A 221910-nucleotide genomic window follows, 5' to 3' on the forward strand; every position below is an offset into this window, starting at 1 on the left:
CGAGCGAAGCCGGCATGCTTTCCGAGGTAGGCTACGAGATCAAGGAAAAGCAGTTCATCGTCTTCCAGGGCTGGGCGCCGCATCCGATGAACACGATGTACGACTTCAAGTACCTGACCGGTGGCGACAAGTTCTTCGGCCCGAACTTCGGCGCAGCGACGGTGACGACGCAGGTGCGCAAGGGCTATCTGCAGCAATGCCCGAACGTCGCGCAGTTCCTCGGGAATCTCGTCTTCGACATCGATTTCGAGAATGTCGGCATGGGCTATCTGATCAATGACGGCATGAAGCCGGAGGACGGGGCCCTGAAGGCAATCACAGCGAACAAAAGCCGCCTCGACGCCTGGCTCGCCGGCGTCACCACCTTCGACGGCCAACCCGGCCTTGCCGCGGTCAAGGAAAAGCTCGGCCTGTGAGACCGGCCGCGCTGGATGGATTGCCGAATGCCTGCGCGGACCAGGACGCCTGGGCCGAGCGAAAGCAGTTCGTCACCGTCGGCGATCTCGACATCGCCTATGTCGAGATATCAGGCGCCGAGCCGGCGCTGCTGTTGGTGCACGGCTTCACCGACACCAGCCGCAGTTTTTCGCTTCTGGCGCCGCATCTGGCCGGCCGCCGGCTGATCATGCCGGATCTGCGCGGCCATGGCGCCTCGCAAGCGGGCCAGGGCTGCGCCATCGCCGATTTCGCCGACGATATTGCCGGGCTGATCCAGTGTTTACGGCTCGACCGGCCGGTCGTCGTCGGCCATTCGCTGGGCGCAATGGTGGCTATCGCCTTGGCCGGGCGGCACAAGGAGCTGATCGGCGGCCTGGTGGTCCTGGCCGGCACGTTGAAGCCTGATTTCGCGCCGGATCACCCTCTAGTCGCGGGCGTTGAGGCCTTGCGCGATCCGATATCGCCGGCCGACCCGTTTTATGCCTGGTGGCATGCCTGTCGGCCCGGCGTGTCCCCAGTCTTTCTCGCCGGCCTGGCGAAAGACGCCTCGGCGATGCCGGCATCGCGCTGGCGCGCGATTCTTGAGGAAATCCGCCGCGCCGACCTGACCGACGCGGCACGGGCCGTGCAGACGCGGGCGCTGATCATCGCCGGCGCGTGCGACCCGCTATTCGGCGAGGCGCACCTGCAGGCATTGCGGTCCGCTCTTCCAGAAGCCGCCTTCGCCCGCGCCGAGAGCTGTAGCCACAACCCGCATTGGGAAGATCCGGCCCTTGTTGCAAAGGCCATCGTCGAGGCATTTGAAGTCTAACGCCCGACCAGCGATTGCGATGTCGGCGAGAGCCGCAAAGTCTCCGTTGGTTTGGTCAGGCCTGCTTGCGCGGCCTGCCAAAAGCCCTGCCATGCCGGCGAGGCGGCGAGGGCTGCCTTATGGTGGGCATGCGCCTCGGCGCTGTCGAAGCTGGTGACGACCAGGAAGACGTTTTCATCAGCCCTTACCGGCAGGCGCGGAAAACTGTTTTCGGCATGCTCCGTAACGAACGCGGCGAGCAGGCGTGCGCCTTGTGCCGTCATCAGCGGCGCCCCCGCAGTCTCGAAGCGATTGGCGAAGTCAACCTCCGTGCCGGGCCGCAGATGATGAATCTCGATGACAACGATGCCAGTCAGCGGCTTGTTTTGAATAGGCTTTTCGTCGGTCGCCAGGCCTGTCCGTTGCGCGCCCGCGAGGTCGAAGCCGCCGTCCGGCCACGCCGGCTTGAGCAGCAGCACATCGTCGGAATCGATCATTGTCGCGTTGGCCGCGTCGCGGTACGCCGCCCAGACCGGGCCGCCATAGAAATCGGCGAGAGCATTTTTCCGCGCGACCATGCCATCGAAGCCGCGCATCCAGACGAACATGTCCGGGCGGTCGAGATCCCGGAACTGGCCGATGATGGTCATGCCGGCGTCCTCCTGGCCCTCGATCAGTCTGCCGTCGAAGATGTCGATGAGCGTGTCGCGCTGGCCGGGCTTCAGTGTGTATTGCCGAAGCTCGACGACAGGCGAGGCGAGCACCGCGGGTTTAGGCCTGGCGTTCAGGGGCACGTTCATTCGTATCTCCTTAAAACAGGGTGATCATCCTGTTTATAAACAGACCGGTTGTCCTGTTTTGTCAATATGCTAGAGTCTGGCCATGTCAGCAGAGTTGACCGTTCAACCAAAACCGCGCCCACGAAAACGCATCAACGACCCTGAAGGCATGCGCAAGAAAGTGCTCGATGTCGCCGAGGTTGCGTTCCAGGCGCGCGGCTATCACGCCTCCAGCCTCGGCGACCTGATGGCGGCGGCGGGTGTCAGCGGCGGTGCGCTGCATCACCATTTCCCGACCAAGAAGGCGCTGGCGCTGGCGGTGATCGACGAGCGTGTGGCGGCGGCGGTCGAAGAGACATGGATCGCGCCGGTGCTGGCGGCTGCGTCGGCGCGCGAAGGCGTGCGCGCGGTGTTCGAAGCCGTGGCGGCGGAACTGGAGCAGCAGGGTTTCGTGCGCGGCTGCCCGCTCAACAATCTGGCGCACGAACTGTCGCTCGCCGATCCGGATTTTCGCCTTGCCCTTGCCGGTATTTTTGCCGGGTGGCGGCGGGCGATTTCCGACAAGCTGCGAGCCGACCAGCAGGCGGGCAGGGAGGAGGGCACAGATCCCGAGCGCTTTGCCGCGCTGGCGGTCGCCGCCTATTCCGGGGCGATGTCGATGGCCAAGACGGCGCAGGACGCGAGCGTGCTGCGGGATTGTCTGGCGGGACTGGAGCGGAGCGCGCTGTCGTCATTGCAGGGCGGATTGGCAGCCAGGCGACGCCGTAGGGTGCTGCCACGATCGAGAGCCCTTTGATGTCGCAGCGACAGGGAGATCTCGACGCGGCTGCTTTGATTTTGCGGCGCTACTGCGCCAGCGGCTTGATCGTCTCATAGCCGATTACGCATTCGGAGATGTTGGCAACCGAAACCATGCCGCCGGCCGCTGGCCGGAACTCGCTGCGGATGCCCGGTTTTTCCAGCACGAAGCCGGTCTTGGCGGTTTTCGCGTCGACGCATTCGGCGCCATGCGCGACGCTCGCCGTGGCGAGCAGGGCCATGCCGATTGTTGCGGCTGTCCTCGCGCCACGTCAAGACTGCCAGACCCGCGCGGCGGTGTCGATGCGTGGTGACGGCAACTGGACGGCAGGGGCCGCCTGTGCTGAATTTCGCGCATGATGACTCGCTTGCCGATCCACTCGATTTCCCGGCGCAGCCTGCTGAAGCAGATGACAGGATTTGCCGCGGCCGGCGCCTTGTCGCGTCCGGCCTTCAGCCAGACCGGCCAGCGCGTCCAGTCCATCGACGCCACATTCCTGTTCATCGCCGATGTCCATGCCTGCCGCATGGCGAGCGGGTTGAGCCCCAACTGCCTGCAGGAAGGCAAGACCGACGCCGCGTTACTGCGCAACGTGGCAGTGCTCAATGGTCTCGGCGACAAGGACTGGCCGGCCGAGATCAACGGCGTCGCCACCGGCCTGCGCTCGGCGGGCAGCCGCATCGGCACGCCGCTCGGCCTCGTCGTCGGTGGTGACATGACCGACGACGGCGGCGGCCAGATCACCCAGCCGAGCGAGGGCACCCAGTTGCTCCAGTTCAGCCAGCGCTACAGCCAAGGCGTTGGCCCCGATCGCGTACACATGCCGGTCTATGTCGGGCTCGGCAACCATGATCTCGACCAGAACGGGCCGCCGCACCATGTCGACTGGTACCGGCGCGAACTGCGCGACTATGTCGAGGTCAACCATCGCGCCGGCGTGTTCTTCAAGCCGCCAGTGCCGGCCACCGACTACGATGTCGACACCGACTGCTATTCCTGGGACTGGGGCGGCCTGCATCTGATCCAGACGCATCGTTTCGCCGGCGATACCGGCCATGGCGCCGACTCCAGCCTGCCATGGCTGAAGCAGGATCTGGCGACCTACGCGGCGGATGGTCGTCCGGTCATTCTGTTCCAGCACTATGGCTGGGACACTTTCTCGGTGGAACGTTGGGACGCCGCCAAAAAGAGCTATGACGATGACGGCGCCGGCGCGCCGCACTGGTGGAGCGAGGCCGACCGGCAGGCGCTGCTGGCGGCGCTCAGGGGCTACAATGTCGTCGGCATTTTCCATGGCCACCAGCACGAAACGCCGATGATCTATCGCCGTGACGGGCTCGATCTGTTCAAGCCGAAGGCCGCCTATATGGGAGGTTTCGCGCTGGCCAGGGTGACAAGCGACGGCATGGACGTGGCGCTGGGCGAGACGACCGGCGATCATGGCGAGGTCGCTTTCACCAATGCTTTCAGCAAAGGCTGGAGCACATGAAAAAGGCGGCCCTCGCGACCGCCTTTCCCCGACAAAAGTGCGTTTCTCGATGTCGGATCAGAGCGCCTTCTTGACCTTGTCTTTCACGTCGCCATAGGCCTTCTGCACCTTGCCGGCGATCCTGTCGGCCGTGCCTTCGGCCTGGGTCTGCCTGTTGCCAATTGCCTTGCCGGCGGCTTCCTTGACCGAGCCCTTGACCTGCTTGGCCACGCCCGCGACCTGATCCTTGTTCACCATTTTTCGCATCTCCTGGGAGTTTTGAATTTCGGAGGAATTCTTTCGCGGGAGGCTAACGAGCCGGCGTCGGTTAGGTTCCAGGCGTCGCTCGAGCAGCAGATCAGGTCGCGCAGCCGTCTCCTGAGGCAAGGGCTGGCGGGCTAGGCTGTGGGCACGCGCCGACCAAAGGATTTGGGTGATCGCGCGCGCGGGGAGACCTTCTTGGCTGAATTCACCCTCTTCATCGGCAACAAGTGCTTTTCCTCATGGTCGCTCCGGCCGTGGGTGGCGATGAGGCATCTGGAAATCCCGTTCGAGGAGGGTTTCGTGCGGCTGCGCACGCCTGAGACCTTTGCCAATCTGGCGAAAGTGTCGCCGACAGGCCAGGTGCCGGTGCTGAATCACAATGGCAGGATCATCTGGGAAACCCTTGCCATTCTTGAATATCTCGCCGACCTGTTTCCGGACAAAAAACTCTGGCCGGCCGACATCGATGCCCGCGCACTGGCGCGCTCGGCGGCGACCGAGATGCATTCCGGTTTCCGCGAAGTTCGCTACGGCTGGCCGATGAATTTGCGTCGGCCAAAGGGCCACAAGCCGCTCGATGCCGAAGGCGAGGCGCAACGCGAGCGCATCGAGACGTTGTGGCGCGAGTGCCGGGAAAAATACGGCAAGGGCGGCCCGTTCCTGTTCGGCCATTTCACCGCGGCCGACGCCATGTATGCACCGGTCGTGACCCGCTTCGACACCTATGGCGGCACGCTTGCGGCGGATACGCGAGCCTATGTCGATGCTGTGCTGGCAACGTCGGCGATGCGGCACTGGTATGCCGAGGCGGCCAAGGAGACGTGGCCGGAACCCGGCCCGGACGAATAGGTGGATCCAAACGAAAACGCCCCTCGCACCTTTTATCGCGCGGGGGGCGTCTTTGCCATCAACCTTTCTTTCGATTGCTCTCATGAATTGCTGATGACACGGAAGAAATGCGCGTTTGCGCAGATGGTTCCCGAAGGCCGCGATTTTTTCTCGAGGTGGCGGCAGCGCGCCGTTTAGCGTCTTAGTTTGCCGTCATGCCAGCTATTTTGGAGAATTCCGCCCAACGTTTTTGGAGAATTCCGCCGATGTGGCGAATGCAGATTTGACAGCGCGTCAAAAGAAGCCTACAAGATATTCGTCGATATTTGTTTGACTGACTTTTGTTATCCGCGCTTTCGAGCGCGCCTTTGACGAACTTCCCACATCAAAAATCGGGACAAACGACGTTGTGCATCCGCATGGCGTCGAACGAATATTTGCCATGGAAAGGGTTCGTCATGAGCACCGGCACAGTTAAATGGTTCAACGCCACCAAAGGTTTTGGTTTTATTCAGCCTGACGACGGCTCGGCCGACGTTTTTGTCCACATCTCGGCCGTAGAGCGCGCCGGCATGCGCGACATCGTCGAAGGCCAGAAGCTCGGCTACGAGATGGTCCGCGACAACAAGTCGGGCAAGATGTCCGCCGATCAGTTGAAGGCGGCCTGAAAAAAGAATTCAGCTCTCCCGGTGACCACGGATGTACTGGCACCGGTGAGTGGCGAATTCGGGCGCATGGCCGCGGAGACCTGAGTTTCCACGGCATATCATGTGCATGAGGAGTGTGTCTTGTGCATCCGCCTGGATGCACGGCGTTCTCTTAACGGAAGGTCAGGCGGTGCCTGGCCTTTTTCATTTTGCGCTTCTTGCCGCCGAAAGTGCGCTGCGCGCCGGCCTGGACGTGCTAAGGGACGCTCCAGCAATTTGAATTGAATCCGCTGCCGTATGCTTTGTGCGTGGTCCCGACCGAAGACCCGGTCTCGCTCCATCGGCACAGGCTCCTGACAGGAGAAAGATTTTGACCGCTCATTCGAAGACAGTCGAACAGGCCGTGTCCTTGTTCAGCAAGACGCAAACCCAGTCGATGTCGCTCAACCGCATCAATTCCGAACGCGATGCCGTCAGCGAGGCGCGGGAAGCCAAGACCGCGCGCCTGCGCGAACAGCGCCTGGAGAAGGAGGCCTATGAGTTGGCCGCCGCCGCGGCGCTCGCTGCTTTGCCGAAACGGGCCGGAAGACGCTGATGGCCACCAAGCGCGTACCTCCGAAACTGATCGCCGCCGACTCGACGATCGCCGACGTGGTCGAAGGGCTCAACAAGCCGGTCGAATATGTGCGACGGGTGCTGGAAAAGCTGGAGCGCTGCAAACGCGCCCATGGCGATGCACAGGTGCGACTCGGTGTGCGCGGTCGCGCCGAATGCCCGAACTATCTGATCGAATATGTCCGCGAAGACGCCAAGACGCATGAGCGCGTCACCCATCAGGACGCCGCCTACAGCGGCAGCACGCATCGCGAGCTGGCAGTCCACCACATCGCGGAAGTCAGAAACTGGTCGCCCGAGGAAATGAACATCACGGCGGTTTCGGCGCTGATCGGCCGCCTGCGCAATCCGCGCGCACCATCATCGCGCTTCGTCGACGAGGACTGACATGGCCATAAAATTCTCCTCCAAGGACCAGCCGGCAACCGCGGCCGCCGTCGCAAAACCGACCAAGCCGGCTGCCGCGCCGAAAGGCGATGCACCTGCCGAGACTGCGAGCGATCTGTTCAAGTCGCCGGCCGAAGCGTCTCGCAAGGCGGGCAAGAAGAAATGACAGGCAAGAAGAAATAGCGCCTTGCCGCAAGACGCCGATCGCAATCCTGCTGCGCCGGGGCTGTCTGCTCTGGTGGCCGCTGCAAGCCCTCTGGCGTCGCAACGCAGCATCGCTCCTGGCTTCGACTGCCAGAGCTGCGGCGCCTGCTGTTCCTATTCGGCCGAGTGGCCGCGTTTTTCCACCGAGGACGACGCGCAACTCGACCGTATCCCGGAACAATATGTGGCGGCCAATCTGTCCGGCATGCGTTGCGAGGGCGTGCGCTGCTCGGCGCTGTCCGGCGAGATCGGCAAGTCGACCGCTTGCGGCATTTACGAAATCCGCCCGGATGTCTGCCGCGCCTGCATGCCTGGTGACGACGATTGCCTGATGGCGCGCCGGGCGCACGGATTGCCGACGTTTTAGCGCTGCTATCGGCGGCTTGTGCGCACCTTCCTTGCTGGCTACGCTGCGACAGGGCAGGGCGCCGGAGGGAACCATCGTGAGCATCGAATTTCTGTTGACGTCGCTGATCGTCGTGGCTTCGCCCGGCACCGGCGTTCTCTACACGCTAAGCGCCGGCCTCTCGCGCGGCGCGCGGGCCTCGATCATCGCCGCTTTCGGCTGTACGCTCGGCATCATCCCGCATATGGCCGCCGCCATCACCGGCCTTGCGGCGCTGCTGCACACCAGCGCGCTCGCCTTCGAGACGCTGAAATATCTCGGCGTCGCCTATCTGCTCTACATGGCCTGGAACACGCTGAAGGAAAAGGGCGGCCTCAGCGTCGAGCAGGATGTGACGCCACGCTCGGCCGGCAAGGTGATCGCCACCGGCATCCTGGTCAATGTGCTCAACCCGAAACTGTCGATCTTCTTCTTCGCCTTCCTGCCGCAATTCGTCAGCACCACCGAGCCCAATGCGCTGTCGAAGATGCTGGAGCTCAGCTCCGTCTTCATGCTTTTGACCTTCGTGGTTTTCGTCGGCTACGGCGTCTTCGCCGCTTCGATCCGCAGCCATGTCGTGTCGCGGCCGATGGTGCTGACCTGGATGCGCCGGACCTTCGCCGGTGCCTTCGTCATGCTCGGCGCCAAGCTGGCGCTGGCCGACCGGTAGCGCCACGGGGAGCGGTTCAGTCTCGCTGATCCGCTCCTCGCGGTGCGCGCGCTACCCTTTCACATAGCCCATTGCTTCGACGATCCGCCCATCGGCCACGCGCATGAGGTTGACGCCGCGCAGCGAATTGCCGTCGCCCATGAAATAGCGCCAGCGGATCGTTGCCCGGTCGCCGGCGACGAAGGTCTCTTCGATATCGAAACGCGTGCCGGCCTGGGTTGCTATCGCCGTCCAAAGCCCGACGCACGCCGCCTTGCCGGCATGGCGTGCCCCGTCCGGCGCTGGCACTGTGTTCTCGATCACGCAATCCTCAGCCACCAGCTCGGTGAGTGCCGAGGGATCATGGCGTTGAAATACGTCGTTGTAGCGCCGAATGATCTCTGCCGTTTTCTGTGACAGGTCGTACGCGGTTGCGTCCATGACAAGCTCCTGTGTCATCTTCTTTCTCCTGGCTTCATTGGCCTTTGATGGCTTCGACGAGCGTCGCCTTGAGGGTGATCTGAGACACGCCGGCAAGGGCCCGTGAGACGAGACAGCCCGCCTTGGCGGACTGTGCAAGGCGCGCGAATTCATCTTCGGCGAGTCCCGCGACCTCTGCCTCGGTTTCGAGCTCGATGCGGGTGATCGTCGGCCCGGCCGCGGTTGCGCCAAGATGCACCCTGGCGACGGTGCTGATGCTTGTCGGGACATGATTGGCGTTGCCCAGTATGGCGCTCAGCGCCATCGAGAAGCAGCCGGCGTGCGCTGCCCCGATCAGCTCTTCCGGATTGGTGCCCGGACCGTTTTCGAAACGCGACGGGAAGGAATAGGCGCCTTCGAAGACGCCGCTGCCGAGCCGTAGGCGCCCGGAACCTTCCTTCAGCGTGCCTTGCCACTCGGCCGAGGCTTCACGAATTGTCATTGTCGTTCTCCCTTGGTTTGAGGAATCGATGGATCAGGCGCCGTCGATGACCACCTTCCCGAAGACGTCACCCTGCTGGAAATAGCGGTAGGCATCGCCGGCCTCGGAGAAGGCAAACACCTTGTCGATGACGGGACGCAGGCGGTGCTGCGAGCCGGCGCGCATCATGGCTTCGAGATTGGTCCGGTTGCCGACGAAGAGGCGGCTGATGGTGACGAGGCTGCGCTGGTAGAGTGCCGCCGGCAGCTGGATCGGCCCGCCTTGCGCATCCTGCAACGTCAGCAGTACGATGTGCCCGTAAAGCGTGCTGGCGATCAGCGACTGCGCGAAGGTCGCCGGGCCACCGGTCTCGACGACGAGATCGATGCCACCGGTCTGGTCGCGGACGGTCGCACCCCATTGCGGTATATCCGATGTCGAAATCACCAGGTCGGCGCCCAGCGCCCGCAGCCTGTCGGCTTTCTCGCCACGCGAGGTGACGGCGACGACACAACAGCCGAGCAGCTTGGCGAACTGCAGTGCAAAGAGCGAGACGCCACCCGAGCCGATGACCAGAACCCATTGGCCGGGCTTCGGAATTCCGGTGCTCGTCACCGCATTCCAGGCGGTCAGGCCGGCGCAGGTCAGCGTCGCCGCCTCATGCCAGTCGAGATGGTCGGGCAGCCGCGCCGCCCATTGTTCGTCGAGAACGGCGTATTCGGTCAGCATGCCGTCCAGCGTGCAGCCGAGCTGGTCGATGAGCCCGGCATTGATGCGGCCGTCGATCCAGCGGGCGAAATAGCTGCCTGTCACGCGATCGCCGACGGCAAGGCGGGTGACGGTATCGCCGATGGCGACAATATCACCGGCCCCATCGCTCAGCGGAACGACGCCGTGGCGCGGCGGCAGCGGATACGTACCGTTGAGGATCATCGTGTCGCGCCGGTTGAGCGAGGTGGCGCGAACGCGCACCACGATCTCATGCGGTTTCGGCTCCGGCTGCGCCGCGTCGCGCATCACCAGGCATTCGGTCCCGCCGGATCCTTCAAGACGGTAGCTGCGCATGTCGATCTCCTCAAGAAGTATGTAGACTGATCTACATATTATGTAGACCGATTGTCATATTCGAGGCAAGGCCTATAATGCTTCCTCCTGACAGAGGTTGACATGGCCAACGACACCCGCACCCGCATACTCGAGACGACTGGGCTGCTTCTCAGGCAGCGCGGCTATCACGGCACCTCGCTCAACGACATATTGAGCGCCAGCGGCGCACCGCGCGGTTCGCTCTACTTCCATTTTCCCGGCGGCAAGGACCAACTGGTCATCGAGGTGACGCGCGGCAGCGTTGCCGACGTGACGGAGAGGCTGGGCGAGGCGCTGGCCGCCGAACGGGATCCGGCGGTGGCTGTCCATCATATCTACCAGTCGGTGGGACGCATGCTGGAGGACAACCAGTTTTCGCTCGGCTGTCCGATCGCGCCTGTCGTGCTGGACTCGCCGACCGACGTGCCGGAACTGGCGGAGTTGTGTCGCTCGGCCTTCGAACAGTGGATAGGCCTGTTGCGAGACGCCTTCGTCAGGGCAGGGGTGCCCGAGCGCCGCGCGCACGCTTTGGCGCTGCTGGTCGAATCGTCGCTGGAAGGGCTGATGGTGATCGCCCGCGCCACCCGCGACCGCGCCCCGGTACAGGCCGTGGCCGACGAGGTCGCGGCGCTGATTGAAGCCGCGGTGCTTGCCGGCGAGGTAAAGCAACGCGCGGATGCCGCCGTATGAGGGGCGGCCAAAACGACCGCTGCGCAAAACAAAAAGGGCGGCATCTCTGCCGCCCTTTCCGTATCTGAAGGCTACTAGGGCTGGATTAGAAATCCATGCCGCCCATGCCGCCCATGCCGCCGCCGCCCATGCCGCCAGGCATGCCGCCGCCAGCCGACTCCTTCTTCGGAGCCTCCGCGATCATGGCTTCGGTGGTGACCAGCAGGCCGGCGACCGAGGCCGCATCCTGGAGAGCGGTACGAACGACCTTGACCGGATCGACGATACCCATGGCGATCATGTCGCCATAGTCGCCGGTCTGGGCGTTGTAGCCGAAGGTCGCGCCCTTGTTCTCAAGGATCTTGCCGGCAACGATCGATGCTTCCGCACCGGCGTTGGCCGCGATCTGGCGGGCCGGAGCCTGCAGCGCACGACGAACGATGTTGATGCCGGCGGCCTGGTCGGCATTGACGCCGGTGACCTTGATGTTGGCCGAAGCGCGCAGCAGCGCGACGCCGCCGCCTGCAACGATGCCTTCTTCGACGGCCGCGCGGGTCGCGTTGAGGGCGTCATCGACGCGGTCCTTCTTTTCCTTGACTTCGACTTCCGTCGCACCGCCGACGCGGATCACCGCAACGCCGCCCGCCAGCTTGGCGAGACGTTCCTGCAGCTTCTCCTTGTCGTAGTCCGAGGTGGTCTCTTCGATCTGCTGCTTGATCTGGGCAACGCGGCCCTGGATCTCGGCCTTCTTGCCGGCGCCGTCGACGATGGTGGTGTTCTCCTTGGAGATCGACACCTTCTTGGCGCGGCCGAGCATGTTGAGGCCGACGTTCTCGAGCTTGATGCCGAGGTCTTCCGAGATGACCTGGCCACCGGTGAGGATGGCGATGTCTTCCAGCATGGCCTTNCCGAGCATGTTGAGGCCGACGTTCTCGAGCTTGATGCCGAGGTCTTCCGAGATGACCTGGCCACCGGTGAGGATGGCGATGTCTTCCAGCATGGCCTTGCGGCGATCACCGAAGCCCGGCGCCTTGACGGCGGCGATCTTCAGGCCGCCACGCAGCTTGTTGACGACCAGCGTGGCCAGAGCCTCGCCTTCGACGTCTTCCGAGATGATGAGCAGCGGCTTGGAGGTCTGCACGACGGCTTCGAGAACCGGCAGCATGGCCTGGAGGTTGGAGAGCTTCTTCTCGTGCAGGAGAATGTAGACGTCCTCGAGCTCGGCAACCATCTTGTCGGCGTTGGTGACGAAGTAGGGCGAGAGGTAGCCGCGGTCGAACTGCATGCCTTCGACGACTTCGAGTTCGGTCTCGGCGGTCTTGGCTTCTTCAACCGTGATGACGCCTTCGTTGCCAACCTTCTGCATCGCTTCCGCGATCATCTTGCCGACCGACTCGTCGCCATTGGCCGAGATCGTGCCGACCTGGGCAACTTCCTCGGAGGTCTTGATCTTCTTGGCGGCCTTGCCGAGCGCCGCGACGACTTCGGTCACGGCCAGATCGATGCCGCGCTTCAGGTCCATCGGGTTCATGCCGGCGGCAACGGCCTTGTGGCCTTCCTGGACGATCGACTGTGCCAGAACGGTTGCGGTCGTGGTGCCGTCGCCGGCGATGTCGTTGGTCTTCGAAGCAACTTCGCGGACCATCTGCGCGCCCATGTTCTCGAACTTGTCCTCAAGCTCGATTTCCTTGGCGACGGTGACGCCGTCCTTGGTGATGCGCGGAGCACCGTACGCCTTGTCGATGATGACGTTGCGGCCCTTGGGACCGAGCGTGACCTTCACCGCNTCGTTGGTCTTCGAAGCAACTTCGCGGACCATCTGCGCGCCCATGTTCTCGAACTTGTCCTCAAGCTCGATTTCCTTGGCGACGGTGACGCCGTCCTTAGTGATGCGCGGCGCGCCGAACGACTTGTCGATGACGACGTTGCGGCCCTTGGGGCCGAGCGTGACCTTCACCGCGTCGGCGAGGATGTTGACGCCGCGCAGCATGCGCTCGCGGGCATCACGGGAGAATTTTACGTCTTTGGCAGCCATTTTTAGCTCCTGGCAAGGGCTTGGAGTAAGCCCGGGAATTCAGTTGACGGTGAGGCCGATAATCAGCCGATGATGCCCATGATGTCGGATTCCTTCATGATCAGAAGGTCTTCGCCATTGAGCTTGACTTCGGTGGAATTCAGTTGACGGTGAGGCCGATAATCAGCCGATGATGCCCATGATGTCGGATTCCTTCATGATCAGAAGGTCTTCGCCATTGAGCTTGACTTCGGTGCCCGACCACTTGCCGAACAGGATGCGGTCGCCAGCCTTGACGTCCAGCGGGACCAGCTTGCCGGCTTCGTCGCGGGCGCCAGAACCGATGGCGATGATCTCGCCTTCCTGCGGCTTTTCCTTTGCCGTATCCGGGATGATGATCCCGCCGGCGGTCTTGGATTCGGATTCGACCCGGCGAACGACCACGCGGTCATGAAGCGGGCGGAACTTCGACTTTGCCATTTTTTGGATGATGCCCATGATGTCGGATTCCTTCATGATCAGAAGGTCTTCGCCATTGAGCTTGACTTCGGTGCCCGACCACTTGCCGAACAGGATGCGGTCGCCGGCCTTGACGTCCAGCGGGACCAGCTTGCCAGCTTCGTCGCGAGCGCCGGAGCCGACGGCGATGATCTCGCCTTCCTGCGGCTTTTCCTTTGCCGTATCCGGGATGATGATCCCGCCGGCGGTCTTGGATTCGGATTCGACCCGGCGAACGACCACGCGGTCATGAAGCGGGCGGAACTTCGACTTTGCCATTTTTTCTTCCTCGATGAGAACGGTGAGAAACAGTTCCTCCATCCGGCGGCGCCGGACATGTGGTTAGCACTCACCAATGGCGAGTGCTAACGTGGCGCTGAAATAGGCTGGCGGCCTGCCAGAGTCAAGGCGCGTGGCACCGACCGGGAGTGTGAAATTTTTCTACGGATCGAGGCTTACAGAAACAACCGCAGCTGCGTGTGAATGATCGAACGATAATCTTCGATGGTCCGGCGGCTTTCCGCTTCGCCCTCGGCAAGCGCCAGGCGCACCACACCGCCGGCGAGCTGGAAGATCAGGAGAACCATGCGTTCGAACTGCTCGCGCTTCTGAGGCTCGATCAGGGCGATGACGTGGTCGCAGAACATTTTGGCTTGGTGTCGGGTTTCGGCAATGTCGAGGTTCTTGAGCGCCTTGTCGGCCTGGATGGCGTTCTGCAGATCCTGGATGGCCGGATCGCCGGCGACGCGGCTGAGATAGTCGTCAAGCAGCCGGTCGGCGGCCACGATCACGTCCTTCGCTTCGCGGATGTCGGTGATGATCGCCGTCAGCCTTGCGCGGCTGACCTCTGAAAACCGCTCATAGAGCATCGCCAGGATCGCCGATTTGTTGGGAAAATAATGGTAGACGGTGGCGATCGGCCCGCCCGCCAGCATGCCGACCTCCTTCATGGTGACGGCGTCGATGCCTTTCTCGCCGATCAGCCGCATGGTCGTCGACAGGATCGCATCGATGCGCTCGCGGCTGCGTTCCTGCTTGGGCCTGCGCCTGGGCTCGGTCGCCATTCTCTTCACGTCCGTCATGCACCGATCTTTCGCACGGGTTTTTCAAATTCCGGTTGACAAGAAATATGATCAAGTATCAGCTTCTGAAATGCTGACAGGTTGTCAGCTTTTTTGCCGCGCGGCAAGGACGTTGGGAGGCGCCTTTGGCTTCGACAGAAACCGGCCACGCAGGCAATGGCGACTGGCTGGTCGGCAATCCGACCGGCAGGCAGCTAGCCGCGGCCCTGTGGATCGGTTCGGTCGGCCTGCTCATTCTCGGGCTGCAGCCCGTGCTGCTCGGGGCCCTTTACACCGAGGGCCATGTCAGCGGCGATGAACTGGCGCTGGTCGCCACAGCCGAGATGATCGCCATTGCCATCGGTTCAGCTGTCGTGGCGATGCTGCTCTCGGCACACAACATGCGCTGGAAAAGCGCCGCCCTTCTGTTGCTGCTGGCGCTGGCCAATGTGTGGACGGCCCATGCCGCAAGCGCCAACACGCTGATTGCGGCCCGCGCCCTGGCCGGGCTCGCCGAAGGCGGTCTGGTCGCGGTCGCCACCGAACTGATCGCCCGTTCGCGGCGCGCCGAGCGCATCGGCGGCCTTTTCGTCACCATGCAGACGCTGGCGCAATGCGCGCTTGCCCTGATGCTGGCGCTTTATGTCATTCCGGCCGCCGGGTCGGCAGGCGGCTTCATCGTTCTTGCCGTCGTCTGCGTGGCGTCGCTGGCGGTCGCCTTCACCGTACCCGGTGACTATGCCGACCTGCCCAAGGACGAGAATCTGGCCAATGTGCTGACGGTTCCTTCCCTCACTGCGCTGCTGTCGGTCTTCTGCTACTTCATGTTCTTCGGCGCGGTCTGGGCCTTTCTGGAGCCGCTTGGCGCACAATACGGCATCGATGGCCGCACCGTCGGCCTGATCGTCTCGGCCAGCCTCGCCGTGCAGGTCCTGGGCGCAATGACGGCCACCGTGTTCGAGGCGCGCATCGATTATCGCGCTGCCATCGCCACGATCGGTGTCGTGGCGCTTGCCTGCTCCCTGGTGCTGGCCGGTGGACCTGGCCTCACCACATTCTGGATCGCAGCTCTGGTCATGGGCTTCATCCTCTTGTTCATCGTGCCCTACCAGATCCGGCTGGCGATCACCGCCGACGAGACGCGCACCGCCGTGCTGCTGGTGCCGGCGGCCCAGCTGTTCGGCCTGGCGATCGGGCCGATCGCGGCGTCATTGCTGATCGATGGCAAGGATTACCGGCCGGTGCCGGAATTTGCTGCCGCCAGTACCGTAGCCAGCGTGGCGCTGCTCGGTCTGTTCATTCTCGTGTCGCGGCGTCGCCGCGCTGTTGCCTGAACTGGGGGCGCCATGTCGAACAGCTGGAGCAACTGGTCGGGCTTTGTCACTGCCGAACCGCTGCTGATCGCCAGCCCCGGCGATGCCGGCGAACTGGGTGATCTCATTCGTACCGCACCCGGCCCGGTCCGCGTCGTTGGCGCCGGTCATTCCTTCACGCCGCTGGTGAAATCGCAGGGCACGATCCTGTCCCTGGAAAGACTGGAAGGGTTGGTTTCGCACGACGCCGAAAAACATCAGGCGCGGGTGCGGGCAGGGACCCGGCTCGGTCCGCTGATGCACATCCTGCAGGGCATTGGCCAGGGCCTGCCCAACATGGGTGACATTGACCGCCAGGCGATCGGCGGCGCCCTGGGTACCGCCACGCACGGCTCGGGACCGACACTCGGCGCTTATCACACGCAGCTGGAGACGGTGCGGATCGTCGACGGGCTTGGCAAGGTCCGCGACTTCAAGCGGGCGGGGGATCAGGACATGATCCACGCCATCGGCGTCGCGCTCGGCGCCTTCGGCGTGCTCAGCGAAGTGACGTTGAACAACATCGCGACCTACCGGCTGCGTCGCCGCAAATGGGTGCTGCCGATCGCCCACATGCTGCGCGATTTCGAGATGATGATGGCCGCGCATCGCTCGGCCGAATTCTACTACATTCCGTTTTCCGGCTATGCACAGTTCATAGCCAGCGACCTCAGCGACGCAGCACCCACCGCGCGCCCGCCGGAGCAAGACGAGGCGGGTTTGAGGACGCTGCGCAGGCTGCGCACCGCGCTTGCCTGGCTGCCATCGCTGCGCCGCCGGCTGATCCTGGGCGCCGTCGCGAAAGTGCCGGCCGAGGACTATGTGCAGGACTGGCTCAACGTCTATGCCAGTGACCGCCAGACCAAATTCAACGAGATGGAATATCATCTGCCGTTCGAGGAGGGACCGAAGGCGCTGGCCGAGATCATCGAACTGACCGAGAAGCGTTTTCCCGAGGTCTATTTCCCGATGGAGGTGCGCTCGGTCGCACCGGATCAATTCTGGCTCTCGCCCTTCTACAACAGGCTAACCTGCTCGATCGCCATCCACCATGACGCGGCGAACGATCCGCTGCCGTTCATGCGGGCGGCCGAGCCGATCTTCCGCAGGTATGGTGGCAGGCCGCATTGGGGCAAGATGCACAGCCTGAAAGCGGCGGATCTGAAAAAGCTCTACCCGCGCTGGGACGACGCCATGGCGGTGCGCCGCGACATCGATCCGGAAAACCGCTTCGTCTCGCCCTACATGGCCGACCTGTTCGGCATCGAGAAATGAGCGCCTATTTTTCCACCCTGTCGGATGCGCTGAAGGAAGCCGGCATCTTCCAGCCCTGCCTGCTGCTCGATCGCGACCGGCTGGACAGCAACATCGCTCTGGTGAAGGGGAGACTGGATCCCGGCCTTGCCGTGCGGCTGGTCGACAAATCACTCGCCTGTCTGCCGCTGCTTGCGCATATCGGCAAGGCGCTTGGCACCAATCACGTCATGACCTTCCATCCGCCGATCAGCGAGGCGGTGCTGAAGACGTTTCCGGATGCCGATCTTCTGTATGGCAAGCCGATGCCGGTCGACGCGGCAAGGGCGGCGCTGGTGAAAGCCGACGCCGATTGGTCGCGTGTCTGCTGGCTGATCGACAGCGACGAGAGACTGGCGGAGTACGACGCGCTCGCTGCCGAACTCGACATCGAACTGCGCATTGCTTTCGAGATCGACGTCGGGCTGCATCGCGGCGGGTTTGCTGATCCCGAAACCTTGTCGAGGGCATTGAGCGCGCTCCATGCTCACAAATGGCTGCATTGCGAAGGCGTCATGGCCTACGAGGCGCATGCGCCGCTCATTCCTGGTCTGTTCGGCGGGCCGACGAAAGCCCTGGCAAAGGCGTCGGCGCAGGCCACGGCGTTCGTCGCTTGTCTCGGGGCCGACCAGCGCCGCATCCTGAACATCGGCGGCAGCAAGACCGCGCTGCTTCATCATGGCGGTGTCGCCAATGAAGTGTCGATGGGATCGGCCTTCGTGCTGCCCAGCGACTTCGATACATCAGGTCTCGAAGGCTTCCAGCCGGCGGCCTTTATCGCGACGCCGATGCTGAAAGTGGTCGAGCCAATGCTGCCCGGCCCGCCGGCTGTCACCCGCGCGCTGCAGGCGATCGGCCGGTTTCCCCGCAAGGGCTGCTACCTCTATGGCGGCAAGTGGATGGCCGAGCCGGTGTTCCCCCAAGGCATGACGACGAGCGGCTTGCTCGGCCTGTCCTCCAACCAGCAATTCATGGGCTTGCCGGCCGATGCGCCCGCAAGGCCAGGCGACTACGCCTTCTTGCGCCCGACGCAGAGCGAGGCCGTGCTGCAGCAATTCGGATCGATCGCGGTGTTTGCCGGCGGAAAGGTCACTGATCGCTGGCCGGCGCTGCCGATGGCGTGATCGTCTACCCCTTCACCGGTATCCAGATTTCCAGCCCGCCATTGCCGCTGCGCGGGTCGAATTCGGGACCGTAGCGTTCGAATTCCGGCGCATCTGAAATCTCATGGCCCGAGGCCGGCAGCCATTTGTTCCAGATGGTGTTTACCGTCCGGCGGATGGTCGAGATGTGTTCGCGGTGGGCGAAGACCGCATATTTCTGTGCCGGCACGCGCACCCGGCTGAATTCCTTGGGCAGGTCGGAAAAGTCCGACACTTCGACGCCGGCAATGTAGTCGAAATTGCCGGCATCGTCGCCGTTGACGCAGACGCCATAGGCAACGTCGCCTGTCTCGCCCGGAATGTTGCCGATATAGGGGCCGAAGCGCTGCCATTGCATCGGAATGGCTGCGCTGGTTTCGCAACTGTAGCGTTCGCCGAGGCCGGCGATGAGGAACGGCCGGCTAGGCTCGAAACGCGGCGGTTCGAGGTTGGCAAGAAAGGACTGGTCCATCAGGATCGGCTCCACGAGGTCGAGCTTGTCGAGTGTGCCTTGCGCGCGCACCAGTTCCGGCGTGGTGCCGAACTGATCGCGGAAGGCACGGGTGAACGCCTCATGCGAGTTGTAGCCGGCATCGAGCGCGACGCTGAGGATATCGGGCGCTCCGCCGGCCAGCTTGCGCGCCGCCTCGGTCAAGCGGCGCGAGCGCATGTAGCCCATGACCGAGCGACCGGTTGCAGCCCCGAAAGCCCGCGTCACATGAAAACGCGACACGCCGCTGCTTTGCGCGACATCGTCGAGCGAGATCGCCTCCGGCAGATGGCTCTCGACGAACCACAGCGCTTTCTCGGTCGGGTTCATGGGGCTCCTTTTCAAATGGCTCGATTCACACGTGGCAGGATCATGGTGATGTTTCCCGATGAGGTCAGTTTGATCGAAATTGCGCTCCGCGCAAAACCGAAACGATAGGCCATCGCCTTTGCGTGGAAAGGGGTTGACAGAGTCGGGTCATATTCATAGTAATATGTTATTACATAACAATCAAAGGTGTTGCTTGTTTCCGTCCAGCCATCGATCATACCCATTGCCGGCTTAGCAAACTCAACCCGCAGAAATGCGTTGCGATGCGTTTGGGGGAAATCTACTGTGATTTCGTGATGGTCCCCGAGTCGAAAGGCGAGGGGTGAAAAGGGAACACGGTGAGATCCCCAGGGGTCGAGGCCGTGGCTGCCCCCGCAACTGTAAGCGGCGAGCAAAATCCGCGAATGCCACTGGCCGGCAAGGCTGGGAAGGCAGGATGGCGCAACGACCCGCGAGCCAGGAGACCTGCCATCAGGATGAGTTGACCGGACGGGGTGTGCCGGGAGGAAACGCGAATCTCGGTCTTGTCGGCCGGTTCGCCAGCTTCCTTCCGTCGCCAGTTTTGGAAAGTGACGGAAAGTTGGACGGCTCCATCGATCCCATCCATCGCATCATCGTGTGCACGCTTTGCCGTGACCATGTGACCGGCGTCAGGTCCGGGAACGACCTTTGTACCGATTTGCGCTCCCGACTTTCGGCCCAACATGAACCAGCCGTGGCGAGCGGCTTCGCGGTCGAAGGCGTGGCCTGCATGGCGGGCTGCTCGCGGCCGCTGACGGTCGCCTTCCAGGCGCAAGGCAAGGCTGCCTATCTCTTCGGCTCCATCGACGCGCGAGCCGATGTCGGCGACCTCGTGCGATTCGCCAAACTCTACGCCTCGCTGGCCGACGGCTCGTGCAGTTCCGGTCAGCGCCCGGCGGGATTGGCCGGCAAGACGCTTGCCCGCATCCCCGGTTCGGGCAATCCGGCGGGCAGCAGCCGATGACTGTAGCGCTTCTCGAAGCACGTGACCTCTGCGCCATGGCGAATGGGCGGGATCTGGTCCAGGCGGTCAGCCTGTCGGTGGCCGCTGGCGACCGCCTCGCCATCATTGGCCCCAACGGCGCCGGCAAGACGACGCTGCTGCGCATGCTGTCGGGCATGTTACGGCCAAGCTCCGGCGAGGTGAAGCTAGCCGGGCGTCGGCTGGACAGGATTTCCGCTGCCGAGCGGGCACTGCACATCGCCGTGGTCGGCCAGACCGACCAGCCCGATCCACGGCTGGCGGTGATCGACTATGTCGAGCTTGGCCGCGTCCCGCACGCCGGGCTGCGGCGCAGGAGCCAGGAACGCGACATTGTCGTCGATGCGCTGCGCCGGACCGGCCTGCTGCCGCTGCTTGGGCGCACCATAGGCTCATTGTCGGGCGGCGAGCGCCAGCGCGCCCAACTGGCGCGCGCCATCGCCCAGCAGCCAAAGATCCTGTTACTCGACGAGCCGACCAACCATCTCGACCCGCGCGCCCGCGGCGAACTGCTCGAACTCGTGGCCGGCTTCAGCATGACCGTGATCGCGGTGCTGCACGATCTGGCCCTGGTCGCGCCGTTCGCCACCAGGGTGGCGGTGATGAACCAGGCCCGTCTGCAAGCGCTGGCCGCGCCGCGCGAAGCGCTGACCCAACAATTGATCCGCGAGATTTTCGGCATTGATGTTCTGCGTCTGCGCCATCCGACCGAAGACCGCGAACTGACGGTGTTCGAAGTTCCAAACCGTGGCTCGCCGCCATCCTGATTGAAGCCGTTCCGTATTCGACCCAATCCCATCCACAAAGGAGCAAATTCTTGAAACGCCTAGCCTTTTCGCTTGCCTTCTCGCTGCTGACCCCCACGGCCTTCGCCTTCCCGGTCACGGTCGACAGTTGCGGCAAGCCGCTGACGTTTGACGCACCGCCGAAGCGCGCCGTCATCCATGATCTCAACATGGCCGAGATGGCCTTCGCGCTGAAACTGCAGCCATCGATCGTCGGCCTGACCGGCATCACCGGATGGTACAAGATCGGTCCCGAATTCAAGGCCGAGCAGGGCTCGATCCCGGAATTGGCGCCGAAATACCCGACGCTCGAAAACCTCGTCGCGGTCGAGCCCGATTTCTTCTTCGCCGGCTGGTATTACGGCATGAAGCCGGGCGGCGAGGTGACACCCGACACGCTTGCCCCGCACGGCATCAAGACGCTGGCGCTGACGGAAAGCTGCGTCCATCTCGACAAGAACCGCCCCGCCGCCTCGATGGACCTGCTCTATGGCGATGTCGAAAAGCTGGGCAAGATCTTCGGCAAGGAGGCCGAGGCCGAAAAGCTCGTTTCGGGCTGGAAGACGCAACTCGCCGACATCACCGCCAAGGTCGGCGACCGTAAGGGAACGCGGGTGTTCCTCTATGATTCCGGCGAGGACAAGCCGTTTACCGCAGGCAAGTTCGCCATCCCCAGCGCCATGATATCAGCCGCCGGCGGCGACAACATCATGGCCGACATGGACACCAACTGGGGCAACACGGACTGGGAAACGGTGGCGTCGCGCAATCCACAATTCCTCATCCTGCTCGATTACCAGGATGGTGGCGGCTACAAGAAGCTGCTCGATTTCCTGAAGGCGCATCCGGCCATGAAGGAGACGGACGCGGTCAAGAACGAGCGCTTCGTCGCCCTTCGCTATGCCGAACTGACGCCCGGACCGGCCAACATCGAAGCGATCGACAAGATCGCCAAGGCCATGCATCCGGAAGCGTTCTAACCTTGCGGCACAGGACATTCGCACTGGCCATGCTGGTGGGAGCGGCGGTGATCACCGCTCTCGCTCTGCTGTCGATCGCCTATGGCTCGACGCTGATCCCGTTGACCGATGTCGTTGCCGCGCTTGGCCGTGCAATTGGGCTGGAAGGGCACGACGTGTCCGGGCCGGTTGGCAAGATCGTCGTCGACCTGCGGCTGCCGCGCACGATCCTGGCCATCTGCGTCGGCGCCGGGCTGGGCGTCGTCGGTGCGCTGCTGCAGACGGTGACCCGCAACGACCTTGCCGACCCGTTCCTGTTCGGCCTGTCGTCGGGAGCCGCCGCGGGTGCCGTTTCCGTCATCACCGTCTTCGGCGACAGTTTCGGCATCTGGACGTTGCCGGTCGCGGCCTTCACCGGCGGCATACTGGCTGCCGGTGTCGTCCTGCTGCTGGTCGCGCGGGTGAGGGGGCAAGGCCCGGAGCGGCTGATCCTTGCCGGCCTTGCCGTGTCGTTCATGTTCACCGCCTTGACCAACTATCTGGTCTTTGCCGGCGACCAGCGCGCCGCCCACTCCGTGCTGTTCTGGACGATGGGCGGCCTTGGCCTGGCGCGCTGGGACAATATCTGGTTGGGCGCGCTGGGGGCGGGCACCATCCTGGCTTACGCGCTATGGAACCACCGCCGGCTCGATGCTTTCCTGGCCGGCGAAAACGCCGCCGAAAGCCTTGGTGTGCCGGTGGCGCGGATGCGCAGGATGACGTTTATCGTCGCCGCCTTCTCGACGGCGATCCTTGTCTCTGTCGCCGGCGTCATCGGCTTCGTCGGACTGATGATCCCGCATCTGTCGCGGCCGCTGGCGGGTCCCTTGCATCTGCGCCTGGTTGCCAGTTGTGCCGTCTTCGGCGCGGTGCTTCTGCTGGCAAGCGATCTTCTGGCCCGAACGCTGCTGCCGCCGCAGGAACTGCCGATCGGCATCATCACCAGCTCGGTTGGCGCGTTCTTCGTCGTCACCATGCTCATCCGCAACCGGCTGTGATCGCGGTGGGCAACACTTCGCTAGTTCGGAGCTCTCAGACCGTCCAGAAATAGCGCACGATGTGAAAGAAGACCGGGGCAGCGAAGACCAGGCTGTCGGTGCGGTCCATCATGCCGCCATGGCCTTCGATCAGATGGCCCCAGTCCTTGACACCCTGGTCGCGCTTGATGGCCGAGGCGACCAGCCCGCCGAGAAATCCCATCGAGCAGGCGACGAAGGCCACGGCCGCTGCCTGCAGCGGTGAAAAGGGTGTCACGAACGACAACAGCGCGCCGAGCAGGCTCGCCGACACCAGTCCGCCGATCAGGCCTTCCCAGGTTTTCGACGGCGAGACGTTCGGCGAAAACCGGTGTTTTCCAAACAGCTTGCCGAAGATGTATTGCAGGACGTCGCTGCCTTGCACGACGATAATCAGGAAGGCGATCAGCAACAGGGTGCGGCCTTCGAAGCCTGGCACATTGAGGGTCAGCAGCGCCGGAACATGGCTGACGCAATAGACCGAGATCATCACCGCCCATTGCTGCGCGGCGATCCGCTCGAGGAAGCGTTCGGTGTCGCCATGCAGCGCCGTGATGGCCGGCATCAGCAGGAAGCAGTAGACCGGAATGAAGATGACGAAGAGCCCGTACCAGGCGGTCCACACCAACCAGTATTGAAACGGTATGATGATGCCGAACATGCCAAGCAGCACCCAATGGTCGCTGCGGCGCGTATGCGTCAGCGTCACGAATTCGCGCAGCGCGGCGAAGGAGATCAGCGCGAACAGGATGGTCATGCCGTAGCGGCCGAAGAAGAAGGCGACCGTCATCAGCGCCACCATCACCCACCAGGCGTTGATGCGCTGGGTGAGATTGACCAGCGTCGAGCTCAGCGGCTTCGGCGCCCGCGCCGAAAGGATGGTGGCGACGATGCTGGCGGTGGTCAAAACCGCCAGCAGGCCGATGATCAGAATGGAAATCTCGTGGCGCATCAATCGTCTCGCTCGGGACGCGGGTTGAGCGCTAGAAGCGTGGCGTGGGCGCGCTCGGGAAAGGCGCGGCGTTCTTCGCCCGGGCCAACCGCGACCGGCGCGCCGAAAACCACACGGCACAGCAGCGGGACCGGCAGGAACTGGCCCTTGGGCAGCACCCGCGACATGTTCTCGATCCAGCACGGGATCAGCTCGACCTGTGGCCGCGCCATCGACAGATTGTAGAGCCCGGAGCGGAACGCCAGCAGCGGCTCCTCGGTCATGTTGCGGGTGCCTTCGGGAAACAGGATCAGCGAGTGGCCCTGGTCGAGAACCGACAGCATTATCTCGATCGGGTTCTCCTCAGGCTTCGTCCATTGCCGGTTGATAAGCACGGACGACAGCATGTCCTGCGCGATAAAGCGGCGCAGCCGCGACTTTCCCCAATATTCGCCGGCGGCAACGGCGTGGGTGATCGCACGCTCCTTTTCGCTGAGGCAGGCCGACAGCAGGATGAAGTCGCCATGGCTGGTGTGATTGGCGAAATAGATGCGCTGGCGGTCGGACGGCAGGCTGCCGTTCCAGATCGGACGCACCCCGGTCACCGTCCAGGCCAGCGCCGAAAGGCCGACGGAGGTTATCGTCTGCAGCAAGGTGAAGGTTTTGAGCGAAAGCTTGTTCATCGCGGCGCCCAAAACCCTGCCGCAAGAAGTGCTGCGGCAAACAGGGCCAGGGCGGCGCGCTGCTTGAACAGCAAGCGGCTTGTGCCGGCCATGCGGTCTTCGAGCAGGCGTGTCGTGGACGGGGCGGGCTTCAGGCGCATCCGTGCCAGCATGTCATCCACCGCCGCACCACCGGATGCCTCGTCGTCGTAGCTGGCCATCAACCGGAACAACAGTGCGTCGAACGCCAGAAGCGCCGACAGCGCCAGCACGGCGACAGCGCTCGCGGCGGTGATCGAAAGGGCGACGGCCGCGGGCAAGCTCTCGAAGGCGCCGCGCGCCGAAGCAGCCAGGGGGCCAAGGATGTTTGCGACCACCACGAGTGCAGCAGGCCATGCGGCCTGCTGCATCAGCATGCGGGCGAAGCGATCGGTGCGGTCCTGGTAGGCATTTCCGGTCATGACGCCGCCCGCTCCATGGCAAGATGAACCGGACGGCCAGCGGCCATGAGCATCTCACGGGCAAGCGTCGGCGTCCTGGCCCTGCCGGTCGCCACCAGCCATTCGGCGACGACGCCGGCGCTGCGCTGGAAGCCGAGTGCGCAGCACACCAGCACGGTGCCGTCGCGGCGCGCACTCTCCAGCGCGCCGGCTGCCTGCTGCCGTATCGCCGCCGGCGGCGACATAAGGTCGATCATCGGAAAGCTGATCCAGCGGCAATCGGCTCGCGTCGGCTTTTCAAGTTCGGCGGCGAGGTCGATGATCGTGCCGAAGCTGTTGGCCTCGCGTGCCGTGGGAAAGCGCCCGAGAAAGACGCCGTCGGCAATTGTCACCTGAGGAGCAAGATTGCGCGTCCACGCCCATATGTTTGTCCTGGCGCCAAGGCGGTAAGGCAAGAGCAGGATGCGGCTTGCCAGCGTGATGCTGCCATCACCGGATTTCTGGAACACCTTTGAGCCTGCCCCGGCATAGGCGAAGGCGACGATCGCCAGCGCCAGCGCCGGCCAAAGCAGAAAGAGCGCGACGGCTGAAAAGAAGGCGCCGAGCGCGGTACCCGCCAGCGCAAGGGCAGCGCCCAGCGCATAGAGCTGCGCCAGCCGCCGCGCCTTCGCATCGCTGGCCAGCCGGAAGCCTGAAAACGGCAACGCGCCGCTGCGCGGAAACAGCCACACCGCAAAAAGGCCGAGCAGCGCGCCGGTCGGGATGTCGATGAAGTGATGCTGCCAGGTGGTCAGCACCGAGGCACCGATCAGCAAGCACCAGCCATGCCAGAGCGGCAGGAGGGACCCGCCGAGCCGGTGGCGCCAATGATCCCAGATGATCACCAAAAGGGCGATGTGTAGCGAGGGGGCCTGGTTGAACGGCTTGTCGAAACCGCCGAGCATGGCAAACAGGAAGCCCGGCAGGCCGGTCGTTGCGGGCCGCACAAACGTCGCGGTCAGCGGGAACAGGATGAAGCAGACAACGGCGACGATCTGCGCGGTAAGATACCGTCCGGCCAGACGGTCGACCCCTTGCCTCGTGTCGTTGAGCAGCAGCGACAGGCCGTAGAACAGGTTGATCGACCAGTAAGGCACGATGGTCCAGGCGATGAACGGGATGCTGTGTTCCCAGGAGAACACGATGCTGCCGACGTCGTCGCGCCGCGACGCCAGCCAGTTGGCGAAGCCGTAGCTGAGGTAGAAGATTGGCGCCAGGAAGGCCAGCCAGAGGGCTGCCCTGACGACCACCCGTCCATAAGGCTCAGTGCGCGCGGCCGATGCAAGCGATGAGACCATGCTGTTCAGCGGCGCCGCGCGACCGAGACGGTGAAGATGCCCCATTGGTCGATGCGCTGGTCAAGCTTCTCGAAACCGGCGGCTTCGACGAGCTGGTCGATCTCGCCTTGCGTACGCCGGCGCATCACCCAGGCTTCGCCGCCGCGATGCGAGGTCAGGCTGCGGGCGATCATTTCGAGCTGCGGATGCCATGGCTGGTTGGTGTAGAGCAGGAGGCTGCCCGGCTGCATGGCGCTGGCCAATCCACCGAGCGAGCGGGCGATCATCGCGTTGTCGGAGAACAGTTCGTAGAGGCCGGAAACGATGGCGAGGTCGGGCGCCGGATCGGCATTGGCGAGCATGTCGGCGTCGAAGGCGTCCGCACGATGGAAGGAGACGCTGGCTGGCAATTGACGCTCGGCGATCAGCTTGCGGCCAAGCTGGACGTTGAGGTCGGAATAATCCTGCAGGCGCACGCTCGCCGGCTGGTCGGGGCTCTTCACGATGGCATCGAGAACATAGCGGCCGTGGCCGGCGGCGATGTCGAGAATGTGCGCCGGCCGGCCGGCTGCCTTCAGTGTCGTCAGGCAAGAGCCGATCAGCTCTTCGAGATGCAGCTTGCGCTGGCGGATGCCGCGCCAGCCGATGGCTTCCAGGAAGACACGGTCGACGACGCGGCCAAGGGGTGTAAGACCCCGCGCGTCGTTCTCATAGACATAATTCAGCGTCGAGCCGGAATCGAAGCCGGTGGTGACGCCGACCTTCATACCCTGGGAGACCCAGGCGCCCATGCGAATGAAGGCGCGGCTGAATGCCCAATAGAGGCCTTTGGGCGCCATGAGAGCGAGCGGCGAGGCAAGCCTGTCGGCCTCGTCGCGCGTGTAGCCGGCGATGTCCGCCTGCTTCAGGTCGACCGGCGCATCTGGTGCAGCGAACTGCCTGGCCAGGAATGGCCGGATCAGGTCGAGGGCCTGCGCCCGGTCGCGCTCGCCCAGCGTGTCGTGGAAGAAACCTTGCAGCACATGGCGTTCCTTGGCGCGGCTGCCGAGATTGACGAAGAATTCGTGCTGCGGGCCGTGGCGCACCACCCAGTCGCTGCCCGAGAGCAGAAGCTGCGTTGGCACGGTGATGGCGCGGGCGTCAGCGACGATCCGCGCGGCATGCTGGTAGAGCTCGACCAGGATGTTGGAGGCGATCGGCCGCGTGATCAGCGGATCGCTCTCGAAGGAGGCGATGCGCACGGGATCATGGGTCAGGAACTTCGCCTTGACGTAGGAATTGACGAAGAAGCGGCCCTTGATCTTCTGCCAGAACGCGATGCCTTCCTTGGCGAAGGGCACGTAGAGTTTTACCGAGAAGGCCGGGGAGGCCAGCACCATGGCACGCAGCCTCGGCGCATAGTCGTGCACCCAGGCGGCGGCGAGCACGGCGCCGAAGGATTGAGCGATCAGGGCGATATCCTGCGTGGCGAAGCCATCCCTGGCGGCAATCTCGCGCATGAAGCAGTCGATGTCGCGCACCAGGGCCGAGAAGGATGGGGCATAGCCGCGCTCGCCGGACGAACGGCCATTGCCGCGGGCATCCCAAGCATAGAAGGCGTGGTCGAGCATCTGCAATTCATCGACGAGATGGGCCATGCGGCCGCCATGCTCATGGCCGCGATGGAAGAGCACCACCGCGCCCTTGGCATCGGCGGACGCTGCAGGCCAGAAGCGATAGAAGATCTCCGTCCCGTCATGGCTGCGGAAGACCCGCTCCTGCGCTTGCCGCTCAAGGCGTTCCGTGGCCGCGGCGGCGATCGGTTCGTGCATCATGGTCTTTCCCTCTGGCGGCATGGCGAGCCTCGATGCTCAGCTGGCGCTGCCAATAAGACCGGCGCGTATCCGGTTTATGGCGGTCAGCAGCGAAAGCGTTGCCATGGCCGGAAACACAATTGGCGCGATGGATGCCGGCCAGAGCCCGGTCGCGCACAGCACGGCGACCACGCCGAGCGCCAGCGCCCTGTCGCTCTTGCCGAACGGCCCAGCGTAATTTCGCCCGACCTTGGCAGCGATGCCCAGCACTCCGGCGAACTCGGTCAGCACGGCCGATATCGCGAAGGCCACGACGCCCCATGGGGCAAACTGCGGAAAGACGGCAAAAGGGAGAATCAGCGCGAGATCCGAAACGACGTCGCACAACTCGTTCAGATACATGCCGAGCGTCGAGGCCTGCCCGTGTTCCCGCGCCAGCATGCCATCCACGGCGTTCAGCGCCATGCGCACGAACATTACCGCGGGGATCAGCAGCAGCAGCCAGCGCCATTCATGCAGGATCGCGATCACCGTCCCGGCCGCGACCGACATCAGCGCCGCCAGGATGGTTATGCTGTTTGCGGTCACCCCGATTGCCGCCAGCCGATTGACCAGCGGCCGCAGTCGTCCTTGGAAAGCCGGCTTGAGAGCGTAAAGCGTCGGCATTTTCATGATCCCCCGATCCTGACCAGCGGCTGTACATCAATATCTCAGACGCGACCAGCGTCTCCAAAGGGGGCGGGCGCGATCCAACCGACTGGCCACCCGGCGGTCGCAAATTGCTAACCATGATTTGCCCGGCATGGCTGTCATCCACATTTGCCGGCTTCTGGCGAAATACGGCATCTTGAATAGTAAGCACGCTTATTATATATCCCGCTCATGGTTTCCGATGGCATCGACAGATTGGGCTTCTTGATCCACGACGTGCAGCGCCTGATGCGCAAGCGTTTCGAGGCGAGGGCCAGTGGTTTGGGACTTTCTTCGGCGCAATGGCGGCTTCTGGTTCGCGTTGCCAAGGAAGACGGTGTCGCGCAGGCGCGGCTGGCCGAACTTCTCGAAATCGAGCCGATCAGCGTTTCGCGCCTGGTCGATCGCATGGAGGAGGGCGGCTGGATAGAGCGTCGTCCCGACGCCAACGATCGCCGCGTCCGCATGATCTTCCTGACGCCCAAGGCGAGCGATGCCTACGCGGTGATCAAAAGCCTTGCCGGGGAAGTCTACGAGGAATCGCTTGTCGGCGTGAAGCCGGAGGCCCGTCGCGTCCTCATCGAGGGGCTTGAGGCGATGGTTCGCAACCTGACCGACGACGAGATGCCGTCCATTGAAAAAGTAAAGAACACAGAGGGCGCAGCAGCATGAACGCGGTAGCCAAGATAGACGAGAAAGTGACCGAACTGGAGATGGAAGCGCCGGTCAAACCGGCTGCGGCCCCAACCCCAGCCCCAGCGGCGGTTGCTCCTCCGATGCAGCCAGCCCCGGTGCCTGTGAAGAAAAAGCGTCTGGGCCGTCTTCTGCTGATGATCGCGCTGCCCGCGGCACTGGCCGTCGGCGGCGGTTACGTCTGGGTCACCGGCGGCCGCTACCAGGAGACGGAAAACGCCAATCTGCAGCAGGCCAAGGTGTCGATTGCTTCCGACACGGCCGGCCGTATCGTCCAGGTTGACATCGCCGACAACCAGCTGGTCAAGCAGGGTGATGTGCTGTTTTCCATCGACCCCGAGCCCTACCGGATCGCTTTGGCGCAGGCCGATGCGGCGGTTGCGGGCGCGCGCCTCAATGTTGAGCAGTTGCGCGCGGCATATGGCCAGTCGATGGCTCAGCAAAAGTCCGATGCCAGTCAGGTCGCCTTCGCGCAGTCGCAGTTCGACCGCGCCGCCGACCTTGCCCAGAAGGGCATCAACGCCAAGTCGTCGCTGGACGAAGCCAAGAACGATCTCGACAAGGCCAAGCAGCAGCTCGCCGTTGCCGAGCAAGGCATCATCAGCGCCAAGGCAGCCCTTGGCGGCAATCCCGACATCGAGACCGATAAGCACCCGACCGTGATGGCCGCGCTCGCCGCACGCGACAAGGCGGCCTACGACCTGGCGCAGACCACGGTCAAGGCGCCGGCTGACGGCGTCGTCAGCCAGGCCTCGTCGTTCAAGGTCGGTCAGTATGTCGGTTCCGGCACGCCGCTGTTCTCGCTGGTCGAGACCGGCGACACCTGGATCGCCGCCAATTTCAAGGAAACGCAGCTCACCCACATGAAGCCCGGGCAGAAGGCCGATATCGTGGTCGACACCTATCCGGGGCGCACCTTCGAGGCGACGGTCAAGGCGATCGGCGCCGGTACGGGAGCGGAGTTCTCGCTGCTGCCGGCCCAGAATGCCACCGGCAACTGGGTCAAGGTCACGCAGCGCATCCCGGTGCGTCTCGAACTGACCGATGCAGACGCCAAGATGGCATTGCGCACCGGCATGAGCGCCACCGTTACCGTCGACACCGGCGTGGCGCGTGGCCTGCCGTCGATCTTCGGTCACGCCACGGCCGGCGAGGCCGCGCAGTAAAAATCTACAGAATCCCGCCAGGACCAGGCGGGTGGAGGTGAATAGCAGGATTGGTCTGATGGGAGGAGCTGGAAGGATCAGAACTTGAGCCAGGCGCGCATCGCGGCTTCATCAAAATCTGAGATCTTCGACGCAGACCCGTCGGTCCTCATGTTTCCGGGCGGCAGGCATCCGCTCATCAGAGACTTTCAATCGATGTAACCCCCACATCGATAATCGCGTCCCACCGCGATGACGGTCTCTCAACGGAAGGCTTTGCCGCCCGGAAACCCCTCTGTACACGTTTTTGTTACCTGCTGGAAGTTCCACGCCATGAGCACGCCCGAACCTTTTAAAGAAGTGCCGCATCGCGGCCTGATCACGGTCGCGCTGATGCTGGCGACGGTCATGCAGGCACTCGACACGACGATCGCCAACGTCGCGCTGCCGACAATGACGGGCGATCTCGGCGCCTCGCCGGACAACATCAACTGGGTGCTGACCTCCTACATCGTTGCCGCCGCCATCATGACGCCGGTCACCGGCTGGCTGGCCGACCGCTTCGGCCGCAAGGAACTGTTCCTGACGGCAGTGGTCGGCTTCACCATATTCTCGATGCTGTGCGGCATTGCCTGGAGCCTGGAGTCCATAGTGTTCTTCCGGCTGATGCAGGGTGTGTTCGGCGCCGCGATCGTGCCTCTGTCGCAGACCTTCCTGCTCGACATCAACCCCAGGGAGCGCCATGGCCAGGCGATGGCCATCTGGGGCGCCGGCATCATGCTGGGGCCGATTCTGGGCCCGACGCTGGGTGGCTGGCTGACGGAGAATTTCAACTGGCGCTGGGTGTTCTTCATCAACCTGCCGGTCGGCATCGTCGCGTTTCTCGGCATGGCCGCCTACTTGCCGGCCGTCGCCCGGCGGGTGCGCGGCTTCGATTTCTTCGGCTTCGCCATGATATCGCTCGGCGTCGGCGCGCTTCAGCTGCTGCTCGACCGCGGCGGCGAGGTCGACTGGTTTTCATCGGTCGAGATCTGGATCGAGCTTGGTCTTTCCCTCACCGGCTTCTGGGTGTTCATCATTCACACGATGACGGCGGAACACCCCTTCATCGATCCCAAGATATTCCTTGACCGCAATTTCGTGACTGGGCTGGCGTTCATCTTTGTCATGGGAGTGCTCATCCTGGCCAGCATGTCGCTGCTGCCGCCAATGCTGTCGACCATCTTCGGGTATCCGACCATCACAATCGGCGTCGTCATAGGGCCACGCGGTGTCGGCACGATGATTTCGATGCTGGTCGTCGGGCGGATCATGAGCAAGATCGACGCGCGCATCCTCGTCGTCATCGGCTTCCTGCTCACCGCGCAGTCGCTCTACACCATGTCCAGCTTCACGCCGCAGATGGACAACTGGCTGATCATCAGTTCCGGCATCATCCAGGGCCTGGGCATGGGAATGGTGTTCGTGCCGCTGTCGACCGTCGTCTTCGCCACGCTTGACGTGCGCTTCCGCACCGATGCCACGGCCTTGTTCAGCCTGGTTCGAAATCTTGGCTCGTCCATCGGCGTGTCGGTCGTGACGGTTCTGATGGTGCGCAACACGCAGATCAATCACACCGAGCTTTCGGCTTTCATCAACCCGTTCAACCCAAATCTTTGGGCGGTCTCTCCGTCAGCCGCAAGCGGCGATCCAATGGCGCTTTCGCAGGTCGATCGCATGGTCAATCTGCAGGCGATGATGATCTCCTACGTCAATGACTTCAAAATACTCATGGTGATGACGCTGCTTGCCATCCCATTTGTTTTCCTGCTGCGCAAGCCAAAGCAGGCGCCTGCCGGCGGCGCACCAGCCGCGCACATGGACTAGATGTCGTCGTTCTTGAGCTTGTAAGTCTCCATGACAACGAGTCAGGAGACCATCGCCATGCAGCCTGCCTTCCCGATGTTCGATCTCGGCCAGTTCGAAAGCGCCGGCATCGAGGAGAAAAAGGTGCTCGGCGCCGAGGTCGATCGCATTTGCCGCGGCACCGGCTTTCTGGCCGTGAAGAACCACGGCATTCCGCAGTCTGTGATCGACGCCGCCTGGTCGAAAGCACGCGCTTTCTTCGACCTGCTGCCGGAGCAGAAGCAACGCTCGAAGGCGCCTTACAAGGGCTATCCTTACGGTTACCTCGGGCCAGAACTGGAGGCGCTTGCCAAATCGCGCAACGTCGAGACGCCTCCCGACCTGAAGGAGAGCTTCAATGGCGGGCCGCTTCGCGTGCCGCAAGGCATGAATGACCCGGAAGCATTGGCCTTCTGCTATGCCGATACGATCTGGCCGGAAGCACCGGACGGCTTCGTCGACGCCTGGAAGGCCTATTATTCCGCGCTTGAGGACCTGGCCGTACGCATCATGCGTGTCCTTGCCACCGCACTTGGTCTGCGCGAAGGATATTTCGACAGCTTCCTCGATGCGCCGATCAGCGCGCTGCGAGCCCTCAATTATCCCGAACAGCATGTCGCGCCGAAGCCGGGACAGATCCGAGCCGGGGCTCATACCGACTATGGCAGCCTGACCATCCTGTTGCCGCAGGCCGGGTCGCGCGGCCTTGAGATCATCACCCCGGACGGCGCGTGGACCGAAGTGCCGCCGACACCGGGAGCTTTCGTCATCAACATCGGCGACCTGATGGCGCGCTGGACCAACGATCGCTGGGTTTCCACCGTCCATCGCGTGGTCAATCCATCAGTGGAAGAGGGCGGCCAAGGCAGCGGCAAGGACCGGCGCCAGTCCATGGCTTTCTTCCACCAGCCGAACTGGCACGCCGAGATCAGGGTCCTGGACGTTTGTCTTGCGCAGGGAGAAACGCCGAAATACGAGCCGGTTCTGTCCGGCCCCTACCTCATGGCAAAATTCAAGGCGACGACCAGGTAGGCGGCGATCGGGCGCAGCATCGGGACGCCTCTCATTTCCCGAGCACGAGGCTCCAGTAACGGAGGTTGCTGTCGCTGCCATCGCGCACATAGGCAAGGCCGAAGCGGGTGAAGCGCGGGTCGAGCATGTTGCGGCGATGGCCGGGCGAATGCACCCAGATGTCGAACAGCTTCTCAAGGTCGAAACGGCCCTCGGCGATGTTCTCGGCGGCCGCACCCGCAATGCCATTGCCCTTGACGCGCGAGGCAAAATCCTTGCCCCAGCCGGTGGTGTGGCTCATGCGGCGGCGCTGCGCCATGTAGCCGGCCTGCTGCAGGGCGGCCCGCTCGAGCTGCCGGTCGGGTGTCAGCGGCGCGAGCCCTGCCGAGGCGCGGATACTGGCCAGCGTGCTGGTGGCGGATGAGGAGGCCCCGGCGCCTTCACCGGTTGGCAGCGAAACGGTGCTGCAGGCGGCGAGACCGGCCAGGGCTGCGAGGCCTAAGCCCTTCAGCAGCATGCGCCTGTTCAGCTTCGGGATCGGGTGGTTTTCGATTTTCGCAATGGTCATGCCCATCTGAGATAGTGGCGATCATGGCTTTTGCCGGGCAGAGGGACGAAAATTCCGGTCTAACCGACGGTTCTAATGCATGTCGCCCAAAAGTGATCTCGGTTTTGGGAGAACGACATGCATGAAAACATAGACCTAAAGCGGGTCGTCTGAATCCATTAAGACGCGACACGCTTTAGGCGGCGGTGTCGAGATTTACGTCCGAAGTCGGGGAGCGGCCGGTCCGATCGTCATCCGTATCCATCCACCAGGCGCCGAGCGCATCGATCAGCGGTACAAGCCTGCTACCTGGCGGCGTGAGGTCGTAGTCAACGCGCAGCGGATAGCCTGGGCGCGCCGTTCGCCGCACGATACCGGCGTCCTCCAACTTGCGCAGTTCCAGCGCCAGAATGCGGTGCGACACGGTCGGGTTGTCACGCCTCAGGTCGCTGAACCGCTTGGTTCCGTCCTTCAGATAATAGAGCAGCAGTGTGGGCCAGCGACCGCTGAGCACGCGCATGGTCTCTTCGATAGGGCAGCGTGAGACGACGTCTTTCATAGGCGGGTCCTGGTTACAGAATTGTGCGTAATTTACATGGGGCGACCAGCGTTTAGGGTCAAGTTTCGCTGCGCGGCGTGATCCCTTCAATCATGGAAGAAAACAAATGGAACCTATCCTCCTTTACGGCTTTCCGGCGGGAAGCTCGATGGGGCTCGTCGCCGCCTTTGAACGCGTCGGACAACCCTATCGCCTGTGCCGCGTCGATATGCTCACCGAGATGAAGAACGACGCCTATGCCAGCATCAACGGCCGTCAGGAAACGCCGGTTTTGATCACCGACGAAGGCACGGTGCTCACCGAGACCATGGCCATCGCCGCGTGGCTCGAGGCCCGCGATACGCAACGTCGCATCAGCTTCGATCCGCGCACGCCGCAGGCCGACCGCATGCACCAGTTGATGGCCTTCGTGAACACCGGTTTCACAGCCGCTTTCAGCCCGCTCTGGGTGGCATTGGAAATGGCGGCGGATGAACCGGCGCTGAAGGCGACCTTGCGCGACTTCGGCCGCAAGGCCGTTGCCGAACGCCATGATCGGCTCGAGGCCATGATCGCCGATACGGACTTTCTGGTCGGCGATCGGCTGACGCTGGCGGATACCACGCTGATTGGTGTGGCCCGCTGGGCGGAGTTCCATCAGGCGATCGAGGGCGCTGCCTATCCCAAACTGGCCGGATTGCGCCGCCGCATCGAGGCGGATGCCGCTGTCCGATACGCCATGGCTGTCGAGGACGGCGAAAGGCCTGCCGGGTCGGGCGCCTGCCTCGGCCATGCCCCGCTGGCCGAGGTGATCGATCGCTTCGCGGCCTGACGCAACCGTAGCGATGCTCATTTTCAACTGGATGTGCCTTTGTGAAAGGCACTATCTGCCGGAGTGCGGTTGCCGCACTCCGGCGTTGTTGAACGCGACCGCCATTCTTCTCAACGCTACCGCCGGCGCCTCCGGACGTCAGGTCAAACGTTGGGAGCCGTCTCTCATTTCACGAGAGTGATCATCCGGTCAGCATACATTGCGCGATTTCCAAGCGCAGCCGCGCAGTCCGACGTGACGGACGAGTTTCCGGTCATCTGTATCGTATTTCCGACAAGCCTGAGACAGTCGCCCTGGGCGCTCATATCAGAGTTGCCGGCGTAGGAAATGGGCGCGTCCGGCGCGTAGATGAAACCGCTGAGAACGGAATTTGCGCCGCCATTCAACGTCAGCGCAGACGTATTGCCGTGATCCTGAAAAATGGTGATACCAGCATAAGGGCCGCTGGTGGGCGGGGAAAGGTTCACCTTCTCATTGGCATTTATATATATCTGAGCGCTTTCCATGAGGAAGATGGTCACGCCCTGGCCAGTCAGGCTACCGTTTCCCCCTGGCTTTATGGTGGTGCCGCGCATGATGTAGACGCCCGGATTAAGCGTGATGTTCCCCGACAATGTCTTGTCGCAATAGGTGCCGGGCGACAGCGTGTAGGTTTTGCCGCTCGGGACCGGCAAACACAATGTGTAAGGGGGAGGAATGACGTCGGCCAGTGGATCAAAAGACGCGTACCGATGTTCGTGCGGCGTTCCGCAGGCGAGACTGGCGCTGGGCGGCAACAGTCCGCTGGTGCCGCCGACGGTTGAGACACAGCCCGCCGAAACCAGTGCAGAGCCGCCCCTATTGACAGAGTCGGACGCGTCCGAGTTCGACGCGATCACACAACTATCCATCGAGACATTGGTCGAGCCCTGCAGGTTCACGGCGGCGGAGGCATGCGGATCGAGCGCCAGCACACAGGCTTGAGCGCCAGGTTTTATCTTGACCAAGGTCGAGCGGTATGCCGGCCAGGGGGCCAAGTCGGCGATGAAACTTGGGTGGCTTATGCTCGACGACAGCGAGACAAAGTAGGCGCTTGGGCTGCCACTGGCCGTTGCCGAGAAAGCCGAGACGCTGCCCGAATATTCCTGAGGGTCGGCCGCGCTCAAATTTACGGCAAAGAATTGCAGCCCAAGCTGCTGAACATCGCCAGCCGCCATGTCGGGAGAAAACTTCGTGCCGATGGCGAGTCCCGCCGCGTCCAGCGAGTTCTGGAGTTGCGCGGCATCATGGCTCGTGCCGAACAGATCAATGGCGCCGGCAACACCAATTATCATCGGCAGCATCGCTATGGAGGTCGTCATGGCAAGGTTGCCCCGCTCCGAAGACCAGAAGCCTTTCAATGAGATCATCGTCCCTCGCCAAAAACTGCAAAGCTCAGGTGATACGCCAGGGGTCTCTACGAGCAATTTCAGTAAACGCTAAAATGCATAATGCTAAAATGCGGCACAACGGTTGGCCAAAAAGGAAGCATGCCCAAGGCGCGGCCAGATGAGAGGCGACGGGCAGGGGGCGAGCCCAACGGCGAGTTACTCCAAGCCATTGACGCGGCGACAATCGGCGCCAAATCTGTTATCGTGACTGTCATTCTTGAAGTGGCAGCTGTGGGCGGCCATCCTGGCGGTGACCGGCCCGACACACGGGAGGAAGGTTATGGCCGGCTTTCATGTCATGGCGGACGCACGCGGTATGCACGTGCAGCCAACGGTGCGCCACATCACCACGTCGGACCTTTGGGATGCGCTACGCCTCGGCGCCGAGGATTTCTGGGCAAAACCCTCGCACTACGTGTTCCTGTGCCTGATCTATCCCATCGTTGGCCTGATCCTGACGTGGTGGACGTCTGGCGCCAATGCCATCCAGCTCATCTATCCCCTGATGTCGGGTTTCGCGCTGGTCGGGCCGTTTGCCGCGATCGGCCTTTACGAGATCAGCCGCCGGCGTGAACTCGGCATGAACACTTCCTGGCGGCATGCCTTCGATGTGCGCCGCTCGCCGGCGGTTCCGTCGATCGTGGTGATCGGCATCATGCTGGTCGCGCTGTTCCTGTTGTGGCTCTACACCGCGCAGTCGATCTACACCGGATTGTTCGGCGATCAGCCTCCGGCATCGATCGGCAGCTTCGTCCGTGAGGTACTGACGACCGGCAAAGGCTGGATTCTGATCCTTGCTGGCAACGCCGCGGGCTTTGTCTTCGCCGTTGTCGTGCTGGCCACCACGGTGATTGCCTTCCCGCTGCTGCTCGACCGGGACGTCGGCGCCGTTTCGGCCATCGAGACCTCGGCACGGGCGGTGATGACCAACCCGCTGCAGATGGCACTGTGGGGGCTGATGGTCGCCGTGCTGCTGGTGATCGGCTCGATCCCGCTGTTTGCCGGGCTAGCGGTCGTCATGCCCGTCCTCGGCCATGCCACCTGGCATCTCTACCGCAGGGTGGTCGAGCCGGAGCGGGCGCAGCAGATAAGGCGGCCGATGTAGATATGCATGATCCCGAAAAGTGGAAACCGGTTTTCGGAAAAGATCATGCACTAACAGTAAGCTCTCAGCGCTGCGCGTCGGTCGCCATCTTCAGCGCGAGTGCCGCCAGCACGGTGCCCATCATCCAGCGTTGGATGACCAGCCATAGCGGCCGCCCGGCGAGGAAGGTGGCGATGGAGCCGGCCGTCACCGCGATGATGGCGTTGACGCTGAGGCTGATCGTGATCTGCGTGGCGCCCAGCACCAGAAGCTGCGACAGGACATGGCCTTTGCCCAGGCTTATGAATTGCGGCAGCAGCGAGAGATAGAGCACGGCCACCTTCGGATTCAGCAGATTGGTCATCAGGCCCATCGCGAACAGCTTGCGCGGCCGATCCCTTGGCAGTTCACGCACCTGGAATGGCGAACGCCCGCCCGGCTTCACCGCCTGCCAGGCCAGCCACAGGAGATAGAGCACACCGGCAAAGCGCAGAGTATCGTAGGCGTAGGGCACGGCGAGCAGCAGCGCGGTGATGCCGAAGGCCGCCGCCAGCACATAGAAGAGAAAGCCGAGTGCCACTCCGCCAAGCGAGATCAGCCCGGCCTTCGGCCCTTGCGACAGGGAACGCGAGATCAGATAGATCATGTTGGGGCCAGGCGTCAGCACCATGCCGAGGCAGACCAGCGCGAAGGCGAGATGATCGGCGGTTTCGGGCATCGGTTCGTTCCCCAGCGCGCCGCGAATGGATGCACGATCCCGCGAGCGGCCTACATGTGCCTGTGCCGGCAGGCGCGGGCAAGGGCATGGCGGCGCCAGCCGTTGCGCCAGAGGGCTGCCAATGCCTTCGGGTCAACCGACGACGCGCAGGTTCGACAATTCGTTGCCGATTTCCTTGAAGTCGTTCGACAAGGTGGCACCGGTGGCGTTCCAGAACAGCTTCGCCGGCTTGCTCGCGTCCGTGGGATCCTTGCGGAAGCGCGAGTTCGACGAGCAGGCTTTCAGTGCATCGATCGCCTGCTTGTCTGACGTATTGGTTGTGGACAGGTCGAGCGCCACCGTCATCACCATGATGTTGGCTGCCTTGGCGTTGTTGCAAAGTGTCGCCATCTGCTGGTTGAGCGCGTTGGTATAATTGCCGTTCGAATAGTCGAACTGGCCGATGGCGCTCGACGTGCCCAAGAACAGGCGGCCGACCGAAGTGCCGTTGTAGCCGGGGTTAAGATAGCCGTAAGACGCATAATTCGACTTCGCGCTGGCGGGGTCGGAATAGCCGAGCGACGAAGGTGTGTAGTAGGTGTTGGCGCCATCGGTCAGCACGATCACGACCTTGTCGTTGCCTCTTTCTGTTTCCGGGCGACCTTGCGTGAACGGCTCGCCGCTCGAAACCACACGCCAGCCCCAGGCCATGCCCTCGGGAACGTTGGTGCCGCCATTCGGCTGCATCAGGTCGATCGCGGCCTTGATCGCGGTGAGCCCATCGGTGACGCTGACATCGATCAGCGGCGTGATCGGGTTGGTGGTGCAGCTGTAGTTCGGACCATTGCCGGCGGGCAGCGCCGGGGCGCTTATCGGCCGCGGTTGGAAATATTTACTCATGTTGCGCAGCCGCGATTGGCCGGTGCTGCTCGTCGGGTCGTCGTTCCACCAACTGTTGACGGCGCCATAGGTCGTCGGCGCGGCCTCGTCGGGGTCCTGGGTGAGCTTCCAATGATTGCCGGGTTCGTCGGGGGCGAACATCGGCACGAACATCGTTGCCGGATCGCCAACCCCTATGCCGGTGTTCGCCGAGCCGCCGGACGGCGCGGCGTCGTTGACATTGTAGGGATAGGGCCGGGCCTCGACGCAGCCCTGCCAACTGGCGAATGGGCCATAGGAATCGATGTAGTCATATTCGTCGTGGTTTCGTTTGCAGGTGTTGTTCGAGTTGTATTCGTCGCAAACCACACGCTTGCTGTTGGTGACACGTTCATGGTTGGTGACGACCTTCATATCGCGGTAGAGCGAGAACCGGGTCAGCATCTGGCCTTCGTCGGCACCCCATCCGGAGCCGCGCTTGTACCAGATGCCGTTGGCTTTCTGGGCGTATTTGTCGGCCGCGTTCAGCGTCGACCAGTCGAAATTCTCGTTCGATACCGGCGACAGGCCTTCGGTGTCCATCCAGGACGCATTGCCGTTTCCGGGGCCGACGTTGACCGAAGCGGCAAACGGTACGAGGCCGAACTGCACCGGCTTGTCGATCTGCTTGATCATGGCCGCTTGCTGGGCCAGCGTGTCGACCAGCTGTTTGGCCGCGGTCTTGAGAAGGTCGATGCGCGTTTGCCCCGAGCCCGTTCCGGTCTTGGTCATCGATCCGGAATTGTCGAGCACCAGGGCGACTTCCAGAGTGTTCTTCAGCCGCACTTCCGAGGTGACGTCGAAGCTGATCTTCTGGTTCGCGTCGGTTGCGGACTTGCCAATGAGCTGGCCGAAGGCAGGATAGAAATAGGGCTTGTAGTCCAGCCGCGCGCTCATCTTGAGCAAGCCGCCGCCGGTGGTGTTGCTTGGCAAGGTGACGCTGAGCGTCGTGTTGGCGGGATCGAGCTTGTTGAGGTTGGCATTGAAGAAGTCGAGCGCGTAGGCTCTCAGCTGGTCGTCGGTCGCACCTTCCGTCAGCCGGCGCGCCGTGGCGAAGTTGGCGGCATCGAGCGCATTCGACACCGTTTGTTTTTGACGGCTCATCTCGGTGAAATCGACCGCCATCGCCAGACCGCCCATCAGCGGAACCATCGCAACGACCGTCATAAGAGCATAGTTGCCGCGTTTGTCGCGGCAGAACTGACGCCAAAGTTCATGCATGTCTTGCAGCGGCCCCCGCCGGCGGATTCTCGATCGACGCCAGCTTTCCACAAAACGCTGAAGGCCACGTTTGGGAAATCGCTCGATTGCCGGGTCGGTACTTCACCAACCGATAACCAATGGGCGCCCTCGCTGACGCTGCGCAAATGCCCGGCGAAAGCTGGTGACAGGCCGGAGCGGTTCGGCTAATCCGAACCGGCTGCGGCGGACGGTCGGCCGTGATACTCGCAACGATCATGACTGAAGGAAACGGCATGGCGGATTCGCCTGAAATCATCGGCTCGCTGGAAGACGTGTCGAATGCCTATTCGGCAATCCTGTGCGATGTCTGGGGCGTGGTCCACAATGGCGAGAGGCATTTCCCTGTGGCGGCCGCGGCCCTGGCAAGGGCTCGAGAGGCGGAAATCCCCGTCGTCCTGATCACCAATTCGCCGCGCCGAAGTGCCGATGTCGTGGCGCAGATGAATGCGATCGGTGTTCCACCAATAGCCTACGACCGGGTGGTTACGTCGGGTGATGTGACCCGGGATCTGATCGCCGAAGGTCCGCGCAAGATTTTCCATATCGGCGCTGAGCGCGATTTCACGCTCTATGACGGTCTCGACGTCGAGATTGTCGAGGAATTCGAGGCATCCGGCGTCGTCTGCACCGGTCTGTTCGATGACGAGGTCGAGAAGCCCGAGGATTACACCGAGCTTCTGCGGCGGCTGCGCGCCAGGAACCTGCCCTTCATCTGCGCAAATCCCGACATCGTCGTCGAGCGCGGCGAGCGCATCATCTGGTGTGCCGGCGCGTTGGCACGCGATTATGCCCAGCTTGGTGGCCGCACATTGATCGCCGGAAAACCTTACATGCCGATCTACAACCTCGCGATGAAGGAGATTGCCGAGATTCTTGGCCGGCCGGTCGAGCGCGGCCAGGTGCTGGCCATCGGCGACGGCATGATGACCGATGTGAAGGGCGCCGCCGACAATGGCTTCGATGTTCTCTATGTCTCCGGCGGTATCCATGCCCGCGACTATGGCGATGCACTGCAACCGGATCCGGCAAGGTTGGCGACCTTCCTGGAAAAGCATGGTTATCGTCCGGTGGCCGTCATTCCCAGACTGCGGTAGGTGACGATGGCAGCCTTCCAGCGCATTCTGGCAACCACGCCGCTGCCCGCAGACCTGCGCGGCGGCGTGGTGGCGATCGGCAATTTCGATGGTGTCCATCGCGGCCATCAGGCGGTTCTAGAGCGGGCCTCGGCCGAGGCCGGACGGCTTGGAGTCCCGGCTCTGGTGCTGACATTCGAACCGCATCCGCGCAAGATCTTCCGGCCTGATATCCCGTTGTTCGTGCTGACGCCGCCGCCGATGAAGGCGCGGCTCCTGTCGTTGCTGGGCTTTGCCGCGCTCGTCGAGCAGCCGTTCACGCGCGACTTCGCCTCGCTGTCGGCGGAAGCATTCGTGACGGATGTGCTGGAAAGGAATCTTGGCATTACCCACGCCGTGACCGGGTTCGATTTCCATTTCGGCAAGGATCGTCAAGGCGGCCCGGCCTACCTGATGGCGGCCGGCGAGCGTCACGGCTTCGGCGTCACGCTCGTCGACGCCTTCCGTGACGAGGGCGCCGAGGTGGTGTCGTCGAGCCGCATTCGCGGGTTGCTGAGCGAGGGCGAGGTGGCCGAGGCCGCCGGACTGCTTGGCTATCGCTTCACCGTCGAAAGCGAGGTGGTCGGCGGACAGCAGCTCGGCCGCACGCTTGGCTTTCCAACCGCGAATATGAGGCTTTCACCCGAAGCCGCGCTCAAGGAGGGCATCTATGCCGTCCGCTTCCGCCGCGCCGACGGCAAGCTTCACGACGGTGTCGCCAGCTTCGGCCGCCGCCCGACCGTCGACGACAACGGCACGCCGCTTCTGGAAACCTTCGTCTTTGATTTCTCCGGCGACCTCTATGGTGAGATCTGCCAGGTTTCCTTCTTCGCTTTCCTGCGCCCGGAGGTGAAGTTCGAAGGGCTCGATGCGCTGGTCACGCAGATGAAGCGCGACGAAGCCGAGGCACGCGCCCTGCTTGCCGGCGTCAAGCCGCTCTCCGACCTCGATGCGGCCATGGCATTTTGAATCCAGGCGTGATCCCGGTTATTTCTTCAGTGCCAGGCCGACGGCGATGAAGGTCCAGCCCTGGAAGATCAGGTCGATCGCCAGGAAGAGACCGAGCACCCACAGGCTGTTGACCGGCCAGCCCATGGCGATGATCAGGCCGGCAAGCGTGCTGATGACACCGGCCGCGACCACCCAGCCCCAGCCGCGTTCCGGCCGGTGGCTATAGCCGACCCAGGCCCTGAGCACGCCCGACGCGACCAGTGCGATCGCCAGCAGGAACGTCAGGACCGCTGAAGCGAGCAGCGGATTGTCGAAAGCGAAGAAGCCGGCAATGGCGTAGAGCAGTCCGCTGAGCAGCCAGTAGAAGAAGCGGCTCCAGGTCTTGACGCCGAACGCATGCACGATCTCGATGATGCCGGCCATCAGCATCAGCCATCCCACGACATAGACAGAAGCCACCGTGGCGATGAACAGATTGCCGAAGGCAATGCCGCCGAAGATGAGCAGCAGCACGCCGAGCGCGACAAACCACCCCCATTTTGTCCGTGTCTGTTCGATCGCGATCTTCAAGGCGTCGCCGTGCAGGGTCATTGTCGCGGTCTCCGTCAAGGGCTACGGGATACTGCCGGATGGAAGTTAATCCCGGCGCCGGCCGACGTCCAGTCGATGACCGGCAGCGGGATCGCGGCAAACCGCGAGCGGATGCCTCCGGTTAAATCAAATTTTACCAAACGGCCGTCAAAGCTGTCATCGGTAACCGTGTGTGTTGTGTTAGTGGAGTGGCCATGAGTCCGGTCGGAAGAATCTCTCTGGTGTTGGCTGCTGCGGTGCTGAGCGGCGCGGGTACCGCCAATGCGGGCGAGGGCGGTTGGCTGTCCGGCGACTGGTACCTGACCGTTGGCGCTACCGGCATGGTGGCGCCGAATTTCGAGGGCGGCAAGAAGTACCTGCTCAGCGCCTCGCCGATCATTTCGCTGGGCAAGGCCGGACCGGCGGCGCGCTTTGTCTCGCGCAACGACAACATCTCGCTGGCGCTGGTCGACGATGGCGGTGTCCGCGCCGGCCTGACCGGCAAGTTCCTGTTCTCGCGTGACGATGGCACCGCCGATGAGCTGAAGGGCCTCGATCCGGTTCGCTGGGGCGGCGAAGTCGGCGGCTTCTTTGAATTCTATCCGACCGATTGGCTGCGCGCCCGCGCCGAGCTGCGCCACGGCATTCGCGCTCACAACGGCTTCGTCGCCGACATCGCCGCCGACGCCTTCTACGATGTGACGCCAACCGTGCGGATTTCGGGCGGACCGCGTGTTTCCTTCGCCTCGGCCAACTATTTCGACGCTTACTACGGCGTCAACGCGCAGGAAGCCGTGGCCTCGGGCTTGAGCGAATATCATCCAGGTGGCGGGCTGAAGTCGACCGGCCTTGGCGGCGCCATAACCTGGAAGGTGACCGAGCCGATGACCGCCAGCCTGTTTGGCGAATATTCGCGCCTGATGGGACCGGCCGCCGATTCCAGCCTGGTCAGGGAGCGCGGCGACCGCAATCAGTTCATGATCGGCGTGTCGACCACCTATCGCTTCGATTTCACGATGTAAGTGAATCGAACGAGAGGCGCTTTATTCCTGCGTCCATCTCCGCTAAAAGCCCACCAATGACGAGCTTTTCGCGCCTTCACGCGCTGACGATACGAATTACCGGCCCGGTGTTCCGGGCGGCCTGAACGCCGCCGGAGCCGCCGGGAATCTTGCGCGCGGCCTCTCGCGCTTTTTCCAGATCATCAGGCATGTCGCCCAAAAGTGGCCCCGGTTTTGGGAAAACGACATGCTCAAAAGTATAGTTCAACGCCCGAGCTCCTTTGCCGCCGGGCAATGCACATGGCAGACCAATGACCGACACCGCTGAAACGATCGACTATTCCAAGACGCTCTATCTGCCGCAGACGGATTTTCCGATGCGCGCCGGCTTGCCGGAGAAGGAGCCGCTGCTGGTCAAGCGCTGGCAGGACATGGACCTCTACCGCAAGCTGCGCGAGGATGCTGCCGGCCGCACGAAATACGTGCTGCATGACGGCCCGCCATACGCCAACGGCAACATCCATATCGGCCATGCGCTGAACAAGATCCTCAAGGACGTCATCACCCGCTCGTTCCAGATGCGCGGCTATGACTCGAACTATGTGCCCGGCTGGGACTGCCATGGCCTGCCGATCGAATGGAAGATCGAGGAGCAGTACCGCGCAAAGGGCAAGAACAAGGACGAGGTGCCGGTCAACGAATTCCGCAAGGAATGCCGTGAGTTCGCCGCGCATTGGATCACGGTGCAGGGCGGTGAGTTCCAGCGGCTCGGCGTCATCGGTGACTTCAAGAACCCGTATACGACGATGGCTTTCCATGCCGAGGCGCGGATCGCCGGCGAGCTGCTGAAATTCGCCATGTCGGGCCAGCTCTATCGAGGCTCCAAGCCGGTGATGTGGAGCGTGGTCGAGCGCACGGCACTGGCCGAGGCCGAGGTCGAGTACCAGGACTATGAGTCCGACACGATCTGGGCGAAGTTTCCGGTCGCCAGCCTGGTCCGTCCCATCGATGATGGTGAGACCAAACTGACGGAGGGAGCGCTCGACCTGCTGCAGGCCCATGTCGTCATCTGGACGACGACGCCCTGGACCATCCCCGGCAACCGCGCCGTCAACTATTCGCCGCGCATCAGCTATGGCCTCTACGAGGTCACCGCGGCCGAGAACGCGTTCGGCCCGCAGCCGGGCGAAAAGCTGATCTTTGCCGACGCACTGGCCGAAGACGCCTCGGCCAAGGCCAAGGTCACCTTGAATCGTCTCCGCAGCGTTTCGGCGCAAGAGCTTGGAAGCCTTACGCTTTCGCATCCGTTCAAGGGCTTTGGCGGCGGCTACGAATTTGCCGTTCCGATGCTCGCCGGCGACCATGTCACCGACGACGCCGGCACCGGCTTCGTCCACACCGCGCCCGGCCACGGCCGCGAGGACTTTGACGCCTGGATGGATGCGGCGGTGGATTTGCGTGCACGCGGCATTGACAGCGCCATCCCGTTCACCGTCGACGATGGCGGCTTCTTCACCAAGGATGCTCCGGGTTTCGGCACGGATCGCGAGGGTGGGCCGGCGCGTGTCATCGACGACAACGGCAAGAAGGGCAATGCCAACCAGGTCGTCATCGACGAGCTGATCAAACGCAACGCGCTGTTCGCGCGCGGCCGGCTGAAGCACAGCTATCCCCATTCATGGCGGTCCAAAAAACCGATCATCTTCCGCAACACGCCGCAATGGTTCGTCTATATGGACAAGGACCTCGGCGACGGCTCGACGCTGCGCAGCCGCGCGCTGAAGGCGATCGACGACACTCGCTTTGTGCCCGCTGCCGGCCAGAACCGCATCCGCGCCATGATCGAGGAGCGCCCGGACTGGGTGCTGTCGCGCCAGCGCGCCTGGGGCGTGCCGATCGCCGTCTTCGCCGATGCCGACGGCAATGTGCTTAAGGACGAAGCGGTCAACCAGCGCATCATGGACGCCTTCGAACAGGAGGGCGCCGACGCCTGGTTCGCCGCCGGCGCCAAGGAGCGTTTCCTCGGCAATCATGATGCCTCCAAATGGAAGCAGGTGATGGACATCCTCGACGTCTGGTTCGATTCGGGCTCGACGCACGCCTTCACGCTGGAGGATCGTCCTGACCTGAAATGGCCGGCCGACGTTTATCTCGAAGGCTCCGACCAGCATCGCGGCTGGTTCCATTCCTCGCTGCTGGAAAGCTGCGGCACCAGGGGCAGGGCGCCATACGACACCGTCGTCACCCATGGCTTCACCATGGACGAGGACGGCCGCAAGATGTCGAAATCGCTCGGCAACACCGTCGTTCCGCAGGACGTCATCAAGCAGTCGGGCGCCGACATCCTGCGTCTGTGGGTGGTGACGACGGACTACTGGGAAGATCAGCGGCTCGGCAAGAACGTGCTGCAGACCAACATCGACGCCTACCGCAAGCTGCGCAACACCATCCGCTGGATGCTGGGCACGCTCGCCCATGACGATGGCGAGGAGGTGCCGCTGGAAAAGATGCCGGAGCTGGAGCGGCTGATGCTGCACCGGCTGGCCGAGCTCGATGAGGTCGTGCGCTCGGGCTACGACGCCTTCGAATTCAAGCGCATCACCCGCATGCTGCTCGATTTCATGGTAGTCGAGCTGTCGGCGTTTTATTTCGACATCCGCAAGGACGCGCTCTACTGTGACGCGCCGTCGAGTGTGAAACGCAAGGCTTCGGTGCAGGTGGTTCGCCATCTCTTCAATTGCCTGGTGAAATGGCTGGCGCCGATGCTGCCCTTCACCATGGAAGAGGCCTGGCTCGATCGTCATCCCGACGCCGTCTCGGTGCATCTTGACCAGTTCCCGCAGATCCCGGCGGACTGGAAGAACGAGGCGCTGGCGGAAAAATGGCGCCAGGTGCGGCAGGTGCGGCGTGTCGTCACCGGCGCGCTGGAGATCGCGCGCGCCCAGAAGGTGATCGGGTCGTCGCTGGAAGCAGTGCCGGTCGTCACCATCAACGATGCAGCGCTCGAAGCGGCGATATCCGATGTCGACATGGCCGAGATGGCGATCACCAGCGATCTGGTCATCGCTCATGGCGAAGCGCCTGCGGGTGCCTTCACGCTTGACGACGTCAGGGGTGTCGCCGTGGTGGTCGAAAAGGCCGAGGATCGCGGCCTGGTGAAATGCGCACGGTCCTGGCGCTACACCGCCGATGTCGGCCGGGATCCGGAATTCCCTGATGTTTCGGCGCGCGATGCGGCGGTGCTGCACGAATTGAAGGCGCTTGGCCGGCTTTGACAGGCCGGCCGGCCAGCTTGATCGGTGCACAAATGCCACGCCGGGCGGGCGAAAACCGCCCGCGCGTTGCCCTTAACGAGTGGTTGAGGTAAACACGCGAAACTCCGGAAGACAAATTGTCGCCGGATTTCCGTCGCAAGTGCTTGGACGATGGGGACCGGTCATGAGGCCGGTGGCAATCGAGAGGCTGTCTACAGTGGGACTTTTTGGCATGACCGAGAGATATAATGCGCGCCTGGCGCTGCTGGCGCCGCTTGTCGCATCGGGCCTCGCTTTGTCCGGCTGCATGGGGTCTCCGACCTATGGCACCGACAAGACCGCCGGCGAACAGCTGGCCGGCGATATTTCGGGCGCCTTTTCATTCGCGCCGAAGCGCAAGGAACAGATCGATTACAAGCCGCGCCCGACGCTGGTGAAGCCGGCGCCAGGCCAGAAGGAAGCGCTGCCGGCACCGCAGGACAGCATCGAGACGGCAAGCGCCGAATGGCCCGAATCGCCCGAGCAGCGCCGCGCCCGCCTTCGAGCCGACGCCACCGCCCATCAGAACGATCCGGCTTACCAGTCGGAGATTGTCGACGACGTGCAGACCGATCCGGCCTCGGTGAAGAGGGCAATGGCGGAATCAGGCTCGAGCCACCCGCCGGCGTGGACACCCGCCGATTCCGACAAGGGTCGCGCCGCCGAGATCCAGCGTCGTCTCGCCGATAGCAAGCAGGGCGATCCGAACACCCGAAAATATCTCAGCGAACCGCCGGTACAGTATCGCGTCGCAGCCGGCACGGCGCCGCAAAATGAGCTTGGCGAGGACGAGTATAAGAAGGAACGCCGTCTCAAGAGAGAGGCGGAAGGCAAGAAGGGCAGCGGCTGGTTCGACTGGATGCCGTCCCTGTAAAAACCGCCTCTTTGTTGTTTCCTGCCGAAGGGTGCCCGGTTCAGCCGCGCCGTTCCCGGAAAAATCCTTTGAGCAGCGCAGCCGCTTCGGTCTCGCCCATGCCCGGATAGATGTCGGGCGCGTGGTGGCAGGTCGGTGAGGCGAAGAAGCGTACGCCATTGACCACCGCACCGCCCTTGTCGTCGGCGGCGCCGAAATAGAGCCGGCGCAGCCGGGCGAAGGAAATGGCGCCGGCGCACATGGCGCAAGGCTCAAGCGTTACATAAAGGTCATGGCCGGTGAGCCGCTCGGCCGACAGTTTGCGGCAGGCTTCGCGGATGACCAGCATCTCGGCATGCGCGGTCGGGTCGGCAAGTTCGCGGGTGCGGTTGCCGGCGCTGGCGACAACGCCATCGCCGTTGGCGATGACGGCGCCGACCGGCACTTCGCCACGCAAGGAGGCAGCTTCGGCCTCCTTCAGCGCCAGCGCCATGAAATCGGGCCGCTTCACGCGATTTCCATTCCGATTATCTCCTCGCCACCTGACGGTGATCCTGTTATTGAGCGCATGACCTCGAAAATCGGGACTCGGTTTTCGGAAATGATCATGCGCCACATCAAAAGTGCTACAGCGTTCGTTGCGCGCCCGAAAGGATGCGCCACGCTGTAGCAGCGCAAACGGATAAAGGCCACATGGACGACAACGACAAGAAATTCCGACCCAAGAAGGGTCCGGCCAGGAGTGGCCCGAAAGCCGCGGGACCGCGCAGCCGTGATGGCGCCGCCGGCAAAGGCGGCAAGCCGTCCTTTGGCGCCAAGAAACCTTACGCTCCGCGTGGCGATCGGCCGATGGCCGCCGATGGCGAGCGGCCGAAGCGCGACTTCAAGGGCGGTGACAAGCCGTTCAGCGAAGGTCCGCGTCCCGAAGGCAAGCCTTTTGAGAAGCGTGAGGGGCCACGCAAGCCCTACGCACCGCGCGGCGACCGCCCGATGGCGACCGAGGGCGAACGCAAGCCCTATGAAAAGCGCGAAGGGCCACGCAAGCCCTACGCGCCACGCGGTGATCGGCCGATGGCGGCCGCAGGCGAACGGCCGAAGCGCGACTACAAGCCGCGCGAAGCCGGTGAGGGTGGCGCCCCGCGCGCCGAAAGACCATTCCACAAAGGTCCGCGCCCCGAAGGCAAGCCCCATGAAAAGCGCGAAGGGCCGCGCAAACCTTATGCGCCGCGTGGCGACCGGCCGGCTGCGGCGGCAGCGGGCGGCGAAAAGCGCTTCGACCGTCCCAAGCGTGATTTTGGCGACCGCGCGCCGCGCGATGCTGGCGATCGCCCGAAGCGTGACTTCGCTGATCGCCCCAAGCGTGATTTCAGCGATCGCCCGAAGCGGGATTTCAATGATCGGCCGCAAAGTGCGTCAGGCGGCAGCTTCAAGCCGCGCCCGCGTCCCGCCGAGGCTGCGGAAGAGGCAGGCGAACGCATCGCCAAGCGGCTGGCGCGTGCCGGCCTGGCCTCGCGCCGCGATGCCGAGGAACTGATCGCCGCCGGTCGCGTCAAGGTCAATGGCCGCGCCCTGACTTCGCCGGCCTTCAACGTGATGCCGAACGACATCATCCATCTCGACGGCATGGAAATCCCGCCGATCGAGCGCACGCGGCTGTTCCTGTTCCACAAGCCGGCCGGCGTCGTCACAACCAACCGCGATCCCGAGGGCCGCAAGACCGTCTTCGACGTGCTTCCGGCCGAATTGCCGCGGCTGATGACCATCGGCCGGCTGGATATCAACACCGAAGGCCTGCTGCTGCTCACCAACGATGGCGGCCTGTCGCGCGTGCTCGAACTGCCGGCCACCGGCTGGCTGCGCCGCTACCGCGTGCGCGTCCACGGCAAGGTCGAGGAGAGCGCGCTTGCCGGCCTGCGTGAGGGTATTGCCGTCGACGGCGTGTTTTACGGCGCCATCGAAGCGACGCTCGACCGTGAGCAAGGCACCAATGCCTGGCTGACGATCGGCCTGCGCGAGGGCAAGAACCGCGAAGTCAGGAACATCCTCGGATCGCTCGGCCTCGACGTGACGCGGCTGATCCGCATTTCCTACGGCCCGTTCCAGCTCGATGACCTTGCCGAGGGCCATGTGCTGGAGATCAAGGGCAGGGTGTTGCGCGACCAGCTTGGCGAACGCCTGGTCGAGGAATCAGGCGCCAATTTCGACGCCGATGTCACCAAACCGTTTTCCAACAAGCCGGTGCGGCGCACCGAAATCCGTGAGCCGGAGCCGGAAAGGCCGAAATTCACCCGCGACGGCGAGCGCCGTCCGATCGGCGAGGGCGGGTTGATCAAGAACCGCAAACGCCGCGAAGGCAGCCGCGACGAGGCGCTGGGCAAGCTGTCGACAAGCCCCGACAGGAGCGCAGGGTCCGAGAAGAGCTTTGGCGAGCGGGGTCCGCGTCCCGAACGCAGCTTTGGCGACAAGCCCCGCGGCAATTTTGCCGATAAGCCGCGCGGCGGCTTTGGTGACAAACCGCGCGGTGCTTTTGGCGGCAGGCCGGGCGGTGGCAAGAAATCCGAGCGCGAGCAGCGGCCGATCGAGCCGCCCGGCCAGCGCAAGGCCAACGTCTGGATGGCGCCGGGCGCGCGGCCGATCGGCAAGGGCCGGGCTGAGGCAGACGCCGCCAAGGCGGCTGACGCCAAGGCGCGCAAGGCGTCGTTCAAGCCGTCCTATGGCAAACCCGCCGGTGCAAAGCCATTCGGCAAGCCGCGCGGCGAGCGTCCGGGTGGCGCTGGTGGCGGGGAGCGGCCGCGAAGTGGTCCCAGAGGCCCCAAAGCGAGATGAGAATCGTCGGCGGTGAGTTTCGCGGGCGTCCCCTGGCGACGCCTCGCTCGAGCGCCATCCGTCCGACGACCGATCGCACCCGCGAGGCGGTCTTCAACGTGCTGGCGCATCGCTTTGCCGAGCAATTGGACGGCGCGCGCGTGCTCGACCTGTTCGCCGGCACCGGCGCGCTTGGGCTCGAAGCGCTGTCGCGCGGTGCCTCCTACGGCGTCTTCATCGAGGAATCGGCGGAAGGCCGTGGCCTGATCCGCGACAATGTCGAGGCCTTCGGCCTGACCGGCCGCACCAAGATCTTTCGCCGCGACGCCACCGGCCTTGGCGAGGCCGGCACCTTGGCGCCGTTCGGCCTTGTCTTCGCCGACCCGCCATATGGCAAGGGCCTTGGCGAGCGCGCCCTGCAGTCGGCCAAGGCCGGCGGCTGGCTCCGCCCCGGCGCGCTGTGTGTGGTCGAGGAGGCCGCGGTGGCGCCCTTCGAGCCAGGCCCCGGCTTCTCCGTGCTGGACGAACGCAACTATGGCGAGACCGTCATCCGCTTCATCAAGGCGGCCTGATCCGCCTATGCATCCATAGCCGGGCATACACGGCCGGCCTCTTTGCCGCCGCCTTTGGCGGCAACATGACCAACAATTCACTTTGCTTGTCGCCCAGACCCTGCCTATCGTCCCGCCTAGAGCAATTCCAGGAAAAGTGTGAAGCGGTTTTCCGTCCGGAATTGCGCCAAACAAAGACATGGAGCGGTTCAACGTTTCCGTGAAACGATGAACAGCGAAACCGGAGCCATTGATGACATTTCAGGCTGAATGGCTGCGCGCAACGCTGCTGGCGACGTCGCTGGCTTTCGCGATCACCGGCCCGGCGCTGGCCGACAGCGCGCCGGACGCGTTCAAGGTCACGGATTTCCTGCTCGATAACGGCATGGAGGTCGTCGTCATTCCCGACCATCGCGCGCCGATCGTCACCCATATGGTCTGGTACAAGATCGGCAGCGCCGACGAGCCGCCCGGCAAATCGGGCATCGCGCATTTCTTCGAGCATCTGATGTTCAAGGCGACGACCCATCATGCGGCGGGCGAGTTCGACCGCGCCATCTCCGACATCGGCGGCTCCAACAACGCCTTCACCTCCTACGACTACACCGCCTTCCACGAGACGGTGGCGCCGTCGGCGCTCGAACTGATGATGAGCTTCGAGGCAGACCGCATGCGCAACCTCATCCTCACCGACGATGTCATCAAGACCGAGCGCGATGTCATCCTCGAGGAGCGCCGCTCGCGCATCGACAACAATCCGGAGGCGGTTCTGGACGAGGAGGTGGATGCCACGCTGTGGCAGAACCAGCCCTATCGCATTCCCGTCATCGGCTGGATGCAGGAGATGCAGCAGCTGAACCGCACCGACGCGACCGCCTTCTATGACAAATACTACCGGCCCAACAACGCCGTGCTGATCGTGGCCGGCGATGTGGAGCCGGACACGGTGCGGGCGCTGGCCGAAAAGACCTATGGAAAGGTGGCGCGCGGCCCCGATCTGCCGCCCCGCATCCGCCCTGTCGAGCCGGAGCAGAACACCAAGCGCACGGTGACGCTCTCCGATGCCCGCGTCAGCGTGCCGAGTTTTTCCACCCAATGGGTGGTGCCGTCCTATCACACGGGCAAGCCGGGCGAAGCGGAAGCGCTCGACCTTTTGGCGGAAATCCTCGGCGGCGGCAATCGCAGCCGGCTCTACCAGGCGCTCGTCGTCCAGCAGGGCATCGCCTCCAGCGCCGGCGCCTTTTTCCAGGGCACCATGCTCGACGACACCAATTTCACCGTCTACGGCGCGCCGCGCGGCGATGCCAAGCTCGCCGACGTCGAAGCGGCGGTCGATGCGGAAGTGGCACGCATCGTCAGGGATGGCGTCACGCCATCGGAGCTGGAAAAAGCCAAGGACCGCTATGTCAGGTCGATGATCTTTGCCCGCGACAAGCAGGATTCGATGGCCAACATCTACGGCTCGACGCTTGCCACCGGCGGCGATGTGCAGGACGTCCAGCAATGGCCGGACCGCATCCGCACGGTCACAGCCGACCAGGTCAAGGCCGTCGCCGCGCGCTATCTGGTGCTCGCCCGATCGACGACCGGTTACCTCTTGCCGCAGCAACAGGCGGGGAATTGATGATGATGAGCACGAACGCGATACGCGCACGCGCGCCTCTCGCAACCCTTTTCCTCTCCATTCTCTTCCTGATCCTGCCCGCACTCACCGCGCGTGCCATGGACATCCAGTCCGTCACCTCGCCAAAAGGCATTACCGCCTGGCTGGTCGAGGATTATTCCGTGCCGATCGTCGCCATCCGCTTCGTTTTCGGCGGCGGCTCGACGCAGGATCCGCCGGGCAAGGAGGGATTGGCCAATCTGATGACCGGCCTGTTCGACGAAGGCGCCGGTCCGTTCGACTCGGAAGGTTTTCAAATCAAGCTCGACGATGCCGGCGCCGAGATGAGCTTCGAGGAGAGTCGCGACGGCATCTACGGCTCGATGCGCATGCTGGCCGAGCAGCGTGACCAGGCGTTCGAGCTGTTGCGGCTGGCGGTCAACGAGCCGCGCTTCGACCAGCTGCCCATCGACCGCATCCGCTCCCAGATACTGTCCGGCATCATCGCCGGCGAGAACGATCCCGACACGGTCGCGCAGAACAAATGGGCGCGCGCCCTTTATGGTGATCATCCCTATTCCCGTTCCGACCAGGGCACCAAGGAAAGCATCGCCACCATCACGCCGGATGACCTGAAAGCATTTCACAAGGCGGTCTTCGCGCGCGGCGGCCTGCATGTCGCCGTGGTCGGCGCCATCGATCCCGAGACGCTGAAGAAGAAGCTCGACATGGTGTTCGGCGACCTGCCGCGGAACCAGGCGCTGAGGCCGGTGGCCGATATCGACCCGAAGCTGGCGCAGCATATCGAGGTCGATTACGACCTGCCGCAGACCTCGCTGCAGCTCGCCTTTCCCGGCGTGAAGCGCAAGGCGGCGGATTTCTTTCCCGCCGTGCTGATGAACGAGATCCTCGGCGGCGGCACCTTCACCTCGCGCCTGTTCCAGGAGGTGCGCGAAAAGCGCGGGCTGGCCTACAGCGTCAACTCCTCGCTGATCAACCAGGACCACGCCAGCGCGCTGATCGTCAGCACCGGCACCCGCTCCGACCGCGCGGCCGAGACGCTTGGGATCGTTCGCGACGTCGTCAAGCAGCTTGCGGAGGAAGGCCCGACCGAGGCGGAGCTGGCGGCGACCAAGAAGTACATGATCGGCGCCTACGCCATCAACAATCTGGACTCGTCGAGTTCCATCGCCTCGACGCTGGTCGAACTGCAGCTCGACGATCTCGGCATCGACTACATGCAGCGCCGCGCCGGCTACATCAGCGCGGTGACGCTCGATCAGGTCAAGGCGGCGGCGAAAAAGCTGCTGTCGGCCGAGCCGACCATCATGGTCATCGGACCGAAACTGGCCGGAGCCGGCAAGGGATGAGCCCGACCTTCGGCATCGCCTTCGGCGGCGGCGGCGCGCGCGGGCTGGCGCATATCCATGTCATCGAGGCGCTGGACGAACTGGGCATCAGGCCGGTGGCGATAGCCGGCTCGTCGATCGGCGCCATCATGGGCGCCGGCATGGCATCAGGCATGACCGGCAAGGACATCCACGACTATGCCCGCTCGATCCTCGGCCGCCGCGCCGAAGTGGCGAGCCGCATGTGGCGGGCACGACCGGGCACGATCGCCGAGGCCATGCAGGGCGGCATCCGCGTCAGCCAATTCAATGTCGAGCGCATCCTCAAGGCCTTCCTGCCCGAGGCGATCCCCGAAACCTTCGCCGAGCTGAAAATCCCGCTCAAGGTGACGGCGACGGACTATTTCGGCCACAAGCTCGCCGTCTTCGATGACGGCGACCTGCACTCCGCGCTTGCGGCGTCGGCGGCCATACCCGCCGTGTTCCGCCCGGTGACCCGCGACGGCAGGCTTCTGATCGATGGCGGCATCTACAACCCCGTGCCGTTCGACTTGATCGAAAACGATGCCGACATCATCATCGGCGTCGACGTGGTCGGCGCGCCGGAAGAGGCCGACCGCAAACATCCGACCTCCGTCGACCTGATGTTCGGCGCCACACAGCTGATGATGCAGTCGATCATCGCCAACAAGCTGAAGCAGTGCCGCCCCGACATCCTGGTCCGACCGGCGGTGTCGAGATACCGCGTCCTCGATTTCCTGAAGATCGACGCCCTGATGAGCGAGACGGCTGACATCAAGGACGAGCTGAAGCGGCAGGTGGAAAAGGTGGTGGAGGCGCGGAATAGCGCCGCCATCAAGGGGAGGCGGGGGAAGAAGGCCGGGTAAGGGGCGGGCGCGACGTCGGATTGACCAGGGTCGAGCGCTGTTATCATACAAGCCTGAAAGCCGACTTCGACTTCGTCGCCACCGACGCATACTCCAGCGCCACAACGCCGTTGCTGAACGGCTTGGCAGAAATCAGTTCGAACGGCAGCGACTCGCCGACTGGGAACAGCGGCTTGCCCTGGCCGACGGCGCCGGGATAGCTGAGCAGCCTGACGCAGTCGACCAAGCCATGGCGCAGCAATTCCTGCGCGACGCTGAGGCTGCCATGCACATAGATGTTGCCGCCGCTGGTTTGCTTCAGCGTCCTGACCGCTTCCGGCAGCGGTCCCTTCAGCAATTCGGCTGGCTTCCAGCCGAGCGCCTTCAGGCTGGTCGAGGCGACATATTTCGGCAGCGCGTTGAGCCGGTCGGCAAAATCTCCGGTTTCCGTGGGCCAGGAGCCGGCAAAGATCTCATAGGTCGTGCGACCCAAAAGCATGGCGCCGCTATCGGCAAGCTCGTCTTCCTTGAACCTGTTCATCTCGTCGTTCCAGGTCACGCTGGGCAGCTTCTCGACCTCGGCAATGCCATCGACGCTGATGAATTCGGTGACGATAAGTTTTCGCATGGCGCTCTCCTTCTTCTGTCAGAGGACGGCCTGCGCAGGCCCTTTGCGACACGCTTCATGAAATATATCGCTGCGCCTTGTCGTTTTCGGTTAATGCCCGAGACACGCATTGACCTCAGCCGGCCCGACGGCGCCACGCAATTGACGGTTCAGTCGATCATCGCCAACAAGCTGAAGCAGTGCCGCTCCGACATCCTGGTCCTCCCGGCGGTGTCGAAATACCGCGTGCTCGATTTCCTGAAGATCGATGCTTTGATGAACGAGACGGCTGACATCAAGGACGAGTTGAAGCGGCAGGTGGAGAAGGTGCTGGAGGCACGAGGCGGGAAGGGGAAGCGAGGGAAGCGGGTTGGCGCGTGAGGGTGGTGGCGTGCCGCTGAGGCGTGACGCCTACTCTGCTTGCCGAACTGGCTTAAGCGAGCAAAAGGCGACCCACGGAACGGTCGCATTTGACCCGATGCGGATAAAGGTGAGTTCGCGGCCGAATGGCAGCTAAGCGCCTGATGCCGGTCGTCGCCAAGGTCATCGCCCCTTCTCAGGAGCAGACATCTTCGCGACTATGCTGAAGCTCGCTCGGCGCCGAAAACCCGCAGCAGAATGTCATGGACTCGATGGTTCGCCCTCTCATCTTTCCGCCCACCGCGCATATGCGCGACGTCGAAACTCCGGGAAGGATTGCGTTGGAGAGGCGCTGATCAGGCTGGTTGCGCCTCTTCGGTGTGGCGTGCGTTCCAATGGCGCAGCAGGACCGGGACGAAAAGCGCGAGGCCGAGTAGCGAGGAATAGAGTTCGGGTGCCACCAGAAGCAGGGCGGCGAACACCAGCAGCACGTTTTCCCACGGGCGTGTGCGCACCAGAAGGTAGCGCGACAGCGAGGCGCCCAGGCAGGTGATGCCCAGCACGCAGCCGAAAAAGGCGAGGAAGAAGTTCGGCCAGGTGAAATCCTTCGTCACCAGCAGCAGGGATGGCGAGAAGACGAACACGAAAGGAACCAGTGCCTTGCCCATCCCCAGCCGGAAGGCGGTGTTGCCGGTCTTGAACGGGTCCGCCCCCGCCATGCCAGCGGCGGCGTACGCCGCCAGCGCCACCGGTGGCGTGATGTCCGCCAGCAGTCCGTAATAGAACACGAAGAAGTGGGCGACGATCGGCTCGGTGCCGAGCATGACAAGCGCCGGCGCCGCGATCGTCACCATGATGATGTAGTTCGCGGTCGTCGGGATGCCGCAGCCCATCAGGATGCAGACGACGCCGGTCATGATCAAGGTGAACAGCAGGGTCAGGCCCTGAGCCGAGATGATCGCCTCGGGGATGAAGGTGCCGAACAGAAGGGAAAGGTGTCCAGCCGTCGATGTGACGATATAGGACAGCTTGAAGCCCACTCCGGTCAGGGTGACGACGCCCACGACGATGCCGACGGTCGCGGCGGCGGCTCCGACGGCGAGCGCATATTTGGCGCCGTCGCGCAGGCACATCACGATGTCGGCGACCGACATGCGCCGGCGTGGATTGAGCAGGCCGACGAGAATACACAAGGTGATGCCCCAAAAGGCGGCCATGTAGGGCGTGTAGCCCGAGAGCAGCACGCCGATGAGGACGACGAGCGGGATGATCGTCGGCCAGTCCCGCTTCAGCGCCTCGACGACGTCGGGCATCTCGTCCGGCCTGAGCCCCCTGAGGCCGGTTCGCTTGGCCTCGAAATGCACCTGCATGAACACGCCGAAGAAGTGCATGAAGGCGGGCACGATGGCGGCCAGGATGATGGTCGTGTAGGGCAGTTCGAGAAATTCGATCATCAGGAAGGCCGCTGCGCCCATGATCGGCGGCGTCACCTGACCGCCGGTCGAGGACGCCGCTTCCACCGCTGCGGCGAAATGTTTCTTGTAGCCGAGCTTGATCATCGCCGGGATGGTGAGCGAGCCTACGGTGACGGTGTTGGCGACCGACGAGCCGGAGATCATGCCGAACAGCGCCGAGCCGAAGATCGACACCTTGGCGGGACCGCCGGCGTAGCGGCCGGCGACCCACGCCGCGCAGTCGAGGAAGAGCTGGCCGAGGCCAATGCGGGTGGCGAAGACGCCGAACAGCACGAAGTGGAAGACGTAGGTGGCGACGACGCCGAGCGCGATGCCGTAGATGCCCTGCGTCGTCAGATAAAGGTGATCGACAAGCTGGGAGACGGACGCGCCGGGGTGCACTAGAATGCTCGGCATGTACCGCCCAAACAGCGCGTAGGCCATGAAGACGACGGCGATGATGGGCAGCGGGATGCCGACGGAGCGGCGCGTTGCCTCCAGGAGAAGCAGGATGAGGATAAGGCCGAACACCACGTCGAGCGCCGTTGGATTGCCGACGCGGAAGGCAAGGTCGTCGAGCGGGATCATAGGCACGTGCATGACGACGACGACCGCAGCGATCGCCAGCAGCCAGTCGAAAAGGGGTATGCCGAGCGGCCGCAGCAGGCTGGACTGCGCGGGCTGGTCGTAGCTTTTCTTCACCACCGGGAAGACGAGGAAGATCAGCGCCAGCACCATCGACAGGTGGATGCCCCGGTGCAGCATTTCCTGCAGCAGGCCGAAGCCGGCGGTGTAGTAGTGAAACAGTGACAGCGCTACCAGGAGGAAGCCGACCAGCCAGCCCGCGACACGGGTCAGTGGCCGGAAGCGGATTTCGGAGTCGAATTTCTCCTCCAGTTCGCGAGCCTTCTCCTCGTCGAACTCCATTGCGGAAAGCTTGATCTTGTCGTCGTCGCTCATGGCCGGTTCCGTGTCCTGAATTTCCAGACAAACGAGGCGGAAAGCATGCCTTCCGCCTCGTTGTTGTCAGCCGGTCCAAGTGGCTCCTATTTCAGGGCGCCGACTTCCTTGTAGAATCTCTCCGCGCCGGGATGAAACGGAATGCCGGCGCTGGTGACCGCGTTCTGGAGCGTGATCAGCTTGCCTTTGGCGTGGCCTGCCTGCAGGGCCTTCTGGGTCTCGTCGCTGTAAAGCGATTTGACGATCTTGTAGACGAGGTCGTCGGTCTGCTTGGCGCTGGTCACCCATTGCGCGGCGACGGAAATGGTCTTGGTTTCGCCGACATTTTTGTAGGTGCCTTCCGGCACGGTGTCGGTGGAGAAGAACTTCTGCTCGGACAGCAGCTTGTCGGCTTCGGGGCCGGTGATCGGCACCAGCGTGATGTTGTTGGTGGTGGCAAGCTCAACGATGGCGCCGGTCGGATAGCCGCCGACGAAGAAATAGGCGTCCATGGCGCCATCCTGCAGCCGCTCTCCGGCCGGGCCAGGCTTGAGATATTCGGGCTGCACGTCCTTCTCGGTCAGACCGTAAGCGCCAAGCACAAGTCGCGCATCGACGATGGTGCCGGAGCCCGGCTCGTCAAGGGAGACGCGCTTGCCCTTGAGATCCGCCACCGACTTGATGCCGGCGTCGGCACGCGCGACCAAATGGATCGTCTCGGGATAGAGCGTGGCGATGAGGCGCAGGTCGTCAACCTTCGGCTTGCCCTCATAGAGGCCGGTGCCCGAATGCGCCCAGTACGCGACGTCGGATTGCGTGAAGCCCGATTCGGACGCGCCCGACTGGATGGCGCTGATGTTGGCTACCGAACCGTTGGAGGACGTGGCGGTGGCGACCAGGCCTTCGACGCCGGCCGGCCCCGTTGCCGAGATGGCGTTGGCGATCAGGCCGCCCACCGGATAATAGGTGCCGGACGTTCCGCCCGTGCCGATGCGGAAAAATGCCTGCTGCGCGCGTGCCGGCGAAAATCCGGCCGCAGCCAGCGCCAGAGCGCTCGCGCCTATGGAAAAGGTGCGGCGGTTGATCGAAATAGTCATGCTACCTCCCAGTCTAAAGACCGGCAGGATGTTGCAGCAGCCCAGGTGTTGTCAACCTGCACGCGCGTTTTGAGAGCGGATCGGTCCTCGCGGGCTATCGGCTGTTGCTGGCCGTGGCGCATCCTAAATATGTGCAAATTTTGAAGAAGCACCAAAATTCGATCTGAGACTTCATCATTGGTTGAACGGCAGTAAATTCGCATCCTTTCGCCAGAGGCTGCCTGTCTGAATTCGGCCCAGAATTCGCCTCAGAATGCGAGGAATTGCGAGAGCGTTTCGGGCGATCCCGGAAAGAGCAATCCCACTTCAATCGCGATTACCGCGAGGACTTGGAGCAGGAGGATGCGAGCGAGCCTGGAGCGGAACGGCTCCTTGCGCGTCTTGTGCCGGATCGTTTTTTGCGCGATCGCAGTCCCGATGCTACCGCCAATGATGGCGAGTGTAAGAAGCGTCGACTCTGGAATGCGTTGGGAACCGTTCTTGGCCATAGCCTTATCGAACGCCATGGTGGCGTATGCCAGCAAGTTTACCGCGAAAACGTAGGCGATGACCCCGACTGCAAACTGCCCCGGCATGCGCTCCTCCACCTTCGAGCCAGTATAACCTAAGCCCGTTAAACCAACGGATGGCAACGGGTCCATCTAAATGGGCTATCTGAAACGTCGTCATGGTGGACCCGAAGGGCGACTTTCGCCAATCGGAACGCAAAAGCCGACCGATCCGCTCCCGGCCCCTTCGATCCCTTGTCCCTAAGGGTCGCTCGCTGAGGAATAGCCGCCTTCGCCCTGAAGCTAAAAGCCGCCCCTCAGTCCTTGGCCCGCTCCACATAAGCCCCGTCCGCCGTCATCACCACCACGCGGGTGCCCGGCGCGATGTGCGGTGGCACAAGCGTGCGCACGCCGTTGGACAGCACGGCCGGCTTGTAGGAGGACGAGGCCGTCTGTCCCTTGGTCGTCGGCTCGGTTTCCACCACTTCGAAGGTGGCGCGCTGCGGCAGCACCAGGGAAATGGCAATGCCGTTGAACTGCGACACCTGCACGGCCATACCTTCCAGGAGGTAAGGCGCCATGTCGCCGACCACGGCTTCCGACACCGCGACCTGGTCGTAAGTCTCCGGGTTCATGAAATGAAAGCCTTCGCCGTCGCGATAGAGGAAGGTGTGCTCGCGCTCTTCCACATAGGCGCGCTCCACCTGCTCGGTCGTGCGGTAGCGCTCCGAAACCTTCACCCCGTCGCCGATGCGGCGCATGTCGAGCTGCGTTACCGGCGTGCCCTTGCCTGGGTGGATGTTTTCGGCAAAGAGGATCACATAAAGCTTGCCGTCCTTGTCGACGACGTTGCCTTTGCGGAGCGAACTGGCGATGACTTTCACCACGGTTTTAAATCCTGCAAGAAGAGTTGACTGGCGTTTGCCGGCTAGTGCGGCGCTGGATGGGGGCCTACCGCATCTTGGCCGCCGCCGCCAGCCCCATTCCACCATGATCTGGGCCCCATGAGAGAAGCTTCGCCCTGGTGGACGCCGCATGTCCATGCCGACCGCCGCCCGCGACTGATGCTGCGCAACGGCATCGCCGCCGGCCTGCGCGGCTGGTTCGCCAGCCATCATTTCGTCGAGGTGGAAACGGCCGCCTTGCAGGTCTCGCCCGGCAACGAGGCGCATCTGGCGGCTTTCGCGACGGAAGTGGTTGGGCCGGACGGCGCGCGGTCGCCACTCTATCTCCACACCTCGCCGGAATTCGCCTGCAAGAAGCTGCTCGCCGCCGGTGAAACCAGGATTTTCAGCCTCGGTCCGGTCTACCGCAACCGTGAGCGCGGCCCCTTGCATCATCCCGAATTCACCATGCTCGAATGGTACCGGGTGGGCGAGGCCTATGAGAGCCTGATGCTGGATTGCGCCGCCTTTCTGGCGCTGGCCGCGACGAGGGCAGGGGCGACGTGCTTTTCCTTCCGGGGCCGCGACTGCGATCCGTTTGCTGAGCCGGAACGGCTGACGGTGGCGGATGCCTTCACCCACTATTCCGGCATCGACCTGCTGGCCACGGTCGCCGCCGACGGCAGCACCGACCGCGATGCGCTGTATGCCGCGTTGACCCGCGCCGGCTTGCGCACCGCGCCCGACGACAGCTGGGCCGACCTGTTCAGCCGGGTTATGGTGGAAAAGGTCGAACCGTTCCTCGGGCAAAGGCGGGCGACGATCCTGTGCGAATATCCACTGGCCGAGGCGGCACTGGCGCGGCCGAGCCCGCGCGACCCGCGCGTCGCCGAGCGTTTCGAGCTCTATTGCTGCGGTGTCGAGCTCGCCAACGGTTTTGGCGAACTGACCGACGCCGAGGAGCAGCGCCGGCGCTTTGTCCTCGAGATGGACGAGAAACAGCGCATCTATGGCGAGCGCTATCCCCTCGACGAGGATTTTCTCGCCGCCCTTGCCATCATGCCGCCGGCCAGCGGCATCGCGCTCGGCTTCGACCGCCTGGTGATGCTGGCCACCGGCGCGCAGAAAATCGAGGACGTCATCTGGACGCCTGTCGCCTGAAGGCGAGAAAGTCTGGCCCATTCGATTCCGGGGATCAACACTGGACCGTGACCCCGAACCAAGCGACCACATGAGCGGCACGCGGGCCCGAGAGCAGCTCACGGTCAAACAGGAAGATCCAACAGTGGCAGTTTCCGAAACCGTCGAAATCGCCATTGTCGGCGCCGGTGTTGTCGGGCTGGCGACGGCGCTCCGCCTTGCCGCGGACGGTCGCGAAGTGCTGCTCATCGACCCCAATGAGCCGGGCTCCGGCGCCTCGTTCGGCAATGCCGGAACGGTCGCCGAATACGCCTGCATGCCGGTCGGCACTCCTTCCGTGCTGCGCGCGTTGCCAAAGCTGCTGCTCGATCCCGACAGCCCGTTTTCGCTGCGCTGGCCGGCGTTGCTGCAACTGGCGCCATGGCTGGTCCGGTTCATGCGGCAATCGCTGCCGGCGGCGACCCTGGCCAATGCGCTGGCGCTTGCCGGACTGCTGGCCGACGCCTTGCCGGCCTGGGAGGACATGGCTGGGGAAGCCGGCCTGGAAGATTTGCTACGCCGCAATGGCTGTCTTTACCTCTATCGCCGCGAAAGCGATTTTGCCGCCTCCGCTGGCGGCCGGGCGATGCGCGCCGGATTCGGCGTTCATCAGGAGATCCTGACGCCGCAAGAGGTGGCCGCACTTGAGCCCGGCTTGCCGGCGACTGCAACGCATGGCTTGTTTTTTCCGGACTCGATCAACGTGACCGATCCGGCAACGGTGATGCGGCGACTGCTCGGTGCCGCGGCCGGCCGTGGCGCCTCGGTGAGGCAAGCGGCAATCACCGGGTTGCAGGTCGAGACCGGCGCTGTCCGGCTTAGCGGCCAGGGCTTCAGCATCAAGGCGGGCACGGTGGTGATTGCCGCCGGTGCACGGTCGCGCGCACTGGCCGCGCAGGCCGGCGACAGGATCCCGCTCGAGACCGAGCGCGGCTATCACCTGGAATTCCGGACTGACGCTCCGCTGCTGACACGGCCGGTCTGTCCCGTCGATCTCGGTTTCTACATGACGCCGATGGCCGGCCGGTTGCGGGTCGCCGGCACCGTCGAACTCGGTGGGCTTGCCGCGCCGCCAAATCCGCGCCGGCTGGCGCTGCTCGACCGCGGCGTCAGGCAAATCTTTCCCAAGCTAGGCTCACCTTCATCCGAATGGCTTGGCTTCCGGCCCTCCCTGCCGGATTCCAGACCGGTCATCGGCCCTTCGCGCGGCAATTCCCGAGTGATCCACGCTTTTGGTCATGGCCATCTTGGCCTGACGCTTGCTCCGATCACGGCGCGGCTGGTCGCAGACCTGATCGCCGGACGCGGCGATCCCGCGCGCCTCGCACCCTTTGCGGCGGATCGTTTCGGTCGTTGACCGACCGGTGCCTGCGCCCGAGTTAGTGCGCGAAAACCTGCTCCAGAGAGCGAAAACCCTTGAATTCCAAGGCATTGCCCGAGGGGTCGCGGATGAACAATGTCGCCTGCTCGCCAGACTCGCCCTTGAAGCGGACCATCGGCCGTTCCAGCCAGTCGATGTCGTCGCGCTCCTCTAGCCGCGTCGCCAGGCGCTGCCAGTCGTCCATCAAGAGCACGGCGCCGAAATGCGGGATCGGCACGGTGATGCCGTCGACCTTGCCGTCTCGGGTGGCCTGTGCGGCCTGCGGCCGCAGATGCGCCGACATCTGGTGGCCGAACAGGTCGAAGTCCACCCAGGTCGTCGACGAGCGGCCGATCGCGCAGCCCAGCACCTCGCCATAGAAAACGCGGGTTTCATCGAGATCACGGACGGGAAAGGCGAGATGGAAGGGCGTCATCGAAAAATGCTCCGAGCAGGCTGGGGACCGATTTTACGTCACAGGGTTCGCGATTTGAACCGTCGCCCCGCATTTTGATTGAAGCCTATGCCATTGCACAAGCCGGACCGGAACAATAGATGGGTGGGCAACGGCCAGACGCCGGCCGCACCAGCAGGATTTCAGGCATGACCGATATATCAGACGCAGCAAAATTGACCGACCGCGTCGCGGCTCTAGTCGAGGCTGCCAGGAAGGCGGGCGCCGATGCCGCCGACGCGGTGGCCGTGCGCGGCCGCTCGACCGGGGTGTCGGTGCGTCTCGGCAAGGTCGAGGGTACCGAATCGTCCGAGAGCGAGGATGTCGCGCTGCGCGTCTTTATCGGCGGTCGGGTGGCGAGTGTCTCGGCGACGGCAGCGTCCGACCCGAAAACACTGGCCGAACGCGCCGTGGCGATGGCGAAGGTGTCACCCCAGGATCCCTATCAGGGGCTGGCCGACCCAGCACTGCTCGCCAAACAGACACGCGATCTCGACCTGTTCGACGCCACCGAAGTGTCGGCCGACCAGTTGAAGGAGGCTGCCCTCGCGGCGGAAGCGGCGGCCCTTGCCGTCAAGGGCGTGACCAATTCGGCCGGCGCCAGCGCCGGTGCCGGTCTTGGCGGCCTGGTGCTGGCCACCTCGCACGGCTTCCTCGGCCACTATGTCGGCTCGCGTTTTTCGCGCTCGGCCAGCGTCATCGCCGGCGAGGGCACGGGCATGGAGCGCGACTATGAATTCTCCTCGCGCCAGCATTTTGCCGATCTCGATGCGCCCGAAGACATCGGCCGCAAGGCCGGCGAGCGCGCCGTGCGGCGCATTGGCGCGCGTCAGGCGGCGACCGGGCCGGTCGACGTGGTGTTCGACCCGCGCGTCGCGCGTGGCATCGCCGGCCATCTGGCAGGCGCCATCAACGGTGCCTCGGTCGCGCGCAAGACCTCGTTCCTGCGCGACATGATGGGCAAGCAGGTGGCCGCATCCGCCATCACCATCACGGACGAGCCGCTCAGGCGGCGCGGCCAGGCCTCGCGTCCGTTCGACGGCGAAGGCGTCGAGGGCGAAAAGCTGTTCATGGTCGAGAAGGGCGTGCTCAACCACTGGTTCCTGTCGACCTCGGCCGCGCGCGAGCTTGGTCTGACCACCAATGGGCGCGGCGCGCGCGGTGGCTCTTCCGTGACGCCATCCTCCACCAATCTCGCCATCGAGCCTGGCGAGCGGTCGCCGGAAGAACTGATCAAATCGCTCAAGACCGGCTTCTACGTCACCGAGGTGTTCGGCCAGGGCGTCGACATGGTCACTGGTGAATACAGCCGTGGCGCCTCGGGCTTCTGGATCGAGAATGGCGAGTTGGCCTATCCGGTCGCCGAGGTCACCATCGCCTCGAACCTGAAGACCATGTTCCTCAACATGGTGCCGGCTGATGATCTCGACCGCAATTTCGGTACCGCGGCCCCGACGCTCCTGATCGAAGGCATGACCCTTGCCGGAGCATGACCTGACCACTGTCGGGGCCACCGAAGACTTGCCGCTGCTGCGCGATGCCGCCCGCGAGGCGGGGGTCATCGCCATGCGTTACTTCGGCAACAAACCGCAAGTCTGGATGAAGGGCGGCACATCGCCGGTCAGCGAGGCAGACCATGCCGCCGACGCTTATCTGCGCGAAACGCTGCTGGCGGCACGGCCCGATTATGGTTGGCTGTCGGAAGAAACAGTCGACGATCCGGTTCGGCTTTCGGCAGGCCGCACCTTCGTCGTCGACCCGATCGACGGCACGCGCGGTTTCCTGGAAGGCCTGCGCACCTGGTGCGTCAGCGTTGCCGTCGTCGAGCAGGGCCGCACGCTGGCCGGCGTGCTGGAATGCCCAGCGATGGAAGAGACCTATTGGGCGCTGCCCGGCCAGGGCGCCTTCCGCAACGGCAAGCGCATTGCCGTGCGCAAGCTGGCGGATACGGCCGAGATTTCCGGACTGAAGCAGCTGACCGACCTGATGCCGCCCGAATGGCAGGCGCGGCTGAAGCGGGGCCCCTACAGCCCTTCGCTCGCCTATCGGTTGGCCATGATTGCCAATGGCGCGCTGGATGCCACTTTCGTCAAACCGAACGCGCATGACTGGGACATTGCGGCGGCCGATCTCATCTTGCGCGAGGCCGGCGGCCAGTTGCTCGACCAGCATGGCCGCGCCCCACTCTATGCCGGCGAGGTGACCCGTCATGGCGCGCTCGCCGCCGGCAGCGGTGAATTGCTGGCCGTGCTCGCCGGCGTCATCGCCGGACTGGATGCGTGAAAGCGTTTTCCAGAGCGAGATGAATTCATCTCGCTCTGAAGGTTCCAAAGTCGGCGGCTTTGGTCTAGACCTGTCACAAACTCACGATATGTGAAGGACCGACATGGCCGCGGAAGACGGAAAAAAACAGCTTTTGCATCTGGTGTTCGGTGGCGAACTGAAGAAGCTCGGCGGCACCGATTTCCGCGATCTCGACGGGCTCGACATCGTCGGCATCTATCCGGACTATCAATCCGCGCACACAGCGTGGAAAGCCAAGGCACAAGCCAGCGTGGACAATGCCCACATGCGTTATTTCGTCGTCCATCTGCACCGGCTGCTGGACCCCGACAACAAGGCTGCCGGTTGACTTCGATGGAGCATGATCTGGCGAAAGGGCCAGCGAGCAACGCCGAGCCCACGGGCAGGGGACGCAGCCGCACGACCAAGGCCTTCTGGCGCAAGATTCGCGAACCGCTGGCGCAGTCGCGATTCGTCAAGAACGCCATCGCCAGCCTGTTCGCTCAGTTCGTCCGGTTCGTACGCCTCACCAATCGCGTCGTCGAGGGATCGGCGCGGTTTTCGGGCCGGGCCTATGCCGAGTTCGAGCCCGGCATCATCGCCCTGTGGCACGGCCAGCATCTGCTGACGCCAGCCTACTACCCCAAGCGTAAGCCGCTGGTCGCCATGGTCTCACGCAGCGCCGATGCCGAGCTCAACGCGTTGATGTTGGAGAAATTTGGCATCGAGGCGGTGCGTGGTTCGGGCGGACGTGAAAATGCCAGGCATCTCGACAAGGGCGGGGCAAAAGCACTTATCGCCCTGAAAAAGTCGCTCAGTGCAGGCAAGAACGTCGCCATGATAGCAGACATTCCGCACGGTACGCCGCGAGACGCAGGGCTTGGCATCGTTCTCCTGGCGCGCCTCTCGGGTCGGCCGCTTGTGCCTGTCGCCATCACCACCAGCCGCCGCAAGGTGCTGGAGAAGAGCTGGGATAAGACCACCATCAACCTGCCATTCGGCCGCTCGTCGATCGTCATCGGCCCGCCGATCTTCGTGGCCGCCGGCGCCGATGACGCCGAAATGGAGCGTAAGCGTCAGGAAGTGACGGTCGCGCTCAATGCCGCGACCGCCGAGGCCTACCGTCTCGTGGATGCTCCGCGATGAGCGGTCACTGGGCGCGAGTCATGCTGTCGGCATACCGTTTCGCCGGCGCCGCTGCCTATCCGCTGGTCGGACCCTATGTCGCCTGGCGCACCTCGCAGGGCAAGGAGGACCGCAACCGCCGCCGCGAGCGCTATGGTGTCGCCGGCCGCGCGCGTCCCGACGGGCCGGTGATCTGGATCCATGCCGCGAGCGTCGGTGAGACCATTGCCGTCGTGCCGCTGGTCGAAAGCATTCTCGACTATGGCGTCAACATCGTGCTGACGACCGGAACGGTCACCTCGGCGCAGGTTGCCGACGAGCGGCTCGGTGATCGCATCATCCACCAGTATGTGCCGCTCGACCTTAAGCCGGCGGTCAGCCGGTTTCTCGATCACTGGCAGCCGGATCTGGCGATCATCGCCGAATCCGAGATCTGGCCGATGACCATCCTCGAGCTCGGCGCGCGCCGCGTGCCGCAGGTGCTGGTCAACGGCAGGCTGTCCGACCGCTCGTTCAAGTCGTGGAAGAAACGAGCCAATATCGCCGAGGCGTTGTTCGAGAACCTGGCTCATGTGGTGGCGCAGTCTGATGTCGATGGCGAGCGGTTTCTCGCTCTCGGCGCGCGGCCGGTTACGGTGTCGGGCAACCTCAAGGTCGACACGTCGCCGCCGCCTGTCGACGAACGGGTGCTGGCGACGCTGCGGCGGCAGATCGGCGCGCGCCCGACCTGGGCGGCGATATCGACCCATGACGGCGAGGAGGTGGTCGCCGCCGAGGTCCACGCGACACTGCACAAGCGTCACCACGGTCTTCTGACGATCGTCGTTCCACGCCACCCCGATCGCGCCGAGGCCCTGGCGGCACAGATTTCCGGCATGGGCCTGAAGGTCGCGCGGCGCAGCAAGGGCGACAGGATCACTGCCGACACCGACATATTGCTCGGCGACACGATCGGCGAGATGGGGCTCTATCTCAGGCTGACGGAAATCGCCTTCGTCGGCCGCTCGCTGACCTCCGAGGGTGGCCAGAACCCGCTGGAGCCGGCCATGCTCGACACAGCGGTTCTCGCCGGGCGCAATGTGCAGAATTTTCGCGAGGCCTACCAGCGTCTGCTCGACAGTGGCGGCGCCAAGCTGGTGCGCGATCGCGACATGCTGGCCGGCGCCGTCAATTTCCTCCTGACCAACGAAGTGGCGCGCCACGAGATGATGGCGGCGGGCGTTGCGACCGTCGACGAGATGCGCGGTGCGCTGGCGCGCACGCTGAAATCCCTTGAACCCTACATCCAGCCGCTGGTCGTCAAGTCGCGCCTGAAGGGCGCGAACGGGCGCTAGCGTGGCCTCCGAAGCACCACCATTCTGGTGGGAAGAGCCGGACTGGCGGGTCCTGGCGCTGTCGCCGCTGTCGGCCATCTACGGGGCCGCCGCCGGCCGCGGCATGCGGCGAGCCAAGCGCGAGAAGATCGAGGCACCGGTTCTGTGCATCGGCAATTTCACCGTTGGCGGCACCGGCAAGACCCCCGTGGCCATCGCGCTCGCCGAAAAGGCCAAGCGCATGCATCTGAAACCCGGCTTCCTGTCGCGCGGCCATGGCGGCTCCTTCGCCGAGCCGCATGTCGTTGATATCGATCACGACAGCGCCAGGCATGTCGGCGACGAGCCGCTGCTGCTGGCCGAACACGCGCCGGTGGCGGTGACGCCGAACCGCGCCGCCGGCGCCCGGCTGCTGCTCGAAAAGCATGGCTGCGATTTCCTGATCATGGACGATGGGTTCCAGAGCGCCCGCATCCACATCGACTACGCGCTGGTCGTCGTCGATGCGCGCTACGGGATCGGCAATGGCCGCGTCATCCCGGGCGGTCCGCTCCGGGCCAGGGTCGTCGACCAACTGGTCTTCACCAGCGGGCTGTTGAAGATGGGCGAGGGCACCGCAGCCGACGCCGTGGTCCGCCAGGCGGCACGCGCCGGCCGGCCGATCTTCGAAGCCCACACCGAGCCAAACGGTAAGGCAAGGCTTGCCGGCAAGCGGTTCCTGGCCTTCGCCGGTATCGGCCATCCCGAGAAATTCTTCGACACGGTCCGCGAGGCCGGCGGCGAACTGGCGTTGACGCGGCCGTTTCCGGACCATCATTTCTATGCAGAGGACGAACTTGCAGAGCTGGCGGCGACCGCACGCGCCGAGGGGCTCGGCCTCATCACCACCGCCAAGGATGCCGCCCGGCTGCGCCATGGCGCCCCACAGGACTTTGTCGACCGGCTCGAGGTGCTGGAGATCGACACGGTTTTCGAACTCGACAATGTTCCCGAGCGCATCATCGACGAAACGCTCGATGCTTGGCGCCAGCGCAAGCTGAAGGGCTAAAGCAATTTCAGGAAAAGCGTGGAACGGTTTTCCGTCCGGAATTGCGTCAAAACAAAGAGCTAGAGCGGTTCGCCGTTTCCGTGAAACGGTGAACCGCTCTAGCCGCGCTTACGCAATTCCGGATGCACCTCGATTTCGCGGCGCAGTGAGACAGTAGCGTTGATGTAGGGCTCTTGCCTGGCGACACTCCAGTATTTCAACTCATCGAGCGGAATGCTTTCGCCTGTCACCGCGCAGCGCACGAATGCGCCGGGGCTGGTAACCTGGAAGTCGCCATCGAGATAGCGGATGCGGGCTTCCTTGCCGCCGGGGCCTTCGAAACGGTTCATCATGCAGGGACGCCGAGGTTCATGGGGATTTCATCGCCATAAATTCCCGGCGAGGTCAAGCATGTGACAAGCTTGAGACAATGCTGACACCCTATTGTTGGGGAGAAAAACGCTGATGTCGGGGCACTATGGACATTTCCTCCGCCCGCCTTGCCGCCTTGCTTAGGGAAACGATGACGCCGCAGGCCGTGCCGTCGGCAAAGGCCGACCCAGTCATGACGGCACTGGTCAAGGCGCTGGTCCAGCCGCCTGCGCCGTCCATGCTTGCGCAACAGACAGCACCCGCGCTGTTGGCTTTGCCTGCGGCGCCGATGGTCGTCAAATCGCAACAGATCGCGTCGGCTGGCATCGTCGAGGCCTATCTTGCCCAGTTCGTGACGGGGGAAGAAGTGGCATTGGCAACGGTCGTGGCGAGAAAGGCAACGCCTGAAGCCGAAACGCAGCGAGCCGTCTTGCCACCTTCGGCAACGGCTAATGACAATGCTCCTGCAAGGGTTGCGGGGTTGTCATTGCTGTCGCTTATCCCGCCGCAGACTCCGGTCCCGCGCAACGCTGCCGCACTGGATACCCCGGCGGGCCCGCAAAGGCCGGCCAAGCAATCCCATGGTGCGGCGCCGAACCCCGAGCACCTGCTGGTGAAGATCGGCTTCGTTTCGACAATGGCCGGTTTGCTAGGAACCGTGGTCCTTGGGTTCGTTCTCTTGATGCTGCGCTAACCCTCGGCTTCGATGAAGGCTTCCATCTTTTCCGGCGACAGCCCTGCCTGCACCGCGATACGGCGCGCCAGTTCCGCCGCGGCGGCACGGGGCCGTCCCATCGGCCGGTCGAGCCAATAGGATACCGGATTGAGCGCGGTGCGCCCGTCGACGGGAGTGATGCGGCCCGACTTCAATTGATACCCGGTCAGCGGTGGACGCGCCAGCGCGATGCCGAGCCCATAGGCGGCGGCGTCGAGCACCAGATTATAGTCCTCGAAGCGGCGGTCCTGCGGGCGCGGGCGATAGTCCATGCCTTGCGCGGCAAACCAGGCGCGCCAGGCTGACGCGTCGGAATCGTTGATCAGCGAATATTTGAGCAGTCGGGCAGGGTCGCCGCGGCCGATCTCGCGGGCAAGCTCGGGCGAGGCGACGGGGAAGACATGTTCCTCGAAAAGCTGCACCGAGATGCGGCCCGGAATGCCGCCGCGGCCGCAGCGGATCGAGAGATCAATGCCCTCATCGGCAAGGTCGGCCTGGCGGATGTCGACGTCGAGCACGATGCGCAGCTTGGAGGGATCGTTCTCCAGCGCCGCCATGCGCGGCATCAGCCACAGCCCGCTGACCGAGGGGATCGAGGTCAATCGCACCACGGCGGTGCCGCGTGGTTCCACCCAGCGGTCGGAATGGCTGGAAATCAGCGCGAAAGCCTCCGCCGTGCGCAAATGCAGCCGGTTGCCTTCGATGGTCAGCGAGACGCCGCGCGCACCGCGATCGAAAACTTTCAACCCCAGCCAGTCTTCGAGCTTGGCGATCTGCCGGCTGACGGCACCGTGGGTGATGTTGAGCTTTTCGGCGGCCGCCGAAAAGCTGCCCGTTCGCGCCGCCGCGTCGAAGGCGCGCAGCGTTTCGAGCGGTACCATTGTGTCTGAGCTGTGATCCATAGTCACAGGTGATCCTCGATTTGGTCGTTTGTCAACCGACCCGAAAAGGGGTTTTCTGCCATTCAGGACCGAAGAACACGAGGACAGTGAGATGAGCGCAATGACCAGCACGTTGAATTCGACACAACGGATGGACACCACGGCAGCCATCGCGGTGGCGCTGACGGTGGTTGGCTGGGCCTCTGCCTTTCCGGCGATCCGCGCAGGCCTCGCCGCCTTTGGGCCGCTGGAACTGGGTGCGTTGCGCTTTGCCATTGCCGCTGTGCCGGCGGCGATCTTCCTGGCCGCCAAGCGCCCGGCGCTGCCTAGGCTGGACGAAGTGTGGCGCCTCGTCTTTGGCGGTGCCATCTTCGTCGCGCTCTACACCGTAATGCTCAATTTCGGCGAACTGACCGTCTCGGCCGGCGCCGCCGGCTTCATCATCAATGTCAGCCCGATCTTCACCGCCATCATGGCAATGGCGCTGCTTGGCGAGCGTTTTTCGGGCATGGCCTGGGCCGGCACGGTGATTTCCTTCGCCGGCATTGGCGTCATCGCCATGGCCGACGGGCATGGCCTGCACTTCAACACCGGCGCGCTGCTGGTGCTCGGTTCGGCCTTGTGCTCGGCCGTCAACACCATAGTCCAGAAGCCGCTGTTTGCCCGCCATCATCCGCTGACCATTTCTGCCTCGAACATGGTGCTAGGCGCACTCTGCCTGTCGCCCTTCCTGCCGTCAGCCTTTTCGCAAGCGGTCGTTGCAGATACCGCCGGCCTTGGCGCCGTCATCTTCCTCGGCATTGTGCCCAGCCTGATCGCCTATGCCGCCTGGGCGACCGCCCTGTCGCGTCTGCCTGCGGCACGTGCCTCGAACTTCCTCTACCTTGTCTCGCCCATGTCTGCCCTGATCGGCTTCTTCTGGCTGGGCGAAGTGCCGACCCTGCTTGGCATCCTCGGTGGTGCGCTGGCGCTCGGTGGCGTGATCGTGGTGAATTTGAAGAGGTAAAACAAAAGGCTGGAGCCGTTTCCGAACTCAAATCCCGAGCCGTGCTCGTTTCGATGCAGACATGCGCCAGGCGGGCGGCTATGGTGAGCCGCTTGTGTGGAGCGGGGTCGGGATGGGAAGAGGGTTCATATCCGCAATTTATTGCGTGCTGCTGCTGAGCGGGGAGGCCGCCGCGGGTTGGTATCACGTGGAGAATTACGAAGGGTCCATCGGCTCCCAGCCCGTTCATGTCTCGCTTCAGACATATGACAGCTTCGGCAGCGGCATGACCGTCGAGGGAAGCTACTTCTACGACGCGAAGCAAAGCCCGATAGCGGTGTTCGGCAAGCTCAACGGCACCAGCCTCGTGCTCTGCGAGATCTCGAATGACAAGGAATTCGACCGGATATTGGTGGTTGGATCAAAGATACCCGTCGACACCACCGGATGCCCGTTTTCCCTCGACATGGCTGAAAGCGGCGCGACAGGCACCTGGAGCAAGGGGGCAGACACGTATCCCGTCACGCTCAAGAAGGTCGCGAGTCTGGACGATACCGGCGACCCAAAGATCGACGGGGCCATCGAGATTCCCTTCTGGGCCGAAACAGCCGCCCACAGGTTTGCCGGTGTTTATACGAACACCGACTCAGGCACTTGCATGGCGAAAATGCAGGTCGTCAAAAAGAGCAGCAGGAAGATCGTTCAGGAGATCGCCTTCGATGATGATGGCTGCAACGCCGGCATGCTGATGACGTCCATCTATGCGAACGTCCAGAAGTGGGCCGAGCGAAGCGAGGACATCATTTCGGTGAATTTTCGAGGTGGCGGCGCCGGATATACGATGGACTATGCCTTTGACCGCAAGACCAAAAAGTACCGCCAGAGGAAATGAAACGGGACGCCGATAGCAAGACCTCAACGCCGGCCGAACAGCCTTTCGATATCCGCCAGCTTGAGCTCGATATAGGTCGGGCGGCCGTGGTTGCAGGTGCCGGAGCCGGGCGTCGCCTCCATCTGCCGCAGCAACGCATTCATCTCCTCGGCCTTGAGCAGGCGGCCGGAGCGCACTGAGCCGTGGCAGGCCATGGTCGCGGCGATCTTGTCCAGCCGCTCCTTCAGCGTGTCGACCGTGTCGTTGTCGGCGATCTCGTCGGCGAGGTCGCGCACCAACTGCTGGACATTGGTTTCGCCGAGCATCGACGGCGTCTCGCGCACTGCGACGGCGCCGGGGCCGAAGCGCTCGATACCGAGGCCGAAGCGGGCCAGCGTTTCCGAATGCATGGCAAGCCGTTCGGCATCCTCTTCCGGCAGATCGATGATTTCAGGCAGCAGCAGCATCTGTGAAGGCACCGGCCGCGAATGCAGCGCATTTTTCAGCGCTTCGTAGACCAGACGCTCATGCGCCGCATGCTGGTCGACGATGACGAGCGAATCCCTGGTCTGCGCGACGATGTAGTTCTCATGCACCTGGGCGCGCGCCGCACCGAGCACCGCACCAAGCAGCGTCTCGGCCGCCTCATCCTGCCCGGCGCGCGCATCGGCGCTGGCAAGCGGGCCGGCATCGAACGCCGCCTGCTCGTTTTCGCGTAAGCCGCGTTGATCGAAGCCCGCGCCCTCGAAACCCATGTCGAGCGGTCGCTGCGGCGATCGGGCCGGGTCGAAGCCGGAGGGGCCTGACGCTCGGTAGGCCGCCTCGTAGCTGCGATGACCGTTGGCCGGGCCGCCGTGACCGTAGGATGCGGCGCCCGGGCGGAAGGCCGCCATCATGCCTGCGGCACCCGTGGTGGCGGCGCGCATGCCGGAATCGGCCAGCGCCTGGCGGATGGAACCGACGATCAGCCCGCGCACTAGGCCGGGATCACGGAAGCGCACATCGGCCTTGGCCGGGTGGACATTGACGTCGACGATGGCCGGATCGAGCGAAAGAAACAGCACCGTCACTGCATGGCGGTCGCGCGGCAGGACGTCGGCGAAGGCCCCGCGAATGGCGCCGGCGATCAGCTTGTCGCGCACCGGCCTGCCGTTGACATAGGCATATTGCTGCAGCGCATTGGCGCGGGTGAAGGACGGGATCGACACGTGGCCGGTCAGGTGCACGCCTTCGCGCATCGCCTCGATGGCAATCGAATTGTCGGGAAAATCGGCACCCATTACCTGGGCGACACGGCGCAGGCTGCCTGCCGCACTGTCGTCCGTCGCCGGCAGTTCCAGTGTCGAGCGGTCCGAGCCGGCCAGCGTGAAGCGCACGGCGGGGAAGGCGATGGCGATGCGCTTGACCACGTCACTGGTCGCCGAACTCTCGGCGCGCTCACCCTTCATGAATTTGAGCCGCGCTGGCGTTGCGAAGAACAGGTCGCGCACCTCGACGGTGGTGCCGCGGTTGGCCGCCGCCGGCTTGACGGGCAAGACGCGGCCGCCCTCGATGCCGATCTCGGCGGCACTGTCGCCGGCGGCGGTGCGTGACCGGATCGACAGCCGCGACACCGAGCCGATCGACGGCAGCGCTTCGCCGCGGAAGCCGAGCGAGCGGATGTCGTTGATATCCTCGGTGAGCTTGGAGGTGCAGTGACGCGCGATCGCCAACGCCAGCTCCGGTTCGGGAATGCCGGAGCCGTCATCGGTGACGCGGATCAGGTTCAGTCCGCCGCCGGCGGTGACGATCTCGACGCGTGAAGCACCGGCGTCGAGCGCATTCTCGACCAGTTCCTTGACCACGCTTGCCGGACGCTCGATGACTTCGCCTGCGGCGATCTGGTTGATCATCGTTTCGGAAAGCTGGCGGATGGGCATGGCGGCACTATAGGCGGATTCGGGGTGTGCGGGAGAGGCATAATCGTGAGAGCGGTGGATCAGTTCGCAGCACGGATTACGCCTGCGCGGCCAGCCAGTCGCGCACCTTGCGGGCATTTTCGCTGAGTTCCCGGTTCTTCGGCCAGACGACATAGAACGCCTTGCCGGTCTTCATCACATGATCCGTCACCGGCACCAGCAGGCCCGATGCCAGCAGCCGCTCGGCGAGGTGCCGCCAGCCAAGGGCGATGCCTTGCCCCTCCATGACTCCTTGGATCACCAGGCCGTAGTCGTTGATGCGCAGGCCGCGTGCGGTATCGCTGAGATTGGCGCCGGCCGACTGGAACCATTCGTCCCAACTGGCCGCCTCGCGATACGGCTCTTCCAGATGGATGAGGCGGTGCGTGGCCAGTTCTGCAGCGGATTTGGGCAGGCCGAACTTTGCCGCATAGCTGGTGCCGGCGACGGGAAATATCTCCTCGTCGGCCAGCGGCAACGAGTGATAGTCCGGCCAGTCCCGAGGCTCGCCGCCGCGCACGCCGAGAGGGATGCCTTCCGCGATGATGTCGAGGTCGCGGTCGGCGGTCTGGATGCGCAGGTCGATGCCCGGCAGTTCGTCGCGGAATTGCTGCAGGCGCGGCATCATCCAGAAGGAACCGAAGGCCGTCGACGCGGCAAGCGTTACATGGCCGCCACTTGCCTGCAGGCGCAGATCCTCCGCCGATTTGCGGATATGCGACAGGCCGAGCGAAACGTCGGCGTGGAAGCGCTCGCCGGCCTCGGTCAGGATGACCTGGCGATGCCGGCGCTGGAACAGCTTGGCGCCAAGCTGTTCTTCCAGTCCTCGCACGGCATAGGAGACGGCGGCCTGCGTCATGCCGAGTTCTCGCCCGGCGGCGGTGAAGCTCGACAGCCGCCCGGCCGCCTCGAAGACGATCAGGCTGCCGGCGGAAGGCAAGAGGTGGCGCAGGCTTCGCATAAGCCCAGCTTATACAAGAGATCAGGATTTTCCAGCGTCACATCGCCATTTTGTCTGCGTAGATTGTCCTCAGGAACAAGATGGAGGCTCCATGAACGCACCGGCCGCCGAGACGACAATCGAACCCGCCAAGCGGCGTGAGCGCGGCGGTGGCCGCATCGCCCGGCGTGAACTGCGTTCGCACGGCTCGGAAGGGCTCAGCCGGCCCTACATCGTGCGCAACATCCCGACCTACGACATCCTGTCGGAAGAGAACCTGCTTCGTATCGAGGCGACCGCCGACCGGATCCTGGCCGAGATCGGCATCGAGTTCCGCGACGACCCAGTGGCCCTGGCGCACTGGAAGCGGGCAGGGGCGTCCATTGACGGCGCTCTGGTCAAGTTCGAGCCGGGCATGCTGCGCGAGATTCTCAAGACGGCGCCCGCGAGCTTCACCCAGCATGCGCGCAATCCGGCCAATTCGGTCGAGATCGGTGGCAAAAGCGTCGTCTTCTCGCCGGCCTACGGCTCACCCTTCGTCATGGATATCGACAAGGGCCGCCGCTACGGCACGATCGAGGATTTCCGCAACTTCGTGAAGCTAGCGCAGTCCTCACCCTGGCTGCACCATTCCGGCGGCACCATCTGCGAGCCGGTCGATGTGCCGGTCAACAAGCGCCATCTCGACATGGTCTACAGCCACATCAAATATTCCGATCGAGGCTTCATGGGCTCGGTGACGGCAGAGAGCCGCGCCGAGGATTCGATCGACATGGCGCGCATCGTCTTCGGCCGTGATTTTGTCGACAAGAACTGCGTCATCCTCGGCAATGTCAACGTCAATTCGCCGCTGGTCTGGGACGCGACGATGACGACGGCGCTGCGTGCCTATGCTCGCGCCAACCAGGCGGCTGTCATCGTGCCGTTCATCCTTGGCGGCGCCATGGGCCCGGTGACCAATGCCGGCGCCATCGCCCAGTCGCTCGCCGAAACCATGGCCGGCTGCGCGCTGACCCAGCTTGAACGGCCCGGCGCGCCGGTCATTTTCGGCAATTTCCTATCCTCGATGTCGCTGCGTTCGGGCTCGCCCACCTTCGGCACGCCGGAACCGGCGATCGGCTCGATGGTCATCGGGCAACTGGCACGGCGGCTGAAGCTGCCGTTGCGCTGCTCCGGCAATTTCACCACCTCGAAGCTGCCCGACGCACAGGCCATGAACGAAGGCACCATGTCGATGCTGGCGGCTGTGCATTGCGGCGCCAACTTCATTCTGCATTCGGCCGGCTTCCTCGACGGCCTCCTGTCGATGTCCTACGAAAAATTCGTTATGGACGCCGATTTCTGCGGCGCGCTGCACACCTATCTCGACGGGGTGAAGATCGACGACAACCAGTTGGCGCTCGACGCCTTCAGGGAGGTTGGTCCCGGCAGCCATTTCTTCGGTTCGGCCCATACCTTGGCCAACTACGAGACAGCCTTCTGGGATTCCGAGATCGCCGACAACGAACCTTACGAGAAGTGGGAGGCTGCCGGATCGGAAGATGCCGCCATTCGCGCCAACCGGCGCTGGAAGAAGGCGCTGGCCGAATACCAGGCACCGCCGCTGGACCCTGACATAGACGAGGCACTGCAGGACTTCATGGGCCGTAAGAAGCTTGAGATGGCGGACGCCTGGTACTGAACATCCGAGAAGGGCGATCAACGCCACGTATCGAACAATGCGAAAGAAGCGGAGGAAAAAATGACATTCTTCAGAAGCAGTGGCGATCGCGTGCCGAGCGCTATCGAGGCGATGGCGCAAGACGCACGTGCGGGCCGCATGGACCGACGCGAGTTCCTGGCGCTGGCAAGCGCCTTCGGCGCATCGACGGCGCTTGCCTATGGCATGATCGGCCTTGCCGCGCCGGATCGGGCCTTGGCCGAAGAACCGAAGAAAGGCGGAACGCTGCGCGTCTCGATGTCGGTGAAGGGACAGAAGGATCCGCGCACTTACGACTGGGTGGAGCTTGCGAACATTTCGCGCTGCTGGCTGGAGCCGCTTGTCCGCTACACCAGGCAATTCACATTCGAGCCGGTCCTGCTCGAAAGCTGGGATATCAACGACGACGCCACCGAATATGTGCTGCATGTGCGCAAGGGCATCACATGGAACAACGGCGACGCTTTCAACGCCGATGACGTCGCCTACAATCTGACGCGCTGGTGCGAGAAAGGCGTCGCCGGCAATTCGATGGCCGCACGTGTCGGCGCGCTGATCGACGCAAAGACCGGCAAAGCCAGGGACGGCGCGATTACCAAGGTCGACGACAACACGGTCAAGCTGAAACTCAGCGAACCTGACATTTCGCTGATCCCGAACTTCACCGACTATCCGGCTCTTGTCGTTCACCGCAACTTCGATGCCGATGGCGCCGATCCGATCAAGAAGCCGATCGGCACGGGAGCGTTCGAATTGGTCTCCTACGATGTCGGCCAGAAGGCTGTCGTCAAGCGTCGTGAGAATGGCAAATGGTGGGGCGGTGAAGCGCCACTCGACAGTGTCGAATTCATCGACTACGGCACGGATTTCAACGCCACGGTGAATGCTTTCGATTCCGGCGAGATCGACCTCAATTTCGAGTCGCCCGCCGACTTCATCGATATTCTCGACAAGATGGGCCTGGAGAAATCCGAGGTCGCGACAGCGACGACACTCGTTGCCCGCACCAACATCACCCACAAGCCCTATGACGACCAGCGGGTGCGCAACGCTCTGCAGATGGCCGTCGACAACAACGCGGTTCTAGAACTCGGCTATGCCGGGCGAGGCACCCCTGGTGAAAACCACCACGTCGCCCCGATCCACCCTGAATACTATCCGCTGCCCAAGAAGACACGCGACGCGGCCGGCGCCAAGAAACTGATGGCGGAAGCCGGACAGGCCGACTTCGAGCATGAACTGATCACCATCGAAGACGACTGGCAGAAGAACACCGGCGACGCCATCGCCGGCCAGTTGCGCGATGCCGGCATCAAGGTCAAGCGTACGGTGCTGCCGGGTTCGACTTTCTGGAACGACTGGACGAAATATCCCTATTCCATGACGATCTGGTACATGCGTCCGCTCGGTGTCCAGGTGCTGGCGCTTGGCTACCGCACCGGCGAGGCGTGGAATGAATCCGCATACTCCAATCCCGATTTCGACGCCAAGCTCAAGCAGGCTCTTTCGCTGATCGACGTGGCCAAGCGCAAGGAGGTGATGAAGGATGTCGAGCAGATCCTGCAGGATTCGGGCGTCATTGTTCAGCCGTTCTGGCAGAAGCTCTTCAGCCACATGAACAAGAAGGTGAAGAACTACGGTGTCCATCAGACGTTCGAGATGGATCTCCAGAACGTCTGGCTGGACGCCTGAAAGCAAGGCGCTGCAGGACTTCATGAGCCGCAAAAAAGCCGATATGCAGGATACGTGGTATTGATTGGCCCAAGCCATCAAAAGCCGGAGATCCTGCATGAGACTGACATTGCTCGCTGCCGCCCTTTCGATAGCCTTGCCGGCGACCGCCGTCGCCGGACCGGCGTCCAACGCCGTGAAGTTCTTCTATGTGCCGGCGGTCAAGTTCGAGGCCGACGAACAATATCGGGATCGGTTCACCGAGCCGGTGACGAAACTGTTCGACCTGAACGACCAGGCAACGAAAAAGAACCCGGACGAGGTTGCCTGCATCGACTTCGATCCTGGTCTCGATGCCCAGGATTTCGATCAGAAGACCGTCTCGAGAACGCTCAAATTGTCTGAGAAGCTAGATGGCGACAACGCAGAGGTTACCGCGACCTTCAGCCTTTTTTCGGAAGGCGACGATTCCAAACGTGAAATGGTCTGGTCGCTCAAGAAGATCGACGGCCAGTGGAAGATATCGGACATCGCCTCCAAGACCAGCGACTGGAAGCTCAGCGCGCTGGAATGCATGGCCGGCCAGACACCGGAGTGATGCGATGGCTCGTCGCCCGTTCCTGGCACTGTCGACCATGTGCCTGCTGGCGGTGGGTCTGAGCGGTGCCGACGCCCAAGGTCTGTTGGGTGCGCCGCCGGCAAACGCCCCGGCTGACGCTACGCCGGCCGACAGCGGGGCGCCGCCTGCAAATGCGCCCGGAACCGGGGTGGAACCGGCAACGCCCCCGGTTGGATGGTCGCCAGCCGAAGCCGCGCCAGCCGCACCGATCCAGCCGGGTTCGCCGACAGCGGTGGTGCGGCCGTTTTACGATCAGGTCGGGCTGGAGATCGATCCGTCAGAGCGCAGCCATTTCATCGATCCGGCGAAAACCGTGCTCGACAAGAGCGACGCCTTGCGCAAGTCCGGGCAGGGCGAGTGCCTCGACCCCAACATGGCGCTAGACAATGCGGACTATGACAAGGCCGAGATCGACAAGAGCCTGAAGACGCTGGAGGCGGTCAACGGCGACCAGGCCAAGGTCATCGTCGCCTTCGTCATCTCAGGCAATCCGCACCGGCTGGAGTGGAAATTCAAGAAGGTCGACGGCGAGTGGAAGATCACGGACCTGTTGTCGGTGACCGGCGAATGGGCACTCAGCCAATATCAGTGCGAATGATCGGCGAGTTCACCCGCGCCCGCGATAGGGCGCGACCCCGGTGTCGGGCAGCCAGCTGCCTTCCGGCGGAGCACCTGTCTGCCAGAACACGTCGATCGGAATGCCGCCGCGCGGATACCAATAGCCGCCTATGCGCAACCACAGCGGCTTGGTTGCCGCCACAATGCGGCGGCCGATCATGACGGTGCATTCTTCATGGAAAGCGCCGTGATTGCGAAACGAGGTCATGAACAGCTTGAGCGACTTCGATTCCACCAGAGCCGCGTCAGGTGCGTAGTCGATGACGATGTGGGCGAAATCCGGCTGGCCGGTGACCGGGCACAGCGAGGTGAATTCCGGGCAGACGAAGCGCACGATCGCTGGCGGCCCGTCGCCGCGGGCAAACGGCACGGTTTCCAGGACCGCTGCTTCGGGGCTCTGTGGCGTCTCGACCCTTGTGCCGAGTTGGGTAAGGTCTTTTGTCACGGTCATGGGCGGTGGCCTCGTTCGATTTTGCCGCTCATTAGCATCGGACCGAAAAGTGCGCAGCGGTTTTCGGATGAATCCGATGATTAAAATTAGATCTGAAGCAGTGCACGCTGCTTCAGCACAATTTGAAACAGCAGGAAGACGATGACCTCCAACGATCCGCTTCTCCAGCCCTATCAGCTCAGACATCTGACGCTGAAGAACCGGGTCATGTCGACCAGCCATGAGCCGGCCTATTCCGAGGAAGGCATGCCGAAACAGCGCTATCGGCTCTACCATGCCGAGAAGGCCAAGGGCGGCATGGCGCTGACCATGACCGCCGGATCGGCGATCGTCTCGCGCGACAGTCCGGCTGCCTTCGGCAATTTGCATGTCTATGACGACAGGATCGTGCCGTGGCTGGCGGAGCTCGCTGACGCCTGCCACGAGCACGACTGCAAGGTGATGATCCAGATCACCCATCTCGGCCGCCGCACCGGCTGGAACAAGGCCGACTGGCTGCCGGTGCTCTCGGCCTCGCCGGTCCGCGAGCCGGCGCATCGTGCTTTTCCCAAGACGATCGAGGACTGGGACATCGAGCGCATCGTTGCCGACTATGCTTCTGCCGCCCAGCGCTGCCATGCCGCCGGCCTCGACGGCATCGAGTTCGAGGCCTACGGCCATCTGATCGACGGCTTCTGGTCGCCGGCCACCAACCAGCGCGACGACGAGTTCGGCGGTTCGCTCGATAACCGCCTGCGCTTCACCAACATGGTGCTCGAGGCCGTGCGCGCGGCGGTCGGCCACAAATTCGTCGTCGGCATCCGCATGGTCGCCGACGAAGATTTCGAACAGGGCCTGTCGAAGGCGGAGGGCATCGAGATCGCGACGCGGCTGGCCGGCTCGGGCAAGGTCGATTTCCTCAACATCATCCGCGGTTCGATAGAGAGCGATGCGGCGCTGACCAAGGTCATACCGGTGACCGGCATGCGCTCTTCGCCGCATCTCGATTTCGCCGGCGAGGTGAGGGCGGCGACGAAATTCCCGACCTTTCATGCGGCACGCATTTCCGACGTCGCCACCGCGCGCCACGCCATCGCCACCGGTAAGCTCGACATGGTCGGCATGACCCGCGCCCACATCGCCGATCCGCACATCATGAAAAAGGTGATGGAGGGCCGTGAGCACGAGATACGCCCATGTGTGGGCGCCACCTATTGTCTCGACCGCATCTATGAAGGCGGTGAAGCGCTGTGCGTCCACAATGCGGCGACCGGCCGCGAGGCCGATATTCCGCACATCATCGTCGAGACAGAAGGGCCGAAGCAGAAAATCATCGTCGTCGGCGCCGGCGCCGGCGGACTGGAGGTGGCGCGGGTCGCGGCCGAGAGAGGTCACAAGGTGACGGTACTTGAAGCCTCGAGCCAGGCCGGCGGCCAAATTCGGCTTGCGACGCAGAACCCGCGCCGCAAGGAATTGATCGGCATCATCGACTGGCGGCTGGCCGAACTCGACCGGCTCGGCGTCGTGATCCGCTACGACACCTGGGCGGAAAAGGACGACGTTTTGGCACTGTCACCCGACGTGGTGGTGGTCGCCACCGGCGGTCTGCCGCAGAACCCGCCGCTGACGGCGGGCGACAACCTTGTCACCTCAAGCTGGGACATCATGGCGGGCAGCGTCAAGCCGGCCGAAAATGTGCTGCTCTATGACGACAATGGCGGCCATCAGGGCATGGGCGCGGCCGAACTGATCGCCAATGCCGGCTCGAAACTCGAACTTGTCTCGCCGGAGCGCTTCTTTGCCCCGGAAATGGGCGGCATGAACCACGTACCCTATATGCGCGCCTTCCAGGACAAGGGCGTTGTCATCACCATCAACACGCGGCTGCGGGCGGTGCGGCGTGAAGGCAATCAGTTGGTCGCCGAGCTTGCGTCGGACTTTGCCGACGGCTGGCGCGGCGAGCGGCGAGTCGACCAGGTGGTGGTCGAGCACGGCACGCTGCCGCTCGATGATCTCTACCTCTCGCTGAAGCCGCTATCGAAGAATGGCGGCGCGGTCGACTATGAGCGTCTGGTGAGCGGTGGCGACATCTTTCCGGCCCGCAATCCGCAAGGCAGCTTCGTAATGTTCCGCATTGGCGACGCGGTCGCCTCGCGCAACATCCATGCCGCCATTTATGACGGCATCAGGTTCGGCTTGCGGATCTGAAATTCGTCATTCGCGAGAATTGGTGGCGCGGGGTCGGACCTGCGTACGAGAGCCCGTGTACTTCGGTCCAGCCGCGCGCCCGCACGTCATTGGCTCGTCGCCAGACAACGTACGATTCCGTGAGGTTTTGCTGCGCCTCAGACCATCCTGGCGACAGCCATGCACAGCACCGTGACGACCAGCAACCAGGCGGCGATGCGTTCGCCCGTCGCCATTCTGGCGCGCAGTTGCGTCTCGGTTTCCGCATTCGCACCGGCAAGTCGTCTGCTGGGCGCCCTGACCATGGCGCCGAGCACGCCGGCGGCGGCCAAAGCGGCCAGGATGCCAAGCGCGAGCACCATTTCCATCGAGCCGAAATAGGCGCCGTGGAAAAAGTACCAGAGCAGCGCTCCGGTCAGGAAAACCATGCCGGCCGCGCCCATCTGCGGCTGGATGAAGCGTTCGGCCCGGATATCGGGGTCGCGCGCCAGCGTAATCGTGGTGCCTGCCCAGAAAACGCCGGCCATGACATGAAGGCCGATAACGACGATGTAGACATACTGCATGACCGGATCTCCTCTCGCGTCCGCCACTACCGATATAGTTAGATATCAAATGATTAGATGTCAATTCGTAAGCTGGAGCCAGTTCCATCCGTGGAGAACACCGTCTAGTGTCCATGCATGACGCCTTTTGAACGCCCGCCAGTCGGTATGAATCTTGGCCGAACCGCCAAGCTGGTTGCCCAGGCTTTCGACGCTGCCCTGGTCGAGGCCGGTGGTACATTGCCGGTCTGGCTTACATTGCTGTCGGTCAAGTCGAGCAACCTGGCCAATCAGCGCGAGCTCGCTGGCATGATCGGCATCCAGGGAGCGACACTGACCCACCATCTCAACGCGATGGAGGCGCAGGGCCTGCTGACGCGTCGCCGGGATCCCGTCAACCGCCGGGTTCATCTGGTCGAATTGACTGCGGCCGGAGAAGCGATGTTCGAGACATTGCGCAAGGCCGCGCTTGCCTTCGACAAGCGGCTGCGGGTCGGGCTGTCCGACGAGCGTCTGGCGGAGTTCGCCCAGGTGCTGGCGGCGCTGCGGGGCAATGTGGGAGGGTAGGGAGCGCGCTCCCGATCATCGGCTCAGTCGTCGTAGCCCTGGATTGTTCCAAAGGTGTAATGGCGCAGCTTCAGCGCGGTGATCAAATTGGTCAGCTTCGTCGGTCGCCAGTTCGATGGCCACTTGTCAAGGCGGACTCGGTCGCGTCTACGCCAGGCTCCCCTGCAGCACCGTCAGCTTGGCCTTCTTCGGCATGCGGGCGGTCAGCCATTCCAGCGCCTTGTCGTGCGGCATCGGGAAGGCGATGGAATAACCCTGCACCTGGTCGCAGCCGATCGCCATCAGCGAATCGAGCTCGGCCTCGGTTTCGGCGCCCTCGGCAACGATCGAGATACCAAGGCCACGCGCCAGCTCGGTGATGGCGCGCACGATCTTCGAGTTGTCGCCATTCTCATGGATGTTCTGGACGAAGCGGCGATCGATCTTTAGCCGGTCGATCTCGTTCGGGTTGACATGGCTGAGCGAGGCATAGCCGGTGCCGAAATCATCGAGTTCGAGATGGACGCCGGCTGCCCTGATTTGGCGCAGCTTTGCCGCGATGCCCGTCTTCTCGTCGTCGAGGATGACGGATTCGACGATTTCCAGCGACAGTTTCTGCGCCGGCAGCCCGGCCCTTTCCAGCGTCTCGAACAAAAACGCATCGAAATCGTGCTCGCGCAGTTCGGTACCGGAAACATTGACGGCAAGTCGCCCGAAGGCAATCCCGGCGCGGTTCCATTCGGCCGCCTCGTTGATCGCCTTGGTGATGACGATGCGGCCGATCTCGGGCATGAAGCCGCACTTCTCGGCGACCGGAATGAATTCGCCGGGTGGGATCATGCCGCGCTCGGCATGGTTCCAGCGCACCAGCGCCTCGATGCCGCTGATCGTGCCGTTGCTCAGCGAGACCTGCGGCTGGAAATAGACCTGGAAGGCCCGCTCCGCGATGGCGACCTTGATGTCGTGCTCGAGCTGCTTGCGATAGTCGAGTTCGCGGCGCAACTCTTCGGAGAAGAAGGAGAAGTTGCCGCCGCCCAGCTTCTTGGCGGAATAGAGTGCCAGATCGGCGTGGACCAGCAGATCCTGGGCATTGTCGGCGTCGATCGGATAGACGGCGATGCCGGCGCTGGCGCCTGGGAGAATGGTCGTGCCCTGGAAGACGATCGGCTCGTTGATGTGCGCCAGGATGCGCCGGGCAAGCATGTTGATGTCTTCGGTGCCGCCGGCGCCGCCAAGGATCATGACGAATTCGTCGCCGCCCAGGCGCACGCACAGATCCGACGCCCGGCAGGAATCGCGCATGCGCTGCGCCGTGACGACCAGCACATAGTCGCCGGCGGCGTGGCCAAGCGTATCGTTGATCTGCTTGAACCGGTCGAGGTCAAGCTGGACGACGGCAAGGCGTTCGCGACGCCGGTGCGTGCCCTTGATCAGCGTGTCGAAATGATCGGTCAGGAACGTGCGGTTGTGCAGGCCGGTGAGGCCGTCATGCACGGCGATAAAGGCCATGGAATTGCGCGCGTCGATCAGCTCATGCGTCTTGCGCAGGATGGCGTTCGACATCGGCCTGAAGATGAAGAGCGCCACCAGTATGATGACGCCGAGGGTGGCGTAGAACAGCGTGCGGTGGAGGGCGAGCAGCTTTTCGGAGCGCCCGTCGGCATTGGCGCCGATGCGCTGGCCAAGCGCGGCGTAGCCCGACAGGGTCGCGTTGGCGACAGAAGCATCGAGATTGACCCGTTCGTCGTCACCCTTGTAGCCGCCATTGCCGGTGAATTGCGATTCATAGGCTGAGATCAGGCGGTCGCCATTGGCGATCAGCCCGACCGAGAAGTAATCGAGGTGGAACGGCTTGGCGAAAAGCACGCTCTCGATCGACTTCGGGTCGAGCTTGGCCGGCGATTGCGGATCGGCTCCCGTCTGCTCGAGCAGCAAATTGTAGTTCGTCTCGAACTCCGCCGTTGCCTGCTTGAGCGCGCTGACCAGCGCCGGCTGCTTGTCGCGCGAACCAGCACCCGTTGCACTGGCAAGGAAGACGATGCGCTGCGACAGCGTCTTTTGCGTGCTGACAATGTCGAGCAAGGTGTGGTTGTGCTGCTGGGTGGCCATCGTCTGCTGCAGCAGGATAAAGGAGGCTATCACCATGGCCGCAATGATCAGCAGGGCCAGCCAATAGCCAGCCTTGATCAGCAGTATGAGCTTGCGTGAAACGGTTTGCACCGGCTGCTGCGACATTTTCGGGGGCGGCCCTCTCGCCAACGGATTCCTGTATGAGCACCATTGATCTGCAAACGTTAACAGGACCGGAAATCGACAGCCGGCCGGCAAGGGGGAGCCGTGGAAAGATCGCGAAATGGTTATCGGCTCGTTTAGCGCCGTACCGACATTTGAGCGGTCGTCAGCCAGCCGCATTTGTCGTGGCCTCGCTTGCGCGGTCGCAAGACAATCCACATCGAGGCCACATCGGGCCGCTTGCCACCAATCCGGTCGTTTTTGCGATGGATTTTTCGCGCGGACGAGACGACAGTCGGTCCACGTCAAACGAGGCCAGATCATGACCGCAGCATTCCTCTCCCACATCGACAGCGAGCTCGCCGGGCTCAAATCGGCCGGCCTCTACAAATCCGAGCGGGTGATCTCTTCGACCCAGTCTGCCGAGATCGAGGTCGCCGGGCAGAAGGTGCTCAACTTCTGCGCCAACAACTATCTCGGCCTTGCCGACAGCGCCGACCTGCGCGCGGCGGCCAGCCAGGCGCTTGATCGCTATGGCTACGGCATGGCATCGGTGCGCTTCATCTGCGGCACGCAAGAAGAGCACAAGCAGCTCGAGGCGACGATTTCATCTTTCCTCGGCCTGGAAGACACCATCCTTTACGGCTCCTGCTTCGACGCCAATGGCGGCCTGTTCGAGACGCTGCTCGGCGAGGAAGATGCGATCATTTCCGATGCGCTGAACCATGCCTCGATCATCGACGGCGTGCGGCTGTCGAAGGCCAAACGCTTCCGCTACGCCAACAACGACATGGCCGACCTCGAGGCGCGCCTGAAGGAAGCCAAGGACTGCCGCTTCCGGCTGATCGCCACCGATGGGGTGTTTTCGATGGATGGCATCATCGCCAATCTTAGGGGTGTTTGTGACCTCGCCGAGAAATACGACGCCATGGTGATGGTCGACGACAGCCATGCGGTCGGCTTCGTCGGCCAGGACGGCCGCGGCTCGGCCGAGCATTGCGGCGTCGAAGGCAGGGTCGACATCATCACCGGGACGCTCGGCAAGGCGCTTGGCGGCGCCTCCGGCGGCTACACCTCGGGCAAGAGGCAGGTGGTCGAGTGGCTGCGCCAGCGCTCGCGGCCTTATCTCTTTTCCAACACGCTGATGCCTGCGATTGCCGGCGCTTCAATCAAGGTGTTCGAACTGATCCGCAATGGCGATGCCATGCGCGAGCGTCTCTATGCCAATGCGGCGCGGTTCCGGTCGCAGATGGGCAAACTCGGCTTCACGCTGGCCGGAGCCGACCATCCGATCATTCCAGTGATGCTGGGCGATGCGAGCCTGGCGCAGGAGATGGCTGCGCGCATGCTGAAGCGCGGCATCTATGTCATCGGCTTTTCCTTCCCGGTGGTGCCCAAGGGCGAGGCGCGCATCCGCACGCAGATGTCGGCGGCGCATTCCAGCGCCGACATCGACCGCGCGGTGGAAGCGTTTGCCGCCGTCGGGCGCGAACTCGGGGTCATTTCCTGACAGGCCGGAATCGAAAAGCGATTCCGGATCAAGAGATTCAAGGGACAAAAGCATGTCGAACATGATGAAGGCGTTGGTGAAGGCCAAGGCCGAACCGGGCATCTGGATGGAAGAGGTGCCGGTGCCGGAAATCGGCCCCAACGACGTGCTGATCAAGATCAAGAAGACGGCGATCTGTGGCACCGACGTCCATATCTACAATTGGGACCAGTGGGCGCAAAAGACGGTGCCGGTGCCGATGGTGACCGGCCATGAATTCGTCGGAACGGTCGCCGATTTCGGCGCGGCGGTGACGGAATACAAGGTCGGCCAGCGCGTGTCGGGCGAAGGCCACATCGTCTGCGGCCATTGCCGCAACTGTCGCGCGGGGCGAGGGCATCTATGCCGCAACACGCTTGGCGTCGGCGTCAACCGGCCCGGCGCCTTCGGCGAGTATCTGGCGATCCCGCAGCACAATGTCGTGCCGATCCCTGACGACGTCCCGGACGAGATCGCCGCCATCTTCGATCCCTTGGGCAATGCAGTCCACACGGCATTGTCCTTCGATCTGGTTGGCGAGGACGTGCTTGTCACGGGCGCCGGACCGATCGGCATCATGGGCGCGCTCGTCGCGCAGTGCGTCGGCGCGCGAAAAGTAGTCATCACCGACATCAACCCGGTGCGGCTGGCATTGGCGAAAAAGCTCGGCGTCCAGCATGTCGTCGATGCGTCCAAGGAAAAGCTGCGCGACGTCATGCCGGCGCTCGGCATGACCGAAGGCTTTGATGTCGGCCTCGAAATGTCGGGCGCCGCACCCGCCTTCCGCGACATGATCGACACCATGAACAATGGCGGCAAGATTGCCATTCTGGGCATCGCGCCGACCGGCTTCGAGATCGACTGGAACAAGGTCATCTTCAAGATGCTGCATCTCAAGGGCATCTACGGCCGCGAGATGTTCGAGACCTGGTACAAGATGATCGCGCTGGTGCAGGGCCCGCTCGATGTTTCCGGGCTTATCACGCACCGCATCGGCATCGACGACTTCCAGGCCGGTTTCGATGCCATGCGCAGCGGCAGTTCCGGCAAGGTGGTCATGGACTGGTAGCCACCAGTCCTAGTTCTGGCCAAGGTTCTTTTCGAGTGCGGCCAGTCCGTCGGCGATCGCTCCGCGTTCGCCGACGCTCAATATCGACAGCAACTCCCGCTCGAACGCCTTCGCCAGCGGCACCATTTCACGGTAGGCGGTAAGCCCCGCCCTGGTCAGTGTCAGGTGTTCTACACGGCGGTCGTTCTCATCCGGGCTTCGGGTGAGCCAGCGCCGCCGTTCGAGTTCAGCCACGGCGCGCGACACCTTGGTCTTGTGCATGGCCGATTGCTCGCCGATCGTAGACGCCGTCATGGTGCCGTGCTGGCCCAGCCCGGAAAGGGTTCGCCATTCCGGCCGCGTCAGGCCATGGCTGTCCTTGTAAATCCGGGAGAATTCGCGGCTGACGGCGTCGGCAAGCCGGTAGAGCCGGTAGGGCAGGAAATTTTCCAGATTGAGAATTTCAGGCGCGTCGGACGCTTCGCTCTTGATCGCCATTTTCTCAAAGCCGCCATTGATGGTTACATTTTCGATGGTTACAGATGAAACCAGTTTGGTCAATTGAGATCCATTCCGGGAGGAAGCAATGGCCTTTTCCTACATGCCGGGTTTCGGCAACGACTTCGAAACCGAGACGCTGCCGGGTTCGCTGCCACAAGGACGGAACTCGCCGCAGCGGCCGGCCTACGGGCTCTACGCCGAGCAGCTTTCGGGCTCACCTTTCACTGCCCCGCGCGGCACCAATGAGCGCTCCTGGCTCTACCGGATCCGGCCGAGCGTCAAGCACACCGGCCGCTTCAAACCGGCAAACTATCCGCTGTGGAAGAGCGCACCCAATGTCGGCGATCATGAACTGGCGCTTGGCCAGTATCGTTGGAATCCGGTGCCGATGCCGAAGGAGCCGACCGACTTCATCGCCGGCATGCGCAGCATCACCACCGCCGGCGACGTGCTCGGGCAGACGGGCATGGCAGCACACATCTATGTCGCCAACCGCTCGATGGTTGATGATCATTTCTTCAACGCCGACGGCGAGTTGCTGGTAGTACCGCAGGTCGGCGCTTTGCGCTTCGTGACCGAGATGGGCGTCATTGAGCTTCGGCCAGGCGAGATCGCCGTGCTGCCGCGCGGTCTGGTCTTCAAGGTCGAGTTGGTCGACCCGCAAGTGCGCGGCTATGTCTGCGAGAACTACGGCGCCAAGCTGACGCTGCCCGACCGCGGCCCGATCGGCGCCAATTGCCTGGCCAATCCGCGCGATTTCAAGACGCCTTGCGCCTGGTTCGAGGAGAAGGAAACGCCTTGTCGGCTGACAGTGAAATGGTGCGGCAATTTCCATGTCACCGAAATCGGCCATTCGCCGCTGGATGTCGTTGCCTGGCACGGCAATTACGCGCCCTACAAATATGATCTGGCGACGTTTTCGCCTGTCGGAGCGCTGCTGTTCGACCATCCCGATCCGTCGATCTTCACGGTGCTGACGGCACCGAGCGGCGAGGAGGGTACCGCCAACATCGATTTCGTCATCTTCCCACCGCGCTGGCTGGTGGCCGAAGATACGTTCCGGCCGCCCTGGTACCACCGCAACATCATGAGCGAGTTCATGGGCCTGATCCACGGCCAGTATGACGCCAAGGAAGAAGGTTTTGTTCCTGGCGGCATCAGCCTGCACAATCTGATGCTGGCCCATGGACCGGATGCGCCTGGCTTCGAAAAGGCCTCGCGCACGGACCTGAAACCGGTCAAGCTCGACAACACCATGGCCTTCATGTTCGAGACGCGATTTCCGCAGATGTTGACCCGCTACGGCGCCGAACTCGAAACCCGGCAGGACAATTACATAGACTGCTGGGCGGACCTGAAGAAGCGTTTCAACGGCACGCCCGAGGGCGACTGGTCTTGAGCGGCGAGCCAATGCCGGATCGGCTGGTGATTTTGGGCTCGAAGGGTGGCCCTGCGCTGCGGCCAGGTGGTCCATGGCCGAGTTCGTCGCTGCTGCAGATCGGCGGCCGTACGGTCGTTGTCGACTGCGGACTTGGCGTGACGCGTGGTCTGGTCGATGCCGGCATCAGCCTGAAGGCGCTCGACCTGATCTTCATCACGCATTTGCATTCCGACCATGTGCTGGAACTGGGGCCGTTGATCCACACCGCCTGGACGGCGGGTCTGGCGACGCCCATCGGCGTGTTCGGCCCGCCCGGCACGGATCATTATTGGCGGCGCTTTTGCCACGCGATGGAGTTCGACATCGAGATCCGCATCGTCGATGAGGGCAGGCCGGATATTCGTGAGCTGGTTTCGATCGTCGAATTCGGCGAAGGCCAGGTGGTCGAGCGGGGCGGCTTGACCGTTTCGGCGCTGCGCGTCGAGCATCCGCCGGTGACCGACTGTTTTGCGCTGCGCTTCGAGCACAGCAGGAAAAGCGTGGTTTTCTCCGCCGATACGGCCTGCTTTCCGCCGCTCGCCGATTTTGCCCGGAGCGCGGATATCCTGGTCCACGAGGCCATGCTGGAAGAAGGCATCGAGCGGCTGGTGGCCAAGACCGGCAACGGGGCGCGGCTGAAAGACCATCTGCTCGCCAGCCACAGCTTTGCCGAAGAGGCCGGGAGCATCGCCGGCGATGCCGGCGTCAAGAGACTGGTGCTCAATCACCTCATTCCGGCCGACGATCCCGGGATCGGCGAAGCCGACTGGATCGCCGCTGTCAGGAAAACGTGGGCCGGCGACTTGACGATCGCCCGCGACGGCCTTGTTGTGAAGCTAGCATGATCCCAAACCGAAGGACCGCGTCAGCGAAAAGTGGGAACCGGTTTTCGGAAAAGATCGTGCGCAAGACAAAAAACCAAAGCGGCGGGAAAGCTGCACAAGGAGAGGAAACCGCATGAAGCTTGCCACATTGAAGGACGGGACGCGCGACGGAAAACTCGTCGTCGTCTCGCGCGACATGACACGCTTCACCGACGCCTCGTTCCTGGTACGCACGCTGCAGGCGGCGCTCGACGACTGGCGCCGCATTGCCCCGCACCTCGCGACAATAGCGGAATCGCTGGAGAACAATGCGATCCCGGCGGAGCGCTTCCACGAGCATGACGCCCATTCGCCGCTGCCGCGTGCCTATCAATGGGCTGACGGCTCGGCCTATGTGAACCATGTCGAGCTGGTGCGCAAAGCGCGCGGCGCCGAGATGCCGGCGAGCTTCTGGACCGAGCCGCTCATCTACCAGGGCGGTTCGGACGCCTTCATTCCGCCGCGCGACCCGATCCGCATGGCCGACGAGGCTTTCGGCATCGACATGGAAGGCGAAGTCGCTGTTGTCGTCGACGATGTGCCGATGGGCGCAAGCCTCGATGAAGCGCGTGCCGCGATCCGGCTGGTGATGCTGGTCAACGACGTCACGCTGCGCGCGCTCACCGGGCCGGAGCTGGCCAAGGGTTTCGGGTTTTTCCAGTCAAAGCCGTCCTCGGCGTTTTCGCCTGTCGCGGTCACGCCGGACGAACTGGGCGACGCATGGGACGGCGGCAAGGTCAGCCTGCCGCTGCTCGCCGATCTCAATGGCAAGCCGTTCGGCCGGGCCAATGCCGGCGTCGACATGACCTTCGATTTTCCGGCGCTGATCGTTCATGCCGCGAGGACACGGCCATTGGCCGCCGGCACGATCATCGGCTCGGGGACCGTGTCCAACAAGCTCGACGGCGGGCCGGGCAAACCTGTCTCGGCCGGTGGCGCCGGCTACTCCTGCATCGCCGAACTGCGTATGATCGAGACCATTGTGTCAGGCGAACCCAAAACGCCGTTCCTGCGCTTCGGCGACACAGTACGCATCGAGATGAAGGACAAAGCTGGGCATTCGATCTTCGGCGCCATCGAGCAGAAGGTCGAAAAATACGAGAGGTAGGGGCATGACGGGGGTCTATCTGCTGGCCGGTGTCTGGGCACTCGCCATACTGGCGGTCTTCATCCAGGCGATCCGGCTGAGCTACCGCATCGAGGCGCGCTCGCCCGACCTGACCAACCGCAGCGGCTTCCCGCGCAAGGCGATGATGTTCCACACCGTCACCAACATGAACCTCGCGCGGGACGCCGAAACGCAGGGCATGCGTCGGCGCATGAACCGACTATTGCTGATCGTTCTCGCCGGTTTTGCGGTTATGTGGGCGGGCTTGTATCTGGTGCGGTCGACCGGATGACGTCATGAACCTGCTGGATCACCTGCGCCGCATGGCCGGCAACAATCTCTGGTCGAATGCCCGGCTCTGCCGCGCGGTGTTGTCCCTTCGGCCCGGCGAGTTCGAGGCCGGGCGTATCAGCTTCTTCCCGTCGATCAAGGCGACGCTCAACCACATCCTTGCGGTCGATCTTCTCTATCTCGATTTTCTCGAAGAGGGTGGTCTCGGTGCTGCCGCCCATGACGACTTCGTGTCATTCGACGAGCCGGGGGCGTTGTTTGCCGCCCAGATCGCAGCCGACCGGCGGCTGATCGCCTTTTGCGATAGGCTATCGGAGGCTGATCTCGACCGGCAGGTTATCACCGACCGGCGTAAGGACGGCATGATCCCCGAGCGGATTGGCGACATCCTCGCCCACGTCTTCCTGCACGACATCCATCATCGCGGCCAAGTGCACGCCATGCTCTCGGGCACGTCAGTCAAGCCGCCGCAACTCGACGAGTTCCTGCTCGATTATGATTTGAAGCTGAGGAAAGAAGAGGTCGAGCGGTTGGGGCTAGAAATCTGATTTCGCGCATGACCCGAAGATGGGTCATGCGCTATCCGCTCGACCTGAAGCCTACTCCGCCGCTTGAACCTTGATCACCCCGCGCTTGATCTGATCCTGCTCGATCGATTCGAACAGCGCGCGGAAATTGCCCTCGCCAAAGCCTTCGTCGCCCTTGCGCTGGATGAATTCGAAGAAGATCGGGCCGATCACGGTCTTCGAAAAAATCTGCAGCAGGATCTTGGTCATGCCGCCGTCGACGACGCCTTCGCCGTCGATCAGGATGCCGTGCTTCTTCATCCGCTCGATCGGTTCGTCGTGGCCATTCACCCTGTCATACGACATGTCGTAGTAGGTTTCCGGCGGGCCGGGCATGAACTTCAGCCCGTTTTCGGCCAGCCTGTCGGTAGCGGCATAGATCTCGTCGGTTCCGACAGCGATGTGCTGGATGCCCTCGCCATCGTACTTCTTCAGATACTCGGCGATCTGGCTGGTCTCGTCCTTGGACTCGTTCAGCGGAATGCGGATCTTGCCGCAGGGCGAGGTGATGGCGCGGCTCACCAGGCCGGTAATCTTGCCGTCAATGTCGAAGAAATGGATCTGTTTGAAACCGAACAGATTGCGGTAGAAATCCCACCATTTGTCCATCTGGCCGCGATAGACATTGTGGGTCAGGTGATCGAGATAATAGAAGCCGACGCCTTCCGGCCGCGGGTCGCGCGCGCCCAGCCACTCGAACTCGGCATCATAGGCCGAGCCCTTCTTGCCATAGGTTTCGATGAAATAGAGCAGCGAGCCGCCGATGCCGACGATCGCCGGCACGTCGAGCACCTTGTCGGCGCCTTCGTAAGGCGTGGCGCCCTTGGCAACGGCATGATCGAAAGCGTGCTTGGCGTCGACCACCCGCCAAGCCATGGAGGCGGCGCAGGGGCCGTGCTTGTCGACGAATTTCATCGCATGCGAGCCGGGCTCGGCGTTGACGACATAGTTGATGTCGCCCTGGCGCCAGATGGTGACGTCCTTCGTGCGGTGCTTGGCCACCGCGACATAGCCCAGGCGGGTGAACAGTTCGGCCAGTTTGGCCGGCTCCGGATGCGCGAACTCGACGAACTCGAACCCATCAGTGCCGGCCGGGTTGTCCTTGCTGATCTTGGCCGGCGGGGCGTCGTGCGGGAAGGGACCCATGGCATTCCTCCGGAAACTGGCTTGGCCTGAAAAGGCCATTTGATGCCATCATAGCGCAGACGGGGTGCATGGTGCTTGCATTCAAACGCTTGAAATGATGATGTCATGCGTGAAACGTGCATGATATGAGATAAGGCCATGGATGGGACGCGTATTGATCAGTTCGACCGCAAGATAATGGCGCTGTTGCAGGGTGATGCGCGGCTAACCAACAACGATCTTTCGGAGCGGGTGAACCTGTCGGCGTCGCAATGCTCGCGCCGCCGCCAGCGGCTGGAGGAGGACGGCTTTATCAAGGGCTATCGCGCCGTTCTCGACCGCGACAAGCTCGGGTTTTCCCTGGTCAACGTCATCTCGGTGACGTTGGCCACTCACAACCGCGACAATGCACAGCGCTTCGGCGAACTGGTGGCGCGGCTGCCCGAGGTGCAGGAAGCGCACGCGCTGACCGGTGAGATGGATTACATCCTGAAAGTGGTGACGCCCGACCTGAAGTCGCTGTCGGAATTCGTCAACGGCGTGCTCCTGCCGCACGAATCCGTGCAGCATGTGAAGACAGCGATCGTGCTGGAAACGCTGAAGGAAACCGGCGCGCTCCCGATTTGACCTTGGGCTGATCTAATCCTTCGACTGCTGGATCAGCCCATAGAGATTGGTGCAGCGGGCGCCGGAGCGGCAATAGGCGAACACCGGGCCGTCGAGCTCATCCAGCGCCTCGGCCTGATCCCCGACATTCTCGGCTGTGATCTGGCCGCTGATGACGGGGATGTAGCGGAAGGCGAGGCCTGCGGCTTCGACCGCTGCCTTGACGATGTCGGCCGAAGGCTGGCCGGGCTGTTCGTCATCGGGCCGGTTGCAGATCACGCTCTTGAAGCCGGCTTCCTTGATGGCGGTGACGTCTTCCGGCTGGATCTGGCCCGAGACCGAATAGTACTCGCTGATTTCGCGGTATTCCATGGTAGTGTCCTCGCAATCTGATTTGACGGGAATCTTGCCATTCCCTGACGTGGCCGGCAACACGAATCCTATGCCGCAGCCGGTTGAGCGAGCCTTGCCCTGGCGAGGCGTGCCACCATGATGCCAGCAATCACCGCCGCGACAAAGAACGCCGTCGCCGAATAGCCAAGGCCAAGGGCAGGGATGGCTCCGCCGGGACAGAAGCCGGCAATGCCCCAGCCGATACCGAAGACAGCGGCGCCGCCAACCAGTTCCGTGTCGATGACCCGCTTTGTCGGCAGTGCGAAGGCGGTTTCGAACACCGGCGTCTTGCGCCGACCGAATACGAGCCGATAGCCGACGAAGGCGACCGCAAGGCCGCCACCCATGACGAAGATCAGACTCGGATCCCATGTGCCGGCAATATCGAAGAAGTTCAGTACCTTTGCTGGATTGATCATGCCGGAAATGGCGATGCCAAGGCCGAAAACCCCGCCGATCAGGAATGCCGAGACGAGCTTGTTCATGCTCTCAGCCTCCGATCACGTGGCGGATGATGAAGACGGTGGCGAAGGCGGTGACCATGAAGGTCGCGACCGCCACGATCGAGCGTGGCGACAGACGCGCTATGCCGCAAATGCCGTGCCCGCTCGGGCAGCCGCTGCCGAAATGCACGCCGAGGCCGACTAGGAACCCGCCGACGGCAAGTGCCAGCGTTGAAACGGGCACGCTGAAGGCGATCTGCCCGCCGATGGTGATGAACAGAAGCGGCGCCGCCACCGCACCAACGAGAAAAGCGGCCCGCCATTGCCAATCAGGCGCAAGCGGCGGAAGGATTCCGGTAAGGATGACGGTCATCCCGGCAATCCGGCCATGAAAAGCCATCAGCAGCACAGCCGACAGGCCGATGAGAGCGCCGCCAAACAGCGACTGGAACGGGGTGAAATCTGTCATGGAGAGCCGGCTTTCGAACTGAGGTGCGGACCGACTATAGCGCAGATATACATTTCCAGCGGAAAATCCGGCCGGGCTATCTCCGTCCGGCCGGGCGGTAGGTGTTGACCAATTAGCTGCCGAGAATGGCGCCTTTAATCTGACGGATGTTGTTGTGCATCATGTCGATATAGGTAGCAGCCGGACCGTCGGGCTGCGACAGCGCATCCGAATAGAGCGTGCCGCCCACCTTGATCCCGGTTTCGCTGGCGATCTGCTCGATCAGGCGCGGGTTGGTGATGTTCTCGACGAAGATCGCAGCCGCCTTGTCCTGTTTCACTTGGGTAACCAGCTTGGCGACGTCGGCGGCGGACGGTTCGGAATCGGTCGAGATGCCTTGCGGGGCGAGGAAGGTCAGGCCGTATGCGTGTTCGAAATAGCCGAAGGCGTCGTGCGAGGTGATGACCACGCGCTTCTCCTGCGGGATCGAGGCGATCGCCGCCTTCACTTGACCTTCGACCGCGTCGAGCTTCTTGGTGTAGGCGGCGGCATTGGTCTGATAGCTGACGCAGCCTTCCGAATCGGCCGCGCAGAAGGCTTCGGCGATGTTGTTCACATAGATCCTGGCATTGGCTATCGACTGGAAGGCGTGCGGATCGGTGACCGTCTTGCCGCCGGCGGTGCCGGCACCTTCGGCCGCGTCGGCGTCAGCGAATTCAGGCTTGAAATCGATTGGCGTCACGCCCTTTGTCAAGGTGATGATCGAGGCCTTGGTGGCGCTGGCATCGACCAGCCGCTGCAAGAAACCTTCGAAATGCAGGCCGTTGACCAGCACGATATCGGCCTTGGCCATGGCCACCGCATCGGCCGGGCTCGGCTCGTAGACATGGGCGTCGCCATCCGGCCCCACGATGGTGGTGACGTCGATACGGTCGCCGCCGACATTCTTGGCGAAATCGGCAATGACGGTGAAGCTGGCGACCACTTTCAGCGGTGCCGCGTAGGCCGACGACGCGCCAAAGGCGGTTAATGTTATAACGCTCATCGCCAGGGCGGCATGGATCGATTTCAGCATGGACGGGTCTCCTTTCAGGGGCGGGGGATCAGGCCGTTCTGTGACGGTGGTGGATGATGCGCGCGCGCAGAATGCCGCGCGTGCCAAACAGGATCGAGGCGAAATAGACGACGCCGGCCGACAGGATGATCGCCGGGCCGGATGGCAGCGACGCGTGATAGGACAGAAGCAGCCCGGCGACGCAGGACGCAAAGCCGATCAGCACCGCCAGCACGCACATCGGCTCGACGCGCACCGTCCAGAAGCGGGCGGCGGCGGCCGGCAGCATCATCAGTCCGACTGACAGCAGCGTGCCGAGTGCCTGGAAGCCGCCGACGAGGTTGAGCACGACGAGGCCGAGGAAGATGAAATGCACCGGACTGCCGAGCCGGCTGACCGAGCGCAGGAACAGCGGGTCGAGGCATTCGGCGACCAGCGCCCGCCAGAAGATGGCAAGGCTGACCAGTGTCACCGTGACGATGCCGCCGATCAGCGTCAGTGCTTCATCGTTAAGCGCCAGCACGGTGCCGAACAGCACATGCATGAGATCGACGCTGGAGCCCCGGATCGACACCATCAGCACGCCGATGGCGAGCGAAATCAGATAGAACGCCGCCATCGAGGCGTCCTCGCGCTGGATGGTGAAGCGCGAGACGGCGCCGGCGCCGAGCGCGACGATGACGCCGGCGATCAGGCCGCCGATGGTCATCGGCAGGATTTCCAGCCCATAGAACAGGAAGCCGGCGGCTGCACCGGGCAGGATGGCATGCGCCATGGCGTCGCCTGACAGGCTCATGCGCCGCAGCATCAGGAAGACGCCGATCGGGCAGGCCCCAAGCGACAGCATCAGCGAACCGATCAGGGCCCGCTGCATGAAGCCGAAATCGGCGAAGGGCGCGATGAAAAGACCGTAAAGCGTATCCATCAGGCGGCCCTCGGTCCGACGCCGTGGTGATGGTCATGGCCATGATGGTCGTGATCGTGACCATGAGCGTGCTCATCCGGCTCGCACCAGGGTGCATTCTCTTCCCAGGCTTCATGGAAGCGGCGGGCGCGCAACAGGTTTTCAGGCTTCAGCGTTTCCCTGGTTTCGCCCCATGCAATTGGCTGGCGGGCGAGAAGCAGTGTTTCGGGGAAATTCTGGCGCACCAGATCCAGATCATGGACGACCACCATGATGGTGCGTTCCTCGCCATGCCAGCGCTTGATCAGGGCAATAAGGTCGCCGACCGTCTTGGCGTCGACGGCATTGAAGGGTTCGTCGAGCAGGATGAGGTCGGCGTCCTGCAACAGGACACGCGCAAACAGTGTGCGCTGCAATTGGCCGCCCGAAAGCGTGTCGATCGGCCGCTTCTCGAAGCCGCCGAGGCCGACCGCCATCAGCGCCTTGCTGACGTCATCGCGATCTTCCTTGGTGTAGCGGCCAAGCAGGCCGCGCCGTGGCCATAGGCCGAGCGAAACCAGATCCACCACCCGTGCCGGAAAGGAGCGGTCGAGCTCCGATTGCTGCGGCAGATAGGCGGCGCGAACGCCGGGGGCGCGGATAACCTCGCCGGCCATCGGCTTCAGGACGCCGACGATACCTTTCATCAGCGTCGATTTGCCGGAGCCGTTGGCGCCGACGACAGCCGTCAGCGAGCCCTTGCGGATGGTGCCGTCGAGATGATGGATTGCAGGATGGCTGCCGTACCCAAGCGTCAGGTCGCGGAATGTGAGGCAGGTGTTTGTCATTCTGCGATCCGTGGGGCGGCGAAACTGGCTGCGGGCAGCGGCCGATTGGATATGTGATGTTATTACATTAGTCAACAAGCCAATCCGCCGGAATTGCGGCTGGCGGGTCAACTTGCCGTGTGGATATCGTATGCCCTTGGCCCAAGGGGATTCGACCTGGCGACCTTGCCCGAAGCCGGCCGCAACTCTAAAGAGGCGCAACCGCCACAGAAGGAACCATCCAATGAGCATTCGTCGCATCGATGTCGGCCCGCGCATGAGCCAGATCGTCATTCACGGAGATACCGTCTATCTGGCCGGTCAGGTTGGTAAGCCGACCGGCAACGTCGCTTCGCAAACAAGGGATATCCTGGCGGCTGTCGACGAACTGCTGGCCAAGGCCGGCTCCGACAAGACCAAGATCCTGCAGGCGATCATCTGGCTGGCCGACATGAGCACCTTTGCCGAGATGAACGCGGAGTGGGACAAGTGGGTGCCGCAAGGCAACACACCGGCCCGCGCCACCGGCGAAGCAAAGCTCGCCGGACCGGAATACCTGGTCGAGATTATTATTACCGCTGCGATTTGATCGACGGCCTTCTACCTCCGCCTTGTGGGGAGGTCGGACCGAAGGTCCGGGTGGGGGGCGGCGGGGCTGCCCTCCGCTATGGCTCCGGGCGTTCGGCGTTCGAGAAGCCAAATCGTTGGCTTTTCGCCAGCCTGCGGCTCTGGACACGCCTCACCCCTGCGACGGCCTGAACCTTGCCACCAGCGTGTGGCTCTCGGCCGCATAGGTAAAGCGCACATGGGTGACCGGGTGATCGGCGCTCCATGTCCGTCGCTCGACCACCAGGCACGGCGCGCCGGCTGCGATATCGAGCGCGACCGCGATGTGCCTGTCGGCGGCGACAGCACGAATCCGGTGCTCGGCTTCGCTCCACGGCACGCGGCCAATCAGCCACGGTCCTGGTGCTATGACCACGAATTCCTCGTCTGCTGCCTCGGGCACGGCGGTGAGATTGATCAGCCGCTGTTCATGCGCGAATGGCCGCTCGCCGGCGAAATGCCCACACTCCAGCGCCAGCACCGGCCCGGCCACGCCCTGCTCCAGCAGGGCGCGATCCTCGGCGCTGCTGCGCCTTTTGTGTCGAGCGACGCGCTCGTAGCGGTAGGGCAGGCCGAGCGCCTCGACCTCGATCCGGATGTCGTGGATTTCCAGCACCGCCGCTTGCGACTGCGGCCGGCGCACAAAGCTGCCGGAACGGCGGCGGCGTTCGATCAGTCCGGCCTTGGCGAGCTGCGACAGCGCCTTGTTCACCGTCATGCGCGAGCAATTGTATTGCGTGCTCAGTTCGTGCTCGAACGGAATGCGGTGACCAGGCGCCCAGGCACCGGACATGATGCGTTCGCTGATGTCGGACAGGATGCGCTGGTGCAGCGAGACGGTGCCTTCCGCATCCGCGGTCTCGACAATGCTCATGCTGAAAGCGCCATCATCACGCTGCGAAACCGCTCGGTGATGGCCTCGCGCTTGACATGCCTGCCGCCGCTGACCTGTTTGTGGCCATGCACCCAGACGCAATCGACCTTGCTGCCATTGGCGAAGATCCAGGCGTCGAGGATCGCGTCGCCGGTCTTGCCGGCCAGCGAGGGATTGCTGGCGCCGAGCGAGACGAGATCGGCGGATGCGCCGGCGGCGATCGCGGAGGCGCCTGCACCGAGCGCGACGCTGCCGCCGTCGAGTGCGGCGTCGAACAGCGCCCGCCCGGTCGAGCCGCCGGCAACCGCGAGCACATTGCGGGCGCGGTGGGCGAGGCGCTGCGAATATTCGAGCTGGCGCAATTCGTCGGGCAGGCCGATCAGCACGTTGGAATCGGAGCCGACGCCAAAACGGCCGCCATGTTCTCTGAACAGCGGCGCCGCAAAAGTGCCGTCACCGAGATTGGCCTCGGTGATCGGGCAAAGACCGGCGATGGCGCCACTCCTGGCCATGGCAACGGTTTCCGCATCGGTCATATGGGTGGCGTGGATCAGGCACCAGCGCTTGTCGACCTTGGCATGGCCAAGCAGAAATTCTACCGGCCGCGCGCCGGACCAGGCAAGGCAATCCTCGACTTCTTTCACCTGCTCGGCGATATGGATGTGAATTGGCCCATCAGGCGCAATCGCTGCTACGGCGGTGAGTTCTTCCGGTGTCGCGGCACGCAAACTGTGCGGAGCGACGCCGACGACAGCCTGATTCAACGCGCGAACCGATTCGCGGCATTTCTCAACAAGCCGCGAGAACCGGCTCACATCGTTGATGAATCGTCGCTGGCCCTCGTTTGGTGCCGTACCGCCGAAAGATGAGTGCGCATAAAACACCGGCAGCAGCGTCAGGCCGATACCGGTTTCGCCGGCCGCGGCCGAAATGCGCTCGGCCATCTCGGCGAGGTTGGCGTAGGGTTTTCCATCGCGGTCGTGATGCAGATAGTGAAATTCGCCGACGCGTGAAAAACCGGCCTCCAGCATCTCGACATAGAGCTGCGCTGCAACCGCCTCGACCTGATCGGGCGTCATCGACAGGGCGAAGCGGTACATCACCTCGCGCCAGCTCCAGAAACTGTCGGCGGAGGGGCCGCGAAGCTCGGCAAGGCCGGCCATGCCGCGCTGGAAGGCATGGCTGTGCAGGTTGGGCATGCCGGGCAACAGGATCGCGTGGCGTTCGTCCCCGGCTGCCGCCGCGGCGCAAGGCTGAACGGCTGTAATGCGTCCCTCTGCCAAGGTGAGCCGCACATTGTCGTGCCAGCCATCGGGAAGGAGTGCCTGTTCCGCAAAGATCGCTGCCACTTTTCTCTCCGGTTCTCTGTCTCTCATGCGATGATGGCACTTGCAGTGTGTTTTAATATGTATATACATAATCGTCATCGATTGAAACGGAAAAGATGATGGCCGCAGAGAGCAAAAGCCGGGCAGGGGATCTTCGTCTATGGCGCAATGCGCGCCTGGCGACCATGGCCGAAGGGTCTGCCGGACTTGGCGTCGTCGAACACGGCGCGGTCGCTGCGCGTGACGGCCGCATCGTCTATGCCGGCCCCGAGTCGGAGCTGCCCTCAACACTTGCCCAGGGTGCTGAGACGGTCGATTGCGAGGGCCGCTGGATCACGCCCGGCCTGATCGACTGCCACACCCATCTGGTCCATGCCGGCAACCGCGCCAACGAGTTCGAGATGCGGCTGGCCGGCGCCACCTATGAAGAGGTCGCCAGAGCCGGCGGCGGCATCGTCTCCTCGGTCAAATCCTTGCGCGCCGCCAGCGAGGGCGAACTGGTCACCCAATCGCTGCGGCGCCTCGATGCGTTGATCGACGAAGGCGTAACCACCGTGGAGGCAAAGTCAGGCTACGGCCTCGACCTCGAAAACGAAAGGAAGTCGCTGCGTGCGGCCCGCCAATTGGGTGAACGGCGGCCGGTGACGATCCGCACGACTTTCCTCGGCGCCCATGCGCTGCCGCCGGAAGCCAAGGGCGACAAGGAAGCTTTCATCGATCTGGTCGCCAAGGAGATTCTCCCGGCGGTTGCCGCCGAGGGGCTGGCCGATGCTGTCGACGGGTTTTGCGAGGGCATCGCCTTTTCGCCGGAGCAGATGGCGCGCGTCTTCGACGCGGCCAAGGCGGCCGGCCTGCCGGTCAAGCTCCATGCCGACCAGTTGTCCAACCTGCATGGCGCCGAACTCGCCGCCCGCTACGGTGCGCTGTCGGCGGACCATCTAGAATACACCGATGAGGCGGGTGCGGCGGCGATGGCCAGGGCCGGAACCGTGGCGACGATCCTGCCCGGCGCCTACTATTTCATTCGCGAAACCAAGAAGCCGCCGATCGGCCTGTTTCGCCAGCACGGCGTCAAGATGGCTGTCGCCACCGACAACAATCCCGGCACCTCGCCGCTGACCTCGCTGCTTTTGACCATGAACATGGCCGCGACCCTGTTCGGTCTGACCGTCGACGAATGCCTTGCCGGCGTCACCCGCGAGGCGGCCCGCGCGCTTGGTTTGCTGGGTGAAACCGGCACGCTGGAGGTCGGGAAATCCGCCGACCTGGCGGTCTGGGACATCGAGCGCCCCGCCGAACTCGTTTACCGCATGGGCTTCAACCCGTTGCATGCCCGCATCTGGAGAGGACAATGACCGAACTGACCCTGAAGCCCGGCAATGCGACGCTGGCCGACTGGCGCGCCATCTATCGTGGCGCCGCACTGAAGCTCGACGATGCCTGCCGGCCGAAAATCAAGGCGAGCGCCGAGGCCGTCGCCAGGATCGTTGCCAAGGGCGAGCCGGTCTATGGCATCAACACCGGCTTTGGCAAACTGGCGAGCGTCCGTATCCCGGCCGAAGACCTGGAGACTCTGCAGCGCAACATCGTGCTGTCGCACGCCGCCGGCGTCGGCGAGCCGATGCCATCAGCCGTTTGCCGGCTGATGATGGCGCTGAAGCTCGCCAGCCTGGCGCAGGGCGCCTCTGGCGTGCGGCCGCAAACCATCGAGTTGCTCGAAGCGATGCTGGCCAACGACGTCATCCCGGTGGTGCCGGCGCAAGGCTCGGTCGGCGCCTCCGGCGACCTTGCTCCGCTGTCGCACATGACGGCGGTGATGATTGGTGTCGGCGAATGCTTCACCCCGCATGGACGCTTCCCGGCCAAGGTCGCCTTTGTCTCGCATGGGCTGGAGCCGGTGACATTGGGCGCCAAGGAAGGCCTGGCGCTGCTCAATGGCACGCAATTCTCGACGGCCTATGCGCTGGCTGCTTTGTTCGAGGCCGAAGTGCTCTACCAGTCGGCGCTGGTCGCCGGCGCCTTGTCGACCGATGCGGCCAAGGGCTCCGACGCGCCGTTCGATCCACGCATCCATCTGCTGAGAAAACATCCCGGCCAGATCGAGACGGCGGACGCGCTGCGCAATTTGATGGCCGGCAGCGCCATCCGTGAATCGCACCGGGTTGGCGACGAGCGCGTTCAGGATCCGTATTGCCTGCGCTGCCAGCCGCAGGTCATGGGCGCGGCACTCACCGTGCTGCGCCAGGCGGCCGACACGCTCGGTACCGAGGCTAATGGCGTCACCGACAATCCGCTGATCTTCGCCGAGGATGACACCGCACTGTCCGGCGGAAATTTCCACGCCGAGCCGGTAGCCTTCGCCGCCGATATGATCGCGCTTGCCGTCTGCGAGATCGGTTCGCTGTCGGAACGCCGCATTGCCATGCTGGTCGACCCGGCGCTGTCCGGCATGCCGGCCTTCCTGACGCCGAAGCCCGGCCTGAACTCCGGCTTCATGATCCCGCAGGTGACGGCGGCGGCGCTTGTTTCCGAAAACAAGCAGAAAGCCTATCCGGCCAGCGTCGATTCGATTCCCACCTCGGCCAACCAGGAAGACCACGTTTCGATGGCGGCGCACGGCGCGCGCCGGCTGATCGGCATGGTCGAGAACGCCACCGCGGTCATCGGCATCGAATTGCTCGCCGCCGCGCAAGGTTGCGATTTCCATGCGCCGCTGGCGTCGAGCACGGCACTCGAGGCCGTGCGCAAGCTGGTCCGGGCCGAGGTGCCGCATCTCGACAATGACCGGCATTTCCACCCCGACATGGAAAAGGCCATCGCCATGGTGCGCAGCGGCGCGACCATCAAGGCTGCCGGCGCGATAGCGCTGCCGTCGATTTGTGGAGCGGCATGATGGCAAGCACGCCCTGGCTCACCGTCACGCCTGGCACAGCCCCGCTGCTGGTGTCGATCCCCCACACCGGCATCGATCTCGCCGGCCTCGAGAACCGGCTGGTGTCACCCTGGCTCGGTCGCCGCGATTGCGACTGGTGGATCGACAAGCTCTATGATTTCGCAGGCGATCTCGGGGCAACTGTCGTGCAGACGGCGATCTCGCGCACCGTCATCGACGTCAACCGCGACCCGTCCGGCGCCTCGCTCTACCCCGGCCAGGCGACGACCGGCCTCTGCCCGACCGAGACTTTCGATGGCGATCCGCTCTACCGCGAAGGTGAGGAGCCAGGGCCTTCAGAGGTTGATGAGCGGCGCGAAAAATTCTTCGTGCCCTACCATGCTGCCTTGCAGGCTGAGATCGGCCGCTTGCGCGGGCTGCATGACAAGATCGTCCTCTATGATTGCCACTCGATCCGTTCGGTGCTGCCGCGCCTGTTTGAAGGCACGCTGCCGGTGTTCAATCTCGGCACCAATGATGGCAAGAGCGCCGATCCAACCTTGCAGGTGATGGTCGATCAGATCATGGCCGAGACCGGCGAGGCCTCTGTCGTCAATGGCCGTTTCAAGGGCGGCTGGATCACGCGCCATTTCGGACAACCTCAAGATGGCGTGCATGCGCTGCAGATGGAACTGTCCAACCGCGGCTACATGCGCGAGCCCGATGGCAAGGGCATGCCGGACAACTGGCCTGTGCCTTACGATGCCGAGTTTGCAGCACCGATCCGCGCCACGCTGCGGAAAATCCTTGAGACCGCGATCACCTGGGCGCGCGGCTGACATTCGATCCTTTTATGGAGTGACGCCATGAACAATCCTCGCCACAACATCCGTGAAGTCCGCAGCCCGCGCGGCACGGAAATCAGCGCCCGCTCCTGGCTGACGGAAGCGCCGCTGCGCATGCTGATGAACAATCTCGACCCGGACGTCGCCGAAAACCCCAACGAGCTGGTCGTCTATGGCGGCATCGGCCGGGCGGCGCGGACCTGGAACGATTTCGACCGCATCGTCGCCTCGTTGCGGACGCTGGCCGATGACGAGACTTTGCTGGTGCAGTCCGGCAAGCCGGTCGGCGTGTTCCGCACCCATCCCGACGCACCGCGCGTGCTGATCGCCAATTCCAACCTGGTGCCGCACTGGGCGACCTGGGAAAAGTTCAACGAGCTCGATAAGAAGGGCCTGATGATGTACGGCCAGATGACGGCCGGCTCGTGGATCTACATCGGTACGCAAGGCATCGTGCAGGGCACCTATGAGACCTTCGTCGAGGCCGGCCGCCAGCATTATGGCGGCAATCTCAAGGGAAAATGGATCCTGACCGGCGGGCTCGGAGGCATGGGCGGCGCCCAGCCACTCGCCGCCGTCATGGCCGGCGCCTGCTGCCTGGCGATTGAATGCAATCCGGACTCGATCGATTTTCGCCTGCGCACCCGCTACGTCGACGAGCGCGCCGACACGCTCGACGAGGCGCTGGAAAAGATCGAACGCTGGACCAAGGCCGGCGAGGCGAAGTCGGTCGGCCTGCTTGGCAATACGGCCGAGATCGTCCCGGAAATGTTCAGGCGTGGCATTCGCCCCGATATGGTCACCGACCAGACCTCGGCGCATGATCCCATCAACGGCTATCTGCCGAAGGGCTGGACGATGGCTGAGTGGCGCGAGAAGCGCGTCAGCGACCCGAAGGCGGTGGAGAGGGCGGCACGCGCCTCGATGCGCGAACATGTCGAGGCGATGGTGGCGTTCTGGAACGCCGGCGTGCCGACGCTCGACTATGGCAACAACATCCGTCAGGTGGCCAAGGAGGAGGGCTTCGAGAACGCCTTTGCCTTCCCCGGCTTCGTGCCGGCCTATATCCGCCCGCTGTTCTGCCGCGGCATCGGTCCGTTCCGCTGGGTAGCGCTTTCCGGCGATCCCGAGGACATCTACAAGACCGACGCCAAGGTGCGCGAACTGACGCCCGGCAACACCCATCTGCACAACTGGTTGGACATGGCGCGCGAGCGCATCGCCTTCCAAGGCCTGCCGGCGCGCATCTGCTGGGTCGGCCTCGGCGACCGGCATCGGCTGGGCCTCGCCTTCAACGAGATGGTGGCCAAGGGCGAGCTGAAGGCGCCTGTCGTCATCGGCCGCGATCACCTCGATTCCGGCTCGGTCGCCTCGCCGAACCGCGAAACGGAATCCATGAAGGACGGCTCGGACGCCGTGTCCGACTGGCCGCTGCTCAACGCGCTGCTCAACACCGCGTCTGGCGCCACCTGGGTGTCGCTGCACCATGGCGGCGGCGTCGGCATGGGCTTTTCCCAGCACGCCGGCATGGTCATCGTCGCCGACGGGACGCGTGAAGCGGCCAAGCGCCTGGAGCGGGTGTTGTGGAACGACCCGGCGACCGGTGTCATGCGCCACGCCGACGCCGGCTACGACATCGCCATCGAATGCGCCAAGGAGCACCAACTCAACCTGCCCGGCATTCTCGGCTGATTGGCTGAGCCGATGCGCATCCTGCGGGCAGCCGAATACCGGTCGATGCCGTGGAAGAACGGCGGCGGCGTGACGACGGAGATCGCCGTCTCGCCCGCGGGTGCAGGGCTCGACGACTTCGACTGGCGCGTCTCGATGGCTCGCGTCGAATTGAGCGGCCCGTTCTCGCGGTTTGCCGGCATCGATCGAACCCTTGCCGTGCTCGAGGGTGAGGGCATCGTCCTCGACATTGCCGGCTACCCGCCGACATCCATCAACAGGGCGACCGACCCGTTTTCCTTCCCAGCCGACTTGCCGACCGCCGCCGCGCTGGTCGGCGGGCCGATCAGCGATCTCAATGTCATGACCCGCAGAAGCCGGATGACGCATTCGGTCGAACGCATGGTGATTTCGGCTCCCGTGGAAATCCGGACCGGAGCCGGCACAACCCTCGTCTTGTGCTTGAACGGCGAAGTCATCGTGCCCGCCGCCGAACCGGTTCGCCTCGGGCCGCTCGACACGCTGCTGCCCGATCCGGACAGCGCCGGCCTGCTTGTCCAGGCCGCCCATGAGACAACGCTGTTCGTGATCCGGATCGGAGTCATTTCCGGCAACGATTAAAGCTTGTTTCCAAACATGATCGTGATGCCGGCCAATTATAGCGTAAGCTGACGGCGGGCATCACGAAAAAGCCCGAATCCTCCCCGTCGATCGATCTCGTCGGGAGGAGGGGTGTTCATCGTTGTTTTTCGCTGGGAGATGACGTCCTGTCGTGGCGCGGAAACAAACTTTCGGCAAATGGGGTTTATGCAACCAATTGCATTTGAATCGGTTTTAGGGCCATTGCCGTGGCGGTGACGCCGCTGCCTGCCCGCTTACGGAATTTTCAATGAATATTCAGACGAACCCTGCCCCAATCGAGAAGACAAGCGCGAGCTTCCCGGCCATCACCGAAGAGCCTATCCGCTCCAATTACCTGCCTGAAGAGCGTCTTCGGCTGCTCGGTGAAAGTCTGGCAAAAGGCGATCTAACCGATTTGTTCGGCCTGACGCCCTTCGATTTTCAGGCGCGTGTCCGCGACAGCGCCAAGAAGATCCTGGAGGTCTACCGGTCGACCAATGCGGCGCAGGCGAGAGGCGAGACGATCACGCCGGCGGCACAATGGCTGCTCGACAACAATTATCTGGTCGAAGAGACCATTTTCCAGGTCAAGCGCGATCTGCCGCGCCGCTTCTATCGCCAGCTGCCGACCTTGAAACTGCCTGACAATGGCAGCGTACCGCGCGCGTTGGCGCTGGCCTGGACCTATGTGGCGCATTCGGACAGTTCCGTCTCGGCGACGATGTTCAAATCCATCGTCCAGGGCTTCCAGTCGGTCGAGCCGCTCAAGATCGGCGAACTCTGGGCGCTGCCATCGCTGTTGCGCTTCGTCCTGATCGAAAATCTCCGCCGGCTGGCGGTCAGGGTCAACCGCACCCGTCAGATGCGCCAGATAGCCAATGATGTGGCGGACAAGGTCCTGGCGACCGACGACAGCGCCGACCGGCAGGCGATCCTGTCCAACTTCAGCGCCCACGCGCAGGACACCACCTTTGCCACCCAGCTGCTCTACCGCTTGCGTGATGGATCGCAGAATGCCGGCAAGGCTCTGGAATGGCTGGAAGGCGAACTCGAAAAGACCGGCTCCGATGCCGAGGAAATCATCATTTCCGAACATCACACACTGTCCAGCGGCAATGTGACGACGGGCAACATCATTCGCGGCCTGCGCCTCATCAACGACGTCGACTGGACCGTGTGGTTCGAAGGCGTCAGCCGCATCGATACCGTGCTGCGCGAGCGCACCGATTTCGCCGCTCTCGACTTCTTCTCGCGTGACCAGTACCGGACCGCGATCGAGGAACTGGCGCGCCGCTCGGACCTGTCGGAATATCGGGTCGCCGAAAAAGCTATCGAGCTGGCCGGCCACGCCGCCAGCGAGACCATGCTAGGCGATGGTGAAAGCGATGCGGGTCCGATCTTATCCGCCCACACCGATGTCGGCTTCTTTCTCGTCGGCCCACGCCGGCTGGAGCTGGAGAAGGCGATCGGCTATCGGCCCACCATCAGCCAGACGGTCAAGCGCGCCTTCCGCAAGACCGGATGGCTTGGCATTGTCGTACCGGTGTTTGCGCTGACGGCCCTGCTTCTCGTCCTCTCCGGCAATGCTCTTGCCAATCTTGGCCTGTCAGTGCCGTCGATCGTCCTGATGCTGGCGCTGTTTGCCGTGCCGGCCAGTGAGGGTGCGCTCGCCTTCTTCAACACTGTCGTATCGCTGTTCCTGAAACCGACGCGCCTTGTCGGCTACGATTACAGGCACGGCGTACCGCCCGAGGCGCGCACGCTGGTGGTGGTGCCTTCGCTGATCGGCTCGCGCGACGATGTCGAGGAAAACATCCGCAATATCGAGGTGCATCATCTCGCCAACACGGCCGATGAAATCCATTTCGCGCTGCTGTCGGACTGGCCCGACAGCAAGACCGAAATCGATGCGGCGGATACCGAAATCCTCGAATTTGCCCGCGCCGAGATCGCTCGCCTCAACGCCCGCTATCCCTCCGAAGGCGCCCCGCGTTTCTACATCCTGCACCGGCGCCGGCTCTTCAATGCGGCTCAAGGGTCCTGGATGGGCTGGGAGCGCAAGCGCGGCAAGCTGCACGAGCTCGACCTCCTGCTGCGCGGCGACAGCGACACCACGTTCCTGCCGCTCGACGTGCCACTGCCGGAGAACGTCGTTCATGTGATGACGCTCGATGCCGACACGCGCACCACCCGCGATGCGGTCGCGACCCTCGTCGGCAAGCTTTGCCACCCGCTCAACCGCCCGCATTTCGACGCCAGCAAGCGCATTGTCACGGCCGGCTATGCGATCTTGCAGCCGCGCATCACCGCGTCGCTGACCAGCGGCGACGACGCGTCGTTTTTCCAGCGGGTCTTCTCGGCCAACCGCGGCCTCGACCCTTACGTCTTTGCGGTGTCCGACCTCTATCAGGACGTCTTCGGCGACGGTTCCTTCACCGGCAAGGGGCTCTATCACGTCGACGCCTTCGAGGCCGCGCTACAGGGCCGCATCGAGGAGAACACCGTCCTCAGCCATGATCTGCTGGAAGGCGCGCTGGCGCGCTCGGCGCTGGTCACCGACGTCGAACTGGTCGAGGATTATCCGACGCGCTACTCGGTCGACGCCTCGCGCCACCATCGCTGGGCACGCGGCGACTGGCAGCTGCTCGGCTTCATGCTCGGTCCGCGCTCCGGCGTGCCGGGTCTGTCGCGCTGGAAGATGATCGACAATCTGCGCCGCTCGCTGACGCCGATCTTCTGGGTGATGGCGGCGATCGCCGGCTGGACGCTGCTGCCCTTCACGCAGGCTGCGCAGTGGCAGGCCCTGTTGATCCTTAGCCTGTTCATGGCGCCGACATTCGACATCGTCAACGCCATCCTGCCCAAGAGCGGCGACCAGACGCCGCGCGGCCATTTCTCGGCCCTGGCGCGTGACGTCGCCTTCGGCACCGCCATGGTGGCGCTGAAGATCGTGCTGATGGCGCATAACGCCTGGATGATGGGCGACGCCATCGTGCGCACGCTCTACCGGCTGTTCGTCAGCCGCCAGAACCTGCTGGAATGGCGCACCGCCTCGCAGGCGCACAAGGCGGGCGACAATGACGTCGGTTCCTATTACGGCATGATGTATGGCGCCGTTATCATCGGCTTCGTCGGCCTTGCCATTCCGGTGCTGGCCGATTCGACCGGCGCCTTCGTTGCCTTCTTCTTCGCCCTGTTCTGGATTGGCTCGCCCGCCATCGCCAGCTGGATCAGCCGTTCGGCCGAAACCGAGGATCGCTTGCGCATATCGCAGGCTGATATCCATACGTTGCGCACGGTGGCGCGGCGCACATGGCACTATTTCGAAAGCTTCGTGACATCAGAGCATCACCATCTGCCGCCGGACAATTTCCAGGAAAGCCCGGCGCCGGTGGTCGCGCCACGCACCTCGCCGACCAATATCGGCGTCTACCTGCTGTCCGTCGTCTCCGCCCGCGACTTCGGCTGGATCAGCCTGTCCGACGCCATCACCCGCATCGACGCCACCATGACGACGATCGAGGGTATGCCGCGTGATCGCGGCCACCTCTTCAACTGGTATGACACGACGACGCTGAAGCCGCTCTATCCGCTTTACATCTCGGCTGTCGACAGCGGCAATCTCGCCGGCCATCTGGTGGCGGTGGCGGCAGCTTGCGCCGAATGGGCCGAAGCGCCCTCCGTCCATCTCCAGGGCGATTTCGAAGGCATTCTCGACACCGTCACCATCCTCAGCGAAAGCCTTGACGAACTGCCCGACGACCGCCGCCAGTTGCGCCCCCTGCGCCAGCGCCTCGCCGACCGTCTCGACGGCATGCGGCGCGCTGTCGACACCATCAAGGCGCAGCCGGAAATGGCGTCGATCCGCACCATCAACCTGGCTGTGCTGGCCGGCGAGATCCGCAAATTGGCCACCGCAATCCACACCGAGGCGGCGTCGCCGCAGAGCGATGTCATTGTCGACTGGGCGGCAAGGTTGGAAGCCACCTGCGAAGCGCATGTGCATGACGCGCACAGCGACGACAATGCCGTCGAGGCGCTGCGTGCCAAGCTGCTCACATTGCGCGAGCGGACGCGCCGCTTCGCCTTCGAGATGGATTTCTCCTTCCTGATGCGGCCGGAGCGCAAGCTGCTGTCAATCGGCTACCGGGTCGAGGAGCATCAGCTCGATGAAAGCTGCTACGACCTTTTGGCCTCAGAGGCGCGGCTGACCAGCCTGTTCGCCATCGCCAAGGGTGACCTGCCGACCGAGCACTGGTTCCGGCTGGGCCGGCCGATCGTCGAGATCGGGTTCCAGGGCGCGCTGATGTCCTGGTCCGGCTCGATGTTCGAATATTTGATGCCGCCGCTGGTGATGAAGGAGCCGCAGGGCTCGATCCTCAACCAGACCAGCAAGCTGATCATCAAGCGCCAGATCCAGTATGGCCGCCAGAAGAACGTGCCGTGGGGCATTTCGGAAGCGGCCTACAACGCCCGCGACCGCGAGCTGACTTACCAGTACACCAATTTCGGCGTGCCCGGGCTCGGGCTGAAGCGCGGCCTTGGCCAGAACACGGTGATCGCGCCTTACGCCACCATATTGGCGGCCCAGTTCAACCCGCGCGAAGCCGTGCAGAACCTCGCCCGATTGCGGGAGATCGGCGCGCTTGGCCGCCACGGTTACTACGACGCCGTTGACTTCACGCCGCAGCGCGTGCCGGAAGGCACCGATCATGCAGTCGTGCAGAACTACATGGCCCACCATTCAGGCATGTCGATCGTGGCGGTTGCCGACGCCATCTTCGAAGGCCGCATGCGCGATCGCTTCCACAGCGATCCGGTCATCGAATCGGCCGAACTGTTGCTGCAGGAGAGGGCACCGCGCGACATCCCGACCGCGACCGTCAGGACCGAGGCCGACGAACGCGCCAAGGACGAGACAGAAGTCGACAGCCCCGACACCCGCATCGTGCTCAACCCGCTGCAATCGCTGCGGTCGACCAGCGTCATGTCGAACGGTCGCTATTCGGTGATGGTCACCGCGACCGGCTCGGGCTACAGCCGCTGGGGTGATCTCTCCGTCACCCGCTGGCAGCCGGATCCGACCGAGGACCGTCTCGGCTCCTACATCTTCCTGCGTGACGCCGGCACGGGCGACTGGTGGTCGGCGACGGCTGAGCCGAAGCGTGCGGCCGAGGAAAAGGCGCAGACCTTGTTCTCCGACGACAAGGCGAGCTTCGTCAAATCGGTTGGCACGTTGCGCTCCGAGGTCGAATGCATCGTCATCTCGGAAGGCAATGGCGAGGGCCGTCGGGTCACGCTCTACAATGACGGTCCGTCCGACCGTCACATCGAAGTGACCTCCTTTGCCGAGCTGGTGCTCGGCCTGGAAGTGTCCGACAATGCGCATCCGGCCTTCTCGAAGATGTTCGTGGAAACCGAAATCGCATCGAATAAAGCGGCGATCTTCGCCACGCGGCGCAAGCGCGAGACCAGCGAGCCGGATATCGCCATGGTGCATTTCGTCACCGATCCGTCCGGATCGGCGCGCGATGCCGAGGCCGAGACCGACAGGCGCGCCTTCATCGGCCGTGGCCGTACCATCGTCGACGCGGCCGCCTTCGATCCGGGCGCCAGGCTTGGCGGCCATTCGGGCTTCACGCTCGATCCCGTCGCCTCGCTGCGCCGCCAGGTGCGTGTGCCGGCCAACAAGAAGATATCGCTGACCTTCTGGACCGTCGTCGGCGCCGGCCGCACTGAGCTGGACGAGGCCATCGCCCGGCTCGACCACCCGGAGAGCTTTGCCCGCCAGGCCATGCTCGCCTGGACGCGCAGCCAGGTGCAGACCCGCCATATGGGCCTCAGCCTGACCGATGCCGCCAATGTGCAGAAGCTGGCGCGCTATCTGATCTATCCGGATCCGTTCCTGCGTCTTCCCGCTGAATCCATCGCCTCGGGGCTGGGCAAGCAATCGAGCCTGTGGCCAACCAGCATTTCCGGCGATTTTCCGATCTTCCTGGTCAGGATCGGCGACGTCGCCGATCTGGAAATCGTCGCCCAGGCGCTACGCTTCCAGGAATACATGCGCACCCGCGGCATGATGATCGACTTCGTCGTCGTCAACGAGCAGGCGTCCTCCTATGTCCAGGACCTGCAGCGGGCGGTCGAGACGCTATGCGAGAACAGCCGTTTGCGCGGCAAGGAGCTCGGACCTCGCCAGCACATCTTCGCGGTGCGCCGCGACCTCATGGACGAGACGACCTACAAGACGCTGCTCGCCGTCGCCAGGGTGGTCCTGCACACGCGCAACGGCACCATCTTCGACCAGATCGAGCGGGCCGAGGCGGCCGCCCTGCAGGCGCGAGACGCCCTGCAGCCGGCAGCATTGCCGGTTCCGCGTGAGCCGCCGTCGCTGACGCCCACGACGCATGCATCTGCCTTGCAGGCGGTGGCAAATGTCAGCGCCGATGGCGGCGGGCTCAGCCAGTGGAACGGGTTTGGAGGTTTCGATGGCGACGGGCGGCATTATGTCGTGCGCCTGGCCGGCCGGCGCACGACGCCGCAGCCGTGGATCAACGTCGTCTCCAACGCCTCTTTCGGCTTCCACACCTCCGCCGAGGGGGCTGCCTTCACCTGGAGCCGCAACAGCCGCGACTACCAGTTGACGCCGTGGTCGAACGATCCGGTCTCGAACCGGCCGGGCGAGGGCCTCTACATCTACGATCAGGCCAGCGGCAAGGCGTTCTCGCCGCTCGCCGCCATGGTGCGCGATCCCTCGATGACCTACGAGGCCTGGCATGGCCAGGGTTTCTCGACCTTCCGCTCCAAGCGCGGGCCGTTGTCGATGGACCTTACCCATGTCGTCGATCCGATCGACCCGGTGAAGATCTCGCGGCTGCGTATCCAGAATTCCGGCTCGGTGCCGGCGCGACTGCGTGTCTATGCCTATGCCGAATGGGTGCTCGGCGGGCATCGGTCGCGCACGGCGGCAACCATCGTCCCGTCGCGGGACGCCGCCAGCGGGGCGTTGCTGGCACAAAACCCCTACGGGCTCGATTTCAGTGAACGGGTGGCCTTCCTTGCCGCCGACGGTGGCGTGCACTCGGTGACATCAGACCGCTCGGAGTTCCTCGGCCGGCAAGGCTCCAGCGAGCTTCCGCAGGCGGTGCTGAGCGGTGCTGCACTATCGGACCGTGTCGAGGCCGGCGACGATCCGTGCGCGGCAATCGCTCGTGACATCGAGATTCCGGCCGGCGGCGACGTGACGCTGTTGTGGCTGCTCGGCGACGCCGAGTCCGTCTCGGAGGCGAGCGCCCTGGTGCAGGAGCACCGCGTCAAGGATTTCGATCAGCGGCTGGCCGACAATGAGCGCGTGTGGCGCGGCTTCCTTGACACCATCCAGGTCGAGACGCCGGACAAGGCGCTCGATGCCATGGTCAATCACTGGCTGCCCTATCAGAGCCTGGCCTGCCGTATCCGCGCCCGCTCCGCCTTCTATCAGGCCAGCGGTGCCTTCGGGTTCCGCGACCAACTGCAGGACACGCTGGCGTTGCTGGCGCATGATCCGCAACTGGCGCGCGACCAGATCCTCAACGCGGCGCGGCGGCAGTTTCCCGAAGGCGACGTGCAGCATTGGTGGCTGCCGCGCACCGGCGCCGGCGTGCGCACGTTGATCTCCGACGACGTGGTCTGGCTGGCCCACGCCACGGCGCGCTATCTGCTGGTCACGGGTGACGCCACTATCCTCAAGGAGCAATTGCCCTTCATCGACGGGCAGGCGCTGGGCGAGGGCGAGCACGATGCCTTCTTCACCCCGGAAATTTCGAAGAAGACGGCGTCGCTCTACGACCATTGCGCGCGTGCGCTGGACCTCGCCATCAAGCGCAGCAGCCCCGCGGGCCTGCCGCTGATCCTCGGCGGCGACTGGAACGACGGCATGAACCGCGTCGGCGAGCACGGCAAGGGCGAGAGCGTCTGGCTTGGCTGGTTCCTGCTCAGGACGCTGGGCGACTTTGCCCCCGTTGCCAAGACCGAAGGCGATGCCAAGCGTGCACAGGCCTGGGTAAAACATGCCGATGTTTTGAAGCGGGCGCTTGAGAGCACGGCATGGGACGGCGAATGGTACCGGCGCGGAAGCTTCGACGATGGCACCCCTCTGGGGTCTCGCAATTCGCAGGAGTGCAAGATCGACTCAATCGCCCAATCCTGGAGCGTGCTTTCGGGAGAGGGCGATCCGGCGCGGTCGACGACGGCGATGGAGCAGGCGACGAAGATGCTCGTCGACGACAAGCTCAACATCGTCAAGCTCTTCACGCCGCCCTTCTCCAAGACGGAGAAGGACCCGGGTTACATCAAGAGCTATCCGCCCGGTGTGCGCGAGAATGGCGGTCAATACACCCATGCCGCTACGTGGTTCGTCATCGCGCTCGCCGAGATGGGGCAGGTCGATGAGGCCTATCGCTGTTTCTCGATGCTGAACCCGGTCAACCATGCGACCGACGAGGCGTCGGCCGAGCACTATCGCGTCGAGCCCTATGTCGTGGCGGCCGATATCTATGCCGGCGACGACAATGCCGGCAACAGCAAGGGCGGCCGTGGCGGCTGGACCTGGTACACCGGCTCCGCCGGTTGGCTCTACAGGGCGGCGGTCGAAGGCATTCTCGGCATCGAACGGCGCGGCAAGCGTATCCAGTTCAAGCCGAAGCTGCCCAGCCACTGGGACGGCTATTCGGCAAATCTCAAGATGCTGGGGGCGGAACTCAGGGTTCGGGTCATCCGCGACAATAAGGCCAAGGCCGTGTCGCTGGAGGTGAATGGGGCCAAGACCAAGGTTTCGGCGGTCGAACTGAAGGACGGCGAAGTTGCCGAAATCCTCATCAGGATTCCGGCCTGAGGCACTTCACTCAACAGGATCCTCCTCGGGCCCAGCCTGGGGAGGAGGCGGTTTTCGAGCTCACGACAAGATGAAGTGCGGCATGTCGGCCCGTGTCGGCATCGGCCCGAGCGAGGGGGCATTCGGCTGAGAAACCAATAAAATCAAAAGCTTGATGCGTGTCGCAGGCGGCGTTCCCGGCGGCGAAACTCGGCGCCCCGTATTCCTGGGCGTCGGCAAGATCGCTTAAATTTGACCTATACTGTGCAAAAGGCGATTTCGGCTTTAGTCATCCGCCCGACATCGTTACTGATTAAAATTGCGGCAGCACGTCCCAACTGCCATGATTTCGCCGCATGCCTGACATTTTACCTGTCTTCTCAAACCGTTAGGTGATCACGGCAGATTTCGGAACGTCGCCATCTTTTGTTCGCTCTCAAGGAACTGAAGGGGTACACGGCCATTGTTTTGCGACGTATCAACCGGTACGAGTCAAATGATGCAGTGCACAATAAACAGCGTGGCGGAGTAACTGGGGTGACCCTTCTGCAAATCTACTGGCGAGCTCTCGGCTATCTGGCCGCGGACAGGAAACGCGTCGCGTTGATCTGTTCGGCCAACGTGGCTCTCGCCATCGTAGCGCTTCTCGAGCCGATTATGTTCGGTCGCGTCATCGGTGCGATCTCCGAGCGCGGCTCTGTCTTCACCACGCTGGTCATGTGGGCCGGTCTCGGCGCCTTCAACATCGTTGCTTTCGTCATGGTGGCGCGCGGCGCTGACCGCTTTGCCCATGCGCGGCGCAGCGAAGTTCTGTGCCAGTCCTTCGAGCGCGTGATCACCATGCCGCTCGCCTGGCACCACCAGCACGGCACCTCCAATGCGTTGCACACGATGCTGCGCGCCGTCGAAACCCTGTTCAGCCTTTGGCTTGAATTCATGCGCCAGCATCTGTCTACGGCTGTAGCCCTCGTATTGCTGGTCCCAACCGCGATCAGCATGGACCTGCGCATGTCGCTGGTGCTGCTTGGCCTCGGACTGCTCTATGTCGGCATCGGTCGAATGGTCATGCGCCGCACCAAGGCGGGCCAGGCCGCGGTCGAGCGTCACTACCACAAGGTGTTCGCGCATGTGACCGACTCGGTCAGCAACGTTGCGGTGCTGCAGAGCTACAATCGCCTCGGCCTCGAGGCCGATACGCTGCGCCGCTACGTCAAGAACCTGCTCGACGCGCAGAACCCTGTGCTCGACTGGTGGGCGCTGGCCAATGCCTTGCACCGTCTGTCATCGGCAATCTCGATGCTGATCGTGTTGTCGATCGGCTCCTACCTCGTGACTCACGGTCAGTTGCGTATCGGCGATGTCATTGCCTTCACGGGTTTTGCCACGATGCTGATCGCCCGCCTCGACCAGATGTCGGCTTTCGCCAACCAGATTTCCGAGGCGCGCGCCAAGCTTGAGGATTTCTACCAACTCGAGGACTCCGCGGCCGACTCCGCCGAGCCGGATGGCTTGCGCGATCTCGCCAATGTCACCGGCCATGTCCGCTTCGAGAATGTCGGCTTCGAATTCGCCAATTCGGGTCAGGGCATCGACGACGTGTCGTTCGAAGTCCAGGCCGGTCAGACCGTTGCCATCGTCGGCCCGACAGGCGCCGGCAAGACCACGCTCATCAACCTGCTGCAGCGTGTCTTCTCGCCGTCCCATGGCCGTATCCTGATCGACGGCGTCGACACCCGCACCGTGACACGCAAGTCGCTGCGTCATTCGATCGCCACCGTGTTCCAGGATGCCGGACTGCTCAACCGCTCGATCGAGGACAACATCCGCGTCGGCCGCGCCGATGCGACCAACGACGAGATCCATGCCGCCGCCGACGCGGCCGCGGCGCGGGACTTCATCCTGTCCAAGAGCAATGGCTACGACACGGTGGTCGGCGAACGTGGCGGCCAGCTGTCGGGTGGCGAGCGTCAGCGCATCGCCATCGCGCGCGCCGTGCTGAAGGATGCCCCGATCCTGGTCCTCGACGAGGCGACCAGCGCGCTCGACGTCGAGACCGAGGACCGCGTCAAGGACGCGATCGACGAATTGCGGCGCGACCGCACCACCTTCATCATCGCCCACCGCCTGACCACCGTCCGCGACGCCGATCTGGTCGTGTTCATGGACAAGGGCAGGGTGGTCGAAATGGGTGGCTTCGCCGAACTGTCGCTGCGCAACGGCCGCTTCGCCAGCCTGCTGCGCGCCGGCGGCCTGCTCAACGACGAGGAGGTTCGCCGCCTCAGCCGCACCGTGCAGCAACAGCAGGAAGCGGCTGCCTGATCAGGGGCGTCTCTGCCTTCTCCCTACAAGGGGCGAAGGCAAGAGACCTGCGACACCACCGCTCGATTGCCCCAAACGCACCGGCGGTCTATGTAGAGCCGCATGAGCGACACGACTTCACGCCTGACCGGCTGGATGGATCTTGCCAACCCGACGCGCTTCGTCGGGCTGGCCGACAGGCTCGTGCCGTGGCTGGCGTCCATCGCCGCACTCATCCTCGCCGTCGGGCTCTATATGAGCTTTGCCGCGCCTGAGGATTTCCAGCAAGGCATCACCGTCCGCATCATGTACATCCACGTGCCTTTCGCCTGGCTCGCCATGATGTGCTACACGTTGATGGCAATCTCCGCGCTGGGCACGCTTGTCTGGCGGCATCCCTTGGCCGACGTCGCGCTGAAATCCGCCGCGCCCATCGGCGCCGTCTTCACCGCGCTGGCGCTGATCACCGGCTCTATCTGGGGCAAGCCGATGTGGGGCACCTGGTGGGTCTGGGATGCACGGCTGACCTCGGTCTTCGTGCTGTTCCTGATGTATCTCGGCATCATCGCGCTGACCCGCGCGCTTGACGATGCCGGCCGCGCCGCCTGGGCCGCCGCCATCATGACGCTGGTCGGCTTCATCAACATCCCGATCATCAAATTCTCTGTCGACTGGTGGAACACGCTGCACCAGCCGGCTTCGGTGTTCCGCATGGGCGGCTCGACCATCGATTCCAGCCTGCTATGGCCGCTGCTGGTGATGGCGCTCGGCTTCACAATGCTGTTCTTCGCGCTGCACCTGATGGCGATGCGCACCGAAATCCGCCGCCGCCGCGTCATCGCCATGCGCCGCGTCGCGGCACGGCAGGCGGAGCGGCAGCCGGCTTAGCTCAAAACTCTATTGCCTGCCGAAACTTGTCAGGCCATCCGGCCGCGCGCCGCCACAGGCAGGGTTTCCAGCACCTTGTCGCCGTCGATCAGATTGACCTCGTTGAACAGGTTGGTGACGACGCAGCAATGATCGGGCACGACGCGCACGCGCTCTCCGATGCGCAACTTGCCGTCGCCTGAAAGCGTGACGGTGCCGTGCTCCTCGCTCAAGCCCGTCACCCGCGCGCCCGGAACACCAAGCAACTCCCCGAAATCCGCGAGCCCGAGCGTGTCGCTGGACAGCGCCTTGCTACCGGCATCGAGGATGGCGCGCGCCGGCGTCGGGTGGCTGACCACCGTCGACAGCACCGTCAGTGCGCAGTCGTCGAGAGTGCCGACGCCTTTGGCGACCTGATAGCGGTCGAGATAGATGTAGGTGCCGGGGCGATACTCCGTGACAACAGATGCCTCGCTCGAGCGCCACATATCCGGCGTGCCGCCGCTGGAGATGCGTTCGCAGGCAAGCCCGGACGCGGCCAGCGCCTGCTTGGCGCTGGCGAGCCAGGCTTCGGCCTCGGCGGCGCGGCCGGCGGCCGGGTAGGTCATCAGCCCGCCAAAGGCGAGGCCACCGGCTTTGTCGATCTTTCTTGCCAGCGCAACCGCTTCGTCAGCCGTCTGCACGCCGCAGCGGCCCATGCCGGTGTCGCATTCGACCAGCACTGGCAGACGATGGCCGGCATCGGTGAAGGTGGCGGCCAGCCCTTCGAGCGTCTCCCTGCTGTCAGCTGTAACCGACAGCGTCACACGGCGGTGCAGCGCCAGAAGCCGCTCCAGCTTGGCGCGCCCAAGGATGTTGTAGGGAAGGAAAATGTCGGTCAGCCCGGCGTCGGCCATCACCTCGGCCTCGCCGATCTTCTGGCAGGTGATGCCGACGGCGCCGGCCGCGACCTGCTTCTTCGCCCAGTAGGGCAGTTTGTGCGTCTTGATATGCGGCCGCAGCTTCAGCCCGTTCTTGTCGGCATGGGCCTGGGCGCGGGCAATGTTGGCTTCGGCGCGCGCGGCGTCGATCAGGATCGATGGCGTATCGAGGTCATGGACGGTCGGCATCATCTGTCACTCTGTGGAAATCCGCAGGGGTTATGGCGCTGAAAGAGGGTGATGTCACGCGGCCAGCGGAGCGGATCTGTTGTCGCAAGGCCGGGCGGAGCGGCAAGACGGATCGACACCGTATCGACGTTCAGCTATGCGATTTGCCAGACAAATCCATATGAAGGGATCATGATCATGAAACGCTCCGCAATCAACGACATCATCCGCGAAGCCGACGCTTTCATCCGCTCGTTCGGCTACATCATGCCGCCCTTCGCCTACTGGTCGCCCGAGGAAGCGAAGGCGCGCCAGGCCGACTCCGCGGCCGTGTTTACCTCCCGGCTCGGCTGGGACATCACCGATTACGGCCAGGAGAAATTCAAGGATCTCGGCCTGTTCCTGTTCACCGTTCGCAACGGCCGCTACGAGGACATGAAGAAGGGCATGGGCATGCTCTATGCCGAGAAGATCATGATCTCGCGCAAGGACCAGCTGTCGCCGATGCACCGTCACAACATCAAGGCCGAGGACATCATCAACCGCGGTGGCGGCAAGCTGGTGCTGGAACTGTTCATGCACGATCGCGACGGCGGCATCGATCCCAAGGCCGAGGTGTCGGTGCCGGTCGACGGAACCATCCACAGGCTGCCGGCGGGCGGGCTGTTGAAACTCGACCCGGGCCAGAGCGTCACGCTTTTGCCCGGCGTCTGGCACGCCTTCTGGGCCGAGGGCAAGGATGTGCTGATCGGCGAGGTGTCGACCGTCAATGACGATCTCACCGACAATGTCTTTCGCGAACCGATCGGCCGCTTCTCCAACATCGACGAGGATGTCGCCCCCGTGCACCTGCTGGTGTCCGACTACGAGAAATGGCTGGGCTGAGGGCTACGCGGGCGCGGGAATCGCGCGGGCAACTAATGCATGTCGCCCAAAAGTGGCTCCGGTTTTGGGAGAACGACATGCATAAAGACAAAGACCTAAAGCGCGTCCTCTGAATCCGTTCAAAAGCGACGCGCTTTAGGATGTCGGACTGTCTCCGTTTTGCCAGCCGGCTAGCTCTGGCAGGTCGTCTAGCCAACTTTTCTCCGTCATCAAGGCATCGCCGGCCTGCGGGGCGGCTTCGGCGGCGTTTTGAATGAGCCAGTCCACCCATTTCCGATAGGCAACCGGGTCCAACCGGGGCGGCAGCACCTTGGCCTTGGCCAGCATGCGTTTGCGGAAACTAACTTGCCTGCGGAGCTTGGTCGTCGTGAATTTGATTGCCTTGCCTTTATATTCGACCGTCCAGCGCTCATCCCCATGGCTGGTGAGCCCGTCGATGGCGAAATCGACATCAACCGGCCTATCCCGCCAGGGAAGCTCGATGGCATTCTTCCTCAGATCGAGTGCCCATCGCCTGTAGTTGGCCCCGGCACGCTGGGGCGGCAACACACCAGCCTGTTCAAGTATCTTCCGGCGGAAGGTAGGCTGCTTCTTGAGCTGGCCTGTCGTCAGCTCGACGCGATGCCCGCGGAATTCGACGTGCCATCGGATCCGCCCGTTGCCGAAATACTTCACCAGCCTGTCGATAAAGAATTCGTCGTCGGTAAGCATCACGCAACCCTGCTTGATCCTTTCGAGAATGTACTGGCTATCGGTGGGCATTGCGCGGCCTCGTGCAGGAACCTTTGACGAAGCTTAGCCAGTGGCACCCACAGGCGGCCAACAATCGCTTTCGCTCCGGGAATCTCGCCTGCCTCAATCAGCCCAAAGTGATGCGCGGGTTGCCATTGATATGCAAGGCGGTAGCACGCGCACCCAGGTGATGCCGGGAGCCAGGTTGGCGATGGGCGGCCCAGGGGCCGGAGCCGGAGCGTTTTGCATCGTCATCCACCAAAGCTCATCCGAAAACCTTCTAAGCAAGGAGGCTACCCGCTAGGTTCACGGCCAACGTGTTGGTAAGGTTCTGCCGTTATCATTGGTCCCCACATGGATGTCAAAACGCCCCCTATCCCTGCTGTCGATAACGCGGGCTGGCCCGGTGCTCTCACGGCCGCAAACGCATGGCGTGGACACTGTCTCAACATATTTGCTCGAAGCGAAGCAGCCGTTAGCGAGACGCTTTTGGTGCTGGCGAGTGTATCGGATCGGGGCACCGTCGTGAAACTGCCTCATCTGGTCGGCCAGCGATTTGAGGAGTTGGCAACTTTGATCGGACCCACCGGAGCTTTCGCTTCGGAAGGCAAGTCATCCGCAGCAGCATTGTCGGCCTTTCGTGCCCATGAGAGCCTGCGTACGTCGTTGTGCCACGGTGTCGGCAAAATTGCACTTGACCAACAAGGGGGTTGGTTGCTCGTGTTAAGGACACTTGCGTTCCGATCAAAGCAGCCGCAACGCACAGTCCTGGTTATCGAAGAGAACGAAGCCGAAGGATTGGTCAAATCACTCCAAGCCGCTGGGCATCGACTCCGTTCAGAATTAGGAAACTTACGGCAAAAGTTAGGGTCGACCTGAGAAATGAGATTTGGCTGGGGAACCTGGATTCGAACCAGGACTAACGGAGTCAGAGTCCGTGGGTCTACCGTTAACCTATTCCCCAGCAGGCGCGGTCATGAACCGTGCGGGCCGAGCGGGCAAGCCGCTGTGAGCGCTGCCTTGTAGCCGCCAGCGGAAAATAGTCAAGCCTGCCCGGCAGTTCAATTGCAACCTTTTGTCTGCCGGGTTCAGGCGTCACGTTTCAAACGCTGCGCAGCGCCTCGAGGCCAATCTCACCTCAACCCTCCGTTCGGCTGAACTGCGAGCGTTCGAAGAACAGCACCACCCCCAGGCCCAGAATCAGCGGGATGATGAGGTAGAACAGCCTGAACACCAGCAGCGCCGCCAGCACGCCGACCGGGTCCATGTCCGAAAGGCCGGCCAGGAACACGACCTCGAACACGCCGAGCCCGCCCGGCGCGTGCGAGATCTGCGCGATCGAAAAAGAGACGAGGAAGACGCCGAGCACGACGAAATAGCCGGGATTGTGAGCTTCTGGCAGGGCAAAGAAGATGATCGCGGCAGCCGCCAGCAGTTCGATCGGGCCAATCAGCAATTGCCGTGCGACGATCGGCAGCGCCGGATAGTGCAGCTGAAAGCCGGCGATCTTCAGTGGGCGCAGATGCAGCCAGCTGCCGAATATGTAAGCGGCGACGAGCAGCAGCATGGCGATGCCGGCCGCCGCCGACAGGCCATGATGCGCAATTCCCGAAAAGCGGTCGATGATCTCAGGCTCGAACACCAGCACGAGGCCGGAGGCGAGAATCGTCGACAGCACGAAGGTGATCCAGCAGACAGCCACCAGCACTCCAACATCCTGGCCGGTCAGGCCCCTGGTGCCATAGGCGCGGTATCGGATTACGGCGCCGGAAAACACCGAACCGCCGATGTTGTGCGACAGCGCATAGGTGGTGAAGGAGCAGAGCGTGACGAACAACCACGACACTTTCTTGCCGATGTGCAGGAGCGCGATGTGGTCGTAGCCGGCGAGCGAGGCATAGGCGATGACCGAACTCACGGCCGCGAGAATCCAGCCGCGGGCAGGGATAGCAGTGATGCCGTCCCAGACATCGTCGAGCGAAATGCCGCGCAGTTCGTGCCAGAGCAGCAGCAGCGAGAAGATCACCGCCGCTATGCCGACGACCGGCCAGAAATAGCGTCTCCAGTTCATTGCCTGATTGCCATGCGTTGCGGATCCGCTTCCTTTTCTGTTGGTGATGGGAGGAGGCCGGCTACCGCCGGCTACTCCCGCCCATTTCAGAAATGCCTCATTGAAGCCGGCTATTCAACCGCGAAGGTTTTTCGCGGTGGCAACCGGCAGGCTTTGTCCGTGCTGCAAGCGGCCGAGAGGACTCAGGAAGGTGTTGCGCCTACCAATCCAGGCTTGCGGATACATTACGCAATGCTGCCGGAACGGCGGTTCGCGCGGCCAGCCGGCAAAATTCGGCACGCGGCTCTTGGTGATCGGGCGCGGCACTGTTAGTCTGGCGGCAACTTAAAACACTGAAGCGCCTGCTGCGTCCATCATCGGTTCGCGCGGCGCCGGAAGGAACGACAGTGGAAGACCACGACACCGGCGCCGGCGCGCCGGCGGTGGGCGTGTCCAGCGCTTCCCAGGGGCCATCTGGCCCGGGAACCGCCAGCTGGCAGCAACGCCGCCCGACGGAGCCCCGTTTCGCCGATGCGCAGGCGGGCGACGCGCCCCAGAAGGGCAAGCCCAAGAAGCGGCGCAAGCGGAGGCGCGGGCGCAAGGTTTTTGCGCGCGACGAAGCGCGTCCCCCGGAGAATCGAGCGCCGGCGCCAGGCAAGACCGGCGCCCCGGCGGCGGAGGCGCACAGGCCGGCGGAATCGGTGGCCTCGTCCGCCGCTGTAGTGACCCGGCCCGAACAGGGCACCCGGCGCCCACCGGTGCACGAGCTTCCCGTGTTTGCGGCGCTTGACCTCGGCACCAACAATTGCCGGCTGCTGGTTGCCGTGCCGACGCGGCATGGCCAGTTCCGCGTCATCGACGCCTTTTCGCGCATCGTCCGGCTGGGCGAGGGGCTCACCGCCAATGGCCGGCTCGGCCAGCCGGCGATGGACCGCGCGGTCGAGGCGCTGAAGATCTGCGGCGACAAGCTGCGCACCCGCAAGATCCGAAAAGCCCGGCTGATCGCCACCGAAGCCTGCCGCACGGCCGACAACGGCGTCGAATTCCTCGACCGCGTCGAGCGCGAGGCCGGCCTGAAGCTAGAGATCATCGATCGCCAGACCGAGGCGCGGCTGGCGGTGTCCGGCTGCGGCTCTCTGGTCGAGCGTGATACGCAAGGCGTCGTGCTGTTCGACATCGGCGGCGGCTCCTCCGAAATCGCACTGATCGATCTCGCCGGCCGCCGCTCGCCAAGGCTCGCCAATCACATCGTGTCGTGGACCTCGCTGCCGGTCGGGGTCGTCTCGCTGGCCGAGCGTTTCGGCGGCCGCACGGTGACGCGCGAGATCTTCGCCGCCATGGTCGACGATGTCGCCGGCCGGCTGGCCGGCTTCGACGGCCGCGATCGGCTGAGCCACCTCAAGGCGAGCCCGAATTTCCATCTGCTGGGCACGTCCGGAACGGTGACGACGCTGGCCGGTGTTCACCTCGACCTCGATCGCTACGACCGCCGCCGTGTCGACGGGCTGTGGATGGACCGCGACAGCGTCGACCGCATGGTCGAAAAACTGGTCGGCTGGGATTTCCAGCAGCGCTGCGCCAATCCTTGCATCGGTGCCGATCGTGCCGATCTGGTGCTGGCCGGCTGTGCTATCCTCGAAGCGATCCGCGCGGTATGGCCGTCGGAGCGGCTGCGCGTCGCCGACCGGGGTCTGCGCGAAGGCATATTGAGCGAGCTGATGGCCGATGACGGCGTCTGGCGCAACGATGGGCGTGGCAGAGCGTGAGCCCGAACCGAAGAAATAAGCAATGACCAAGAAACCGGGAAAACCAGGATCCGCCAGCATTCGCGTTCTGAAGACGCGGATCAAGAAGAAGAGCGGGCTGAAGGAATCGTCGCGCCGCTGGCTGCAGCGCCACATCAACGATCCCTATGTCCAGCGCTCCAAGGCTGATGGCTATCGCTCGCGCGCGGCCTACAAGCTGATCGAGATCGACGACAAGCACCATCTGTTGAAGCCCGGCATGAAGGTGATCGACCTCGGCGCGGCTCCCGGCGGCTGGTGCCAGGTCGCGGCCGCGCGCACGAAATCGACGGCCGACAAGCCGCATGTCATCGGCATCGATTATCTGGAGATGGACGCCGTGCCCGGCGCGCCGGTGCTGTTGATGGATTTCCTCGATCCGCTGGCGCCACAAAAGCTGGCCGAGGCGCTGGGCGGGGATCCCGATATCGTGCTGTCGGACATGGCGGCCCCGACCACCGGCCACAAGCGGACCGACCATATCCGCACCATGCATCTGTGCGAGGTGGCGGCCGACTTCGCGCTGTCGGTGCTGAAGCCGGGCGGGCATTTCCTGGCCAAGACCTTCCAGGGCGGCGCCGAAAATGAATTGCTCTCCCTGCTCAAGCGCAACTTCCGTTCCGTCCATCACGTCAAGCCGCCGGCGTCGCGCGATGAATCGGTCGAGCTTTATCTCCTGGCCAAGGATTTTAAGGGGCGAGAGCCGCCCAAGGGCGAATCGGAAAGTCCATCGGACATTACGAAGGACTTGAGCGCCCGAGGCGATAACGAAGGGCCGGACGACGGCGAAGGCTAAGCCGCATCAATTGCCCGGCGGGCTTACCGCTTCCAACGTCTTGGGCGTGATCAATCGGCCATGTCCGGAGACGGCGCTGCCGGCGTCGGGCGCCAGCCGCATGAAGGACAGGGACGCGGCGGCGGATATCACCGCAACGACGAAGAACGCGGTGTGGAAATCCGCCAGCGTCAGTGACCTGTCATTCAAGCTCGTGGACACTTCCAGGATGCCGCCGGCCACCGCCACGCCGAGCGCGACCGACAACTGCTGGAACACGGCTGTAATCGGCGTCGCCTTGCTGGTGTCTTCAGCCGAAACCTCGGCATAGGCGAGCGCATTGACCCCGGTGAAGAACATCGAGCGGATGAAGCCGCCGACGAGCAGCATGGCCAGCATCAGCAGATAGGGTGTGTCGGGTGTGAACAGGCCGTAGATGGCGATCGAGGCCGCGGCGACCAGCGAACCGACAACCAGCACGCGGCGGAAGCCAGCGACGCGGAAGATCAGTGCGGTGACGAATTTCATGCCGATGGCGCCGATCGCCGAGACGAAGGTGATCATGCCGGACTGGAATGGCGTCAGCCCAAAGCCGATCTGGAACATCAGCGGCAGCAGGAAGGGCACGGCGCCGATGCCGATGCGAAACAGCGAGCCGCCGAGTACCGAGGAGCGGAACACCTGGTTGCGGAACAGTTCGAGCGCCAGCAGCGGGTTTTTGGCGCGGCGTGCATGCAGCAGATAGAGCGCGCCCGACAGCAGGCCAACCGCTACGGTGATGACACCCACGATTGGCGGCAGATAGGGCAAGCTGACCACCGACAGGCCGAACACCACCCCGGATGCCGCCAGCCCGCTCAGCACGAAGCCGATGAAATCAAGTGGCGGCGTCTGCGAGGGTTCGGTCTCCGGCAGGAAACGCGTCGCCAGCCAGATGCCGACCACGCCGATCGGCACATTGATCAGGAAGATCCAATGCCAGGTGAAATAGGTGGTGATGAAGCCGCCCACCGGCGGCCCGACCAACGGCCCGACCAGAGCCGGAACGGTCAGCCAGGACATTGCCGCGACGAGTTCGCTTTTCGGTGTCGCGCGCACCAGCACCAGCCGCCCGACCGGTGTCATCATGGCGCCGCCAATGCCTTGCAGGAAGCGCGACACCACGAAAGCCGGCAGCGAACCGGAGAGCGCGCAGGCGATCGAGCCGACGATGAAGACCGCGATCGCGGCACGAAAGACATTCTTGGCGCCGAAACGGTCGGCCATCCAGCCGCTGATCGGAATGAAGATCGCCAGCGATACCAGATAGGCAGTCAGCGCCAGCTTGAGCGCGATCGGGCTGGTATGGATGTCGATTGCGATCGCCGGCAGTGATGTCGCGATGACGGTCGAATCCATGTTTTCCATGAAAAGGGCGACCGCCAGTATGAGCGGGATGGTGCGGTTCAAGGAACGCGTCCAGACTTGAATGTTGCGTTGCCGGTTGCATGTCGGTCTTGAAGCGGGCGGTTACCATGCCTTCGCCGGGATGTCGCATTAATTTGCTGTCACTTTCGTGCTACCGGCAACCACAGGTGGCACCCATCGGGCGAAAAGTCACCTTTCCGGGAGCGTGAAATCATCGGCTTTTCATCGGCGCCGGGACGTGTTACCAGCCAGCGCCAATCCTGAAAGGGAAGAAACGAGTCGGCGCTGTCCATTCCGGTCCAGCGCTTTTTTGTATTCCGAGGGCTGGCCATGGCAAAAATCATCGAAACCTCCACCGGCGCATTGGCGCTGACCTTTGACGACGTGCTGCTGCAGCCGGGTCATTCCGAGGTCATGCCCGGCGAGACCGATGTCCGCACCCGCATCGCCAGCGACATCGACCTCAACGTGCCGATCCTCTCGGCGGCGATGGACACCGTCACCGAGGCGCGGCTTGCCATCGCCATGGCCCAGGCCGGCGGCATTGGCGTCATCCACCGCAATTTCTCGCCGGCCGAACAGGCTGAGCAGGTGCGGCAGGTCAAGAAGTTCGAATCCGGCATGGTGGTCAATCCCGTCACCATCGGTCCTGACGCGACGCTCGCCGACGCGCTGGGCCTGATGCGCAGTTATTCGATCTCGGGCATTCCGGTGGTCGAGAATGGCGGCAGTGGCGGCCACAAGATCGGACGGCTGATCGGCATCCTGACCAATCGTGACGTGCGCTTTGCGTCCGATCCGGCGCAGAAGGTCCATGAGCTGATGACCCGTGACAACCTGATCACGGTCAAGGAGAATGTCGACCAGGACGAGGCCAAACGGCTTCTGCACCAGCACAGAATCGAAAAGCTGGTCGTCGTCGACAAGCAGGGCAATTGCGTCGGGCTGATCACCGTCAAGGACATCGAGAAGTCGCAGCTGAACCCGCACGCCACCAAGGACGCGCAGGGCCGCTTGCGCGCCGCCGCCGCCACCAGCGTCGGCGATGACGGTTTCGAGCGCGCCGAACGTCTCATCGATGCAGGCGTCGACCTTCTGGTGATCGACACCGCGCATGGCCACTCGCAGCGCGTGCTGGACGCGGTGACGCGCGCCAAGAAGCTCTCCAACTCGGTTCGCATCCTGGCCGGCAACGTCGCCACCGCCGCGGGCACGCAGGCGCTGATCGACGCCGGCGCCGACGCCGTCAAGGTCGGCATCGGTCCGGGCTCCATCTGCACCACCCGCATCGTTGCCGGCGTCGGCGTGCCGCAGCTCTCGGCCATCATGTCGGCGGTCGAGACGGCGCACAAATCAGGCGTCTCGGTAATCGCCGACGGCGGCATCAAATATTCCGGCGATCTCGCCAAGGCGCTCGCCGCCGGCGCAAGTGCCGCCATGATCGGCTCGCTGCTGGCCGGAACCGACGAAAGCCCTGGCGAGGTCTATCTGCACCAGGGCCGCTCCTTCAAGGCGTATCGCGGCATGGGCTCGGTCGGCGCCATGGCCCGCGGCTCCGCCGATCGCTACTTCCAGGCCGAGGTGCGCGACACGCTGAAATTGGTCCCGGAAGGCATCGAGGGGCAGGTTCCCTACAAAGGACCTGTGTCTGGCGTGCTGCACCAGCTTGCAGGCGGGCTGAAAGCCGCTATGGGTTATGTTGGTGGCCGCGACCTTGCCGATTTCCGCGACCGTGCCACCTTTGTGCGTATATCCAACGCCGGACTTCGTGAAAGCCACGCCCATGACGTCACGATTACCCGCGAAAGCCCGAATTATCCCGGCGGAGTCTAACCAGTACGGGCTCGGGCGGAGCCTGACGGCGACGATCCTGCGGCTGTCGCGGCACGCAGGCGCGCTCTGTTTCCTGTCGGCGGTGGTGTTCATCGCCATGACGGTGCTGGAATTCTTCTACTTTCAACAGTTGAGCGGTGGCTTGCCGTCACTCGACATGCGTATTTTCGGTTTCACGCCGGATGAAGGCATGGCCTGGCTGACAGCGCTCGGCCGGCGCGGTGGCGAGATCATTCTCGTCTGGCACTATCTGACCTTCGCTCTCCTGTTCCCGGTGCTGCTGTCGGCGACGCTGGTCAGCCTGATCCTGGCAACCGGTCGGCGATTGAAGGCTTTCCGTGTGTTGCCGGCGCAGTTGCAGTCGATCTTCGCGCTGGTTCTGGTGCTGCCCTACACGCTTGCCGACTACGTCCAGAACATCGCGGTGGCGCGGCTTCTGTCCGATTTCCTGTCGGCGAACCCGGATTCGCTGTCTTTCGCCTCGTCGCTGATCGTCACCAAATTCGCGCTTTTAGCCATCCCGGCGATCGTCATTGCCGCCTTCTGGCTGGCGGGCCTGAAACGCCAGGCTTGATGCCGGCAAAACCCAACCGGGCAGGGGGGACTTCATGAACCAGACCACGATCTTCTGGCCTGTTCTGGCGCATGTGCTGCTGATCTACATCGTCTACGGCGTCCTGGGTCGCCGCAGATACGGCGCAGTCAGGTCAGGCGAAGCTAAGGCCGGCCAGTTCAAGGTGCGCTCGACCGAGCCTGCCTCTAGCATCACCGTTGCCGCCAATCTCACCAACCAGTTCGAATTGCCGGTGCTGTTCTATGTGCTGTGCCTGACGCTGCACCTGACCAACGGCGTCAACTATCTGACCCTGGCGCTGATGTGGATTTTCGTCGCGTCGCGCTATTTTCATGCCTGGATTCACCTGACCAGCAACAATCTGCTGCTGCGCAGCCGCTCTTTCTTCGTCGGAGCGGTGATTCTTTTGCTTGGATGGATCTGGTTCGCGCTGCACCTGCTCGGCGTGGTTTGAGCAGGTGTTTACCCTCCCGAAGGGGAGGTCGCTCCGCAAAGCGGAGCGGTGTGGGGGTAAAGCGCCTAAAGATCGAACACGGCGATCTTGCGCTTGTCGAACTTGATGCCGATCTCGCCGCGCACCAGCTTGAGCGCTGCTTCGCCGAACACCGCGCGCCGCCAGCCCTGCAGGGCCGGTACGTCGGCTTCCTCGCCCTCGGCGGCGATACGGTCGATGTCGTCGCTGGAGGCCAGCACTTTCGAGGCGACGCCTTCCTTCTCCGCGACGATCCGCAGCAGCACCTTCAACAGTTCCGCCGCTGCATTCGAGCCCTCGGGCGGCTGGAAATTCTTCGGCAGCTTCGGCATCTGCTCCTTGGGCAAGGCAAGCGCGGTGTTGACCGCGCCAAGCAGCGCCGTCGCCGTCGAGGAGCGCTCCCAGCCCTTCGGCGTCGTGCGCAGCTTGCCAAGGGCTGCCGCGTCGCGCGGCGCCTGCTGCGCCACCTCGTAGATTGCGTCGTCCTTGAGCACGCGGCCGCGCGGCACGTCGCGTTCGCGCGCCTCGCGCTCGCGCCACGCCGCCACGCCTTGCACGATCGCCAGTTCCTGTGGTTTGCGCAGCCGCATCTTCAGCCGTTTCCAGGCGTCCTCGGGGTGTGGATCATAGGTCTCGCGCGAGGTCAGGACCTCCATTTCCTCGTTGAGCCAATGGGCGCGGTTCTCCCGCGCCAGTTCGGCGCTGAGGTGCTGGTAGACCTCGATCAGATGGGTGACGTCGGCCAGCGCGTAGTCGAGCTGCTTGTCGGAAAGCGGCCGGTGACGCCAGTCGGTGAAACGCGATGACTTGTCGAGCCGCGCCCCGGTGATGCGCTGCACGAGCTGGTCGTAGGACACACTGTCACCGAAGCCGCAAACCATCGCCGCCACTTGCGTGTCGAACACCGGATGCGGCACCAGATCGCCGAGATGGACGATGATTTCGATGTCCTGCCGCGCGGCGTGGAAGACTTTGACCACCGCCTCATTGGCCATCAGCTTGAAGAACGGCTTCAGGTCGATGTCGGGTGACAGCGGATCGATCAGCGCCGTTACGCCGGGTGCGGCCATCTGGATCAGGCACAGAATCGGCCAAAAGGTCGTTTCTCGAATGAATTCGGTGTCGACGGTGACGAAATCCGACTTTTCGACAGCGGCGAGAACGGTCTCGAGTTCTTTCTGGGTGGTGATGACGTGCATCAAATCGCTTTTGACAGGAGTAAGGTCTTCCTAGATTTCAGCCGGCGGGGCTTTCGTCAAGCTTTGGCGCCATCGTCACGACCCAGTCGGCCCGTCGGAATCGCTGTTTCTCCTGGCTAGCCGTGCGAAAACCGTCGAGGTGCGCAACAGCGCGGTGAAGCGGCTGCGCCTGCCTGCCGGCACGCCGGACCGGGCCTGCATCCGGTAAAGAATGACGGCGATGAAGATCGCATAGACCACGGCGCTGAACACGAACAGCGCGCTCGGCCCGAAATACTGCATCGCCGTCGAGGCGGCGAATGGGCCGCCAATGGCGCCGAAGGAATAGAACAGCATCAAGGCCGCATTGATCAGCACGAACTCGCCCGTGTCGGCGCGGTCGTTGGAATGCGCCGCCGACAGCGAATAGAGCGGCATGGCGAAACAACCGAAGATGAAGATGATGATGAAGTTGAACAGCGGATTGCTGCCGGCGATGAACACCAGCGCCAGCGCCGAAAGCATCGCGCAGCAGGTCGTTATCAGCAGCACCCGGCGCCGGTCCCAGCGGTCGGAGAGGTAGCCGAGCGGATACTGGATGACGGCGCCGCCGAAGATACCGACGCTGACGAAGGTGACGACATCGGCGACCGACATGCCGATCTGCTCGGCATAGACCGGCGACAATGTGCGAAAGGCGCTGTTGGTGACGCCGACGGCGATGCAGCCGAAACAGCCCAGCGGCGAAATCCGCCAGACGCGCGCCAGGTCGAGCTTGACGTCCTCGGGTGGCGTCGGGTTGGAGCGGTCACCGAGCGAAACCGGCACCAGCGACAACGTGATCATGATCGACATGATGGCGAAGATGGTGAAGCCGCCGGCGCCGAAGACCGGGATCAGGAACTGGGCGCCGGTCACGGAACCAGTGTCGACCATCCGGTAGATCGCCAGCACACGGGCGCGATCCTTGTTGGCGACGCCGGAATTCAGCCAGCTTTCGACGATGGTGAACAGCCCGGCGAAGCAGAAACCGCCGGCAAAGCGCACCGCGCACCACATCACCGGATCGAGAACCAGCACCAGCAGCAAGGTGCCGACCGAGGCGATCGCCGCCAGCGCCGAAAATGCCCTGATATGGCCGACCGCCTTCATGATGCGGGTGATGGCCAGGCAGCCGAGCAGGAAGCCGGCGAAATAGAAGGTGCCCATCAGGCCGATGTCGGAGGCGGAAAACCCTTCCTGCGCGCCACGCAGCGCGATCAGCGTGCTCTGCAGCCCATTGCCGCCAAGCAGGATGCCGGCGGCGAGGAGGAGCGGGATCAGTGGGCGGATGGAGGACATGAAGCAATCACGTGTCGGTGATCCCTTCTTGAACCATCGCCATGGCCAATACCAGCGCCAATTCCCGGCGGTATGGGGCCCAACAGGGGTTATCGGCGCCTCAGTTTGGATTTCAGCCTGAGGTGGTTGGTTCGCGGGCGCGGTCACACCGCCAATCTGGCCACGGCCTCCATCCGCTCTTGAAAGACCTCATGCAACCGAGTGAGGAAGGCCCGCACGGCCGGGTTGGTGCGGCGGCTTTCCGGCCAGAGTGCGGTGATATTGTGCCGCTTCACGGCGAATTCGGACAGCACCGGTACGAGCTCGCCACGCGCCACATAGGGCGCTGCAATAAAGGTCGCGCTGATGCCGATCCCGCCGCCGGCCGCGAGTGTCGCGACCAGCGCATCGCTCATGTCGACAACGATGCCGGACGGCGGCACGATCTCGATCATTCGATCGCCGATCCGAAAAGGCCAGTGCAAAGCCTGGCCCGTGCTCTGGTAGCGGAGGTTGACGGTGTCGTGCCCCTCCAGTTCGTCCGGGTGCATCGGGGTGCCACGCGCTGCCAGATAGGCTGGCGATGCGAAGGCGCAGAGCCGATGCGGTGCGAGCCTGCGCGACAACAGCCGCGAGTCTGCGAGGTCGCCAATGCGTACCGCGATGTCGATCCCTTGCTCGATGATATCTACGATCTGGTCGTTCAGCCGCAGATCTACCGTCACCTTGGGATAGAGCTTGCGGAACGCCGGCAGCGCGGGCGCTATCACATGGAGGCCGATCGGCAGCGGCGCTGCTATCCGCAAGGTGCCTGAAGGCTCGGAGCGCGCCGTCATCGCGACCTGCTCTATCTCTTCCACATCGCGCAGCAGTCTGAGCGCGCGCTCATGCAGCTCGCGGCCCTCTGGCGTGAGGGTCAGCGAGCGGGTCGTGCGTGTGAAGAGTGAAATCCCCAAATGCTGTTCGAGCCGCTGCACGCTCTTGCTGACGGCCGAGGGCGAGATCGACAGGGAACGGGCAGCAGCGGTGTAGCTCCCGATCGACCCAGCACGGGCGAATGCGACCAAGCCAGTCAATCGATCCAAAGCGATATGTTCCTTCATGGAACTATTGAAACGAATTCCGAAGCAATTATCAACCTTGCGGCTTGGACATATGTGCCTTCAGCAATGATACTTTCCCATGGAGGTTCCAGTGAGCGATATAATGAAGGCGGTCCGGCTACACGTATTCGGCGGTCCCGAGGTGCTGCGCTATGAAGATGCGCCGAAACCTGAGCTAGATTCGGGCGAGGTGCTCGTCCGCGTTCACGCCATCGGTATCAATCCTCCCGACTGGTACCTGCGCGACGGGTACAAGATGCTTCCTCCCGAGTGGCAACCGCAGGTGTCCTTTCCCATCATTCCGGGAACGGACATATCGGGGGTTGTCGTAGCGGTCGCCAAGGATGTCGAGATCTTCTCCGTCGGAGACGAAGTATACTCGATGGTTCGCTTCCCCGTGGGCCTTGCGGGGGGCAGCAAGGCTTATGCCGAGTATGTCAGCGTGCCGGCGTTGGAACTTGCGCTCAAGCCGGCCGGCATTGATCATGTGCATGCCGCCGGAGCGCCGATGTCGCTGCTCACCGCGTGGCAGTTCCTGATCGAGTTGGGGCACAATGAACCGAACCCGCTTCAGCCCAACCAGCATGAGCCGGTGCCACTCAAGGGGAAGACCGTCCTGGTAAACGGCGCCGCAGGCGGTGTGGGGCACTTCGCCGTGCAGATAGCGAAACTGAAAGGTGCGCACGTCATCGCCGTGGCATCGGGCAAACATGAGTCGCTGCTACGCGATCTCGGCGCCGACGAGTTCATCGACTACACCAAAACGCCGCCCGAGGACGCGGCCCATGACATCGACCTTGTCGTCGATGCCCTTGGCGGACCGAGCACCGGGCGTTTCCTGCGCACGCTTAAGCGCGGCGGTGCATTGTTCCCAGTGTTCCCCCTGGGCTTCTCCGGTGCGGAGGAGGCCGAGAAGCTGGGCGTCACGGTTTCGGCCACCCAGGTCCGTTCGAGCGGGGCTCAGTTGAGGGAAGTCGCCCGCTTCCTCGATGACGGGACGATCCGCGTCGTCCTGGACAGCGTCTATCCGCTTGCCGACGCTTGCAAGGCCCACGCGCGGGCAGCCCAAGGGCACATTCAAGGCAAGATCGTGCTCAACGTGGATTGAAGGCCGAAGCTTGAAGGATCGTCCTTTCGCTGGCGCCTCGTCGCGAAAGTGAAAGCTATGGAAGAAGCAGCTTGATGACCACGGACGCAAAGATCTGCCACGGAACGAAGGCTTGGTTTGAGATGGTGGGGACGTTGATGAGCGAAGTGGCTTCGCAGTCCGGACTTTCGCCAGAACTCAATCTTTCGCTGGTTGAGCGCTACACTGACGGAGTCGAACTGTCCGAAGGCCTTGTCCAAGGCCTTCGCTTCGACATCCTCAGGGGCAAGCCGTCGTTCAGGGTTGGGGCGCGGCGGGACGAGTGGGCGGACGTGATGATCGAGATAACGGCCGCGGCAGCGCGGAAGTTGAACAGACTACGCAGCGCCGATCCGAACTATACCGCCGCGCTCGAAGGCTTTTTGAGCACGGGTGAGATGCGGGTGCAGGGCGACCCTTCGCGCATGGGTGGCTGGCTGAACGCGGTACACGATCGGATCGTGAATCGTACAATTTAGCGCGCGAGATGGGGACGGAACTTCTGCCTGAACTGCTGATCGCGGATGATCCTCACCAGGAAGACTGGAGGGAGTAGAGGAGAGCAACGTGGAGGCGTGCTCCCTTTGCAATCTTGTTCTCGGAAGGCGACCGTCTTGCAATGATCACTTTGATCCAGGCACTGGCGCTGAACGACGGTCGCTTTCGGATTACCTCTCAGCCGTGCGGAACGCCGACTGGGGGTCGAAATCCGAAGTTCAAACTGAGATGCCGCCCAAGACCGCTTGCCTTGACAAAGGCGGCCTCTCATGCGCTTTTCGCGCAAATTTCGAGCCGGCCCGTCGGCCCCGTAACCCAGCACCCCGGACTTTTACCAATGACAATGCACCGTTACCGAAGCCATACCTGTGCCCAGTTGAGGAAGAGCGACGTCGGATCGACCGTTCGCCTGTCGGGCTGGGTGCATCGCGTGCGCGATCATGGCGGCCTGCTCTTTATCGACCTGCGCGACCATTATGGCCTGACCCAGATCGTCGCCGACCCCGATTCGCCGGCCTTCAAGGTCGCCGAGACGGTGCGCGGCGAATGGGTCATCCGCGTCGACGGCGAGGTCAAGGCGCGCTTACCCGAGACCACCAATGCCAATTTGCCGACCGGCGAGATCGAGATTTTCGCCCGCGAGATCGAAGTTCTGTCGGCGGCCAAGGAACTGCCGCTGCCGGTGTTCGGCGAGCCGGACTATCCCGAGGATATCCGCCTGAAATACCGCTTCCTCGACCTGCGCCGCGACACGCTGCACAAGAATATCGTGGCACGCACGAAAATCATCGCCGAGATGCGCAAGCGCATGACCGATGTCGGCTTCACCGAATTCTCGACGCCGATTCTCACCGCCTCGTCGCCGGAAGGCGCGCGCGACTTCCTGGTGCCGTCGCGCATCCATCCCGGCACCTTCTACGCGCTGCCGCAGGCGCCGCAGCAGTACAAGCAACTGATCATGGTGTCGGGCTTCGACCGCTACTTCCAGATCGCCCCCTGCTTCCGCGACGAGGACCCGCGCGCCGACCGTCTGCCCGGCGAATTCTACCAGCTCGATCTCGAAATGAGCTTCGTCGAGCAGGACGACGTGCTGTCGACCATGGAACCGGTCATGCGTGGGGTCTTCGAGACCTTCGCCAACGGCAAGCCGGTGACGCAGAAGTTCCAGCGCATTCCATATGATGTCGCCATGCGCAAATACGGCTCCGACAAGCCCGACCTGCGCAACCCGATCGAGATGCAGGCCGTCTCCGAGCATTTTCGCGATTCCGGCTTCAAGGTGTTCGCCAACATCCTGGCCAACGACCCGAAGGCCGAGGTGTGGGGCATTCCGGCCAAGACCGGCGGCAGCCGTGCTTTCTGCGACCGCATGAATTCCTGGGCGCAGGGCGAGGGTCAGCCGGGGCTCGGCTATATCTTCTGGCGCAAGGAGGGCGACAAGCTCGAAGGCGCCGGTCCGCTGGCCAAGAACATCGGCGAGGAGCGCACCGAGGCGATCCGCCTTCAGCTCGGCCTTGCCGACGGCGACGCCGCTTTCTTCGTCGCCGGCGATCCGAAGAAGTTCGTCTCTTTTGCGGGTGCGGCGCGCACCCGCGCCGGCGAGGAGCTGAACCTTGTCGACCGCGAGCGTTTCGAACTGTGCTGGATCGTCGACTTCCCGTTCTTCGAGTGGAATGAGGAAGAGAAGAAGATCGACTTCGCCCACAATCCGTTCTCGATGCCGCAAGGCGGCATCGATGCGCTGAATGGCGAGGACCTGCTCGGCATCAAGGCATTCCAGTACGACATGGTCTGCAACGGTTTCGAGATCGCCTCCGGCGGTATCCGTAACCATCTGCCCGAAACCATGGTCAAGGCGTTCGAGACGGTCGGGCTGGACCGCGCCACGGTCGAGGAGCGCTTTGGCGGCCTATACCGCGCCTTCCAGTATGGCGCGCCGCCGCATGGCGGCATGGCTGCCGGCGTCGACCGTGTCGTCATGCTGCTGCTCGGGGCGAAGAATCTGCGCGAGATCACCATGTTCCCGATGAACCAGCAGGCCTATGATTTGCTGATGAACGCGCCGTCGGAAGCGAGCCCGCAGCAGCTTCGCGACCTGGCGCTGCGCGTCGCGGTGCCCAAGAAGGACGCCTGATCGCGCTTCGGCGACGCTTTAAAGAACCGCCCGAACCGATTCTTTCGATTCGATAATCCCACGAAAAAGCCCGGCATCGCTGCCGGGCTTTTTCGCATGTTGAGGTCGCTTCGATCAGTCTTCGTTGGCCTTGACGGCGACGCCGAGCGTCTTAGGCAGGTCGAGCGGGTTGGACATGGCGCCCGCCATGATCAGCGCGAACGGCACCGATGCCGGCGGCTCGGCCGAGACTTCGAGGCTCTTCGGATCGTCGAGATACTTGCTGACCGCGGCCGTCACCTGTGCCGTCAGCTCGGGATTGTTGAGCTGCGCCATGCCGAACGGCACGATTGCCTTGGCCTGGTTGGCGATGTCCTTGCCGGACATGCCTTGCTGCTTGCCGACATAGTCCAGCACCTTGTTGGTCAGCGAATCGTCGTCGAAGCGGATCGAGGCACTGTTGAACGAAAGCTGCTGCAACAGGCCGAGCATCGCCATGCCTTGTGCCGAATTGTCGGCGCCTTCAGGCTGTGCCGCCATCTTCTTCTGCATTTCCTGCAGCGACTTGATGAAGTCCATCGTGTAGCCACCAAGATCGAAGGTCATGCCAAGCGTGCCGGCATTTTCGACGGAGATGTCGTATTTCGACAGTTCCATCTTGCCGTCCGTGGGCTGCCACGTGCCGGCCATCTCGAGATTGCCCGCGATGTTCTGGTAGCCAAGCGCGTTGATGACTTCCTTGGACTTGGGATCGTCGACCAGCGTCAGGTCGGCGTTGAACTTTTCCGTGGTGGCGGTGAATTCCATCGCCTTGCCGTCCGCCGGCGGCGTGATCTCGATGGCAAGCCCGTCCATCGAGAAGGCGGTCTTGTCGGCAACCTTGACGGTCATGTTCGAGAGTTCGGCGGACTTGTACATCATCAGCGAGCCCAGCGGGCCGGTGGCACCGTCGGCCGGAACGGTCATGTCATGAATGACGAAGGGGCTGAGATCGAGAGTGACGCCGTCCTTGCTGTGCGCGAAGGCAGCCGTCGAGACGGTGGCGATGTCATAGCCGCCATTTGCCTCGGTGACGCCTTCGAGCTTGACGTCGCCGATGGTGAGCGCTTCCTTTTCCGCCGCCGGTTTGATGGCAACCCCCTGCAGCACCATGTTGGTGTTGTCACCGGTCACGCCGGTCCAGGTGATGTCGACGCCCTGGGCGGCAAGCGCTGCCTTCAGCCGGTCGGCAACCGCCGCATCCTGGGCGAGAGCGGCATTCAGCGGCAGCGTGAGCAGGAAGGTCGAAAAGGCGAATTTCTGGAGAGTTGAACGTTTGATTGTCATCGCAAGGTCCCTGAGAGTGTCCTGAAATTATTTTTCAATTCTATGCGCCATCACCATTCCGTGACGAACTGGACGGGAAAAAGGCGTGTCCCGGCACAATGGTCAAAAATCTCGGTGAAAGGCAAACTCGATCCCACCGTCTTTGCGCAAACCGGTGACTTTGTCATGAAGAGCCGGTGGCCTGATATCATCGCGCTTGGCCATAGAACCCGCATGTAACAGGCTGATGTTGGTCGACATCGTCAAGCGCATGGTTTCATGTTGCACAAGCGCCGGTATATCGGCCTGCCTCTTGCCGCGAATCACCCGCTCGGCTAGTCCCAGCCCATGGGAAAAAGGCATTTGCCGCCTGAAAATGGCGGTGGCGATCATATCGAGCCGGTCGATCTGAAGAAGGCGCTGGAAGAGCGCTATCTGGCCTATGCGCTGTCGACCATCATGCACCGGGCGCTGCCCGACGTGCGCGACGGACTGAAGCCGGTCCATCGCCGCATCATGCACGCCATGCGCCTGCTGCGGCTCAATCCGGACCAGGGCTTTGCCAAATGCGCCCGCATTGTCGGCGAGGTGATGGGCAAGTTCCACCCGCATGGCGACCAGTCGATCTATGATGCGCTGGTGCGGTTGGCGCAGGATTTCTCGATGCGCTACCCCTTGGTCGACGGGCAAGGCAATTTCGGCAACATCGACGGCGATAACGCTGCCGCCATGCGCTACACCGAAGCGCGCATGACCGATGTGGCGACCGAACTGTTGTCCGGCATCACCGAGGACGCCGTCGACTATCGGCCGACCTACAATGAAGAAGACGAGGAGCCGGTGGTTTTGCCCGGCGCCTTTCCGAACCTGCTGGCCAATGGCTCGTCCGGCATCGCGGTGGGCATGGCGACATCGATCCCGCCGCACAACGCGGCCGAACTGTGCGACGCGGCACTGCACCTGATCGAGCATCGCGACGCGCCGGTGGCGAAGCTGATGGACTTCGTCCAAGGGCCGGATTTCCCGACCGGCGGCATCATCGTCGACAGCCGCGCCTCGATCCTCGAGGCCTATGAAACCGGCCGCGGCGGCTTCCGCGTGCGGTCGAAGTGGATCCAGGAGGACCAGGGCAGGGGCACCTGGAGCATCGTCGTCACCGAAATCCCCTATGGCGTGCAGAAGGCGCGGCTGATCGAGAAGATCGCCGAGCTGCTGATGGCACGCAAGCTGCCGCTGCTCGAGGACATCAGGGACGAGAGCGCCGAGGACGTCCGCGTCGTGCTGGTGCCGAAGAGCCGTTCGGTCGATCCGGGCATCCTGATGGAATCGCTGTTCAAGCTCACCGAGCTCGAAAGCCGCTTCCCGCTCAACATGAACGTCCTGTCGCGCGGCAAGGTGCCCAACGTGCTGTCGCTGAAGGGCGTCCTGCAGGAATGGCTCGAGCACCGCCGCGAGGTTTTGGTCCGTCGCTCGAAACATCGGCTTGGCGAGATCGAAAGACGGTTGGAGATTCTTGCCGGCTACCTGATTGCCTACCTCAACATCGACGAGGTGATCAGGATCATCCGCGAGGAGGATGAGCCAAAGCAGGTCATGATGGCCCGCTGGTCACTCACCGACACCCAGGCCGAAGCCATTCTCAACATGCGGCTGCGCGCTCTGCGTAAGCTTGAAGAATTCGAGATCCGTAAGGAATTCGACGGCCTGAGCGCCGAGAAGAAGCAGATCGAGGCACTGCTTGCTTCAAACGAGAAGCAGTGGGCGACGATCAAGTGGGAAGTCACCAACATCCGCGACAAGTTCGGCCAGGAGACCGAGCTTGGCAAGCGCCGCACCCAGTTCGCCGACGCGCCCGAGCATGATCTGACCGACATTGCGCACGCCATGATCGAGCGCGAGCCGGTCACCGTGGTCGTTTCGGAAAAGGGCTGGCTGCGGGCCATGAAGGGGCATCTGGCCGACCTCTCGACGCTGACCTTCAAGGAGGGCGACAGCCTTAAGCTCGCCTTCCATGCCCAGACCACCGACAAGGTGCTGGTCTTCACCACCGGCGGCAAGTTCTACACCATCGGCGCCGACCGGCTGCCTGGCGGACGCGGCCATGGCGAGCCGATCCGCATCATCGTCGACATGGACAATGACCAGGACATCGTCACCGCCTTCGTTCACGACCCGAAGCGCAAGCTGCTGCTGGCCTCGCACGACGCCAATGGTTTTATCGTGTCGGAGGAGGAAGTCGTCGCCAACACCCGCAAGGGCAAGCAGGTGATGAACGTCAAGGCGCCGGACGAAGCCAAGCGCTGCATCCCGGTCACCGGCGACCATCTCGCCATCGTCGGCGAGAACCGCAAGATGTTGGTGTTCGCGCTCTCCGAGATTCCGGAGATGGGCCGCGGCAAGGGCGTACGGCTGCAGAAATACAAGGACGGCGGCCTTCTCGATCTCAAGCCGTTCACGCTGGAGACCGGCCTCTCCTGGCAGGATTCAGCGGACCGCACCTTCACCCGGTCGCGCGAGGAACTGGCCGAATGGATCGGCGCCCGTGCCTCGGCCGGCCGCATGGTGCCGAAGGGATTCCCGAGGACGGGGAAGTTTGGATGACGCTGCTAATCTCCCCCCTAAAGGGAGGAGATGGTCGCCGCGCATGAAGCGCTAGCCTCCTCTTCTGTTTGCGACAGGGCTGGCGTCAGGTCGTCCCGACCCCCTCTGCCGCCTTTGGCGACGTCTCCCCCTCGAGGGGGGAGATCAACAGCTCCACCCAATCATTTGGACTATCGTCACGATTGCTGCACTATATCAGTGCATAAGCTGGAGGGGTATTTGGGAGAGGCAGGCGTTTGAAGGAATCCAGAATCCAGAAACCGGAACGGCAGCAGCGCCTGTTCGGCCTGTCGACGCCGCTGCGGGCGGCCGTCATTCCGCCGCTGTCGGCGGCGCGCTGGCTGCTGGTTCTGATCGTCGCCGCCGGCGTCTATTTCTTCCATGGCTTCCTGTTTCCGGTGCTGGCAGCGCTCGTCATCGCCTTCGCCAGCTGGCCGCTCTACCGGCGCCTGCTTGTTGCAGTCAGCGGCAACCGCACCATCGCCGCGACCTTTGCCATCCTTTTCATCCTCGCCTTCCTGGTGATACCGATCGCGCTCGCCGGCACCTATGCGATCAACGAGGTCCGCGAATGGGTCGCCTGGGCGATCGAGACCAACCGGCACGGTGCCGTGACACCGCACTGGATCGCCACCATGCCTGTCGTGGGCGAGTGGCTGAACGAACAGTGGACGACCAATTTTGGCCATCCCGGCGGCATCGGTGAACTGATCCAGCTGGTCAGCGGCGCCAACATCGGCAGCATCTATCGCGGCGTCCTGGCCGCCGGCGGCAGTGCTTTCGGCCTGCTCCTGACGCTGCTGTTCATGATGATCGCGCTGTTCTTCGCTTATCGCGACGGCGAGCACTTTGCCGGCCAGGTGGACCGCCTTGGCGAACGCATCCTGCCGACCAGATGGGAACGGATCTCGCGCGTCGTTCCGGCGACAATCTCTTCGACCGTCACCGGCATGACCGTCATCGCCATCGGCGAGGGGCTGGTGCTGGGCATTGCCTATTGGCTGGCCGGCGTGCCGTCGCCAGTCACGCTTGGCGCCCTGACCGGCGTCATGGCGCTGATCCCCGGTGGTGCACCACTGTCCTTCACCCTAGTCTCGATCTACCTCGCCGCCAGCGGGTCGCCGATGGCCGGGCTGGCGCTGTTCCTCTGGGGCGCGGTCGAGCTGTTCATCGTCGACAAGACACTGCGCCCGAAACTGGTCGGCGGGCCGATAAAACTGCCCTTCCTGCCGACCTTTTTCGGCCTGATCGGCGGCGTCAAGACCATGGGGTTTCTTGGCCTGTTCATCGGCCCGGTGCTGATGGCCCTGCTGGTCGCGATCTGGCGCGAATGGCTGCGCGAGGTGGAGCTAGCCGATGAAATCGCCCCGGGCTCGCCAGCCGAAATCGAAGCCGGTCCACAAATCGAAGTCCTGCCGGAACCTGACGTGGCGAAGAAGGCCAGCGCCTGATCTCGAAAGCCGCCTGCGCTATACTGGATGATGCACCGCAAGGTCGCTACGCCGCTTGCGTCCGTCGTGCAGTTGCCAGAGCGAATGCGCGATCAGCGTGACGACCAGGATCGCACCGCCGATCATGCTGTTGCGGGTCGGTGTCTCCGCGAAGATCATCCACACCCAGACCGGCGCCAGCACTGTTTCGAGCAGGTAGAACATCGCCACTTCCGGTCCTGAGATGTATTTCGGCCCGTTGGCGAGGCAGAAGAACGCGATCGGCATTATGACGGCGCCGTTGAGGATGATCCACCATGGCGCCTCCACCTGAAAGCCGGTCTTGGAGACCATGAACGCCGCCAGCCCGAAAGGCAGGATGACGCCGACCAGCGCGGTAAAGCCCATGTCCTTGCCGCTGGCGCGTGAGATGGTGATGGCGCAAGCGATCAGGAAGGCCGAATACAATGCCATCAGGTCGCCGAACAGATATCCGGTGCCGACGGAATCGCCGACGATGATGACGACGCCGACGATCATCATCGCCATTGCCGCAAGGGTCAGCGGCCGCGGCCGCTCCCTGAGGAACACCCACGACAGCAGCGCGGCGAACATGGTGGTGAAGGCCAGGATGAAAACCAGGTTGGCGGTCGAGGTGTTGTAGACGCCGGTGATGAAAGCAATCGCGCCGAGTCCGTAGATTGCGGCAACGATCAGGCCCGACCAACCCGGGATGAGCTGCGGCGCATTTTTGCTGAACGAGCGCCAGACGGTCCACATGATCAGAGCCGCAGCCAAGGTGCAGCCAGTGCGCAGCAGCAAGATCGTCCACGCCTCGCCATGGGCGAGCCGGATCAGCGGGATGTCCACGGTCAGCGTCAGTCCGCCAAAAGCGGTGAGCAGAAGTCCTTTGGTATGAGTATCGTGAGATGACATGCGGCGACTTTCGCAATGAATTCGGGAGAGGATGGCGGATCGGCGCAATCGCACGCTCTCCGTCAACCAGCGGAAAGACCGGCATCATCTCAAGTGAAAATGTTTAGGCCCGGACTTGGGAAAGGATAATTAGCGCGTGACCGCTTCGTTGGTGTAGCGCTCCCAGCCTTTCGGGCCGAGATGTTCCTGCGGCATGAAGCGCATCTTATAATTCATCTTGCGCGAGCCGTTGACCCAGTAGCCGAGGTAGACATGGGGCAGGCCCATCGCCCTGGCGCGGGCGATGTGGTCGAGGATCATGAACGTGCCGAGCGACCGCTCTTCGAAATCGGGATTGAAGTAGGAATAGACCATCGACAGGCCGTCGGCCATCTTGTCGGTGAGCGCCACCGCGATCAGCTCACCCTGTCCCTTGCCGGTGATGAAGGTGTCGGGTCCGCGCCGCCGATACTCGATCACCTTGGTGTCGACATGGGTGTCCTCGACCATCATGGCATAGTCGAGCACCGTCATGTCGGACATGCCGCCACGGCGGTGGCGGGCATCGAGGTAGCTGCGGAACAGGGAATATTGTTCGGTCGAGGGCTCGGCGTTGTGCATGTGGCCGACGAGGTCGGAATTGTGCTGCAGCACGCGCTTCATGTTGCGGCTGGCGACGAATTCGTGGGCGAGGATGCGAACCGAAACGCAGGCGCGGCACGTCTCGCATGCCGGCCTGTAGGCGATGTTCTGCGAGCGCCGGAAGCCGCCTTGCGTCAACAGGTCGTTCATCTCCGCCGCCTTGTCGCCGACCAGATGCGTGAACACCTTGCGTTCGAACTGGCCGTCGAGATAGGGACACGGCGACGGCGCGGTCAGGAAGAATTGCGGCGACTGAGTCGGATGGTGCGTCATCGAGCCTTGGAAACACTCCTTCGAATCGCTCTACCTTTGGCTCGGACGGCGAAAAATTCAACAGGATTGTGGAGGCGTGGTGGACTCGACGCCTTCATATTTGCGCTCAATCGGTCGCGACTGCTCTTCAGAGGGCCTTTTCAGCGGTCGGTACGGCTGACGACCGTACCCAGCAAAAGGTCGTGCAAGGTGCGCTTGCGGTCGGAAAACAGCGTCACCAGCAGCACCAGCGGCGACAGGATGACGTTGCCCGCCCAGAACAGCACCGAATGGACCACCGCGGTGAGACCGTCGATCGGCCTGCCGTCGAGTCGGTCGAGGCGGATGCCCATCATCTTCATGCCCGTGGTGGCTTGGTCGGTGCTGCCCAGCGTGTTCCAGATGTAGAGGATGGCGACGGCCGGCACCAGGACGCCGAACAGCATCCAGCCAAGGCCGAGGGTCAAAAGCCCGAGGAAGAACACCAGAATGGCAAACGGAATGGTGAGCAGCGCGACGATGATGTAGTCGATCACGAAGGCCAGGATGCGCTTCGTGCGCACGCCGTCATAGGCCCTGACATCGTCAAGCCTGCTGGTGATGATTTCGCCGTCGAGAACGCGCGCGTTCATGTCATTTCCTCGTAACAGGGACCCTGCATAGGGTGCGGGCCGCTCAGCAATGAAATGGTGAGGGCCTGCCGCGGAATCAAGATCGGGCTTTTTGCGGCGCACGAGTTCAAACAGCGTGAGATGCAATCTGAACCGGTTGAATTTGCGGCGCGGATCGCATTAGCTTGCTGCGGCGCACAAAGCGCTCGGGGGTAGGGGACGGGCAAGATGGACTACGATATGCTGGTCATCGGCAGCGGCCCTTCCGGTCGCCGTGCCGCGGTGCAATCGGCCAAGCTCGGCAAATCGGTGCTGGTGGTCGACCGCGGCCGGCGTCTGGGCGGTGTCTCGGTGCATACCGGCACCATTCCATCGAAAACGCTGCGCGAAACCGTGCTCAACCTCTCGGGCTGGCGCGAGCGCGGCTTCTATGGACGCGGCTACCGGGTCAAGCAGGACATCTCGGTCGGCGATCTAGTCGAACGCCTGCACAAGACGCTCGACCACGAGGTCGAGGTGCTGCAGCACCAGTTCATGCGCAACACGGTCAAGAGCGCCCGCGCCGCGGTGAAATTTCTCGGTCCCAACAAGGTCAGCCTGACCACCGACACGGGCGACTACAGCGAGGTTGGTTTTGCCAATGCGCTGATCGCGGTCGGCACCAGGCCGCACCGGCCGCGCGATGTGCCTTTCGACAAGACGCGCGTCTTCGACAGCGACGAGATGCTGGAGCTTGATCGCTTACCGCGTACGCTGACCGTGATCGGCGCCGGCGTCATCGGCGTCGAATATGCGACGATCTTTTCCGCGCTCGACGTGCCGGTAACCTTGGTCGAGCCGCGCAACTCCATCCTCGATTTCGTCGACCGCGAGATCGTCGACGATTTCATCCACCAGATGCGCGATCGCGGCATGACGATCCGGCTGGGCAGCGCGGTGAAGGAAATCCGCTCCAAGCCTGACGCCGCCGAAGTGGAACTGGCCGATGGCCGCACCATTCGCTCCGAGGTCGTGCTTTACGCCGCCGGCCGCACCGGAAATGTCGGCAGCCTGGGCCTGGATGTCGTCGGCATCGACGCCGACTCCAGAGGGCGTATCAAGGTCGATCCACAGTCCTTCCAGACCAGCGTGCCCAACATCTACGCCGCCGGCGACGTCATAGGCTTTCCGAGCCTGGCCTCGACTTCGATGGAGCAGGGCAGGGTGGCGGCCTGCCATGCTTTCGGTGTGCCGCTGCCGCCACCACCGGAGACCTTTCCCTACGGCATCTACGCGGTGCCGGAAATTTCGACGGTCGGCCAGTCCGAGGAACAGGTGCGCGAGAGCGGTGCGGCCTATGAGGTCGGCGTGGCGCGTTTTCGCGAGACCTCGCGGGGCCACATCATGGGCGTCAACACCGGTTTCCTGAAGCTGTTGTTTTCGATCGAAACGCGCCGCTTGCTCGGCGCGCACATCGTCGGCGAGGGCGCCACCGAGCTCATTCACATCGGCCAGGCGGTGATCAATCTTGGCGGCACCGTCGACTTCTTCGTCAACAACACCTTCAACTATCCGACGCTCGCCGAAGCCTACAAGATCGCCGGCCTGGATGCCTGGAACAGGATGGGACGGGGATAGCCGGAGCTGCAGCTATGGAGGAGCAGGCCGAATATCGAAGGCCTGTCAGCCTGCCTGCGCCACCGCGGCCGATTTCGCCAGCCACTGCCTGACGATCGCGGCGTCGGCGCTGCCGAATTCATGACCCGATACAACAATCCGCGCATCGATCTCCGCGCCATGCTGGCTGAGCAATGTCACCAGAGCAGGGGCGAAGGGCGCATAGGTGATATCCGCGGCGCCGGCGACGATCAGCACTCGCACCTTGGACAAATCCGTCGCCGGCACGTCATCGAGCACCGGCATCGGCCGCAGCAACGCGGCGCGTTCGACCAGGCCCGGATGCAGCAGCATCAGGCTCGAAACCAGATTGGCGCCGTTCGAATAGCCGAGGAAAATCGTGCGGGAGAGGTCGAGATCGTGGCGTGTGGCCGCGTCAGCGACGAAGCCCGCAAATGCCTGGGTTTCGGTGCGGATGCTCTGCTGTTCGAAACGCGTCGGCGTGATGCGCGCGAACCAGCGGAAACCGTCTTCCTGGACGATGCGGCCGCGCACGGCGATCAGCACGACACGCGGCGCGATCTCTCTTGCCAGCGGCACCAATGTCGTCTCGTCGACACCCGACCCATGCAGCAGGAAGAGGCAGTCGCCGGTTGAATCCGCGGGGCTGTAAATGCGGTAGCTGAAGGCGAGATCACGCCGCAGCGCACCATCTTGTGGGGTCCTTTCGGTCATGACCTCATCCTTTTGATTTCATGATGATTCCCATCAGTTTGCCGGCTTCAAAACGCAATATTTTCAAGCTCCGCGAAAGTTGATTGAACCGGGCGCATTACAGTCCGTTTCTTCACCGATACCATTGCTTCGGGAGGAATCGAAGCGGTGCGCCGGGGGTCGCATTGCCGGCATGAACAACCAGCTTTGAGGCCTTTTGTCGATGACCACCCAGATTTCCCCGGACCGCCATTCGCGTGTCCCAGACCGCGATATGCGTGTCTCAGACCGCGATACGCGCATCGATGTGTTGCGCGCTCTCGCTCTGCTGACCATCTATGTCGACCATGTGCCGGGTACCGCCTTCGAGTCTCTGACCTACAAGAACTTGGGCTTCTCGGACGCGGCGGAGGTCTTCGTGCTGATCTCCGGCATCTCGGTCGCGCTCGCTTACGGCAAGAAATTCCAGCCTGGAAATCGGCTGCTGGCAACGTTGAAGATGTGGCGTCGCGCCGGTGTGCTCTATGCCACCCACATCGTCACCACCATGGTGGTGATGGCCATCTTCTGCGCCGCGGCAGTGTTCGCCAGGCGGCCGGAGCTTTTGACGATGATCAACATCGAGCCGTTGATCAAGAATACCCCACAAGTGCTGATCGGCATCGTGACGCTCGGCCACCAGCTCGGCTACAACAACATCCTGCCGGTCTATGCCGTGCTGCTTTTGCTGACGCCGGTCTTCCTGCTCTTCGTCAGTTATCGGCCGGTCCTGGCACTGGTCGCGTCCGGCGCACTGTGGCTGGTCGCTGGGATCTACCAGATTGCTCCGCCCAACTATCCCGAGCCCGGCTTCTGGTTTCTCAATCCGTTGTCGTGGCAGTTTCTTTTCAACATCGGCCTGGCGGGCACGCTGCATGTGCGTCGCGGTGGCACCATCCCGGTCAATCGCTGGCTGGTTGGCGCGGCCTTGGCCTACACCGCGACCGCGCTGGTCTGGGTGCACAGCCCGCTCTGGGGGCAGATCTCCTGGTTTGGCCTGCCTCCGGTGCTGACCGGCTTCGACAAGACGTTCCTGTCATTGCCGAGACTGCTGCATATCCTGGCGGTGAGCTACCTGATCGTGGCATTCCCCGCCATCTCGAATCTGTTCCGCACCGGGCGCGATCATCCGCTTGCCATATTGGGCAAACGATCGCTGCCGGTTTTCATTGCCGGAACGGTGCTCGCAATGGCGGCGCAGGTGCTGAAGCTGATCAATCCGGGCGGATTTGCCTATGACAGCCTGTTGATATCGGCCGGCATCGTCATGCAGTTCGCGGTCGCCTACTATCTCGAATGGCTTTCGGGCCTCGGCTGGTCGGGGAAAAGCAGGCCCGCGCGCAACGCGGCTCCGCCCGTCCATGCGTCCTTCGGCATGTCGTCGATGGCGACAAGAATGGGGCATTGAGGCGTCAGGCGTTTCAGGTGGACGAGGGGCCGGATGAGGCTCGCACCACGAGTTCGACCGGCAGCAATTGCCGGCTGGTGGGCGAGCCGTCATTTTCAAGGATCGCCTTGACGGCAAGGCGGCCCATCTCTGCGATCGGCTGGACGATTGTGGTCAACGGCGGCTTGGAAACCGCTCCTTCCGGGACACCGTCGAAGCCGACGATCGAAACGTCGCCCGGCACCGTGATGTCATGCTGCCGCAGCCAGTCCAATGCATGCAAGGCAATCCTGTCCGACATGGCCAGGATTGCGGTCGGTGTCTCGGCGCCGGCGAAAATATGGTCAAGGCCGGCCCACACACTCTCCTCGTCATTGACCGTTTCGTAGATCGGCACACGCGAGACGTCGATGTCGACGCGGGAGAGTTCCGCGAAGTAGCCACGCAGGCGGTCACGCGTCCCGGAATAGAAAGCCTTCTCCACTTGCTCCTGTGTGGTGGGGCCGAAGCCGGAGTCCGCGACGGGCAGGGCAAGCACCGCAAAGCGACGATGGCCGAGCTCGGTCAGATGTCGGGCCGCTAGGCCGGCCCCGGCGATGTTGTCGACACCGATGGCGGCGACCGCCTCGTCATCGTCTGAATCGAGATCGAGCGCCACAAAAGGCAGCTTGCGTTCACGCGCCAGTTCGACCAGCTTTGAACCGCCATCGATGCAGAACACGATGAAGCCATCGACCAGCGCGCTCTGGATGTTCCAGGCGAGCTGTTCGCTGTTGGCGGCGGATACCAACGAAATCCCGGCGCCGGTCGCGTCACAAGCCTGCGAGATGCTGGCCATCATCACCCGGGCGAAAGGGTCGTCGAAGAAGTAGGACAGCGGCTCCGCGGTCGCGACACCGATGGCGTTGACCTTGCCGGCGCGCAGCAGCCGGCCCTTGGGGTCGGGTCCACCATATCCCATAGCCTCGGCTGCCGCCTTGACCCGTTCTCGGACCTCCTCGCGCACGATCTCCGGGCGGGCGAACACGTTGGACGCGGTGCCATGCGAGACGCCGGCCGCTTTGGCAATGTCCGCCAGCCGGACCGGTCTTGTCTTTCCAGAGGCCAATGGCGCCATTTTCTTCTCCTGAATTCATCCCCTCTAACACTTTCGTTGGATCGGTTCAAATTCTGGCTTGATCAAGGGGTTGGCAAGACGTATTGTTGAATCGATCCAAAGCCACGTTTCGTTTCATATATTGGATCGATTCAACTCGTAGGAAAGGACGTATGTCATGCACCCCGTCAGTTTTCTGTTCGAAGACATTTACCGCAACGACTGGAGCATCTCGTCGAATGCCGCGACGCAAGGGCGCCGTGGCAAGGCCAGCCCATGGGTTCGCGAGCTGCGGTTCCTCGTAGAGCGCAAGCGGAGCTGATCCGGTCGGTTTTCGCGCCTGTCGATTGGATCGATTCAAGCATTGAAAGGAGTGCATGTCATGCATCCCGTGAGCTATCTGTTCGAAGACATCTATCGCAACTATTGGGGCATCGCGCCGGCTGAACGGCCGGAGGGGCGTCGGTTGGCGAGGTTGCGGCGGCGCAATCGCGAATCGCTTGTCCAGCCCGAGCGCCGGCAGGACTGATTGTTCCGCAAACGACGTTTGACGGCCGCGGCCTGGTATCGGGCAGGGCGCCCGGAGGCGTCAGGAACGCGCGCGCACCAGCGCGGAGGCAGCGATCGCTAGCCAGCCGGCGATGAGCAAGGTGCCGCCGATCGGCGCCGACAGCGGGAACAGCCGTGAGCCGATGAAATCGCGAGCCAGCAGGTCGCCGCAGAACAACAGAAGGCCAACCAGGAGGGTCAGGCTTCCCACTCGCAGGATCCGGTTCGCGCCAAGCAATCCGGCGGCGAGGAAGACCGGCGCATGCATGAGCAGGAAGGATGCGGCGGTGCCGACGAAGACCCCGCCCAGATGCGCCGCCGCGGCCGACAGCGCCACGCCGGCGGCGCCACAGAGGCCCCCGGCCAGGACGAGGATACGGCCGCTGTTGCCGGAAGGTTGCTCGGCCATGCTCATGTCCGTGGCTCCGTTATATCAAGAGGAATATACCCAGCCCCGTCAGGGCTTGCCGGCGTTGGCGAGCATGTCCTGCTCGCGGCGTGACTGCGCCAGCCAGTTATACACCGCGCCTCCGGCCATCAAGACGGATGTGCCCAGAAACACCGAACGCATGCCGAAATGGCCACCGGCAAAGCCGCCCAGCAAGGGGCCGGCGACCTGCCCGACATACTGGGCGGAGATCGACAGCCCGAGCACGTTGCCGCCGACGCCATCGGGCACATTATGACGGATAACGCTGGTGATGCAGGGTAAGAGCCCGCCCAGCGCCAGGCCCATCAGGAAGCGCAGGCCGATGAGTTGCCAGCTCTGCGTGACGAAGGCCTGCGGGATCAGCAGCAGCGCCGAGACGGCAAGCGCGCCAATGATGACGTTCCAGTGGCCGACGCGGTCGGCGAGCTTGCCGAGATGCGAAGCCGAAAGGATGGCGCCAAGGGCCGCTGCCGACATGACGACGCCCGATATCAGCGTCACGCGGCTCTGGTCTTCGATGAGCTCCTGCACATAGACGGTGATGATCGGCTCGATCGACATGGTGGCGAAACTCAACAGCATGCCGGTCGCCAGCATGGCGACGACAGGTCGTTTGTCGGGGATTTGTGCCCAGCCGCCTTTCGGCTTCTGCTTCGACGCGGCTTCTGCTGTTTTCGGCCGGGGATTCTCCTTGATCAGAAACGTGGTCGCCAGGAACGCCAGGAAGATGACGCCGCCGGACAACAGGAAGGTGGCGCGGATGCCGATCAGCGGCGGCAAGATGCCGCCAACCAGTGGGCCGACCAATGCTCCAGCGGTGATGCCGGCTGACAGCAGGCCGAGCGCCCAGCCGGAACGCTCCTTCGGCGTCTGCATGGCGACGAGGATGGTCGATCCCGAGGAATAGCCGCCGGCAAAACCGATCAGCAGCCGCAGCAGCACCAGTTGCCAGACGGTCTGCACCATGCCGGTCAGCGACATGCATATGGCCATGCCGAAGCTGGCGCGAACCAGCATCACCTTGCGGCCGTAGCGGTCGCCGAGACGTCCCCAGAGCGGCGCCACCAGTGCCGCCGCGAAGAACGTCGCGCCATACGCGATCCCCGACCATTGCACGATCGCCGCGTGGCCCTCGGCACCGAGCTGCTCGATATAGAGCGGCAGGAACGGCAAAAGCAGCGTCATGGCGACAAGCGTCGAAAACGAACCGGCAAAGCACACGAACAGATTGCGCCGCCAGTGGACGTTGTAGGTGCTGTCGGTCGCCGGGGGCGTGTTCTGCGACATGTCAAAAGTCCTGTCCGAGCAATGCGGAGCCGTGGGTTGCTGCGGATACCAATTTGGGATACCAAGGTGGTGCCCGTCATGGACGCAAGCTCGGCCGCTGTCAATGTGGCCCTCTCAAACGTGATCGGGAAACGCAGCCGACAAGCCGATCGCCAGCAAACGGCCGGAAGACGGAAACGACATGTCGCAGATGCAGAGCGTCGAAAAACAGCTTCGGCAGATGATCCTGGGCCTTGAGATCGGTCCTGGCGAGAAACTGACCGAGCGCTGGATCGAAAGCCGTATCGGCGCTTCGCGAACCCCGGTCAGGGCAGCACTTCTGCGGCTCGAGACCGAGGGCCTGGTCGGCAGGGACGGACGTGGCTGGACGGTGTCGCCCATCAACCTGGCCGAGCTCGAGCAGATCGCCGTCTACAGGGAGGCGGTCGAGGTTGCGGCACTTCGCCTGACATGCGCCTTGGCGGACCGGGGCGCCGTCGATGTCATCGAGGCGATGCTCGAGTCCTGCGACAACGACACGCCGCGCGAGGAATGGCATCGTGTCGGCATGGATTTTCACATCGAACTGGCGCGTCTGTCGGGCAACGAATTCCTGTTCCGGGCGGTCCGCGATGCCATGACGCGCCTGTCGCGGGCGCGCTGGCTGGAGGTTCGCGACGAAGCGGCCCTTGCTCGCGCCTGGGCCGAACATCGCGCCATTCTGGCTGCCGCGCGCCTTGGCGATGCCGATGAAGCCGCGCGCCTGCTTTCAGGCCACATCGTCGGCAGCCGCGACCGGCTGGTGACGTCGCTCGCCAACGATCGCCGTGGTCTTCGCGCCAGAGGCTTTGCTGTGGTCGCCGCCTAAGTCGTAGGGATGGGGCGCGCAAAAGGCGGCGTCGGGACCTGCGCGCACTTTCGGCCTCGCTTCGCGGCCGCCGATGGCGTAAGGAGCGGCGATGGAAAACAACCGATTTGAAACACCTGTGACTGTGAAGTCAGTCGCGGCGGGAAGCACTCAGCTCTTGCGTACGGCTCGTGAGGCTTCCGACTACCTCCTTAACAGCTGGCCCGGCAAGCGCAGTCCCAAGCATCGCGCGGCGCTGCAGGCCTGCCATGACGCGCTCGCCGGCGACAAGCCGGCGATGAACGCCAGGCGCGCGTTCATTGCGGCAGCACGCGAAGTGGACGTCTTTGTCAGCGACAAGGCGCCCGCCTGACACAAGCCGTCATCTGGGGCGGCGATCTGGATTGAGGCATGGCCCGCATCCGCGGGCCTTTTGCCGTCACTTTGCCGTTTCGGTTTCGCCTTCGGTTTCGTCCTCGGGCTTCGAACGTTCCCGCGCCGCAACCTTGGCTGCCAGCTTCTCGGCCTTCTTGGCCGCCTTCTGGCGGTCGCGTTCCTTGCGTTCCTGATCGTAATTTGGTGGTCGCGCCATATCGGCTCCTTTTCACTGCCTCGCGGCTATGGTCCTGCCTAGGAGCATTAGCCGTCAAACACAACAGCTGAAGCGACAGTGCGGGCTGTTCGTGGCGACGACGGTCCGGGACTTGCAAGATGCGCGGCACAATGGTGTAGGGAGAGCAGGGGCGCCCACAAACTGCGCAGCGATCCGCCCGTTTGTTTTGATCAAGTGAATTATGGCCACCATACAACGAACGATGGCAAGGGTTTTCTACTATGCGCGCAACGTCATGCGCGATATCGCACCGCAGGCCCTCTTCCGTCGGCGGTTGGCGGGCCGTCTCGAACAGGCCAGGCTCTCGGATGAGGCGGTGCGGCGGCGGCTGAATTACTACAACAAGCTGCAGGACGCGTTTTCGCCTAGCCCGGCTGCAGTGCGTCTCGACAAGCTGCCCTCCACGCCGACCATGTACTACTACGACCTCAAGGAGTTTGCCCGCTATTTCGATCCGGCATTGCTCGTCGACGTCGAATTCGGCGACGTCATCGAGGTGCCGAACGTGCCGACGCTCGTCAAGGATCGGCCGATCCGCGCTGACGACAGCAATGCGGTCATCATGAAATTCAACAAGTTTCGGCACTTCCATATGCCTGCCGACGCAACTGCATTCGCCGACAAGCGTCCGGCCGTGGTCTGGCGCGGCGATCTCAACAATCCGAAACGGACAAGATTTATCGACGCCGTGCGTGACTTGCCGTTTTGCGACGCCGGCTCGCACAAGCCGAACGCGCCGGCCGAGTATAGCAAGCCGTTTCTCAGCATCAGCCAACAGCTGCGCTACCGCTATATCGTCTCGCTCGAAGGCAACGACGTGGCGACCAACCTCAAATGGATCCTGAATTCGACTTCGCTCTGCCTGATGCCGCCGCCGACATACGAGACATGGTTTGCGGAAAAGCAACTCGAGGCCGGTGTCCACTACGTGCCGCTCGCCCCGGATTTCGCCGATATCACGGACAAGGTGCGCTATTTCGAACAACACCCGGCCGAGGCGCAACGCATCATTGCCGCGGCTAATGCCTATTGCCGCCAATTCTCCAACGAGCAGGACGAGCAGGCGATCTCGCTGCTCGTCCTCTACAAGTATTTCGCGCTCAGCGGCCAGATCGAGCCTGATCCAGAGGTCTGGCGGTTTATCCAGGGTTAGGACGTCGCGTGCCTCGGCACCAAACTTTGCTCGTCAGATGCCGCTTCGGTCAAGAACCAGATCGGCGGGGCCGAAGCGGTCCTCTGCCGTCAATTGCTGGTGCCAGTAGGGATAGAGCAAAGGCGGCCGGCTGACCGCGTCGAGGCGGCCGCGTTCCTCGCCGGTGAGCGCCAGGCTCGCAGCCTCGAGGTTGTCTTTCAGCTGGACTTCGTTGCGGGCGCCGATCACCAGCGAGGAGACAGCTGGCCGGCCGAGCAGCCAGGCCAGTGCCACCTGCGCCGCCGACACGCCGCGCTGCGTGCCGATCTCGACAAGCACGTCGACGATCCGCCACAGCCGGTCCTCGTCGCGGATCGGCGGTTCCGACCAGCCGGCGAGCTGGCGGGCGGTGGGGCTGTCGCGGCGGTATTTGCCGGACAGCAATCCGCCGGCGAGCGGGCTCCAGACCAGAACGCCCAGTCCCTGGTCGACGGAAATCGGCAGCAGCTCATACTCCGCCTCGCGCGCTTCCAGCGTGTAGTGGATCTGCTGGGTGACGAAGCGTGGCTGGTGATGGCTGTCGCTGATGCCGAGCGCCTTCATCACCTGCCAGCCGGAATAGTTGGAACAGCCGACATAGCGGATCTTGCCCTGGGCAACCAGCGTGTCGAGCGCGGCGATGGTCTCCTCCAGCGGTGTCACGCCATCCCATTCGTGCAGGAAGTAGATGTCGAGAACGTCGGTCTTGAGCCGCTTCAGGCTCTTCTCGCATTCGCGGATCAGATGATGGCGCGACAGGCCTTCATCGTTCGGACCTTTGCCGATCCGTATCCGCGCCTTGGAGGCGATCAGCACGTCGCCCTTGCGCTTGCCGCCGAGCGCTTCACCGATGATCTCTTCCGAAATGCCGTTCGAATAGACATTGGCGGTATCGATGACGTTGATGCCGGCATCGATGCAGGTGTCGATGATGCGGGAGGCTTCCGCGAGATCAGAATTGCCGACGGCGGCAAACGGTCCGCTGCCTCCGAAGGTCATGGTTCCCAAGGTCAGTGTCGAAACTTTGAGCCCGGAACGGCCAAGCGTGCGGTATTCCATGTCAGTCCTCGCGATTGCATTGGGAAGGGGGCTGGGGAGGGCGCCCCGAATGTAGCCGGTATTTGTAGGACAATTTGGGCGGCTTGTCTCCATGCCAGGACGACGAATCGATCACGCCTGGCGGGATTGGCAGTGGCGGTGATCACGCTCGGGCTGCAATAAAACCGTCATTGCCCGCCTATATTGAAGTCGGCTCAGGGTGTTGCCGTTCCGGGCCATGAGCCGGGAGTTGGAGCGCCGGACGTGGATCGACAGAGCTTGCAAGCGGAGCAGCTGATATGACCGAGCTAAAACAGAATTCTCCTGCCAAGGACTGGCTTGAGGCCGAGCTCGCCGACACGCTCGACGAGGACTATGAGCTCGAAATGTCGGAGCCGGCGCTGTCGATGGAGATCGCCAAGATCTACAAGAACGCGCATCCGCCTTCGATCGATCGCATGCAATATTTTCGCGAGCTGATCACCTTGCAGTCCGAATTGATCAAGCTGCAGTCCTGGGTCGCCTACCACAAGAAGAAGCTGGTGGTGATCTTCGAGGGCCGCGACTCGGCCGGCAAGGGTGGCGTCATCAAGCGCATCACCCAGCGGCTCAACCCGCGCATCTGCCGTGTCGTGGCGCTGCCGGCGCCAACCGAACGCGAGAAGTCGCAATGGTATTTCCAGCGCTATGTGCCGCATCTGCCGGCCGGCGGCGAGATCGTGCTGTTCGACCGCTCCTGGTACAACCGCTCGGGCGTCGAGCGGGTGATGGGCTTTGCCCAGCCCGATCAGGTGGAAGAGTTCTTCCGCGACGTGCCGGAGTTCGAGCGCATGCTGGTCCGCTCGGGCATCACCGTGGTCAAATACTGGTTCTCGATCACCGACGAGGAGCAGCAGATGCGCTTCCTGATGCGCATCCATGATCCGATGAAGCAGTGGAAACTGTCGCCGATGGACCTGCAGTCGCGCGTGCGCTGGGAGCAGTACACCAAGGCCAAGGAAGAGACTTTCGTCCGCACCAACATCCCGGAAGCCCCCTGGTTCATCGTTGAAGGCAACGACAAGAAGCGGGCACGGCTGAACTGCATCGATCACCTGCTCAAGCAGATGCCCTATGAAGAGGTTCCGCACGAAGAGATCACGCTGCCGGAGCGCGTCTTCAATCCCGAATACGAGCGTCAGACGCTGCCGCGTGAACTCTACGTGCCGGAGAAGTACTGAGTTAGACGAAGCTGCGATCTCCCCCACGCGGGGGGAGATTGGCTCTCCACCTTACACCCGCTTGATGACCACGTGCGTGGCGAGCGGCGTTGCCACCTGCTCGCTGCAGACATAACCGAGCTTGAGCATATCGAGGCCGGCGAAAAGATGCTCGCCCTTGCCGAGCAGCACCGGTGAAATCGCCAGGTGCATCTCGTCGATCAGCTTTTCCTGCAGGTACTGGCGGATGGTGTCGACACCGCCACCGACCCGTACATCCTTGCCCCCAGCCGCCGCTTTTGCCTGTTCAAGCGCCGAATGGATGCCGTCGGTGATGAAATAGAAAGTCGTGCCGCCTTCCATGACGATCGGTTCACGTTTGTGGTGGGTCAGCACGAAAACCGGCACATGATAGGGCGGGTTGTCGCCCCACCAGCCCTTCCAATTGTCATCAGGCCATTCGCCGCGGATCGGCCCGAACATGTTGCGGCCGAGGATCCAGGCGCCGACATTCTCGAAACTGCGCGCCGCGAACGCCTCGTTGATATCGGTGGTGCCGCCATCTTGTCCGAGCACCATCTCACGGAAGGTGCGGGTGTCGACAAACCACTTGTGCAGGGATTCCCCGCCGACGCCGAGCGGATTTTGCAGATCCTGATCGGAACCGGCGCCGTAGCCGTCGAGTGACAGGGTAAACGCATTGACGCGAAGTTTGGACATGAGCCTCCTCGATAGCCAGTTGTATTCTGCAATTGGTTTTTCTAGCAAACTGATTGCGAATTGCAAGCAGTATCTTGGCGATGAAAGGCGCACATGAGGTGAAACGGGTCAGGAAGCATCTTCTGGAGGCGTTCGCCATGCCTCTGTGCGAGGTGCCGCTGCCCGGCCGCCTCCAACCGTGCGGATATCATAGCCGCAGCTGGGGATCGTTGTCAGCGGGAATCCGAACGAACCGCCGGCAGGTCAAAAGTGTGGTGACACCTCCTGAAAGGCCGAGAAGTCGGAGCTATCCCTTCAGCAGTTCCGCCACTTCGGGCGCGAAATAGGTCAAGATGCCGTCGCAGCCGGCACGCTTGAAGGCGAGCAGCGATTCCAGCATCGCCTTCTCGCCATCGATCCAGCCATTGGCGGCGGCGGCCTTGATCATCGAATACTCGCCCGACACCTGGTAGGCGAAGGTCGGCATCTGGAACTCGTCCTTCAGCCGCCGGATGATGTCGAGATAGGGCAGGCCGGGCTTGACCATCAGCATGTCGGCGCCCTCGGCGAGATCCTGCTCGGCCTCGCGCACCGCTTCGTCGGAATTGGCGTGGTCGATGTAGTAGGTCTTCTTGTCGCCCTTGAGCAGGCCGGCTGTGCCCACCGCCTCGCGATAGGGACCGTAGAAGGCCGAGGCGAATTTGGTCGCATAGGACATGATCGCGACATCCTGAAAGCCGTTGGCGTCGAGCGCGTCGCGGATGGCACCGATGCGGCCATCCATCATGTCGGACGGGGCGATGATGTCGGCGCCGGCTGCCGCCTGGATGACGGCCGCGGCGGTCACCTGTTCCACCGTCTCGTCATTGACGATGATGCCGTCGCGCAGGATGCCGTCATGGCCATGGCTGGTGAACGGGTCGAGCGCGGCGTCGGTGATGATGCCGATCTGAGGCACCGCGTCCTTGATCGCGCGGGTGGCGCGGTTGATGACGTTGTTTGGGTCGAGGATGTGTGAGCCGGTCTGGTCGCGCAGCGAGATGTCGACATTGGGGAAGGTGGCGAGTGCCGGAATGCCGAGCTTTGCCGCGCGCTCGGCCTCATTGACGGCGAGATCGATGGACAGGCGGAAGACCCCCGGCATGGCGGCGATCGGCTCGCGGATATTCTTGCCGTCAACGATGAAGATCGGCCAGATCAGGTCGTCGACCGAGAGCTTGTTCTCTTGCACGAGACGGCGCGACCAGTCGGCCTTGCGCATGCGGCGCAAGCGGCGGCTGCCGGTGATGTCGTCGACGCTGCGCACGCCGGCTGGCTTTGCCGGCGAGAATTTATTCGTCGCGGTAGGGGTGAATTTGTTCATCGCCAAAACTCCAGATCGGCGGCTTTTACCACGAGCCCTTGCCGCTGACCAATGCGACACGTTTGTGCCAGCGATCCGGTCGAGGCCTATTCGGGTTGCCCGTTGCCCGACAGGATCTGCGCCGCGCCGCGCATGGCTACGCGGAAAGCCTCATCGAAGCTGACACCGCGCACCTGCCAGGTATAGGTCTTGCCGGCCATGGCCAGCCGCCAGTCGGCGGCCCAGCCCAGTTCCTTGTCGCTCCAGACGAGGCTGCCGGAAAGCGCCTGATCGGCGCCGGCCTTCTTCGCGATGGCATCCAGCTTCGTCATCTCGGCGCTGCGAAGCGTCTGATCGTCCAGCCCAGCCTGCGACAGCTGCGCTGCCGTGGGAAAAGCCACCTGCATGGCCAGCGGTGCGGCGGCATTGCTAAACGATTCGCGCATCAGCACGCCGCGCTCGTCATCGGCATCGAGCGCGAAATGCTTGACGCCTTGCTCGGATGTCAAAAACATCGCCAGCCGTGGCCGCTCGGTCAGCCACGGTTTGCTGCCGAGAGATGCCAGAACTGGGTCGATCGTCGCCGGCGTGTATTGGCAAAAGAGATCGTGCGGCCGGTCATGGGTGCCCTGTTCGTCATGCACCGGAATGCCTTCCATGCGGTCGCGGTAACGAAAGCCGGTGACGAAGCCGCCGGCCTTTTCGCGCAGTGCCGCCATCTCCGATTTTGCCGTCAGGCGCTGGTCGCCGGCAACCCGGACCAGCACCGCCTCGAGGCAGATCTTGAAACCTGCCTGGCGGTTCGGCTCGCCTTGGCCGGTGACGATGGTCTGCGACTTGTAGAGGTCGTCGATATCAGCCGCCCTGGCCGGACCATTGGCGGCGCAGATGGCCAGCAGGCCACCCAGAACAAGGGCCAGAACAAGGGCAAGGCGCAAAAACTGCGGCATGGCTCACCGTCCGGTTCGAGGCTTGGCGGCCAATCCTAACATCGAGTGCCGCCGGTGGCCAAGACCGCGCGATGCCGGCTCAGTTCGAGCCTGCGTTCTCGGAAGCGGCTGTGTCCTCAACGAATTTCCGAAAGTCGGTTGGCGGGTGCCCGGTCAAATGCTCGCAGGCGTTCGTAACCCGTTGATAGCGGCCCTCTTCTATGGATCGGCACAAGGTCGAAAAGGCATGCGGCCAAGGATCCTGCATTTCCGCCCAGGCGCGTTGAAGGTAGTCGGCGGGTGAACAGGGAGCGAATTCAAGACGATGGCCGAAAGCTGAACCTGCGGCCTCGGTCATTTCGTGAAACGACAGCTTCCGTGGCCCCGTCAGCTCATAAGTCTTTCCTGCATGCTGCATTGGCGACGCGACCACCGCCGCTGCGGCCAGGGCAACATCCTGTCGCGATATTGGCGCAACCGCTCCAGTGTCCGTGGGTAGCGAAAGAACTCCGGACGAAAGGGCCGGCTTGATCCAGGTGTCGAGAACAAGATCCGAATACAGGCCGCATCTCAGGATTGTCCAGGCCAGCCCGCTCTCGCGCAACCTGCGCTCCGCATCCCGGTAGACGGGTGTGAAATAGAACGGCGAGTCCGCGTCGATATCGATGATGCTGGTGAAGACGATCGACGATTTTTTTCGGGAAGCGGCTGCCTCTATGGCATTGGCATGGTGACGAAGGAGATCGCGGCCGTCTCCGTCGCTCGAGACGAGCAGCAGCGTCGAGACGCCTTCGAATGCGCGCAACAAACTCCTGGGGTCGTCGTAGTCCGCGATCCGCAACGGCGTTTCGGCAGGCAGGCCCGCTACACGCTTTCCGGTGGTCCTGACCATACCCGCCGCCGGAAAGCCCTGGCGCGACAGCGCGGCAAGCGTCTTGCTCCCGACATATCCCGACGCTCCGGTTACAAGGATCATGCATTCGCTCTTGAGCCATACAGACGGATAAAGTTGCACCCATTTGGCCGGGACGCAAAGGATGGCGGCCGGGCTTGGCATTGACGCACCCATGCGCCACGCTTTAGCACTTCAGTCCCGCCGGCGCGGGGGAGGGATTCTTTCACGATGGATTTTGGCGGAGGCGACGAGATCCGCTTCGAACATCTGGGCCGGGCCGGCGTCGTCACCTTGACGCGGCCGCAGGCGCTCAATGCCTTGACGCACCGCATGATCAGGGCGCTCGACGCAGCTCTTTGCGCCTGGGAGACCGACCGAGGCATCGATGTCGTCGTTGTCAAGGCCGAGGGCAGGGCCTTTTCGGCCGGCGGCGACATCCTGCATGTCTATGAGACCGGCCGGGCGGGAAAACCGCCGGTCGAGTTCTTCGCCGACGAATACCGGCTCAACGCCCGTATCAACAGCTCTAGGAAACCCTATGTCGCCCTGATCGACGGCATCGTCATGGGCGGTGGCGTCGGCATTTCCTTCCATGGCTCGCACCGGGTGATGACCGAGAATGCCCAATTTGCCATGCCGGAGGTCGGCATCGGCTTTTTCCCCGATGTCGGCGCCAGCCACCTGCTGCCCGATCTCGGCGGCTCGTTCGGCATGTATCTGGCGCTGACCGGCAATCGCATTCGCTATGGCGATGCGCTGTGGTCGGGTCTGGCGACCCACACCATCAAGGCCGAGGACCAGGGCGGCTTCCTCGACCGGCTGACGTTGACCGGCGACCCGGAAGCGGTGCTGCGCGGTTTCTTCATCCAGGCAAGGCGGGAGACCGACAGGCCGACGCTGGAGGCGATATCGAGCCATTTTTCGCAACCATCCCTGAAACGCGTCATCGACAGCCTGGAGCGCGCGGCGGATGCCGACGAGTTCGCGGCAAAGACGCTGGCGACGATCCGCACCCGCTCGCCGACCAGCCTGCGAGTCGCCTGGCGCCAGATCAGCGTCGGGCTGACCCTGTCGATGGACGCATGCATGAAGATGGAGTTCCGCATCCTCAACCGGATGCTGGCCGGCCATGATTTCTACGAAGGCATCCGCGCCGCCATCATCGACAAGGGCTCGAAGCCGCAATGGCGCCCGGCAAGCCTCGATGCGGTCAGCGAGGCCGATGTCGACGCCTACTTCGCTCCGCTGGGCGAAAGGGAGCTCTTGATATGAGCGAGGTGACCCCGAGGCGCGTCGTGCTGCAGCCCTCCGGGGTGGAGGTGATCTTCGCCTGGTTCCAGCGCGTCATATCGGGCTACTGCCTGCTGTTCGGCATTCTCTACTGGATCAAGCTGATCGGCTTCTATCCGGGCTCGCTGTGGCGTTTCGACCTGATGCCCGTGCACTGGCAGGTGGCGGCGGTGGTGCTGGCCGTGTTCTTTCCCTTCGCCGCTGCCGGCCTGTGGATGCTGGCGTCCTGGGGGCCGGTGATCTGGTTCATTTGCGCGGTGACCGAGACGGTGATGTATGCCGGCTTTCCCGAGCTTTTCGGCCACCGCCTGCTGATTGTTATCTCGCATGCCGCGGTGGCGGTGCTCTACATCGTCTTTCGCGTTGTCATCTACCTGCAGAAGCGCCCGGTCCGCCACTAAGCCATTGAGCACATTGGCGCCCTGGCTTCTGCCTGGATTCGGTCTCCAAATTGTTGCCGAAATCTTTAGGTTAATTATCTTTGCTCGGGTGACCGTTCGTTAAGCCTCTTTCGAAACCTGTTACCGGTAAGCTCTTGTTAGCCCTAGCGTTTAAGTCGAATTTTATGAGTATTCGATAGTGTCGCGATCAAGGTGAAAAACAAAAAATCACCAAGGCGACAAACGAGAGGCAAAGACAATGATCAATTCGCGTCCGGCGGCGAAGACCGCCAACGTATCCGACGATCGCCGCGAGGCTATCCGTTCCCTGTACATGGAATCGCTGCAGCTTGTTGAGCGGCTGCACCGTCGCCTGCTTGACGTGATCAAGGACGAATTCGACCGCAACGGCCGTTCCGACATCAATGCCATCCAGGCGCTGCTGCTGTTCAACATCGGCAATTCCGAGCTGACCGCCGGCGAGCTGCGCTCGCGTGGCTACTATCTCGGCTCGAACGTCTCCTACAATCTGAAGAAGCTGGTCGATCTCGGCTTCATCAACCACCAGCGCTCGCGCATTGACCGCCGTTCGGTCCGCGTCTCGCTGACGCCGAAGGGCAACGAGGTGGCGGAAGTCGTCGCCGGCCTTTACGAGCGTCATGTCGGTTCGATCGAGCAGGTCGGCGGCATCAACACCGACGAGTTCAAGCAGATGAACCGCGCTTTGCAGCGGCTCGACCGCTTCTGGAACGACACGATTGCATATCGGATGTAATGCGCGGCATCAGATCCGGCCCGCGCCACAGAAGCGCGGCCGAAATATCGACCTTCAGTCAGGGCCGGTGCCGAAAGCACCGGCCTTTTCTTTGGATTTTGGCTACCATCATTCTATTAGCTGACCATCTTATTGCGGCCAGCGATCGCGGATCGGTGCCGAAAAAGCACGGGTCTTTTCACTTCGCTGCGCTTGGCGGGCCAAATTCAACCGAAAGCCACGTTGCCGCCATATTCCAGTGGAACCGAGGATGCCGGTGATGCTGTGGTGAAGGCCGTGCGTTCACCAAGGAACCCGTATCGTGCTTCGAGCGTTTGTGGCCTAGCTGATACGGACAATGGTTGGCTAATTGTTAAGTTTGCCAATTCTAGAGTGCGGGCAAGATCGCCCCCATAACCGAATACATTAGATCGAACGCTACAAATGTCTGGAACGTCCATGAAAACCAGCCGCCGCTTTTTCCTTTCCGGAGCCTCTGCGCTCGCAGCAGCTATGGTTGCCGGCGGCGCCAATGCGCAGGACGTGATCGGGGACATCCTGAAGTCCTCAACGCGCGGCAATTGGGACGACCAGTTCGACGCCCGCGCCAGCGAGGGCGGCAAGGTGGCCTCGACGCTGCCGATCTTCAGTCTGCAGACCGTCGCCTTTACGGAACAGGCGGTCGCGCAATATCAGAACATCGTCGGGCAGGGCGGCTGGGTCGACGTCCCAGCGACCAAGAAACTGCAGCTCGGCGTCGATGATCCCGATGTGGTGCCATTGCGAAAGCGCCTGATGGTCGCGGGCGACCTCTCGCAGAGCGCCGGCATTTCGACGGCTTTCGATTCCTATGTCGACTCGGCGGTCAAGCGTTTCCAGTTGCGTCACGGCCTGCCGGCCGACGGCTCGATGGGTAAATACACCTACGCGGCGATGAACGTTTCGGCGCAGATAAGGCTTGGCCAGTTGCAGACCAATTTGCAGCGGCTGCGCGAGAAGGCCGGCACGCTGGGCAGTCGCTATGTGCTGGTCGACATTCCGGCGGCGCAGATCGAAGCGGTCGAGAACGACCGCGTCGTGCTTCGCCACACCGCGATCGTTGGCAAGATCGATCGCCAGACGCCGATCGTCAATTCCAAAATCAACGAGATCATCGTCAATCCGTACTGGAACGCGCCGGTCTCGATCGTGCGCAAGGACATTATTCCGCTGATGCGGAAGAATCCCGATTATCTGAAGGACAGCCATATCCGCCTGTTCGCGCCGGATGGCAGCGAAGTCGATCCGATGAACGTGGACTGGTCGACCGACGACGCGGAGAAGTACCGTTTCCGCCAGGACCCCGGCTCGGAAAACGCCATGGCGTCGGTCAAGATCAACTTCCCGAGCCCGGACGGTGTCTACATGCACGACACGCCGCAGCAGAGCCTGTTCGGCAAGATGATGCGCTTCGATTCCTCGGGCTGCGTGCGCGTGCAGAATGTGCGCGACCTCGTCACCTGGATCTTGCGCGACACGCCCGGCTGGGACCGCCAACATTTCGAGGCGGCGATCAAGACCGGCCAAAACACGCCGATCCAGGTCACCAACCCGGTGCCGGTCCACTTCCTCTATCTCTCGGCCTGGTCGACGGGCCCAGGCGTCGTGCAGTTCCGCGACGACGTCTACGCGCTCGATGGCAACAACGAGCTGCAGATCACGTCATCGCTTTAAATAGCTGATCTATTTATAAAAAAGGCCGCTGCTCGGGGCGGCCTTTTTCGTTGCTTGGGTGCAGCTGCGTTTTTCCGCAGGAGGGGCCGCTGCACGGATCGACCGGCCTTGCGCATGGTCGACGGACAAGCTTGGAACCGGACCATGGAAGTCGCCGTCTTCATTCAGGTCGTGCTCGTCTTCTTCGCGCTTTCCGGCGCGAGGCTGGAAGGCAGGAGCTGGAACTGAGGCTCGCCGGCATCGAAGCCGAGCGCGCAGCCGTGCGTGCCCAAGGTCGGAAGGCTCGGAAATAGCAACCTGGAGACTTCGCTGGCGCAATCCGGCCAGCAAATTTCGCGCCGCAAACGTGGCGGGGCGAAAACAACTGTGTTAATGGCGCGGCAAATGCACGTCGCCCAAAAGTGTGCAGCGTTTTTTTGGGGCAACGACTGGCATAAATCGAAAATTGCCCCCGAACCCCGAGGATTTCAGGCCATGGCAACAGCAGCGGCAGTGTCGAACAAATTCGAATCCTTCTTCGAAACCACGCTGGCCGACGCCGATCCGGAGATTTTCGGCGCCATCCGCAACGAACTCGGCCGCCAGCGCCATGAGATCGAGCTGATTGCCTCGGAAAACATCGTCTCGCGCGCCGTGCTGGAAGCGCAGGGCTCGATCATGACCAACAAATATGCCGAGGGCTATCCGGGCAAACGCTACTATGGCGGCTGCCAGTTCGTCGACGTGGCCGAGGAACTGGCCATCCAGCGGGCGAAGACGCTGTTCGGCTGCAACTTCGCCAACGTCCAGCCGAATTCCGGCAGCCAGATGAACCAGGCTGTGTTCCTGGCGCTCTTGCAGCCCGGCGACACTTTCATGGGCCTCGACCTCAATTCCGGCGGCCATCTGACCCACGGTTCGCCGGTCAACATGAGCGGCAAATGGTTCAAGGTCGTCTCCTATGGTGTGCGCCAGGACGACCATCTGCTCGACATGGACGCCATCGAGAAGACCGCGCATGAGACCAAGCCGAAGCTGATCCTGGCCGGCGGCACCGCCTATTCGCGGGTCTGGGACTGGAAGCGCTTTCGCGAGATCGCCGACGCTGTCGGCGCCTACCTGATGGTCGACATGGCGCACATCGCGGGGCTCGTCGCCGGCGGCGTGCATCCGTCGCCGCTGCCGCATGCCCATGTCGTGACCACCACGACGCACAAGTCGCTGCGCGGCCCGCGCGGCGGCATGATCCTGTGCAATGACGAGGACATCGCCAAGAAGATGAATTCGGCGGTGTTCCCCGGTCTGCAGGGCGGCCCGCTGATGCATGTCATCGCCGCCAAGGCGGTCGCCTTCGGCGAAGCGCTGAAGCCGAGCTTCAAGGTCTATGCCGAAAGCGTCGCCGCCAACGCCAAGGCGCTCGCCTCCAGTCTCAAGGAAACCGGTCTCGACATCGTCTCCGGCGGCACCGACAACCATCTGATGCTGGTCGACCTCAGGCCCAAGAACGCCACCGGCAAGCGCGCCGAGGCGGCCCTTGGCCGCGCCAACATCACCTGCAACAAGAACGGCATTCCGTTCGACCCGGAAAAGCCTTTCGTCACCTCGGGCGTGCGTCTCGGCACACCGGCTGGCACCACGCGCGGCTTCGGCCAGGCCGAATTCCGCGAGATCGGCAAGCTGATCGCCGAAGTGCTGGATGGTCTCAAGGTCGCCAATTCCGACGAGGGCAACGCCGCTGTCGAAGCCGCGGTCAAGGCCAAGGTCGTGGCGCTGACCGACCGTTTCCCGCTCTATCCCTATCTCGGCTGACGCGATAGGAAGTCTTGCCGCCTGCTGCGGACGACAAGCGTCGTCTCGGCAGGCCGGGGCGACCGGCAGGAGCCTTGATGATGCGACTATTTCGTTTCGCCGACCTTGGCGCCGTTGGCGCTCTGGCCGCTTTGATGGCCTTGCCGCTGCCCGGCATCGCCTTGGCGCAAACTGCACCCGCTCAGCCGACGCAACCCGCTCCTGCCAAGGCCGCACCCGCGGCGCCGGCCCCGGCACCCAAGCTCGAGACCTTCGGCAGGTGGTCGACCTTGGTCGACGAGGTCGACACCGGTGAGGATCTCCGCAAGACCTGCGCGGCTTCGACCGCCTTTATCGGCGCCGGTGGCGTGCCCGGTACCCTGACGCTCGTCATCACGAACGGCGATGCACTGCCGCCGGATGCCTACCCGACCGTAACCATCGCTGTCGACAACAAGGATCTGCCGGCCGGCAATTCCGTCGCCGCCACCTTCGGCGATGACAAGGGCCGCGTCACTGCCAAGCTCCATTCCGATGGCGCCGTCAACGGCCGGCTCAGCTGGACCGTGGACAATCAGGCCAAGACCAGCCTGGCGCTCTTGCGCGCCATGCGCCGAGCATCGGCGCTTGATGTCTCCTTTGGCGATGCGCCGGTTGGAAGCATATCCATGGACGGCTTCACCAAGGCCTATCGCAGCCTCGGTGCATCGTGCGGGTTTCCGACCACCGATGTCGCTCCCTGACGACATCGGCACGCAGTCCGGCTGCTTGGCGAGGCTGGCAATCTTGCATGCGCCTCGCTATCTCTGTGGCTGAGAGGCGAGGGGCTGGTGGCGATACTTTGCCATCGTTGCAAAAACCTCTAAGCCTTTCGCTTCACCAGATTCGCCAACCAAAGGCTTCTCCATGCGCTGTCCCTATTGCCAGTCTGAAGATACGCAGGTGAAGGATTCGCGCCCCGCCGAGGATGGCGCGGCGATCCGCAGGCGGCGCGTCTGCCCTGATTGCGGCGGCCGCTTCACCACCTTCGAGCGTGTGCAGTTGCGCGATCTCGTGGTGGTCAAGAAATCGGGTCGCAAAGTGCCGTTCGACCGCGACAAGCTGTTGCGTTCGGTGGAGATCGCCGTTCGCAAGCGCAATGTCGATCCCGAGCGCATCGATCGCGCGGTGACCGGCATCGTGCGCCAGCTCGAAAGTTCCGGCGAGACCGAAGTGGCCTCCGGTGAGGTCGGCCGGCTGGTCATGGAAGCGCTGAAATCGCTCGACGATGTCGCCTATGTCCGTTTCGCCTCGGTTTACCGCAATTTTCGCGAGGCCAAGGATTTCCACGAATTGCTGGGCGAGCTCAAGGGCGACGAAATCAAGGGTGAAGAGGACGCCAGCTGAGCATGACTGTAAGTGAACAGGCCGCCCTTGATCGCCGCTTCATGGCGGCGGCACTCAGACTGTCGCGAAAAAATGCCGGGCGCACCGCGACCAACCCGTCTGTCGGCACGCTGATCGTGCGCGATGACGGCAATGGCCCGATGATCGTCGGCACCGGCGTCACCGCTGTCGGCGGCCGCCCGCATGCCGAGACCGAGGCCCTGGCCGAGGCCGGCGAGCTCGCGCGTGGCGCTACCGCTTACGTCACTCTCGAACCTTGCGCCCACCATGGCCGCACGCCGCCCTGCGCCAATGCGCTGGTCAATGCCGGCGTCGCGCGCGTCGTCGGCGCGGCCAGCGATCCCGATCCGCGGGTGTCCGGCAAGGGTTATGCGATCCTGCGCGCCGCCGGTGTCGAGGTGGTCGAGAAGGTGTTGGCGGCGGAAGCCGCTGAGCAGATGGCCGGCTATTTGATCCGGTCGTTGAGAAAACGCCCAGAAGTGATTCTCAAGCTTGCGCTTTCCAGCGACGGCAAGATCGGCCGGGAAGGCGGGGGGCAGGTGTCGATCACCGGCGATATCGCGCGCCGCGAAGTGTATCTGATGCGGGCCGCGGCCGATGGCATACTGGTCGGTATCGGCACGGCCCTTGAGGATGATCCGGCCCTGACGGTGCGCTTGCCGGGGCTAGAGAACCGTTCGCCCGCCCGCATCGTGCTCGACCGGCTGATCAGGTTGCCGGAGGCCTCGAAGCTGGTTTCGGGCGTGGATCGGGTGCCGCTCTATGTCGCCGCTTGCCTGGAGGCCGATCCGTTGCGGCGGGCAGCGCTCGAACGCGCCGGGGTGCGCTTCATAGGCACCGAAACACATGAGGGCGGCGTAGCACTACCGGAACTGCTCGAGGACCTGGCCGCGCTCGGCATGGCCAGCGTGCTGGTCGAAGGCGGCGCCAAGGTGGCGAGCGCCTTCCTGGCGGATGGGCTGGTCGACCGCATCGTGCTGTTCCAGGGGCCAGAAGCGATCGGCGACGACGGCATTGCATCGCCGATCGACGCGGACCATATCCCGGCAGGTTTTCGCAAGCTGCGCGAGATGCACTTTGGCGAAGACAGCTACGCCGAGTGGATAAGGGATATCGGACCATGATCCCGAAAAGTGGCAACCGGTTTTCGGACAAGATCATGGTCAAACGGGAAGATAGGATCTGATGTTTACCGGAATTGTCACTGATGTCGGCACTGTCGCTGCCGTCAAGCCGCTCAGGGAAGGGGTGGGTTTGCGCATCGACACCGCCTATGACCCGCAGAGCATTGCTGTTGGTGCCTCGATCTCCTGTGGCGGCGTCTGCCTGACGGTTACGGCCTTGCCCGACAGCGGCTCGAACGCACGCTGGTTTGAGGTCGAGGCCTGGGAAGAGGCGCTCAGGCTGTCGACGGCGATGGGCTGGAAGTCGGGCACGCGCATCAATCTGGAACGGGCGCTGAAGATCGGCGACGAACTCGGCGGCCATATCGTTTCGGGCCATGTCGACGGAATGGCCGAGATCGTCGAGCGCAAGGATGAGGGCGACGCGGTGCGTTTTACGCTGGAGGCACCGCGCGAACTGGCAAAGTTCATTGCGCCAAAAGGCTCGGTCGCACTCGACGGCACCTCGCTCACCGTCAACAAGGTTGAAGGCACGCGCTTCGATGTGCTTTTGATCCACCACTCTCTGACCGTGACCACCTGGGGCGAGCGCGAGGTCGGCGACCGCGTCAATCTCGAAATCGACACCATGGCCCGCTACGCGGCGCGGCTGGTGGAGGCGGCGAAAGAGGGGCTTTGATGGTCAAGGATAGACGGATCTCGGCTGAACAAGAAGAAGAACTCCGGTGCCCGACACTCGAAGCGCTGGCCGATGTGGACGCCGGTCGTGTGATCGATCATCAGACCGTAGAGACCTGGGTTGATAACCTCGACAGCCATCTCAAAAACGAGGTTAGTGAACCTGAATAGGTTGGCAAACCGAGCGCGCGCAACATCTTCGCTTGCGATGAACCCGGCTTCGGCCTAAGTCACCGGCGATCCCCGGAGACTTTTATGGCTGGCACATCCCAACACGGCAAAGCCTTCATTCGTCCGAAGACGAAGGCGCATCTGCTCATTGTCGAAGCGCGCTTTCACGACGACCTTGCCGACGCGCTGCTCGAAGGCGCGACCAGCGCGCTTGATGAAGCGGGCGCGACTTACGACGTCGTCACCGTTCCAGGTTCGCTCGAGATTCCCGCGGTGATTACCTTCGCGCTGGACGGCGCGACGGAAGGCGGCACAAATTATGACGGCTTTGTTGCGCTCGGCACCATCATCCGCGGCGATACCTATCATTTCGACATTGTCGCCAATGAATCCAGCCGCGCGCTCATGGACCTGTCCGTGCAGGACTCTGTCTGCATCGGCAACGGCATCCTCACCACCGAGAACGACGCGCAGGCGTGGACGCGGGCCAAGCGCTCGGAAGGCGACAAGGGCGGCTTTGCCGCGCGTGCGGTGCTGACCATGATTGCCCTCAAGGAACAACTGGGAGCGCGATCGTGAGCGAACCCGCTTCGCCCGGCCAGCCGGCCGTGCGCCATGCCAACAAGCGCGGCGCTGCCCGTCTGGCCGCCGTACAGGCGCTCTATCAGATGGACGTCGCCGGCAGCGGTGTCTTCGAGATCACCGCCGAATACGAGGCGTTTCGCCTTGGCAAGGAAGTCGATGGCGCGCTCTATCGCGAGGCCGATGCGCAATGGTTTCGCGCCATCCTGGCGGGCGTCGTCGAGGACCAGAAGATCATCGATCCGATCATCCGCCAGGCGCTGACCGAGGACTGGCCGCTGTCGAGGCTCGACTCGACGCTGCGCGCCATCCTGCGCGCCGGCGTCTACGAGTTGATGAAGCGCGAGGATGTCCCCGTCGCCGTTATCGTCTCCGAATATGTCGACATCGCCAAGGCATTCTACGAGGAAGACGAACCGAAGCTGGTCAATGCCGTGCTCGACCGTGTGTCACGCCGGGTGCGTGGCGAGGGGCGCGGCAAGGACGCATCATGACGGCAATCGCCGTCGGGGCGAGAGGCAAGGAGGCGCGCCGCACCGCGCTGATCCTCGCCGCCTCGCAGGCGATCATCGGCTCGGCGGCCCCCATCGCCATTTCCATGGGAGCGCTGGCCGGGCAATATCTGCTTGGTCCCGACAAATCATTGGCGACAGCGCCGATCACCGGCTTCAACATCGGCGTGGCGCTCGGCGCGCTGCCCGCTGCGGCCATCATTCGCAGCATGGGCCAGCGCGGCGGCTTCATGACCGGCACGATCGTCACGGCGCTTGGCGGCCTCGTCGCCACGCTTGCGCTTTTTCGAGGCAGCTTCTGGCTGTTTGCCTTTGGCTTGCTCACGATCGGTGTCGGTGGCGCCTTCGTCCAGCAGTTCCGCTTCGCCGCTGCCGACAACGCACCGCCGGAATTCAAGGCGCGCGCCATCTCCTTCGTGCTGGCAGGCGGTATCGTTACTGCCATCCTCGGGCCGCAGATCGTCATCTTCACCCGAGAATTGTTGGCGCCGGTGATGTTTGCCGGTTCGTTCGTCTCCATCCTGCCGCTGGCCGCGGTCGGCGCCATTATCCTGTCGTTTCTGCGGCTGCCGGCGAAAGCATCCGGCAAGGTGGAGATCGCCGCCAGCGACGCCAGGCCATTGGCCGAAATCGTCACGCAGCCGCGCTTCGTCGCCGCGCTTTTCTGCGCGGTCGGCAGCTACGCGCTGATGAGCTTCGTCATGACGGGCGCACCGCTGGCCATGGTCGGTTGCGGGCTGTCGGAGACCGACGCGACGCTCGGCATCTCCTGGCACGTCATGGCGATGTTCGCGCCAAGCTTCTTCACTGGCTCGCTGATCCATCGCTTCGGTGCCGAACGCGTTGTGGCCGCCGGCCTGGTCCTGCTCATCGGCTGCGCCATTGTCGCTCTGTCGGGCCTGGCGCTGTGGCAATTCTGGACGTCGCTGGTCCTGCTCGGCCTTGGCTGGAATTTCGGCTTCATCGGCGCCACGGCGATGGTGTCGGCCAGCTACCGGCCGTCGGAAAAGGGCAAGGTGCAAGGCTTCCACGACTTCGTCCTGTTCGGCTCCGTCGCCTGCGCCTCGCTGATGTCGGGCATGGTCTACAACGCCTGGGGTTGGGAGATGCTGAACTGGATGATATTCCCGGTTGCTGTGCTCTGTTTCGTTGCGCTAGGCGCGCTGAAGGTGACTAGAACGCGCCCGGTTTGACGCCAAACCTATGCGTCCGGCGGCAACACTTGAAGCACCCGCGCTATGAACATGTGGAACTCAGCCATGTAGTTGCGTAGGAAGTCCTCGGTGGATTCGACCGTCACTTCGCCGTCGTCCGTTATCAGTCCCGGCGTGAACTGGATATAGGCTTCCGGCGCATTCATCTGGGGTGAGTTGCAGAAGCTCAGAACGCTGCGCAGGCTTTGTTGGGCGACAGCGGTTGCGATGGCGCCCGGCGATGTTCCGATGACGGCGGACGGTTTGCGCGCGAATGAATTCTTTCCATAGGGGCGGCTGGCCCAGTCGATCGCGTTCTTCAATCCGCCAGGGATCGAGCGATTGTACTCCGGGGTAACGAACAGCACCGCCTGAACGGAGGCGATCGCCTCTTTGAAATCCCGGGCGACCGGTGGGAAATCCGCGTCATAGTCGTAACTGTAAAGGGGCAGATCCCTGAAGGCGATTTCCGTCATTTCAAGTTCCGGAGGAGCCAGTTGAACGAGCGCCTTCGCGAGCTTGCGGTTGATGGATTCCCGGGCAAGACTGCCGATGAGGTAACCGACTTTGTGTATGGCCATGACACGCTCTCCGTGTTTGCCACCCGCACCCTCATTGCATTATCCGCCAGATGGCAGCAGATCGCCAGCGTCGCCTCGAAATCGGCCTTCCGAACAAAAATATTGCGCTGATCCCCCTTGTTATGAAACCGTGTGCCCCGACTGGCCGTTGAAGCCATGCTCATATGCGGCTACCGCATTTCGGTTCATAGCAAGGGGTTTTCACGATGTTTTCAGTCAAGGTTCTCGCCGGCGCGGCATTGGCGCTCGGCATTACGGCGGCTTCCGCCAGCGCCCAGGTGGTTGTCTCTTCCAAGATCGACACCGAAGGCGGCGTGCTCGGCAACATCATCCAGCTCGTCCTCAACGCCAACAACATCAAGACATCAGACCGTATCCAGCTCGGCGGCACGCCGGTGGTGCGCAAGGCGATCATCGCCGGTGAGATCGACATCTATCCCGAATACACTGGCAACGCCGCCTTCTTCTTCGAGAAAGCGGACGACCCGGTCTGGAAGGATGCCGCCAAGGCCTATGAGACAGCCAAGAAGCTCGACTACGACGCCAACAAGATCGTCTGGCTGTCGCCGTCGCCCGCCAACAACACCTGGGCCATCGCGCTGCGCAAGGAAGTCGCCGAGACCAACAAGCTCGCCACGCTCACCGACTTCGGCAAATATGTCGCGGGCGGCGGTCAGGTGGTGCTGGCGGCTTCCGCCGAATTCGTCAATTCGGCTGCCGCCCTGCCGGCCTTCCAGACCACCTATGGCTTCACTCTGAAGCCTGAGCAACTGATCACGCTCTCGGGCGGCGACACCGCGGCAACCATCGCCGCTGCCGCCAACCAGACCAGCGGCGCCAACGCCGCCATGGTCTACGGCACCGATGGCGGCATCGCGCCGTCCGGGCTCGTCGTGCTCGACGACGACAAGGGCGTGCAGCCGGTCTACCAGCCGGCGCCGATCATCCGCGAGGCGGTGCTGAAGGAGCATCCCGAGATCGAGACGCTGCTGAAGCCGGTCTTCGCCAAGCTCGACCTCGTCACACTGCAGGAACTGAACGGTCGCGTGCAGGTCGGCGGCGAGCCGGTCAAGGGCGTCGCCGAGGACTTCCTGAAGAAGAACGGCTTCCTGAAGTAGAACGATTCCGGCGCGTCGCCTTCGTGGCGCGCCGGATCGACTGACGGGGGAGGGCGTGAACATCCGCTTCGACAAGCTCGGCGTGGTCATCGCCGCGATCGTTGCCTACGCGGCTTTCGCCGCGCCCTTCGCCACGTTCCGCGCCAACCGCATCGTTCCCGGCCAGGCGCGCTCGATTCTCGAGGCGCTGCCGGCAACCACCGGGACGCTGCTGCTCGCCATTGTTGTCGCCGCCGCGCTCATTGCTCTGTTCAGGACACCGCTCGTGCTGCGCCTTGCCGCCAGCGTGGTTGCGCTTGCCGCGATCGCGCTGCTGATCGGCGTCGCCGGCACTTTTCTCACGCCGGCAGGCAACACCTTTGCGAGGGTTTCTCCGGCCTCGGGTTTCTGGATTCTCATCTTTGCCTTCACGCTTTTGCTCGCCGACGTGCTGACACGGCTGAACCTGTCGCCATTGGCACGGGTTGGCGTGCTTGTTGTCGCGGCTTTGGCGATCGGGCTGCTCTTGATTTCGGGAAGCTGGGACAACCTTTCCATCCTCAAGGAATACGCCAACCGCGCCGACAGTTTCTGGGCCGAAGGCTCCAAGCACGTGACGCTGGCGCTCGGGTCTCTGCTTGCTGCGGTGGTCATCGGCCTGCCGCTCGGCATCCTGTGCCATCGCGTCGAAAGGCTGCGCGCCGGCGTTCTCAACGTGCTCAACATCATCCAGACCATCCCCTCGATTGCGCTGTTCGGCCTGCTGATCGCGCCGCTCGGCTGGGTTGCCACGCATGTGCCGGGGGCTGCCGCGCTCGGCATTCGCGGCATCGGCACCGCCCCGGCTTTCGTCGCGCTGTTCCTCTATTCGCTGCTGCCGGTCGTGGCCAACACCGTGGTCGGTCTCGCCGGCGTGCCGCGCGCCGCCAACGACGCGGCGCGCGGCATGGGCATGACCGACAGGCAGCGCCTGTTCGGCGTCGAGTTTCCGCTGGCCTTTCCGGTGATCCTCACCGGCATCCGCATCGTTTTGGTGCAGAACATCGGTCTTGCCACCATCGCCGCGCTGATCGGTGGCGGCGGGTTCGGCGTGTTCGTCTTCCAGGGCGTTGGCCAGACGGCGATGGACCTTGTGCTGCTCGGTGCGGTGCCAACGGTCGCGCTCGCCTTTGCCGCCGCCATCATCCTCGATGCGGTGATCGAAATGACTGCCACCAAGCGCAGGGTTGAAACAGCATGATCGAGATCGAAGGCATTACCAAGCGCTATGACGCGACAACAGTGGTCGATGACGTCTCGATGGTCATCGAGCCGCGCACCATCGCCGTCATTGTCGGCACGTCAGGCTCCGGCAAGACGACGCTGCTGCGCATGATCAATCGGCTGGTCGAACCGACCTCGGGCGTCATCAAGCTCGACGGCGCCGACAATCGTTCGCTGCCTGGCTACGAACTGCGCCGCAGCATCGGCTACGCCATCCAGGGCCATGGCCTGTTTCCGCATCGCACGGTGGCACAGAACATCGCCACCGTGCCGGTGCTGCTCGGCTGGGACAAGGCCCGCATCAAGGCCCGGGTCGACGAACTGATGACGCTCTATCAGCTTGATCCCGAAGCATTCGGGCCGCGCTACCCGCACGAACTGTCAGGCGGCCAGCAGCAGCGCGTCGGCGTTGCCCGCGCGCTCGCCACCGAGCCCAACGTGCTGTTGATGGACGAACCGTTCGGCGCGCTCGACCCGATCATCCGCACCAAGGCGCAAGAGGATTTGCTGGCGATCCAGAAGCGCTTCGGCACCACCATCATCCTCGTCACCCACGACATGGAAGAGGCCGTGCATATGGGCGACAAGATCGCGGTCATGGATGCCGGCAAGCTGGTGCAATACGCCAAGCCCGCCGAGATCCTGGCGCGGCCGGCAAGCGCCTTCGTCGAAACCCTTGTCGGCGCCAGTGAAAGGCCATTCCGGTTGCTGTCGCTCGGCCGCGTGCGCGACGCCGTGGAGAAGGGCCCCGCCGAAGGCGAAGCGATCCCCGGCGATGCCAGCCAGCGCGACGCGCTGGCTGAACTGCTATGGTCGGGCCGGCCGGCTCTGCCGGTAAAAGGGGCCGACGGCAAGCCGCTTGGCCGAGTCACGGTCGACGGTCTGGTGAAACGCGCGGCGAGGCCGGCATGAAGGCCTGGCTTCCATCGCTGCTCAGGCTAGCCCTGGTGGTGCTGCTCGTCGCCTTCGTCACCAATCCCGGCTGGTTCGAGCCGCTGCTGAAGCCGCTGACCGAGAACAATGCGCCGGTGATCTACAACCAGGGCAGCCTGCTGACGCTAACATTGCTGCATTTGCGCACCGTTCTGATCGCCACCGTGGCTGCAACCATCGTCGCGGTGGCGCTTGCCATCCTGGTCACCAGGCCGGCCGGCGCCGAATTCCTGCCGCTGTCGCGCAGCCTGGTCAACATCGGCCAGACCTTTCCGCCGGTGGCGGTGCTGGCGCTTGCGGTGCCGGCCGTTGGCTTCGGTGAGAAGCCGACGCTGATCGCGCTGTTTCTCTACGGCCTGCTGCCGATCTTCGAAAATGCGCTGACCGGCCTGACGACGCTGCCTGCCAATGTCGTCGAGGCGGCGCGCGGTGCCGGCATGACCGGTTGGCAAAGGCTCACCAAGGTCGAGCTGCCGCTCAGCGCTCCGATCATCCTGGGTGGCATCAGGCTGTCGGTGGTGATCAGCCTCGCCACCGCCACCATCGGTTCGACTGTGGCCGCCAAGACGCTAGGCGAGGTGATCATCGCCGGGTTGTTGTCCAACAATCTCGCCTTCATCCTGCAGGGCGGCCTGATTGTGGCAGCCCTTGCCGTGCTGATCTATGACGGTCTGTCGGCGATCGAGCGCTACACGGCGCGCCGCATGGGCCGTGAAGCGGAGTAGGCGCGTCCCGCGTCAGGGCCAATTTCAATCGATCTAATAGGACCGCGCTGACGGCAGTCGTTGGCTTGGCCCAAACCATTTAGGCGAAAGCCGGGCAAAAACCGAACAATATCTTGACGTTCGCAGCCCTGTTTCGCATACACCGCTGCGAAGAGGCGGATTCCGTGCACGGAATCCGGTCTTTGTCTCAACGGCCCAGGGAGGGGTTCTTTTGGGCCATCAATCGAGGAAAATCCGGCAATGACAATTATTTCCGCCGTCATCGCCTGCGGCCTGCTTTCAATCCTTTACGCCATCTGGGCGACACGTTCGGTCCTTGCGGCCGATCAGGGCAATGCACGCATGCAGGAAATCTCCGCGGCTATCCGCGAGGGCGCACAAGCCTATCTGGCGCGTCAGTACACCACCATCGCCATCGTTGGCGTCGTCGTCCTCGTGCTCGCCTGGTGGTTGCTGTCCATCACCGCCGCGATCGGCTTCCTGATCGGCGCCGTGCTTTCGGGCGCCGCCGGCTTCATCGGCATGCATGTCTCCGTTCGCGCCAACGTTCGCACGGCGCAGGCCGCATCGAACAGCCTCGCCGCCGGACTCGACATCGCGTTCAAATCGGGCGCCATCACCGGCATGCTGGTTGCTGGCCTGGCCCTGCTCGGCGTATCGATCTACTACCTCGTCCTGACCCACTTCATGGGCCTGCAGCCCAATGACCGCATTGTCATCGACTCGCTGGTCTCGCTCGGTTTCGGCGCATCGCTGATCTCGATCTTCGCCCGTCTCGGCGGCGGTATTTTCACCAAGGGTGCCGACGTCGGCGGCGATCTCGTCGGCAAGGTCGAAGCCGGTATTCCCGAAGACGATCCGCGCAACCCGGCCACCATCGCCGACAATGTCGGCGACAATGTCGGCGACTGCGCCGGCATGGCCGCCGACCTCTTCGAAACCTATGCGGTGACCGTCGTCGCCACCATGGTTCTCGGTGCCATCTTCTTTGGCGGCACGGCCATTCTCGGTGCCGTGATGCTCTATCCGCTCGCAATCTGCGGCGCCTGCATCCTGACCTCGATCATCGGCACCTTCTTCGTCAAGCTCGGCGCCAACGGCTCGATCATGGGCGCACTCTACAAGGGCCTGATCGTCACCGGCCTCTTGTCCATCGTCGGTCTCGGCGTCGCCACCTCGGTATGCCTCGGCTGGGGCGAGATCGGCACCGTCGCCGGCATGGCCATCACCGGCAAGAACCTGTTCATCTGCGGCCTGATCGGCCTCGTGGTGACCGGTCTCATCGTCGTGATCACCGAGTACTACACCGGCACCAACAAGCGCCCGGTCAACTCCATCGCCCAGGCGTCGGTCACAGGTCACGGCACCAACGTCATCCAGGGCCTTGCGGTCTCGCTGGAATCGACTGCACTGCCGGCGATCGTCATCGTCGGCGGCATCATCTCGACCTACCAGCTTGCCGGACTCTACGGCACGGCGATCGCGGTCACGACGATGCTCGGCCTTGCCGGCATGATCGTTGCGCTCGACGCCTTCGGCCCGGTCACCGACAATGCCGGCGGCATTGCCGAAATGGCCGGCCTGCCCAAGGAAGTGCGCCAGTCCACCGACGCGCTCGACGCGGTCGGCAACACCACCAAAGCAGTAACCAAGGGCTACGCCATCGGTTCGGCCGGTCTCGGCGCACTGGTGCTGTTTGCCGCCTACTCGAACGACCTGAAGTTCTTTGCCGCCAATGGCGACAAATATCCCTACTTCCAGGGCATGGGCGAGATCTCCTTCGATCTCTCCAACCCCTACGTCGTCGCCGGCCTGATCTTCGGCGGCCTGATCCCGTATCTGTTCGGCGGCATCGCCATGACGGCTGTCGGCCGTGCGGCGGGCGCCATCGTCGAGGAAGTGCGCAAGCAATTCCGCGAGGATCCGGGCATCATGGCCGGCACCTCCAAGCCGAACTACGCACGCGCGGTCGACCTTTTGACCAAGGCGGCGATCCGAGAGATGATCATCCCGTCGCTGCTGCCGGTGCTGGCGCCGCTGGTCGTCTATTTCGGCGTGCTGCTGATCTCGGGCTCGAAGGCGTCCGCCTTTGCCGCCCTTGGTGCCTCGCTGCTCGGCGTCATCGTCAACGGCCTGTTCGTCGCCATCTCGATGACCTCGGGCGGCGGCGCCTGGGACAACGCCAAGAAGTCCTTCGAAGACGGCTTTGTCGACAAGGACGGCGTCAAGCACCTGAAGGGTTCCGAAGCGCACAAGGCTTCGGTGACCGGCGACACGGTCGGCGATCCCTACAAGGACACCGCCGGCCCGGCCGTCAACCCGGCGATCAAGATCACCAACATCGTCGCGCTCCTTCTGCTGGCCGTGCTCGCGCACGGCTGATCACGGAGCCATCGCTCGAAAACAAACCCGCGGGAGCAATCCCGCGGGTTTTTGTTGAGCGAAGCCGACGTCGACGCTTAGGACACTTCTCTTCCCTTGGTCCTTGCAGCGCATGCGTGCTCCAGCAACCTCATCCAGGCCCCGGATCGTGTTTCGGTGGCTGGAGACCCGCTGGCACGCATGCCACTTGCCTCGACCGTGGCCATAACAAAAACCCGCAGGATCGCTCCCGCGGGTTTTTGGTCGCCTGAGATAATGCTGCCTCCTCAAAGGGGAGGCAGGTCTGAGATCAGGGAGTGCCGCCGCCGGGAATGCCGGGGGCCAGCTTGCTGGCGCCGTTGATGATCTGGCTGAGGAAGTTCTGGTCCTTGCCGCCGGTCGGTGTGGTGCGCGAGATGAAGTCGAACATCTTGCCGTCCTTCAGCCCGTAATTGGCTATCTGGGTGACGCGGCCGTCGGCGCCGAAATAGACCGCCAGCACCTTCTGATCGATGAGCCGCGGCTTGTCGAAGGCGACGTAGCGCTTGCGCGTTTGCGAAATGTAATAGAAGGCCTCGTTGTCGAAGGTCGCCGTCGTCGACGGCGTGCCGAGCGCCAGAAGCACCTGCTCGCGGCTGGAACCGACGGGCACCGAATCGATTGCCTGCTGGTCGATGACGTAACCCTGCGTCAGCGTCTCGCTGGGGCTGAGGTCACCAATCATCTTGTTGGTGTGGCAGGCGGACAGCGCCGAAACAATCACCAGCAGCGAGATTGCGCCAGCGGGCCTGGACGAGAAGGTCGACTTGAAATTCAGCGCGCGCAACAACAACTCCATTAGCTGGCCGCAACTTGCGCTGGGCCGCGAAACCGGTAAACCAGCTTGCTTGCCGATGCAACAAGGCCACTTCAACAAACGGTCCCCAGGAGACCATCCCCAATGTTCCAGCGCTTTTTTGGCCGCGAACGCCATGCCAACCGCGCTATCACCGAGGCGCTTTACGCACAAATCGTGGCGGCGGCGCGGCAGACCGTGTTTTATTCCCACTGGAATGTGCCCGACACGCCGCTCGGCCGTTTCGAGATGCTGTCGCTGCACATGTTCCTGTTCCAGCATCGGTTGCGCGGTGAGGGCGGCGTGGCGCAAGAGGTCGCTCAGGTGCTGATCGACGAGTTCTTCCTCGACGTCGATCATTCGCTGCGGGAGTTAGGCATTGGCGACGTTGGCGTGCCCAAACGCATGAAAAAGCTGGCAAAGATGTTTTATGGCCGAACCGCCGCCTATGACGATGCGCTGGAAAGAGACGATCTCGACGGGCTCACCGCAGCCCTTGCCCGCAATGTCCGGCCTGACGCCGGTGCCTGGCCGGAAGCATCGCTGCTGGCCAACTATGTCACCGACGCCTGCAACCAGCTGGCCGCGCAGATACCCGAATCGATTGTCTCCGGTACGCTGGCCTTTCCCGTCGCCAAGGGAGGTGAACAATGAAGCACGTTGATCCGCAAAGCCCGGTATCCTTCCGCGCAAACGTCACGCGCCTGCCGCAGAAGGGTCTGCCGGTCGTTATCGAAGCCGATGCCGCACAGCGTGCGGCACTGGCCGAGGAGCACGGGCTGATTTCGGTCGAATCCTATCGCGCCGAGCTTGTGGTGGCGTCATGGAAGCGCAATGGCGTGAAGATCAGCGGTCGCGTCGAGGCCGACATCACCCAGGCCTGCATCGTCACGCTCGAGCCTGTCGAAGCGCATATCGACGAACCGGTCGAAGCTCTGTTGCTGCCCGAGGACTCCAAGCTTGGACGCCAGGGTTTCGATGGCGGCGGCGAGATCCTGCTCGACGCGGAAGGCCCTGACAGTCCCGAAACATTTTCCGGTGACACGATCGATGTCGGGGCACTTGCCGAACAGTACTTCGGACTGGCCATCGACCCTTATCCGCGCAAGCAGGGCGCCTCGCTGAACGCCGGCAGCGAGACCGAGCCGGCGGAGAATGAATTCCAGCAAAAACTGCGATCCTTGCTGGGAAAATCCTGAAAACCTCACTTGCGACGGAAAAGTCGGTTGTGCGGCAGCCCAAAACCGTTATTTTCGCCGAACCTTCGGGGTCGCTAAAGCGACCTGCCGCCTAACCGTGAGATAAATACCGCGTGATCAGGATTTCCATCGATGCCATGGGCGGCGATCACGGACCAGCCGTGGTTATTCCGGCGCTCATGACGGTCGCGACCCGCCGTCCCGACATCCGATTCGTCATCTACGGGCGAGAGGAGGTCGTGCGCCCGGAACTGGCCAAGTTTCCGAAGCTCGCCGAGGTCAGCGAGTTCTTCCATTGCGAAATAGCGGTCAGGATGGACGACAAGCCGAGCCAGGCGCTGCGCCACGGCCGCTGGAAGTCGTCGATGTGGAAGGCCGTCGAAGCGGTCAAGGCCGGCACGGCGGACGCCTGCATTTCGGCCGGCAACACCGGCGCACTGATGGCGATGTCGAAATTCTGCCTGCGTACCATGGCCACCATCGAACGCCCGGCGATCGCAGCACTTTGGCCGACATTGCGCGGCGAAAGCGTGGTGCTGGACGTCGGCGCCACCATCGGCGCCGATGCGCACCAACTGATCGACTTTGCCATTCTCGGCACCGGCATGGCGCGCTCGGTCTTCGGCATCGCCCGGCCCAGCGTCGGTCTGCTCAATGTCGGGGTCGAGGAGATCAAGGGCCAGGAAGAGGTCAAGGAGGCCGGGCGCATGCTGCGCGAAGCCAACATGGCCTCGATGAATTATCATGGTTTCGTCGAAGGCGACGACATCGGCAAGGGCGTGGTCGACGTTGTCGTCACCGAAGGCTTTGCCGGCAACATCGCTCTGAAGACGGCGGAAGGCACGGTGCGCCAGATCAGTGGCTATCTGCGTGCGGCAATGAGCCGGACTCTGATGGCCAGGATCGGCTATATCTTCGCCAAGGGCGCCTTCGATCGCCTGCGCGAAAAGATGGATGTCGGCCGCTCCAATGGCGGCGTCTTTCTGGGGCTGAACGGCATCGTCGTGAAGAGCCATGGTGGTGCTGATTCGGACGGTTTCGCCGCGGCGATCGAGCTTGGCTATGACATGGTGCGCAACAATCTGCTCGACCGTATCGAGGCCGACCTGGACCTGTTCCATGCGCGCAACCCGCATGCCCTGACATCTAGGAAATCCGACGTCGTTACCGACGCAAAGGAATAGGAAAGAACTTTGATCAGATCAGTCGTGCGCGGCACGGGCGCCGCGCTGCCCCGCAGAATCATGAAGAATGCCGATTTCGAAGGCATGGTCGAAACCTCCGACGAGTGGATCGCCCAGCGCACCGGTATTCGCCAGCGCCATATCGCTGGGGATGATGAGACGACGGCCTCGCTGGGAGAAGCGGCGGCGCGTGCCGCACTTGCCAATGCCGGCCTCACCCCCGCCGACATTGATCTGATCGTGCTGGCGACCTCGACGCCCAACAACACATTCCCGGCCACCGCCGTCGAGATCCAGAACCGGCTCGGCATGCATCACGGCTTTGCCTTCGACATGCAGGCGGTCTGCTCCGGCTTCGTCTACGGGGTAACCACCGCCGATCTCTACATCCGCGGCGGCCAGGCCAAGCGCGTCCTGGTCATCGGCTCGGAGACATTCTCACGCATCCTCGACTGGAGCGACCGCTCGACCTGCGTGCTGTTCGGCGACGGCGCCGGTGCAGTAATCCTGGAGGCCGGCGAGGGGACTGGCACGATCGCCGACCGCGGTGTTCTGGCGGCCAGCCTGCGCTCCGACGGTACGCACAAGGATAAGCTTTTCGTCGACGGTGGGCCGTCGACCACGGGCACGGTCGGCCACCTCCGGATGGAGGGCCGCGAAGTCTTCAAGCATGCGGTCGGGATGATCACCGACGTCATTGAGGCGACGTTCTCACAAGCCGGTATATCAGCCGATGATCTCGACTGGTTCGTGCCGCACCAGGCCAATAAACGAATTATTGACGCTTCCGCCAAGAAGCTCGGGATAGCTGAGCAAAAGGTGGTGGTTACGGTCGATTTGCACGGTAACACCTCGGCAGCTTCCGTTCCGCTGGCGCTTTCGGTGGCCGTCGCCGACGGCCGCATCAAGAAGGGCGATCTCGTCCTCCTGGAAGCGATGGGTGGCGGCTTCACCTGGGGCGCTGTTCTGGTTCGCTGGTAAGTGCCGAACGGTCCGGTTTCGGTCCTTGACCTTGCCGGATCAATTACTTAGGCTCTGCCGTTGTTGTGCCGAATTTTATGTTTTGAACTGATGGGACGGTCGCATGGGGGGAAAGACACTTACGCGCGCCGACCTTGCCGAGGCAGTTTACCGGAAGGTCGGCCTGTCGCGCACTGAATCGGCCGAACTCGTCGAAGCAGTGCTGGACGAAATCTGTGAAGCGATCGTCCGCGGCGAGACGGTGAAGCTGTCGTCCTTCGCGACATTCCACGTCCGCTCCAAGAACGAGCGCATCGGTCGCAACCCCAAGACCGGCGAAGAAGTGCCGATCCTGCCGCGCCGGGTGATGACCTTCAAGTCGTCGAACGTGCTGAAGAGCCGTATTCTGCGCTCGCACCAAAGCGGCAAGGCAAAAAGCGGCAAGTAGCGCCACTGCGCGGTTGAAAACCGCCGCCGCCATGACGCCGGGCTTGAATATTGCTTCATAAACCGCTGAAGTAAGACCCGATTCGGCAGGATAAGCCGGATCATCGTCCAGCGTGAGGATTCGCCCATGGACAAGAGCCCGGACGCCTTTCGAACCATCAGCGAGGTCGCCGAAGATCTCGATCTGCCGCAGCATGTGCTGCGCTTCTGGGAAACGCGTTTCAACCAGATCAAGCCGATGAAGCGCGGCGGCGGCCGTCGTTACTACCGGCCGCAGGATGTCGAACTGATCAAGGGCATCCGCCACATGCTCTACGACCAGGGTTACACCATCAAGGGCGTGCAGAAGCTGTTGCGCGAGAACGGCAATCATTTCCTGGTCGCCATCGGCAATGGCGACATGGCCGCCGTCGAGGCGATCTCGCAGCGCAGGCAGGCCGATCAGGTGCCGCTGACCCCTGCAGCCCAGCCGCGCGGCATGGATGACGAACTGGTTGGCCAACCGCGGGTCAAGCCAAGCCGTCGCTTTTTCGGCCTGGGCAAGAGCGACGAGGACGGTCCGGTGCAGCCGGACGCGTCGAAGCTCTCGCGCGACAATCGGGCCTTGCTGCAGGAGGCGCTGTTCGATCTCCTGGAATGCAAGCGCCTGCTGGACCAGGTGCGCTAAAATTCCAGGAAAAGTGTGAGACGGCTTTCCCGGGACAAGCGTACCGCGCTTTCCCTTGGGAATTACGCAAAAGCAAAGAGATAGAGCAGCCCAAAGCGGCATCGATATTTCGAAAACCGGAACCCGTCTCCCGGTGGGGCGTTACGTTTCCTTCTGCAAGTGAAGGAAACACATCATGGCATCATTTTCGACCCTCTCGGACATCGATCTCGACAGGCAGGTCGCGGCTCTCACCAAGGAACTGGCCAGTTTGAAGAGGGCTGTGGCCAAGCGAGGCGGCGCCTATTACGAAGACGGCCGCGATGCCGCGCTCGACACCTATTCCGATCTCGCAGGGCGTGTGCGCGATGCCATGCCGGCAATCCGCAAACAGGGCAGGGTGATCGAGAAGTCGGCGCGCGACCATCCGGCGGCAGCCGCCGCGGTCGGCCTTGTAGTGATCGGGCTTGTTGCCAGCCTGCTGTTCAGCCGGCGCTGACGAGTAGATCCGGTCCTCCGGACTGGGGATACCTGGCCCCGGTCAAGAGTATCCATTGCGATATCGCGAATTGCCCTCGCGCAAAAGATTTCGCGGTATCGGGATTTGCGCCACAATCCTCACGCTGTCGTTCGACGAACTGGGCGAGCCCGAATTCTGTCGAGCCTCGCGTCGCTTTGCCAAAGAGAAGCCAGCCTGGAACACGAAGCCAAGGCCGGTCTTCTCGTTGGCAGTCTGGTATGCTTAGTAGGCCTTCTTCACCATCTTCTTCATGTGGTGGTGAGGAACGTGATGGCGGTGATGCACGGGGTGGTGGTGGCGGACGTGGTGGTGGTGGCGGACGTGGTGGTGACGATGATGCTTGGCCATCGGGGCTGCATCCGCGCTCGTCGCGCCGATCACCGGCACTGTGAAAGCCAATGCAACTGCAAGCCCGAGGGCCGAGAGGAGGGACTTCTTCATGGATCGTTTCCTTTTCTTTCGCGGGCGTCTATGAATCGGGGCGGTAGCCCGGCCGCCGCGAATGGGATTACGCTCCCGAATTTTTTCGTCAGTATTTCCCGATTATAGAATTTTGTTTCTGGACTGTTTCTGGGGAATCCGGGCTGCCACACGATCCGCGGCAAGATCGAAGGGTGGCGACTTGGCCGCCGCCTGTTCGACTACATCGGCGGAACGACACCGTTGTTACCGACCACGACGCGACTGCTGCTCAGCTTGCCGTCGCTGTCCCGCTGAGCAGTAACGAACACTGTAGCACCCGGCTTGAGGTCGGTCGGCGTGGCCGGCGCGAAGGTCACGACAGGTGTATTGTCAGGGATCGAAATCTTCTTCGTCTGGCCATTGTCATAGGTCAGCGTGACCGCTCGCCCGCTGACGTCGGTGACGTCGGCGACGGTGCCGTTGGTCATCCGGCTGTTTGGCTGCAGGTCCCAGGGACGGTCACCCTCGCCGGTGCCTTTCAAAGCGGCCGGGAAAATCACCACCTCCAGGGCGCCGCTGCCGCCATCCGCTTTCGACACGGAGGCGATGCCGAGGAAATCGCCCTGCTTGATGTCCTTTACGGATGCGTTGGCGACGCCCGAGATCTTCCAGTCGGCATTGAGCTTGATTGCCGAAGTGTCGCCCTGGCGGGTTTTCACGGTGAGCAGCGTTGGCTCGAAACTGACCACGGTGCCGCGCACGCGCTGCGTGTCGGCGGCTCGGGCGCCGCCGATACCGGCGACGGAAAGGCTGGAAATCGTGCCAAGCACGACCAGGAGTGTCTTCAAGTTCATTGCAGAGATCCTTCCGGGAACAGGCTGGCTGGAACCGGATGGTTTTCACGCCAGCGACCAGAAGATAACGAACGAGCGGGGCGAAACTGCCGGGGCACAGGGTGATCGGACGGTCAAAACAACTTGATCGCGACGTGTGGGCGAGCCAACCGAATGTGCCCGTGGTTCACGATCCCGTGACGGTCCGTTTGGCTCTTGGCAAATCACTGCCGAACGGGCATCTTCCCGATCGTCTCAGGCAACACTCCTCATTTGATCAAACTCTTTCAGTCATGGAGTTGCCAATGCCCCATAATGCAAGAAGCGCAGCCCTCTCCGAACCGGCAGCCAACGGGAGCGGGTCAGATTACAGCACCCTCAGAGCGATGCGGGAAACCCGCGGCTACAGCGTGGAAAAGCTTTCCCTGACATGCGGTCTGGCGGTCGACGAGATTGAGGATATCGAGAACGGCAGGATAACGGATCCGTCGAAGCTGCGTCGTATTGTGTCCGCGCTTCGACTTCCCCAGGAGGCTCTGATCAGCCCGGCCGTGCCGACGCCGGCGGCGCAAGGTCGATCCCCGGCATAAATCCGCACCAGGCATTCCAGAGAACCCGCCAAGGCCCTCCCTTGGCGGGTTTCCTTGTACCTGCCGCAGCGTTCTGCTTCAGCCTGGCGCTTGCCGATCTGTGTGTCGCACGTGCTTATACGCGCGGCGGCCCTGGCTGCTGAACGGTAATCCGCCGTCCATCAAGTTTTTGAACAATGGGTTTTTCGATATGAGCCTGGAATCCGTTCGTGCCTTCTTCGCCGCCCACGCACCCGACATCGATGTCATCGTTACCGAGGCGAGCTCGGCGACGGTGGCATTGGCGGCTGAGGCGCATGGCGTGCTGCCGGCACAGATCGCCAAGACGATCTGCCTGCGCGTCGGCGACCGCACCATGCTGGTGGTGACCAGCGGCATCGCCAGGCTGGACAACCGCAAGTTCAAGGACCAGTTCGGCGGCAAGCCACGCATGCTCGACGCCGCCGAGGTTGTCGAAGCAACGAGCCATCCGGTCGGCGGTGTCTGCCCGTTCGGCCTGCCGGCGCCTCTGCCGCTTTATTGCGACGTATCGCTGCGCGAATTCGACGAGGTGGTGCCTGCGGCCGGCGCCACCAATGCGGCGGTGCGGATTGCGCCGCAGTGCATGGTTGAGATCACCGGCGCTGAGTGGGTGGATGTGTGCCAGGCTTAGAGACCGGGTCCAATCCAGAGCTGAAACCAGAACGGCAAGGGAAGGGGCGATTCGAGGATCGGCTGATCTGGCTGGGGGACTTCGGGGGCAAGTCCTTGTTTAAAATGGTCGGAGTGGCCGGATTTGAACTTTATCCGGAGTCGGAGTGTACAGTGTGTAGATTGATTTTTCGCGGGCTTCCGGATCGCTCTCACGATATCGCGACCCCGAATGATCTCGGCCAGCGGTGACAACGACAAGCATTGCGTTGCGCTCGGATACCGCTACTTTCCCCCGGGAACTTGGCCTGGGTACAACGTGAAAACATCAAAAATCACCGCCGTCGATTTCTTCGACGATCTTGGAGGTAGGGCCACGGTGGGGAACTCCCGTCGCCAGTTATGTGGCCGAGCCGATGCGCCCGAACCCCGCCCTCTAGACCGAGGACAGCCCCGAGACGAAGACACGGAAGGCCGGTACCAACCCACCCCCAGCCCTGTGGAGCTTCAGCCGATCCGACTGCATGGCAAACCTGCCAAGCAGGCGAGCCTTCTTGCCTTCAACCTTGACAGGGAACATGAGAGACTAGTCGTTCAGCTTTCCGCCCCGGTGTCCCATCGTCATCTTGGAAGCGTACATTGTTGGTGAGCGCTTCCCCGGCATGTTGGCGTCAAGAACGAGCTGTTCGATGAAGCCTTGGTTCATCTCCAACTCCACGCATTCGTCGAGCTTATCGACGAGCCAAACCGCGTAGCCTTCAGGTTCCTTGGCGTCAAATTCCGAATCGTCCGCCGGAATCTTCGGCTCCGGAAACGCCGGGATGATCATTATCTTGGGCTTTGGCAAATCATAGGTATGTCCCTCATAGGCATAACCGACAATTATCCCGCACGATGTTTTCTGTTCCGGAGATGATCCGAGCATGAAGGTACTGCCTACCGTTGAAAGGACCGCAGTGCCAAAATTCTTCAGGTCGATCTTGAAATGATAGGAGACTCTGATTGGTATTTTTGGAAATGGAATGTTTCCATTTATTATATCTTGGCGGCCTTTGTTGCTGTTATATTTCTTCAAAACGTCAAGTGCGCTGACATGTTGCTCGTCGGTGATGGGTTCCCCAGGCGCGGTTTCGACATACATGCCGGTGTCCCCAAAGGGTGCTGGCGCACCGGGCACGCTGAGTCCAATTTCCGCCCCCAAGCCATAGAGCCTGACCTGTGTTGCGTTGTAAGCGCCTGATGGAAACGTTAGTGTCGGTCGGTGATAGTCGTCGCTCATTTTCCTCGCTCCTTTTTGCTGCATCCTTCAGTTCACAAGATCTCCCGCCAGCTGAAGTTCTCATCGAATTTTTCCGCGAGCATCGGCGCGACGCGATCGCTGGCGTCCACCACCAACGCCGCGGCCTTTTCGAACGTCAGGTCATCCGCATCGAGGCGCGGCCATGCCTGAGCAAGTGCGAGGGCCACTTCGTCCCTTGCTCTGATCAGCATGCTCTTGAACATGAAGGGCCGAGCGCGAAAGGCGCGGGACGTGAAATCCGAGATGCGCTGCATGTCGGACTGGTCGACATCCTTGATATCGATCCCCAGCAGCCGCTCATCGGCCAACCCCTCGTGCACCAATGCCGCGTGGTAGACGTCGACGATCGTGTCGAACACAGCCCCCGTGAACGGCCGTGACCTGTCATGGATTTCCGCCGTCACCTCCGACATGCGGCGTGCGTTGCTGGCGAGGCGTATCTGCCGATCGCCAGTCAGTTCGGCTATCCGGTTCAATTCATTGAGAACAAGCAGGTTGCCATCGCAGTGCCGCAGCAGCCGGTCCATGCCGCTGTCGAAATTCAGGAAGGACAACAGCGAGACCAGATCCGAGCTGGCTTCGTGGAACGGTCCGAAATCGCCTTGAGTCAGGCCGCCGGCTGGTGTCCCGAACAGCGAAAACAAGATTGCGTGGCCGACCTCATGTGCGATCACATCGAAGTTGAGCGCATAGGGATAGTTGCCTCCGTCGATGCCGCGCTCTCGGCCGAGTTCCAGATAGCCATAGCCCGATTGCGCATTCTCCCAGTCGACGAAGGGGATGATTTCGAGCCGCTCGTACGTCTCGGCGAAGTACCAGACAATCGGTTTGCCGATGTAGCTTTCCCAGATGTCCAGCACGCGGCCGACCGAGGCGAAAGCGTGCGCAGAAAGGAACTGCCGCGAGGTCAGGGAAAGCTGATCGTAATGGCCGTCAAAGCCAGCCTCTGCAGGCGGAAAGATTTCGCCGACAAACGGTGGCAGATAAGGGTAGTCGTAAGGCTCCTTGTCGAGGAGCGGATCGCGAACGTAGATGCGGTGATCTTCCGGGCCGGAGCGGATCAGGTCGGGTGGAGTAGAAATCCATACTGTTTCGGGTGTTCCGTAACCCGAAAGGTGAGGGACCTGCGGGTAGACCAGGAACCGCGTTCCCAGCAACGAATCTTGCGCAACGACACGATCGACCGCGTCCAATTGCTTGGCTCCCTCTAACGCTCCCATGCTATCACGGCGCTTACGTTACGTAAATCGTCGGCCGCCAACAGGTCAGGGCCTATAGCGCCAGCCCCGCATCGTCCATATCTTTGGAGAAGGCCGAGGTTAGCTGTAATTCCGGCAGGGGATGTGCTTTTTCAAATGCTTGCTCCCGCAAAAGTTCGAGTGCCAGCAGGGCATCTTGCTTTTTTTGCTGGACGAAAGCCGCGCCGAGCTCCCTGCACAATTTCTCGACGTCGTACTTGCCGTCGTGCGCATCCCGGACCATCCGTGCAAGGGTGCGCTCGCGAAAGTTGACGGCCTGTGCCGCACCCTCGAGCCTCGCCTGCTGTTCGGGTGAAATCACGCCGCGCCGGCAAGCCGCGCGAAGGGTCCGGCGCAGGTCAATCAGCGCATGCGTCAATTGAGCGAAATTCACCTCGGCCGGTCCATGCAATACCGCTACTGCGTCGTCGGGTGCAAAGGCGAAGCGGCGATACCATCGGTAGATAAGCCCGACGCCTTGCATATGGGGGAACAGCTCGGCTGCTCGAAGGGCACCCATGCTGGCCGCGCCGACGACATGAATGCCGCGGCTGAGGGCCCACAGGATTTCCTTGTGCCGAACCGCCGGCTCGGCCTGAAAACCACCGTCTATGACAAGGATTGCACTCGGGTCGAAATGCTGCACGGCCGAAACGATCGAGCCTTGCACCGCCGGGGGGAGGCATACCGCATCGACGACCTTCAACGCGTCGGCATGGGACACGGTAGGGCCGGTGAAGACGAGTTTCGGGCGCATGGTCACTACCCCTGCAAGAGCGGCTGCAAGGCAGGGATGACGATCCTGACAACCGACAGGGCGTCGAGTGGTTTCGTTCCCACCCGGATTAGGTGAACAGCATCGAACCCTCTCTCTTCGAGAATTGCCAAGAGGACCGACAGCCCGTCCGACGCCGTGTTGAACTTCTGCTCGGCGAGCGCGCGGAAATCCACGCTGCGCGGGCCATCGCGGAGGAGCCGGCGATGCGCTGCGATCATCTGCCGATCGGGGTATTTCGGATAGAACGCTCGCGTCATGTCATCGCGCGCGCCCGAGATCGCCGCCAGACGGGCCTGGGCCGCTTCGTAGATGGCGTGCGCCGCCACGCCGGCGGGACTGAAACCGGCAGCCGAACCATCAGCCGGATGATCCAAAAGAACCGTTTCCGTCGGTTCGTCTTCCAGCAGATGGCACCACACCACCGGTATGCCCAACGGCGACAAAGCTTGCCAAAGGCCGACCAGCACGTTCTTGGCCGCCAAAGTTTCCAGGAGATCGCGGAGCGACGGATCATCGATCGTTTCGGGATCGATGCGTTGACGGTGGAAAAACCCGTGGGTCCGGTATGCCGTGGCGATCGCGTCGCGTTCGATGCATTCAAGCATGCCATGAACGATGGCATCCGGCTCCTCGAAGCCTGCGGCCAAACCGCTCGTCGATGCCGCGAAAATGCCGTCATGGGGCAGTGACGGCAACACATAGGCGGTGTGCACGAGCTCGAGCGGGACCAGGTCGCGGCTGCAGGTAAGAAGATTGTCGGCGGCTACCCACGCCGTCTCCCTGCCGCGCCATCCGGGCGCGGTGCCCCCCTGGAGATGCCTTTCGAAACGATCGGGCGGGATGCCCAATTGATCGGCGCAGCCGACGGCTGTGTCGAAATTCGCCACCTGCTCTGCAAAGAAGCTCTCGGCCGATTCCAGCATGGCCGATATCGCGGCTTGTGCCAGGGTGGCGCCCTTGCCTTGCGCGACCGCGTTGGAAAGCGAGAAAGGTCTTGTTACCTGCACGACCGGGATGCCGATCTGGTCGAGCCCGGTAATGTCGGCGATCCGCGTGATGCCCAGGCCTTCGCGCATCTTCATCAGCCTCGCCAGCGCCTCGTCGGGCGGCGGACCCAGGCGTTCATATCGCTCCAGCATCGCGGATACTCTTGCAGGGCCGGCTAGTGCCGAACGGCCGATTCGGGATTGACGATCAGCGCGGCGCCCGGCTCGAGAGCGGATTTGGCACGTTCGACCCGATCGCGATAGCGCGACGACAGTTCAGGTGACAGGCCTGATGATTGAAGGGTCTCGTATGTACTGACGAGGAAAGGCACAGCGTTTTGCTCCGCGGCTATGGCGATGCTCTTTTCGAGGGCAGCGATTATGTCCGCCTCCGCATCGCCCTTAAGAAGAAGTAGCTCCGCCCTTCGCCGATAGAGCTCTGCGAGCCAGAAGCGGCTGCCGCCGGCCTCGGCCTGCGCCACAGCCGAGCCAAGCAGCGCGAGCGCCTCATCGACCTCGGCGGTTCGTGTCAAAAGCTCTGCCAGCATGCCGCAATAGACCGGTTCGTCCTCAGGCGTCTGGAACTCGCCATGGAGGCCAAGGCCTTGCCGCATTTTTTCCCTGCCGCTCTCGACCTGGCCGGCGTTGCCGTCGCACCACCCTTCGAAGATTTGCGCTGCGGCGGCGAGGGCGGGCATATAATGGCGCTCCGTCAAGTGGCGCAGATCCGCTATCACGCTTCGCAGCATCGAAAAATCGCGGCGATAGCAATGCAACATCGCCTCGTTGAGGTAGGCATGCGCGATGCTGCCGGCATGTCCGGTTTGCTGCGCCCAGCTCCTAGCTTCCGACATCGAATGGATCGCGCTTGCCGGCTTTCCGACGAACCACAGCGACAAGGCGCGGTGGGCGAGCCCGCAGACCCTCGCGTCATGCCCGCCGAACAACGCAGCATTGGCTTTGCCCTGGCCGTGCTCATAGAGCGACAGTCCGGCGTCGACGGCCGCGATGCAGCGGTCGTGGCGGCCAAGATTGAAGTCGATTGCCCACACGCAATGCCTGGCCTGGAGTTGCACTTCGGCATCCTCGACATCCCTGAGATCGCTGAGCACGACTTCCGCGCGCTCGCCGTCCATGACGGTATCCGTGAACCACCAGCCCCAGTAGATCGGGAACCACTTGGCCCGCTCGGCCACCGGCCGCCGCCGGGCGATCACCACGCCGTCCTCGTACAATTTGCGGGCGGGCGCCGAGTTCGGACCTTCGACAGCGGTCAGGATGGGACCGAGCACGATCATTGCCGATAGCCGCAGCGCGTCTCGCGTGTCGGCTGCCGCAACGCGCTCGCAGAGCGCCAATGCATGCTCGAGTATCTGCCTCGCTTCCGCCATTGCCGAGCGGGACGAGCTTTCCGTGCCTGCGATCACGAACTGAGCGATCGCGTCCTCCAGAAGGCCTGCGCGCTCGGCGTGCTCGGCGACCTCGGCGGTGCCCAGCCACCCGGCCAGGTTTCGGTTGCGGCTCACCGCGGCAAACAGGCGGCGATGCAAGGCCTGCCGTCTCTTGCGCAGCGTTGCGTTGTAGATCGTCTCCTGGATAAGCGCATGGCGCACGCCATAGACCGGAACGCCGGAAGGCCGCAGGCGGATCAGGAACCCGGCCTCGCTCAGCGAATCCAGCGCGTTTGCGATGATTTCGTCGTCGAGCTCCGGCAACAGAGCGCGCAGCAATTCCTGATTGAAACGATTGCCCGCGACGGCCGCGGCGCGTGCGACTTCGCGTGCCGGCCCCAGCGTTTCGAGCCTGGCCTCGATCACGCTTTCGAACACCGAGGCATGACTGCGCGTCGCGGTCTGCGCCAGCCGATCCGTTGCCGAGGCCGCGTTCTCGGTCATCCACTGGCAGATTTCTTCGATGAACAGCGGGACGCCTCCGGTCATGCGTTCCACCACGTCGAGCAATTCCGGGGAAGTTGACGGCTTGCCTTGCGGCCACATGGCCGCGATCGCCAGCCGGGTTTGCTCGCGGTTGAGCGGCTTTAGCGAGATATGCCTTGGATTCGATGCTGCCAGCCAGCTCCCGGATTCAGGGCGCGTGGTCGCGATGACAAGCGCCCGGAAGTGACGGGCCGACTGTGCAAGCTCAGCCAACAATTGTCTCGACGTCAGGTCGATCCAATGGATGTCCTCGACCACTAGGACGATCGGTCCGCTGGCGCACAGGGCTTCGAGCGAGTGGCGAACCGCCCAATTGGCTTTCGCGCGCATCGCCTCGGCGTCGATTTCCTTGAGCATCGGATCGGCTCCCACAGCGCCGAGCAGGAACGAGAAGATGTCGATGATTTCGGGATCGCGGACGTCATGATCGCGGAATACTTCCGCCACGGCGGCAGCGCTGAGCTGTCCTTCGTTGCCGGCGAGATCGCCGCGTACGTTCTGTAGCAGCGGATGCAGCGCCGAGCGCAACCCGCCGGGCGTGCACTGGAAGAGCAGCAGTTTCGCGCGCTGGTGACGCGTGCGCCGGCGCACTTCGTGAAGAATGCGCGACTTGCCGATCCCGGCCTCGCCCTCGATCACCACCACGCCGCCGCTTCCTGCAACGGCACTGTCCCATGCTTCGGCGATCGTGGCGAGCTCGGCCTCGCGATCGACGAGCGGACTGCTCAGCCGCCCGAAGGCGAAGAAGCGGTCGACCTCGCGCTTGTGACTCAGCGCGTGCCAGACCAACTCCGGCTCGGCAAACCCCTTGATCGTATGGGTGCCCCTAAAGCTGAACACATGCGACCGTCGCGCCAGGTTGCGCGTCGCGTCCGAGACCACCACCGTATCCGGCTGCGCGATGGCCTGGAGCCGCGTGGCCATCGCGAAGGCAGGGCCGGTGACATTGTCACGACCGGTGTCGGCGTCACCCTTGTGGATCAGGGTCATCGATGTCGCGATTCCGACCCGGACATGCAAATCGGCGCGGCCTTGGTCCGAACCGACGCGCCTGCAGGCGTCGATGATTTCGAGCCCGGCCCGGATCGCCAGCGATGCCGCGTCCTTGGCGTCTATTTCGGCAGGAAACAAAGCAATGCCGCCATCGCCGACCTCGACCTGGACGGCACCCGAGCACGACGCGACCGCCTGTCTCGCCGCCCGCTGGAAGGCTGATATCAGTTCCTCGAACTCTTCGATGTCCAGGATGGCCAGAAGGTCGGTCGATCCGACCAGGTCGTAGCAGAGCGCGGTCAGGATCCGGCGCTCATGCCGGGCTTCGGACGCATTGTTGCCGTTGCCGCCCAGAAAACCTGTTGACACCGACGCCGCCGGCAACGCGACCGGACTCTTCTCCGACATGCTGCGATTTCCTCGCCGAGCGCAGTGACGGCAATATTAGCAAATTGCGATGCTGTTCACAAAACACTTGATTGGTGGGCAGGGCATGAAAAAGCCGATGCTGGAATCATTATGGAGATATGCTCATGGCGCAAACTCCCCGTGGCGTTGACCGAGATGAGGCGCAAAGCAGCCACACGATTTGCTGTAACGCCCTGGCGTGGGTGCGGACTTTAATTTGTTCTGGAGCGGTTGGTCATTTGGTGCGGCCGGAAGAATTCGAACCCTCGCGGAGTTCTCCCTGCGCGTTTACCCTTTCGCCATCGCCGCGATCGCTGCGGGCTGTTTCCCGTTTGTGAGGTGCCGGACTCGAACCGGGAAAGCGCGCAGTCTGAGCGCGCGAGGTTTGCCTGAACTCCCGTCATGTCGGCAACGAGGTGTTCTGCGGTGGTGTTCAGAAAAGTGTGCAACGGAGCGACGCAGGCTTTGGCCGCGCCGTCGTCTGGCGCCAGGAGGAGCCGCAATCCGTAGACCCGGATGTCCGGCGTCAGTTCTGCATCGAATTTCGCGACGCATGGAAAGCGTCCGTCGCCAAGGTCGGTGGCGGGCACAATAGAAAGGATACGCATTTCGGGTTCCTTTGAGGGATTGGCAGGCAAATTCGAGAATCGCCGAAAGGCACGAATGCAGAACATTCGCCGGCCCAGTTCGGGACTTTTTCGGGACTCTGGGTTCCGAAACGGGCGATTTGAACGCCTCTCGTTTCGAAAATGAGAAAAGGCGCCGCAGGGCGCCTTCAATAAAAGCTAGGGATTTCAAGGAACTATTGGTCGGAGTGGCCGGATTCGAACCGACGACCCCTTGACCCCCAGTCAAGTGCGCTACCGGGCTGCGCTACACTCCGGACCGGTCGCGATGTATCGTGATAACCCCGTGCGGGTCAACCGAATTCCTCGACTTTTATCCTGCTGCGATTGCGGGTGCGGATGAGCGCTGAAAGGCGGGCCGCAACAGCCGCTGATGGCGGTATTCCAACGCGATGGCGCCCCAGACCAGGCCGAGCAGCAGGTAGACATGGCGCCAGTGGTCGATGTCGATGAAGGTGCCGAGCCCGATATTGCCGATGAAGGCGACATAGGCGCACAGGAGATATGGCTGCCAAGGCCGGTCGCGCAGCAGGATGCGGAATCCGGCAGCCATCGTCCAGGCGACGAGCGCCAGGAACGACACGAAGCCGAGCCAGCCATAGTCCATCAGCATCTTCAGCCAGATGTCGTGGGTGTCTTCACCAAAGATCGTGCCGAAGACCAGCGGGCCGATGCCGAACGGATGCTCCATCGCCATCTGGAAGCCGATCCCGTAGCGGGCGAAGCGGCCGAGGCGCGCGGTGTCGTAGCTCTGCTCGAGATGGGCGCGGTTGGAAAACATCTCCGACACGCCCGGCAGCTGCAGGATGACGATCATGGCGACGACCAGCAGCGCCAGCGCCGCGATCGTCATCACCACCACGCGCAGCCGGAACATGCCGCTGGCGCTTTGCAGGAACAGGCAGCCGGTGAGCAGGACAGCCGAGACGGCGAACATGCCCCAGGCGCCGCGCGAGAAGGAAAAGAAGATGCCGGCGGTGATGATCAGCAGCGGCACCGCCAGCAGCGGCATGCGCGTGACCGGTCCGGTCAAAAGCAGATAGAGCAGATAGATGCCGGGCAGAACCAGGAACGGGCCAAACACGTTCGGATCCTGGAAGGCGCCGGCGGCACGGTCGTATTTGGTGAACATTTCGGCGCCCGGAAAGGCGTGGAAGTAGCCGGCAATACCAAGCAGCGAAGTCGCCACGGCAGAAACCACGTAGGCAATGAAGATCAGTCGGTAGAGGCTCGGCCGCACAGCGGTGATCGATGCGAAGAACACCGCGCTGAAGGCGAGAAACAGCGACACGGCGAGATAGAGCGGCGTGTTGGCCAGATCCGCCATCTGCGTCATGGAGATCATGCCGCCAATGTTCATCGTCACCAGCAGCACCAGGAGCGGCGTGGCCGCGCGGGAAATCCGCAAGCCGAAAAGCGCCCAGATGGCGATCAACCCGGCCATGTAGAGTTCATAAGGCGCCGGCTCGCTGATGACGAAGCCGGACAGCAGGATGCCGAGGAAGACCGCGCCCGAGGAAATCAGCGCGATCAGCTTGGCGTTGACCGTCGCGCGCGGCAAATCATGGCTGATCGCGCTCAATAGGCGTTTTCCGTGTTCAAGAGCCGGATCGGCGTCAGGAACAGGATCCGCAAGTCGAACAGCAGCGACCAGTTCTCGATGTAGTAGAGGTCATACTCCGTGCGCATGCGGATCTTCTCGTTGGTGTCCATCTCGCCGCGCCAGCCATTGATCTGCGCCCAGCCGGTGACGCCCGGCTTGACCTTGTGGCGCGCGAAATAGCCGTCGACCACTTCGTTGTAGAGCAGGTTGTGCGACTGCGCGGCGATGGCGTGCGGGCGCGGACCGACCAGCGACAGCGAACCGAGCAGCGAGTTGAAGAACTGCGGCAGCTCGTCGATCGAGGTCTTGCGGATAAAGCGGCCGACGCGGGTAACGCGAGGATCGTTCTTGGTCACCGTCTGCTTGGCGGTCGGGTCGGCCTTGTCCGTATACATCGAACGGAATTTGTAGACCTCGATGATCTCGTTGTTGAAACCGTGCCGCTTCTGGTGAAACAGCACCGGCCCCTTGCTGTCGAGCTTGATGGCGATGGCGGTCGCCAGCATCACCGGCGAGAACACGACGATGCCGATCAGACTGAAGACGATGTCGAAGGCGCGCTTGGCGACCGAATCCCAATCGTTGATCGGCTTGTCGAAGATGTCGAGCATCGGCACCGCGCCGATGTAGGAATAGGCGCGCGGGCGAAACTGCAGCGCGTTGGAATGCGCCGACAGCCGGATGTCGACCGGCAGCACCCACAGCTTCTTCAGCAACTGCAGCACACGCGATTCGGCGGTCAGCGGCAGCGATACGATCAGCATGTCGATGCGGGCGATGCGGGCGAATTCGATCAGTTCCGAAATGGTGCCAAGCTTGGGATAGCCGGCGACGATGGGCGGCGAGCGCTTGTCGCCGCGATCATCGAAGATGCCGCAGATGCGGATGTCGTTGTAAGGCTGTTTTTCGACCGAACGGATCAGGATTTCCGCCGCCTTGCCGCCGCCGACGATGACGGCGCGCCGCTCCATGCGGCCATCGCGCGCCCAGGCCCGGATCAGCTTCGACATCACCAGCCTGAGGCCGAAGATGAGAACGAAGCCGGTGACGAACCAGCTGCCGAACAAAAGGCGTGAATAGTCTTCCGACATCTTCATGACGAACGCCGTCAGCGCCATGAGGGCGAAAGTGCCGGCCCAGACCAGCAGCACGCGGCCGAAATTGACGATAGGCCGCATCAGGGCGACGATCTGGTAGCAGTCGGTGACGTCGAGCAGCACCACGGCAAGGAACGACGCGGCGGCGATCGTCAGTGGATATTGCCAGGCGAGATAGTTGAAGAACCCGACATAATGGAAATAGACGGCAAGCCCGGACACGAACAGCAAGCCGAACTCGACCATGCGCAGGACGCCGCTGACCATGATCGGCGACATCGTATCGCGCCTGTACTGCGACGCGACCTGGCGGGCGACATCGTTCATCCCGCCGGGCGTGTCGCCATCGGCCGGGCCGTCGAATTTACGCACCGCCTCTGGTGAAAAGCGGCGCGCGGGGTCGATCTCGTTCATGGGGCTTTCCGCAAGCTTCCCTGCGGTGAATAGCAAAAGAGAGCTAAGAAACCCTTGAAACAACCCGTGGCTTTGAAACGGCTATGCATGTCGCCCAAAAGTGGCCCCGGTTTTGGGAGAACGACATGCATAAAAACAAAGACCTAAAGCGCGTCGCCTGAATCCGTTCAAACGCGACGCGCTTTAGGCCTTGCGTCTATTTGCCCAGCGCGGCGAAGTAGGCCTTCTCGATGTCGGCGGCCATCACATCGGCGCCAAATCTCGCCTTGAGGTCGGCGCCATCGGGCATCAGGTCGCGATAGGCGGCGGGGTCGGCCAGCGCCTGGCTCATCTTGTCGGCAAGCTCGACCGGGTCGGGCCGGATCAGGGCAGGGGAACCGGTGGCGAAGATCTCCGGAATGCCGCCGACCGCGGTTGCGATCATCGCCTTTCCCGCGGCAAGCGTTTCCAGCACGATATAGGGCATGGCCTCGGCGCGCGAGGGAACGATGACGAGCGCCGCCAGAGCGAAGGCCTCCCTGGCCGGCATCGGCGGCAGGAAGCGGACATGGCGCTCAATCCCGAGGCGTTTCACTTGCGCGTGGTAGCGCGGCAGGTCGTCGCCGTCGCCGACCATCACTGCGGTCAGCGCGCGGCCGAACTGGGGGCCGGCGAGGGCGAGTGCATCGATAAAGATGTCTGGTCCCTTCAGGTCGCGCATCATGCCGATATAGAGCAGATCGGCCGCGTCCGGCTCGGTGATCACCGGCTCGAATTCGGTGGCGCGCAGGCCGTTATAGACCAGGGTGTTGGGAATGGGCGGCTCGCCGACCTTCCTGCGATAGGTTTGCCGTTCATAGTCGGAGACAAACAGCAGGCAGTCGGTGAATCGGGCCATGAAGCGCTCGAGCGCGAAGAACAGATTCCCGGTGGTCGTGTTCTCGTCATAGTGGAGAGAGCCACCATGCGGTGAATAAAGGCGGGCTACGCGAGACCTTGATACCCGCAACAATGAGCCGAACAGACGGGCATAGGCGCCACCCTTGGCGCCGTGCCCGTGCAACACATCCGGCCGCAATTCCTTGATGATCCTGTAGGTGCGCCAGGCGGAGGCAAGATCGCCCGGGCCGACATGGCGCTGCATCGGCGTGCGATGGATGCCGAGCGCCAGCATGTCCTGCATCTGCTCGAACAGATGTTCCTCGAACTCGCCGCCGGTGGTCGAATCGCAGACGATACCGACGGAATGCCCGGCCGCGACCTGCGCCTCGGTCAGGTCGCGCACATGCCGGAAGATTCCTCCGACGGGTGAACGAAAGCAATGGACGATCCTGAGTGTGTCCGCCACTTGGTATCTGTCAGAACAGACGTTCGCGGACGTAGACGGTATCGCCGGGCAGCAGCGGGTCGGAGGTGACCACGCGGCCCGTCATCACCTTGCCGTTGATGTCGCGGGTGATGTCGACGCTTTCCTGATTGGCGCGCGGTGTGAAACCGCCGGCAATGGCGATTGCCTTCTGCACCGTCAGGCCGGGGACGTAGGAGTATTGGCCCGCGGCTCCGACTTCGCCCATGACGAAGATTGGCCGGTAGCGGTCAATCTCGACCGAGACGTCGGGATCGCGCAGATAGCCTTGCCGCAATTTGTCGGCGATTGCCTTTTCCATCTGCTGCGCGGTGTGGCCGCGCGCCGGTATGGCTCCGACAAGCGGGAAGGAGAGGTAGCCGGATTGGTCGACGCTATAGGTGTTGGTCAGGCCGTCCTGCTCGAACACGGTGACGCGGACGCGGTCGCCGGCGCCAAGACGATAGGGCTGATCGAGCACCGCATGGAAGGCCGCCGGCGTCGGCCGGTAACTGGAACAGCCAGCCAGCATCGATACGGCAAGCAGAGCGCGAAACAGGGAAGCAGTGCTTTTCATGACCGGACAGGTACCTTCGACTGGCCGCTGCGGCGTCGCAGCAAACATCAGGGATCGAGGTCCGTTATCATCCTGTTAGGGTTAATGGCCGGTAAAGGGAGCGGCCGACACGCGGCGCATCGGCAAGAGTTTTACGATTTTTGGCGGTTTTGTTTATCGCCCGCCAGTAAACCCTAACGGAAACTTACCGCGATCTTAACGGCTGAGTTACCATAGTTGTTTACGGTGCGTGCTGACCCAGTATCGGAGTAGGGATGCATGTCCGTTCAGTCCGCGGCCGCAGATGTCGACGTCGATCTCAGGCAGCTCTTCGCCAGCCTGGCGAGGAACTGGCTGCGCATAGTCGTCGTCGTCCTGGTGGTGACGGGGCTTGCGTTCGCCTTTGCCTCGCTGGCGACCCGGCACTACAAGGCCGAGACGCAGGTGGAGATCGCCCCGCGTGAATCCGTCTATACGCGGCCCGCCAGCAACAACAACGACACCGACAAGCCAATTCTCGACGAACAAGGCGTCGCCACCCAGGTCCAGATAATTTCCTCCAACGAAATCCTCAAGCAGGTCGCGCAGAATCTTGGACTGGAAAAGCTGCCCGAGTTCAATGAAGCGCTCGACATGTCGCCGTTGAGCCGCGCTCTGGTCCTCGTCGGCCTGAAAAGCGACCCGATGGAAATTCCGGCGGAAGAACGCGTCCTCAAGAAGATGCACGAGAAGCTCAACGTCTATGGCGTCGAGAAGACCCGCATCATTGCCATTGAGTTCTCATCGGAAGATCCCAGGCTGGCGGCCGCCATACCGGACGCCATTGCCGCTGCCTACATTGCGGGGCAGGGGGCGGCCAAGCTCGAATCGAACAACGCCGCCGCCGATTTTCTGGCGCCGGAGATCGCCGATCTGCAGCAGCAGGTCAAAGCTGCCGAGGCGAAGGTCGCCGCCTACCGCTCACAGTCCGATCTTCTGATGGGTGGCAACAATTCGGTGCTGGCCACCCAGCAGCTTTCGGAGCTGTCGAGCGAACTGTCGAAAGTGCGGGCCAATCGCGCCGCGGCGGAAGCGACCGCTGACGGTGTGCACAGGGCGCTGCAGAATGGCGGTTCGCTGGATGCCGTGCCGGAGGTTCTGTCGTCGGACCTGATCCAGCGCTTGCGCGAGCGCCAGGTCGAATTGCGCTCCAACATCGCCGATCTGTCGACGACACTGCTAGGCAATCATCCGCGTATTCGCGCGCTGAAATCGCAACTGGCCGATCTCGACGCGCAGATTCGCAGCGAGGCGCAGAAGATCATGAAAGGCCTGTTGATGCAGGCCGAGACGGCAAAGGCCCGCGAGAGCCAGCTTGTCGCCGACGTCAACACGTTGAAGGCGGCGTCGGCGCAGGCCGGTGAACAGCAGGTCGATCTCGACGCGCTGCAGCGCGACGCGACCGCCAAACGGCAGCAACTCGAGCTGTATCTGACCAACTACCGCGAAGCGGCTTCGCGCCAGGATCGCAACTATCTGCCGGTCGACGCGCGGATCGCCTCAAAGGCTTCGGTTCCCTCGGAGGCCTATTTCCCGAAGGTCGGGCCGATCGTCGGCGCCGCATTCGCCGCATCGCTGCTGATCATGGCCATCGTGACGCTGCTGCGGGAGCTGTTTTCCGGCCGTGCGATGCGCCCGGCGACCGGTTCCCGCTTCGAACGGATCGATGAGGTCGCGATGCCCCATGTCGCGCAAGCGCCTGATGTGGTCGCGAAGCCGGTCGTCCGCCAGGAGCCCGCCATCCTGCGGGATTCCGTCGTTCGCCAGGAGATGGAAGAAGATCTGACTGAAGCGGAGGCCGAGCTCCACACGGCTGCGATGCCCAACAGGGCCGAGGCGCCTGATATGGTCGCAATGCCCGATGCGGCGACCACCGAGCAGACGGCGGCCGAGCCCGAACCGGTGCGTTCCACCCTGGGCGAGATCGACGTCGAGAAGGCTGCTGAAAAGCTGATCGCCAGCGGCGCGGCGCGCGCCATCTTCGTCTCGCCGGAGGGCGACGAGGCAGCCGCATCCGCGGTCCTGGTGGCACGCGAGGTCGCGGACGCCGGCCTGCGTGTCCTGTTGCTGGACCTCACCGCTTCGGGGGCCGCCTCGCGGCCGATGCTGGACAGCGGCCTTTTCCCCGGCATCACCAACCTGCTCGCTTCGGAAGCGCAGTTCAGCGACGTCATCCACGCCGATCTCTACTCGGACTGTCACGTCATCCCTGTCGGCACCGCCGATCCGGTCCGCGCCATGCGCGCCGCCGACCGGCTGCCGATCATCATGCAGTCGCTGACCACGGCCTATGATCTGGTCGTGGTCGAGTGCGGACCTGCCGACGCGCAAGGCATCAGCCGTCTGGCCGGCGATGCCACCGAGGTCTTTCTGTCCATGCTGGAGCCGGACGACGAGGTGACGCACGCCGCGGTCAAGCTGATCGAGAACGGCTATCCCGACCTGACGCTGGTGACGCCGCTCGGCCACGAACCGCCCGGCAATCCGGTGCCCGGACGGCGCACCGCCGCCGCCTGAGAGGGCCGAGGATCGCCTGGCGGAGGCCTGTATTCAGGGTCCGTCCAATCTCTATCCCAGTTCCAGGGTCGTTACGCCGAACAGCTGCTGCAGCCCAAGCTTCAGAGCCGGGCCCTTGTACATGCGGGTGGTTGTGAAGGTCGGCGCAAAGCCGGCCACCTCGAGCGCCGCAATGAAGCCGGTATTCTCGGCGGGAACGTCGATGTGCAGTTCGCCGCCCTCGCAGGCACCGGCCAGCCCATCCAGCAATTGCAGACCGATTTCCATGTCGTCGGCAAACAGCGGGCCGATCTTGAAGCCGGAACGGCACGGCCGCGCCACGGCGTAGCCGGTGGTGCCGCGCGAACTGATCGCCGCCAGCCCGTGATGCGGCGCCTGCAGCCATCGCCGCAGGAAGGCCCGCCGCGGCGCCGGAAAACAAGATGAGTCATAGGCGATGATGTCGGGCACGAGCTGCGTTGTTATCATGCGCAACCCATCGGCCCTGACCGCCGGTCCTGCCTTGCGCCCACTGAAGCGGATGGTCTCGTAGGCCGGCCTGAAGCCCTTGCTTCGGTAATTGGTCTGCTGCTCTGCGACGCCGTCGAGGCCGATGGTGCGACCGGCAAGTTTCGTCATTCCAGCGTTCCACACCGCCTTGCCGTAGCCCTTGCCGCGTCTGTCCGGCCGGCAGATGTAGAGGCCGATGAAACCGAACTCGATTCCGTAGGCCACTGCCGAGATCGCGGCGACCATTTCGTTGCCGACAAAGGCGCCGATGAAGCCTTCGGGGTCCGCGGCCTGGAACATCGCCGCGTCTTCAAGACCTGGGTTCCAGCCTTCTCCGGCCGCCCAGTCGATGAGAACAGCCAGTTCCTGCAGCGACAGTGTACGGATGGTCGGCTTCATCGCCTTAGCTGTCGTCGTCGACCGGCGCTGCCTGTCGGGCCGCCTTGCGGCGCAGCATCTTGGTCAGCTTCCAGATCGTCGGGCTGTTCTTGACGGAGGCCTTGAGCCGCGCACCTTGCCTCAGCATCAGCGCCAGCGCGCGGCCTTTCATGGTCAAGGGTGCCAGCACCTCGAAATGCCGGATTTCGATATCGCACCACAGCCGCTTGTAGGGCTCGTCGCCGACGGAGAAATCATAGACCTCGAAACCGGTCTCGCAGGCTTCCTGGATGTTGTCGAAGAACAGGAAATCGCCGGGGCTGGCGTAACCGAGATCGTCCTCGGCGATCGCGCCGAACTCGCAGATCAGGCGTTTGCCGGAGCGGCTCGACCCGGTGACGGCGCGCAGCTTTCCGGCAACCTCGAGCCCGTGTAGCACGAAGGAGGGCTCGGCCTCGGCAACCGCTTGCGAAAACAGCGCGCGGAAGAAGCCGCGCACCTGCCCGTCGCCGAAGACGTTGGCGATGCCCATCTTGCGGAAGCGGAGTTCCTTCATCTCGAAAAAAGCGTCGAGCAGCCTGTCCACCTCGTCCACCGTGCGCGCCTCGATGCGCCGATGGCTACCGACGGCCTCGAACTTCCGGATCTGCGAACGGTGCTTCTTGCGCTTGCGTTTGCCGCTGGCGCGAGAGAGCAGCGCATCGAATCCGCCGGCGAGGTCGACGGCCAGCGACAAATTGGGGCTGGCAAAATGGTCAAGCGAGGCGAGGGGATTGGCGACGCCGTCGAGATCGGGCAGCAATCGTTCCAGTGCGACGAGATCGATGTCCGGGCGTGCCTTGGCGATGGCCGTCAGCATCGATCGGATGGCCGAAACATCTGCCCTGGCCAGCCAGTGCGGATCCGCGGCGACGAAATTGCCATTGGCGTGGCGGCCACCCATGAAGCGGGCGACGCGGAAAGGACCGCTGGCGGTGACCTCCAGGGCCAGCGAGAATACCGGCTTGCCTTCGGTGCTCAGCGTCGCGACGAGCAGATCCGGTCGGACCTCTGCAGCCCAGTTCAGGATCCAGGCAGCGCCCTGCGGTGGTGCAAACAGGGCCGAGCGGCAGAACTCGGCATAGGCCACCAGTCCGTCCGTGGACGCCACTGAAATCGACAGGCCGGCATGGTTTCGTGGCAAGGCGCGCGGTGACGCCTCGGTCGCCGCAAGCCGATTGCCGTCAAATGACGCTGCAGCGTCAACCATACCTCAATCCTTAGGGCGTATTGATCGCGATTTGGGGGTTCGCGTAGGCGCATTCCGTGCTTGGATCAGCCTAGGCGCAAAAGGTGAATGAATGATCGACGGCGGGGAGGCAATCCGGAAACTGGCGCTGAACGTCGCCCGCTATACCGGTCTCGCACCGCTGGCCAAACCGTTCATCGGCGGCATTGGCGCCATCCTGATGCTGCACCGCGTTACCGCGACGCCGGAAAAGCCGGACAGCGTCAACCGGCATCTCAACATCGCTCCCGGGTTCCTCGATGCCATGATCGCCGACATGAAGGCGCACGGTTATGCCTTTGTCTCCATGGACGAAGCGGTTGAGCGCATCAAGGCAGGCGACAAGGGCGGGGAGTTCGCCACCATCACTGCCGACGACGCCTATCGCGACAACATGACCGAGGCGCTGCCGGTGCTGGAGAAGCACGGCGCGCCGATCACCATCTATGTCGCGCCCGGGCTGATCAACGGCACGGCCGACCTATGGTGGGATGTGGTCGAGGATGTCGTCAAGGCGCGCGACAGCCTCACTCTGACGCGGCCGAATGGTCCCCTGACGATCGATTGCTCGACGTCTGCGAAGAAACTGGAGGCCAACGCACGCCTGCATGCCTATCTCACCTCCGAAGTTCGCGAGGAGGACCTGCAGGCGGTGTTGCGTGATCTGGCTCGCTCGAATGGCGTCGACGCCGATGGCCCGCGCCTGCGCACATTGATGAACTGGGGCGAAATCCGCCGCATCGCCGCGCATCCGCTGGTGACGATCGGCGCTCATACGATCAACCACAGCAATCTGAAGCGGCTTTCCGAGACCGATGCGCGGCACGAGATTGGCGCCGTGCGCGGCATGTTGCAGGCCGAACTGGGCGAAGAGCCCAGCCATTTCGCCTACCCCTATGGCTATGCCAGCGCTGTCGGCTGCCGCGAGGTCGGCTTTGCCCGCGACGCCGGCTATACCTCCGCCGTGACGACGCGCCACGGTGTGCTGCGCGCCGAGCATGCCGGCTTCCTGCATGCCCTGCCGCGCATTTCAGTCAACGGCCGCTACCAGAGCCTCGCCCATATCCGCACCATGCTGTCGGGCGTGACGACGCCGCTGGCCAATGCCGGCAAGATGGTCGTTACCATCTGACGGTGCCGGATTTCGCTTAGCGCTTGGCTCTCGGCTCCAGCATCAGCCATTTGATGATGCCCATCGCCGGCAGCACCCAGAGCAGGCCGCTGAGCAGGAAGAACAGGAAATGCACCCACGGGCCCGATTCCGACAGCCGGGCGACCGCGAAGATCGATGCGACCAGCGCATAGATGATGACCAGTGCTACCAGCAGAAACATTCCGATCAGCTTTTTCAGGCGCACGGGCATGGTTGGTCTCCTGGTCGAGGATGCCGGCAATTTGGACAAGCGGCCCGGCAGGTTCAGGGTGTTGGCCTCGCATAGGCCTTGGCGCGAAGCTGTGCAACCGGTGAGACGTGGCGCGACGGCGTGCCGCGCCGCACGGCCTTGCCAGCACGGGTGCGATGGTCCACCAATCCGCCAAACCAACCTGCCGGGACAAGATCATGGCTGCCATATCCGCTGCCGCGCCATACGTCGCCCGCGCCCGCGACCTGCATAACCGGGCGCTGCTGCGCGGCTGGCTCTATGTGGTGCTTCTGGTGCTGTTTGCGCTGGTGCTGGTCGGCGGCGCCACCCGGCTCACCGATTCCGGCCTGTCGATCACTGAGTGGAAGCCGATCCACGGCGTGATCCCGCCGCGCAACGACGCCGAGTGGCAAGAGGAATTCCAGCTCTACCAGCAGATCCCGCAATATGCCGAGCTCAACAAGGGCATGAGCATCGAGGCGTTCAAGTCGATCTTCTGGTGGGAATGGGCGCACCGCCTCCTGGCGCGCAGCGTCGGCCTGGTCTTCGCCTTGCCGTTGCTGTTTTTCTGGGTAACGCGCCGCATCGAGCGCGGCCTGGGCCCGAAACTGGCAGGCATTCTGCTGCTCGGCGGCCTGCAGGGCGCCATCGGCTGGTGGATGGTGGCCTCCGGTCTGGTCGACCGAGTCTCCGTCAGCCAGTACCGGTTGGCGACTCACTTGACGCTCGCCGCGCTGATCTTCACCGCGACCATGGTGGTCGCGCGTGGGCTGGCGCCGCATTCCGAGCCCGCCGCCGATCAGTCGACGCAGAGGCTGGCCGGCTTCATCGTGTTTTTGGCGCTGGTCCAGATCTATCTCGGCGGCCTGGTCGCCGGGCTCGATGCCGGCCTGAGCTACAACACCTGGCCGTTGATGGACGGCAAGATCATCCCGGGCGATCTGCTGATCCTTGAACCTGCGTGGCGCAACTTCTTCGAAAGCCCCAAGACGGTGCAGTTCATCCATCGGCTCGGTGCCTACACGGTGTTTGCCGTGGCCTTGTGGCACATGATCGCCACGCGCCGGCGGCTGCCGGGCTCAACGCATGCGCGGCGCGCGACGCTGCTATTTCTGCTGGTGCTGGTGCAGGCCTCGATCGGCATTGGCACGCTGCTGATGCATGTGCCGCTGCATATGGCGCTGACCCACCAGGGGTTTGCGCTCATCGTGTTGGGCTTTGCATCAGCGCATTGGCGCGGCACCAAGGGCGCCTACCCCTTGCAGCTCGAAATCGCGCTGAGGAACTGATCCCGAGCCGATCGGCCGGTCACATCCAGAATTCGTTTGACGATGTCGTCTTCTCGCCGTCGAATTCCGCCTGACGCAAGGCCGCGGCGGATGGTGCGGACTGGCTGTGAGCGGCTTTGGCTACCTTGTCGGCGGCCTTGAGCGCATCGAGCTTGGCTTGGGCTACGGCAATATCCTGCTGCACCTGGGCAGCCTTGACCTGATCCGTGATCGCCTTGGCCTGGTCTTCCAGGTCCTGGATCTGCCTTTCGAGCGCGGCCTCCTGGGCTGCATTGCTCGAGGAGTTGAACGAGGAATACCGGGTCGCCTGTGAGGAACCCGAATCGCGCTGACCATGACAAATTCCGAAGAGGAGCCAAGACCAGTCAGTAACCCATCGTGGTGAGCAGGCGCACAGCGCCTTTGCCGCGCCGCCAGACGAGATAATGCTCGCCGCGCAACTCGTCGGCGACGTCGTCGAAAGGCTTGAGTTCCTTGACAGCGGCTGGAAAAGGTCTCGGCAATCAGTTCGGGCGCGCAGACCTTCCAGCGCGCCGGAAAGGCTGGCGCGTCCATCAGAGGCCGAGCATCAGGTCCATGTTCTGGACGGCGGCGCCCGAAGCACCCTTGCCGAGATTGTCGTAGACCGCCAGCAGCAGCGCCTGCGCGCGTTTGTCGTTGGCAAAAACGTAGACCTTCATCCGGTTGGTGCCGTTGTAGATCTCCGGATCGATCTCCGCCATACGCTCCGAATGCGCATAAGGCGCCACCTCGACCACACCGCCCTTGATGGCGGCGAAATGGTCGGCAATCGCCGCATGCAGTTCTGCACCGGTCGGCACATGGTCGAGGCCGCCAAGCTGCAACGGCACCACGGTGATCATGCCTTGCGCGAAATTGCCGACCGCCGGCTGCATGATCGGATCATGCGACAGCCTGGCATAGGCCCTCAGTTCCGGCACGTGCTTGTGCTGCAAGGTGAGGCCGTAGGGCAGGAACTCCGAGGCGTCCTCGCCCTTGGCGACATAGTCCTCGATCATCGGCCGTCCGCCGCCCGAATAGCCCGAAATGCCGTTGACGGTGATCGGGAAATCAGCCGGCAGCAGGCCGGCGGTGACCAGCGGCCGCAGCGTGGCGATCGGTCCCTGCGGCCAGCAGCCGGGGTTGGCAACGCGTTTTGCCGAGGCGATCGTTTTCGCCTGCGTCTTGTCCATCTCGGCGAAACCATACGCCCAGCCTTCCGCCACGCGATGCGCGGTCGACGCATCGATGACCCTGGTGGTGTCGTTCACGATCAGCGAGACGCTTTCCTTCGCCGCATCGTCGGGCAGGCACAGGATCGCGACATCGGCGGCATTGAGGAACTCGGCGCGCGCAGCCGTTTCCTTGCGGCGTTCGGCGGGAACCGAGATGATTTCCAGGTCGCCGCGCTCGGCCAGCAACGCCCGGATCTGCAGGCCGGTGGTGCCGTGTTCGCCGTCGATGAAGATTTTCGGTTTCATGGATCGATCAAATTCCCTGCTATTTCAAGACTATATGCCGTTGCCGTAGTTCACTGTGGCACCATTGTGGTTGCCGTTGTTCAGCTCTTCAAGCCGTGCCTTTCGCTCCGCCAGCAGGCCGAGATATTGCATGGCCACCATCGAGCCGGCGATCGCCGTTATATCGGCGTGATCATAGGCCGGCGCAACCTCCACGACATCGGCGCCGACAATATCGATCTGGTTGAGCTGGCGCAGCGTCGACAGGATCTTCGCCGAGGACGGTCCGCCGGCAACCGGCGTGCCGGTTCCCGGCGCATAGGCCGGATCGAGGCAGTCGATGTCGAAGGTGAGATAGGTCTTCTTGCCGCCGGTGCGGTCGACGATGGCGTAGGCGATATCGGACGCCCGCATCTCCTCGATTTCGTGGCCGTAGAGGATCTTGATGCCAAACGTGTCGGGAGCATGGGTGCGGATGCCGATCTGGATCGAGCGGTCGGGATCGATGATGCCTTCCTTGACGGCGCGGCCGACGAACGAGCCATGGTCGATGCGCTTGCCGTCGTCCGGCCAGGTATCCTGATGCGCGTCGAACTGCACCAGGGCAAGTGGTCCATGGATGGCGGCATGCGCCTTGAGCAGCGGCCAGGTGACGAAATGGTCACCGCCCAATGTCAGCAGGAAGGCGCCGGATTTGAGAATCTTCGCCGCTTCGCGTTCGATCGTGCCGGGCGTCTTCTGGTGGTTGCCCGAGTCGAGCAGGCAATCGCCATAGTCGACGACCGCCAGATGCTCGAACAGATCGCGCGAGAACGGATATTGCGGGTCGTTGTCGAGGATCGCAGAGGCGCGGCGAATCGCCTGAGGCCCGAAACGAGCGCCGGGCCGGTTGGTGACGGCGGCGTCGAAGGGAATACCCCACACCACCGCATCCGCGCCCTTCACGTCCTTGGTGTATTTGCGCCGCATGAACGACAGCGCGCCGGAATAGGTCGGCTCGAACGCGGCGCCCGTTTTGGAACGGGCGGTGAAGGCGTTGTCGATGTTGTTGTTCGCCATTACGGATCCTCGTTTTTCGTCGGGGTGCAACAACTACAGAACCGGCACGGAAGATGCCAGTCACAGCTTGGCGAGACGGAATGGCGCTGCGCGAGTGCCACGGCAAGACAGGATTTGTATCATCATGACGCAGACCGCGTTTCTCAATCCCACGCGTGCCGCGGCGTCGACCCACCCCGGTACGATCGCGGGTGAACGCTTCCTAGTCCTCGATTCGTGGCGCGGCATCTGCGCGCTTCTGGTGGCGCTGTTTCACTTCCCGACCGGTTCGACTGTTTCGCAAAGCGCCTTCATCGGTTCGTCCTACCTCTTCGTCGATTTCTTCTTTGTTTTGTCAGGTTTCGTCATCGCCAGCAGCTACGGCAATCGGCTCAACCAGCCGGAACAGGTCGCTCGCTTCGCCCTGGTCCGTTTCGGCCGCATCTACCCCCTGCACCTGCTCATGCTTGCCGCCTTTGCCTGCTTCGAGCTGCTGCGGCTGATGCTGCCGCAACTGCATGGAACCGGGGCTGCACCCTTCACCGGCGGCTTCGACCTCAAGAGCCTGCTTGCCAATCTTCTCCTGCTGCAGGGTGTCGGCTTCGAGGATCAATTGACCTGGAATGCGCCAAGCTGGAGCATTTCGGCCGAGTTCTTCGCCTATCTCTTGTTTGCCGGCGTGGTCTTCGTCGCCGGCGCGCGCGCCTGGATATGGTTCGTCGCCGCCGCCGTCACCGCGCCGCTGTTCCTCCTCGGCTTCTCGACCCATCATATGGATGTGTCCTTCGATTTCGGCTTCATCCGCTGCCTGTACGGCTTCTCGCTCGGCGCCTTGCTGGCCTGGTTTCAGCATGATTCCATTGCAGGGGCGCGACAGGCCCTCGCCAGGAGCGGCCCACGGATGGACTGGACCCTTGCCGAAATCGTCATGGTGGCCGTCATCGTGTTTTTCGTTTCGCTGGCGGGCGGCAATGATTTCGGCATCGCGGCACCCCTGGTGTTCGCGCTGGCGCTGTTTCTGTTCGCCCATGAGGGCGGCTGGATCAGCGCCTTGCTCAAGATGCCGTTCATGCTGACGCTCGGCGCGCTGTCCTACTCGATCTACATGGTCCACATCTTCGTCCAAGCGCGGCTGATCAACGTCGCCGGGCTCGTCGAGCGCAAGCTCGGCCTCGGTCTGATTGGCGACTTCATGCTGCGCGGCCAGCCTGCCACCGGCTTCGGCGCCGGCTGGACGGGATCGGTGGCGATCATCGTCATGCTCGCGGCCACCATCGCGGTCTCATGGATCACCTGGCGCCTCATTGAGATGCCGGCGTTGGCGTGGTTCCGTCGGCTCTCGAAACGCATCTGACGCGCCTTCTGCGAGCATTCCGCTAGCCGGCTTCGTTCACCTCCCTGTCACGGGCGTCGCCTATCCGGGTGTCGATCCGGCAAGGAGCGATTCTCGATGCGGACCATCTGGCTAAGCCTTCTGTTTTCCACGGTACTAGCGGCTGCGCCTGGCCACGCCTTGGCCGGCGAGACCCGCGCCAGACAGATCCTCGACCGCTTTGAGCATGCCAACCAGTGGCGCGACCACGTGATGGTGGCCGCGCATCGCGCCGGCAGCATGCAGGCCGGCAAGACGCTCTATGCGGAAAATTCGATTGCTGCCTTGGAAGGCTCGATCGCCATGGGCGCCGAAATCGTCGAAGTCGACATCCGTCGCTCGAAGGACGGCGAGTTCATCGTCATGCATGACAGTTGGCTCGACCGCACCACGACCTGCAAGGGCGAGGTGGTCAAATACACGCTGGCCGAGCTGAAGACCTGCAGGCTGGTGGTAGAGGGCACCGGCGCCGTCACCAATGAGACGGTTTCGACGCTGCGCGAGATGCTGCTGGCGACAAGGGACAGGATCCTCATCAACCTCGACAACAAGCTCGACGTCGGCGATCTCTCGGGCATGATCGCTGTGGCTCGCGATCTCGGCATGGTCGAGCAGGTCATCGTCAAGGAGAACCTGTGGAATTCACAGCGGATTTCCACGGTCAAGACCGCCATGGGCGCTATCGGCGACGGCTTCCAGTTCATGCCGATCATCGCCGATGACGCGGTGCGTGATGCCGGTTTCGCCGAGACGGTCGACCATGCCTTTTCGCCGCGCGCGATCGAGCTGATCAACTGGCGGGCGGGTGCCCAGACGCTGACCGAAACCGGCGGACCGCTGTTCAGCACGCGCATGCGCGCGGCCGCGGTGCGGGGCAACTGGCACATCTGGGCCGACACCTATGCGATCGTCAACAAGCCGGGTGGCTTCCTTGCCGGCGGCCGCGGCGACGAACTGGCGGTGCAGGCCAGCCTGCCGCGCGAAAGCTGGGGTTTCTGGGCCGATCGCGGCGCCACCATCATCCAGACCGACGAGCCGAAGGCGGCCATCAATTGGCTGGCGGCGAACGGTTTTCGCGTGCCTTATGCCGATGAGGCGCGGCCGGCTGAGCCGGCGAATACGGCGAGTATCAACTAGCAATCCGACGCTGGCGCTGTCTACCCGCTAGGCGCTTCGCGCCGACCTCCCCATCGAGGGGGGGTAGGACGCCGTGCTTTACCTTCAGTCGGACCGTTCCAAACGGCTGTCGGGCTTCGCGGACCACGCTGGGAAATGGCGAATTGCGGCGACCTTCTACCTCCCCTTGATGGGGAGGTCGGCGCGCAGCGCCGGGTAGGGTGATAGCCGAACCCTAACAGGCAGCCCGTGCCGCGCCCTCAAGCGGCCATCGCCACCCAATCCAACTCCCCGAGCACATCGTCCGAAAGCTCGAGTTCTGCCGCAGCGAGGTTCTCCCGCAAATGTCCGACCGACGATGTGCCGGGGATCAGCAGGATGTTGGGCGCGCGGCGCAGCAGCCAGGCGAGCGCGACCTGCATGGGTGTGGCGCCGAGGCGCGCCGCGACTTTCGACAGGGTGGAAGATTGCAGTGGATTGAAGCCGCCGAGCGGGAAGAACGGCACATAGGCGATGCCGTCGCGGGCGAGATCGTCGATCAGGGCGTCGTCGCCGCGATGCGCCAGATTGTACTGGTTCTGCACGCAGACGATCTCGGTGATCCCACGTCCTTGCGCGATCTGCGCCGACGTCACGTTGCTCAGACCGACGTGCCTGACCAGACCTTTTTGCTGAAGCCCGGCCAGCACGGTGAGCGGCGCTTCGATCGATCCTTCGGCTGGACCATGGGTATCGAACATGATGCGCAAATTGACCACATCGAGCACCTCGAGCCCGAGATTGCTTAGATTGTCGTGCACCGCCTGGGTCAGCGCTTCGGGAGAAAAGGCCGGTAGCCACGATCCATCCGTGCCGCGGCGGGCGCCGATCTTGGTGACGATGACGAGATCGTCCTTGTAGGGCACCAGCGCCTCGCGGATCAGCCGGTTGGTGAAGTGCGGACCGTAAAAGTCGCTGGTATCGATGTGGTCGATCCCCTGCGCAACGGCCTCGCGCAGGACGGCCAATGCCACGTCATGGTCCCTGGGCGGCCCGAACACGCCGGGTCCGGCGAGCTGCATGGCGCCGTAGCCGAGCCGCTTCACGGTATGGCTGCCAAGGGTGAAGGTGCCGGCTTGTTGGATATTGGACATGATTGATCTCCTTTGAGGAGCCAGAGATAGGCGCTGCCCAACTTCGTGATAATCCGGTACAATCCACACAGGCCGTGCGGAATAGCGAACAATGATGGACCTCAGTGACCTGAACGCTTTCGTGGCGGTGGCGCGCGCCGGCGGCTTTCGCGATGGCGCGCGTGCGAGCGGCGGCAGCGCCTCCGGCTTGAGCGAGGCGGTGCGTCGCCTGGAGGCACAGCTCGGTGTCAGGCTGTTCAACCGCACGACGCGCAGCGTCGTCCCGACCGAGGCAGGCCTCAGCCTTCTGGAGCGGCTCGGCCCGGCGCTGTCGGAGGTGGAGGCGGCGCTGGATGTGGTGAACGGCTTCCGCGACAGGCCGGCGGGCTCATTGCGTCTCAATGTGCCGGTCAGCGCTGCGCGGCTGATATTGCCCGACATCGTCCCGGGTTTCCTCGCCGCCTATCCCGGTATCCGGCTGGAGGTGATCGCCGACGAGAACTTTGTCGATGTGCTGGCAGCCGGCTGCGACGCCGGCATCCGCTATGACGAGCGGCTGGAACAAGACATGATCGCGGTGCCGATCGGACCGCGCGTGCAGCATTTCGCCACAGCCGCCAGCCCTGCCTATCTCGATCGCCATGGGCGGCCGCAACACCCAAGCGACCTGCTTGGCCACTCCTGCGTGCGCGGGCGCTTTGCCAGCGGTGCGATGCTGCCTTGGGAATTCGAGCGTGACGGCGAGGTGGTGCGGGTCGATCCGACGGGGCCATTGATCGTGCGGATCGGCGGGGCAACCGATCTTGCCGTCGACGCTGCCATCGCCGGCACCGGCATCATCGGCCTCTTCGAGGGCTGGCTTCGTCCTTACTTCGACAGCGGCGCTCTTGAGCCGGTGCTCGAACCGTGGTGGCCGAGTTTTCCCGGGCCGTTCCTCTATTATCCCGGCCGGCGCCTGGTGCCAGCGCCGCTGCGAGCGTTCATTGATTATATCAAGCAATCGGCGGCTCACGCCTGAAATCATACGAGTGAACAGCGCCGGGTGGTGTGACTGCCGAGCCCCAAAAGCAAAAAAGGCCGCCCGGAGGCAGCCTTTTCGATTGTCTGAGGTTGCGGAGCGCTTAGCGCTTCGAGAACTGGAACGAACGACGGGCCTTCGCCTTGCCGTACTTCTTGCGCTCGACGACGCGGCTGTCGCGGGTCAGGAAGCCACCCTTCTTGAGCACGGCGCGCAGCGTCGGCTCGTAGTAGGTCAGCGCCTTGGAGATGCCGTGACGCACGGCGCCGGCCTGGCCGGAGAGACCGCCACCGACGACGGTCGCGATGATGTCGTACTGGCCGGCGCGGTTGGAGGCGATGATCGGCTGGTTGAGAATCATCTGCAGGACCGGACGCGCGAAATAGGTCGCGAATTCCTTGTCGTTGACGATGATCTTGCCGGAACCCGGCTTCACCCAGACGCGCGCAATGGCGTTCTTGCGCTTGCCGGTGGCATAGGCGCGGCCCGACTTGTCGAGCTTCTGGACGTGGACGGGGGCTGCCGGCTGCGTGTTGGTGTTGCCCGTGGCGGCGCCCAGTTCTGCGAGCGAGGAAAGCTCAGCCATCTTATGCGACCTTCTTGTTCTTGGCGTTCAGCTTGGCCACGTCGAGTACAACGGGCTGCTGGGCGACATGGGGATGCTCGGCGCCTGCATAGACGCGCAGGTTCTTCATCTGGCGACGGCCGAGCGGGCCACGCGGGACCATGCGCTCAACGGCCTTCTCGACGACACGCTCGGGGAAACGACCCTCGAGCAACTGGCGCGCGGTGCGCTCCTTGATGCCGCCTGGGTGGCCGGTGTGCCAGTAATACACCTTGTCGGTGAACTTCTTGCCGGTGAACACCACCTTGTCGGCATTGATGACGATGACGTTGTCGCCGTCGTCGACATGCGGGGTGAAGGTCGGCTTGTGCTTGCCGCGAAGATGATTGGCGATGACAGTGGCGAGACGGCCGACGACGAGACCCTCGGCGTCGATCAGGATCCACTTCTTCACCACATCCGCAGGCTTCTGCGAAAAGGTTGTCATGTTTTCTGCTCTCGGTTCTGACCTTCACGAGCGAAGGCGTTTCTTGTTGCTTGGATTGGCGAAAAGCGCTTGCCCGCCGCCAATAACAAAACGGCGGCCTTTGCGGGCCGCTGCTTCGTGAGGGGCTTATAGGCGAGGGTGAGGGCGCGCGTCAAGGTGGATAAAAAAGCAAATATATGAAAAAATCAAACGGAAACAATACTTTAAATAAAAGGTATTATTTTACCGCATCGATCTGGCGTGCCGCAGGCCAGTTCGGTCCGGCACCAGGACCAAATAGCTTCCTTTGGCGAGCGCTGTCCGTATATCGGGGAGTGCGACAATCTCTTCGCGGCCAGACGGCTCCGGGAGGGCATATCGTCCGCCCACAATTGTAATGCTTTAACTGCATTCGGTACGATGTCTTCCGCCCCGTCCGCAGCTGAAAAGCAACCGGGGATGTCCGGAAAGCGGATACCGAACGCGCTGTCGGGATCTTTTTCGATCAAAGCGAGATAGTTCTTCATTGCGGTTTCCTTACCGCTTTGGTGGGATCGAATAGGTGCCAGTGGCGTGCGCCACCGTGTGTCCGTCCGGGCCGGCGACGATGTCGATGTCGAACACCATCAGGCTCTTTCCCAGCTTCAGGATGCGGCAATGGCCGTCGATCGGTCCGGCCTCGGCCTTGCGCACGAAGTTGATATCGAGGTTGACGGTAACGGAAAGCGCATCCGGCCCGGCATGTGACAGCACACAGACATAGCCGCCGATGTCGGCCAGAGTGAACAGCGAGGGGCCGGATACGGTGCCGCCGGGACGCAGGTGCCGCTCGCCGGCATTGAGCCGCACGGTGCAGCCGCCAGGGAACACGTCGATCGCCTCGAAATATTTGAACTGCTCGTTGAGCTGCGGATAGACGGTTTCCATCAGCGCATTGACTTGTTGCGCGGTCAGCACCGGCTTCAGGTTGTTCTGGGCGGGCATGTCGGTCTCTCGTTTTTGTGCGTAGCTGCATGGGCGCGGCGCGGCATTTCTGGCAACCTTCGTCGCCTGGCGCAAGCGATGGGGTGTTGGATGAAACCCGATCCGATATTAGATAGTCTGCCAGCCCCGAGCGGAATCGCGGAGACCTATCCATGGCCGAAATCCTTGCCATCAAGCCTGCCGCCGTTGACGGTCCGGTTGTCGCACAACTGGACAAGGGCGTGCTGCGCCTCACGCTCGCCAATCCGCCCGCCAACGCCTTGTCGCTGGCGGTGATGGCGGCGCTGACGGCGGAACTCGAGCGCGCCAGGGCGAATAAAGCCGTTCGCGTCATCGTTCTCGCGGCAGCGGGCAAGGTGTTCTGCGCCGGCCATGATCTCAAGGAAATGACCGCGCGCCGCGCCGATGCCGATCATGGCAGGGCCTTCTTCGCAGAGACGTTTGCGGCTTGTGCCACGCTGATGCAGGCGATCGTGCGTCATCCCTTGCCGGTGATCGCGGAAGTCGACGGCCTCGCCACCGCCGCCGGGCTGCAACTGGTCGCCAGTTGCGATCTGGCGATCGCCTCGCACGAGGCGACCTTCTGCACGCCGGGCGTCAACATCGGCCTGTTCTGCTCGACGCCGATGGTGGCGCTGTCGCGCAACGTCTCGCGCAAGCATGCGATGGAGATGCTGTTGACCGGCGAGACGATCGACGCGGCGACCGCCAAGGAGTTCGGCCTGGTCAACCGCGTCGTGCCGCGCGAGTACCTGAATCAGATTGTCACCAAATACGCACAAACCATTGCTTCCAAATCATCTTTGGTGATCAAGACTGGCAAGGAAGCCTTTTACGCGCAGGCCGAAATGGGGCTGGCGGACGCCTATGCCTATACCGGCCGCATCATGGTCGAGAACATGCTGGCACGCGACGCGGAGGAAGGCATTGGCGCCTTCATCGGCAAGCGCAAGCCGGAATGGACGGACGAGTAATCGTGGAACCGCGCATCTCCATCATCACGGTCGCCACAGATGATCTCGATCGCGCGGTGCGTTTCTACGAGGCGATGGGCCTGAAACGGCATGCCGGGATCACTGATGGTGTCGCCTTCTTCCAGATGGGCGGCGTCATTCTCGGCCTGTTCCCACGCGTCAGCGCCGAGGAGGATTCCGGCATTGCCTTCGCCGGGGCGCCGTCGGCCGTCTACCTCGCCTACAACACCCGTTCAGACGCCGAGGTCGACGAGGTGCTCGCCATGGCGGAAAAAGCCGGCGGCCGCATCGTCAAGCCGGCCGGCCGTGCCTTCTGGGGCGGCTGGTACGGCTATTTCGCCGACGCGGACGGGCATGTCTGGGAAGTCGCGCACAATCCGGCCTTTCCGATCGCGGAAGACGGCACGATTTCGCTGCCTGGCTGATGGCCCATCGCAAGCAGCTGACGCGGCTCAAAGCTCCCTATCTCAAGCGCATCCTCCTCGACCCGGCGCGGGTCGAGGATTGGGA

At 63.2% G+C, this 221910-nt stretch carries 220 protein-coding genes, 2 tRNA genes, 6 pseudogenes and 1 riboswitch (2 of these 229 only partly in view); of the genes and pseudogenes, 127 read left to right on the plus strand and 101 right to left on the minus strand.

The window, feature by feature from the left end:
* On the plus strand, positions 1 to 416 hold the end of the coding sequence (gene choX, locus ASD12_RS26560) for a choline ABC transporter substrate-binding protein (protein ID WP_056593614.1). Its footprint begins 523 nt before the window's first position; the window shows 416 of its 939 coding nt (coding positions 524-939); its start codon lies off the left edge, out of view; the stop codon is at positions 414 to 416.
* Entirely contained in the window at positions 413 to 1249 is an 837-nt protein-coding gene (locus tag ASD12_RS26565; RefSeq protein ID WP_056593617.1) for an alpha/beta hydrolase, read from the plus strand. Before choX ends, ASD12_RS26565 begins: the two co-directional genes overlap by 4 nt.
* Here the strand turns inward: ASD12_RS26565 and ASD12_RS26570 are convergent.
* Positions 1246 to 2028 (minus strand): NIPSNAP family protein, encoded by a 783-nt coding sequence (locus ASD12_RS26570; protein ID WP_056593620.1) that lies wholly within the window; start codon positions 2026 to 2028, stop codon positions 1246 to 1248. The two genes, ASD12_RS26565 and ASD12_RS26570, sit on opposite strands and share 4 nt — an antisense overlap.
* 148 nt (positions 2029 to 2176) lie before the next feature.
* On the opposite strand from ASD12_RS26570, the gene ASD12_RS26575 reads away from it, so the two are divergent.
* Positions 2177 to 2803: a TetR/AcrR family transcriptional regulator gene (locus tag ASD12_RS26575; RefSeq protein WP_056593623.1), complete on the plus strand. Its 627-nt coding sequence runs from the start codon at positions 2177 to 2179 to the stop codon at positions 2801 to 2803.
* 49 nt (positions 2804 to 2852) lie between these two features.
* On the opposite strand, the gene ASD12_RS26580 is transcribed toward ASD12_RS26575, so the two are convergent.
* Complete coding sequence (locus ASD12_RS26580; protein ID WP_056593626.1) at positions 2853 to 3047, minus strand: hypothetical protein; 195 nt, start codon at positions 3045 to 3047, stop codon at positions 2853 to 2855.
* Between the two features lie 114 nt (positions 3048 to 3161).
* Between ASD12_RS26580 and ASD12_RS26585 the strand changes: the two genes are divergently transcribed.
* Positions 3162 to 4295 carry a metallophosphoesterase gene (locus ASD12_RS26585; protein ID WP_056593630.1) on the plus strand — a complete coding sequence of 378 codons (1134 nt, stop codon included), beginning with the start codon at positions 3162 to 3164 and terminating at the stop codon, positions 4293 to 4295.
* 57 nt (positions 4296 to 4352) lie between these two features.
* Here the strand turns inward: ASD12_RS26585 and ASD12_RS26590 are convergent, their stop codons facing one another.
* Positions 4353 to 4541, minus strand: coding sequence for a CsbD family protein (locus tag ASD12_RS26590; RefSeq protein ID WP_162252293.1), 189 nt, complete (start codon positions 4539 to 4541; stop codon positions 4353 to 4355).
* A gap of 192 nt (positions 4542 to 4733) precedes the next feature.
* On the opposite strand from ASD12_RS26590, the gene ASD12_RS26595 reads away from it, so the two are divergent.
* From ASD12_RS26595 to ASD12_RS26620, 7 genes are all read left to right on the plus strand, one after another.
* Entirely contained in the window at positions 4734 to 5387 is a 654-nt protein-coding gene (locus ASD12_RS26595) for a glutathione S-transferase family protein (protein ID WP_056593636.1), read from the plus strand.
* Positions 5388 to 5824: 437 nt separating this feature from the next.
* Entirely contained in the window at positions 5825 to 6034 is a 210-nt protein-coding gene (locus ASD12_RS26600) for a cold-shock protein (RefSeq protein ID WP_010915421.1), read from the plus strand.
* A 349-nt stretch (positions 6035 to 6383) separates the two neighbouring features.
* Entirely contained in the window at positions 6384 to 6608 is a 225-nt protein-coding gene (locus tag ASD12_RS26605; protein WP_056593639.1) for a hypothetical protein, read from the plus strand.
* Positions 6608 to 7015, plus strand: a complete 408-nt coding sequence (locus ASD12_RS26610; protein WP_056593642.1) for a hypothetical protein — start codon at positions 6608 to 6610, stop codon at positions 7013 to 7015. The genes ASD12_RS26605 and ASD12_RS26610 overlap by 1 nt, the downstream gene beginning before the upstream one ends.
* A 1-nt stretch (position 7016) precedes the next feature.
* On the plus strand, positions 7017 to 7181 hold the full coding sequence (locus ASD12_RS34950) for a hypothetical protein (RefSeq protein ID WP_082525701.1): 165 nt from the start codon (positions 7017 to 7019) through the stop codon (positions 7179 to 7181).
* Between the two features lie 21 nt (positions 7182 to 7202).
* On the plus strand, positions 7203 to 7586 hold the full coding sequence (locus ASD12_RS26615; RefSeq protein WP_082525702.1) for a YkgJ family cysteine cluster protein: 384 nt from the start codon (positions 7203 to 7205) through the stop codon (positions 7584 to 7586).
* Positions 7587 to 7662: 76 nt separating this feature from the next.
* Entirely contained in the window at positions 7663 to 8274 is a 612-nt protein-coding gene (locus tag ASD12_RS26620) for a LysE family translocator (RefSeq protein WP_056593645.1), read from the plus strand.
* Positions 8275 to 8325: 51 nt separating this feature from the next.
* Here ASD12_RS26620 and ASD12_RS26625 read toward each other — a convergent pair whose 3' ends face one another.
* Genes ASD12_RS26625 through ASD12_RS26635 form a run of 3 tightly spaced genes read right to left on the minus strand, consistent with a single transcriptional unit; the run spans position 8326 to position 10219 of the window.
* The gene (locus ASD12_RS26625; protein WP_056593648.1) at positions 8326 to 8712 is read right to left on the minus strand and encodes a nuclear transport factor 2 family protein; all 387 of its coding nucleotides are present in this window, start codon (positions 8710 to 8712) and stop codon (positions 8326 to 8328) included.
* 16 nt (positions 8713 to 8728) lie between these two features.
* Positions 8729 to 9175, minus strand: a complete 447-nt coding sequence (locus ASD12_RS26630; RefSeq protein ID WP_056593651.1) for an OsmC family protein — start codon at positions 9173 to 9175, stop codon at positions 8729 to 8731.
* Positions 9176 to 9208: 33 nt separating this feature from the next.
* Positions 9209 to 10219, minus strand: a complete 1011-nt coding sequence (locus ASD12_RS26635) for an NAD(P)-dependent alcohol dehydrogenase (protein ID WP_056593654.1) — start codon at positions 10217 to 10219, stop codon at positions 9209 to 9211.
* A gap of 102 nt (positions 10220 to 10321) precedes the next feature.
* Between ASD12_RS26635 and ASD12_RS26640 the strand changes: the two genes are divergently transcribed.
* Complete coding sequence (locus tag ASD12_RS26640) at positions 10322 to 10930, plus strand: TetR/AcrR family transcriptional regulator (RefSeq protein WP_056593657.1); 609 nt, start codon at positions 10322 to 10324, stop codon at positions 10928 to 10930.
* A gap of 85 nt (positions 10931 to 11015) precedes the next feature.
* Here ASD12_RS26640 and groEL (ASD12_RS35620) read toward each other — a convergent pair.
* The 7 genes and pseudogenes from groEL (ASD12_RS35620) to ASD12_RS26660 form a co-directional block, all read right to left on the minus strand.
* Positions 11016 to 11816, minus strand: an 801-nt coding sequence (groEL, locus tag ASD12_RS35620; RefSeq protein ID WP_244482990.1) for a chaperonin GroEL, incomplete at its 5' end; no start/stop codon positions are given.
* Between the two features lies 1 nt (position 11817).
* Positions 11818 to 12695 (minus strand): annotated as a pseudogene (groEL, locus tag ASD12_RS35625) (chaperonin GroEL); the annotation flags it as partial.
* Position 12696: 1 nt separating this feature from the next.
* Positions 12697 to 12944 (minus strand): annotated as a pseudogene (locus ASD12_RS35630) (TCP-1/cpn60 chaperonin family protein); the annotation flags it as partial.
* Between the two features lie 62 nt (positions 12945 to 13006).
* A pseudogene (locus ASD12_RS34460) lies at positions 13007 to 13090 on the minus strand (co-chaperone GroES); the annotation flags it as partial.
* Positions 13091 to 13106: 16 nt separating this feature from the next.
* Positions 13107 to 13403 (minus strand): co-chaperone GroES, encoded by a 297-nt coding sequence (gene groES, locus ASD12_RS34955; RefSeq protein WP_056594490.1) that lies wholly within the window; start codon positions 13401 to 13403, stop codon positions 13107 to 13109.
* A gap of 6 nt (positions 13404 to 13409) precedes the next feature.
* Positions 13410 to 13700: pseudogene (gene groES / locus ASD12_RS34960) on the minus strand (co-chaperone GroES); the annotation flags it as partial.
* 176 nt (positions 13701 to 13876) lie between these two features.
* Positions 13877 to 14503: a TetR/AcrR family transcriptional regulator gene (locus ASD12_RS26660; protein WP_056593664.1), complete on the minus strand. Its 627-nt coding sequence runs from the start codon at positions 14501 to 14503 to the stop codon at positions 13877 to 13879.
* 125 nt (positions 14504 to 14628) lie between these two features.
* Between ASD12_RS26660 and ASD12_RS26665 the strand changes: the two genes are divergently transcribed.
* From ASD12_RS26665 to ASD12_RS26675, 3 genes are read left to right on the plus strand one after another with little or no spacing between them, the layout of a single operon-like run.
* Positions 14629 to 15816: an MFS transporter gene (locus ASD12_RS26665; protein WP_056593667.1), complete on the plus strand. Its 1188-nt coding sequence runs from the start codon at positions 14629 to 14631 to the stop codon at positions 15814 to 15816.
* A gap of 12 nt (positions 15817 to 15828) precedes the next feature.
* On the plus strand, positions 15829 to 17109 hold the full coding sequence (locus tag ASD12_RS26670; RefSeq protein ID WP_056593671.1) for a D-arabinono-1,4-lactone oxidase: 1281 nt from the start codon (positions 15829 to 15831) through the stop codon (positions 17107 to 17109).
* Positions 17106 to 18251 (plus strand): DSD1 family PLP-dependent enzyme, encoded by a 1146-nt coding sequence (locus ASD12_RS26675; RefSeq protein ID WP_056593674.1) that lies wholly within the window; start codon positions 17106 to 17108, stop codon positions 18249 to 18251. Before ASD12_RS26670 ends, ASD12_RS26675 begins: the two co-directional genes overlap by 4 nt.
* Positions 18252 to 18255: 4 nt before the next feature.
* On the opposite strand, the gene ASD12_RS26680 is transcribed toward ASD12_RS26675, so the two are convergent.
* A complete protein-coding gene (locus tag ASD12_RS26680; protein ID WP_056593677.1) occupies positions 18256 to 19089 on the minus strand; it encodes an AraC family transcriptional regulator in 834 nt (277 codons plus the stop codon).
* 280 nt (positions 19090 to 19369) lie between these two features.
* Positions 19370 to 19577, plus strand: a riboswitch (cobalamin riboswitch).
* Positions 19578 to 19705: 128 nt separating this feature from the next.
* Between ASD12_RS26680 and ASD12_RS26690 the strand changes: the two genes are divergently transcribed.
* The 4 genes from ASD12_RS26690 to ASD12_RS26705 are packed head-to-tail and all read left to right on the plus strand — an operon-like array spanning position 19706 to position 22873.
* Positions 19706 to 20074, plus strand: coding sequence for a DUF1636 family protein (locus ASD12_RS26690; RefSeq protein WP_348271738.1), 369 nt, complete (start codon positions 19706 to 19708; stop codon positions 20072 to 20074).
* Positions 20071 to 20859, plus strand: coding sequence for an ABC transporter ATP-binding protein (locus tag ASD12_RS26695; protein ID WP_056593686.1), 789 nt, complete (start codon positions 20071 to 20073; stop codon positions 20857 to 20859). The genes ASD12_RS26690 and ASD12_RS26695 overlap by 4 nt, the downstream gene beginning before the upstream one ends.
* Before the next feature lie 50 nt (positions 20860 to 20909).
* On the plus strand, positions 20910 to 21857 hold the full coding sequence (locus ASD12_RS26700) for an ABC transporter substrate-binding protein (protein WP_056593689.1): 948 nt from the start codon (positions 20910 to 20912) through the stop codon (positions 21855 to 21857).
* A 29-nt stretch (positions 21858 to 21886) separates the two neighbouring features.
* Positions 21887 to 22873 (plus strand): iron ABC transporter permease, encoded by a 987-nt coding sequence (locus tag ASD12_RS26705; RefSeq protein ID WP_082525726.1) that lies wholly within the window; start codon positions 21887 to 21889, stop codon positions 22871 to 22873.
* Positions 22874 to 22907: 34 nt separating this feature from the next.
* On the opposite strand, the gene ASD12_RS26710 is transcribed toward ASD12_RS26705, so the two are convergent.
* Genes ASD12_RS26710 through ASD12_RS26735 form a run of 6 tightly spaced genes read right to left on the minus strand, consistent with a single transcriptional unit; the run spans position 22908 to position 28699 of the window.
* Positions 22908 to 23843 carry a phosphatidate cytidylyltransferase gene (locus tag ASD12_RS26710; protein WP_056593695.1) on the minus strand — a complete coding sequence of 312 codons (936 nt, stop codon included), beginning with the start codon at positions 23841 to 23843 and terminating at the stop codon, positions 22908 to 22910.
* The gene (locus tag ASD12_RS26715; RefSeq protein WP_056594495.1) at positions 23843 to 24505 is read right to left on the minus strand and encodes a lysophospholipid acyltransferase family protein; all 663 of its coding nucleotides are present in this window, start codon (positions 24503 to 24505) and stop codon (positions 23843 to 23845) included. Before ASD12_RS26715 ends, ASD12_RS26710 begins: the two co-directional genes overlap by 1 nt.
* The gene (locus ASD12_RS26720; protein WP_056593699.1) at positions 24502 to 24945 is read right to left on the minus strand and encodes a hypothetical protein; all 444 of its coding nucleotides are present in this window, start codon (positions 24943 to 24945) and stop codon (positions 24502 to 24504) included. Before ASD12_RS26720 ends, ASD12_RS26715 begins: the two co-directional genes overlap by 4 nt.
* Positions 24942 to 26261, minus strand: coding sequence for a phosphatase PAP2/dual specificity phosphatase family protein (locus tag ASD12_RS26725; RefSeq protein WP_056594499.1), 1320 nt, complete (start codon positions 26259 to 26261; stop codon positions 24942 to 24944). Before ASD12_RS26725 ends, ASD12_RS26720 begins: the two co-directional genes overlap by 4 nt.
* Positions 26262 to 26266: 5 nt before the next feature.
* On the minus strand, positions 26267 to 28054 hold the full coding sequence (locus ASD12_RS26730; RefSeq protein ID WP_200953724.1) for a bifunctional alpha/beta hydrolase/class I SAM-dependent methyltransferase: 1788 nt from the start codon (positions 28052 to 28054) through the stop codon (positions 26267 to 26269).
* 36 nt (positions 28055 to 28090) lie between these two features.
* Positions 28091 to 28699 (minus strand): CDP-alcohol phosphatidyltransferase family protein, encoded by a 609-nt coding sequence (locus ASD12_RS26735; RefSeq protein WP_056594508.1) that lies wholly within the window; start codon positions 28697 to 28699, stop codon positions 28091 to 28093.
* 216 nt (positions 28700 to 28915) lie between these two features.
* On the opposite strand from ASD12_RS26735, the gene ASD12_RS26740 reads away from it, so the two are divergent.
* From ASD12_RS26740 to ASD12_RS26755, 4 genes are all read left to right on the plus strand, one after another.
* The gene (locus tag ASD12_RS26740; RefSeq protein ID WP_056593701.1) at positions 28916 to 29395 is read left to right on the plus strand and encodes a MarR family transcriptional regulator; all 480 of its coding nucleotides are present in this window, start codon (positions 28916 to 28918) and stop codon (positions 29393 to 29395) included.
* Positions 29392 to 30582, plus strand: a complete 1191-nt coding sequence (locus tag ASD12_RS26745) for an HlyD family secretion protein (protein WP_056593704.1) — start codon at positions 29392 to 29394, stop codon at positions 30580 to 30582. Before ASD12_RS26740 ends, ASD12_RS26745 begins: the two co-directional genes overlap by 4 nt.
* A 312-nt stretch (positions 30583 to 30894) precedes the next feature.
* Positions 30895 to 32427 carry a DHA2 family efflux MFS transporter permease subunit gene (locus tag ASD12_RS26750; protein ID WP_056593707.1) on the plus strand — a complete coding sequence of 511 codons (1533 nt, stop codon included), beginning with the start codon at positions 30895 to 30897 and terminating at the stop codon, positions 32425 to 32427.
* Positions 32428 to 32457: 30 nt separating this feature from the next.
* A complete protein-coding gene (locus ASD12_RS26755; RefSeq protein ID WP_244482991.1) occupies positions 32458 to 33477 on the plus strand; it encodes a 2OG-Fe(II) oxygenase family protein in 1020 nt (339 codons plus the stop codon).
* Positions 33478 to 33508: 31 nt separating this feature from the next.
* Here the strand turns inward: ASD12_RS26755 and ASD12_RS26760 are convergent, their stop codons facing one another.
* Together ASD12_RS26760 and ASD12_RS26765 are read right to left on the minus strand one after the other, a co-directional pair.
* The gene (locus tag ASD12_RS26760; RefSeq protein WP_056594511.1) at positions 33509 to 34024 is read right to left on the minus strand and encodes a CAP domain-containing protein; all 516 of its coding nucleotides are present in this window, start codon (positions 34022 to 34024) and stop codon (positions 33509 to 33511) included.
* 175 nt (positions 34025 to 34199) lie between these two features.
* Positions 34200 to 34562: a helix-turn-helix domain-containing protein gene (locus ASD12_RS26765; protein ID WP_056593713.1), complete on the minus strand. Its 363-nt coding sequence runs from the start codon at positions 34560 to 34562 to the stop codon at positions 34200 to 34202.
* Positions 34563 to 34668: 106 nt separating this feature from the next.
* Between ASD12_RS26765 and ASD12_RS26770 the strand changes: the two genes are divergently transcribed.
* On the plus strand, positions 34669 to 35373 hold the full coding sequence (locus ASD12_RS26770; protein ID WP_056593715.1) for a glutathione S-transferase family protein: 705 nt from the start codon (positions 34669 to 34671) through the stop codon (positions 35371 to 35373).
* A gap of 164 nt (positions 35374 to 35537) precedes the next feature.
* Here ASD12_RS26770 and ASD12_RS26775 read toward each other — a convergent pair whose 3' ends face one another.
* On the minus strand, positions 35538 to 36761 hold the full coding sequence (locus ASD12_RS26775) for a TadE/TadG family type IV pilus assembly protein (protein WP_056593718.1): 1224 nt from the start codon (positions 36759 to 36761) through the stop codon (positions 35538 to 35540).
* A gap of 301 nt (positions 36762 to 37062) precedes the next feature.
* Here ASD12_RS26775 and ASD12_RS26780 point away from each other — a divergent pair, with 301 nt between their 5' ends.
* The gene (locus ASD12_RS26780; protein WP_056593721.1) at positions 37063 to 37887 is read left to right on the plus strand and encodes a DUF2189 domain-containing protein; all 825 of its coding nucleotides are present in this window, start codon (positions 37063 to 37065) and stop codon (positions 37885 to 37887) included.
* A 64-nt stretch (positions 37888 to 37951) separates the two neighbouring features.
* Here the strand turns inward: ASD12_RS26780 and ASD12_RS26785 are convergent, their stop codons facing one another.
* Together ASD12_RS26785 and ASD12_RS26790 are read right to left on the minus strand one after the other, a co-directional pair.
* The gene (locus tag ASD12_RS26785) at positions 37952 to 38584 is read right to left on the minus strand and encodes a LysE family translocator (protein WP_056593724.1); all 633 of its coding nucleotides are present in this window, start codon (positions 38582 to 38584) and stop codon (positions 37952 to 37954) included.
* Positions 38585 to 38716: 132 nt separating this feature from the next.
* Positions 38717 to 40702 carry a TadE/TadG family type IV pilus assembly protein gene (locus ASD12_RS26790; protein ID WP_200953725.1) on the minus strand — a complete coding sequence of 662 codons (1986 nt, stop codon included), beginning with the start codon at positions 40700 to 40702 and terminating at the stop codon, positions 38717 to 38719.
* 254 nt (positions 40703 to 40956) lie between these two features.
* Between ASD12_RS26790 and ASD12_RS26795 the strand changes: the two genes are divergently transcribed.
* Positions 40957 to 41817, plus strand: a complete 861-nt coding sequence (locus tag ASD12_RS26795) for a TIGR01459 family HAD-type hydrolase (RefSeq protein WP_056593730.1) — start codon at positions 40957 to 40959, stop codon at positions 41815 to 41817.
* A gap of 6 nt (positions 41818 to 41823) precedes the next feature.
* Positions 41824 to 42804, plus strand: coding sequence for a bifunctional riboflavin kinase/FAD synthetase (locus tag ASD12_RS26800; protein WP_056593733.1), 981 nt, complete (start codon positions 41824 to 41826; stop codon positions 42802 to 42804).
* 18 nt (positions 42805 to 42822) lie between these two features.
* On the opposite strand, the gene ASD12_RS26805 is transcribed toward ASD12_RS26800, so the two are convergent.
* The gene (locus ASD12_RS26805) at positions 42823 to 43377 is read right to left on the minus strand and encodes an HdeD family acid-resistance protein (RefSeq protein ID WP_056593737.1); all 555 of its coding nucleotides are present in this window, start codon (positions 43375 to 43377) and stop codon (positions 42823 to 42825) included.
* A 194-nt stretch (positions 43378 to 43571) separates the two neighbouring features.
* Here ASD12_RS26805 and ASD12_RS26810 point away from each other — a divergent pair, with 194 nt between their 5' ends.
* Complete coding sequence (locus tag ASD12_RS26810; RefSeq protein WP_056593740.1) at positions 43572 to 44378, plus strand: MipA/OmpV family protein; 807 nt, start codon at positions 43572 to 43574, stop codon at positions 44376 to 44378.
* Positions 44379 to 44454: 76 nt separating this feature from the next.
* Here ASD12_RS26810 and ASD12_RS34700 read toward each other — a convergent pair whose 3' ends face one another.
* Entirely contained in the window at positions 44455 to 44625 is a 171-nt protein-coding gene (locus tag ASD12_RS34700) for a hypothetical protein (RefSeq protein ID WP_156388990.1), read from the minus strand.
* Between the two features lie 43 nt (positions 44626 to 44668).
* Between ASD12_RS34700 and ileS the strand changes: the two genes are divergently transcribed.
* Together ileS and ASD12_RS26820 are read left to right on the plus strand one after the other, a co-directional pair.
* A complete protein-coding gene (gene ileS / locus ASD12_RS26815) occupies positions 44669 to 47632 on the plus strand; it encodes an isoleucine--tRNA ligase (RefSeq protein ID WP_082525705.1) in 2964 nt (987 codons plus the stop codon).
* Between the two features lie 211 nt (positions 47633 to 47843).
* Positions 47844 to 48524, plus strand: a complete 681-nt coding sequence (locus ASD12_RS26820) for a hypothetical protein (protein WP_082525706.1) — start codon at positions 47844 to 47846, stop codon at positions 48522 to 48524.
* 40 nt (positions 48525 to 48564) lie between these two features.
* Here ASD12_RS26820 and ASD12_RS26825 read toward each other — a convergent pair whose 3' ends face one another.
* Positions 48565 to 49014, minus strand: coding sequence for a nucleoside deaminase (locus tag ASD12_RS26825; RefSeq protein WP_056593748.1), 450 nt, complete (start codon positions 49012 to 49014; stop codon positions 48565 to 48567).
* Positions 49015 to 49196: 182 nt separating this feature from the next.
* Here ASD12_RS26825 and ASD12_RS26830 point away from each other — a divergent pair, with 182 nt between their 5' ends.
* The 5 genes from ASD12_RS26830 (at position 49197) to ASD12_RS26850 (ending at position 55698) form a co-directional block, all read left to right on the plus strand.
* Positions 49197 to 51329 carry a pseudouridine synthase gene (locus ASD12_RS26830; RefSeq protein ID WP_056593751.1) on the plus strand — a complete coding sequence of 711 codons (2133 nt, stop codon included), beginning with the start codon at positions 49197 to 49199 and terminating at the stop codon, positions 51327 to 51329.
* Positions 51326 to 51880 (plus strand): 16S rRNA (guanine(966)-N(2))-methyltransferase RsmD, encoded by a 555-nt coding sequence (gene rsmD, locus ASD12_RS26835; protein ID WP_056593754.1) that lies wholly within the window; start codon positions 51326 to 51328, stop codon positions 51878 to 51880. Before ASD12_RS26830 ends, rsmD begins: the two co-directional genes overlap by 4 nt.
* Positions 51881 to 52112: 232 nt before the next feature.
* Positions 52113 to 53483 (plus strand): pitrilysin family protein, encoded by a 1371-nt coding sequence (locus ASD12_RS26840; protein WP_056593757.1) that lies wholly within the window; start codon positions 52113 to 52115, stop codon positions 53481 to 53483.
* A gap of 2 nt (positions 53484 to 53485) precedes the next feature.
* Positions 53486 to 54832 carry a pitrilysin family protein gene (locus ASD12_RS26845; RefSeq protein ID WP_244482992.1) on the plus strand — a complete coding sequence of 449 codons (1347 nt, stop codon included), beginning with the start codon at positions 53486 to 53488 and terminating at the stop codon, positions 54830 to 54832.
* Positions 54829 to 55698 carry a patatin-like phospholipase family protein gene (locus ASD12_RS26850; protein ID WP_056593763.1) on the plus strand — a complete coding sequence of 290 codons (870 nt, stop codon included), beginning with the start codon at positions 54829 to 54831 and terminating at the stop codon, positions 55696 to 55698. Before ASD12_RS26845 ends, ASD12_RS26850 begins: the two co-directional genes overlap by 4 nt.
* 43 nt (positions 55699 to 55741) lie before the next feature.
* Here the strand turns inward: ASD12_RS26850 and ASD12_RS26855 are convergent, their stop codons facing one another.
* Positions 55742 to 56305 (minus strand): dihydrofolate reductase family protein, encoded by a 564-nt coding sequence (locus tag ASD12_RS26855; protein WP_056593766.1) that lies wholly within the window; start codon positions 56303 to 56305, stop codon positions 55742 to 55744.
* A gap of 129 nt (positions 56306 to 56434) precedes the next feature.
* Here ASD12_RS26855 and ASD12_RS26860 point away from each other — a divergent pair.
* Positions 56435 to 56665 (plus strand): annotated as a pseudogene (locus ASD12_RS26860) (patatin-like phospholipase family protein); the annotation flags it as partial.
* Positions 56666 to 57000: 335 nt separating this feature from the next.
* On the opposite strand, the gene ASD12_RS26865 reads toward ASD12_RS26860, so the two are convergent.
* The 4 genes from ASD12_RS26865 to efp all read right to left on the minus strand — a co-directional run bounded on the left by ASD12_RS26865 (position 57001) and on the right by efp (position 61509).
* Positions 57001 to 59058 carry a TRAP transporter permease gene (locus ASD12_RS26865; protein ID WP_056593772.1) on the minus strand — a complete coding sequence of 686 codons (2058 nt, stop codon included), beginning with the start codon at positions 59056 to 59058 and terminating at the stop codon, positions 57001 to 57003.
* 86 nt (positions 59059 to 59144) lie between these two features.
* The gene (locus ASD12_RS26870) at positions 59145 to 60134 is read right to left on the minus strand and encodes a TAXI family TRAP transporter solute-binding subunit (RefSeq protein ID WP_056593774.1); all 990 of its coding nucleotides are present in this window, start codon (positions 60132 to 60134) and stop codon (positions 59145 to 59147) included.
* A gap of 248 nt (positions 60135 to 60382) precedes the next feature.
* Positions 60383 to 60709, minus strand: coding sequence for a DUF1294 domain-containing protein (locus ASD12_RS26875; protein WP_056593777.1), 327 nt, complete (start codon positions 60707 to 60709; stop codon positions 60383 to 60385).
* 230 nt (positions 60710 to 60939) lie between these two features.
* Positions 60940 to 61509 (minus strand): elongation factor P, encoded by a 570-nt coding sequence (gene efp, locus ASD12_RS26880; RefSeq protein ID WP_013532351.1) that lies wholly within the window; start codon positions 61507 to 61509, stop codon positions 60940 to 60942.
* A 117-nt stretch (positions 61510 to 61626) separates the two neighbouring features.
* Between efp and epmA the strand changes: the two genes are divergently transcribed.
* The gene (epmA, locus tag ASD12_RS26885; protein WP_056593780.1) at positions 61627 to 62667 is read left to right on the plus strand and encodes an EF-P lysine aminoacylase EpmA; all 1041 of its coding nucleotides are present in this window, start codon (positions 61627 to 61629) and stop codon (positions 62665 to 62667) included.
* Between the two features lie 124 nt (positions 62668 to 62791).
* A complete protein-coding gene (locus tag ASD12_RS26890; RefSeq protein ID WP_056593783.1) occupies positions 62792 to 64042 on the plus strand; it encodes an FAD-dependent oxidoreductase in 1251 nt (416 codons plus the stop codon).
* Positions 64043 to 64064: 22 nt separating this feature from the next.
* On the opposite strand, the gene ASD12_RS26895 is transcribed toward ASD12_RS26890, so the two are convergent.
* Positions 64065 to 64481, minus strand: a complete 417-nt coding sequence (locus ASD12_RS26895) for a VOC family protein (protein ID WP_056593787.1) — start codon at positions 64479 to 64481, stop codon at positions 64065 to 64067.
* 167 nt (positions 64482 to 64648) lie between these two features.
* Between ASD12_RS26895 and ASD12_RS26900 the strand changes: the two genes are divergently transcribed.
* From ASD12_RS26900 to lpxK, 6 genes are all read left to right on the plus strand, one after another.
* Positions 64649 to 65992: a TldD/PmbA family protein gene (locus ASD12_RS26900; RefSeq protein ID WP_056594514.1), complete on the plus strand. Its 1344-nt coding sequence runs from the start codon at positions 64649 to 64651 to the stop codon at positions 65990 to 65992.
* Positions 65979 to 66782 carry a 3'(2'),5'-bisphosphate nucleotidase CysQ gene (locus ASD12_RS26905; protein WP_056593791.1) on the plus strand — a complete coding sequence of 268 codons (804 nt, stop codon included), beginning with the start codon at positions 65979 to 65981 and terminating at the stop codon, positions 66780 to 66782. Before ASD12_RS26900 ends, ASD12_RS26905 begins: the two co-directional genes overlap by 14 nt.
* 103 nt (positions 66783 to 66885) lie before the next feature.
* The gene (locus ASD12_RS26910) at positions 66886 to 67131 is read left to right on the plus strand and encodes a DUF4170 domain-containing protein (protein ID WP_056593794.1); all 246 of its coding nucleotides are present in this window, start codon (positions 66886 to 66888) and stop codon (positions 67129 to 67131) included.
* 5 nt (positions 67132 to 67136) lie between these two features.
* Positions 67137 to 67928, plus strand: coding sequence for a lysophospholipid acyltransferase family protein (locus tag ASD12_RS26915; protein ID WP_056593798.1), 792 nt, complete (start codon positions 67137 to 67139; stop codon positions 67926 to 67928).
* Entirely contained in the window at positions 67925 to 69241 is a 1317-nt protein-coding gene (gene waaA / locus ASD12_RS26920) for a lipid IV(A) 3-deoxy-D-manno-octulosonic acid transferase (protein ID WP_056593801.1), read from the plus strand. The genes ASD12_RS26915 and waaA overlap by 4 nt, the downstream gene beginning before the upstream one ends.
* Before the next feature lies 1 nt (position 69242).
* Positions 69243 to 70268, plus strand: a complete 1026-nt coding sequence (lpxK, locus tag ASD12_RS26925) for a tetraacyldisaccharide 4'-kinase (RefSeq protein ID WP_056593804.1) — start codon at positions 69243 to 69245, stop codon at positions 70266 to 70268.
* Positions 70269 to 70366: 98 nt separating this feature from the next.
* Here lpxK and ASD12_RS26930 read toward each other — a convergent pair whose 3' ends face one another.
* The gene (locus tag ASD12_RS26930; protein WP_056593808.1) at positions 70367 to 70600 is read right to left on the minus strand and encodes a DUF2093 domain-containing protein; all 234 of its coding nucleotides are present in this window, start codon (positions 70598 to 70600) and stop codon (positions 70367 to 70369) included.
* A gap of 170 nt (positions 70601 to 70770) precedes the next feature.
* Here ASD12_RS26930 and ASD12_RS26935 point away from each other — a divergent pair, with 170 nt between their 5' ends.
* Positions 70771 to 71313, plus strand: coding sequence for a hypothetical protein (locus ASD12_RS26935; protein WP_244482993.1), 543 nt, complete (start codon positions 70771 to 70773; stop codon positions 71311 to 71313).
* Here the strand turns inward: ASD12_RS26935 and ASD12_RS26940 are convergent.
* Positions 71310 to 72236 (minus strand): LysR family transcriptional regulator, encoded by a 927-nt coding sequence (locus tag ASD12_RS26940; RefSeq protein ID WP_082525707.1) that lies wholly within the window; start codon positions 72234 to 72236, stop codon positions 71310 to 71312. The genes ASD12_RS26935 and ASD12_RS26940 overlap by 4 nt on opposite strands.
* 91 nt (positions 72237 to 72327) lie before the next feature.
* Here ASD12_RS26940 and ASD12_RS26945 point away from each other — a divergent pair, with 91 nt between their 5' ends.
* Positions 72328 to 73221 (plus strand): DMT family transporter, encoded by an 894-nt coding sequence (locus tag ASD12_RS26945; RefSeq protein WP_056593817.1) that lies wholly within the window; start codon positions 72328 to 72330, stop codon positions 73219 to 73221.
* A 61-nt stretch (positions 73222 to 73282) separates the two neighbouring features.
* On the plus strand, positions 73283 to 74092 hold the full coding sequence (locus ASD12_RS26950; RefSeq protein ID WP_156398662.1) for a hypothetical protein: 810 nt from the start codon (positions 73283 to 73285) through the stop codon (positions 74090 to 74092).
* A gap of 23 nt (positions 74093 to 74115) precedes the next feature.
* Here the strand turns inward: ASD12_RS26950 and mutL are convergent, their stop codons facing one another.
* Together mutL and ASD12_RS26960 are read right to left on the minus strand one after the other, a co-directional pair.
* The gene (mutL, locus tag ASD12_RS26955; RefSeq protein WP_056593823.1) at positions 74116 to 75990 is read right to left on the minus strand and encodes a DNA mismatch repair endonuclease MutL; all 1875 of its coding nucleotides are present in this window, start codon (positions 75988 to 75990) and stop codon (positions 74116 to 74118) included.
* Between the two features lie 76 nt (positions 75991 to 76066).
* Complete coding sequence (locus tag ASD12_RS26960; protein WP_056593826.1) at positions 76067 to 76969, minus strand: LysR substrate-binding domain-containing protein; 903 nt, start codon at positions 76967 to 76969, stop codon at positions 76067 to 76069.
* Positions 76970 to 77060: 91 nt separating this feature from the next.
* On the opposite strand from ASD12_RS26960, the gene ASD12_RS26965 reads away from it, so the two are divergent.
* The 4 genes from ASD12_RS26965 to ASD12_RS26980 all read left to right on the plus strand — a co-directional run bounded on the left by ASD12_RS26965 (position 77061) and on the right by ASD12_RS26980 (position 81535).
* Positions 77061 to 78629, plus strand: coding sequence for a trimethylamine methyltransferase family protein (locus ASD12_RS26965; protein WP_056593831.1), 1569 nt, complete (start codon positions 77061 to 77063; stop codon positions 78627 to 78629).
* 60 nt (positions 78630 to 78689) lie between these two features.
* Positions 78690 to 80339 carry an ABC transporter substrate-binding protein gene (locus tag ASD12_RS26970; RefSeq protein WP_056593835.1) on the plus strand — a complete coding sequence of 550 codons (1650 nt, stop codon included), beginning with the start codon at positions 78690 to 78692 and terminating at the stop codon, positions 80337 to 80339.
* A 97-nt stretch (positions 80340 to 80436) separates the two neighbouring features.
* Positions 80437 to 80916: a DUF3828 domain-containing protein gene (locus ASD12_RS26975; RefSeq protein ID WP_056593837.1), complete on the plus strand. Its 480-nt coding sequence runs from the start codon at positions 80437 to 80439 to the stop codon at positions 80914 to 80916.
* A 4-nt stretch (positions 80917 to 80920) separates the two neighbouring features.
* Positions 80921 to 81535 carry a hypothetical protein gene (locus tag ASD12_RS26980; protein ID WP_056593840.1) on the plus strand — a complete coding sequence of 205 codons (615 nt, stop codon included), beginning with the start codon at positions 80921 to 80923 and terminating at the stop codon, positions 81533 to 81535.
* Between the two features lie 9 nt (positions 81536 to 81544).
* Here the strand turns inward: ASD12_RS26980 and queF are convergent, their stop codons facing one another.
* Positions 81545 to 82006 (minus strand): preQ(1) synthase, encoded by a 462-nt coding sequence (queF, locus tag ASD12_RS26985; RefSeq protein WP_056593844.1) that lies wholly within the window; start codon positions 82004 to 82006, stop codon positions 81545 to 81547.
* A 141-nt stretch (positions 82007 to 82147) separates the two neighbouring features.
* Between queF and ASD12_RS26990 the strand changes: the two genes are divergently transcribed.
* The gene (locus tag ASD12_RS26990; protein ID WP_056593847.1) at positions 82148 to 84193 is read left to right on the plus strand and encodes an NADH:flavin oxidoreductase; all 2046 of its coding nucleotides are present in this window, start codon (positions 82148 to 82150) and stop codon (positions 84191 to 84193) included.
* Between the two features lie 137 nt (positions 84194 to 84330).
* Here ASD12_RS26990 and ASD12_RS26995 read toward each other — a convergent pair whose 3' ends face one another.
* On the minus strand, positions 84331 to 84738 hold the full coding sequence (locus ASD12_RS26995) for a hypothetical protein (RefSeq protein ID WP_056593850.1): 408 nt from the start codon (positions 84736 to 84738) through the stop codon (positions 84331 to 84333).
* 117 nt (positions 84739 to 84855) lie between these two features.
* Between ASD12_RS26995 and ASD12_RS27000 the strand changes: the two genes are divergently transcribed.
* Positions 84856 to 85284 carry a MarR family winged helix-turn-helix transcriptional regulator gene (locus ASD12_RS27000; protein ID WP_056593852.1) on the plus strand — a complete coding sequence of 143 codons (429 nt, stop codon included), beginning with the start codon at positions 84856 to 84858 and terminating at the stop codon, positions 85282 to 85284.
* A 147-nt stretch (positions 85285 to 85431) separates the two neighbouring features.
* On the opposite strand, the gene ASD12_RS27005 is transcribed toward ASD12_RS27000, so the two are convergent.
* Positions 85432 to 87498, minus strand: coding sequence for an EAL domain-containing protein (locus ASD12_RS27005; RefSeq protein ID WP_056593855.1), 2067 nt, complete (start codon positions 87496 to 87498; stop codon positions 85432 to 85434).
* Between the two features lie 35 nt (positions 87499 to 87533).
* On the opposite strand from ASD12_RS27005, the gene ASD12_RS35085 reads away from it, so the two are divergent.
* Genes ASD12_RS35085 through tdh form a run of 3 tightly spaced genes read left to right on the plus strand, consistent with a single transcriptional unit; the run spans position 87534 to position 90092 of the window.
* Positions 87534 to 87821 (plus strand): hypothetical protein, encoded by a 288-nt coding sequence (locus ASD12_RS35085; protein WP_210173865.1) that lies wholly within the window; start codon positions 87534 to 87536, stop codon positions 87819 to 87821.
* Entirely contained in the window at positions 87818 to 89005 is a 1188-nt protein-coding gene (locus ASD12_RS27010; RefSeq protein ID WP_056593858.1) for a glycine C-acetyltransferase, read from the plus strand. The genes ASD12_RS35085 and ASD12_RS27010 overlap by 4 nt, the downstream gene beginning before the upstream one ends.
* Positions 89006 to 89057: 52 nt before the next feature.
* Positions 89058 to 90092 carry an L-threonine 3-dehydrogenase gene (gene tdh / locus ASD12_RS27015; protein ID WP_013532321.1) on the plus strand — a complete coding sequence of 345 codons (1035 nt, stop codon included), beginning with the start codon at positions 89058 to 89060 and terminating at the stop codon, positions 90090 to 90092.
* A 9-nt stretch (positions 90093 to 90101) separates the two neighbouring features.
* Here tdh and ASD12_RS27020 read toward each other — a convergent pair whose 3' ends face one another.
* A complete protein-coding gene (locus ASD12_RS27020; RefSeq protein WP_056594517.1) occupies positions 90102 to 90569 on the minus strand; it encodes a MarR family transcriptional regulator in 468 nt (155 codons plus the stop codon).
* Between the two features lie 88 nt (positions 90570 to 90657).
* On the opposite strand from ASD12_RS27020, the gene hmgA reads away from it, so the two are divergent.
* From hmgA to ASD12_RS27045, 5 genes are all read left to right on the plus strand, one after another.
* A complete protein-coding gene (gene hmgA / locus ASD12_RS27025; protein ID WP_056593862.1) occupies positions 90658 to 91971 on the plus strand; it encodes a homogentisate 1,2-dioxygenase in 1314 nt (437 codons plus the stop codon).
* Positions 91972 to 91982: 11 nt separating this feature from the next.
* A complete protein-coding gene (locus ASD12_RS27030; protein WP_056593865.1) occupies positions 91983 to 92837 on the plus strand; it encodes an MBL fold metallo-hydrolase in 855 nt (284 codons plus the stop codon).
* A gap of 112 nt (positions 92838 to 92949) precedes the next feature.
* Positions 92950 to 93963 carry a fumarylacetoacetate hydrolase family protein gene (locus tag ASD12_RS27035; protein ID WP_056593868.1) on the plus strand — a complete coding sequence of 338 codons (1014 nt, stop codon included), beginning with the start codon at positions 92950 to 92952 and terminating at the stop codon, positions 93961 to 93963.
* 4 nt (positions 93964 to 93967) lie between these two features.
* Entirely contained in the window at positions 93968 to 94255 is a 288-nt protein-coding gene (locus ASD12_RS27040) for a hypothetical protein (RefSeq protein WP_056593871.1), read from the plus strand.
* Positions 94256 to 94259: 4 nt separating this feature from the next.
* Positions 94260 to 94802, plus strand: coding sequence for a DinB family protein (locus tag ASD12_RS27045; RefSeq protein WP_056593874.1), 543 nt, complete (start codon positions 94260 to 94262; stop codon positions 94800 to 94802).
* Between the two features lie 51 nt (positions 94803 to 94853).
* Here ASD12_RS27045 and hppD read toward each other — a convergent pair whose 3' ends face one another.
* Complete coding sequence (gene hppD / locus ASD12_RS27050; RefSeq protein ID WP_056593877.1) at positions 94854 to 95966, minus strand: 4-hydroxyphenylpyruvate dioxygenase; 1113 nt, start codon at positions 95964 to 95966, stop codon at positions 94854 to 94856.
* 138 nt (positions 95967 to 96104) lie between these two features.
* Between hppD and ASD12_RS27055 the strand changes: the two genes are divergently transcribed.
* Entirely contained in the window at positions 96105 to 96572 is a 468-nt protein-coding gene (locus ASD12_RS27055; protein ID WP_056593880.1) for an Lrp/AsnC family transcriptional regulator, read from the plus strand.
* Between the two features lie 12 nt (positions 96573 to 96584).
* On the opposite strand, the gene ASD12_RS27060 is transcribed toward ASD12_RS27055, so the two are convergent.
* From ASD12_RS27060 to aztA, 6 genes are all read right to left on the minus strand, one after another.
* Positions 96585 to 96923, minus strand: coding sequence for a TIGR01244 family sulfur transferase (locus ASD12_RS27060; RefSeq protein ID WP_056593883.1), 339 nt, complete (start codon positions 96921 to 96923; stop codon positions 96585 to 96587).
* Positions 96924 to 96991: 68 nt separating this feature from the next.
* On the minus strand, positions 96992 to 97429 hold the full coding sequence (locus ASD12_RS27065; protein ID WP_056593885.1) for a DUF6691 family protein: 438 nt from the start codon (positions 97427 to 97429) through the stop codon (positions 96992 to 96994).
* 4 nt (positions 97430 to 97433) lie between these two features.
* Positions 97434 to 97856, minus strand: coding sequence for a YeeE/YedE thiosulfate transporter family protein (locus tag ASD12_RS27070; RefSeq protein ID WP_056593888.1), 423 nt, complete (start codon positions 97854 to 97856; stop codon positions 97434 to 97436).
* A 112-nt stretch (positions 97857 to 97968) separates the two neighbouring features.
* The gene (gene aztC, locus ASD12_RS27075; RefSeq protein ID WP_056593891.1) at positions 97969 to 98910 is read right to left on the minus strand and encodes a zinc ABC transporter substrate-binding protein AztC; all 942 of its coding nucleotides are present in this window, start codon (positions 98908 to 98910) and stop codon (positions 97969 to 97971) included.
* 28 nt (positions 98911 to 98938) lie between these two features.
* Positions 98939 to 99814, minus strand: a complete 876-nt coding sequence (aztB, locus tag ASD12_RS27080; protein WP_056593894.1) for a zinc ABC transporter permease AztB — start codon at positions 99812 to 99814, stop codon at positions 98939 to 98941.
* Entirely contained in the window at positions 99814 to 100620 is an 807-nt protein-coding gene (gene aztA / locus ASD12_RS27085; RefSeq protein WP_056593899.1) for a zinc ABC transporter ATP-binding protein AztA, read from the minus strand. Before aztA ends, aztB begins: the two co-directional genes overlap by 1 nt.
* Positions 100621 to 100843: 223 nt before the next feature.
* Between aztA and ASD12_RS27090 the strand changes: the two genes are divergently transcribed.
* Positions 100844 to 101188, plus strand: a complete 345-nt coding sequence (locus ASD12_RS27090; protein ID WP_056593903.1) for a RidA family protein — start codon at positions 100844 to 100846, stop codon at positions 101186 to 101188.
* A gap of 150 nt (positions 101189 to 101338) precedes the next feature.
* On the opposite strand, the gene hutC is transcribed toward ASD12_RS27090, so the two are convergent.
* A complete protein-coding gene (hutC, locus tag ASD12_RS27095) occupies positions 101339 to 102079 on the minus strand; it encodes a histidine utilization repressor (protein WP_056593906.1) in 741 nt (246 codons plus the stop codon).
* Complete coding sequence (locus ASD12_RS27100; protein ID WP_056593909.1) at positions 102076 to 103428, minus strand: formimidoylglutamate deiminase; 1353 nt, start codon at positions 103426 to 103428, stop codon at positions 102076 to 102078. Before ASD12_RS27100 ends, hutC begins: the two co-directional genes overlap by 4 nt.
* A 98-nt stretch (positions 103429 to 103526) precedes the next feature.
* On the opposite strand from ASD12_RS27100, the gene hutI reads away from it, so the two are divergent.
* The 8 genes from hutI (at position 103527) to ASD12_RS27140 (ending at position 121453) form a co-directional block, all read left to right on the plus strand.
* Complete coding sequence (hutI, locus tag ASD12_RS27105) at positions 103527 to 104762, plus strand: imidazolonepropionase (protein WP_056593911.1); 1236 nt, start codon at positions 103527 to 103529, stop codon at positions 104760 to 104762.
* Positions 104759 to 106300 (plus strand): histidine ammonia-lyase, encoded by a 1542-nt coding sequence (gene hutH / locus ASD12_RS27110; RefSeq protein WP_056593913.1) that lies wholly within the window; start codon positions 104759 to 104761, stop codon positions 106298 to 106300. The genes hutI and hutH overlap by 4 nt, the downstream gene beginning before the upstream one ends.
* The gene (gene hutG / locus ASD12_RS27115) at positions 106300 to 107118 is read left to right on the plus strand and encodes an N-formylglutamate deformylase (protein WP_056593916.1); all 819 of its coding nucleotides are present in this window, start codon (positions 106300 to 106302) and stop codon (positions 107116 to 107118) included. The genes hutH and hutG overlap by 1 nt, the downstream gene beginning before the upstream one ends.
* A 27-nt stretch (positions 107119 to 107145) precedes the next feature.
* A complete protein-coding gene (gene hutU / locus ASD12_RS27120) occupies positions 107146 to 108816 on the plus strand; it encodes a urocanate hydratase (protein WP_056593919.1) in 1671 nt (556 codons plus the stop codon).
* A gap of 12 nt (positions 108817 to 108828) precedes the next feature.
* Positions 108829 to 109416, plus strand: coding sequence for a HutD family protein (locus ASD12_RS27125; protein WP_056594521.1), 588 nt, complete (start codon positions 108829 to 108831; stop codon positions 109414 to 109416).
* Positions 109417 to 109684: 268 nt separating this feature from the next.
* On the plus strand, positions 109685 to 118288 hold the full coding sequence (locus ASD12_RS27130) for a glucoamylase family protein (protein ID WP_056593922.1): 8604 nt from the start codon (positions 109685 to 109687) through the stop codon (positions 118286 to 118288).
* Positions 118289 to 118804: 516 nt separating this feature from the next.
* A complete protein-coding gene (locus ASD12_RS27135; protein ID WP_056593925.1) occupies positions 118805 to 120586 on the plus strand; it encodes a glucan ABC transporter ATP-binding protein/ permease in 1782 nt (593 codons plus the stop codon).
* Positions 120587 to 120688: 102 nt separating this feature from the next.
* A complete protein-coding gene (locus tag ASD12_RS27140; protein WP_056593929.1) occupies positions 120689 to 121453 on the plus strand; it encodes a heme ABC transporter permease in 765 nt (254 codons plus the stop codon).
* A 29-nt stretch (positions 121454 to 121482) separates the two neighbouring features.
* Here ASD12_RS27140 and ASD12_RS27145 read toward each other — a convergent pair whose 3' ends face one another.
* Positions 121483 to 122541: a D-TA family PLP-dependent enzyme gene (locus tag ASD12_RS27145; protein ID WP_056594524.1), complete on the minus strand. Its 1059-nt coding sequence runs from the start codon at positions 122539 to 122541 to the stop codon at positions 121483 to 121485.
* A 177-nt stretch (positions 122542 to 122718) separates the two neighbouring features.
* On the opposite strand from ASD12_RS27145, the gene ASD12_RS27150 reads away from it, so the two are divergent.
* The gene (locus ASD12_RS27150) at positions 122719 to 123405 is read left to right on the plus strand and encodes a D-lyxose/D-mannose family sugar isomerase (RefSeq protein WP_056594528.1); all 687 of its coding nucleotides are present in this window, start codon (positions 122719 to 122721) and stop codon (positions 123403 to 123405) included.
* A 135-nt stretch (positions 123406 to 123540) separates the two neighbouring features.
* On the opposite strand, the gene ASD12_RS27155 is transcribed toward ASD12_RS27150, so the two are convergent.
* The 3 genes from ASD12_RS27155 to ASD12_RS27165 form a co-directional block, all read right to left on the minus strand.
* Entirely contained in the window at positions 123541 to 124167 is a 627-nt protein-coding gene (locus ASD12_RS27155) for a hypothetical protein (RefSeq protein ID WP_056593932.1), read from the minus strand.
* Between the two features lie 860 nt (positions 124168 to 125027).
* Positions 125028 to 125101 (minus strand) — tRNA-Gln (locus tag ASD12_RS27160).
* Positions 125102 to 125275: 174 nt separating this feature from the next.
* A complete protein-coding gene (locus tag ASD12_RS27165) occupies positions 125276 to 126208 on the minus strand; it encodes a lysylphosphatidylglycerol synthase domain-containing protein (RefSeq protein WP_056593935.1) in 933 nt (310 codons plus the stop codon).
* A 386-nt stretch (positions 126209 to 126594) separates the two neighbouring features.
* Here ASD12_RS27165 and ASD12_RS27170 point away from each other — a divergent pair, with 386 nt between their 5' ends.
* Together ASD12_RS27170 and ASD12_RS27175 are read left to right on the plus strand one after the other, a co-directional pair.
* Positions 126595 to 127953: a Ppx/GppA phosphatase family protein gene (locus tag ASD12_RS27170; RefSeq protein WP_056593939.1), complete on the plus strand. Its 1359-nt coding sequence runs from the start codon at positions 126595 to 126597 to the stop codon at positions 127951 to 127953.
* A 22-nt stretch (positions 127954 to 127975) separates the two neighbouring features.
* Positions 127976 to 128767 carry an RlmE family RNA methyltransferase gene (locus tag ASD12_RS27175; RefSeq protein ID WP_056593942.1) on the plus strand — a complete coding sequence of 264 codons (792 nt, stop codon included), beginning with the start codon at positions 127976 to 127978 and terminating at the stop codon, positions 128765 to 128767.
* A 6-nt stretch (positions 128768 to 128773) separates the two neighbouring features.
* Here the strand turns inward: ASD12_RS27175 and ASD12_RS27180 are convergent, their stop codons facing one another.
* A complete protein-coding gene (locus ASD12_RS27180; protein WP_056593945.1) occupies positions 128774 to 130195 on the minus strand; it encodes an MFS transporter in 1422 nt (473 codons plus the stop codon).
* A gap of 288 nt (positions 130196 to 130483) precedes the next feature.
* Between ASD12_RS27180 and guaB the strand changes: the two genes are divergently transcribed.
* The 3 genes from guaB to ASD12_RS27195 are packed head-to-tail and all read left to right on the plus strand — an operon-like array spanning position 130484 to position 133014.
* Positions 130484 to 131986, plus strand: a complete 1503-nt coding sequence (gene guaB / locus ASD12_RS27185) for an IMP dehydrogenase (RefSeq protein WP_056593948.1) — start codon at positions 130484 to 130486, stop codon at positions 131984 to 131986.
* Complete coding sequence (locus ASD12_RS27190) at positions 131937 to 132560, plus strand: hypothetical protein (RefSeq protein WP_082525710.1); 624 nt, start codon at positions 131937 to 131939, stop codon at positions 132558 to 132560. The genes guaB and ASD12_RS27190 overlap by 50 nt, the downstream gene beginning before the upstream one ends.
* A 34-nt stretch (positions 132561 to 132594) precedes the next feature.
* Positions 132595 to 133014 (plus strand): MAPEG family protein, encoded by a 420-nt coding sequence (locus tag ASD12_RS27195; protein WP_056593950.1) that lies wholly within the window; start codon positions 132595 to 132597, stop codon positions 133012 to 133014.
* A gap of 65 nt (positions 133015 to 133079) precedes the next feature.
* On the opposite strand, the gene rnd is transcribed toward ASD12_RS27195, so the two are convergent.
* The 3 genes from rnd to ASD12_RS27210 all read right to left on the minus strand — a co-directional run bounded on the left by rnd (position 133080) and on the right by ASD12_RS27210 (position 136633).
* Entirely contained in the window at positions 133080 to 134231 is a 1152-nt protein-coding gene (gene rnd / locus ASD12_RS27200) for a ribonuclease D (RefSeq protein WP_056593952.1), read from the minus strand.
* A 75-nt stretch (positions 134232 to 134306) separates the two neighbouring features.
* Entirely contained in the window at positions 134307 to 135551 is a 1245-nt protein-coding gene (locus tag ASD12_RS27205) for an MFS transporter (RefSeq protein ID WP_056593956.1), read from the minus strand.
* Positions 135552 to 135694: 143 nt separating this feature from the next.
* Positions 135695 to 136633: a LysR family transcriptional regulator gene (locus ASD12_RS27210; RefSeq protein WP_056593960.1), complete on the minus strand. Its 939-nt coding sequence runs from the start codon at positions 136631 to 136633 to the stop codon at positions 135695 to 135697.
* A 103-nt stretch (positions 136634 to 136736) separates the two neighbouring features.
* On the opposite strand from ASD12_RS27210, the gene ASD12_RS27215 reads away from it, so the two are divergent.
* The 3 genes from ASD12_RS27215 to aspS all read left to right on the plus strand — a co-directional run bounded on the left by ASD12_RS27215 (position 136737) and on the right by aspS (position 140391).
* The gene (locus tag ASD12_RS27215) at positions 136737 to 137741 is read left to right on the plus strand and encodes an NADP-dependent oxidoreductase (protein ID WP_057144192.1); all 1005 of its coding nucleotides are present in this window, start codon (positions 136737 to 136739) and stop codon (positions 137739 to 137741) included.
* Between the two features lie 74 nt (positions 137742 to 137815).
* A complete protein-coding gene (locus tag ASD12_RS27220) occupies positions 137816 to 138238 on the plus strand; it encodes a hypothetical protein (protein WP_056593966.1) in 423 nt (140 codons plus the stop codon).
* A 362-nt stretch (positions 138239 to 138600) separates the two neighbouring features.
* The gene (gene aspS / locus ASD12_RS27225) at positions 138601 to 140391 is read left to right on the plus strand and encodes an aspartate--tRNA ligase (RefSeq protein WP_056594533.1); all 1791 of its coding nucleotides are present in this window, start codon (positions 138601 to 138603) and stop codon (positions 140389 to 140391) included.
* A gap of 114 nt (positions 140392 to 140505) precedes the next feature.
* Here the strand turns inward: aspS and ASD12_RS27230 are convergent, their stop codons facing one another.
* Together ASD12_RS27230 and ASD12_RS27235 are read right to left on the minus strand one after the other, a co-directional pair.
* Entirely contained in the window at positions 140506 to 141696 is a 1191-nt protein-coding gene (locus tag ASD12_RS27230) for a hypothetical protein (RefSeq protein ID WP_056593971.1), read from the minus strand.
* A 102-nt stretch (positions 141697 to 141798) separates the two neighbouring features.
* Positions 141799 to 142068: a hypothetical protein gene (locus ASD12_RS27235; RefSeq protein WP_162252291.1), complete on the minus strand. Its 270-nt coding sequence runs from the start codon at positions 142066 to 142068 to the stop codon at positions 141799 to 141801.
* Here ASD12_RS27235 and parC point away from each other — a divergent pair.
* Positions 142024 to 144276, plus strand: a complete 2253-nt coding sequence (gene parC / locus ASD12_RS27240; protein WP_056593977.1) for a DNA topoisomerase IV subunit A — start codon at positions 142024 to 142026, stop codon at positions 144274 to 144276. The two genes, ASD12_RS27235 and parC, sit on opposite strands and share 45 nt — an antisense overlap.
* A 236-nt stretch (positions 144277 to 144512) precedes the next feature.
* Positions 144513 to 145727: an AI-2E family transporter gene (locus tag ASD12_RS27245; protein ID WP_056593991.1), complete on the plus strand. Its 1215-nt coding sequence runs from the start codon at positions 144513 to 144515 to the stop codon at positions 145725 to 145727.
* Between the two features lie 18 nt (positions 145728 to 145745).
* Here the strand turns inward: ASD12_RS27245 and ASD12_RS27250 are convergent, their stop codons facing one another.
* The 3 genes from ASD12_RS27250 to ASD12_RS27260 form a co-directional block, all read right to left on the minus strand.
* A complete protein-coding gene (locus tag ASD12_RS27250; RefSeq protein ID WP_056593994.1) occupies positions 145746 to 146642 on the minus strand; it encodes a DMT family transporter in 897 nt (298 codons plus the stop codon).
* A 129-nt stretch (positions 146643 to 146771) separates the two neighbouring features.
* Positions 146772 to 147536 carry an arginyltransferase gene (locus ASD12_RS27255; RefSeq protein WP_056593998.1) on the minus strand — a complete coding sequence of 255 codons (765 nt, stop codon included), beginning with the start codon at positions 147534 to 147536 and terminating at the stop codon, positions 146772 to 146774.
* Positions 147537 to 147676: 140 nt separating this feature from the next.
* On the minus strand, positions 147677 to 148147 hold the full coding sequence (locus ASD12_RS27260; RefSeq protein WP_056594001.1) for an RDD family protein: 471 nt from the start codon (positions 148145 to 148147) through the stop codon (positions 147677 to 147679).
* Positions 148148 to 148354: 207 nt separating this feature from the next.
* Here ASD12_RS27260 and sthA point away from each other — a divergent pair, with 207 nt between their 5' ends.
* On the plus strand, positions 148355 to 149743 hold the full coding sequence (sthA, locus tag ASD12_RS27265) for a Si-specific NAD(P)(+) transhydrogenase (protein WP_056594004.1): 1389 nt from the start codon (positions 148355 to 148357) through the stop codon (positions 149741 to 149743).
* 45 nt (positions 149744 to 149788) lie between these two features.
* On the opposite strand, the gene ASD12_RS27270 is transcribed toward sthA, so the two are convergent.
* Complete coding sequence (locus tag ASD12_RS27270) at positions 149789 to 150457, minus strand: alpha/beta hydrolase (protein WP_056594007.1); 669 nt, start codon at positions 150455 to 150457, stop codon at positions 149789 to 149791.
* A 202-nt stretch (positions 150458 to 150659) separates the two neighbouring features.
* Between ASD12_RS27270 and ASD12_RS27275 the strand changes: the two genes are divergently transcribed.
* On the plus strand, positions 150660 to 151883 hold the full coding sequence (locus ASD12_RS27275) for an OpgC family protein (RefSeq protein WP_056594010.1): 1224 nt from the start codon (positions 150660 to 150662) through the stop codon (positions 151881 to 151883).
* A 13-nt stretch (positions 151884 to 151896) separates the two neighbouring features.
* Here ASD12_RS27275 and ASD12_RS27280 read toward each other — a convergent pair whose 3' ends face one another.
* On the minus strand, positions 151897 to 152979 hold the full coding sequence (locus tag ASD12_RS27280) for a substrate-binding domain-containing protein (protein ID WP_056594012.1): 1083 nt from the start codon (positions 152977 to 152979) through the stop codon (positions 151897 to 151899).
* Positions 152980 to 153136: 157 nt separating this feature from the next.
* Between ASD12_RS27280 and ASD12_RS34965 the strand changes: the two genes are divergently transcribed.
* Entirely contained in the window at positions 153137 to 153280 is a 144-nt protein-coding gene (locus ASD12_RS34965; protein ID WP_082525712.1) for a hypothetical protein, read from the plus strand.
* 60 nt (positions 153281 to 153340) lie between these two features.
* A complete protein-coding gene (locus ASD12_RS34970; RefSeq protein ID WP_082525713.1) occupies positions 153341 to 153487 on the plus strand; it encodes a hypothetical protein in 147 nt (48 codons plus the stop codon).
* Between the two features lie 60 nt (positions 153488 to 153547).
* On the opposite strand, the gene ASD12_RS27285 is transcribed toward ASD12_RS34970, so the two are convergent.
* Complete coding sequence (locus ASD12_RS27285; protein ID WP_056594015.1) at positions 153548 to 153922, minus strand: DUF423 domain-containing protein; 375 nt, start codon at positions 153920 to 153922, stop codon at positions 153548 to 153550.
* A 42-nt stretch (positions 153923 to 153964) separates the two neighbouring features.
* The gene (locus ASD12_RS27290) at positions 153965 to 155224 is read right to left on the minus strand and encodes a multidrug efflux MFS transporter (protein ID WP_056594018.1); all 1260 of its coding nucleotides are present in this window, start codon (positions 155222 to 155224) and stop codon (positions 153965 to 153967) included.
* Positions 155225 to 155405: 181 nt separating this feature from the next.
* On the opposite strand from ASD12_RS27290, the gene ASD12_RS27295 reads away from it, so the two are divergent.
* The gene (locus ASD12_RS27295) at positions 155406 to 156071 is read left to right on the plus strand and encodes a GntR family transcriptional regulator (protein ID WP_056594022.1); all 666 of its coding nucleotides are present in this window, start codon (positions 155406 to 155408) and stop codon (positions 156069 to 156071) included.
* Between the two features lie 91 nt (positions 156072 to 156162).
* On the plus strand, positions 156163 to 156423 hold the full coding sequence (locus tag ASD12_RS27300; RefSeq protein WP_013532263.1) for a DUF982 domain-containing protein: 261 nt from the start codon (positions 156163 to 156165) through the stop codon (positions 156421 to 156423).
* 66 nt (positions 156424 to 156489) lie between these two features.
* On the opposite strand, the gene ASD12_RS34975 is transcribed toward ASD12_RS27300, so the two are convergent.
* Positions 156490 to 156642 (minus strand): hypothetical protein, encoded by a 153-nt coding sequence (locus tag ASD12_RS34975; protein WP_081738829.1) that lies wholly within the window; start codon positions 156640 to 156642, stop codon positions 156490 to 156492.
* A 202-nt stretch (positions 156643 to 156844) separates the two neighbouring features.
* Between ASD12_RS34975 and ASD12_RS27305 the strand changes: the two genes are divergently transcribed.
* On the plus strand, positions 156845 to 157816 hold the full coding sequence (locus tag ASD12_RS27305; protein WP_056594025.1) for a glycosyl transferase family 90: 972 nt from the start codon (positions 156845 to 156847) through the stop codon (positions 157814 to 157816).
* 33 nt (positions 157817 to 157849) lie between these two features.
* Here ASD12_RS27305 and ASD12_RS27310 read toward each other — a convergent pair whose 3' ends face one another.
* Positions 157850 to 158893 carry an aldo/keto reductase gene (locus ASD12_RS27310; protein WP_056594028.1) on the minus strand — a complete coding sequence of 348 codons (1044 nt, stop codon included), beginning with the start codon at positions 158891 to 158893 and terminating at the stop codon, positions 157850 to 157852.
* 278 nt (positions 158894 to 159171) lie between these two features.
* On the opposite strand from ASD12_RS27310, the gene ppk2 reads away from it, so the two are divergent.
* On the plus strand, positions 159172 to 160092 hold the full coding sequence (gene ppk2, locus ASD12_RS27315) for a polyphosphate kinase 2 (RefSeq protein WP_056594030.1): 921 nt from the start codon (positions 159172 to 159174) through the stop codon (positions 160090 to 160092).
* Positions 160093 to 160143: 51 nt separating this feature from the next.
* Here ppk2 and ASD12_RS27320 read toward each other — a convergent pair whose 3' ends face one another.
* From ASD12_RS27320 to ASD12_RS27335, 4 genes are all read right to left on the minus strand, one after another.
* A complete protein-coding gene (locus ASD12_RS27320; RefSeq protein WP_056594033.1) occupies positions 160144 to 160791 on the minus strand; it encodes a dihydrofolate reductase family protein in 648 nt (215 codons plus the stop codon).
* Between the two features lie 286 nt (positions 160792 to 161077).
* On the minus strand, positions 161078 to 162133 hold the full coding sequence (hemB, locus tag ASD12_RS27325) for a porphobilinogen synthase (RefSeq protein ID WP_056594036.1): 1056 nt from the start codon (positions 162131 to 162133) through the stop codon (positions 161078 to 161080).
* 86 nt (positions 162134 to 162219) lie between these two features.
* The gene (locus tag ASD12_RS27330; protein ID WP_056594039.1) at positions 162220 to 163062 is read right to left on the minus strand and encodes a DUF2066 domain-containing protein; all 843 of its coding nucleotides are present in this window, start codon (positions 163060 to 163062) and stop codon (positions 162220 to 162222) included.
* Positions 163063 to 163141: 79 nt separating this feature from the next.
* Complete coding sequence (locus ASD12_RS27335) at positions 163142 to 164056, minus strand: NAD(P)H-binding protein (protein WP_162252294.1); 915 nt, start codon at positions 164054 to 164056, stop codon at positions 163142 to 163144.
* Between the two features lie 108 nt (positions 164057 to 164164).
* Between ASD12_RS27335 and ASD12_RS27340 the strand changes: the two genes are divergently transcribed.
* The 13 genes from ASD12_RS27340 to ASD12_RS27395 all read left to right on the plus strand — a co-directional run bounded on the left by ASD12_RS27340 (position 164165) and on the right by ASD12_RS27395 (position 175486).
* Positions 164165 to 165208, plus strand: a complete 1044-nt coding sequence (locus ASD12_RS27340) for an enoyl-CoA hydratase/isomerase family protein (RefSeq protein ID WP_056594046.1) — start codon at positions 164165 to 164167, stop codon at positions 165206 to 165208.
* Positions 165205 to 165627, plus strand: a complete 423-nt coding sequence (locus tag ASD12_RS27345) for a DUF6163 family protein (RefSeq protein WP_056594050.1) — start codon at positions 165205 to 165207, stop codon at positions 165625 to 165627. The genes ASD12_RS27340 and ASD12_RS27345 overlap by 4 nt, the downstream gene beginning before the upstream one ends.
* Before the next feature lie 238 nt (positions 165628 to 165865).
* Positions 165866 to 166381: a winged helix DNA-binding protein gene (locus tag ASD12_RS27350; RefSeq protein ID WP_008875359.1), complete on the plus strand. Its 516-nt coding sequence runs from the start codon at positions 165866 to 165868 to the stop codon at positions 166379 to 166381.
* 438 nt (positions 166382 to 166819) lie between these two features.
* Positions 166820 to 168073, plus strand: coding sequence for a L,D-transpeptidase family protein (locus ASD12_RS27355; protein ID WP_056594053.1), 1254 nt, complete (start codon positions 166820 to 166822; stop codon positions 168071 to 168073).
* A gap of 474 nt (positions 168074 to 168547) precedes the next feature.
* On the plus strand, positions 168548 to 169861 hold the full coding sequence (gene glyA, locus ASD12_RS27360) for a serine hydroxymethyltransferase (protein WP_056594056.1): 1314 nt from the start codon (positions 168548 to 168550) through the stop codon (positions 169859 to 169861).
* 77 nt (positions 169862 to 169938) lie between these two features.
* Entirely contained in the window at positions 169939 to 170583 is a 645-nt protein-coding gene (locus ASD12_RS27365) for a hypothetical protein (protein WP_056594059.1), read from the plus strand.
* A 163-nt stretch (positions 170584 to 170746) separates the two neighbouring features.
* On the plus strand, positions 170747 to 171226 hold the full coding sequence (gene nrdR, locus ASD12_RS27370) for a transcriptional regulator NrdR (RefSeq protein ID WP_056594062.1): 480 nt from the start codon (positions 170747 to 170749) through the stop codon (positions 171224 to 171226).
* A 2-nt stretch (positions 171227 to 171228) separates the two neighbouring features.
* Positions 171229 to 172350 carry a bifunctional diaminohydroxyphosphoribosylaminopyrimidine deaminase/5-amino-6-(5-phosphoribosylamino)uracil reductase RibD gene (gene ribD / locus ASD12_RS27375; RefSeq protein WP_056594065.1) on the plus strand — a complete coding sequence of 374 codons (1122 nt, stop codon included), beginning with the start codon at positions 171229 to 171231 and terminating at the stop codon, positions 172348 to 172350.
* Positions 172351 to 172411: 61 nt separating this feature from the next.
* The gene (locus tag ASD12_RS27380) at positions 172412 to 173029 is read left to right on the plus strand and encodes a riboflavin synthase (RefSeq protein ID WP_056594068.1); all 618 of its coding nucleotides are present in this window, start codon (positions 172412 to 172414) and stop codon (positions 173027 to 173029) included.
* A complete protein-coding gene (locus ASD12_RS34475) occupies positions 173029 to 173199 on the plus strand; it encodes a hypothetical protein (RefSeq protein ID WP_156398665.1) in 171 nt (56 codons plus the stop codon). Before ASD12_RS27380 ends, ASD12_RS34475 begins: the two co-directional genes overlap by 1 nt.
* Before the next feature lie 84 nt (positions 173200 to 173283).
* A complete protein-coding gene (gene ribH / locus ASD12_RS27385; protein WP_056594071.1) occupies positions 173284 to 173778 on the plus strand; it encodes a 6,7-dimethyl-8-ribityllumazine synthase in 495 nt (164 codons plus the stop codon).
* Positions 173775 to 174275: a transcription antitermination factor NusB gene (gene nusB, locus ASD12_RS27390; protein WP_056594075.1), complete on the plus strand. Its 501-nt coding sequence runs from the start codon at positions 173775 to 173777 to the stop codon at positions 174273 to 174275. The genes ribH and nusB overlap by 4 nt, the downstream gene beginning before the upstream one ends.
* Positions 174272 to 175486: an MFS transporter gene (locus ASD12_RS27395; protein WP_056594078.1), complete on the plus strand. Its 1215-nt coding sequence runs from the start codon at positions 174272 to 174274 to the stop codon at positions 175484 to 175486. The genes nusB and ASD12_RS27395 overlap by 4 nt, the downstream gene beginning before the upstream one ends.
* Positions 175487 to 175494: 8 nt before the next feature.
* Here ASD12_RS27395 and ASD12_RS27400 read toward each other — a convergent pair whose 3' ends face one another.
* Complete coding sequence (locus tag ASD12_RS27400; protein ID WP_056594081.1) at positions 175495 to 176067, minus strand: NADPH-dependent FMN reductase; 573 nt, start codon at positions 176065 to 176067, stop codon at positions 175495 to 175497.
* Between the two features lie 206 nt (positions 176068 to 176273).
* Here ASD12_RS27400 and ASD12_RS27405 point away from each other — a divergent pair, with 206 nt between their 5' ends.
* The 5 genes from ASD12_RS27405 (at position 176274) to ASD12_RS27425 (ending at position 182467) form a co-directional block, all read left to right on the plus strand.
* Positions 176274 to 177185: an ABC transporter substrate-binding protein gene (locus tag ASD12_RS27405; RefSeq protein ID WP_056594084.1), complete on the plus strand. Its 912-nt coding sequence runs from the start codon at positions 176274 to 176276 to the stop codon at positions 177183 to 177185.
* Between the two features lie 55 nt (positions 177186 to 177240).
* A complete protein-coding gene (locus tag ASD12_RS27410; RefSeq protein ID WP_056594088.1) occupies positions 177241 to 178404 on the plus strand; it encodes an ABC transporter permease in 1164 nt (387 codons plus the stop codon).
* The gene (locus tag ASD12_RS27415; protein WP_056594092.1) at positions 178401 to 179339 is read left to right on the plus strand and encodes an ABC transporter ATP-binding protein; all 939 of its coding nucleotides are present in this window, start codon (positions 178401 to 178403) and stop codon (positions 179337 to 179339) included. The genes ASD12_RS27410 and ASD12_RS27415 overlap by 4 nt, the downstream gene beginning before the upstream one ends.
* Positions 179336 to 180085: an ABC transporter permease gene (locus ASD12_RS27420; RefSeq protein ID WP_023810236.1), complete on the plus strand. Its 750-nt coding sequence runs from the start codon at positions 179336 to 179338 to the stop codon at positions 180083 to 180085. The genes ASD12_RS27415 and ASD12_RS27420 overlap by 4 nt, the downstream gene beginning before the upstream one ends.
* A gap of 240 nt (positions 180086 to 180325) precedes the next feature.
* The gene (locus tag ASD12_RS27425) at positions 180326 to 182467 is read left to right on the plus strand and encodes a sodium-translocating pyrophosphatase (RefSeq protein ID WP_056594095.1); all 2142 of its coding nucleotides are present in this window, start codon (positions 180326 to 180328) and stop codon (positions 182465 to 182467) included.
* A gap of 289 nt (positions 182468 to 182756) precedes the next feature.
* On the opposite strand, the gene ASD12_RS27430 is transcribed toward ASD12_RS27425, so the two are convergent.
* A complete protein-coding gene (locus ASD12_RS27430; RefSeq protein WP_056594536.1) occupies positions 182757 to 183272 on the minus strand; it encodes an outer membrane protein assembly factor BamE in 516 nt (171 codons plus the stop codon).
* Positions 183273 to 183386: 114 nt separating this feature from the next.
* Here ASD12_RS27430 and ASD12_RS27435 point away from each other — a divergent pair, with 114 nt between their 5' ends.
* The 7 genes from ASD12_RS27435 to ASD12_RS27465 all read left to right on the plus strand — a co-directional run bounded on the left by ASD12_RS27435 (position 183387) and on the right by ASD12_RS27465 (position 188216).
* A complete protein-coding gene (locus tag ASD12_RS27435; protein ID WP_056594098.1) occupies positions 183387 to 183935 on the plus strand; it encodes a ubiquinol-cytochrome C chaperone family protein in 549 nt (182 codons plus the stop codon).
* Positions 183932 to 184480, plus strand: coding sequence for a DUF177 domain-containing protein (locus tag ASD12_RS27440; protein ID WP_056594101.1), 549 nt, complete (start codon positions 183932 to 183934; stop codon positions 184478 to 184480). Before ASD12_RS27435 ends, ASD12_RS27440 begins: the two co-directional genes overlap by 4 nt.
* 113 nt (positions 184481 to 184593) lie before the next feature.
* Positions 184594 to 185664 carry a phosphate acyltransferase PlsX gene (gene plsX / locus ASD12_RS27445; protein ID WP_056594104.1) on the plus strand — a complete coding sequence of 357 codons (1071 nt, stop codon included), beginning with the start codon at positions 184594 to 184596 and terminating at the stop codon, positions 185662 to 185664.
* 9 nt (positions 185665 to 185673) lie between these two features.
* Positions 185674 to 186645 (plus strand): beta-ketoacyl-ACP synthase III, encoded by a 972-nt coding sequence (locus tag ASD12_RS27450; RefSeq protein ID WP_056594106.1) that lies wholly within the window; start codon positions 185674 to 185676, stop codon positions 186643 to 186645.
* Positions 186646 to 186748: 103 nt separating this feature from the next.
* Positions 186749 to 187072: an integration host factor subunit alpha gene (locus ASD12_RS27455; RefSeq protein WP_013532231.1), complete on the plus strand. Its 324-nt coding sequence runs from the start codon at positions 186749 to 186751 to the stop codon at positions 187070 to 187072.
* Between the two features lie 126 nt (positions 187073 to 187198).
* Positions 187199 to 187738 carry a MerR family transcriptional regulator gene (locus ASD12_RS27460; RefSeq protein WP_023810244.1) on the plus strand — a complete coding sequence of 180 codons (540 nt, stop codon included), beginning with the start codon at positions 187199 to 187201 and terminating at the stop codon, positions 187736 to 187738.
* Positions 187739 to 187913: 175 nt separating this feature from the next.
* Positions 187914 to 188216, plus strand: coding sequence for a hypothetical protein (locus tag ASD12_RS27465; RefSeq protein WP_056594109.1), 303 nt, complete (start codon positions 187914 to 187916; stop codon positions 188214 to 188216).
* A gap of 243 nt (positions 188217 to 188459) precedes the next feature.
* On the opposite strand, the gene ASD12_RS27470 is transcribed toward ASD12_RS27465, so the two are convergent.
* Entirely contained in the window at positions 188460 to 188678 is a 219-nt protein-coding gene (locus tag ASD12_RS27470; RefSeq protein WP_056594112.1) for a hypothetical protein, read from the minus strand.
* Positions 188679 to 188878: 200 nt separating this feature from the next.
* On the minus strand, positions 188879 to 189493 hold the full coding sequence (locus ASD12_RS27475) for a hypothetical protein (RefSeq protein ID WP_056594115.1): 615 nt from the start codon (positions 189491 to 189493) through the stop codon (positions 188879 to 188881).
* A 284-nt stretch (positions 189494 to 189777) separates the two neighbouring features.
* Between ASD12_RS27475 and ASD12_RS27480 the strand changes: the two genes are divergently transcribed.
* Together ASD12_RS27480 and ASD12_RS27485 are read left to right on the plus strand one after the other, a co-directional pair.
* The gene (locus ASD12_RS27480; RefSeq protein ID WP_056594539.1) at positions 189778 to 190062 is read left to right on the plus strand and encodes a helix-turn-helix transcriptional regulator; all 285 of its coding nucleotides are present in this window, start codon (positions 189778 to 189780) and stop codon (positions 190060 to 190062) included.
* 190 nt (positions 190063 to 190252) lie between these two features.
* Complete coding sequence (locus ASD12_RS27485) at positions 190253 to 190714, plus strand: YbaK/EbsC family protein (RefSeq protein ID WP_056594117.1); 462 nt, start codon at positions 190253 to 190255, stop codon at positions 190712 to 190714.
* Between the two features lie 414 nt (positions 190715 to 191128).
* On the opposite strand, the gene ASD12_RS34480 is transcribed toward ASD12_RS27485, so the two are convergent.
* The 12 genes from ASD12_RS34480 to ASD12_RS27540 all read right to left on the minus strand — a co-directional run bounded on the left by ASD12_RS34480 (position 191129) and on the right by ASD12_RS27540 (position 203973).
* Complete coding sequence (locus tag ASD12_RS34480; RefSeq protein ID WP_156389001.1) at positions 191129 to 191272, minus strand: hypothetical protein; 144 nt, start codon at positions 191270 to 191272, stop codon at positions 191129 to 191131.
* Positions 191273 to 191278: 6 nt separating this feature from the next.
* Entirely contained in the window at positions 191279 to 191971 is a 693-nt protein-coding gene (locus ASD12_RS27490) for a hypothetical protein (RefSeq protein ID WP_156389002.1), read from the minus strand.
* Between the two features lie 32 nt (positions 191972 to 192003).
* Positions 192004 to 193185 (minus strand): hypothetical protein, encoded by a 1182-nt coding sequence (locus ASD12_RS27495; protein WP_056594124.1) that lies wholly within the window; start codon positions 193183 to 193185, stop codon positions 192004 to 192006.
* Positions 193186 to 193264: 79 nt separating this feature from the next.
* Positions 193265 to 193987 carry a TfuA-like protein gene (locus ASD12_RS27500; protein ID WP_056594542.1) on the minus strand — a complete coding sequence of 241 codons (723 nt, stop codon included), beginning with the start codon at positions 193985 to 193987 and terminating at the stop codon, positions 193265 to 193267.
* Positions 193988 to 193992: 5 nt separating this feature from the next.
* Positions 193993 to 195147, minus strand: a complete 1155-nt coding sequence (locus ASD12_RS27505; protein ID WP_056594128.1) for a YcaO-like family protein — start codon at positions 195145 to 195147, stop codon at positions 193993 to 193995.
* Between the two features lie 23 nt (positions 195148 to 195170).
* Positions 195171 to 198332: an AAA family ATPase gene (locus tag ASD12_RS27510; protein WP_056594131.1), complete on the minus strand. Its 3162-nt coding sequence runs from the start codon at positions 198330 to 198332 to the stop codon at positions 195171 to 195173.
* A gap of 212 nt (positions 198333 to 198544) precedes the next feature.
* The gene (locus ASD12_RS34485) at positions 198545 to 198940 is read right to left on the minus strand and encodes a hypothetical protein (protein WP_156389003.1); all 396 of its coding nucleotides are present in this window, start codon (positions 198938 to 198940) and stop codon (positions 198545 to 198547) included.
* Between the two features lie 198 nt (positions 198941 to 199138).
* Positions 199139 to 199215 (minus strand) — tRNA-Pro (locus ASD12_RS27520).
* A 56-nt stretch (positions 199216 to 199271) separates the two neighbouring features.
* Positions 199272 to 200540 carry an O-antigen ligase family protein gene (locus ASD12_RS27525; protein WP_056594133.1) on the minus strand — a complete coding sequence of 423 codons (1269 nt, stop codon included), beginning with the start codon at positions 200538 to 200540 and terminating at the stop codon, positions 199272 to 199274.
* Positions 200537 to 202072, minus strand: a complete 1536-nt coding sequence (locus ASD12_RS27530; RefSeq protein ID WP_056594136.1) for an undecaprenyl-phosphate glucose phosphotransferase — start codon at positions 202070 to 202072, stop codon at positions 200537 to 200539. Before ASD12_RS27530 ends, ASD12_RS27525 begins: the two co-directional genes overlap by 4 nt.
* A 196-nt stretch (positions 202073 to 202268) precedes the next feature.
* On the minus strand, positions 202269 to 203399 hold the full coding sequence (locus ASD12_RS27535; protein WP_056594139.1) for a glycosyltransferase: 1131 nt from the start codon (positions 203397 to 203399) through the stop codon (positions 202269 to 202271).
* Between the two features lie 10 nt (positions 203400 to 203409).
* A complete protein-coding gene (locus ASD12_RS27540; protein ID WP_056594545.1) occupies positions 203410 to 203973 on the minus strand; it encodes a polysaccharide biosynthesis/export family protein in 564 nt (187 codons plus the stop codon).
* A 258-nt stretch (positions 203974 to 204231) separates the two neighbouring features.
* On the opposite strand from ASD12_RS27540, the gene ASD12_RS27545 reads away from it, so the two are divergent.
* Positions 204232 to 206508: an exopolysaccharide transport family protein gene (locus tag ASD12_RS27545; protein WP_056594143.1), complete on the plus strand. Its 2277-nt coding sequence runs from the start codon at positions 204232 to 204234 to the stop codon at positions 206506 to 206508.
* A 51-nt stretch (positions 206509 to 206559) separates the two neighbouring features.
* Here ASD12_RS27545 and ASD12_RS27550 read toward each other — a convergent pair whose 3' ends face one another.
* Together ASD12_RS27550 and ASD12_RS27555 are read right to left on the minus strand one after the other, a co-directional pair.
* Positions 206560 to 207396 (minus strand): GNAT family N-acetyltransferase, encoded by an 837-nt coding sequence (locus ASD12_RS27550; protein ID WP_056594147.1) that lies wholly within the window; start codon positions 207394 to 207396, stop codon positions 206560 to 206562.
* Positions 207397 to 207400: 4 nt separating this feature from the next.
* Positions 207401 to 208624, minus strand: coding sequence for a GNAT family N-acetyltransferase (locus ASD12_RS27555; protein WP_056594150.1), 1224 nt, complete (start codon positions 208622 to 208624; stop codon positions 207401 to 207403).
* A gap of 91 nt (positions 208625 to 208715) precedes the next feature.
* Between ASD12_RS27555 and ASD12_RS27560 the strand changes: the two genes are divergently transcribed.
* A complete protein-coding gene (locus ASD12_RS27560) occupies positions 208716 to 209774 on the plus strand; it encodes a polysaccharide deacetylase family protein (protein WP_056594153.1) in 1059 nt (352 codons plus the stop codon).
* Between the two features lie 16 nt (positions 209775 to 209790).
* Here ASD12_RS27560 and ASD12_RS27565 read toward each other — a convergent pair whose 3' ends face one another.
* Positions 209791 to 210006: a DUF2842 domain-containing protein gene (locus ASD12_RS27565; protein ID WP_056594156.1), complete on the minus strand. Its 216-nt coding sequence runs from the start codon at positions 210004 to 210006 to the stop codon at positions 209791 to 209793.
* 197 nt (positions 210007 to 210203) lie between these two features.
* On the opposite strand from ASD12_RS27565, the gene ASD12_RS27570 reads away from it, so the two are divergent.
* Together ASD12_RS27570 and ASD12_RS27575 are read left to right on the plus strand one after the other, a co-directional pair.
* A complete protein-coding gene (locus tag ASD12_RS27570; RefSeq protein ID WP_082525715.1) occupies positions 210204 to 211295 on the plus strand; it encodes a COX15/CtaA family protein in 1092 nt (363 codons plus the stop codon).
* A gap of 106 nt (positions 211296 to 211401) precedes the next feature.
* On the plus strand, positions 211402 to 211608 hold the full coding sequence (locus ASD12_RS27575) for a hypothetical protein (protein WP_056594159.1): 207 nt from the start codon (positions 211402 to 211404) through the stop codon (positions 211606 to 211608).
* A gap of 70 nt (positions 211609 to 211678) precedes the next feature.
* Here the strand turns inward: ASD12_RS27575 and ASD12_RS33705 are convergent.
* The 3 genes and pseudogenes from ASD12_RS33705 to speB all read right to left on the minus strand — a co-directional run.
* Positions 211679 to 211853, minus strand: a pseudogene (locus tag ASD12_RS33705) (aminoglycoside phosphotransferase family protein); the annotation flags it as partial.
* Entirely contained in the window at positions 211850 to 212776 is a 927-nt protein-coding gene (argC, locus tag ASD12_RS27580; RefSeq protein ID WP_056594164.1) for an N-acetyl-gamma-glutamyl-phosphate reductase, read from the minus strand. The pseudogene ASD12_RS33705 and the gene argC, both read right to left, overlap by 4 nt.
* 30 nt (positions 212777 to 212806) lie before the next feature.
* Positions 212807 to 213814, minus strand: coding sequence for an agmatinase (gene speB, locus ASD12_RS27585; protein WP_056594167.1), 1008 nt, complete (start codon positions 213812 to 213814; stop codon positions 212807 to 212809).
* Positions 213815 to 213938: 124 nt separating this feature from the next.
* On the opposite strand from speB, the gene ASD12_RS27590 reads away from it, so the two are divergent.
* Together ASD12_RS27590 and ASD12_RS27595 are read left to right on the plus strand one after the other, a co-directional pair.
* A complete protein-coding gene (locus tag ASD12_RS27590) occupies positions 213939 to 215147 on the plus strand; it encodes an acyltransferase (RefSeq protein WP_056594172.1) in 1209 nt (402 codons plus the stop codon).
* Between the two features lie 96 nt (positions 215148 to 215243).
* A complete protein-coding gene (locus ASD12_RS27595; protein WP_056594176.1) occupies positions 215244 to 216302 on the plus strand; it encodes a glycerophosphodiester phosphodiesterase family protein in 1059 nt (352 codons plus the stop codon).
* A 239-nt stretch (positions 216303 to 216541) separates the two neighbouring features.
* Here the strand turns inward: ASD12_RS27595 and ASD12_RS27600 are convergent, their stop codons facing one another.
* Positions 216542 to 217414 (minus strand): aldo/keto reductase family oxidoreductase, encoded by an 873-nt coding sequence (locus ASD12_RS27600; RefSeq protein WP_056594178.1) that lies wholly within the window; start codon positions 217412 to 217414, stop codon positions 216542 to 216544.
* Positions 217415 to 217505: 91 nt separating this feature from the next.
* On the opposite strand from ASD12_RS27600, the gene ASD12_RS27605 reads away from it, so the two are divergent.
* Positions 217506 to 218411, plus strand: a complete 906-nt coding sequence (locus ASD12_RS27605; RefSeq protein ID WP_056594181.1) for a LysR family transcriptional regulator — start codon at positions 217506 to 217508, stop codon at positions 218409 to 218411.
* 103 nt (positions 218412 to 218514) lie between these two features.
* Here ASD12_RS27605 and rpsI read toward each other — a convergent pair whose 3' ends face one another.
* The 4 genes from rpsI to ASD12_RS27625 form a co-directional block, all read right to left on the minus strand.
* Complete coding sequence (gene rpsI, locus ASD12_RS27610) at positions 218515 to 218997, minus strand: 30S ribosomal protein S9 (RefSeq protein WP_056594184.1); 483 nt, start codon at positions 218995 to 218997, stop codon at positions 218515 to 218517.
* Between the two features lies 1 nt (position 218998).
* Positions 218999 to 219463 carry a 50S ribosomal protein L13 gene (gene rplM / locus ASD12_RS27615; RefSeq protein WP_013532205.1) on the minus strand — a complete coding sequence of 155 codons (465 nt, stop codon included), beginning with the start codon at positions 219461 to 219463 and terminating at the stop codon, positions 218999 to 219001.
* Between the two features lie 203 nt (positions 219464 to 219666).
* Positions 219667 to 219969, minus strand: a complete 303-nt coding sequence (locus ASD12_RS27620) for a type II toxin-antitoxin system HicB family antitoxin (RefSeq protein ID WP_056594187.1) — start codon at positions 219967 to 219969, stop codon at positions 219667 to 219669.
* Between the two features lie 10 nt (positions 219970 to 219979).
* Entirely contained in the window at positions 219980 to 220426 is a 447-nt protein-coding gene (locus tag ASD12_RS27625) for a PaaI family thioesterase (RefSeq protein WP_056594190.1), read from the minus strand.
* 152 nt (positions 220427 to 220578) lie between these two features.
* Between ASD12_RS27625 and ASD12_RS27630 the strand changes: the two genes are divergently transcribed.
* The 3 genes in view from ASD12_RS27630 to ASD12_RS27640 are tightly spaced (at most 2 nt apart) and all read left to right on the plus strand, a layout consistent with a single transcriptional unit that may run on beyond the window.
* Positions 220579 to 221400: an enoyl-CoA hydratase gene (locus ASD12_RS27630; RefSeq protein ID WP_056594193.1), complete on the plus strand. Its 822-nt coding sequence runs from the start codon at positions 220579 to 220581 to the stop codon at positions 221398 to 221400.
* Positions 221401 to 221402: 2 nt separating this feature from the next.
* Positions 221403 to 221825, plus strand: a complete 423-nt coding sequence (locus ASD12_RS27635; RefSeq protein ID WP_056594196.1) for a VOC family protein — start codon at positions 221403 to 221405, stop codon at positions 221823 to 221825.
* Positions 221825 to 221910 carry the 5' end (the start) of an AAA family ATPase gene (locus ASD12_RS27640; RefSeq protein ID WP_056594199.1) on the plus strand. The gene runs 697 nt beyond the window's last position, so the window shows 86 of its 783 coding nt (coding positions 1-86); its start codon is at positions 221825 to 221827; the stop codon falls past the right edge of the window. The genes ASD12_RS27635 and ASD12_RS27640 overlap by 1 nt, the downstream gene beginning before the upstream one ends.

This window comes from Mesorhizobium sp. Root102 (assembly GCF_001425625.1).
Lineage (GTDB): Bacteria > Pseudomonadota > Alphaproteobacteria > Rhizobiales > Rhizobiaceae > Mesorhizobium.

What these genes read in the sequence shown, in the direction of transcription:
- ASD12_RS26570 (WP_056593620.1), bottom strand. Translation starts at nt 2,028, where the DNA reads ATGAACGTGCCCCTGAACGCCAGGCCTAAACCCGCGGTGCTCGCCTCG.
- ASD12_RS26575 (WP_056593623.1), top strand. Translation starts at nt 2,177, where the DNA reads ATGCGCAAGAAAGTGCTCGATGTCGCCGAGGTTGCGTTCCAGGCGCGC.
- ASD12_RS26580 (WP_056593626.1), bottom strand. Translation starts at nt 3,047, where the DNA reads ATGGCCCTGCTCGCCACGGCGAGCGTCGCGCATGGCGCCGAATGCGTC.
- ASD12_RS26585 (WP_056593630.1), top strand. Translation starts at nt 3,162, where the DNA reads ATGATGACTCGCTTGCCGATCCACTCGATTTCCCGGCGCAGCCTGCTG.
- ASD12_RS26590 (WP_162252293.1), bottom strand. Translation starts at nt 4,541, where the DNA reads ATGCGAAAAATGGTGAACAAGGATCAGGTCGCGGGCGTGGCCAAGCAG.
- ASD12_RS26600 (WP_010915421.1), top strand. Translation starts at nt 5,825, where the DNA reads ATGAGCACCGGCACAGTTAAATGGTTCAACGCCACCAAAGGTTTTGGT.
- ASD12_RS26610 (WP_056593642.1), top strand. Translation starts at nt 6,608, where the DNA reads ATGGCCACCAAGCGCGTACCTCCGAAACTGATCGCCGCCGACTCGACG.
- ASD12_RS34950 (WP_082525701.1), top strand. Translation starts at nt 7,017, where the DNA reads ATGGCCATAAAATTCTCCTCCAAGGACCAGCCGGCAACCGCGGCCGCC.
- ASD12_RS26625 (WP_056593648.1), bottom strand. Translation starts at nt 8,712, where the DNA reads ATGACACAGGAGCTTGTCATGGACGCAACCGCGTACGACCTGTCACAG.
- ASD12_RS26630 (WP_056593651.1), bottom strand. Translation starts at nt 9,175, where the DNA reads ATGACAATTCGTGAAGCCTCGGCCGAGTGGCAAGGCACGCTGAAGGAA.
- ASD12_RS26635 (WP_056593654.1), bottom strand. Translation starts at nt 10,219, where the DNA reads ATGCGCAGCTACCGTCTTGAAGGATCCGGCGGGACCGAATGCCTGGTG.
- ASD12_RS26640 (WP_056593657.1), top strand. Translation starts at nt 10,322, where the DNA reads ATGGCCAACGACACCCGCACCCGCATACTCGAGACGACTGGGCTGCTT.
- groES (WP_056594490.1), bottom strand. Translation starts at nt 13,403, where the DNA reads ATGGCAAAGTCGAAGTTCCGCCCGCTTCATGACCGCGTGGTCGTTCGC.
- ASD12_RS26660 (WP_056593664.1), bottom strand. Translation starts at nt 14,503, where the DNA reads ATGACGGACGTGAAGAGAATGGCGACCGAGCCCAGGCGCAGGCCCAAG.
- ASD12_RS26670 (WP_056593671.1), top strand. Translation starts at nt 15,829, where the DNA reads ATGTCGAACAGCTGGAGCAACTGGTCGGGCTTTGTCACTGCCGAACCG.
- ASD12_RS26675 (WP_056593674.1), top strand. Translation starts at nt 17,106, where the DNA reads ATGAGCGCCTATTTTTCCACCCTGTCGGATGCGCTGAAGGAAGCCGGC.
- ASD12_RS26680 (WP_056593677.1), bottom strand. Translation starts at nt 19,089, where the DNA reads ATGAACCCGACCGAGAAAGCGCTGTGGTTCGTCGAGAGCCATCTGCCG.
- ASD12_RS26695 (WP_056593686.1), top strand. Translation starts at nt 20,071, where the DNA reads ATGACTGTAGCGCTTCTCGAAGCACGTGACCTCTGCGCCATGGCGAAT.
- ASD12_RS26705 (WP_082525726.1), top strand. Translation starts at nt 21,887, where the DNA reads ATGCTGGTGGGAGCGGCGGTGATCACCGCTCTCGCTCTGCTGTCGATC.
- ASD12_RS26710 (WP_056593695.1), bottom strand. Translation starts at nt 23,843, where the DNA reads ATGCGCCACGAGATTTCCATTCTGATCATCGGCCTGCTGGCGGTTTTG.
- ASD12_RS26715 (WP_056594495.1), bottom strand. Translation starts at nt 24,505, where the DNA reads ATGAACAAGCTTTCGCTCAAAACCTTCACCTTGCTGCAGACGATAACC.
- ASD12_RS26720 (WP_056593699.1), bottom strand. Translation starts at nt 24,945, where the DNA reads ATGACCGGAAATGCCTACCAGGACCGCACCGATCGCTTCGCCCGCATG.
- ASD12_RS26725 (WP_056594499.1), bottom strand. Translation starts at nt 26,261, where the DNA reads ATGGTCTCATCGCTTGCATCGGCCGCGCGCACTGAGCCTTATGGACGG.
- ASD12_RS26730 (WP_200953724.1), bottom strand. Translation starts at nt 28,054, where the DNA reads ATGATGCACGAACCGATCGCCGCCGCGGCCACGGAACGCCTTGAGCGG.
- ASD12_RS26735 (WP_056594508.1), bottom strand. Translation starts at nt 28,699, where the DNA reads ATGCCGACGCTTTACGCTCTCAAGCCGGCTTTCCAAGGACGACTGCGG.
- ASD12_RS26740 (WP_056593701.1), top strand. Translation starts at nt 28,916, where the DNA reads ATGGTTTCCGATGGCATCGACAGATTGGGCTTCTTGATCCACGACGTG.
- ASD12_RS26745 (WP_056593704.1), top strand. Translation starts at nt 29,392, where the DNA reads ATGAACGCGGTAGCCAAGATAGACGAGAAAGTGACCGAACTGGAGATG.
- ASD12_RS26750 (WP_056593707.1), top strand. Translation starts at nt 30,895, where the DNA reads ATGAGCACGCCCGAACCTTTTAAAGAAGTGCCGCATCGCGGCCTGATC.
- ASD12_RS26755 (WP_244482991.1), top strand. Translation starts at nt 32,458, where the DNA reads ATGACAACGAGTCAGGAGACCATCGCCATGCAGCCTGCCTTCCCGATG.
- ASD12_RS26760 (WP_056594511.1), bottom strand. Translation starts at nt 34,024, where the DNA reads ATGACCATTGCGAAAATCGAAAACCACCCGATCCCGAAGCTGAACAGG.
- ASD12_RS26765 (WP_056593713.1), bottom strand. Translation starts at nt 34,562, where the DNA reads ATGAAAGACGTCGTCTCACGCTGCCCTATCGAAGAGACCATGCGCGTG.
- ASD12_RS26770 (WP_056593715.1), top strand. Translation starts at nt 34,669, where the DNA reads ATGGAACCTATCCTCCTTTACGGCTTTCCGGCGGGAAGCTCGATGGGG.
- ASD12_RS26775 (WP_056593718.1), bottom strand. Translation starts at nt 36,761, where the DNA reads ATGATCTCATTGAAAGGCTTCTGGTCTTCGGAGCGGGGCAACCTTGCC.
- ASD12_RS26780 (WP_056593721.1), top strand. Translation starts at nt 37,063, where the DNA reads ATGGCCGGCTTTCATGTCATGGCGGACGCACGCGGTATGCACGTGCAG.
- ASD12_RS26785 (WP_056593724.1), bottom strand. Translation starts at nt 38,584, where the DNA reads ATGCCCGAAACCGCCGATCATCTCGCCTTCGCGCTGGTCTGCCTCGGC.
- ASD12_RS26790 (WP_200953725.1), bottom strand. Translation starts at nt 40,702, where the DNA reads ATGCATGAACTTTGGCGTCAGTTCTGCCGCGACAAACGCGGCAACTAT.
- ASD12_RS26795 (WP_056593730.1), top strand. Translation starts at nt 40,957, where the DNA reads ATGGCGGATTCGCCTGAAATCATCGGCTCGCTGGAAGACGTGTCGAAT.
- ASD12_RS26800 (WP_056593733.1), top strand. Translation starts at nt 41,824, where the DNA reads ATGGCAGCCTTCCAGCGCATTCTGGCAACCACGCCGCTGCCCGCAGAC.
- ASD12_RS26805 (WP_056593737.1), bottom strand. Translation starts at nt 43,377, where the DNA reads ATGACCCTGCACGGCGACGCCTTGAAGATCGCGATCGAACAGACACGG.
- ASD12_RS26810 (WP_056593740.1), top strand. Translation starts at nt 43,572, where the DNA reads ATGAGTCCGGTCGGAAGAATCTCTCTGGTGTTGGCTGCTGCGGTGCTG.
- ileS (WP_082525705.1), top strand. Translation starts at nt 44,669, where the DNA reads ATGACCGACACCGCTGAAACGATCGACTATTCCAAGACGCTCTATCTG.
- ASD12_RS26820 (WP_082525706.1), top strand. Translation starts at nt 47,844, where the DNA reads ATGACCGAGAGATATAATGCGCGCCTGGCGCTGCTGGCGCCGCTTGTC.
- ASD12_RS26830 (WP_056593751.1), top strand. Translation starts at nt 49,197, where the DNA reads ATGGACGACAACGACAAGAAATTCCGACCCAAGAAGGGTCCGGCCAGG.
- rsmD (WP_056593754.1), top strand. Translation starts at nt 51,326, where the DNA reads ATGAGAATCGTCGGCGGTGAGTTTCGCGGGCGTCCCCTGGCGACGCCT.
- ASD12_RS26840 (WP_056593757.1), top strand. Translation starts at nt 52,113, where the DNA reads ATGACATTTCAGGCTGAATGGCTGCGCGCAACGCTGCTGGCGACGTCG.
- ASD12_RS26845 (WP_244482992.1), top strand. Translation starts at nt 53,486, where the DNA reads ATGATGAGCACGAACGCGATACGCGCACGCGCGCCTCTCGCAACCCTT.
- ASD12_RS26850 (WP_056593763.1), top strand. Translation starts at nt 54,829, where the DNA reads ATGAGCCCGACCTTCGGCATCGCCTTCGGCGGCGGCGGCGCGCGCGGG.
- ASD12_RS26855 (WP_056593766.1), bottom strand. Translation starts at nt 56,305, where the DNA reads ATGCGAAAACTTATCGTCACCGAATTCATCAGCGTCGATGGCATTGCC.
- ASD12_RS26865 (WP_056593772.1), bottom strand. Translation starts at nt 59,058, where the DNA reads ATGAGCGACGACGACAAGATCAAGCTTTCCGCAATGGAGTTCGACGAG.
- ASD12_RS26870 (WP_056593774.1), bottom strand. Translation starts at nt 60,134, where the DNA reads ATGACTATTTCGATCAACCGCCGCACCTTTTCCATAGGCGCGAGCGCT.
- ASD12_RS26875 (WP_056593777.1), bottom strand. Translation starts at nt 60,709, where the DNA reads ATGCCGGGGCAGTTTGCAGTCGGGGTCATCGCCTACGTTTTCGCGGTA.
- epmA (WP_056593780.1), top strand. Translation starts at nt 61,627, where the DNA reads ATGAGAGAAGCTTCGCCCTGGTGGACGCCGCATGTCCATGCCGACCGC.
- ASD12_RS26895 (WP_056593787.1), bottom strand. Translation starts at nt 64,481, where the DNA reads ATGACGCCCTTCCATCTCGCCTTTCCCGTCCGTGATCTCGATGAAACC.
- ASD12_RS26900 (WP_056594514.1), top strand. Translation starts at nt 64,649, where the DNA reads ATGACCGATATATCAGACGCAGCAAAATTGACCGACCGCGTCGCGGCT.
- ASD12_RS26910 (WP_056593794.1), top strand. Translation starts at nt 66,886, where the DNA reads ATGGCCGCGGAAGACGGAAAAAAACAGCTTTTGCATCTGGTGTTCGGT.
- ASD12_RS26915 (WP_056593798.1), top strand. Translation starts at nt 67,137, where the DNA reads ATGGAGCATGATCTGGCGAAAGGGCCAGCGAGCAACGCCGAGCCCACG.
- waaA (WP_056593801.1), top strand. Translation starts at nt 67,925, where the DNA reads ATGAGCGGTCACTGGGCGCGAGTCATGCTGTCGGCATACCGTTTCGCC.
- ASD12_RS26930 (WP_056593808.1), bottom strand. Translation starts at nt 70,600, where the DNA reads ATGATGAACCGTTTCGAAGGCCCCGGCGGCAAGGAAGCCCGCATCCGC.
- ASD12_RS26935 (WP_244482993.1), top strand. Translation starts at nt 70,771, where the DNA reads ATGACGCCGCAGGCCGTGCCGTCGGCAAAGGCCGACCCAGTCATGACG.
- ASD12_RS26940 (WP_082525707.1), bottom strand. Translation starts at nt 72,236, where the DNA reads ATGGATCACAGCTCAGACACAATGGTACCGCTCGAAACGCTGCGCGCC.
- ASD12_RS26945 (WP_056593817.1), top strand. Translation starts at nt 72,328, where the DNA reads ATGAGCGCAATGACCAGCACGTTGAATTCGACACAACGGATGGACACC.
- ASD12_RS26950 (WP_156398662.1), top strand. Translation starts at nt 73,283, where the DNA reads ATGCGCCAGGCGGGCGGCTATGGTGAGCCGCTTGTGTGGAGCGGGGTC.
- mutL (WP_056593823.1), bottom strand. Translation starts at nt 75,990, where the DNA reads ATGCCCATCCGCCAGCTTTCCGAAACGATGATCAACCAGATCGCCGCA.
- ASD12_RS26960 (WP_056593826.1), bottom strand. Translation starts at nt 76,969, where the DNA reads ATGCGAAGCCTGCGCCACCTCTTGCCTTCCGCCGGCAGCCTGATCGTC.
- ASD12_RS26965 (WP_056593831.1), top strand. Translation starts at nt 77,061, where the DNA reads ATGAACGCACCGGCCGCCGAGACGACAATCGAACCCGCCAAGCGGCGT.
- ASD12_RS26970 (WP_056593835.1), top strand. Translation starts at nt 78,690, where the DNA reads ATGACATTCTTCAGAAGCAGTGGCGATCGCGTGCCGAGCGCTATCGAG.
- ASD12_RS26975 (WP_056593837.1), top strand. Translation starts at nt 80,437, where the DNA reads ATGAGACTGACATTGCTCGCTGCCGCCCTTTCGATAGCCTTGCCGGCG.
- ASD12_RS26980 (WP_056593840.1), top strand. Translation starts at nt 80,921, where the DNA reads ATGGCTCGTCGCCCGTTCCTGGCACTGTCGACCATGTGCCTGCTGGCG.
- queF (WP_056593844.1), bottom strand. Translation starts at nt 82,006, where the DNA reads ATGACCGTGACAAAAGACCTTACCCAACTCGGCACAAGGGTCGAGACG.
- ASD12_RS26990 (WP_056593847.1), top strand. Translation starts at nt 82,148, where the DNA reads ATGACCTCCAACGATCCGCTTCTCCAGCCCTATCAGCTCAGACATCTG.
- ASD12_RS26995 (WP_056593850.1), bottom strand. Translation starts at nt 84,738, where the DNA reads ATGCAGTATGTCTACATCGTCGTTATCGGCCTTCATGTCATGGCCGGC.
- ASD12_RS27000 (WP_056593852.1), top strand. Translation starts at nt 84,856, where the DNA reads ATGACGCCTTTTGAACGCCCGCCAGTCGGTATGAATCTTGGCCGAACC.
- ASD12_RS27005 (WP_056593855.1), bottom strand. Translation starts at nt 87,498, where the DNA reads ATGTCGCAGCAGCCGGTGCAAACCGTTTCACGCAAGCTCATACTGCTG.
- ASD12_RS35085 (WP_210173865.1), top strand. Translation starts at nt 87,534, where the DNA reads ATGAGCACCATTGATCTGCAAACGTTAACAGGACCGGAAATCGACAGC.
- ASD12_RS27010 (WP_056593858.1), top strand. Translation starts at nt 87,818, where the DNA reads ATGACCGCAGCATTCCTCTCCCACATCGACAGCGAGCTCGCCGGGCTC.
- tdh (WP_013532321.1), top strand. Translation starts at nt 89,058, where the DNA reads ATGTCGAACATGATGAAGGCGTTGGTGAAGGCCAAGGCCGAACCGGGC.
- ASD12_RS27020 (WP_056594517.1), bottom strand. Translation starts at nt 90,569, where the DNA reads ATGGCGATCAAGAGCGAAGCGTCCGACGCGCCTGAAATTCTCAATCTG.
- hmgA (WP_056593862.1), top strand. Translation starts at nt 90,658, where the DNA reads ATGGCCTTTTCCTACATGCCGGGTTTCGGCAACGACTTCGAAACCGAG.
- ASD12_RS27030 (WP_056593865.1), top strand. Translation starts at nt 91,983, where the DNA reads ATGCCGGATCGGCTGGTGATTTTGGGCTCGAAGGGTGGCCCTGCGCTG.
- ASD12_RS27035 (WP_056593868.1), top strand. Translation starts at nt 92,950, where the DNA reads ATGAAGCTTGCCACATTGAAGGACGGGACGCGCGACGGAAAACTCGTC.
- ASD12_RS27040 (WP_056593871.1), top strand. Translation starts at nt 93,968, where the DNA reads ATGACGGGGGTCTATCTGCTGGCCGGTGTCTGGGCACTCGCCATACTG.
- ASD12_RS27045 (WP_056593874.1), top strand. Translation starts at nt 94,260, where the DNA reads ATGAACCTGCTGGATCACCTGCGCCGCATGGCCGGCAACAATCTCTGG.
- hppD (WP_056593877.1), bottom strand. Translation starts at nt 95,966, where the DNA reads ATGGGTCCCTTCCCGCACGACGCCCCGCCGGCCAAGATCAGCAAGGAC.
- ASD12_RS27055 (WP_056593880.1), top strand. Translation starts at nt 96,105, where the DNA reads ATGGATGGGACGCGTATTGATCAGTTCGACCGCAAGATAATGGCGCTG.
- ASD12_RS27060 (WP_056593883.1), bottom strand. Translation starts at nt 96,923, where the DNA reads ATGGAATACCGCGAAATCAGCGAGTACTATTCGGTCTCGGGCCAGATC.
- ASD12_RS27065 (WP_056593885.1), bottom strand. Translation starts at nt 97,429, where the DNA reads ATGAACAAGCTCGTCTCGGCATTCCTGATCGGCGGGGTTTTCGGCCTT.
- ASD12_RS27070 (WP_056593888.1), bottom strand. Translation starts at nt 97,856, where the DNA reads ATGACAGATTTCACCCCGTTCCAGTCGCTGTTTGGCGGCGCTCTCATC.
- aztC (WP_056593891.1), bottom strand. Translation starts at nt 98,910, where the DNA reads ATGCTGAAATCGATCCATGCCGCCCTGGCGATGAGCGTTATAACATTA.
- aztB (WP_056593894.1), bottom strand. Translation starts at nt 99,814, where the DNA reads ATGGATACGCTTTACGGTCTTTTCATCGCGCCCTTCGCCGATTTCGGC.
- aztA (WP_056593899.1), bottom strand. Translation starts at nt 100,620, where the DNA reads ATGACAAACACCTGCCTCACATTCCGCGACCTGACGCTTGGGTACGGC.
- ASD12_RS27090 (WP_056593903.1), top strand. Translation starts at nt 100,844, where the DNA reads ATGAGCATTCGTCGCATCGATGTCGGCCCGCGCATGAGCCAGATCGTC.
- hutC (WP_056593906.1), bottom strand. Translation starts at nt 102,079, where the DNA reads ATGAGCATTGTCGAGACCGCGGATGCGGAAGGCACCGTCTCGCTGCAC.
- hutI (WP_056593911.1), top strand. Translation starts at nt 103,527, where the DNA reads ATGGCCGCAGAGAGCAAAAGCCGGGCAGGGGATCTTCGTCTATGGCGC.
- hutH (WP_056593913.1), top strand. Translation starts at nt 104,759, where the DNA reads ATGACCGAACTGACCCTGAAGCCCGGCAATGCGACGCTGGCCGACTGG.
- hutG (WP_056593916.1), top strand. Translation starts at nt 106,300, where the DNA reads ATGGCAAGCACGCCCTGGCTCACCGTCACGCCTGGCACAGCCCCGCTG.
- hutU (WP_056593919.1), top strand. Translation starts at nt 107,146, where the DNA reads ATGAACAATCCTCGCCACAACATCCGTGAAGTCCGCAGCCCGCGCGGC.
- ASD12_RS27125 (WP_056594521.1), top strand. Translation starts at nt 108,829, where the DNA reads ATGCGCATCCTGCGGGCAGCCGAATACCGGTCGATGCCGTGGAAGAAC.
- ASD12_RS27130 (WP_056593922.1), top strand. Translation starts at nt 109,685, where the DNA reads ATGAATATTCAGACGAACCCTGCCCCAATCGAGAAGACAAGCGCGAGC.
- ASD12_RS27140 (WP_056593929.1), top strand. Translation starts at nt 120,689, where the DNA reads ATGAGCGACACGACTTCACGCCTGACCGGCTGGATGGATCTTGCCAAC.
- ASD12_RS27145 (WP_056594524.1), bottom strand. Translation starts at nt 122,541, where the DNA reads ATGCCGACCGTCCATGACCTCGATACGCCATCGATCCTGATCGACGCC.
- ASD12_RS27150 (WP_056594528.1), top strand. Translation starts at nt 122,719, where the DNA reads ATGAAACGCTCCGCAATCAACGACATCATCCGCGAAGCCGACGCTTTC.
- ASD12_RS27155 (WP_056593932.1), bottom strand. Translation starts at nt 124,167, where the DNA reads ATGCCCACCGATAGCCAGTACATTCTCGAAAGGATCAAGCAGGGTTGC.
- ASD12_RS27165 (WP_056593935.1), bottom strand. Translation starts at nt 126,208, where the DNA reads ATGAACTGGAGACGCTATTTCTGGCCGGTCGTCGGCATAGCGGCGGTG.
- ASD12_RS27175 (WP_056593942.1), top strand. Translation starts at nt 127,976, where the DNA reads ATGACCAAGAAACCGGGAAAACCAGGATCCGCCAGCATTCGCGTTCTG.
- guaB (WP_056593948.1), top strand. Translation starts at nt 130,484, where the DNA reads ATGGCAAAAATCATCGAAACCTCCACCGGCGCATTGGCGCTGACCTTT.
- ASD12_RS27190 (WP_082525710.1), top strand. Translation starts at nt 131,937, where the DNA reads ATGACGTCACGATTACCCGCGAAAGCCCGAATTATCCCGGCGGAGTCT.
- ASD12_RS27195 (WP_056593950.1), top strand. Translation starts at nt 132,595, where the DNA reads ATGAACCAGACCACGATCTTCTGGCCTGTTCTGGCGCATGTGCTGCTG.
- rnd (WP_056593952.1), bottom strand. Translation starts at nt 134,231, where the DNA reads ATGCACGTCATCACCACCCAGAAAGAACTCGAGACCGTTCTCGCCGCT.
- ASD12_RS27205 (WP_056593956.1), bottom strand. Translation starts at nt 135,551, where the DNA reads ATGTCCTCCATCCGCCCACTGATCCCGCTCCTCCTCGCCGCCGGCATC.
- ASD12_RS27210 (WP_056593960.1), bottom strand. Translation starts at nt 136,633, where the DNA reads ATGAAGGAACATATCGCTTTGGATCGATTGACTGGCTTGGTCGCATTC.
- ASD12_RS27215 (WP_057144192.1), top strand. Translation starts at nt 136,737, where the DNA reads ATGAAGGCGGTCCGGCTACACGTATTCGGCGGTCCCGAGGTGCTGCGC.
- ASD12_RS27220 (WP_056593966.1), top strand. Translation starts at nt 137,816, where the DNA reads ATGACCACGGACGCAAAGATCTGCCACGGAACGAAGGCTTGGTTTGAG.
- aspS (WP_056594533.1), top strand. Translation starts at nt 138,601, where the DNA reads ATGCACCGTTACCGAAGCCATACCTGTGCCCAGTTGAGGAAGAGCGAC.
- ASD12_RS27230 (WP_056593971.1), bottom strand. Translation starts at nt 141,696, where the DNA reads ATGACAATCAAACGTTCAACTCTCCAGAAATTCGCCTTTTCGACCTTC.
- parC (WP_056593977.1), top strand. Translation starts at nt 142,024, where the DNA reads ATGGGAAAAAGGCATTTGCCGCCTGAAAATGGCGGTGGCGATCATATC.
- ASD12_RS27235 (WP_162252291.1), bottom strand. Translation starts at nt 142,068, where the DNA reads ATGATCGCCACCGCCATTTTCAGGCGGCAAATGCCTTTTTCCCATGGG.
- ASD12_RS27250 (WP_056593994.1), bottom strand. Translation starts at nt 146,642, where the DNA reads ATGTCATCTCACGATACTCATACCAAAGGACTTCTGCTCACCGCTTTT.
- ASD12_RS27255 (WP_056593998.1), bottom strand. Translation starts at nt 147,536, where the DNA reads ATGACGCACCATCCGACTCAGTCGCCGCAATTCTTCCTGACCGCGCCG.
- ASD12_RS27260 (WP_056594001.1), bottom strand. Translation starts at nt 148,147, where the DNA reads ATGAACGCGCGCGTTCTCGACGGCGAAATCATCACCAGCAGGCTTGAC.
- sthA (WP_056594004.1), top strand. Translation starts at nt 148,355, where the DNA reads ATGGACTACGATATGCTGGTCATCGGCAGCGGCCCTTCCGGTCGCCGT.
- ASD12_RS27270 (WP_056594007.1), bottom strand. Translation starts at nt 150,457, where the DNA reads ATGACCGAAAGGACCCCACAAGATGGTGCGCTGCGGCGTGATCTCGCC.
- ASD12_RS27275 (WP_056594010.1), top strand. Translation starts at nt 150,660, where the DNA reads ATGACCACCCAGATTTCCCCGGACCGCCATTCGCGTGTCCCAGACCGC.
- ASD12_RS27280 (WP_056594012.1), bottom strand. Translation starts at nt 152,979, where the DNA reads ATGGCGCCATTGGCCTCTGGAAAGACAAGACCGGTCCGGCTGGCGGAC.
- ASD12_RS34965 (WP_082525712.1), top strand. Translation starts at nt 153,137, where the DNA reads ATGCACCCCGTCAGTTTTCTGTTCGAAGACATTTACCGCAACGACTGG.
- ASD12_RS34970 (WP_082525713.1), top strand. Translation starts at nt 153,341, where the DNA reads ATGCATCCCGTGAGCTATCTGTTCGAAGACATCTATCGCAACTATTGG.
- ASD12_RS27285 (WP_056594015.1), bottom strand. Translation starts at nt 153,922, where the DNA reads ATGAGCATGGCCGAGCAACCTTCCGGCAACAGCGGCCGTATCCTCGTC.
- ASD12_RS27290 (WP_056594018.1), bottom strand. Translation starts at nt 155,224, where the DNA reads ATGTCGCAGAACACGCCCCCGGCGACCGACAGCACCTACAACGTCCAC.
- ASD12_RS27295 (WP_056594022.1), top strand. Translation starts at nt 155,406, where the DNA reads ATGTCGCAGATGCAGAGCGTCGAAAAACAGCTTCGGCAGATGATCCTG.
- ASD12_RS27300 (WP_013532263.1), top strand. Translation starts at nt 156,163, where the DNA reads ATGGAAAACAACCGATTTGAAACACCTGTGACTGTGAAGTCAGTCGCG.
- ASD12_RS34975 (WP_081738829.1), bottom strand. Translation starts at nt 156,642, where the DNA reads ATGGCGCGACCACCAAATTACGATCAGGAACGCAAGGAACGCGACCGC.
- ASD12_RS27305 (WP_056594025.1), top strand. Translation starts at nt 156,845, where the DNA reads ATGGCCACCATACAACGAACGATGGCAAGGGTTTTCTACTATGCGCGC.
- ASD12_RS27310 (WP_056594028.1), bottom strand. Translation starts at nt 158,893, where the DNA reads ATGGAATACCGCACGCTTGGCCGTTCCGGGCTCAAAGTTTCGACACTG.
- ppk2 (WP_056594030.1), top strand. Translation starts at nt 159,172, where the DNA reads ATGACCGAGCTAAAACAGAATTCTCCTGCCAAGGACTGGCTTGAGGCC.
- ASD12_RS27320 (WP_056594033.1), bottom strand. Translation starts at nt 160,791, where the DNA reads ATGTCCAAACTTCGCGTCAATGCGTTTACCCTGTCACTCGACGGCTAC.
- hemB (WP_056594036.1), bottom strand. Translation starts at nt 162,133, where the DNA reads ATGAACAAATTCACCCCTACCGCGACGAATAAATTCTCGCCGGCAAAG.
- ASD12_RS27330 (WP_056594039.1), bottom strand. Translation starts at nt 163,062, where the DNA reads ATGCCGCAGTTTTTGCGCCTTGCCCTTGTTCTGGCCCTTGTTCTGGGT.
- ASD12_RS27340 (WP_056594046.1), top strand. Translation starts at nt 164,165, where the DNA reads ATGGATTTTGGCGGAGGCGACGAGATCCGCTTCGAACATCTGGGCCGG.
- ASD12_RS27345 (WP_056594050.1), top strand. Translation starts at nt 165,205, where the DNA reads ATGAGCGAGGTGACCCCGAGGCGCGTCGTGCTGCAGCCCTCCGGGGTG.
- ASD12_RS27350 (WP_008875359.1), top strand. Translation starts at nt 165,866, where the DNA reads ATGATCAATTCGCGTCCGGCGGCGAAGACCGCCAACGTATCCGACGAT.
- ASD12_RS27355 (WP_056594053.1), top strand. Translation starts at nt 166,820, where the DNA reads ATGAAAACCAGCCGCCGCTTTTTCCTTTCCGGAGCCTCTGCGCTCGCA.
- glyA (WP_056594056.1), top strand. Translation starts at nt 168,548, where the DNA reads ATGGCAACAGCAGCGGCAGTGTCGAACAAATTCGAATCCTTCTTCGAA.
- ASD12_RS27365 (WP_056594059.1), top strand. Translation starts at nt 169,939, where the DNA reads ATGATGCGACTATTTCGTTTCGCCGACCTTGGCGCCGTTGGCGCTCTG.
- nrdR (WP_056594062.1), top strand. Translation starts at nt 170,747, where the DNA reads ATGCGCTGTCCCTATTGCCAGTCTGAAGATACGCAGGTGAAGGATTCG.
- ribD (WP_056594065.1), top strand. Translation starts at nt 171,229, where the DNA reads ATGACTGTAAGTGAACAGGCCGCCCTTGATCGCCGCTTCATGGCGGCG.
- ASD12_RS27380 (WP_056594068.1), top strand. Translation starts at nt 172,412, where the DNA reads ATGTTTACCGGAATTGTCACTGATGTCGGCACTGTCGCTGCCGTCAAG.
- ASD12_RS34475 (WP_156398665.1), top strand. Translation starts at nt 173,029, where the DNA reads ATGGTCAAGGATAGACGGATCTCGGCTGAACAAGAAGAAGAACTCCGG.
- ribH (WP_056594071.1), top strand. Translation starts at nt 173,284, where the DNA reads ATGGCTGGCACATCCCAACACGGCAAAGCCTTCATTCGTCCGAAGACG.
- ASD12_RS27395 (WP_056594078.1), top strand. Translation starts at nt 174,272, where the DNA reads ATGACGGCAATCGCCGTCGGGGCGAGAGGCAAGGAGGCGCGCCGCACC.
- ASD12_RS27400 (WP_056594081.1), bottom strand. Translation starts at nt 176,067, where the DNA reads ATGGCCATACACAAAGTCGGTTACCTCATCGGCAGTCTTGCCCGGGAA.
- ASD12_RS27405 (WP_056594084.1), top strand. Translation starts at nt 176,274, where the DNA reads ATGTTTTCAGTCAAGGTTCTCGCCGGCGCGGCATTGGCGCTCGGCATT.
- ASD12_RS27415 (WP_056594092.1), top strand. Translation starts at nt 178,401, where the DNA reads ATGATCGAGATCGAAGGCATTACCAAGCGCTATGACGCGACAACAGTG.
- ASD12_RS27420 (WP_023810236.1), top strand. Translation starts at nt 179,336, where the DNA reads ATGAAGGCCTGGCTTCCATCGCTGCTCAGGCTAGCCCTGGTGGTGCTG.
- ASD12_RS27425 (WP_056594095.1), top strand. Translation starts at nt 180,326, where the DNA reads ATGACAATTATTTCCGCCGTCATCGCCTGCGGCCTGCTTTCAATCCTT.
- ASD12_RS27435 (WP_056594098.1), top strand. Translation starts at nt 183,387, where the DNA reads ATGTTCCAGCGCTTTTTTGGCCGCGAACGCCATGCCAACCGCGCTATC.
- ASD12_RS27440 (WP_056594101.1), top strand. Translation starts at nt 183,932, where the DNA reads ATGAAGCACGTTGATCCGCAAAGCCCGGTATCCTTCCGCGCAAACGTC.
- ASD12_RS27455 (WP_013532231.1), top strand. Translation starts at nt 186,749, where the DNA reads ATGGGGGGAAAGACACTTACGCGCGCCGACCTTGCCGAGGCAGTTTAC.
- ASD12_RS27460 (WP_023810244.1), top strand. Translation starts at nt 187,199, where the DNA reads ATGGACAAGAGCCCGGACGCCTTTCGAACCATCAGCGAGGTCGCCGAA.
- ASD12_RS27465 (WP_056594109.1), top strand. Translation starts at nt 187,914, where the DNA reads ATGGCATCATTTTCGACCCTCTCGGACATCGATCTCGACAGGCAGGTC.
- ASD12_RS27470 (WP_056594112.1), bottom strand. Translation starts at nt 188,678, where the DNA reads ATGAAGAAGTCCCTCCTCTCGGCCCTCGGGCTTGCAGTTGCATTGGCT.
- ASD12_RS27475 (WP_056594115.1), bottom strand. Translation starts at nt 189,493, where the DNA reads ATGAACTTGAAGACACTCCTGGTCGTGCTTGGCACGATTTCCAGCCTT.
- ASD12_RS27480 (WP_056594539.1), top strand. Translation starts at nt 189,778, where the DNA reads ATGCCCCATAATGCAAGAAGCGCAGCCCTCTCCGAACCGGCAGCCAAC.
- ASD12_RS27485 (WP_056594117.1), top strand. Translation starts at nt 190,253, where the DNA reads ATGAGCCTGGAATCCGTTCGTGCCTTCTTCGCCGCCCACGCACCCGAC.
- ASD12_RS34480 (WP_156389001.1), bottom strand. Translation starts at nt 191,272, where the DNA reads ATGTTCCCTGTCAAGGTTGAAGGCAAGAAGGCTCGCCTGCTTGGCAGG.
- ASD12_RS27490 (WP_156389002.1), bottom strand. Translation starts at nt 191,971, where the DNA reads ATGAGCGACGACTATCACCGACCGACACTAACGTTTCCATCAGGCGCT.
- ASD12_RS27500 (WP_056594542.1), bottom strand. Translation starts at nt 193,987, where the DNA reads ATGCGCCCGAAACTCGTCTTCACCGGCCCTACCGTGTCCCATGCCGAC.
- ASD12_RS27505 (WP_056594128.1), bottom strand. Translation starts at nt 195,147, where the DNA reads ATGCTGGAGCGATATGAACGCCTGGGTCCGCCGCCCGACGAGGCGCTG.
- ASD12_RS27510 (WP_056594131.1), bottom strand. Translation starts at nt 198,332, where the DNA reads ATGTCGGAGAAGAGTCCGGTCGCGTTGCCGGCGGCGTCGGTGTCAACA.
- ASD12_RS34485 (WP_156389003.1), bottom strand. Translation starts at nt 198,940, where the DNA reads ATGCGTATCCTTTCTATTGTGCCCGCCACCGACCTTGGCGACGGACGC.
- ASD12_RS27530 (WP_056594136.1), bottom strand. Translation starts at nt 202,072, where the DNA reads ATGAACGAGATCGACCCCGCGCGCCGCTTTTCACCAGAGGCGGTGCGT.
- ASD12_RS27540 (WP_056594545.1), bottom strand. Translation starts at nt 203,973, where the DNA reads ATGAAAAGCACTGCTTCCCTGTTTCGCGCTCTGCTTGCCGTATCGATG.
- ASD12_RS27545 (WP_056594143.1), top strand. Translation starts at nt 204,232, where the DNA reads ATGTCCGTTCAGTCCGCGGCCGCAGATGTCGACGTCGATCTCAGGCAG.
- ASD12_RS27550 (WP_056594147.1), bottom strand. Translation starts at nt 207,396, where the DNA reads ATGAAGCCGACCATCCGTACACTGTCGCTGCAGGAACTGGCTGTTCTC.
- ASD12_RS27555 (WP_056594150.1), bottom strand. Translation starts at nt 208,624, where the DNA reads ATGGTTGACGCTGCAGCGTCATTTGACGGCAATCGGCTTGCGGCGACC.
- ASD12_RS27560 (WP_056594153.1), top strand. Translation starts at nt 208,716, where the DNA reads ATGATCGACGGCGGGGAGGCAATCCGGAAACTGGCGCTGAACGTCGCC.
- ASD12_RS27565 (WP_056594156.1), bottom strand. Translation starts at nt 210,006, where the DNA reads ATGCCCGTGCGCCTGAAAAAGCTGATCGGAATGTTTCTGCTGGTAGCA.
- ASD12_RS27570 (WP_082525715.1), top strand. Translation starts at nt 210,204, where the DNA reads ATGGCTGCCATATCCGCTGCCGCGCCATACGTCGCCCGCGCCCGCGAC.
- argC (WP_056594164.1), bottom strand. Translation starts at nt 212,776, where the DNA reads ATGAAACCGAAAATCTTCATCGACGGCGAACACGGCACCACCGGCCTG.
- speB (WP_056594167.1), bottom strand. Translation starts at nt 213,814, where the DNA reads ATGGCGAACAACAACATCGACAACGCCTTCACCGCCCGTTCCAAAACG.
- ASD12_RS27590 (WP_056594172.1), top strand. Translation starts at nt 213,939, where the DNA reads ATGACGCAGACCGCGTTTCTCAATCCCACGCGTGCCGCGGCGTCGACC.
- ASD12_RS27595 (WP_056594176.1), top strand. Translation starts at nt 215,244, where the DNA reads ATGCGGACCATCTGGCTAAGCCTTCTGTTTTCCACGGTACTAGCGGCT.
- ASD12_RS27600 (WP_056594178.1), bottom strand. Translation starts at nt 217,414, where the DNA reads ATGTCCAATATCCAACAAGCCGGCACCTTCACCCTTGGCAGCCATACC.
- ASD12_RS27605 (WP_056594181.1), top strand. Translation starts at nt 217,506, where the DNA reads ATGATGGACCTCAGTGACCTGAACGCTTTCGTGGCGGTGGCGCGCGCC.
- rpsI (WP_056594184.1), bottom strand. Translation starts at nt 218,997, where the DNA reads ATGGCTGAGCTTTCCTCGCTCGCAGAACTGGGCGCCGCCACGGGCAAC.
- rplM (WP_013532205.1), bottom strand. Translation starts at nt 219,463, where the DNA reads ATGACAACCTTTTCGCAGAAGCCTGCGGATGTGGTGAAGAAGTGGATC.
- ASD12_RS27620 (WP_056594187.1), bottom strand. Translation starts at nt 219,969, where the DNA reads ATGAAGAACTATCTCGCTTTGATCGAAAAAGATCCCGACAGCGCGTTC.
- ASD12_RS27625 (WP_056594190.1), bottom strand. Translation starts at nt 220,426, where the DNA reads ATGCCCGCCCAGAACAACCTGAAGCCGGTGCTGACCGCGCAACAAGTC.
- ASD12_RS27630 (WP_056594193.1), top strand. Translation starts at nt 220,579, where the DNA reads ATGGCCGAAATCCTTGCCATCAAGCCTGCCGCCGTTGACGGTCCGGTT.